This is a genomic window from Nocardia jiangxiensis NBRC 101359 (genome assembly GCF_000308615.1).
Lineage (GTDB): Bacteria > Actinomycetota > Actinomycetes > Mycobacteriales > Mycobacteriaceae > Nocardia > Nocardia jiangxiensis.
This window is the reverse complement of the sequence record NZ_BAGB01000062.1, coordinates 1-221861: the sequence shown is the minus strand read 5'-3', so window position 1 is coordinate 221861 and position 221861 is coordinate 1. Positions and strand designations below refer to the sequence as shown.

At 67.1% G+C, this 221861-nt stretch carries 211 protein-coding genes, 1 tRNA gene and 2 pseudogenes; 104 read left to right on the top strand and 110 right to left on the bottom strand.

Features of this window, described 5'->3' with window-relative positions; translation table 11 throughout:
* The coding region (locus ON40_RS28190; protein WP_040827910.1) for a TetR/AcrR family transcriptional regulator at positions 1 to 550 on the top strand (550 nt) is incomplete at its 5' end.
* 25 nt (positions 551 to 575) lie between these two features.
* Here the strand turns inward: ON40_RS28190 and ON40_RS28185 are convergent.
* Positions 576 to 872: an MTH1187 family thiamine-binding protein gene (locus ON40_RS28185; protein WP_040827790.1), complete on the bottom strand. Its 297-nt coding sequence runs from the start codon at positions 870 to 872 to the stop codon at positions 576 to 578.
* A complete protein-coding gene (locus ON40_RS28180) occupies positions 869 to 1345 on the bottom strand; it encodes a pyridoxamine 5'-phosphate oxidase family protein (RefSeq protein WP_040827787.1) in 477 nt (158 codons plus the stop codon). The genes ON40_RS28185 and ON40_RS28180 overlap by 4 nt, the downstream gene beginning before the upstream one ends.
* 648 nt (positions 1346 to 1993) lie before the next feature.
* On the opposite strand from ON40_RS28180, the gene ON40_RS28175 reads away from it, so the two are divergent.
* The gene (locus tag ON40_RS28175) at positions 1994 to 3448 is read left to right on the top strand and encodes a stealth family protein (RefSeq protein ID WP_040827785.1); all 1455 of its coding nucleotides are present in this window, start codon (positions 1994 to 1996) and stop codon (positions 3446 to 3448) included.
* 9 nt (positions 3449 to 3457) lie between these two features.
* On the opposite strand, the gene ON40_RS28170 is transcribed toward ON40_RS28175, so the two are convergent.
* From ON40_RS28170 to ON40_RS28145, 6 genes are all read right to left on the bottom strand, one after another.
* On the bottom strand, positions 3458 to 4369 hold the full coding sequence (locus ON40_RS28170; RefSeq protein WP_040827784.1) for a phosphodiesterase: 912 nt from the start codon (positions 4367 to 4369) through the stop codon (positions 3458 to 3460).
* A 138-nt stretch (positions 4370 to 4507) separates the two neighbouring features.
* The gene (locus ON40_RS28165) at positions 4508 to 5911 is read right to left on the bottom strand and encodes an MATE family efflux transporter (protein WP_040827783.1); all 1404 of its coding nucleotides are present in this window, start codon (positions 5909 to 5911) and stop codon (positions 4508 to 4510) included.
* 130 nt (positions 5912 to 6041) lie between these two features.
* The gene (locus ON40_RS28160; RefSeq protein ID WP_040827782.1) at positions 6042 to 7073 is read right to left on the bottom strand and encodes a PLP-dependent cysteine synthase family protein; all 1032 of its coding nucleotides are present in this window, start codon (positions 7071 to 7073) and stop codon (positions 6042 to 6044) included.
* Positions 7074 to 7133: 60 nt separating this feature from the next.
* Complete coding sequence (locus ON40_RS28155; RefSeq protein WP_245568021.1) at positions 7134 to 8453, bottom strand: type III PLP-dependent enzyme domain-containing protein; 1320 nt, start codon at positions 8451 to 8453, stop codon at positions 7134 to 7136.
* A complete protein-coding gene (locus ON40_RS28150) occupies positions 8444 to 9406 on the bottom strand; it encodes an ornithine cyclodeaminase (protein ID WP_040827908.1) in 963 nt (320 codons plus the stop codon). The genes ON40_RS28155 and ON40_RS28150 overlap by 10 nt, the downstream gene beginning before the upstream one ends.
* Before the next feature lie 40 nt (positions 9407 to 9446).
* Positions 9447 to 10604: a TauD/TfdA family dioxygenase gene (locus tag ON40_RS28145; RefSeq protein WP_245568020.1), complete on the bottom strand. Its 1158-nt coding sequence runs from the start codon at positions 10602 to 10604 to the stop codon at positions 9447 to 9449.
* Positions 10605 to 10793: 189 nt separating this feature from the next.
* On the opposite strand from ON40_RS28145, the gene ON40_RS28140 reads away from it, so the two are divergent.
* From ON40_RS28140 to ON40_RS28110, 7 genes are all read left to right on the top strand, one after another.
* Positions 10794 to 11549, top strand: a complete 756-nt coding sequence (locus ON40_RS28140) for a lytic transglycosylase domain-containing protein (RefSeq protein WP_051193641.1) — start codon at positions 10794 to 10796, stop codon at positions 11547 to 11549.
* A 551-nt stretch (positions 11550 to 12100) separates the two neighbouring features.
* The gene (eno, locus tag ON40_RS28135) at positions 12101 to 13390 is read left to right on the top strand and encodes a phosphopyruvate hydratase (RefSeq protein WP_040827780.1); all 1290 of its coding nucleotides are present in this window, start codon (positions 12101 to 12103) and stop codon (positions 13388 to 13390) included.
* A gap of 37 nt (positions 13391 to 13427) precedes the next feature.
* Positions 13428 to 14099 (top strand): FtsB family cell division protein, encoded by a 672-nt coding sequence (locus ON40_RS28130; protein ID WP_040827778.1) that lies wholly within the window; start codon positions 13428 to 13430, stop codon positions 14097 to 14099.
* Positions 14096 to 14647, top strand: a complete 552-nt coding sequence (locus ON40_RS28125) for a DUF501 domain-containing protein (protein ID WP_040827776.1) — start codon at positions 14096 to 14098, stop codon at positions 14645 to 14647. Before ON40_RS28130 ends, ON40_RS28125 begins: the two co-directional genes overlap by 4 nt.
* A complete protein-coding gene (locus tag ON40_RS28120) occupies positions 14634 to 15599 on the top strand; it encodes a Ppx/GppA phosphatase family protein (RefSeq protein WP_040827774.1) in 966 nt (321 codons plus the stop codon). The genes ON40_RS28125 and ON40_RS28120 overlap by 14 nt, the downstream gene beginning before the upstream one ends.
* Before the next feature lie 335 nt (positions 15600 to 15934).
* A complete protein-coding gene (locus tag ON40_RS28115; protein ID WP_040827771.1) occupies positions 15935 to 17401 on the top strand; it encodes a peptide MFS transporter in 1467 nt (488 codons plus the stop codon).
* Positions 17402 to 17466: 65 nt separating this feature from the next.
* A tRNA-Leu gene (locus ON40_RS28110) sits at positions 17467 to 17540 on the top strand.
* Here ON40_RS28110 and ON40_RS28105 read toward each other — a convergent pair.
* The 13 genes from ON40_RS28105 to ON40_RS28045 form a co-directional block, all read right to left on the bottom strand.
* Positions 17541 to 18806 carry a tyrosine-type recombinase/integrase gene (locus tag ON40_RS28105; protein ID WP_063713100.1) on the bottom strand — a complete coding sequence of 422 codons (1266 nt, stop codon included), beginning with the start codon at positions 18804 to 18806 and terminating at the stop codon, positions 17541 to 17543. It abuts the tRNA gene before it with no gap.
* Complete coding sequence (locus ON40_RS28100) at positions 18806 to 19021, bottom strand: helix-turn-helix transcriptional regulator (protein ID WP_051193640.1); 216 nt, start codon at positions 19019 to 19021, stop codon at positions 18806 to 18808. The genes ON40_RS28105 and ON40_RS28100 overlap by 1 nt, the downstream gene beginning before the upstream one ends.
* Positions 19022 to 19028: 7 nt before the next feature.
* Positions 19029 to 20798 (bottom strand): replication initiator, encoded by a 1770-nt coding sequence (locus ON40_RS28095; protein WP_040827769.1) that lies wholly within the window; start codon positions 20796 to 20798, stop codon positions 19029 to 19031.
* Positions 20795 to 21382 (bottom strand): ASCH domain-containing protein, encoded by a 588-nt coding sequence (locus ON40_RS28090; RefSeq protein ID WP_040827767.1) that lies wholly within the window; start codon positions 21380 to 21382, stop codon positions 20795 to 20797. The genes ON40_RS28095 and ON40_RS28090 overlap by 4 nt, the downstream gene beginning before the upstream one ends.
* A gap of 181 nt (positions 21383 to 21563) precedes the next feature.
* A complete protein-coding gene (locus ON40_RS28080) occupies positions 21564 to 21794 on the bottom strand; it encodes a hypothetical protein (RefSeq protein WP_040827763.1) in 231 nt (76 codons plus the stop codon).
* A 2-nt stretch (positions 21795 to 21796) separates the two neighbouring features.
* On the bottom strand, positions 21797 to 22114 hold the full coding sequence (locus tag ON40_RS28075) for a hypothetical protein (RefSeq protein ID WP_040827761.1): 318 nt from the start codon (positions 22112 to 22114) through the stop codon (positions 21797 to 21799).
* Positions 22111 to 23436 (bottom strand): FtsK/SpoIIIE domain-containing protein, encoded by a 1326-nt coding sequence (locus tag ON40_RS28070; RefSeq protein WP_083895983.1) that lies wholly within the window; start codon positions 23434 to 23436, stop codon positions 22111 to 22113. The genes ON40_RS28075 and ON40_RS28070 overlap by 4 nt, the downstream gene beginning before the upstream one ends.
* Entirely contained in the window at positions 23433 to 23738 is a 306-nt protein-coding gene (locus ON40_RS28065; protein ID WP_040827759.1) for a hypothetical protein, read from the bottom strand. The genes ON40_RS28070 and ON40_RS28065 overlap by 4 nt, the downstream gene beginning before the upstream one ends.
* Before the next feature lie 6 nt (positions 23739 to 23744).
* On the bottom strand, positions 23745 to 24431 hold the full coding sequence (locus ON40_RS48380) for a DUF2637 domain-containing protein (RefSeq protein WP_051193638.1): 687 nt from the start codon (positions 24429 to 24431) through the stop codon (positions 23745 to 23747).
* Positions 24431 to 24628, bottom strand: a complete 198-nt coding sequence (locus tag ON40_RS28055) for a hypothetical protein (RefSeq protein WP_040827757.1) — start codon at positions 24626 to 24628, stop codon at positions 24431 to 24433. The genes ON40_RS48380 and ON40_RS28055 overlap by 1 nt, the downstream gene beginning before the upstream one ends.
* Positions 24628 to 24795: a hypothetical protein gene (locus ON40_RS52125; RefSeq protein ID WP_157186444.1), complete on the bottom strand. Its 168-nt coding sequence runs from the start codon at positions 24793 to 24795 to the stop codon at positions 24628 to 24630. The genes ON40_RS28055 and ON40_RS52125 overlap by 1 nt, the downstream gene beginning before the upstream one ends.
* The gene (locus ON40_RS28050) at positions 24795 to 25046 is read right to left on the bottom strand and encodes a hypothetical protein (protein ID WP_040827755.1); all 252 of its coding nucleotides are present in this window, start codon (positions 25044 to 25046) and stop codon (positions 24795 to 24797) included. The genes ON40_RS52125 and ON40_RS28050 overlap by 1 nt, the downstream gene beginning before the upstream one ends.
* A complete protein-coding gene (locus tag ON40_RS28045; protein WP_051193637.1) occupies positions 25043 to 25519 on the bottom strand; it encodes a hypothetical protein in 477 nt (158 codons plus the stop codon). The genes ON40_RS28050 and ON40_RS28045 overlap by 4 nt, the downstream gene beginning before the upstream one ends.
* Positions 25520 to 25770: 251 nt before the next feature.
* Here ON40_RS28045 and ON40_RS28040 point away from each other — a divergent pair, with 251 nt between their 5' ends.
* Positions 25771 to 26466 carry a GntR family transcriptional regulator gene (locus ON40_RS28040; RefSeq protein WP_051193636.1) on the top strand — a complete coding sequence of 232 codons (696 nt, stop codon included), beginning with the start codon at positions 25771 to 25773 and terminating at the stop codon, positions 26464 to 26466.
* A 24-nt stretch (positions 26467 to 26490) separates the two neighbouring features.
* On the opposite strand, the gene ON40_RS28035 is transcribed toward ON40_RS28040, so the two are convergent.
* The gene (locus ON40_RS28035) at positions 26491 to 27324 is read right to left on the bottom strand and encodes a hypothetical protein (protein ID WP_040827753.1); all 834 of its coding nucleotides are present in this window, start codon (positions 27322 to 27324) and stop codon (positions 26491 to 26493) included.
* Positions 27325 to 28573: 1249 nt separating this feature from the next.
* On the opposite strand from ON40_RS28035, the gene ON40_RS28030 reads away from it, so the two are divergent.
* The 12 genes from ON40_RS28030 (at position 28574) to ON40_RS27980 (ending at position 41098) form a co-directional block, all read left to right on the top strand.
* Entirely contained in the window at positions 28574 to 28801 is a 228-nt protein-coding gene (locus ON40_RS28030; protein ID WP_040827751.1) for a hypothetical protein, read from the top strand.
* Positions 28802 to 29577: 776 nt separating this feature from the next.
* Positions 29578 to 30264: an HAD family hydrolase gene (locus tag ON40_RS28025; RefSeq protein ID WP_040827749.1), complete on the top strand. Its 687-nt coding sequence runs from the start codon at positions 29578 to 29580 to the stop codon at positions 30262 to 30264.
* A gap of 248 nt (positions 30265 to 30512) precedes the next feature.
* On the top strand, positions 30513 to 30653 hold the full coding sequence (locus tag ON40_RS56150; protein ID WP_218008879.1) for an FDLD family class I lanthipeptide: 141 nt from the start codon (positions 30513 to 30515) through the stop codon (positions 30651 to 30653).
* A 92-nt stretch (positions 30654 to 30745) separates the two neighbouring features.
* Complete coding sequence (locus ON40_RS28020; RefSeq protein WP_157186443.1) at positions 30746 to 31177, top strand: hypothetical protein; 432 nt, start codon at positions 30746 to 30748, stop codon at positions 31175 to 31177.
* 6 nt (positions 31178 to 31183) lie between these two features.
* Positions 31184 to 32155, top strand: a complete 972-nt coding sequence (locus ON40_RS28015; protein ID WP_040827744.1) for an LLM class flavin-dependent oxidoreductase — start codon at positions 31184 to 31186, stop codon at positions 32153 to 32155.
* The gene (locus tag ON40_RS28010) at positions 32145 to 35087 is read left to right on the top strand and encodes a lantibiotic dehydratase (RefSeq protein WP_040827742.1); all 2943 of its coding nucleotides are present in this window, start codon (positions 32145 to 32147) and stop codon (positions 35085 to 35087) included. Before ON40_RS28015 ends, ON40_RS28010 begins: the two co-directional genes overlap by 11 nt.
* Positions 35074 to 36390 (top strand): lanthionine synthetase LanC family protein, encoded by a 1317-nt coding sequence (locus ON40_RS28005; RefSeq protein ID WP_040827741.1) that lies wholly within the window; start codon positions 35074 to 35076, stop codon positions 36388 to 36390. Before ON40_RS28010 ends, ON40_RS28005 begins: the two co-directional genes overlap by 14 nt.
* Positions 36387 to 37277, top strand: coding sequence for an ATP-binding cassette domain-containing protein (locus ON40_RS28000; RefSeq protein ID WP_157186442.1), 891 nt, complete (start codon positions 36387 to 36389; stop codon positions 37275 to 37277). Before ON40_RS28005 ends, ON40_RS28000 begins: the two co-directional genes overlap by 4 nt.
* A 14-nt stretch (positions 37278 to 37291) precedes the next feature.
* A complete protein-coding gene (locus ON40_RS27995) occupies positions 37292 to 38113 on the top strand; it encodes an ABC transporter permease (protein WP_040827737.1) in 822 nt (273 codons plus the stop codon).
* Between the two features lie 93 nt (positions 38114 to 38206).
* Entirely contained in the window at positions 38207 to 38860 is a 654-nt protein-coding gene (locus tag ON40_RS27990) for a response regulator (protein ID WP_245568019.1), read from the top strand.
* Between the two features lie 58 nt (positions 38861 to 38918).
* Positions 38919 to 39641 (top strand): ABC transporter ATP-binding protein, encoded by a 723-nt coding sequence (locus ON40_RS27985; RefSeq protein WP_174435079.1) that lies wholly within the window; start codon positions 38919 to 38921, stop codon positions 39639 to 39641.
* The gene (locus tag ON40_RS27980) at positions 39638 to 41098 is read left to right on the top strand and encodes an ABC-2 family transporter permease (RefSeq protein ID WP_157186441.1); all 1461 of its coding nucleotides are present in this window, start codon (positions 39638 to 39640) and stop codon (positions 41096 to 41098) included. The genes ON40_RS27985 and ON40_RS27980 overlap by 4 nt, the downstream gene beginning before the upstream one ends.
* 21 nt (positions 41099 to 41119) lie before the next feature.
* On the opposite strand, the gene ON40_RS27975 is transcribed toward ON40_RS27980, so the two are convergent.
* The 7 genes and pseudogenes from ON40_RS27975 to ON40_RS27950 form a co-directional block, all read right to left on the bottom strand.
* The gene (locus tag ON40_RS27975) at positions 41120 to 42277 is read right to left on the bottom strand and encodes a sensor histidine kinase (protein ID WP_040827729.1); all 1158 of its coding nucleotides are present in this window, start codon (positions 42275 to 42277) and stop codon (positions 41120 to 41122) included.
* Positions 42278 to 42360: 83 nt separating this feature from the next.
* A complete protein-coding gene (locus ON40_RS50180; RefSeq protein WP_083895979.1) occupies positions 42361 to 42522 on the bottom strand; it encodes a gallidermin/nisin family lantibiotic in 162 nt (53 codons plus the stop codon).
* A gap of 101 nt (positions 42523 to 42623) precedes the next feature.
* Complete coding sequence (locus tag ON40_RS27970; protein ID WP_063713099.1) at positions 42624 to 43799, bottom strand: S1 family peptidase; 1176 nt, start codon at positions 43797 to 43799, stop codon at positions 42624 to 42626.
* Positions 43800 to 43901: 102 nt separating this feature from the next.
* On the bottom strand, positions 43902 to 44609 hold the full coding sequence (locus ON40_RS27965; RefSeq protein ID WP_040827727.1) for an MspA family porin: 708 nt from the start codon (positions 44607 to 44609) through the stop codon (positions 43902 to 43904).
* A gap of 19 nt (positions 44610 to 44628) precedes the next feature.
* Positions 44629 to 45297: an MspA family porin gene (locus ON40_RS27960; RefSeq protein WP_040827725.1), complete on the bottom strand. Its 669-nt coding sequence runs from the start codon at positions 45295 to 45297 to the stop codon at positions 44629 to 44631.
* Between the two features lie 196 nt (positions 45298 to 45493).
* Positions 45494 to 47046: pseudogene (locus ON40_RS27955) on the bottom strand (class I adenylate-forming enzyme family protein).
* Between the two features lie 53 nt (positions 47047 to 47099).
* Positions 47100 to 48569, bottom strand: coding sequence for an MDR family MFS transporter (locus tag ON40_RS27950; RefSeq protein WP_040827723.1), 1470 nt, complete (start codon positions 48567 to 48569; stop codon positions 47100 to 47102).
* A gap of 394 nt (positions 48570 to 48963) precedes the next feature.
* Between ON40_RS27950 and ON40_RS27945 the strand changes: the two genes are divergently transcribed.
* The gene (locus tag ON40_RS27945) at positions 48964 to 49854 is read left to right on the top strand and encodes a Sco1979 family transcriptional regulator (RefSeq protein ID WP_040827721.1); all 891 of its coding nucleotides are present in this window, start codon (positions 48964 to 48966) and stop codon (positions 49852 to 49854) included.
* 6 nt (positions 49855 to 49860) lie between these two features.
* Here the strand turns inward: ON40_RS27945 and ON40_RS27940 are convergent, their stop codons facing one another.
* From ON40_RS27940 to ON40_RS27930, 3 genes are all read right to left on the bottom strand, one after another.
* Entirely contained in the window at positions 49861 to 50331 is a 471-nt protein-coding gene (locus ON40_RS27940; protein WP_040827899.1) for a GtrA family protein, read from the bottom strand.
* Between the two features lie 271 nt (positions 50332 to 50602).
* A complete protein-coding gene (locus ON40_RS27935; protein ID WP_040827719.1) occupies positions 50603 to 51238 on the bottom strand; it encodes a DUF6461 domain-containing protein in 636 nt (211 codons plus the stop codon).
* A 187-nt stretch (positions 51239 to 51425) separates the two neighbouring features.
* Positions 51426 to 52709 carry a glycosyltransferase 87 family protein gene (locus ON40_RS27930; protein ID WP_083895978.1) on the bottom strand — a complete coding sequence of 428 codons (1284 nt, stop codon included), beginning with the start codon at positions 52707 to 52709 and terminating at the stop codon, positions 51426 to 51428.
* A gap of 101 nt (positions 52710 to 52810) precedes the next feature.
* Here ON40_RS27930 and ON40_RS27925 point away from each other — a divergent pair, with 101 nt between their 5' ends.
* From ON40_RS27925 to ON40_RS27915, 3 genes are all read left to right on the top strand, one after another.
* A complete protein-coding gene (locus ON40_RS27925) occupies positions 52811 to 54151 on the top strand; it encodes a purine-cytosine permease family protein (RefSeq protein WP_040827717.1) in 1341 nt (446 codons plus the stop codon).
* A gap of 25 nt (positions 54152 to 54176) precedes the next feature.
* A complete protein-coding gene (locus tag ON40_RS27920) occupies positions 54177 to 55247 on the top strand; it encodes a phosphotransferase enzyme family protein (protein ID WP_063713104.1) in 1071 nt (356 codons plus the stop codon).
* Positions 55248 to 55357: 110 nt separating this feature from the next.
* Entirely contained in the window at positions 55358 to 56857 is a 1500-nt protein-coding gene (locus ON40_RS27915) for an APC family permease (protein ID WP_040827896.1), read from the top strand.
* 30 nt (positions 56858 to 56887) lie between these two features.
* Here ON40_RS27915 and ON40_RS27910 read toward each other — a convergent pair whose 3' ends face one another.
* Positions 56888 to 57454: a hypothetical protein gene (locus tag ON40_RS27910; protein WP_157186439.1), complete on the bottom strand. Its 567-nt coding sequence runs from the start codon at positions 57452 to 57454 to the stop codon at positions 56888 to 56890.
* Positions 57455 to 57713: 259 nt separating this feature from the next.
* On the bottom strand, positions 57714 to 58946 hold the full coding sequence (locus ON40_RS27905) for a PucR family transcriptional regulator (protein ID WP_040827895.1): 1233 nt from the start codon (positions 58944 to 58946) through the stop codon (positions 57714 to 57716).
* A gap of 204 nt (positions 58947 to 59150) precedes the next feature.
* Between ON40_RS27905 and ON40_RS27900 the strand changes: the two genes are divergently transcribed.
* The 3 genes from ON40_RS27900 to ON40_RS27890 all read left to right on the top strand — a co-directional run bounded on the left by ON40_RS27900 (position 59151) and on the right by ON40_RS27890 (position 61613).
* The gene (locus ON40_RS27900; protein WP_051193633.1) at positions 59151 to 60473 is read left to right on the top strand and encodes a lipase family protein; all 1323 of its coding nucleotides are present in this window, start codon (positions 59151 to 59153) and stop codon (positions 60471 to 60473) included.
* A gap of 215 nt (positions 60474 to 60688) precedes the next feature.
* Positions 60689 to 61123 carry a CoA transferase gene (locus ON40_RS27895; RefSeq protein ID WP_157186438.1) on the top strand — a complete coding sequence of 145 codons (435 nt, stop codon included), beginning with the start codon at positions 60689 to 60691 and terminating at the stop codon, positions 61121 to 61123.
* 202 nt (positions 61124 to 61325) lie between these two features.
* Positions 61326 to 61613, top strand: a complete 288-nt coding sequence (locus ON40_RS27890; protein WP_040827711.1) for a hypothetical protein — start codon at positions 61326 to 61328, stop codon at positions 61611 to 61613.
* A gap of 130 nt (positions 61614 to 61743) precedes the next feature.
* Here the strand turns inward: ON40_RS27890 and ON40_RS27885 are convergent, their stop codons facing one another.
* Entirely contained in the window at positions 61744 to 62367 is a 624-nt protein-coding gene (locus tag ON40_RS27885) for a DUF305 domain-containing protein (RefSeq protein WP_051193632.1), read from the bottom strand.
* 89 nt (positions 62368 to 62456) lie between these two features.
* Positions 62457 to 63071: a hypothetical protein gene (locus ON40_RS27880; RefSeq protein ID WP_040827709.1), complete on the bottom strand. Its 615-nt coding sequence runs from the start codon at positions 63069 to 63071 to the stop codon at positions 62457 to 62459.
* 206 nt (positions 63072 to 63277) lie between these two features.
* Between ON40_RS27880 and ON40_RS48375 the strand changes: the two genes are divergently transcribed.
* Positions 63278 to 65131 carry a serine/threonine-protein kinase gene (locus ON40_RS48375; RefSeq protein WP_169541912.1) on the top strand — a complete coding sequence of 618 codons (1854 nt, stop codon included), beginning with the start codon at positions 63278 to 63280 and terminating at the stop codon, positions 65129 to 65131.
* An 81-nt stretch (positions 65132 to 65212) separates the two neighbouring features.
* Positions 65213 to 66646 carry an MDR family MFS transporter gene (locus tag ON40_RS27870; protein ID WP_040827707.1) on the top strand — a complete coding sequence of 478 codons (1434 nt, stop codon included), beginning with the start codon at positions 65213 to 65215 and terminating at the stop codon, positions 66644 to 66646.
* An 11-nt stretch (positions 66647 to 66657) separates the two neighbouring features.
* On the opposite strand, the gene ON40_RS27865 is transcribed toward ON40_RS27870, so the two are convergent.
* On the bottom strand, positions 66658 to 68220 hold the full coding sequence (locus ON40_RS27865; RefSeq protein WP_051193630.1) for a S10 family peptidase: 1563 nt from the start codon (positions 68218 to 68220) through the stop codon (positions 66658 to 66660).
* Positions 68221 to 68636: 416 nt separating this feature from the next.
* On the opposite strand from ON40_RS27865, the gene ON40_RS27860 reads away from it, so the two are divergent.
* Together ON40_RS27860 and ON40_RS27855 are read left to right on the top strand one after the other, a co-directional pair.
* Positions 68637 to 69788: a class I SAM-dependent methyltransferase gene (locus ON40_RS27860; protein WP_040827705.1), complete on the top strand. Its 1152-nt coding sequence runs from the start codon at positions 68637 to 68639 to the stop codon at positions 69786 to 69788.
* A gap of 146 nt (positions 69789 to 69934) precedes the next feature.
* Entirely contained in the window at positions 69935 to 70789 is an 855-nt protein-coding gene (locus tag ON40_RS27855; protein WP_040827887.1) for a Bax inhibitor-1/YccA family protein, read from the top strand.
* A gap of 94 nt (positions 70790 to 70883) precedes the next feature.
* Here ON40_RS27855 and ON40_RS27850 read toward each other — a convergent pair whose 3' ends face one another.
* From ON40_RS27850 to ON40_RS48370, 3 genes are read right to left on the bottom strand one after another with little or no spacing between them, the layout of a single operon-like run.
* Positions 70884 to 71771 (bottom strand): NmrA family NAD(P)-binding protein, encoded by an 888-nt coding sequence (locus ON40_RS27850; RefSeq protein ID WP_040827703.1) that lies wholly within the window; start codon positions 71769 to 71771, stop codon positions 70884 to 70886.
* A complete protein-coding gene (locus tag ON40_RS27845; RefSeq protein ID WP_051193629.1) occupies positions 71759 to 72763 on the bottom strand; it encodes a sigma-70 family RNA polymerase sigma factor in 1005 nt (334 codons plus the stop codon). Before ON40_RS27845 ends, ON40_RS27850 begins: the two co-directional genes overlap by 13 nt.
* Positions 72760 to 73389 (bottom strand): nuclear transport factor 2 family protein, encoded by a 630-nt coding sequence (locus ON40_RS48370; RefSeq protein ID WP_083895976.1) that lies wholly within the window; start codon positions 73387 to 73389, stop codon positions 72760 to 72762. The genes ON40_RS27845 and ON40_RS48370 overlap by 4 nt, the downstream gene beginning before the upstream one ends.
* Before the next feature lie 261 nt (positions 73390 to 73650).
* Here ON40_RS48370 and ON40_RS27830 point away from each other — a divergent pair, with 261 nt between their 5' ends.
* Entirely contained in the window at positions 73651 to 74430 is a 780-nt protein-coding gene (locus tag ON40_RS27830) for an alpha/beta fold hydrolase (protein WP_040827701.1), read from the top strand.
* Between the two features lie 64 nt (positions 74431 to 74494).
* Here the strand turns inward: ON40_RS27830 and ON40_RS27825 are convergent, their stop codons facing one another.
* From ON40_RS27825 to ON40_RS27815, 3 genes are all read right to left on the bottom strand, one after another.
* Positions 74495 to 75715, bottom strand: a complete 1221-nt coding sequence (locus tag ON40_RS27825; protein WP_040827879.1) for an acetyl-CoA C-acetyltransferase — start codon at positions 75713 to 75715, stop codon at positions 74495 to 74497.
* Between the two features lie 153 nt (positions 75716 to 75868).
* Positions 75869 to 76729 (bottom strand): SGNH/GDSL hydrolase family protein, encoded by an 861-nt coding sequence (locus ON40_RS27820; protein WP_051193627.1) that lies wholly within the window; start codon positions 76727 to 76729, stop codon positions 75869 to 75871.
* A gap of 277 nt (positions 76730 to 77006) precedes the next feature.
* The gene (locus tag ON40_RS27815; RefSeq protein ID WP_245568027.1) at positions 77007 to 77477 is read right to left on the bottom strand and encodes a hypothetical protein; all 471 of its coding nucleotides are present in this window, start codon (positions 77475 to 77477) and stop codon (positions 77007 to 77009) included.
* 136 nt (positions 77478 to 77613) lie between these two features.
* Here ON40_RS27815 and ON40_RS27810 point away from each other — a divergent pair, with 136 nt between their 5' ends.
* The 3 genes from ON40_RS27810 (at position 77614) to ON40_RS27800 (ending at position 81091) form a co-directional block, all read left to right on the top strand.
* Positions 77614 to 79011, top strand: a complete 1398-nt coding sequence (locus ON40_RS27810; protein ID WP_040827876.1) for a cystathionine beta-synthase — start codon at positions 77614 to 77616, stop codon at positions 79009 to 79011.
* Between the two features lie 842 nt (positions 79012 to 79853).
* Positions 79854 to 80474, top strand: coding sequence for a transglycosylase SLT domain-containing protein (locus ON40_RS27805; protein ID WP_040827697.1), 621 nt, complete (start codon positions 79854 to 79856; stop codon positions 80472 to 80474).
* Positions 80475 to 80872: 398 nt separating this feature from the next.
* On the top strand, positions 80873 to 81091 hold the full coding sequence (locus ON40_RS27800) for a hypothetical protein (protein WP_040827696.1): 219 nt from the start codon (positions 80873 to 80875) through the stop codon (positions 81089 to 81091).
* Positions 81092 to 81095: 4 nt separating this feature from the next.
* Here the strand turns inward: ON40_RS27800 and ON40_RS27795 are convergent, their stop codons facing one another.
* Both ON40_RS27795 and ON40_RS27790 read right to left on the bottom strand, forming a co-directional pair.
* Positions 81096 to 81359 carry a DUF6401 family natural product biosynthesis protein gene (locus ON40_RS27795; RefSeq protein ID WP_245568018.1) on the bottom strand — a complete coding sequence of 88 codons (264 nt, stop codon included), beginning with the start codon at positions 81357 to 81359 and terminating at the stop codon, positions 81096 to 81098.
* Positions 81360 to 81528: 169 nt separating this feature from the next.
* Positions 81529 to 82692: an acyl-CoA dehydrogenase family protein gene (locus tag ON40_RS27790; protein ID WP_040827694.1), complete on the bottom strand. Its 1164-nt coding sequence runs from the start codon at positions 82690 to 82692 to the stop codon at positions 81529 to 81531.
* Between the two features lie 88 nt (positions 82693 to 82780).
* Here ON40_RS27790 and ON40_RS27785 point away from each other — a divergent pair, with 88 nt between their 5' ends.
* Positions 82781 to 83923: a cystathionine gamma-synthase gene (locus ON40_RS27785; protein ID WP_040827693.1), complete on the top strand. Its 1143-nt coding sequence runs from the start codon at positions 82781 to 82783 to the stop codon at positions 83921 to 83923.
* A gap of 105 nt (positions 83924 to 84028) precedes the next feature.
* On the opposite strand, the gene greA is transcribed toward ON40_RS27785, so the two are convergent.
* Entirely contained in the window at positions 84029 to 84523 is a 495-nt protein-coding gene (gene greA / locus ON40_RS27780) for a transcription elongation factor GreA (RefSeq protein ID WP_040827691.1), read from the bottom strand.
* A gap of 312 nt (positions 84524 to 84835) precedes the next feature.
* The gene (locus ON40_RS27775; RefSeq protein WP_083895975.1) at positions 84836 to 85396 is read right to left on the bottom strand and encodes a DUF4307 domain-containing protein; all 561 of its coding nucleotides are present in this window, start codon (positions 85394 to 85396) and stop codon (positions 84836 to 84838) included.
* A gap of 204 nt (positions 85397 to 85600) precedes the next feature.
* Between ON40_RS27775 and mca the strand changes: the two genes are divergently transcribed.
* Both mca and ON40_RS27765 read left to right on the top strand, forming a co-directional pair.
* Positions 85601 to 86482: a mycothiol conjugate amidase Mca gene (gene mca, locus ON40_RS27770; RefSeq protein WP_051193650.1), complete on the top strand. Its 882-nt coding sequence runs from the start codon at positions 85601 to 85603 to the stop codon at positions 86480 to 86482.
* The gene (locus tag ON40_RS27765; protein ID WP_040827687.1) at positions 86479 to 86802 is read left to right on the top strand and encodes a hypothetical protein; all 324 of its coding nucleotides are present in this window, start codon (positions 86479 to 86481) and stop codon (positions 86800 to 86802) included. Before mca ends, ON40_RS27765 begins: the two co-directional genes overlap by 4 nt.
* A 136-nt stretch (positions 86803 to 86938) precedes the next feature.
* Here the strand turns inward: ON40_RS27765 and ON40_RS27760 are convergent, their stop codons facing one another.
* From ON40_RS27760 to ON40_RS27735, 6 genes are all read right to left on the bottom strand, one after another.
* Positions 86939 to 88297, bottom strand: a complete 1359-nt coding sequence (locus tag ON40_RS27760; protein WP_169541911.1) for a PepSY-associated TM helix domain-containing protein — start codon at positions 88295 to 88297, stop codon at positions 86939 to 86941.
* Between the two features lie 305 nt (positions 88298 to 88602).
* Positions 88603 to 89232 (bottom strand): SanA/YdcF family protein, encoded by a 630-nt coding sequence (locus tag ON40_RS27755; RefSeq protein ID WP_063713098.1) that lies wholly within the window; start codon positions 89230 to 89232, stop codon positions 88603 to 88605.
* 178 nt (positions 89233 to 89410) lie between these two features.
* Entirely contained in the window at positions 89411 to 90700 is a 1290-nt protein-coding gene (locus ON40_RS27750) for a KamA family radical SAM protein (protein ID WP_083895990.1), read from the bottom strand.
* Positions 90701 to 90702: 2 nt separating this feature from the next.
* Positions 90703 to 91923, bottom strand: a complete 1221-nt coding sequence (locus ON40_RS27745; RefSeq protein WP_040827684.1) for an ATP-grasp domain-containing protein — start codon at positions 91921 to 91923, stop codon at positions 90703 to 90705.
* Positions 91902 to 93185 (bottom strand): MFS transporter, encoded by a 1284-nt coding sequence (locus ON40_RS27740; RefSeq protein WP_040827683.1) that lies wholly within the window; start codon positions 93183 to 93185, stop codon positions 91902 to 91904. The genes ON40_RS27745 and ON40_RS27740 overlap by 22 nt, the downstream gene beginning before the upstream one ends.
* The gene (locus ON40_RS27735) at positions 93175 to 94221 is read right to left on the bottom strand and encodes a GNAT family N-acetyltransferase (protein WP_157186437.1); all 1047 of its coding nucleotides are present in this window, start codon (positions 94219 to 94221) and stop codon (positions 93175 to 93177) included. Before ON40_RS27735 ends, ON40_RS27740 begins: the two co-directional genes overlap by 11 nt.
* A 352-nt stretch (positions 94222 to 94573) precedes the next feature.
* On the opposite strand from ON40_RS27735, the gene ON40_RS27730 reads away from it, so the two are divergent.
* Together ON40_RS27730 and ON40_RS27725 are read left to right on the top strand one after the other, a co-directional pair.
* On the top strand, positions 94574 to 96673 hold the full coding sequence (locus ON40_RS27730; protein ID WP_040827679.1) for a thioredoxin domain-containing protein: 2100 nt from the start codon (positions 94574 to 94576) through the stop codon (positions 96671 to 96673).
* 180 nt (positions 96674 to 96853) lie between these two features.
* Positions 96854 to 97453 carry an LGFP repeat-containing protein gene (locus tag ON40_RS27725; RefSeq protein ID WP_051193648.1) on the top strand — a complete coding sequence of 200 codons (600 nt, stop codon included), beginning with the start codon at positions 96854 to 96856 and terminating at the stop codon, positions 97451 to 97453.
* A gap of 17 nt (positions 97454 to 97470) precedes the next feature.
* On the opposite strand, the gene ON40_RS27720 is transcribed toward ON40_RS27725, so the two are convergent.
* On the bottom strand, positions 97471 to 99060 hold the full coding sequence (locus ON40_RS27720) for an adenylate/guanylate cyclase domain-containing protein (RefSeq protein ID WP_245568017.1): 1590 nt from the start codon (positions 99058 to 99060) through the stop codon (positions 97471 to 97473).
* A gap of 158 nt (positions 99061 to 99218) precedes the next feature.
* Positions 99219 to 99842, bottom strand: coding sequence for a PAQR family membrane homeostasis protein TrhA (gene trhA, locus ON40_RS27715; protein ID WP_051193647.1), 624 nt, complete (start codon positions 99840 to 99842; stop codon positions 99219 to 99221).
* A 212-nt stretch (positions 99843 to 100054) separates the two neighbouring features.
* Here trhA and ON40_RS27710 point away from each other — a divergent pair, with 212 nt between their 5' ends.
* Together ON40_RS27710 and ON40_RS27705 are read left to right on the top strand one after the other, a co-directional pair.
* Positions 100055 to 100834 (top strand): isoprenyl transferase, encoded by a 780-nt coding sequence (locus tag ON40_RS27710; protein ID WP_040827677.1) that lies wholly within the window; start codon positions 100055 to 100057, stop codon positions 100832 to 100834.
* 99 nt (positions 100835 to 100933) lie between these two features.
* Complete coding sequence (locus tag ON40_RS27705) at positions 100934 to 101533, top strand: hypothetical protein (protein WP_051193625.1); 600 nt, start codon at positions 100934 to 100936, stop codon at positions 101531 to 101533.
* A 277-nt stretch (positions 101534 to 101810) separates the two neighbouring features.
* Here the strand turns inward: ON40_RS27705 and coaA are convergent, their stop codons facing one another.
* Entirely contained in the window at positions 101811 to 102743 is a 933-nt protein-coding gene (gene coaA / locus ON40_RS27700) for a type I pantothenate kinase (RefSeq protein ID WP_040827676.1), read from the bottom strand.
* 266 nt (positions 102744 to 103009) lie between these two features.
* Here coaA and ON40_RS27695 point away from each other — a divergent pair, with 266 nt between their 5' ends.
* Both ON40_RS27695 and glyA read left to right on the top strand, forming a co-directional pair.
* Positions 103010 to 104206 carry a hypothetical protein gene (locus tag ON40_RS27695; RefSeq protein WP_040827675.1) on the top strand — a complete coding sequence of 399 codons (1197 nt, stop codon included), beginning with the start codon at positions 103010 to 103012 and terminating at the stop codon, positions 104204 to 104206.
* A 345-nt stretch (positions 104207 to 104551) separates the two neighbouring features.
* The gene (glyA, locus tag ON40_RS27690) at positions 104552 to 105850 is read left to right on the top strand and encodes a serine hydroxymethyltransferase (protein WP_040827859.1); all 1299 of its coding nucleotides are present in this window, start codon (positions 104552 to 104554) and stop codon (positions 105848 to 105850) included.
* A 3-nt stretch (positions 105851 to 105853) separates the two neighbouring features.
* On the opposite strand, the gene ON40_RS27685 is transcribed toward glyA, so the two are convergent.
* Positions 105854 to 106162: a glutaredoxin family protein gene (locus ON40_RS27685; RefSeq protein WP_040827673.1), complete on the bottom strand. Its 309-nt coding sequence runs from the start codon at positions 106160 to 106162 to the stop codon at positions 105854 to 105856.
* A gap of 214 nt (positions 106163 to 106376) precedes the next feature.
* On the opposite strand from ON40_RS27685, the gene ON40_RS27680 reads away from it, so the two are divergent.
* Positions 106377 to 107309, top strand: a complete 933-nt coding sequence (locus ON40_RS27680; protein ID WP_051193624.1) for a fatty acid desaturase family protein — start codon at positions 106377 to 106379, stop codon at positions 107307 to 107309.
* A gap of 128 nt (positions 107310 to 107437) precedes the next feature.
* Here the strand turns inward: ON40_RS27680 and ON40_RS27675 are convergent, their stop codons facing one another.
* Together ON40_RS27675 and ON40_RS27670 are read right to left on the bottom strand one after the other, a co-directional pair.
* Complete coding sequence (locus ON40_RS27675; protein WP_051193623.1) at positions 107438 to 108436, bottom strand: LLM class F420-dependent oxidoreductase; 999 nt, start codon at positions 108434 to 108436, stop codon at positions 107438 to 107440.
* A 68-nt stretch (positions 108437 to 108504) separates the two neighbouring features.
* Complete coding sequence (locus ON40_RS27670; RefSeq protein WP_040827670.1) at positions 108505 to 108777, bottom strand: hypothetical protein; 273 nt, start codon at positions 108775 to 108777, stop codon at positions 108505 to 108507.
* 68 nt (positions 108778 to 108845) lie between these two features.
* Here ON40_RS27670 and ON40_RS27665 point away from each other — a divergent pair, with 68 nt between their 5' ends.
* The 4 genes from ON40_RS27665 (at position 108846) to ON40_RS27650 (ending at position 112770) form a co-directional block, all read left to right on the top strand.
* Positions 108846 to 109226, top strand: a complete 381-nt coding sequence (locus ON40_RS27665; RefSeq protein ID WP_040827669.1) for a DUF488 domain-containing protein — start codon at positions 108846 to 108848, stop codon at positions 109224 to 109226.
* Between the two features lie 477 nt (positions 109227 to 109703).
* A complete protein-coding gene (gene phoH2, locus ON40_RS27660) occupies positions 109704 to 111053 on the top strand; it encodes an RNA 5'-3' helicase PhoH2 (protein ID WP_051193622.1) in 1350 nt (449 codons plus the stop codon).
* A 180-nt stretch (positions 111054 to 111233) separates the two neighbouring features.
* The gene (locus ON40_RS27655) at positions 111234 to 111818 is read left to right on the top strand and encodes an LGFP repeat-containing protein (RefSeq protein ID WP_245568016.1); all 585 of its coding nucleotides are present in this window, start codon (positions 111234 to 111236) and stop codon (positions 111816 to 111818) included.
* A 94-nt stretch (positions 111819 to 111912) separates the two neighbouring features.
* Positions 111913 to 112770: an acyl-ACP desaturase gene (locus tag ON40_RS27650; protein ID WP_040827668.1), complete on the top strand. Its 858-nt coding sequence runs from the start codon at positions 111913 to 111915 to the stop codon at positions 112768 to 112770.
* A gap of 67 nt (positions 112771 to 112837) precedes the next feature.
* On the opposite strand, the gene ON40_RS27645 is transcribed toward ON40_RS27650, so the two are convergent.
* Both ON40_RS27645 and ON40_RS27640 read right to left on the bottom strand, forming a co-directional pair.
* The gene (locus ON40_RS27645; protein WP_040827850.1) at positions 112838 to 113278 is read right to left on the bottom strand and encodes a limonene-1,2-epoxide hydrolase family protein; all 441 of its coding nucleotides are present in this window, start codon (positions 113276 to 113278) and stop codon (positions 112838 to 112840) included.
* Positions 113279 to 113495: 217 nt separating this feature from the next.
* The gene (locus ON40_RS27640; protein ID WP_040827666.1) at positions 113496 to 114251 is read right to left on the bottom strand and encodes a TetR/AcrR family transcriptional regulator; all 756 of its coding nucleotides are present in this window, start codon (positions 114249 to 114251) and stop codon (positions 113496 to 113498) included.
* Positions 114252 to 114348: 97 nt separating this feature from the next.
* Between ON40_RS27640 and ON40_RS27635 the strand changes: the two genes are divergently transcribed.
* Positions 114349 to 115566 (top strand): FAD-dependent monooxygenase, encoded by a 1218-nt coding sequence (locus ON40_RS27635; protein WP_040827665.1) that lies wholly within the window; start codon positions 114349 to 114351, stop codon positions 115564 to 115566.
* A gap of 66 nt (positions 115567 to 115632) precedes the next feature.
* Here the strand turns inward: ON40_RS27635 and ON40_RS27630 are convergent, their stop codons facing one another.
* Complete coding sequence (locus ON40_RS27630; protein ID WP_040827663.1) at positions 115633 to 117036, bottom strand: class II fumarate hydratase; 1404 nt, start codon at positions 117034 to 117036, stop codon at positions 115633 to 115635.
* Between the two features lie 96 nt (positions 117037 to 117132).
* Positions 117133 to 118176 carry a class II fructose-bisphosphatase gene (gene glpX, locus ON40_RS27625; RefSeq protein ID WP_040827662.1) on the bottom strand — a complete coding sequence of 348 codons (1044 nt, stop codon included), beginning with the start codon at positions 118174 to 118176 and terminating at the stop codon, positions 117133 to 117135.
* Between the two features lie 227 nt (positions 118177 to 118403).
* Here glpX and ON40_RS27620 point away from each other — a divergent pair, with 227 nt between their 5' ends.
* Together ON40_RS27620 and ON40_RS27615 are read left to right on the top strand one after the other, a co-directional pair.
* Complete coding sequence (locus ON40_RS27620; protein ID WP_040827661.1) at positions 118404 to 118970, top strand: DUF4245 domain-containing protein; 567 nt, start codon at positions 118404 to 118406, stop codon at positions 118968 to 118970.
* A 96-nt stretch (positions 118971 to 119066) separates the two neighbouring features.
* Entirely contained in the window at positions 119067 to 119945 is an 879-nt protein-coding gene (locus ON40_RS27615) for an aminoglycoside phosphotransferase family protein (RefSeq protein WP_040827660.1), read from the top strand.
* Between the two features lie 21 nt (positions 119946 to 119966).
* On the opposite strand, the gene ON40_RS27610 is transcribed toward ON40_RS27615, so the two are convergent.
* The 4 genes from ON40_RS27610 to ON40_RS27595 all read right to left on the bottom strand — a co-directional run bounded on the left by ON40_RS27610 (position 119967) and on the right by ON40_RS27595 (position 123156).
* Complete coding sequence (locus ON40_RS27610) at positions 119967 to 120740, bottom strand: PaaI family thioesterase (RefSeq protein ID WP_051193621.1); 774 nt, start codon at positions 120738 to 120740, stop codon at positions 119967 to 119969.
* 137 nt (positions 120741 to 120877) lie between these two features.
* Positions 120878 to 121105: an exodeoxyribonuclease VII small subunit gene (locus ON40_RS27605; RefSeq protein ID WP_040827658.1), complete on the bottom strand. Its 228-nt coding sequence runs from the start codon at positions 121103 to 121105 to the stop codon at positions 120878 to 120880.
* The gene (gene xseA, locus ON40_RS27600) at positions 121092 to 122312 is read right to left on the bottom strand and encodes an exodeoxyribonuclease VII large subunit (RefSeq protein WP_245568025.1); all 1221 of its coding nucleotides are present in this window, start codon (positions 122310 to 122312) and stop codon (positions 121092 to 121094) included. The genes ON40_RS27605 and xseA overlap by 14 nt, the downstream gene beginning before the upstream one ends.
* 223 nt (positions 122313 to 122535) lie before the next feature.
* Positions 122536 to 123156 carry a lipid droplet-associated protein gene (locus ON40_RS27595; protein ID WP_040827655.1) on the bottom strand — a complete coding sequence of 207 codons (621 nt, stop codon included), beginning with the start codon at positions 123154 to 123156 and terminating at the stop codon, positions 122536 to 122538.
* 200 nt (positions 123157 to 123356) lie between these two features.
* Here ON40_RS27595 and ON40_RS27590 point away from each other — a divergent pair, with 200 nt between their 5' ends.
* Positions 123357 to 124361 (top strand): 4-hydroxy-3-methylbut-2-enyl diphosphate reductase, encoded by a 1005-nt coding sequence (locus ON40_RS27590; protein ID WP_040827654.1) that lies wholly within the window; start codon positions 123357 to 123359, stop codon positions 124359 to 124361.
* A 48-nt stretch (positions 124362 to 124409) separates the two neighbouring features.
* On the opposite strand, the gene ON40_RS48365 is transcribed toward ON40_RS27590, so the two are convergent.
* Positions 124410 to 125474 carry a DUF6542 domain-containing protein gene (locus ON40_RS48365; RefSeq protein ID WP_157186436.1) on the bottom strand — a complete coding sequence of 355 codons (1065 nt, stop codon included), beginning with the start codon at positions 125472 to 125474 and terminating at the stop codon, positions 124410 to 124412.
* A gap of 58 nt (positions 125475 to 125532) precedes the next feature.
* The gene (locus ON40_RS27580) at positions 125533 to 126657 is read right to left on the bottom strand and encodes a DNA recombination protein RmuC (protein ID WP_040827652.1); all 1125 of its coding nucleotides are present in this window, start codon (positions 126655 to 126657) and stop codon (positions 125533 to 125535) included.
* Positions 126658 to 126839: 182 nt separating this feature from the next.
* Between ON40_RS27580 and ON40_RS27575 the strand changes: the two genes are divergently transcribed.
* The gene (locus tag ON40_RS27575) at positions 126840 to 128018 is read left to right on the top strand and encodes an exonuclease SbcCD subunit D (protein WP_040827650.1); all 1179 of its coding nucleotides are present in this window, start codon (positions 126840 to 126842) and stop codon (positions 128016 to 128018) included.
* Between the two features lie 136 nt (positions 128019 to 128154).
* Entirely contained in the window at positions 128155 to 132147 is a 3993-nt protein-coding gene (locus ON40_RS48360; protein WP_051193619.1) for an AAA family ATPase, read from the top strand.
* 316 nt (positions 132148 to 132463) lie between these two features.
* Here ON40_RS48360 and ON40_RS27565 read toward each other — a convergent pair whose 3' ends face one another.
* The 4 genes from ON40_RS27565 to ON40_RS27555 all read right to left on the bottom strand — a co-directional run bounded on the left by ON40_RS27565 (position 132464) and on the right by ON40_RS27555 (position 137190).
* A complete protein-coding gene (locus ON40_RS27565; protein WP_040827648.1) occupies positions 132464 to 132979 on the bottom strand; it encodes a methylated-DNA--[protein]-cysteine S-methyltransferase in 516 nt (171 codons plus the stop codon).
* 66 nt (positions 132980 to 133045) lie between these two features.
* A complete protein-coding gene (locus ON40_RS27560; RefSeq protein ID WP_040827646.1) occupies positions 133046 to 134536 on the bottom strand; it encodes an AlkA N-terminal domain-containing protein in 1491 nt (496 codons plus the stop codon).
* Between the two features lie 57 nt (positions 134537 to 134593).
* The gene (locus ON40_RS50170) at positions 134594 to 134854 is read right to left on the bottom strand and encodes a YbdD/YjiX family protein (RefSeq protein ID WP_083895971.1); all 261 of its coding nucleotides are present in this window, start codon (positions 134852 to 134854) and stop codon (positions 134594 to 134596) included.
* On the bottom strand, positions 134851 to 137190 hold the full coding sequence (locus ON40_RS27555; RefSeq protein WP_040827644.1) for a carbon starvation CstA family protein: 2340 nt from the start codon (positions 137188 to 137190) through the stop codon (positions 134851 to 134853). Before ON40_RS27555 ends, ON40_RS50170 begins: the two co-directional genes overlap by 4 nt.
* A 296-nt stretch (positions 137191 to 137486) precedes the next feature.
* On the opposite strand from ON40_RS27555, the gene ON40_RS27550 reads away from it, so the two are divergent.
* The 4 genes from ON40_RS27550 to ON40_RS27535 all read left to right on the top strand — a co-directional run bounded on the left by ON40_RS27550 (position 137487) and on the right by ON40_RS27535 (position 141134).
* Positions 137487 to 138749, top strand: a complete 1263-nt coding sequence (locus ON40_RS27550; RefSeq protein WP_051193646.1) for an ABC transporter substrate-binding protein — start codon at positions 137487 to 137489, stop codon at positions 138747 to 138749.
* Positions 138750 to 138787: 38 nt separating this feature from the next.
* Positions 138788 to 139654 (top strand): carbohydrate ABC transporter permease, encoded by an 867-nt coding sequence (locus ON40_RS27545; RefSeq protein WP_040827844.1) that lies wholly within the window; start codon positions 138788 to 138790, stop codon positions 139652 to 139654.
* 19 nt (positions 139655 to 139673) lie between these two features.
* On the top strand, positions 139674 to 139991 hold the full coding sequence (locus ON40_RS53980) for an NADPH-dependent FMN reductase family protein (protein WP_218008878.1): 318 nt from the start codon (positions 139674 to 139676) through the stop codon (positions 139989 to 139991).
* 129 nt (positions 139992 to 140120) lie between these two features.
* Positions 140121 to 141134 (top strand): methyltransferase, encoded by a 1014-nt coding sequence (locus ON40_RS27535; protein ID WP_040827641.1) that lies wholly within the window; start codon positions 140121 to 140123, stop codon positions 141132 to 141134.
* A gap of 20 nt (positions 141135 to 141154) precedes the next feature.
* Here the strand turns inward: ON40_RS27535 and ON40_RS48355 are convergent, their stop codons facing one another.
* Together ON40_RS48355 and ON40_RS27525 are read right to left on the bottom strand one after the other, a co-directional pair.
* Entirely contained in the window at positions 141155 to 143506 is a 2352-nt protein-coding gene (locus tag ON40_RS48355) for a tetratricopeptide repeat protein (RefSeq protein WP_157186435.1), read from the bottom strand.
* Between the two features lie 207 nt (positions 143507 to 143713).
* Complete coding sequence (locus ON40_RS27525; RefSeq protein ID WP_040827639.1) at positions 143714 to 144445, bottom strand: IclR family transcriptional regulator; 732 nt, start codon at positions 144443 to 144445, stop codon at positions 143714 to 143716.
* Between the two features lie 98 nt (positions 144446 to 144543).
* Between ON40_RS27525 and ON40_RS27520 the strand changes: the two genes are divergently transcribed.
* From ON40_RS27520 to ON40_RS27500, 5 genes are read left to right on the top strand one after another with little or no spacing between them, the layout of a single operon-like run.
* Entirely contained in the window at positions 144544 to 144978 is a 435-nt protein-coding gene (locus tag ON40_RS27520; RefSeq protein WP_051193617.1) for a nuclear transport factor 2 family protein, read from the top strand.
* A gap of 41 nt (positions 144979 to 145019) precedes the next feature.
* On the top strand, positions 145020 to 145847 hold the full coding sequence (locus tag ON40_RS27515; RefSeq protein WP_040827638.1) for an SDR family NAD(P)-dependent oxidoreductase: 828 nt from the start codon (positions 145020 to 145022) through the stop codon (positions 145845 to 145847).
* On the top strand, positions 145840 to 146634 hold the full coding sequence (locus ON40_RS27510; protein ID WP_040827636.1) for an SDR family NAD(P)-dependent oxidoreductase: 795 nt from the start codon (positions 145840 to 145842) through the stop codon (positions 146632 to 146634). The genes ON40_RS27515 and ON40_RS27510 overlap by 8 nt, the downstream gene beginning before the upstream one ends.
* Positions 146631 to 148085, top strand: coding sequence for an FAD-dependent oxidoreductase (locus ON40_RS27505; RefSeq protein WP_040827635.1), 1455 nt, complete (start codon positions 146631 to 146633; stop codon positions 148083 to 148085). The genes ON40_RS27510 and ON40_RS27505 overlap by 4 nt, the downstream gene beginning before the upstream one ends.
* A 47-nt stretch (positions 148086 to 148132) precedes the next feature.
* Positions 148133 to 149458 carry an MFS transporter gene (locus ON40_RS27500; RefSeq protein ID WP_051193616.1) on the top strand — a complete coding sequence of 442 codons (1326 nt, stop codon included), beginning with the start codon at positions 148133 to 148135 and terminating at the stop codon, positions 149456 to 149458.
* A 49-nt stretch (positions 149459 to 149507) separates the two neighbouring features.
* Here ON40_RS27500 and ON40_RS27495 read toward each other — a convergent pair whose 3' ends face one another.
* Together ON40_RS27495 and ON40_RS27490 are read right to left on the bottom strand one after the other, a co-directional pair.
* Positions 149508 to 150185 carry an IclR family transcriptional regulator gene (locus ON40_RS27495; RefSeq protein ID WP_218008877.1) on the bottom strand — a complete coding sequence of 226 codons (678 nt, stop codon included), beginning with the start codon at positions 150183 to 150185 and terminating at the stop codon, positions 149508 to 149510.
* 66 nt (positions 150186 to 150251) lie between these two features.
* Positions 150252 to 151085: a hypothetical protein gene (locus ON40_RS27490; RefSeq protein WP_040827633.1), complete on the bottom strand. Its 834-nt coding sequence runs from the start codon at positions 151083 to 151085 to the stop codon at positions 150252 to 150254.
* Positions 151086 to 151172: 87 nt separating this feature from the next.
* Here ON40_RS27490 and ON40_RS27485 point away from each other — a divergent pair, with 87 nt between their 5' ends.
* Together ON40_RS27485 and fahA are read left to right on the top strand one after the other, a co-directional pair.
* Positions 151173 to 152372, top strand: a complete 1200-nt coding sequence (locus ON40_RS27485) for a homogentisate 1,2-dioxygenase (RefSeq protein ID WP_040827632.1) — start codon at positions 151173 to 151175, stop codon at positions 152370 to 152372.
* Between the two features lie 52 nt (positions 152373 to 152424).
* Positions 152425 to 153633 (top strand): fumarylacetoacetase, encoded by a 1209-nt coding sequence (fahA, locus tag ON40_RS27480; RefSeq protein WP_051193615.1) that lies wholly within the window; start codon positions 152425 to 152427, stop codon positions 153631 to 153633.
* 149 nt (positions 153634 to 153782) lie between these two features.
* Here fahA and ON40_RS27475 read toward each other — a convergent pair whose 3' ends face one another.
* Positions 153783 to 154796: an alcohol dehydrogenase catalytic domain-containing protein gene (locus ON40_RS27475; protein WP_040827631.1), complete on the bottom strand. Its 1014-nt coding sequence runs from the start codon at positions 154794 to 154796 to the stop codon at positions 153783 to 153785.
* Between the two features lie 303 nt (positions 154797 to 155099).
* Here ON40_RS27475 and ON40_RS27470 point away from each other — a divergent pair, with 303 nt between their 5' ends.
* Complete coding sequence (locus ON40_RS27470; RefSeq protein ID WP_157186434.1) at positions 155100 to 155750, top strand: chymotrypsin family serine protease; 651 nt, start codon at positions 155100 to 155102, stop codon at positions 155748 to 155750.
* 54 nt (positions 155751 to 155804) lie between these two features.
* Here ON40_RS27470 and ON40_RS27465 read toward each other — a convergent pair whose 3' ends face one another.
* Together ON40_RS27465 and ON40_RS27460 are read right to left on the bottom strand one after the other, a co-directional pair.
* Entirely contained in the window at positions 155805 to 155987 is a 183-nt protein-coding gene (locus ON40_RS27465) for a hypothetical protein (protein WP_040827629.1), read from the bottom strand.
* A 63-nt stretch (positions 155988 to 156050) separates the two neighbouring features.
* Positions 156051 to 156311, bottom strand: a complete 261-nt coding sequence (locus ON40_RS27460) for a hypothetical protein (RefSeq protein WP_245568015.1) — start codon at positions 156309 to 156311, stop codon at positions 156051 to 156053.
* Positions 156312 to 156565: 254 nt separating this feature from the next.
* On the opposite strand from ON40_RS27460, the gene ON40_RS27455 reads away from it, so the two are divergent.
* Positions 156566 to 157828 (top strand): helix-turn-helix domain-containing protein, encoded by a 1263-nt coding sequence (locus ON40_RS27455; RefSeq protein ID WP_040827627.1) that lies wholly within the window; start codon positions 156566 to 156568, stop codon positions 157826 to 157828.
* A 1-nt stretch (position 157829) separates the two neighbouring features.
* Here the strand turns inward: ON40_RS27455 and ON40_RS27450 are convergent, their stop codons facing one another.
* Entirely contained in the window at positions 157830 to 158534 is a 705-nt protein-coding gene (locus tag ON40_RS27450) for an HAD family hydrolase (protein ID WP_218008876.1), read from the bottom strand.
* 462 nt (positions 158535 to 158996) lie between these two features.
* Here ON40_RS27450 and ON40_RS27440 point away from each other — a divergent pair, with 462 nt between their 5' ends.
* The 3 genes from ON40_RS27440 to ON40_RS27430 all read left to right on the top strand — a co-directional run bounded on the left by ON40_RS27440 (position 158997) and on the right by ON40_RS27430 (position 160847).
* Positions 158997 to 159587: a P-loop nucleotide/nucleoside kinase family protein gene (locus ON40_RS27440; protein WP_083895986.1), complete on the top strand. Its 591-nt coding sequence runs from the start codon at positions 158997 to 158999 to the stop codon at positions 159585 to 159587.
* 415 nt (positions 159588 to 160002) lie between these two features.
* Complete coding sequence (locus ON40_RS27435; RefSeq protein ID WP_040827624.1) at positions 160003 to 160359, top strand: ArsR/SmtB family transcription factor; 357 nt, start codon at positions 160003 to 160005, stop codon at positions 160357 to 160359.
* A gap of 2 nt (positions 160360 to 160361) precedes the next feature.
* The gene (locus ON40_RS27430; RefSeq protein WP_040827623.1) at positions 160362 to 160847 is read left to right on the top strand and encodes an SRPBCC family protein; all 486 of its coding nucleotides are present in this window, start codon (positions 160362 to 160364) and stop codon (positions 160845 to 160847) included.
* Between the two features lie 89 nt (positions 160848 to 160936).
* On the opposite strand, the gene ON40_RS27425 is transcribed toward ON40_RS27430, so the two are convergent.
* The 6 genes from ON40_RS27425 to ON40_RS27400 form a co-directional block, all read right to left on the bottom strand.
* A complete protein-coding gene (locus ON40_RS27425) occupies positions 160937 to 161656 on the bottom strand; it encodes a MerR family transcriptional regulator (protein ID WP_040827622.1) in 720 nt (239 codons plus the stop codon).
* Between the two features lie 38 nt (positions 161657 to 161694).
* Complete coding sequence (locus ON40_RS27420) at positions 161695 to 163119, bottom strand: serine hydrolase domain-containing protein (protein WP_218008875.1); 1425 nt, start codon at positions 163117 to 163119, stop codon at positions 161695 to 161697.
* A 146-nt stretch (positions 163120 to 163265) separates the two neighbouring features.
* A complete protein-coding gene (gene ychF / locus ON40_RS27415) occupies positions 163266 to 164345 on the bottom strand; it encodes a redox-regulated ATPase YchF (protein WP_040827620.1) in 1080 nt (359 codons plus the stop codon).
* Positions 164346 to 164409: 64 nt separating this feature from the next.
* On the bottom strand, positions 164410 to 165129 hold the full coding sequence (locus ON40_RS27410; RefSeq protein ID WP_373281987.1) for an N-acetylmuramoyl-L-alanine amidase: 720 nt from the start codon (positions 165127 to 165129) through the stop codon (positions 164410 to 164412).
* A 189-nt stretch (positions 165130 to 165318) separates the two neighbouring features.
* Entirely contained in the window at positions 165319 to 165651 is a 333-nt protein-coding gene (locus ON40_RS27405; protein WP_083895970.1) for a putative quinol monooxygenase, read from the bottom strand.
* Positions 165652 to 165907: 256 nt separating this feature from the next.
* Positions 165908 to 166537, bottom strand: coding sequence for a TIGR03086 family metal-binding protein (locus ON40_RS27400; protein ID WP_040827619.1), 630 nt, complete (start codon positions 166535 to 166537; stop codon positions 165908 to 165910).
* Between the two features lie 116 nt (positions 166538 to 166653).
* Between ON40_RS27400 and ON40_RS27395 the strand changes: the two genes are divergently transcribed.
* Together ON40_RS27395 and ON40_RS27390 are read left to right on the top strand one after the other, a co-directional pair.
* The gene (locus ON40_RS27395; protein ID WP_040827618.1) at positions 166654 to 167592 is read left to right on the top strand and encodes a helix-turn-helix transcriptional regulator; all 939 of its coding nucleotides are present in this window, start codon (positions 166654 to 166656) and stop codon (positions 167590 to 167592) included.
* Positions 167593 to 167830: 238 nt separating this feature from the next.
* Positions 167831 to 168496 carry a GNAT family N-acetyltransferase gene (locus ON40_RS27390; protein ID WP_051193613.1) on the top strand — a complete coding sequence of 222 codons (666 nt, stop codon included), beginning with the start codon at positions 167831 to 167833 and terminating at the stop codon, positions 168494 to 168496.
* An 18-nt stretch (positions 168497 to 168514) separates the two neighbouring features.
* Here the strand turns inward: ON40_RS27390 and ON40_RS27385 are convergent, their stop codons facing one another.
* From ON40_RS27385 to ON40_RS27370, 4 genes are read right to left on the bottom strand one after another with little or no spacing between them, the layout of a single operon-like run.
* On the bottom strand, positions 168515 to 169489 hold the full coding sequence (locus ON40_RS27385) for a glycine betaine ABC transporter substrate-binding protein (RefSeq protein WP_040827617.1): 975 nt from the start codon (positions 169487 to 169489) through the stop codon (positions 168515 to 168517).
* Positions 169486 to 170244: an ABC transporter permease gene (locus ON40_RS27380; RefSeq protein WP_040827616.1), complete on the bottom strand. Its 759-nt coding sequence runs from the start codon at positions 170242 to 170244 to the stop codon at positions 169486 to 169488. The genes ON40_RS27385 and ON40_RS27380 overlap by 4 nt, the downstream gene beginning before the upstream one ends.
* Positions 170245 to 170299: 55 nt before the next feature.
* Positions 170300 to 171556, bottom strand: coding sequence for an ABC transporter ATP-binding protein (locus ON40_RS27375; protein ID WP_051193612.1), 1257 nt, complete (start codon positions 171554 to 171556; stop codon positions 170300 to 170302).
* Positions 171549 to 172199, bottom strand: a complete 651-nt coding sequence (locus ON40_RS27370; RefSeq protein ID WP_040827822.1) for an ABC transporter permease — start codon at positions 172197 to 172199, stop codon at positions 171549 to 171551. The genes ON40_RS27375 and ON40_RS27370 overlap by 8 nt, the downstream gene beginning before the upstream one ends.
* Before the next feature lie 1182 nt (positions 172200 to 173381).
* Between ON40_RS27370 and ON40_RS27365 the strand changes: the two genes are divergently transcribed.
* On the top strand, positions 173382 to 174509 hold the full coding sequence (locus ON40_RS27365; protein ID WP_040827615.1) for a hypothetical protein: 1128 nt from the start codon (positions 173382 to 173384) through the stop codon (positions 174507 to 174509).
* 232 nt (positions 174510 to 174741) lie between these two features.
* Positions 174742 to 175464 carry a DUF1906 domain-containing protein gene (locus tag ON40_RS27360; RefSeq protein ID WP_051193611.1) on the top strand — a complete coding sequence of 241 codons (723 nt, stop codon included), beginning with the start codon at positions 174742 to 174744 and terminating at the stop codon, positions 175462 to 175464.
* Positions 175465 to 175584: 120 nt separating this feature from the next.
* Here the strand turns inward: ON40_RS27360 and ON40_RS27355 are convergent, their stop codons facing one another.
* Positions 175585 to 175899 carry a hypothetical protein gene (locus ON40_RS27355; protein ID WP_040827613.1) on the bottom strand — a complete coding sequence of 105 codons (315 nt, stop codon included), beginning with the start codon at positions 175897 to 175899 and terminating at the stop codon, positions 175585 to 175587.
* Between the two features lie 229 nt (positions 175900 to 176128).
* Positions 176129 to 177007 carry an Rv1157c family protein gene (locus ON40_RS27350; RefSeq protein WP_063713096.1) on the bottom strand — a complete coding sequence of 293 codons (879 nt, stop codon included), beginning with the start codon at positions 177005 to 177007 and terminating at the stop codon, positions 176129 to 176131.
* Between the two features lie 351 nt (positions 177008 to 177358).
* On the opposite strand from ON40_RS27350, the gene ON40_RS27345 reads away from it, so the two are divergent.
* A complete protein-coding gene (locus tag ON40_RS27345; protein ID WP_051193610.1) occupies positions 177359 to 178600 on the top strand; it encodes a mannosyltransferase in 1242 nt (413 codons plus the stop codon).
* Between the two features lie 8 nt (positions 178601 to 178608).
* On the opposite strand, the gene ON40_RS27340 is transcribed toward ON40_RS27345, so the two are convergent.
* Positions 178609 to 178902: a 4a-hydroxytetrahydrobiopterin dehydratase gene (locus tag ON40_RS27340; protein ID WP_040827612.1), complete on the bottom strand. Its 294-nt coding sequence runs from the start codon at positions 178900 to 178902 to the stop codon at positions 178609 to 178611.
* Between the two features lie 187 nt (positions 178903 to 179089).
* Here ON40_RS27340 and typA point away from each other — a divergent pair, with 187 nt between their 5' ends.
* The 5 genes from typA to ON40_RS27320 all read left to right on the top strand — a co-directional run bounded on the left by typA (position 179090) and on the right by ON40_RS27320 (position 185014).
* Positions 179090 to 180991 (top strand): translational GTPase TypA, encoded by a 1902-nt coding sequence (gene typA, locus ON40_RS27335; protein ID WP_040827611.1) that lies wholly within the window; start codon positions 179090 to 179092, stop codon positions 180989 to 180991.
* A gap of 643 nt (positions 180992 to 181634) precedes the next feature.
* Positions 181635 to 183434: an ABC transporter family substrate-binding protein gene (locus tag ON40_RS27330; protein ID WP_051193645.1), complete on the top strand. Its 1800-nt coding sequence runs from the start codon at positions 181635 to 181637 to the stop codon at positions 183432 to 183434.
* Positions 183431 to 184345, top strand: coding sequence for an N-acetyl-1-D-myo-inositol-2-amino-2-deoxy-alpha-D-glucopyranoside deacetylase (gene mshB, locus ON40_RS27325; protein ID WP_040827610.1), 915 nt, complete (start codon positions 183431 to 183433; stop codon positions 184343 to 184345). Before ON40_RS27330 ends, mshB begins: the two co-directional genes overlap by 4 nt.
* Positions 184346 to 184415: 70 nt before the next feature.
* A complete protein-coding gene (locus tag ON40_RS53300; RefSeq protein WP_169541910.1) occupies positions 184416 to 184574 on the top strand; it encodes a hypothetical protein in 159 nt (52 codons plus the stop codon).
* Entirely contained in the window at positions 184571 to 185014 is a 444-nt protein-coding gene (locus tag ON40_RS27320) for a hypothetical protein (RefSeq protein WP_051193609.1), read from the top strand. Before ON40_RS53300 ends, ON40_RS27320 begins: the two co-directional genes overlap by 4 nt.
* Here ON40_RS27320 and ON40_RS27315 read toward each other — a convergent pair.
* The 3 genes from ON40_RS27315 to ON40_RS27305 form a co-directional block, all read right to left on the bottom strand.
* Complete coding sequence (locus ON40_RS27315) at positions 185011 to 186849, bottom strand: APC family permease (RefSeq protein ID WP_040827609.1); 1839 nt, start codon at positions 186847 to 186849, stop codon at positions 185011 to 185013. The two genes, ON40_RS27320 and ON40_RS27315, sit on opposite strands and share 4 nt — an antisense overlap.
* 80 nt (positions 186850 to 186929) lie before the next feature.
* Entirely contained in the window at positions 186930 to 188540 is a 1611-nt protein-coding gene (locus ON40_RS27310) for a PH domain-containing protein (RefSeq protein ID WP_040827608.1), read from the bottom strand.
* Positions 188537 to 189049, bottom strand: coding sequence for a PH domain-containing protein (locus ON40_RS27305; RefSeq protein WP_083895967.1), 513 nt, complete (start codon positions 189047 to 189049; stop codon positions 188537 to 188539). Before ON40_RS27305 ends, ON40_RS27310 begins: the two co-directional genes overlap by 4 nt.
* A gap of 144 nt (positions 189050 to 189193) precedes the next feature.
* Here ON40_RS27305 and cofG point away from each other — a divergent pair.
* From cofG to dapC, 3 genes and pseudogenes are all read left to right on the top strand, one after another.
* Positions 189194 to 190519: pseudogene (gene cofG, locus ON40_RS27300) on the top strand (7,8-didemethyl-8-hydroxy-5-deazariboflavin synthase CofG); the annotation flags it as partial.
* Positions 190520 to 190856: 337 nt separating this feature from the next.
* Positions 190857 to 191180 carry a ferredoxin gene (gene fdxA / locus ON40_RS27295; protein WP_040827607.1) on the top strand — a complete coding sequence of 108 codons (324 nt, stop codon included), beginning with the start codon at positions 190857 to 190859 and terminating at the stop codon, positions 191178 to 191180.
* A 5-nt stretch (positions 191181 to 191185) separates the two neighbouring features.
* Positions 191186 to 192295, top strand: coding sequence for a succinyldiaminopimelate transaminase (dapC, locus tag ON40_RS27290; protein WP_040827606.1), 1110 nt, complete (start codon positions 191186 to 191188; stop codon positions 192293 to 192295).
* Between the two features lie 12 nt (positions 192296 to 192307).
* On the opposite strand, the gene ON40_RS27285 is transcribed toward dapC, so the two are convergent.
* The 3 genes from ON40_RS27285 to ON40_RS27275 all read right to left on the bottom strand — a co-directional run bounded on the left by ON40_RS27285 (position 192308) and on the right by ON40_RS27275 (position 194962).
* Positions 192308 to 192550: a hypothetical protein gene (locus tag ON40_RS27285; protein ID WP_040827808.1), complete on the bottom strand. Its 243-nt coding sequence runs from the start codon at positions 192548 to 192550 to the stop codon at positions 192308 to 192310.
* Positions 192551 to 192635: 85 nt separating this feature from the next.
* Positions 192636 to 193970: a S8 family serine peptidase gene (locus tag ON40_RS27280; RefSeq protein ID WP_040827605.1), complete on the bottom strand. Its 1335-nt coding sequence runs from the start codon at positions 193968 to 193970 to the stop codon at positions 192636 to 192638.
* Positions 193971 to 194095: 125 nt separating this feature from the next.
* Entirely contained in the window at positions 194096 to 194962 is an 867-nt protein-coding gene (locus ON40_RS27275) for an oxygenase MpaB family protein (protein ID WP_040827604.1), read from the bottom strand.
* Between the two features lie 173 nt (positions 194963 to 195135).
* Here ON40_RS27275 and ON40_RS27270 point away from each other — a divergent pair, with 173 nt between their 5' ends.
* A complete protein-coding gene (locus ON40_RS27270; RefSeq protein ID WP_040827603.1) occupies positions 195136 to 195768 on the top strand; it encodes a TetR/AcrR family transcriptional regulator in 633 nt (210 codons plus the stop codon).
* A 71-nt stretch (positions 195769 to 195839) separates the two neighbouring features.
* Positions 195840 to 197267 (top strand): acyl-CoA synthetase, encoded by a 1428-nt coding sequence (locus ON40_RS27265; protein ID WP_040827602.1) that lies wholly within the window; start codon positions 195840 to 195842, stop codon positions 197265 to 197267.
* 71 nt (positions 197268 to 197338) lie between these two features.
* Here the strand turns inward: ON40_RS27265 and dapD are convergent, their stop codons facing one another.
* Entirely contained in the window at positions 197339 to 198292 is a 954-nt protein-coding gene (gene dapD / locus ON40_RS27260) for a 2,3,4,5-tetrahydropyridine-2,6-dicarboxylate N-succinyltransferase (protein ID WP_040827601.1), read from the bottom strand.
* A gap of 93 nt (positions 198293 to 198385) precedes the next feature.
* On the opposite strand from dapD, the gene dapE reads away from it, so the two are divergent.
* Genes dapE through ON40_RS27240 form a run of 4 tightly spaced genes read left to right on the top strand, consistent with a single transcriptional unit; the run spans position 198386 to position 202659 of the window.
* Complete coding sequence (gene dapE / locus ON40_RS27255; protein ID WP_040827600.1) at positions 198386 to 199480, top strand: succinyl-diaminopimelate desuccinylase; 1095 nt, start codon at positions 198386 to 198388, stop codon at positions 199478 to 199480.
* 30 nt (positions 199481 to 199510) lie between these two features.
* Positions 199511 to 200314: an LOG family protein gene (locus ON40_RS27250; RefSeq protein ID WP_040827599.1), complete on the top strand. Its 804-nt coding sequence runs from the start codon at positions 199511 to 199513 to the stop codon at positions 200312 to 200314.
* Complete coding sequence (locus ON40_RS27245) at positions 200311 to 200865, top strand: LOG family protein (RefSeq protein WP_373281982.1); 555 nt, start codon at positions 200311 to 200313, stop codon at positions 200863 to 200865. The genes ON40_RS27250 and ON40_RS27245 overlap by 4 nt, the downstream gene beginning before the upstream one ends.
* A gap of 24 nt (positions 200866 to 200889) precedes the next feature.
* Entirely contained in the window at positions 200890 to 202659 is a 1770-nt protein-coding gene (locus tag ON40_RS27240) for a long-chain-acyl-CoA synthetase (RefSeq protein ID WP_040827806.1), read from the top strand.
* An 85-nt stretch (positions 202660 to 202744) separates the two neighbouring features.
* Here the strand turns inward: ON40_RS27240 and ON40_RS27235 are convergent, their stop codons facing one another.
* The 3 genes from ON40_RS27235 to ON40_RS27225 are packed head-to-tail and all read right to left on the bottom strand — an operon-like array spanning position 202745 to position 205666.
* Entirely contained in the window at positions 202745 to 203758 is a 1014-nt protein-coding gene (locus tag ON40_RS27235; RefSeq protein WP_040827597.1) for a hypothetical protein, read from the bottom strand.
* 16 nt (positions 203759 to 203774) lie between these two features.
* Complete coding sequence (locus tag ON40_RS27230) at positions 203775 to 205109, bottom strand: Dyp-type peroxidase (protein ID WP_040827596.1); 1335 nt, start codon at positions 205107 to 205109, stop codon at positions 203775 to 203777.
* Entirely contained in the window at positions 205106 to 205666 is a 561-nt protein-coding gene (locus ON40_RS27225; RefSeq protein ID WP_040827595.1) for a hypothetical protein, read from the bottom strand. The genes ON40_RS27230 and ON40_RS27225 overlap by 4 nt, the downstream gene beginning before the upstream one ends.
* Positions 205667 to 205744: 78 nt before the next feature.
* On the opposite strand from ON40_RS27225, the gene ON40_RS27220 reads away from it, so the two are divergent.
* The 3 genes from ON40_RS27220 (at position 205745) to ON40_RS27210 (ending at position 208371) form a co-directional block, all read left to right on the top strand.
* Positions 205745 to 206428, top strand: a complete 684-nt coding sequence (locus ON40_RS27220; protein WP_051193608.1) for a hypothetical protein — start codon at positions 205745 to 205747, stop codon at positions 206426 to 206428.
* 120 nt (positions 206429 to 206548) lie between these two features.
* The gene (gene folP / locus ON40_RS27215; protein WP_040827802.1) at positions 206549 to 207427 is read left to right on the top strand and encodes a dihydropteroate synthase; all 879 of its coding nucleotides are present in this window, start codon (positions 206549 to 206551) and stop codon (positions 207425 to 207427) included.
* Positions 207424 to 208371, top strand: coding sequence for a glucosyl-3-phosphoglycerate synthase (locus tag ON40_RS27210; protein ID WP_040827594.1), 948 nt, complete (start codon positions 207424 to 207426; stop codon positions 208369 to 208371). Before folP ends, ON40_RS27210 begins: the two co-directional genes overlap by 4 nt.
* A 52-nt stretch (positions 208372 to 208423) precedes the next feature.
* Here ON40_RS27210 and ON40_RS27205 read toward each other — a convergent pair whose 3' ends face one another.
* The 5 genes from ON40_RS27205 to sigE form a co-directional block, all read right to left on the bottom strand.
* On the bottom strand, positions 208424 to 209260 hold the full coding sequence (locus tag ON40_RS27205; RefSeq protein ID WP_040827593.1) for a hypothetical protein: 837 nt from the start codon (positions 209258 to 209260) through the stop codon (positions 208424 to 208426).
* A gap of 132 nt (positions 209261 to 209392) precedes the next feature.
* A complete protein-coding gene (tatB, locus tag ON40_RS27200) occupies positions 209393 to 209818 on the bottom strand; it encodes a Sec-independent protein translocase protein TatB (protein WP_040827592.1) in 426 nt (141 codons plus the stop codon).
* A 9-nt stretch (positions 209819 to 209827) separates the two neighbouring features.
* On the bottom strand, positions 209828 to 211417 hold the full coding sequence (locus ON40_RS27195) for a S1C family serine protease (protein ID WP_040827591.1): 1590 nt from the start codon (positions 211415 to 211417) through the stop codon (positions 209828 to 209830).
* Positions 211418 to 211427: 10 nt separating this feature from the next.
* The gene (locus ON40_RS27190; RefSeq protein WP_063713095.1) at positions 211428 to 211862 is read right to left on the bottom strand and encodes a zf-HC2 domain-containing protein; all 435 of its coding nucleotides are present in this window, start codon (positions 211860 to 211862) and stop codon (positions 211428 to 211430) included.
* A gap of 73 nt (positions 211863 to 211935) precedes the next feature.
* Positions 211936 to 212676 (bottom strand): RNA polymerase sigma factor SigE, encoded by a 741-nt coding sequence (sigE, locus tag ON40_RS27185; RefSeq protein ID WP_040827590.1) that lies wholly within the window; start codon positions 212674 to 212676, stop codon positions 211936 to 211938.
* A 257-nt stretch (positions 212677 to 212933) separates the two neighbouring features.
* Here sigE and ON40_RS27180 point away from each other — a divergent pair, with 257 nt between their 5' ends.
* From ON40_RS27180 to ON40_RS27155, 6 genes are all read left to right on the top strand, one after another.
* Positions 212934 to 213572: an O-methyltransferase gene (locus ON40_RS27180; protein ID WP_051193642.1), complete on the top strand. Its 639-nt coding sequence runs from the start codon at positions 212934 to 212936 to the stop codon at positions 213570 to 213572.
* Between the two features lie 115 nt (positions 213573 to 213687).
* The gene (locus ON40_RS27175; RefSeq protein WP_040827589.1) at positions 213688 to 214395 is read left to right on the top strand and encodes a TetR/AcrR family transcriptional regulator; all 708 of its coding nucleotides are present in this window, start codon (positions 213688 to 213690) and stop codon (positions 214393 to 214395) included.
* A gap of 54 nt (positions 214396 to 214449) precedes the next feature.
* Entirely contained in the window at positions 214450 to 215385 is a 936-nt protein-coding gene (locus ON40_RS27170) for an ABC transporter ATP-binding protein (RefSeq protein ID WP_040827588.1), read from the top strand.
* Positions 215382 to 217040 (top strand): ABC transporter permease, encoded by a 1659-nt coding sequence (locus tag ON40_RS27165; protein WP_040827587.1) that lies wholly within the window; start codon positions 215382 to 215384, stop codon positions 217038 to 217040. Before ON40_RS27170 ends, ON40_RS27165 begins: the two co-directional genes overlap by 4 nt.
* Before the next feature lie 156 nt (positions 217041 to 217196).
* Positions 217197 to 217433: a hypothetical protein gene (locus ON40_RS27160; RefSeq protein ID WP_040827586.1), complete on the top strand. Its 237-nt coding sequence runs from the start codon at positions 217197 to 217199 to the stop codon at positions 217431 to 217433.
* Positions 217434 to 217530: 97 nt separating this feature from the next.
* Positions 217531 to 217758: a hypothetical protein gene (locus ON40_RS27155; protein ID WP_040827585.1), complete on the top strand. Its 228-nt coding sequence runs from the start codon at positions 217531 to 217533 to the stop codon at positions 217756 to 217758.
* A gap of 60 nt (positions 217759 to 217818) precedes the next feature.
* Here ON40_RS27155 and ON40_RS27150 read toward each other — a convergent pair whose 3' ends face one another.
* Positions 217819 to 218301 carry a winged helix-turn-helix transcriptional regulator gene (locus ON40_RS27150; RefSeq protein ID WP_063713094.1) on the bottom strand — a complete coding sequence of 161 codons (483 nt, stop codon included), beginning with the start codon at positions 218299 to 218301 and terminating at the stop codon, positions 217819 to 217821.
* A 134-nt stretch (positions 218302 to 218435) separates the two neighbouring features.
* On the opposite strand from ON40_RS27150, the gene ON40_RS27145 reads away from it, so the two are divergent.
* Genes ON40_RS27145 through ON40_RS27135 form a run of 3 tightly spaced genes read left to right on the top strand, consistent with a single transcriptional unit; the run spans position 218436 to position 221257 of the window.
* The gene (locus ON40_RS27145; protein ID WP_040827584.1) at positions 218436 to 218666 is read left to right on the top strand and encodes a ferredoxin; all 231 of its coding nucleotides are present in this window, start codon (positions 218436 to 218438) and stop codon (positions 218664 to 218666) included.
* The gene (locus ON40_RS27140) at positions 218656 to 220017 is read left to right on the top strand and encodes an NAD(P)/FAD-dependent oxidoreductase (RefSeq protein WP_051193607.1); all 1362 of its coding nucleotides are present in this window, start codon (positions 218656 to 218658) and stop codon (positions 220015 to 220017) included. The genes ON40_RS27145 and ON40_RS27140 overlap by 11 nt, the downstream gene beginning before the upstream one ends.
* A 34-nt stretch (positions 220018 to 220051) precedes the next feature.
* Positions 220052 to 221257 (top strand): cytochrome P450, encoded by a 1206-nt coding sequence (locus ON40_RS27135; protein WP_040827583.1) that lies wholly within the window; start codon positions 220052 to 220054, stop codon positions 221255 to 221257.
* Positions 221258 to 221861: the final 604 nt, after the last annotated feature.

Below are 221861 nucleotides of genomic sequence, written 5' to 3'. Positions count from 1 at the left end.
TCGGACGCAGGTGCGGGACGCGATCGTGGACAGTGCGGCGGCGCTGGTCTTCGAACACGGCCTGCGCGCGGTGACGATGTCGCAGATCGCCGAACATGCCGGAATCGGGCGCGCGACCCTGTACAAGTACTTCCCCGATGTGGACGCCATTCTGCGCACCTGGCACACCCGCCGGGTCGAGGAACACCTGGCGGAGCTGGTGCGAGTGCGTGCCGGATCCGGCACGGCGGGCGCCCGCCTGACCGCGGTACTGCGTTCCTACGCGCACGGCATGCATCGCGCAGGCCGTCACGATCGGGGACTCGTGCAGGCGCTGCATCCCGACGAGCAGATCTCCGATGCCCGAAACCGGCTGCGGGAGTTGATATCCGAGCTGATCGCCGAGGCGGCCTACAGCGGCGAACTCCGCGACGACATCGCCGCGGACGAGCTGGCCGACTACTGTCTGCACGCCCTGACCGCCGCCGCGGAACTCGGCTCCGACGCCGCGGTGGACCGGCTGGTGGCGGTCACGGCCGCCGGGCTACGGCTGCAGGTCGAGGTCGAATGACGATGATCGGGTCCGACCCGGTCGCTCAGCCCTCGGCGAGATAACGCTCGACGCTGGCCACCTTCGAGGTCATGCCATCGCTGACCCCGGGGCGCACATCGGCCTTGATGACCAGGCTGCAGCGGGAGGAGACGGCCATGACGGCGTCGGTGGCCTGTTTGATCACGGCCATGACCTCGTCCCACTCACCCTCGATGGTGGTGAACATGGAGGTGGTCTCGTTCGGCAGGCCGCTGGCGCGCACGACGCGCACCGCCTCGGCGACCGCGCGTCCGACCTCTTCACCGGACCCGATGGGCGTGACGGAGAAGGCGGCGATCATCGTCGAACCTCGGCCAGCGAACGTAAGGTCGCCACCCGGGATTCGAGATACTGCAGCTCGGATGCGTCCAGCACCTCGCGCTGTATGCCGGTGGTGATGGCGAATGCGGACTGGTGGTGATCGTCGATCACGTCGACGTCGATGTCCACGGCCGTGTAATCGTCCGCGCCCGGCATCGGATCGGCCAGCACGTGCGCCCGGCCCCGCGCGCACAGCGCGACATCGCCGCCGCCGAGAATCAGCAGCGCCACCTCGGGGCGTGCCCGCAATCGTGCCAACGAACCGCGATCGGACTTGAGGCTCAACAGAATTCGACGATCCCCGGCGCGCACCGGCCAGGAGACGGGAATGGCGTGCGGCGCCGGATCGGTCGTCACGAGAACCGCGATCGTATCCACCGGCCACTCCGGCAGGGTGTCCAGTTCGGGATGTTCGGTCGAGGACTCGTGACGTTCTCGGGCTCCGGTTACCATCTCTGCTCACCTCACGGTCGGCTACGCGGCGGGCTGTGCCACAGTTAGCAGTGTAAGCCGTTGCGCCGCATGACCGCTGGCCACGCATATGGTTCGTGATACCGCGCGGATTTCGATGGTATGCCTATCCTCAATTACGAGTGAGAGCTGTGTGCGCGACGGCCACTCGGGGCCCGTTCGCGACGATTTCGTTACTGCCGTGAAAAATGCGTCGGACCAGCGCGGGTATGGATTGACTAATCGGTCTCGCTCGTTGCATCATTCGTAACAGTTCCTCGTCGAGTCGAGGTCTGCAGAGTTACCGGCCGATGGCCGTCCGGTGAAGTTCGCCGGGTGGCGCCGTGTGTGCGGTATGCGCACGCTGCCGGCGATCGTCACAGCAAATCAGCGACGCTTCCATGCGTCCGTCCGTGAGTGAGGTGAGAACGAATGGGATTGCGATCCTCTCGCCATCGATTGTGGGCAGCCTTCCCGAACAGTCTCACCGCGGCGGGGCGAATTCGGGTTCTTCCCTAGCGCTCAACGGTTCTGCCGAGCCCTCCGCCGTGGTGGTGGAGGGCGCTGTGTGTGTTTGTCAGTCAGGGGTGTGGATGCCCGTATTCCGTCGATTCGACGGCACGGGCCGATGTGGAAAACAGGAGATCGGTGATGACGGAATTCGATGCAGTGGACGCGACCGGGTGGGCCGAAGGCTCCAGCGCGGTGCGCAATCTGTCGGTGTCGGCCGCGGTGATCGACGATTTGCGTTATCTGCGAAGTGAATTCGCAGCGGCGGAGGTGCCGTGTCTGCTGGTGCGGGATGCGGCGAGTCGTCCGGTGCTGGCCGTGGATTCCACGTACCGCACGGCGTTACGCCGCGTGCTGGGTGCGTCGATGATCGCCGGATTCTCCTGTAATGAATTGCGCCGCAATGTTATTCGATTGGGCAGAGATGCCGATCCGGCGCATCACGTCGATATCGAACTGTGGGACCAGCACGGCGACACCGTCGAGTGCCCACGTCCCAATGCGTTGACCCGCACCGTTTTCGACCTCGCCGACGTCACCCGCACCACGGTCCTGCTGTTCGACACCAGCTGGCCCACCCTCGACGGCATGTTCGCGCCGCATCCGGCCGACGTCGGCTTCGACATCGATATCGTCTACTCCTGGGTGGACGGCGCCGATCCCGAATTCCGTGCTCGCCGTGCGGGAATGATGGCGCAGGTCGTCGTCGGCGAGGGTGATGCGGCCGATGCCCGCATCCGCCAGATCGACGAGCTGCGGTACGCGCTGCGCTCGGTGCACAAGAACGCACCCTGGATCCGGCGCATCTTCATCGCCACCGATTCGGCCGTGCCCGGCTGGCTGGCGCAGGATCCGAAGGTGACGATCGTGCGTGCGGTGGACCACTTCTCGGACACCGCCGGGCTGCCGGTGTTCAACTCGCATGCCATCGAATGCCAGTTGCAGCACATCGACGGTCTGTCCGAACACTTTCTGTACTCCAACGACGACATGTTCTTCGCCCGTCCGATCCGGCCGTCGATGTTCTTCACCCCGGCCGGGATCAGCCGGTTCATCGAGGCGGGCACGCGAATCGGCCCGGGGGCCAACAACGAACGGCGCAGCGGATTCGAGAACGCGGCCCGGGTGAACCGGCAGCTGCTGACCGAACGGTTCGGCCCGCTGATCACCCGGCATCTGGAACATACGCCGGTTCCGTTGCGTCGCAGCGTATTGCACGAGATGGAACAGGAGTTCGGCGCAGATTTCGCCCGCACCCGGGCCAGCCGGTTCCGGGCGGCCACCGACATCTCGGTCACCAATTCGCTGTATCACTACTACGCCCTGCTCACCGGCCGCGCGGTACCGCAGGAGACGGCGAAGATGCGCTACGTCGACACCACCAGCCACAGCGGCCTGGGCATGCTGCCCACCCTGACCCGACGCCGCAACGTGGATTTCTTCTGCCTCAACGACGGCAGCTTCCCGGAGGTCGCCGAAACCGAACGGGTCCGCGCGGTGTCGGAATTCCTGCAGGGCTATTTCCCGGATCCGGCTCCGTGGGAACTGATCACCGACGACGATCCGCTGGCCGCCCTCGAACCAGGTGCGGCATAACCGGATTCATCAGCCGGGCAGCACGTGCGGGATGCGCCCGGCCTCCGGGATGACGATTCCGGCCTCGCGCAATCGTTGCGCCGCTTGTTCGGGGGTCGCGGGCCGTCCGACGGTCGGCCCGTCGCCGAGCGGGACCACCGAATGCACGACCGTGTCCGGGTAGACGTGCACGTAGTTGAAACTTTGTGCACCGTCTCGGCCGCGCTGGCCGCCGTCGGTGACGGCCAGATCCTGGCTGTAGCAGGCCGAGGACGCCACCGAAACCGGGATTCCGGCGAATGTCGCGGTGGTGGAGAAGTGCAGATGTCCGGCGAGGATGGCGCGCACATCGGTGCCGCGCAGCACCTCGGCGAGGCGGCGCTGATCGCGCAACTCGACCGTGACGGCCAGATCCTGGATGCACGGCACCGGCGGGTGGTGCATGGCGAGGATGCTGCCGAACGGCGCGGGTTCGGCCAGAACCGAACGCAGCCAGGCCAGTTGGGTATCGGTGACCTCGCCGTAGTGCTCGCCGGGCACGGTCGTGTCCAGAACCACGATGCGCAGCCCGTCGACGACGTGCACCCGGTCCAGGGGTTCGGCCGAACCGGGCTCGTCGAGCAGGCGCGCACGCAGGGTGGCTCGGTCGTCGTGATTCCCGGGCACCCACACCACGGGTGCGCCGAGTTGCTCGGCGAGCGGTTCGACCAGTGCGCGCAGCCGGTCGTACGCGTCCGACTCACCCTGATCGGTCAGATCGCCGGTGAAGACGATCGCGGCGGGGATGATCCGGCTGGCCTCGGCCTGGGCGAGCAGCCCACGCAACCGTTCGACCGCGTCGACCGCGCCGTAGAGCGCACCGTCGCCGACCAGATGGGTGTCGCTGAAATGGAACAGAATATGGTCCGGTCGCGGATATTCCGCGACTCTGCTGCTGGGCACCGGACTCCTCCCCGCGCTCGCTCGTCGTCGTGACGGGCACTGTGGCTTCGTCCTCGTTGCCGAGAATAGCGAAACCCGTCCACTCCACAGTGCCCGCGGCCGATGACGACACGCTTACGCGCAGATGAGCGGTTGGGCTCAGGTGTGTCCCGGCAGGCTACCGGCCAGCAGCCTGGGCTCGGCCTGTTCACGCGTGTCCAGATGCGCGAAGTATCGGCGCAGCATCAGCCCGGCAGTGGTCGCCAGACCTGCGGTCAGACCCCACCAGACTCCGGCCGCACCCAGTCCCAGCGGGAAGGCGAGGATCAGCGCTGTGGGCAATCCCACAATCCAGTAGCCGACCAGCGACAGCCGGAATCCTGCCTTGGTGTCGGTCAGGCCGCGCAGCAGACCGTTGCCGATGTTCTGCGCCGCATCGAAGAACTGCAGCACGATCGCGATCAGCAGCAGCGTGTGCGCCAGATGGATGGTGCCGCGATCGTGGCTGGTCAGGAAGGGACACAGCACGATGCTCGGCATGACGAGGTACAGCACGCCGACCAGCGCCGCGACTACCGCCGCATGCCGCAGCGCCAGCCAGGCCAGTGTGCGGGCGCGGCGGTACTCGTCTCGTGCCGCTGTCCGGCTGACCAGGATCGATGCGCCGTGCGAGAGCCCCACCGCCACCTGGAACACGATGTACACCAGCTGATAGACGACATTGTGCGCGGCCAGCGCGGCCGGGCCCAGACTGCCCATCACCAGGGCCAGCACCGAGAACAGGCCCGCCTCCGAGCCGTAGGTCAGCGCGATCGGCGTGCCGAGGCGCAATTCCGCCATCACGGTCGGCCGGCGCACCGGCCACGGCCGCAGCGGCAGGGTCGCGCCGAGTTCGGAATCGTGGTGCACCATCAACCAGAACGCCACGAACATCAGCAGGAACACCAGCGAGGTGGCCACCCCGACGCCGGTCAGGCCCATCGCCGGAATACCCGCCCAGCCGTGCATGAAGGCCAGGGCCGCAACGAGATTCAGTGCGACCGAGCCGAGCGTCACCAGCAGCAGCGCCTGCGGGCGCTGCATGCCGACGGTGTACTGCCGGATCACCTGGAACCACAGGCACGGCAGCAGTCCGGGCGCGAGCGCCACCATCATCGGCCTGGCCTGTGCGAGGACCGCCTCGTCCTGGCCGAGCCACCGCAGCGCCCAGCCCAGGCCGATGAGCACGAGTCCGCCCAGAATGCCCGCGACCGTCGAGATCAGCAGGCTCGCGCGGACCACCTCGCGGATCTCGGTGTCGGCCGGGGCGTTTCGCTTCTCGGCCCGGCTCAGCGCGGTCGCGACCTGATTACCGGTCGCGGTGATCAGCCCGACGCACATGGTGCGGATCTGGTTGAACAGCACCAGCGCCAGTCCACCGGCGGCGACCTGATCCACTCCGAGGGAGCCCATCAGGGCGATATTGGTGGTCGACACCGCGACCTGGGCCAGCTGTGTCATGGCGATCGGCGTCGCGAGGGCGGTCAGCTGCCGTCCGTCCGATCGCATCGTCGTGTTGCTCATCGTGCCGCCTGATCGATGAGAATTACATTCTCACTTAGGTATACCTTACTTCTGAGGATTTTTGGAAACCTCCTTCTCGTAAAGGTATGGGACGGATTCTGCCGGGACGGCGGCGGGATCGGTGGCGAGGTCATCGCGCACCCACCAGATTCTCGGCGGGAGCGGGTGCGTAACGCTCCAGCAGCGCCAGCACCTCGGCCTCGGCCGATTCGTCGAGCAGGTCGCGCTCACTCATCCAGGCGTCGTCGAACACCGTGTCCAGGTATTTCTCGCCGCCGTCGCACACGATGGTGACCACCGTGGAGCCCGGCGGGAACTCCTCGAGCCGGGCCAGCGCGGCATGTACCGAACCGCCCGCCGAACCACCGATCATCAGCCCGAGCTTGCGCGCGACGGCGCGTGCGGTGGCGAAGGCGGCCACGTCGGAGACCTTCACGCCCTCGTCCAGCAGCGAATAGTCCACCGCGGTACCGATCGTCGCGCCCGGCGGGGTGCCGGTGCCGGACTGCCAGTAGGGGCCACCCGGACCGCCGAAGGCGATCGACCCCTCCGGTTCCACGCCGATCACCCGCGCGGGGCGGCCCAGTTCGCGCAGTCGCCGCGCGGTGCCGAACAGCGACCCGCCGGTGCCGACCGCCGACAGCAGGATGTCGACCCGCTCCAGATCACTCAGCAACTCATCGGCAACCGCATAGTAGCCCAGGGCGTTGGCGTCGTTGTTGTGCTGTTCGGTGAAGTACGCGTCGGGCCGGGCAGCGGCCATCTCCTCGGCGAGGTCCTCCCTTGCCGAGGTCGCGAGAGTGTCGTCGCCGTCGTCGGCGACGTAGACGAGTTCGGTTCCCATGGCTTGCATAGCGCGCAATTTGTCCTTGCAGGCGTGGTGGTCGACGACCGCGGTGAAACGGTATCCGCGTTCGGCGGCCACCACGGCCAATCCGAGTCCGGTATTTCCCGATGTGGACTCGATAATATGCCCGCCATTACTCAGCAAACCTCGACGCTCAGCATCGAGCACCATTTCGCGGGCCATCCGGATCTTGGCCGCGCCGGTCGGGTTGAACTGCTCGAGCTTGAGTAACAGCCGGGTACCGGTCGTCGTTGCCGCCAAGTCGAACAGCGGTGTATTGCCGATCAGGTCCGTCACACGCGTGACGAGCGGCATTCGGGTCTCCTCGGTCCAGGGTGCGGTGAAATTACGGTGATATGGGGGTGTGCCGGGCGTTCATCGAGTGTCGAGCGTCCAGCGGAACTGTCCGTCGGAAGTGTCGTACAGCACCACTTTCGGCGGGATGGGCAGCTGGTGGAACGCCGACTCGTTCGAATCCATCTGGTAGCCGGCGGTATTCGGGTAGACGAGCAGATCGCCGAGCTCGGCGGCTCGGGGCAGCGGTATGCGCCGCCAGCTGAGCATGTCCGATTCCAGGCAGGTGGCCGCGCCGACGCTGGCCGCTGTCGGGACGCCCGGCCGATCGGGCCACAGCGTCGGATCGGGCAGGTATTCGCTGTCGAACCACTGCTCGGACAGGCTCAGACTGGTCCCGTCGACGGTGAGCAGCTGATACGAATCATCGTGCGCGGACCGGATTTTCGCTCCCTGCACGCGGAATACGGTGCTGCCCGCCCGATCGAGCAGGGCGCGTCCGGGCTCGATGGCCAGGCGGATCTCGTTCTCGCGCAGGCGCTGCGCCAGATTCCCGTGCCGCAGGATCGCGCGCAGCATGTCCGGGCCGGGGCATTCGGCGTGATACGGATAGTAGGAGTCGAATCGTTTGTCCGCGTGGAATCGCCGCGGGTCCGAGTCGGCGAGGAAATCCTGCCAGGTCCCTTCGCTCAGATAGTCCACGGCGAATCCGCCGCCGATGGAGATGGTCCCCGCACGATGGCCCTGCTCGCGGGCGCCGCGGCACCGTTCGATCAGGGTGACGGCCAGCTCCGCGCGCGCGATCGGATCGTAACCGGACAGGTGAAAGCTGAAGCCCTCCACCGTGATCGGCCCGAGATCGGTGCGCCGCAACGCCGCGTCGAGTTCGGCCTCGGTCATCCCGAAGCGGCTGGTCGATCCCGGCGGCAGCATCCGCAGCAGTACCCGGGCGGGCAGGCCCGCGCGCACGAGCCCGTCCAACTCGTCCGGCGCGTCGACGGCGATGAGCGCACCGTGCCGGGTGGCCAGCCACAGCAGTTCCGGCGACTTCGCCGGGCCGGTCACCATCAGCTCCTCGCCCCGAATGCCCTGCGTCAGCGCGGAACTCAGCTCGCCGATACTCGAGACATCCACTCCCGCACCGTGTTCGGCGCATGCGCGGACCACACAGGCGGCCTTGTTGGCCTTCTTGCCGTAGAAGATCGCACCGTCCACACCGGCCTGTGCGAACGCCGCCCGAAAGCCGTCGACATTGTCGCCGACCCGTTCGGGGTACATCACGTGGAAAGGCCCGCCGACGGCGAATGCGATGTCCCGCAGCAGATCCGGATCCGCCAGCAGGCGCAGTTCCCATTCGTCGCGATGGGCGGGCATCGCCGGAGCGACGATGCTCAATCCCACAGGGCCACCTCCGTACCGCGCCCGTCGGCGATCGCCCGCTCGGCGAGGGCGTGCGCGACCGCGATATCGGTGAGCACCAGACCGCTGTTGTAGACGAAGATGTGCTGGTCGTCGCTGGTGCGGCCGTCGACGCGGCGGCTCAGGATCTGCGGCAGCTCGGCATCGACGCCGCGCAGCCGCCCGTCCGGGCCCGCCATATCGGTTCCGGTGAGCGACATCTGCTGAGCGCTGGTCGCGATCACGCGATCGGCGTCCACCAGCGTCGAGGGGGCCAGGCCGTAACCGACCAGCACCGCCGTGGAACCCGGTGCCAGATCGGTGGATTCGAGGGCGACCGAGGTGCCCGGCCCCGCGGTGGCCAGCACCACGTCGGCGGTGCGGGCGGCCTCGCGCGGATCGGCCACGTCCTTCAGTTCCAGCTGCGGATTGTGGGCGGCGAGGTACTCGTGCACCGCCTTCAGACCCTCCGGATGAGTGCCGTAGAGCATCAGCTTGTCCAGTTGCGGATTCGCCGCGAGCAGGTGCGGCAACGCATTTCGCCCCTGGGTGCCGGTGCCGATGAGTAGTACGCTGCGCGCGCCCGGACGGATCGTCTCCCGAACCAGCAGCGAGGACACCGCCGGAGTGCGCAACGCGCCCACCCGGGCACAGTCCATCATCGCGATCGGCATACCGGTCGCGTCGTCGTACAGGGTGATGGTGGTGTAGTAGCGCTTGGTGCTGCGGTCGTGACTGGGATCGAATTTGTACGAGGTCTTCATCGCGACCACACGACGTCGCCCGTCCCGGCCCAGCATGGCGTACGCCACCGACCAGCCGTCCGGATGGGCCACGCTGAGCTTGCGCGGATTGTCCGACTCTTGCGCTGCCAGAGCCAGATACGCCTCCTCGACCGCGCGCACCACGGCAACGGGAGTGATCGGGACGTCTGCTAGGTCGCTGCGGCTGAGCACACGCAGCGGTGTGGTTCGGGTACTCACGGCAATCCTCGGTTCACTGGTCGTCTGCGGCCTCTGTCTGCCCGTGGCCTGGTGCGCCACGGGTGCCGGTCCTCCCGCCGAACGGGGTGACCGTACGTTGTCCGTAGCCATTTTCCGCCGACTCGGCGGCCGGGCGGTCGCGCGCCAGGCGCACGTTCACCCGTTTGAGCCAGCGATCGGTGCCGTCGTAGCGCGGGGTGAACGGTACCCGGCCGTGCACCACGACGTCGTTGTCGACCAGCAGCAGCTCACCCGGATCCAGAACGGCTGTGTGACAGACCCTTTCGAGCTCCGCGCCGAGATGGTCGTAGGCGCTGCGGAATTCGTCGTCGGCGTCGTCGAGCGGGGTGTAGGCCGGGTCGTAACGCAGCGTGGGATGTGACTCGTCGCCGCCGACCGTGGCGATCGGCGCGGCCGGATAACTGTGAAAGTCGGTGCCGTAGGACACATCCGGCAGGATCGGCAGGCGCGGATGACCGAGCAGGTGGCGCTGCGCCTCGTTCAGGCCCACCTGGCGGACCGAGGACACCGTCGTGCCCACCCGGTCCGGATTGCGCAGGCAGCCCAGCATGAGCAGATGCGCCCGCTGGGGGTGGAACGCGTCCTCGGTGTGCGGGCACAGCAGCGTGGTGCTGCTCGCGCCGGACTGCTCGTGTTCGTGACCGGGCGAGGGGAGGATGTTGTTGACCAGTCGTCCGCCCTGCTGCCCCTGCCAGCCGAACGGCTCGCCCGCGCTGCGGGCCAGCAGCAACATGGTGACGTCCAGCCGGAACGATGCCCGGCCGCGTGCGGGATCCCCACTCCAGGCCGCGGCCTCGCGCCAATCCTGCGGAGTCGGGCCGAGATCGTCGTCGAGCAGCGGTAATCCGGTGAGCACGGCTGCTCCGGCGCGGGTCGCGGGCGGGCGCACGGCGCTGCGCACGGATTCGGGTAACTCGGTGGCGCGCGCGTCGACGAGGTCGATCAGTCGCGGATCGGCGAGGGTGCGACACGCCTGCTCGGACACACCCGGCATCGCGCGAAATGTGACGGCGATCTCAGTGGCCGCGGTGTGCACGGCGTGTGCCGCGGACGCGGTGAGCGTGCGGCGCTCGATCGGTTCGTCGGGGGAACGACGGGGTGCGGTGTCGACGGGGTGGTGCGGGTTACGTTCGCAAAGAACGTGATTCACCAGGGATTCCCTTCTGCGAGGCATGGTGAAGCATCGGGAGGACCACTCGTCTGCGAAGGTAGTCGCTTCAACCTTATTAAGCAAGCCTTACCTAATAAGTGCGAGTTAAGATAGCCAACCCACATCGCGACAAACAGAGATCACCGTAGCGGATCGGCGCCCGGATCAACGCATCTGGATGATGGTGGAGTGTGTGGTGCGAGGACCGGTGGTCGCGTCGTTGCAGCTGCTCGCGTCGGCGTGTTCGCCCTCGTCGCGGCGGTTCTCGTGCTGTCCGGGTGCGGAGTGGGCGAACACCTCCCGCCGATCCCGGACGGAATTCCGCCCGGGCCCGGCGCGGCGGTTCCGGCGATCGATCTGGACGCACCCGGGCGCACCGCCGGGCAGTTGCACGGCTGGGCCGCCGATCGATCCGATGCGCTGAACATCCCCGTGATGGCTTTGGAGGCATACGGTTACGCCGCGGCCGTGCTGGCCCGTTCGCGGCCGGACTGCGGAATCGGCTGGACCACCCTGGCCGGGATCGCGAACGTGGAGAGTCGGCACGGCAGTCACGGCGGCGCGCACATCGAGTCCGACGGCCGGGTCACACCGCCGATTCGCGGTATCCCGCTGGACGGATCACCCGGCGTGGCAAAGATTCTCGACGAGGAGGCCACCGCGCGCACAGGCAGCTCGGTGTACGCCCGCGCGATGGGCCCGTTCCAGTTCCTGCCCGAGACCTGGCGCCGCTGGGGCGTGGATGCCAACGGCGACGGCGTCGCCGATCCGGACAGCATCGATGACGCGGCCCTGACCGCCGCACGCTACCTGTGCGTGAGTGGCGGCAACCTGTCCACCGCCGCAGGCTGGCAGAAGGCATTGCTCACCTACAACCAATCCACCGCATACATGGCCGAGGTCCGCCGCGACGCCGCCGCTTACAGCATCGGCAGACACCCGTAATTTCGCTGAATTTTCGGCCTCCGCTTCGCTGCGGCGGGTTTTCGGCGCTGTAAGGCTCGTCGCTGCGCCCTCGAGACTCGGCCTTCGGCCATGCGCTTCGAGGGCACAGCGACGAGCCCGCGCCGAAAACCTCGGGGTTGGCCTTGTTGAGCCTTTCGCTTCGCGGGCGACTACCAGCCGGACGGAGACGCTTCGCCGCTGAGCACGTTCGGGGTAGTTGGTAGCGAGGCCCTGCACGTTTCGGGTGGGTGCTGAGCCTTTCGCTTCGCGAGCGAGTGCCAGCGGGTCGGCGACGCTTCGCCGTGAGTACGTTCGAGGTGGTTGTAGCGCGGCGCTGCGGGCGGGGCGGATGTCGCACTGGATGCGTGGATCCGCACGCGTTGTGGTGGGCTGCTGCGGGTGCTTATGCAGGTAAGCGGTGCTGGTGGGCATGTGGTTCGGGTGGGCGCTGATTGCCTGGGCTAGGCTCGCTCTGCACGGGATTGCCGTGCGACCTGCTCATGAACGGCGGTGAGCAGGACCGTCGTTGCTGCCGAAGGAGTGTCGTTTTCGTGGCCATCATCGAACAGGTCGGAGCTCGCGAGATCCTGGATTCGCGCGGAAACCCCACCGTCGAGGTCGAGATCGCTCTCGACGACGGCACGCTCACCCGCGCTGCTGTGCCCTCCGGTGCATCCACCGGTGAGCACGAGGCGGTGGAGCTGCGCGACGGGGGTGAGCGGTACGGCGGCAAGGGTGTGCACAAGGCCGTCGAGGGTGTCCTCGACGAGATCGCGCCGGCCGTGATCGGCCTGGACGCGGTCGAGCAGCGCACCGTCGACCAGGTCCTGCTGGATCTGGACGGCACCCCGGACAAGTCCCGCCTGGGCGCGAACGCGCTGCTGGGCGTCTCGCTCGCGGTGGCTCGCGCCGCCGCGGAGTCCTCGGGCCTGGAGCTGTTCCGTTACCTGGGCGGCCCCAACGCGCATGTGCTGCCGGTGCCGATGATGAACATCCTCAACGGTGGCGCCCACGCCGACACCAGCGTCGACGTGCAGGAGTTCATGATCGCGCCGATCGGCGCGCCCACCTTCCGGGAGGCGCTGCGCTGGGGTGCGGAGGTCTACCACGCGCTCAAGGCCGAGCTGAAGGCCAAGGGCCTGTCCACCGGTCTGGGCGACGAGGGTGGTTTCGCCCCCGATCTGGCCGGCGGCACCCGCGAGGCGCTGGATCTGATCGCCGCCGCGATCGGCAAGGCCGGGTACAAGGTCGGCAGCGAGGTCGCGCTGGCCCTGGACGTCGCGGCCACCGAGTTCTACACCGCCGGAACCGGCTACACCTTCGAGGGTTCGGTGCGCACCGCCGAGGAGATGACGGCTTTCTACAACGAGCTGCTCACGGCGTACCCGCTGGTCTCCATCGAGGATCCGCTGTCCGAGGACGACTGGGCGGGCTGGGTCTCGCTGACCGACGAGATCGGCGACAAGATCCAGATCGTCGGCGACGACCTGTTCGTCACCAACCCGGAGCGCCTCGAGGACGGCATCGCCAAGGGTGCGGCGAATGCGTTGCTGGTCAAGGTGAATCAGATCGGCACGTTGACCGAGACCCTGGACGCGGTCGACCTGGCCCACCGCAACGGCTACAAGACCATGATGAGCCACCGTTCGGGCGAGACCGAGGACACCACCATCGCGGATCTGGCCGTCGCGGTCGGCAGCGGTCAGATCAAGACCGGCGCCCCGGCCCGCAGTGAGCGCGTCGCCAAGTACAACCAGCTGCTGCGCATCGAGGACGCGCTGGGCGATTCGGCCCGCTACTCCGGGGACGTTGCGTTCCCGCGCTTTGCCGTCGAGGGATAGTACCGTCGGAGTCGTTGTGGCGGCGGAGGTGTGAGAGATGACCGAACGGCGGGCGCGCGGCACCAGTCCGGGCGGACGTGGTGACCGCCGCTCGTCGCGGTCGGCCCATTCCCGTCCGGAACGGAACGTCTCCACGCCTCCGGCCCGCACGGCCGCGGGCAAGCGGCCCGTGCAGCGCAGGACCTCGGGTTCGAGGTCCGAATCCGGTCTCGCCGCGCAGAATTCGTCCCGGCGCACCGCCGCCCGCAAGGCGAAGGACAGGCGCGAGCACCGGTTCCTCGGGCTGTCGACCGGACGTGCGGTGCTGCTGGCGGCGGTGCTCTGTGCGCTGGCGCTGACCTTGGCGGTGCCGATGCGCACCTATCTGAGCCAGCGCGCCGAGGCGACCCAGCTGGCCCAGCAGCGCCGCGACCTCGAGGACAACGTGGCCCGCCTGCGCGATCGCCGTGCCCAGCAACAGGATCCCGCGTACATCAAGTCCGAGGCGCGCGAGCGGCTGCGGCTGGTGATGCCGGGGGACACCGCGTACGTCGTGCAGGTCCCCGGTATCGAACAACCCGCGGTGCCCACTCCGACCGCCGCACCCCGCAAACTCGACCCCTGGTACACCGAGCTGTGGCGCAGCATGAACAACCCGCAACCGGTTCCGGCGGCCGCGCCGCAGACCGGCACGCCGCCACCCTCGACCCCGGAAGGACACCCCCGGTGACCGACACTCCACCCAGCGACGCCGATCTCGAGATCGTCGCCCGGCAGCTGGGCCGTTCGCCGCGCGGCGTCCTCGCCATCGCCTATCGCACTCCGGACGGGCAGCCCGCGGTGGTGAAGACCGCACCCCGGCTTCCTGACGGAACCCCGTTCCCGACCCTGTACTACTTGACCGATCCGCGCCTGACCGCCGAGGCCAGCCGTCAGGAGGCCGAGGGCCTGATGCGCGGGATGACCGAGCGGATCGCGACCGATCCGGCGCTCGCGGCCGCCTATCGTCGCGCCCACGAGAGCTATCTGGCCGAGCGTGACGCCATCGAATCGCTGGACACCGATTTCAGCGGCGGCGGCATGCCCGAGCGGGTCAAATGCCTGCATGTGCTGATCGCGCACGCCCTGGCCAAGGGGCCCGGGGTGAATCCGTTCGGCGACGAGGCGGTCGCGCTGGCCGCCGAGGGTCGGCTGCGCGGCACCGCGATCCCGGCCGATTGGCCGAAATACGAGCAGTACCAGGCGGATTCGACAGGAGGCTCGGATGGCGACGAATGACCGGGTGGGTGCGGTCGATTGCGGCACCAATTCGATCCGATTGCTGATCGCCGACGTGGCTGCCGGGTCGTCGGATCGGCCGCGGCTGACCGATCTGCATCGGGAGATGCGCATCGTGCGGCTGGGCCAGGGCGTGGACGCCACCGGCGAGCTGAATCCGGAGGCGATCGAACGCACGCGCGTCGCCCTGCACGATTACGTGGATCTCATGCGTGATGCCGGGGTCTCCACGGTTCGCATGGTCGCGACCTCAGCCACCCGCGATGCCCGCAATCGCGACGACTTCTTCGCCATGACCGCAACGGAATTGGGGCGTGTGGTTCCGGGCGCGCAGGCCGAGGTGATCACCGGCGACGAGGAGGCCCGGCTCTCCTTCGCCGGTGCGGTCGGTGAATTGTCCAGTGCCGAAGGGCCTTTCGTGGTCGTCGATCTGGGCGGCGGATCCACCGAGGTCGTCCTCGGCGATGCCCGGGGTGTGCAGGCGGCCTACTCGGCCGATATCGGCTGTGTGCGCCTGACCGAACGTCATCTGCACGGCAACCCGCCGACCCCCGAAGAGGTCGTCTCCGCGCGGTTCTTCGCCGAGCAGCGGTTGGCTCAGGCGTTCGGCGTGGTGCCGGTGGAACGTGCGCACACCTGGGTCGGCGTCGCCGGAACCATGACCACGATCGCCGCGGTCGCTCTCGACCTGCCCGAATACGATTCGGAGAAGGTGCATCTCACTCGGTTGAGCCTCGATGAACTCCGGACGGTCTGCCATCGGCTGATCGGCATGAATCACGACGAGCGCGCGGCTCTGGGCCCGATGCATCCCGGCCGGGTCGATGTGATCGGCGGCGGTGCGGTGATCGCCGAGGTGCTGGCGGACGATCTGGCTCGCCGGGCGGGGATCAGTGAGCTGATCGTCAGCGAGCACGACATTCTCGACGGCATCGCGTTGTCGCTGGTCTGAACCAGCCGGAAATGTACGTGGCTGTACATTTCCCAGCCGCGCCTCGGTCGAGGCGACCGGCCAGTAGGAATCGTTCGGTGCCGGTTCGATCGCGCATCTGTGAGCGTTCACATACGGCTATTTCGAGGGTGCAGAATGTTCAATCGGCCACCCTGACGGTTGCCCTCCTGCGAGCAGAATGCTCATAGTCTGATCATTCTGCTCGTAAATATCGTCACAGATCCGACGAACTGACTACTCTTCCTTCGGCGGCGAACCGGCAACCGGTTCGCATCATGCACCGCAACCGCCATGCTGGTTGCTGGGAAATTGCGTGTCATGGAAAGGTCGAATGCATGACGGAGGTGGACCACCAGCCCGAACGGGCAGCCGAACGCACCGTGTTCGGACATCCGATCGGTTTGGTGAATCTGTTCGGGGTCGAGCTGTGGGAACGGTTCTCGTACTACGGCATGGTCACGATCCTGGGGTACTACCTGTACTACTCGCTCACCGAGGGCGGGCTCGGGCTGGAGAAGACCACCGCGACCGGCATCGTCGGCGCGTACGGCGGCGTGGTGTACATGTCCACCGTGCTGGGCGGCTGGCTGGCCGACCGGGTGCTGGGTATGGAGCGCACGGTCTTCTACGGCGGTGTGGTGGTCATGGCCGGGCATATCGCGTTGGCCGTACTGCCCGGCCTGGCCGGGGTGGGTGCGGGCCTGGCGCTGGTCGCGCTCGGTAGCGGTGCGCTGAAGGCGAATGCGTCCTCGCTGCTGGGCACCCTGTACGAGAAGGGCGACCCCCGCTGCGACGGCGGGTTCACGCTGTTCTATCTCGGCGTCAATCTCGGTGCGTTCATCGGACCGCTGATCACCGGTGTCCTGCAGACCGATCTGGGATTCCACTACGGTTTCGGCGCGGCGGCGATCGGTATGGCGCTGGGGTTGATCCAGTACGTGGTGTTCCGGCGCAACCTGGGCACGCACGGACGTATCGTTCCGAACCCGTTGCCGCGCAATCAGATTCCAATGGTGATCGGATTCGTCGCCGTGGTCGTCGCGGTGGTCGCGATCGCGGGGGCGACCGGACTGGTGCGGCTGTCCGATATCGCGTGGTGGATCACCGGCATCATCGCCGTCGCATCGGTCGTCTACTTCTATCTGATGTTGCGAAGCCCGAAGGTCACGCCGCTCGAGCGGGTCCGGGTGCGCGCGTTCATTCCGTTGTTCATCGCCAACGCCGTCTTCTGGTCGTTGTTCCAGCAGATCTTCACCGTGCTCGCGGTGTACTCCGACGAGCGGATGAACTGGTCGGTATTCGGCTGGACCGCGCCGTCGAACTGGATCGGCTCGGAGGAACCAGTCTGGGTGATCGCCCTGTCACCGCTGTTCGCGCTCATGTGGACGCGGCTGGGTAACCGGGCGCCGACGACGCCGCGCAAATTCGCCTACGGCGTGATCGGGATGGGCGTGGCGTTCATGCTGTTCGTACTGCTGTCCGGATTCGAGGGCAAGACGGTACCCGCGCTGCTGGTCTTCTTCATCCTCGGCGCCTTCGCGGTGTCGGAGCTGATGCTCTCCCCGATCGGCCTGGCCGTGACGACCCAACTCGCGCCCGAGGCGTTCCGCGCGCAGATGATGGCCCTGTACTTCTTCTCCGTCGGCATCGGCACATCCATGTCCGGCGTGTTGGCCGACTACTACAGTCCCCATCACGAGGTCGCCTACTTCGGCATCATCGGCCTGGTCACGATCGTCGTCGGCATCGTCGTCTACTTCCTGGGCCCCCGCATCAGCCGCCTGATGGAAGGAGTTCACTAACTCATACCGCCGAACCTACGCAGAATTCCGAGACGGACGTACGACTTCGGTACGCTAACCGGGTCGCCCCCGTAGCCCAATTGGCAGAGGCAGCGGACTTAAAATCCGCCCAGTGTGAGTTCGAACCTCACCGGGGGCACTACGACACCGCAGGTAGATCGGGGTCCGCGGGGCGATCGGCGGACTGTTGGGCCCGCCTCGTCCGCAGTTCGTCCGCAGCAGAAATCGCACCAGCATCCATCGCGGCGGCCACCGAGTCCAGATCATCGGGGAACAAGTGCCCATACAAGTCGAGGGTGAGGGTGGCCGTCTTGTGCCCGAGCATCCTCTGCACGACCTTGATGTTCGCTCCGGAACTGATCGCCAGCGACGCCGCGGTGTGGCGAAGACCGTGCGGGACCATCCCGGTGATGCCCACAGCTTCGGCCGCCTGGTCGAAGGCCCACCGGAACTCGCCGAGGGACAAGAACTGATCACCCTTGCGACCCGTGAACACCAACGCGGACGCATCACGGTCAGCGATCATCGAGGCCAACTCTTTGCCGAGAAAATCCGGAACCGGGACCAACCGCGAGCTGTGGTTCTTGGTGTCCGTCTCCACCATGCCCTGACCTGCGACATTGGTTGCTGACCGGGCGATCCGAATGCGATTGGTATCCAGATTGATGTCCGCGGTACGCAGCGCAACCGCCTCGCCGAAGCGAATACCGGTGTAGGCCAGAGCCAGCACCATGGGCCGAAATCGGCCGGCGGCCATGGCGAGTTCAAGCACCTGCAGATGCGTGAGGAACCGCTTCTCCGCCACAGACTTCGACGGAAGGTCCACTTCCTCAGCAGGATTCGCCACCAGACGCTTGGACTTGATCGCGAACCGCAACACCTGATCGAGCACCTGATACGCCTGAATGACCCGAGACGGCGACAACCCGCGGCCCTCGAAGCGATAACTCCCCGTGCGAGCGAGTTGCACCACCCATTCCTGAATGTCTTCGAACTCGATGTCCCGCAACGGGATCGAGCCCCACCGCGGTTTCACGTTCCGATCGAGCAGCGACCGATACCCCGCCACAGTCTTCGGTTTGCGGAACTCCTTCGTGGCGATCCACTTCTCGGCCACCACCTCGAACAGCACACCGGACCGATCCGGATCCACCCATGTCCCGGTCACGACCTTCGTCGTCACATCGCCATCGAGAAACTTCTGAGCCGCAACCTTCGTCGCGAACCCCCTGGCGCGCTCCACACCATTCGGATCGACGTACCGGGCCCGCCAGCGCTTGCCCTTGCCGAACAGATCCGTTTTCGCCCGCTCGCTGGTCTTCTTGCCCGTTTCCGCGTCGACCACGATGACGGTCTTGTACCAGCGATCCTCGACACCAGACCGCGCATTCCGCTGTGTCTTCATCACGCAGCCTGCCCACCCCGAGCGGTTGTCTGTTCCTGCTCAGCGATCCAGGCCATCACGACAGACTTCTTCCACACCCGCCGACGCGGCCCCATCTTGAAGCTCTCCGGCCCGTAGCCGACATGCGCCCACCACCGCCAGGTGGCTTCCGGAATCCCGGTCAGCGCCTCCAACTGCTTTGCCCGTAGGTAGGTCTCGTCCTCGATCATGGTCATTCCCCTTCTATGCCGCTTCCGGAATTGCCGAAAGTTCTTGTGCCCCTGGCGGGTCCGTGATCAGGCCCTTTGCTGTCAGGTATTCGTTCTGCCACACCGTGCGCTGTGCGATGGCGGACATGATCAGGTGCTCGCGCCGAGGGACGTCCGGGTCGCTGGGTTCGGTCAGCCGGACGACCCAGCCCTTGGCCTGTTCGTTCTTGGCGATGCCGACCGCGGCGAGGACTTGCCGAACGAATTCGATCCGATCGGCCTTGTGATCCGGGAGGGTCTTGTTGCTCCAGCGCCGAGAGACCAGCACTCGCCGACCACGCAAACCGAGGGTGTCCCGACGATGGGCTTTGCCCTTGCAGCGGCCCGGCTGGGTCTTGGCCTTGGCGTTGCGCGGGGAGATTCCGTAGCGCAGCCATACCGAGCACGTCGGCGAGCACGGGGTGCGCTGCAGCTCGGCGTGTAGCCGCTCATAGTGCCGACGGGTGCGTTCGTTCGGAGCGTCCAGGACTTCGGCGATGGACTTGGTGAGGTACTTGGTCAGATAGCCGATCAGCCTGCCCGCATCCTTGCCGGGCACCACGCCCTTGCCCTTGCCAGGACGAACCGGCCCGTGCTCGCCGTCAGCATCCAGGGCCGTGCCGTCATCGTCGTCGGCGATGTCCTGCGTGTCGGACTGCACGCCCCAGCGGATCACGTGCGCGGGTTGGATCTCGTCCATCTCGTCCATCAGCGCCAGCGCGTCATCGAAGCTGGACAGCAGATATCCGGTATCCGGATCGGCGAATCCACCGGCCTGGTGGTCCCATGTCGGCATGTGCCCGTCGGTGTAGACCTCGTGGTCGAAGTGCGGCCACCACACCTGGTGATAGGTGGCGGACAGCACCTGATCCATCAGCGCATGCGGATCGGTGCCACGGGCAGCGATATGGATATGCGGAGCCCCACGGCGCTGGGGTTCGACGGCGGCGAAGTACTGCACATCACGGCCCGCAGCGCGCCGCCAGTTCTGCACGTACCGGTCGAACAACTGCGGGAAGAACATCGCATCGCGCGCCGCGCGCCTGTAGTCGTAGGTGTCCGGATTGATCGGCGAACCGTCCCCGCACACCTTGCCCTTGCTGTTGACCGCGCCGTCACGATGGCAGGGACCGTAGGACGGCAGCGTGCACGTGCGGAACGTCGAAGGTTGATGCTTGCCAGCGAACTTGCGCCCGACCGTGGTCTTGGCGACCTTCTTACGCGGCAGGTTCGGTGCGTCCTGACGCCGCTTGGTCGAGCGGGACCGGCGAGACCGCGACACCGCATCGATGCCCGGAATACGGCCCTGCATCCCCGACTCCCGCAACTCCCGATCCAGAGACGCGATCACCTCCCGGAACCCCTCAGCGGTCTCCTCATCCCCCAACTCGCGAGCCGCCTTGTAGTCGGCCAGCATGTCCGCACGAGCAGTCAGCAAGCCCTGTTGATGCTCGGTCGCACGGTCGCGGTCACTGACCGGTTCCTCTGTCATGTGCCAGCCCTCGTTGCACTGGGTGACCCGCAGGGCCCGCGCCTTCGCCGCACACGAAGGGCAGTCCGACGCCCGAGTCGACTTGCACGCCGCGGCAACATATTTCGACTCACCGGTGTCCGGGTTGAATGCCCGCATCGGGACCGGACGTTTGCACACCCCGTACTTCTCCGCCGCCGCTTCGGCGATGTCCACCAGGTTCGGCAGGGCACGCCGTTCGGCCGCGGTCAGTCGAGTCGGATCTGAAGTCGGTTCTGTTGCCGCAGTGGTCATTTCATCACTCCCGGAATCTCGAACAACGACAACTGACCGCGGCACGCACACCGGGGGACATCCTTCGCCGGAGAGGTGCGAGCACGTCTGCGCTTGGAGTTCGCCACCTGCTCCGCCGCGGCCTGCACAATCGGATTGATCTGCGGCGCCCGTGCTTCCGGCCCGAGACTGCCAGCGAGCGCGGCCAGCAGGTCCGGGTCCTCGCAGCCGTACAGGTTCAGCCGTCCGCGGCCAGGAACCGGAGTGGCGAAGGCGATCGGGTCGCTCAGGACCCAGTGGTATCCGCCCGGGGTCGGATCGCCGAACCACGTGCAGCAGTCCCCCGAAGGGTGCACATCGTCGAGCACCACCGACCCCAGATACCCACTCGCGCACCACTGGGCCGAATCCATGCCCGAAATAGCGAGTCCCGCAGCCACTTCCGCGCCTGCCTGATCGAACGTCTTACCGGCGTGGATGACCAGTCGCCCGCGGTACCCGGTGGACCATGACCGATTCTCGACCAGCTTGTAACCGGCGACGATCAGATTCGCCCACGGCCGCCGCACCGACAAGCAGCGCACCGATTCCACGTTCTCGTTCATGCCGCCCGATCTCCACTGTGACGATGAATGCCGATATCGGTTGCGGGGTGAGGGATTTCGTCGGTCTGGCCGCGGGTGCAGGACGGGCAGCGGAACACCTGCACGTAGGTGTCGGTGCCGTAAACCGGTCGGTTGTGCCGGACCATCGGCAGGCCGCAGCAGGCCGGAATCGGGGTGGTGTTCATGCCGCCCAGCCCCCATCGCCGTAGCCGTCGTAGTCGATGCCGTCATCCCAGCCCGGGACGTGACCGGTTTCCGCCCACGCGTGCACCGCCAGGGAGACCCCGTCCAATCCGGACCGTTCGTAGTGGCAGCGCCGACGAGCCCGGATGTCGACCACCGCGTCGATCGCATCGGCCTCGATCTTGGCCGCGCGAGCCCGCTCGGACTGGCGAATCTTGTTGGTACTCATGGCTATTCCTCGATTTCTGTTTCGGAGATGCCGCACACGGAGCAGGTGCGGAAATCAGGCTTGGAACCCAGCAGCCGACGCCGGGGCTCAGGGAAGGTGTGGCCGTGGTCGAGGCAGCGAGCCGAGGCGAGGCAGCCGTCGCACAGCACCTTGTCTCCGTCGTAGACCCAGCCGACACCGGCACCACGACCGGTGATGTAGGCGATCGCTTCGTTGACCGAGGCGAAACACAGTTGGTCGTAACGGATTTCGGAGTAGCGGTCGCCGCAGCCGTCGCAGTGCACCACCACGTGTGCCACGGTCAGGAAGCCGGTCTTCATGCCGCCAGCCCCTGACCGTCGCCGGGGATCTCGTCGCCGAGGTCATCCGGGTCGAAATCCGAGTAGTCCTCGGTCGGACCGGCGATCTCCGGCGCAGGAGAGTAGGCATCCACGATGGTGTTCGCGTCGTCGTCGGAGACCCAGAACGCCCGCACCCGAACGAATTCCGTGGAGCCGTCTTCGCCGACGTAGCCGACGCCTTGGGTGTCGGCGGAGATCTTGTCGCACAACGCGCCGCGGTCCCGGGCACCCTGTCCGTGGACCATGGTGGTCTGATTCGGCTCATCGAGGCGCAGTCCGACCCGGACCGGGAACAGCTGCCGGTTGGGCATGGTGTCCTTGGCCGGATCCTGCAACGCGGCGATGACCGTGACCGCGGCAGCGCGGCCCTTGGACAGCAGCTGTCCGGTCAACTGCCGGAACTTCTCCCGGTCATCGCGGTCCGCATAGGAGGACAGCGACGCGGCCTCATCGATGATGATCAGGATCAGCGGTTCATCCGCGGAGGGAACGAGTTTGCGCAGTCCGGCACGACGCATCCGGACCAGCCGCTCATCCATCTCGGACACGGCCTGCTCCAGCATCGCCAGAATCGTGTCCGCATGTGTGGCGAACTCGGTGAACAACTTGTCCTCACCGCAGCCGAACTCCGCACCGCCCTTCGGATCTGCCATCCGCACATCGACCAGCCCGGCTTTGATCGCCGGACCGAGACCGGCCAGGATCGACCAGAGCACCGAGCCCTTCCCCGAGCCCGTAGCGCCAGCCAGGAGGATGTGGGCGTAGAGGATGCGCAGGATCCAGGCGTAGCCGTCTTCGCGGACACCGACCGGGACCGCTTCGAGATCCACATCATTGGAGACCACGCCCGGCCACACTGCCGGGGCAGCGAGGGTGTCGTGCACCCTCATCTCGAGACGGACCCAGCCCGGGGCAGGCGAGGACACACTCACCCGCTCCACGCCCACGTAGGCGGCCATGCGGGCGGTCACGGTCTCGTTGGACCAGTCCGCCAGGGACTGTCCGCCCCGCATCAGCACATCCACCGAGATCCCGTGGAGGCTGTAGTCCCACCACTCGATCGACGGGAATCCCTTGTCCACGGACCCAAGGCTCAGATCCAGGAACATCCGCAGCGAGAACGCGGGCAGCGCAACGCACATCACCGCACCACGCAACGCCACCGGAGCCTGACCGACGATCTGGTCAGCGGACAGCGGAGCGGACTGGACCGGCATCCGGGACCAGCGGCACATCCGAGCGGACAGCGCCAGCACGCCAGCCGCGGACACCGCATACGGCAGCATCGAGACCACGCTCATGACCGGCCCCCGAACTCCAGAGGCATGCCCAGGTCGCAGAACAAGCGGCAGCCGCTCGAATCCTGCACCGGCGGGAGCGGAGGCTCGTCGCAGAGCATCACGCAGCCCGGAGCACCGGCCGGGGCCGTTGTCGGCGTCGGGACCGCCGAGGTGACCGCGGAGGCAGGACGGACCGGGCCCGGGTCGGTGTGGTGGCCGAATGCCAGCAGCACACCCAGGCCAACTACCGAGGTCACCAGGACACCGGCGGCCACCGGGCCCGCTTCGCGGACGATGAACGTTCCTTCGAAGTGCCTTTCCATGGCGAATCAACTCCCCACCGGGACAGCGATCGGCAACATCTCTTGCACCGGTCGCGCAGGACGAACAGGACGCGCCACCGGAATCACCGGACGCGCGGGACGAACAGGAGTCAGAACCGGAACAGGCACCGGCGAAGGCACAGGAGCCGGAACCGGAGCAGGAGCAACGGCAGGCTCGACAGGATCAGGAACCACGACCGGAGCCGAGGCAGGGGCCGGGGAATCCTCCACGGCCGCAACAGGTTCGGTCACCGCGTCATCGACAGGTGACGGAGCATCGGTCGAATGGTGTTGAGCGGCACGGAACAGCACCGCGAGCCCGTGAGTGTCGATCAGCAGACTGATCGGAGCGATAGCCGCCACGATCGCGCACAACCAGCCCGGAAGCGTGTGGCCGTTGGCGACCGCGTGAATGCTGTTGCCCGCCACCGAGATCAGCGACCCGGCCGCCAGCACCCACATGAAGTACTTGCGCTCAGCCGACTTGGCCAGAACCAGCCACCCGAGAGTGGCTTGGATGATCGTGCCGTCCACGATCAGCGGGAACAGCCACGCCGTCGAGGCGGGAACGTGAGCCAGCTTGGCCAGATCCCGCAGCGTGGTGAACGAGAGAACGAATGCGGCAGCACCGACACCCGCGATCACCAGGACCGCGAGCGCCTGCACCGCCACCATCGTTTTGCGCGTGGACATCAGCTCGGCATCCCTGGGATGTTGAGCTGCTGAGCCGCCGCAGCGCGGAGGTCAGCGATCAGCCCCTCGACCTGCCACGCCTTGAAGCCCGCGCCCTTGCCATCGAGGTAGAGGACCACAGCATCGTGTTTCGCGTCGTAACCGACCTCCACCCACACACGGGGCGGCCGGAAACCGAACAACTCGCGCAGATACATCACGCACTCCGCCCGCCACGAGCCATACGAGGCCAGCTGATCGCCGACTCCGTATCGTCATCGAACAAAGTCATCGTGGCGTACTGGCCCACGCCCTCACGGTCCGCACGAGCGAGCATCCGCACGATTCCTTCCGACACCAGCCGGTTGAACTCGTGGTCGACCATCACGCCACCGCCTTCTCAGCGGCCAGATGCTCCGCGGCGTCGTGCAGCATCAAGATCTGCGGCAGCGTCTGCGCCAGAGTCCGGGCATCCTCGATCGTCAACGTCAACGACGACGCCGGAACACCGATCAGCTCGACGCGCACAACCGCAGAGTTCCTGCCGCCCAACGCATTCCGGACAGCCGGGACGTACTTCGCCCGCACGCCGTCGAAACCGGTGCTCATCATCGCCAGGAACGACATCGCGATCACGCAGCCTTCTCGTCACGCGGACGCGAGGCACCCGGGTTCGCCGGAGCCTGCTTGGCACCGGAGTTGTCGCCCTTGATCCCGGTCGCGCGGAAGGTGTAGCCGAGGTACTGATACGGAGCCTGGCCCATCATGCGAGGCTCGGCGGTCAGACCCTCCAGCTCGATCATGCGCATCCCGGTACCCGGAACCAGTTCCTCGTTCGCCGGAACCGGCTGCACCTGAGCCAGGAAGATCACCTCGAACGACGCACGCTTGGCCTTGTCCTGGTTCGGGTCCGAGACCGTCACCTTCCACATCGGCTGCTGCGTGCCGACATCCGGATTCTTCGGATCGAAGTCGAACTCCTGCTCCGGAACCGCATTGCGATCCGGGTTGTACTTGATCGCAGGGCCGATCTCGCCCATCTGCACGAGCCCCTGGGGAAATGCATTGCGGAACTCGACCGGAAAACGGTGACCACGCTGAATAGCCATGTTGTGAACTCCCTTGCGTCCATTGGACTTTCGACTGATCGCCCGCTCCATGCTGCCGTGCGATAGATCCAGCGTATACGTAGTTACGTATACGCACAAGACTTGCGTATACGTAGCGGGTAACGATTCGGCATCGTCGAAAAAGGCCACGTAGACGGGCAGAATGAGGCGTCCGTATACGCAACTGCGTATACTTGAAAAGGATTGTCATTAACCGTTTGGCATATGACGCAAGGAAGGACGCCACCCCGATGGCACAGCAAGGTCACGACGGCGAAGCCGCACGCTATGTCTCCCTCGCGGCGGAGTACGCGCGGAAGATCCGCACTGGTGAGCTGCCCGCCACTACGCAGCTCCCGAGCTACGGGGAGATCGCCCGCAAGCACGGGGTGTCGGAGATTGTCGTGCGTAAGGCGCTCGAACTCCTCAAGAACCAGGGCCTCATCCGCTCAGAACGCCGTCGCGGAATCTTCGTAACAGACCAGCCGAACCTCGTTCGGATTTCACCCGAGCGGCAAATGGAAGACCCGGAGGACACATACGGTCACGAGACAGACCGAGAGGTCCAGATTGAGCGCGAGCGTGCGGAAGTGCCCGCGCCGGAGCACGTGGCAGAGGCATTCGCAGTCGAGATGGGCGAACCGGTCATCTGGACCAAGGTCCGAGCGTCCGAAGCGGGTCGGCCGATATCTATCTCGGACAGCTATCAGCCCCTCGGAGTGCTGGATACATCAACCGCAGAGACCCTGGTCGAAACAGTTGCCGACCGTCTCCCAACACCCGACCACGCGGCGTGGTTGCGTACGCCCGCTGGTGAACTCGTCAAAACGGTTCACCAGCGCTACACCGCAGGTGACGGGCGAGTGGTGATGCTCTCCGACATCTCGTATCCGCGAAATCGGTACGACTCCTTCGTATTTCGAATGAGCCTCACCGCCGACAGCTAGGTCAGCTGGTTGTGGTCGACAGCCTCAGCGACGAACCCATCCTTGGGCGATGTCGCTGAGGTTCCACCACGAGACGAACTCCTCATCCACCGTCTCCAACTTCCATCCCGCGGCGAGCGCGTCGAAGAACGCATCATCACCAGTCTTGCCGCCTTTTGGCTCCCCGATGTAGAGCAGCCGCTCTCCGCCAGCTGCCTCGAAGTTCGCCAGCGCCTCCGAAGCCATCGAATTGCCCCAACCCGGAGGCCAGACCAACAGGAGAACGTCTGCCGCCCCGGTCGACCGAGCAGCATAGTCACCCAGGTCGCCAACGCTGTGCCAAACGTCTTCCTGACCAACTGCCTTGCCGAACGAGTCGTTCACCGCCCGGTCTGGCGGTTCGGAGTCGTACGCATCAACCGTGAGGCCGTGGTTGGCGAGCTGTTCCGCCCAGTAGCCCCGTCCAGCGCCGAGCTCCACTACCGACTTTCCTGCGCTGAAACGCGCCAACCACTCGATCGTTTCGGGCGAAGGCACCGCATACGCGAAAGCTTCCTGAAGGATCGTCGCTGCGAAACCCAGTCGCGCGCTACCAGTCTGACGACCGCCGTTCACTACACGCCGACCATCGTGTTCAAATACCGACGGCGCGATGATGTCCCAGTACGGGTTTGCGCTCACCGCACGACCACCCGTCATGTAGTGGACGAACCGGAGATCGAAGGCCGCATCCGCCTGGTCATCTCCCGTTCCTGGAAGCATCGGCGCAGTATCCAGATACTCCGCAACCTTCGGGTACTCCTCCCGAAGGCGTTGCTCATCGCCCAGTAATCCGGCCAGTTCATCACGACGGTCCGCCGTCAGCGCAAGCTCAGCCATGCCTAGATTCTCGCGGCATTCCGCCCGTCTTGCGATCTTTTCCGGCGATCTTGGCCTATGGGACGCCCGCTCACCCGTCCCGAACCGAGAGGGAGTGAATAGAAGGAGGAGAGGAAGAGGGGAGTGGAGGACGCAACGGCCTGCCTACCGATCTTGCCGGTAGACGGACGCGCACCGAACCCAATGCCAGTCCGTCACTCGGCCCGATCCGTACGGCCCCGTGCAGTGCGCGACATCAGCCACTCCCGCGCTCTCGCATCGCCCGTCCCGAACCATTCGTGACTCGTTGCCGAATTTGGCTATATGGGATCAAGGGGCGGCGCTGCGCGCCGCCGCAGCGCCGCCACGCGGCGCCGCACCACCGCTCCGCTCGTACCTCGCTGCGCGGGTGCGTCGGGCGCGTCGGCCCCGCTCCAGAGAGGAGGGGGCCGACCCAAATGGTCCTGATAGCCCATCCAGCACGAATCAGCCCAGCCGGAAATGGGCGATGGAGACACAGTGATGTGCTGATGCTGTGCGTGACACGAGATCGGACGAGCCGCACCGAGACGAATGGCGATGACCCCGATACGAAACCCGTCACAGGCTAGGGAGCAGGAAGGGTTGCGGGGGAGTGGAGAGGGGAGGGGAGGGTGCTGGCGGCTGGGTCCTGGCACAACGGCTCCGCTTTGGCGACGTGGTAGCACGCTGACTGTTCCTGTCGGACCACGTAATTCAACGACCGAGCAGTGTGGGCACGACATGAGCCGTACCCGACTGACCTCCCGCGGTTGATCCCGAATCGGCCGGCATCCAGCTCGGCCGACTGGCTGTGGTTACGCCGCAGAACCCCGAATCCCCCTGGTTGCGCCCGGTCCCATCGACGCCACAGCCGTCGCAGAGCAGCAGGGTGCCGCCCGGTCCCAGATGCCCTCGGTGATCAGGTCCGTCACCGCCGGGCCATTCCACGCCGGGGAGGTGGACCAGGCCAGCTCGACAGTCCCGCCCGGCATCGTCGGGGCTGGTGGTGACGATCCAGCCGCGGTCACGGTCCGGTCAGGGAGTCCGTTGATCAGGTCAGTCGCTACCGGGCACCTTCCCTGACCCGAGCAGAACGATCTGCCCGAGGGCGTACCACACAACTGGGGCCCTCCAAAGGGCGCTTCGCGTCACTACGTGATTGGCATTCGCCAACCCTTTTCCACACCCCAGCCGCGCGGTCCGAGCAGAGCTCAGATCGATCTACCCGGATCAGGAAAGGACCCTCACCATGAGCTACCAGATCAACGAACTCCCCGACCTCAGCCCCCTCGGCGGCCACTGGACGCTCACCACCAGCCCCGACGACGCCTACGACGACGTCCCCGAGTACGGCCTGGCCCACCTCCCCGGCGTGGAATGGCCCTACCAGCCCGCCGACTGCACCGTCACCGAGGGCACCTGGCATCTCAACGGCACCCTGCTGCTCTGCGACGGCTGCGGCGTCGACGGAACCTAAATCCCCCAGGGGGCTTCGGCCCCCTCCTCCGGGCACCCAGCAACGACGCTGGGTAGCGAGTCGCCAACGACGCCGACTCCAGCCCCGGAGGTCCCGGGACAGCCCGCTGCCCGATCCGGCATCCTTTCCCCGGATCGGGCAGCGAGGCACCCGAACGCCTCAAATTCGTGTGCGAAACCGGACATTCGCCCGGTCAGAGTGGTAACGCAAGTAATCCCCCACCCTCCTCATTGCCTGATTGTCTCGCTCCAGCCGAACGCATCAAGGACCACCTGCCGGTGTCCGCTACGCGGTTCCTACGGAATCCTTGACCCGCTCGACTTCCACTGAGAGCGGCAAGTATGAGGATGATGGGGGAAGAGCAGTCGGGGGCGGATAGACAACCTATCCGCGGCAGTCCGCAGTTCGTCCGCAGCGATATGCAACCGGGCCGATTCCGACCAACGATCCCAACGACTGTCTTACCAGGTCAGCAGCCCGTTACTATCCGGCACCAACGACCACCAACGACAGCAAACATCGAGAACGACAATCTTAAAATCCGCCCAGTGTCGGTTCGAGCCCGACCGGGGGCACGGCGACACCGCAGGTAGATCGGGGTTATCGGACTCCTCGCGACCGGTTTCGGCCGGTCCGGAGCTGGTCCGCAGGCCGCCGGAAGTACGACTGATCGGCATCCGTCGATACCTGCCGCGGCGGCAACCAGCGGTTCGCGGCGGGCGCGGGTTCGTGTGATGCCGCTCTGTCACAATCGGGGAGCCGACAGGAGGGCCGCCATGACTGCTGTACGTGCCATCGTTCAGGCCACGTGTCTGTTGCTCGATTTCGACGGTCCGGTCTGCTCACTGTTCTCGGATCCGACAGACCGTGCCGCCGTCGCCGAGCTCGGTGCAGAGCTGCCCGAACCGCTGCCGGGTGAGCTGCGTGATGCGAACGATCCGTTCGCTGTACTCCGGTATGCGGCAACAGTTTACGGCGATTCGGTGATGGCGGGCCTGGAACGGCGCTTCACCGAATTCGAGCTGGCCGCGGTCCAGGGAGCGGAGCCTACTCCGAGTGCTGACGAGGTGATCCGTTCTGCTGCAACGAATTCCCGGATGGTCGCGGTCGTCGGCAACAACTCTCCCGCCGCCATCGATGCCTATCTCACTCAGCACGGTCTGCGATCGTTCGTCAGCGGCATCTTCGGCAGGACTGCCGTCAACCTCATGAAGCTGAAGCCCGCGCCGTTCCTGCTGGAGGAGGCCGCCGGCCGACTCGCCGGACACCCCGGCGACTGTGTGTTCGTAGGGGATTCGATCACCGACCTGGAGGCCGCACACGCGTCCCGCGTCCCGGTGGTGGCCTTCGCGAACAAGCCCGGCAAGGCCGACCATCTTGCTCGGCATCGACCTGCGGCAGTGATCCACGACATGGCCGAGCTACTACTTGCACACCGACGATCCGGAATCTTGCTGGAATGACCGCCCGCCGGTCGCCACCGTCCAGCTCGGCCGGGCCGAATAGTCGTACGGTTCGGACATCTCGGGCGGCGGGCGCCGAGCGGCGCGAATTGCGGGACGTCCGGAACGGACGTCCGGCGACCGGTTCCGACCTGCGTGTTCATACCGGAAGCCGGGCCATTCGATTGCCGGTGCGGTGATCGCCGTGTGAGATTACGTGCGTGAGACGCCGACAATGAAAAATTCGAGTCGGCGCACCGGAGGGAAATATGGCGACCGAATTCGATCTCGATGTCGTTGTGCAATCCAGCGGGAATTGCATGTCCACGAATTACAGCACATTCGCGATGTGCTCGGCGGTGTCCTGCCCGAACGGGCCGAGCTGTCTGCCGTGTGAGCAGCGGAGATGACGACCTCGGATTTTCGGGTGCGAGCTCCCGGAGCTGTCGGACGCTGCAACATCACGGTGCTCGGCAATCAATCGGTCAACGGACATCGATCCGTGTCGACCAGAACACTCGAATTCGTGCTCGCCATCGCGCTGGCCGGTGGTGAGCGCAGGCAGTCGTCGCTGCTGCGTGATCTGTTCGCGGACTGTGCGTCGAAGTCGGCCATTCCGACCCTGGCCTATCGCGCACGGAAATTGGGAATAGCCACCGAATTCATTCCGATGCGCGCGAGTTATCGGATGCTCACGCCGGTGGTCATCGATGCGGTCGAATTACTCGACGCACTGCGGTCCGGTGACGTCCGCACCGCACTGTGGCTCTACAGCGGCCCGTGTCTGGCGAACAGCCGATCGCCGTTGGCGATCGAGACCCGCGAGCTGATCGACACCCGCCTGACCCGGGCGGTGCTGGCGACCGGCGACCGGGCGTTCATCGAGTTCGCGGCGACCAAGCTCGACGCGGTCGAACTGCGGTCGGGGCGGTAGCCGCCGATGCGCTTATCTCTGGTACTTCCGAACGCGCCCGCGGTTCCGGAGCAGGCCGAACAGCCGGCCCGGCTGGTGTCGGAATCCCCTCTGCTGGAACGGCTCTGGCAGGGCCAGTCCTATGGTGTGGACACCGCGACGACGTTCTCTCATCTGGCCGGGCGCGGGATCCGGCCCGCGCTGGGAACCGGTGTCATGCTCACGACATTGCAGCATCCGGTGCGGGCGGCGTTGGAGGCCCGCTCGCTGGCGGTGATCAGCGGGCAGCCGGTGATGTACTGCGTCGGGCCGGGGAGCCGGAACGTGCAATCTCTGTTGCGTGGCTCGCCCGACCACGCGCCCGTCGCGAGTACCCGGCGCTACCTGGACGATATGCGGTCGACGCTGGTGGCAGCCGTGCCGGGCGATCACGCTCGCGACACCGAATCGCCTCTGCTGTACGTCATTCCGACGCCGGAGGTTCGAATCGGTGTGGGAGTCCTGCGTCCGGCGATGGCGGAAGTTGCCGGATCGTCTGCCGATGTGGCGATGAGCTGGCTCGGCACGCCCGAATACCTTCGCGACCAACTGATTCCGCCGATGGAGTCGTCCGCGGCGCGGGCGACGCGGCCCCGACCGCATCTGGTCGCCGCCGTGCATGTCGCGGTGGCGCGGCGCGGCCGTGATGCCCGGCGGCTCGCGCATCTCGGAATCGGCGGTCACCTGGCGCTGGCACATTACGCGGCGACCGCTCGGCGCTGCGGTGCCGCGGTGGAACCGGGAAATGACTCGGCAACCGCTGAGGCCGCGCTGAGTTCCGGGCTCTTCGTCTACGGCTCGGCGACGGAGATCGCCGAGCGAATGCGCGCGTACGCCCGGTGCGGAATCGATGAAATCGCCCTGCACATCGCGGCGGTGGCGGCCTGTCACGGTGTCGACGAGGCACTGGACGATGTACGAGAAATCCTGTCGGAGTGGAGTATTGCCGATGTCGGCTGATGAACGACCCGTGCCGGAATCGCTGGGCGAACTCGCCGCGCTGCGGTGCTCGATCGGCGCGGTGGACCGATATCCGGATTTCCCCGCGGAATGGGGAGATACGAAGGCGATCGGGGAATTGTGGTCGGATGCGACGTTGCGCGAGGCGGTTCTGCTGGCCAGTCCGGTACTCGCGGCCCAGACCGTGCGGGTCCTCGACTCGGGGGAGTCGGGAACTGCGCTGAAGAAGCGTCGGCGAATTCACAAGGGACTGCTCAAATATGCGCTGCGCCTGAGCTCGCGCTGCACTCCCTTCGGCACATTCGCCGGTATGACGATGTTGCCGCTGGGAGACCGGGAGCCGGTCCTCGCGACCGAACACCGCCGGTTGGTCTTCGCGTCCAGGGCGCTGGGACGACGTCTGGCCGAGAGCGTTCGCGGCGGTCCCTCGGCCGGCCTCGTCGCCAATCCCGCTGTGCTGGAACGTGGTGGCCGCTATGTCGTCGCGGTGATGCGCGGCAGTGTGTCGGCCCACGATGTCGCCTCGGTGCGCGCGACCGGACCGGTCACCCTGGCCCGGCAGTTCGCCGGGACGCCGCGCCCGCGCCGCGACGTCGAGGATCGGATCGCGACGCGGTATCCGGACGTTCCGCGCGCAACCGTGGAAAAGCTGGTCACCCAACTGATCGATGCCGAGGTTCTGCTCAGCACCGCGGACGCCTCGTTCTTCGATGTCGACGTCCTGGACCGTCTCCCCGGCAGTGCGCGGGTGACCGAGATCCGCGAGGCCATCGGCCGCTACGCGAGCGTCACGCCGGCACAGGACACCGATGCGCTGCGCACTTTGCTCGACCTGTGCCGATCCGAGGGCGATGTTCAGCAGGATCTGCGGGTGGACGTGGAACTTGCCGTGCAGGGCGAGATTCCGGCCCGGTGCGCCGAGGACGCCGCGAAAGCCGCGCGCGTCCTCGCCCGGACCGCGCTGTTCGGCAGCCGGGACATCACGCTGAACGAGTTCTGCGAAGAGTTCCAGGAACGATACGGCTACACCCTGGTACCCCTCATGCGGGTCGTGGACGAGGAACTCGGGATCGGATTCCCGCGCGCCTACGACGATCCCGGCAGTGTGCCTCGGCGCATCCCGAGCCCCGACGAGCGCACACAGCGCGAGCTGCGCGGCCGCCTGTTGGACCGGGCGCGACGCGCCGGCGCCGATACCGTCGTCATCACCGACGACGATCTGCGTGAGCTGCCCGAACCCGACCGGCTCGCCTCCGGATACGACATCTTCCTTCGACTGCACCGGGATTCGGCCGGACCGACCTCGACCGTGGTCGGGGCGAATTTCCCCGGCGGAACCGCCGTCGGCCGGTTCACTCCCGGAATCGCCGTGGCGGACGTGCACGCCCGGCGGTGTGCCGCCTGGGAGAGTCGATGGTGGGCGGAGGGCGGGTCCGGAGTCGTGGCGGACATCGATTACGCGTGCAGTCGAGACGGCGTGAACGAGGTCGCCGCCACCGGACGATTCTTCCCCACGACCCTGGTGGTGAATTCCGATCCCACTGGGAGCGTGGGCAATACGCTTCGTCTGGCGGACGTGCACCTCGGGCTGGTCGGTGATCGGGTCCGGCTGTTCCTCGCGGACGGCACCCCGCTGCGCTGCCAGCAGCTGAACATGGTGGCGGTGGAGACCAGCGCCAAGGTGGTCCGCCTGCTGCGGGACATCTCCAACGACGGCATCGTCCGGCCGTACTGGGGGTGGGGGGATCTGGAGGACTCCCTGCACTACTTTCCCGAGGTTCGTTACGGCGGCGTCGTCATCGCCGAACGTCGCTGGCGGTGCCCGGAATCGGTTCGTGCCGAGACGGATTCGGTGGCAGCCTGGTTGTCGGAATCCGGTGTGGGTCGGTATGTCCTGGTCGGCGAGATGGACAACCGGCTGCATCTGGACACCCGCCACGCGTTGCACCTGGATCTGCTCGTGGAGGAGATTGCCAAGGGGCACCGCTGGATTCACGATGCACCCGATCCGGACGGCCTGGGCGTGGTCCGTGACGACGCGCGGCGGCGGCACGCAACGGAGGTTGTCGTCACTGTGCCTAGCCCGACGAAGGCCATGAAATCGCAACGAGCCGTGCAGTATCCGATATTCGACACTCGGTCCGACGCCGAGCGCCTGCTCGCCCCGGGCGGCGAATGGAGCTATGTCACCGTCCGGGTGGCACCCACGCTGAACGATCGGGTCCTCGCGGACTTCCGCGCGGCGGTTCCCGAACTGGACGGGCAGTGGTACTTCGTCAGGTATCGGGAGAACGCCGCCGGACAACTCCGGTTGCGGATACATCGGCCACTGTCCGAGCTGGATCGCGCGCTCGAATGGTTGACCGAGGCCCGGCTCTCGGGCGCGATCGGCGAGTTCTGTCTGCCGATCCACCACCGTGAACTGGAACGATACGGCGGCGTCGCCAGCCTGCCGAGCTACGAGCAGTTGTTCTGCCGCGAGACCGGCGTGATCCTGCCGATGCTGCCGGTCATGGGTGAGCCGTCATCCGGCGAGCGAGTGGGGGTCCGCGACGGCATCGAGCGGGCGGCCGGGGTCCTGTCCGGCTGGCTGAACGGTATCGCGCGAGAGGAGGAGATGCTCCGCACCACAGTCGATCTCGCGGTCAACGGATATCTCGACGAACTCGCCGAGGCAGCCCATCGCATCAAGAAGGATCTGCGCGGGCGAACTGTCGCCCGCGATGCGGCGAGTGCGCGGATGGAATCCACGGTGCGCGAATTCTGGGCCGCGCCGCCGGTCGGTGCGGTCCGCACACCGGAGATCGTGCAGAGCGCCGGTCATCTGATGTGCAACCGGCTCGGCCTGACGCGTGCCGAGGAGTTCGCGGCGATGTGGCTGATCAACAACGAAATCACGACGAAGGGATGGCGTAACGATGCCGGGCGATAGATCGGCGACGAGGGCGGACGGCCCGGCCGAACGGCTCGCGGTGGAGCAGGGCTGGGAACTGCTCGAGCTGTTCCGGGCCGAAGCCGAGCGAGCCAGGACCATGTCGTTCCCCTACGGATTCGATCCCGAACTCGACATCACCTGGCAGCCCCTCGGCATCGGGCACGGCGATCTCGGTATGGCCCTGGTGTATTCGGCCGCCGATCAGCTGGATCCAGACGGCGGCTGGGATCGCAGCGCCATGGATCACGTGCGCGCCGCGGCGGAGAGCTTTCCGGACACCCCGATGGCCGGGGTCGGATTGTTCTCGGGCACAAGCGCTCTGGCCTTCTGCCTGCGCGCGTTGTCCCGCGAGGGGGAGCGCTATGCTCGCGCGATCGTCGACGTCGAGGCGATGCTGGCGACGCGACTGCGGCGCGAGCTCCAACGCGTCGATCCGCATGCGGGTGTGTCGACCGATTTCTACGACGTGATCGTCGGGCTGTGCGGTGCCGTGACGTACGTGATGACCACGGCCGCAAGGGAAACCGAGCTGGGTGAGTCGGCCGTGCGGGCGATCGGCACTCTGGCGGCTCTGTCGCTGGTGGATTTCCCGGGCGGACTGTGGACCCCGCCGGAGAAGGTCGGCGAACTGGAGGGGCGGTTGCGGCCCGAATTGTGGGCCGGGTACTTGAACTGCGGGTTCGCGCACGGCATCGCCGGCGTGCTCAATCTGCTGGGGCAGGCATGCGACCGTGGAATCGGCGGTGACATCGTCGTCGAGGCCACCGATCGCCTCGTGGATCTGCTGGTCGAGGTGTCCACGACGCGGTCGGGGCTGGACGTCCCGGCGAACGTGCCGCTGCACCGTTTTCGGGAGGGTGAGCGCGAATCCGGCACTGCGCGTACCCGATACGCCTGGTGCTACGGCAATCTCGGCGCCGCGCTGCCGTTCCACAACAGCCGTCACCTCGCGGCCCGCCACCCCGACGTGCTGACCCGTCTGCTGGACACCTCCGGCCGGACCGCGGACGATATGGGCCTGGACAATCCGACCCTGTGTCACGGCACGGCCGGGAAACTGGTGCTGGAGCGGGCGATGCTCGGTGCGGATTCGGTCCCGGACAACGTCGCCGAACTGCTCGCGCAACGCAATCCCGAGCGGGTGTTCGGTTTCGACAACATCCAATCCAGCTGTCCGACTTTGGATTCGCCCGGTCTGCTGGACGGGTCCGGCGGTGCGGCCGTGGCACTGGTATCGCTGGCGGCCGCGCCCGACGCGTTGCACGTGGTGCGCATGTTCACCGGGCGGTGGCCGTCATGAGCCCACTGGTCGAGATCCGCGGCGCCGATGTGGTGTTCGCGGGCGGCGTCCGGGTCCTGCGGGACGTGTCCTCGAGTTTCGAGGCGGGGGACTGCGTATCGGTGCTGGGCCGCAACGGTTCCGGGAAGACGACACTGCTGCGCCTGATCACCGGAAATATCCTGCCCGCCGCCGGAAGTGTGCGAGTCGCGGATTTCACCACCGAGCGGCATCGGCGGCAGATCGCCGAATTGATCGGGGTCAGTATGTATTCCGAGCGCGCTTTCTACTACCGGCTGACCGTGGACCAGAATCTGCGCTACTTCCAGTCGCTGCGGAATCGGTTCGGCGCCAACGCCTCCCGTGAACGCGCGAGTCTGATCGAACGAGTCGGGTTGACCGCTCACACCCGGGCGAAATTCATGGAACTGTCGCTGGGACAACGCAAACGACTCGGCCTGGCCCGGGCGTTGATCGGAGGTCCCCCGGTGGTCGTGCTGGACGAGCCGTTCGCCAATCTGGACGACGAGGGAACGGCCGTCGTCGTGGACGCCGTCGAGCAGCGTCGCCTGGACGGGCTCACCACCGTGTTCACCACGCACGAGATGGCCGATGTGCGCGGCGTGGTCAACAAGGTGGTCACCCTCGCCGACGGCGTCGCCGAGATCACGGCTCCGGGGATCACGGACGGAGCGGAGCGCAAACCGGTGCGCACCGTGACGGTCGTCGGATCGCGCAAGCTGCACTTCGACCCGACCATACTGTCGGCTCGCTTCGCCACTGCCGTCGACGGGCGAAAACTCGCGATCGAGGTGCCGACGGAGATGAAGATGTCCGAGGTGGTCGGTCTCGTGGAAGCGACCGGCATGGCGGTGGAACAGGTGGTCGATACACCGTGGTTGCGATAGGTCGGGGCGGGAATATGAATCAGCACAACTGGTTTCGGCAATACGGCGTCTATCTGCTCCGGCTGTACTGGGAACGGCGCACCTATCGCACGGCCATGGTGCTCGGCGCGGTGACCAGTGTCGTCGGGCTGGCGCAGTTCGCCTTCATGGGCACGTTCCTACAGCACGGCAACACTTTTCCGGAGATAACCCGATACGGCGGGAATATCGTCTCGTACTTCCTGTCCGGCACCGTGTTCACCGGATTCGTCGCGGTCGCCCTGCACGGCTTCAGCCGATACGTGCAGGAGGAGCAGATGACCGGAACTCTGGAATCGGTGGCGGATTCGCCGCCGGGAATCACCCGGATGATGATCTTCTCCGCCGTCACCGGCTGCCTGGCCACCACCATCGGATCGGCCGTGATGATGGGCTTCTTCGAGGTGCTCCTGGGATTTCGTCTCGATGTGAACGTCGGTGCGGTGATCGTGAGCCTGCTGCTGACCTTGGTCGCGCTCGGTGGATTCGGGATGGCCGGTTGCGGAACCGTCCTGGTCACCAAGCGCGGTGATCCGGTGACCTGGTTCGTGGTGACGACGATGACGCTGCTGTCCGGGGTGCTCTACCCGGTGGACGCGCTACCCGGCTGGATGCGTGCGGTGGCTCATTTCCTGCCCACCACGACGGCCCTGGATCTGCTTCGGGCCGCACTGCTCGGCGGGGCGAGCATCCGCAGCATCCTCACCGCGGCAGTGCCATTGGCGCTGTGGGCATGTCTGAGCGTGCCCGCCGGGGCGTTGCTGCTGCGCTGGGGTCTGCGCACGAGCCGGCGACGGGGCTCGCTCGGGCAGTACTGACGCTATCCTTTCGGTCGAGCACTGCTGGTCACCGGACGGGACGTCCGGACGAGCCGTACAGGGGGCGGAGTGGGTCCGATCAACGTCGCCGTCGTGGACGATCAACCCCTGGTGGCCTCGGCCTTCGAGATGCTGCTGGCGGACGAGCCGGATTTCCGCGTCCTGCCCGGCGGGCGGACCGGGCGCGACGCGGTGCGGCTGTGCCGCACCGAACCGGTCGACGTCCTGCTGCTGGACATCCGCATGCCGGAGATGGACGGCGTCACCGCGACCCGGGAGATCACCCGCGCGGGGCCGCGCCCGCGGGTGATCGTGCTGACCACGTTCAACGTCGATGCCTACGTGGTGGACGCGGTCGCTGCGGGCGCTGCCGGATTCCTGCTCAAGGATTGCGAACCGGCCGAACTGCTCGCGGCGATTCGCGCGGTGCACGCGGGCGGTGCGGTGATCTCCCCGACGGCCACCACCCACCTGTTCGACGCGTACCGGCGCGGCCGGACCGCGCCCGAACAGCCGCCCGCGGGACCGGACACCGGGACGCATCAGGCCCTGGTCCGGCTGAGCCCCCGTGAGCTCGACGTGCTCGGCCTGATCGGTACCGGGCACACGAACTCCGAGATCGCCGATCAGCTCTGCATCGCGGAGACGACGGTCAAGACGCATGTGCGTAATCTGCTCACCAAGCTCGGATGCCGGGATCGGGTCGCGCTGGTGGTGCTCGCGCACGCGGCGGGGCTGGTGCGCTGAGGGCTCATCCCGTGGGAGGAGCCCGCCGGCGGATTCGTCCCGCCGGAGGAAGCGGCGAATGTCCCTGTGCGCCGACACTTTTCGGGTGATAGTCGATATGCAGCAGATACGCAAGAAATTCGGTCGGACACAGGCCCTGAGCGATATCACCCTGTCGGTCGCACCCGGGACCGTGTACGGACTGCTGGGGCCGAACGGGGCGGGAAAGTCCACGACGCTGTCCATCCTGCTGGGGTTGCTGCGACCCGACGGCGGGACGCTGCGGTTGTTCGGCCGGGAGTGGAGCCGCCAGGCCCTGGCCGGAATCGGCGCCTCGGTGAACGGACCCAGCTTCTACGGGCATCTGTCGGCTCGCGGGAATCTGCGGGTGCACGCCCATCTGGTCGGCGTCGGTGATCGGGAGATCGATCGCGCTCTGGCGCTGGTGGATCTCACCACGGTCGCGGACCGCCGGGCCGGAGGGTATTCCACCGGTATGAAGACCCGGCTGGCGACCGCGATCGCACTGCTGGGCGATCCGCCCCTGGTGGTGCTCGACGAACCGCAGAACGGCCTGGACCCCGCCGGCATCCGGCAGATGCGCGAGCTGATGCGGTCCATCGCAGCCCAGGGCCGCACGGTGTTGTTCAGCAGCCACGTGCTCTCGGAGGTTGCGGCGACAGCCGACCACATCGGCTGTATCGTGGCCGGGCGCACCGTCTTTCAGGGTACGCTGGCCGAATTCGCGCCCACCGGGAATATCGAGAATTCCTACTTCGAGCTGTGCGGGGTGCGGGCATGAATCCGATGGGTGTCCTGGTTCCCGGATTCTCCGAGACGCTGCGGTCGCAGGCCCGAATCTGGTGTCGCGCACCGCTGCTCGCGCTGCCGGTGGCCGCGGTGGTCTACGTGGCGCTGGCCGTCGGCCTGCAAATGGCCACCGGCACGACGACCTGGGCAGATTCACTCACCCATCTGAACATGTGGGTGGTCGCGGTGGGGCCGCTGTTCGTGGCCGTGCAGACCGGCACGATGGCCGCGCTGGACCGTCGAGCCCGGTCCGGCGGCATCGATTTCCGTGCCGTGCCGCCCGCGACGTTGCGCAACGCACGACTGACGGTGACCGCGACGTGGTGCCTGCTCGCACACGCCGCGGTGCTCGTCGCGACCTGTGTGGCGGGCGTCGCGGCGGCCCAGGTCGGCGCGGGGACGGCGGTCCTGGACGGTGCGCGGCTGCTGGTCGTGCTGTGGGTGCCCTACCTCGGTTACTGCGCGGTGCTGACCGTTGTGGGCGAGATCGCCGGTATGGCGGGATGTGTTGCGGCAGGGCTGGTTTTCAGCGCGCTGGGCACGCTGTATGCCGAGTCGCCGAGCTGGTGTCTGGTCCCGCCGGCGTGGATCGTGCGCCCGGCCCTACCGCTCATCGGCACGCATGCGAACGGCGTCGGCCTGGGCGCCGACCGGATAGCCCACGGCTGGGTGGCGGTGCTGCTCGGTGTGCTCGTCGCGGTGCCGGTGCTGCTGCTCGCGCCCGGCGTGCGCGGCGCGGTCGAATCGGTGCGGTATCGGCTGCCCGGACGGCTCGCGCGGTCCGGCCGCGGTGGCCGAGATCGCCTGCACAACAGTCCGATTCGTGCGCTGACGTTGATTCTGCGCAGTTCCTGGGTGGGCGCGCTGGTGGTGGGCGCCCTCGCGGTGATCATCGTGACGCAGCAGCGGTACCAGCCCGGGGTGGCATACGAATTCTTCGCGCTGCTGGTGCTGCCGATGGGCTGTGCGGTCCTGCCGGCGATCTGGATTCCGCGCCTGCGCAACGGGTTCCGTGCCCTTGCCGTCCGGACCTACGATCCGCGCAAGCTGGTGGTCCGGTTGACGGTGATCCTGCTGGCCACCGAATCGGTCGTCTGCGTCGTCGTCGGAGCGGGTGCGATCCTCGGGGGTCAGCGTCTCGGACTCGCAGTGCAGTGCACCTTCGTCTCGGCGGTGATCGGGGCGATGCTGGTGATGCTGGGCGCGGCCGTCACCGCGGCGGCCGGACGATCGGCCGGACTGCTGGTGGGCGTCGTGGGAACGGTGTTCGGAGCGTTGGTCGGCGGCAGCGGCCTGGCCGGGCAGCTCGGACCGGTCGTCCCGTGGGCGTGGGCGGTCCTGCTGACCCCGGCTCGGGCGATCGTCACCATTCCGATCGCCGCCGTGGTCGCGGTCGCCTGCGCACTGCTGGCCAATCGGGCATTCGCCCGGCAGGTCGCCGGGATGTGAAGTGCGACAAGGTGTTCGGAGTCACCAGTGCTCGGCCGGTTCGGCGTCCCGGGCGCCGACCGGCAGCCGCGCGGCCAGGCGTACCCCGGACCCGGTGGCGGCCACGTCCAGCGTGCCGCCGATCGAGGCCATCCGCTCGCGCAGCCCGGCCAGGCCGCGGCCCGCGTTCAGGTTGTGCGGGACGACGCCGACGTTCTCGACGATCGCCACACACTCGCCGGATTCCAGCGTCACCGCCACCGTCATGGTGGCGGCGGGTCCGGCGTGTTTGATGACGTTGGTGACCGCCTCGCGCACCACGCGCAGCACGGCCAGGCGGGTCGCCGCGGGCCAGGCCCGCTGCCAGGCCGTGAGCGTCTCGTCGGAGGGCAGATCGTCCCGGACGGTGATCCCCGCGGCGCGGGCCCGGCGCACGGTGTCCCGCAGGTCGGTGAAGGAATCCGCGGACGCCGTCCCGTCGTGACCGTCCCGCAGCAGGCCGACCAGATGCCGGACATCGCCGAGGGCGTCCTTGGAGATGTCGGCGACCGTGCGCAGCACCTCGGCGGTCGACTCACCGCGACGCTCGGCGACCACGAGCCCCATGCTGGCCTGTGCCCGCACCGCGGCAAGGGTGTGGCCCAGCACATCGTGCAATTCCGCGGCGATGCGATTGCGTTCCCCGGTCCGGGCCGCTTCGAGTTCGCGATCGTGTGCGGTGCGCACCGCACGTCTGCGGCTGCCCCAGATGAACGCGGCCGACAGCACCACGATGTGGTAGGCCATCGACCACTTGTAGTTCTCGGTCCTGATGGCCGGACTGCCGAGACTCTCCACGATGCCCACCATCAGCCCGGCCGGACCCCACCACCAGGACTGCGCGTATTCGGTGACCGCCATCAACGAGATCGGGGCGAAGATCAGTATCGGCGGGACGCTCAGATAGATGGGCGACAACTGCGCCGTGAGCGCCATGCCGCCGAAGAGTGCACAGGTCAGCACGAATGCCGGGACGGGCCGGGTGCGCCGGATGAACACGGCCAGCGCCACGCCGGTGGCCAACACGGCAAGGCTGACGTACTCGATCGGATGCTCGTGCACCGTCAGGGTGACCAGCAGCCACGACACCGCTGCGAACAACAGCGCGATGATCCCCAGCACGATGTCTGCGCGAGGGATCGCGCGATACACGGCACCCATCGTCCCCCGTTCCGATGACGAGTTGTTGTCGCGGGAAATGATAAAGGCGGCCCACCTGTCGGGGGCCGCCTTCATCGGTCAGATCACTTGCTGATCGGGCACCCGCAGGTCGCGGTCTGCACGGGGCAGGTCTGCATCGCGCCGGTGACGCAGCCGGGAGTACACAGCGAGACGCTGGTGACCTGCTTGGCCGGGCCGTCCAGGCCGATCGAGCGAACCTGGAAGTCGAGATCGAAGTCCGACATTGTTTTCTCCCATCAATTGTTTTCGCGGAAGCCGTTTTTCGCTTCTACGACGAGCCTTCCAGCGCTCGTTCGCACCGCGATCACATCGCAATCGCAGTTGCTCACCCCGCGATATGCACAGCGTCGGACCAGGTTTGGATTCGGCCGCCGAAGTTGGTGGCCGTCACGACGCAGACCACATCCGTCTTGCGCTGTGCCACATCGGCATTCGGGATATCCGCGGAATCGGCTCCCGGTATCGGAGTCATGACCGGAAGCGTCCCCATCCAGCTGAGCGTCGACCAGCCGACCGAGGTGCTCGTGGGCCGGCGTCCGCGGACCGGATCCCACTGCGGCGGATCGCAGTGCAGCGATCCGTTCAGGCGTCGCACGAGGGGCTTGCCGGTGGGGAACGGTTCGAATGCGCCGGGCGATCCGAGGATCCAGTCCTGAAAGGCGGTCGCATCGGCGAACGCCGCGATCGTGGGGCTGCACGGCTTGCCGAGGGTCTCACCGCCGAAGCTGAACAGCCCCGCCAGCTCTGCGCGGCCCGCCCGATAGGTCACCGCGGGACTGCCACTGTCACGCCAGCAGGTGGCGACCGAACGGGTGGCGGTGTCCTGGGCGCACATCACCGACTTCGCGTCGACCGTCGCCGGGGTGCCCGCCGCGCAGTCGGCCTGCGACACCACCGTCAGGTCGCCCCGGTGCAGTATGTCGTCGCGGTAGCCGGGATCCTCGAAACCGACGATCTTGCCGGTATTGCCGTGTGCGAAAAGCGAAATCGTCGTACCGGGCGCGGGACGGCTCGGCGCGATCGGCAGCACGGGCACCCCCGTGACGGGCTTGTCGAGCAGGATCACCGCCAGGTCGTTGCGTGCGCTGGCGGAGCCCACAGCGGGATCGATCGGCGTCGGCAGGACCGTATAGCCCGGAGCCACGACGATTCCCCGCACGCCACGCTCGATGCCGGGATCCTTGGACAGCACGCGCGCGTCGATGTGGATCCGCATCCGGTTGGGATCGACGTCGGCCACACAATGTCCGGCGGTGACCACGCGATCCGGACCGATCAGCGCCCCACCACATTCGGCGGTGTCGAACAGCGAACCCGTGCCGACCGGATCGATGGTCGCGACCCACTGCGCGGTGTTCGGGTCGGTGACGGGAGTCCCGTTCGACATGGCCTGCGCGACTCCCGCCGACGGCAGGATCGCGACCGCGGCCGCGATCCCCGCAGCGAGGCCACAACGCGCCCGATTCCTGCGCATACCGTTCCATCCCAGCCCGTTCGTCATGACATCAGTATCGAAAAGTGCTGTGCCGCAACTCTTCCTCCGAGCGGAGGAAATACGACGAAGGGCTCCTCCCGCAGGAGGAGCCCACCGGGGTGAGAACGCTCAGAGGGTCACCGGATCGCCGTACACCGCGACCGTGTCGTCCGACAGGGCCGATGTGGTGGTCAGGGTGGCATAGGAGCGGATCGCCGCCGGGCCGAGACATCCCTCGATCCTGAGATCGGTCTTGCGGACGCCGATCAGGGCGCGGTAGTTCCGCACTGGGCCCGTCGCGAGCGGGACGTCGATGACCGTTCCCGGGTCGAGTTCGAGCGAGATCTTCTGCTGGATGGCGATGCCCGGATACAGCACGGCCTGAGAGAACTCCGGGGGCCGGTCCGGATGCGGTGTGACCGTGATCGCGGACTTCGGTGCTCCCGCCCCGTTGATACCCAGGACCGAGATCAGGCCGCCGAGGGTGGTCGACAACTTGCCGAGGGCGACCGCGCAGCCGATCTGGTACCCGATGTGAATCGTGCCGTCCCGCAGTCGCGCGCGCCCTCGGCGGGAGAGCGAGGCGTATGCCTCGTCGGTGACCAGGGCCTCACGCGTCGCCGAGACGCCGACGGTGAGCCGTTGCACCTGTTCCGCGCGGGCCCCGATGACGAGTGTGCGGCCGTCCGCGGTGCGAACGGTTCGTTCGTGCGGCGCGACCTTCGTGACCTCGTGCGCATCGGCGCCGGGCACGATATCGGCCGCGGCGGGCGGAAGGTGGAAAGCAAGAAATATCGAGGCGACCACACCGGTCGCGATCGTCAGTCTTGTACGCATGTGCGGCGATCCGTGTCGTCTACAGCGCGATCGGATCGCCGTAGACGGCCACCGAGTCGTTCGCTTCCGAGGACTCCGCCGCGACGACCGTGTACGCGCGAATGGCCGCCGGGCCGACGCAACCGTCGATCTTCACGTGCACATCCCGGTTGGTGACGTACGCCTTGGGGCCTTCGAGGTGCTTCTTGCCCAGCGGCAGATCGACCACCTGTCCGGGCGCGAGGTTCACCGAGAAGCTGGGGCCGATGCTGGCCGAGGGACCGAGGTTCAGCACGGCGCTGGGCGAGAGGATCGCGGCGGTGCCGATGGTCGTCGTGGGCGAGATGGTGATGCCGGGCTCGAAGCCCGCGCTGAACGTCACCCCGGCGGTCACCGAGGTGAGATTCACCGCGCAACCCAGGTGGTATCCGGTCTCGAGCACGACGTCCTTCAGCTTCGTCCCCTTACCGGAGAGGAATCCATAAGACTGATTGGTCACGAAGACCTCACGCGTGCTTCCGATCGAGTTGAGCGGCGCCACCCGGTTCGCCGACTCCTGCTCGTGCCCGACCGTGAGCTTCCAGCCGTCGGGCATGGTCACGCTCTGTTCGTGCGAGGGCAATCGCAGCATCTCGGCACGGGCGGTCGGGACGCCGATCGACAGGGCGGCCGACACGACGGCCACGGACATCAGGAAACCTGCGCGCATTGTGGGTTCTCCCCCAGAATTCGAAGCTGACCGAACCGGACCCGCGTGGCACGGTCGGACTAACGAACCGGAACGCTAAAGGGGCGAAATATCCCTGACAACAAGCGAGTTCGGCGTCGGCGGCAATCGCCGAGGTAAATCCGACCGGACGGATGTACGGTCCGGACGACCGCACTCGCCGTCCGGACGGCCGAGGTCAGACGAGTGCGTCCTCGACGATCAGGGTGCGCAGGCGCCGAGGGTCGAGTTTGCCCGACGGCAGGGTCGGGATTCGGTCGCTCGCGCACACGTGCCAGCGGGTCGGGACCTTGTACGCGGACAGTTGTTCGCGGGTGCGGGCGCGCAGGGAGTCCAGATCGATATCGGGGGCCGCCGGGATGACCACGGCGCAGACCTGTTCGCCGCGGGCCGGGTCCTCGATGCCCAGGACGATGCATTGCCGCACGTCGTCGAAGGATTCGACGACGGCCTCGACTTCTCGCGGGGAGACGTTCGCGCCCCCGACTTGATCAGTTCGCTGGTACGGCCGACGTAGAACAGGCGGGGGTCGTCGGCGATGCGGTACACCAGATCGCCGGTGTGGTACCAGCCGTCGGGGTCGAAGACCTCGGCACGTTCGCGCTTGTTGTAGCCGGCCATCACGCCGCGGCCGCGGATGAGCAGTTCGCCGACGTTCCCGTCGGCCGCCTCGGCGCCGTCCGGCGCGACGATGCGAATCTCGGTGTACGCGAAGCTGCCCGCGGTCTCGGTCAGGCTGCGATGCACCGGAAACTGTTCCGGCACACCGGCCATCGCGATATCGAGCGGTCCGTCCCGCAGCATGGGCGCGCTGGACAGGTCGCGCTCGCCGAAGGTGGGATGTTCGCGCAGCCGCTGGGTGAACGCGGGCCAGCCGATCACCCCGACGGCGCGTTCGCGTTCGATGAGGTCCAGTCCGGCTCCGGGATCGAGCCGCGGCAGCACCAGCAGCGTGACCGGTTCGTGCAGTGCCCCTGTCGCGGCCAGGACGCCGCCGATCCAGAACATCGGCATCGCGCACAGGATGCGCGGCGTGCCCGGCGCGGCGGTGACGTGCCGGATCGCCGCGGGCCAGGTGCTGGTCTGCCGGACCAGGGTGCCGTGCGTGTGCAGCACGCCCTTGGGGTCGGCGGTGGATCCGGAGGTGTGGATCATGATCGCTGGATCCGCCGGTGACACCTCGTTCTCGACCGCGGCGAGGATTTCCGGCGACACCGCGGGCGGGTCGTCGCTCCAGCGGGTCGCCCAGGTGCGGCCCGGGTCCGCGGTAAGCACGACCTCCCGCAGATAGGGCGTCTCGGGCAGTTGCAGTGCACCTGCCGTCGAGGTGCTCAGTCCGGGCAGCGCTGTCTCGAACGTCTCGGCGGTTTCAGTGGTCAGGACCCGGCCTGGTGCGACCAGCAGCTGAATATCCGCCAGCCGCAATACTTTCCGAATCTCGGCCGGGGCGTACATCGTGCTCAGCGGCACCGCCACCGCGCCGATGCGGCTGACCGCGAGCCACCACGTCACCCATTCGGGACCGTTGGTGAAGAACAGTCCGATCCGAGCGCCCTTACCCGCGCCCTTGTACAGCAGGCGACGCGCGATCTGTGCGGAACGCTCGTCCGCCTCGGTGTAGGTGAGTCGATCGTCCGTGGTCACCACATACGGCTCGGGCCCCACCGCCCGGACACGACGTCGCAGCAACTCGGGGATGGTCGAACCCGGCTCGACGTCTGAAACGGACACCCGACCAGCATAGAGCAAAATTCTCCTATTTGGAGAATGTAGTTCTGTTCTACTCAGTCCTCGACCAGTTCCGTTGCGGCAGTATCGGATTCGGCCAACTCCTCGAGCGGCGTATTGCTGGAACGATTCGGCAGCAGCACGGCCATCACGATGACCAGCACCGACAGCCCCGCGGAGACCAGGAATGCCAGCTGCAACCCGTCCAGATTCGCCGAGATCGGATCGGACCCGTGCGCGATCAGCGAGGTCGCGCGGCTGGACATCACCGTGATCACCAGCGCGGTGCCGAAGGCGGCCGCGACCTGCTGCAACGTCCCGAGCATGGAACTGCCGTGCGAGTACAGATGCTGCGGCAGCGCCCCCAGGCTCAGCGTGAACACCGGCGTGAAGGCCGCGGCCAGCGACAACATCAGCAGAATGTGCAGCGCCAGCAGTATCCAGTACGGCGTGGTCAGCGACAGCTGCGTCAGCCCGGCCAGCGCGACGGTGATTCCGATCGAGCCCGGAATCACCAGGAGACGTCCGCCGAACCGGTCGAACACTCGCCCGATGGTCGGGCCGAGCAGCCCCATCGCCAGACCGCCGGGCATGACCAGCAGACCGGTTTCGAGCGGGCTCAGATGCCGCAGATTCTGCAGGTACAGCGGCAGCAGCATGGTCGCGCCGAGCATCGCCAGGAAGGCGACCGACATCAGGATCAGGCCCTTGGTGTACGCGCCGTGCAGCAGTGTGCGCAGGTCCAGCAGCGGAGTTCCGTTGCGCTGCAACCGGATCTGCCGCCAGACGAACGCGCCGATCAGCACGATTCCGGCGACGACGATCAGCACCGGTTCCAGGACGCTGCCCTGACCGAACAGGCTCAACCCGTACACCAGGCCGCCGAATCCCAGCGCCGCGAACACCACGCTGATCCAGTCGATCGAGCCGGTCTCCGGTTCGCCGATGTTCTCCAGTTTCCGCAGCCCCAGCCACGTCACGCTCGCCGCGATCGGCAGTACCAGCACGAAAAGCCAACGCCAGGAAGCGATCTGCAGGACCAGACCGGAGATGACCGGACCCATGGCCGGTGCCACCGAGATGGCCAGGGTGACATTGCCCATGACCCGCCCGCGATCGTGTTCGGACACCACCGTCATCAGCGTGGTCATCAGCAGCGGCATCATCACCGCGGTGCCGCCCGCCTGGACGACGCGTCCGACCAGCAGGAATGCGAAGGAGGGCGAGACCGCCGCGATCGCCGTCCCGGCCAGGAACACGCTCATCGCGATCGTGTAGGCCCGGCGCGTGCTGACCCGCTGCAGGAACCAGCCGGTCACCGGGATGATCGCCGCCATCGCCAGCATGAATGCGGTGGACACCCACTGCGCGGCGATCTCGGTGACGTGCAGATCCGTCATCAGGCGCGGGATCGCGTTGATCATGATGGTTTCGTTCAGGATCACCACGAATGTGGCGAGCACCAGGAGCCGGATGACGACCGGCGTCCGCCGTCCCGTTGGACGAACGTCTAGTTGGGCGGACATCGGGTACCTCCGGAGTGACGATCGGGCATTGAACGATGTGGCCCGGTGCCGGGGATCCGGCATTTTCGGCGCCACCTGAGTACGGACGGGGTTGGTACCCACAACTCATCGGTCGCGCGGAAGTATTCCAGCGATCCCGGCCCGAGTCACTCGGTTTTTTCGGTTGCGGGATCGGCATCCGCGCGCTACCCCGGTGACTGTCGGGTGGTCGTCGCCCAGGTCGGACGTGCTGCACCACCATCGGATTTCACCGCGGGGTACGGTCGCGGTGGCGCTGGGGGATTCGACTGATTTCGTTGCCGGGCGATAGCATGGAGTCTCGGCGCGGTGCTGTCCGTGACGAACGGGATTGCCGCCGCGCCCTCGCCGGACCTTCGACTATCGGAGCAGATTCATGGCCGCAGAGTTCTTCCGGATCTCGGGCTTGGACAATATCGTCGCCGAGCGCGGCCCGACCGCACTGCGGATCGTGGTCGGCGGACAGCTGCGCAAACTGCGCGTCGCGGCCGATATCAGTCCGGAACAGGCCGGGGATCGCATTCGCGGTTCGCATGCCAAGATCAGTCGGCTCGAGTTGGGGCGCACGAGTTTCAAGGAACGCGACGTCCGGGATCTGCTGAATCTGTACGGGGTGCGTGATCCCGCCGAGGTCGAGTCCTTCCTCCGGCTCGTCCGCCGGGCCAACGAACCCGGGTGGTGGCATCGCTACGGCGATCTGATGCCCTCCTGGTTCGAGACCTACCTCGGGCTCGAGCACGCGGCGTTGTCCATCCGAACCTTCGAGGCGCAATTGGTGCCGGGTCTGTTGCAGACCGAGGCGTACGCGCGTGCGGTGGTCGCGCTCGGGCACGAGAACGTCGAGGCGACTCGTCGCGTGGAGCTGCGTAAACGTCGTCAGGAACTGCTCGATCGCGCCAGCGGTCCGACGCTGTGGGCCATTCTGGACGAGTCGGTGTTGCATCGCCCGATCGGCAGTACGAAAGTGCTGCGCGATCAGCTCGAACATCTGGTGCGGATGACCGAGGACAACCTGCGCGTCACGATCCAGGTGCTGCCGTATTCCGCGGGCGGGCATGCGGCCCTTGGTGGTTCGTTCACCATGCTGCGCTTCGCCGAGGACGAACTCCCCGACATGGTCTACACCGAACAGCTGACCAGTTCGCTGTATCTGGACCGCCAGAACGATCTGGAGAACTACCGCCGCGTCATGGACCGGATCAGCGTCCAGGCCGAGACCCCCGATCGCTCGCGCGAGATCTTGCGTGCGGCGGCCGCGCAGCTCTGAGCGGTGTCATCCCGTGCGGCGGAACACCACCCATCGCATCGCGCAGTACATGAACGCCGCCTCGCAGGCACCGGACGCGATGCGGGCCAGGTGGTACTCCACGCCCAGGGCCGACAGCGCCGCGGACACCCCGAGGATGAACGCGAGATAGTTCAGGATGACGGCGCCGATGTACACCGCGAGCTGCGGCCCCACCGCGGAGTGTGAGCGGAAGTTCAGCGTCCGGTTCAGCACGTAACTCACCCCGAACGCGCACCCGTATGCCACCGTGACCGCGATCGGCACCGGCCATCCCAGTCCGCTGCGCAGCAGCGTCAACAACAGCAGATCGATCCCGAAGGTCCCGCTGTTGATCACCGCGAACCCCAGAAGGGTCGGCGCCACAACGGTATTCAGCCCGAACGGCAGCCGCGCGACCACCACCTCGCAGGCCCGGTGGAACCGTGCGACCACCCGCGTCGATTCCGTCTTCGCCACAGCGTGCACGTCGCCAAGCTGCCAGTGCGAGGTTGTGCGTGGGTGACCGGTTCGCAAACGACACCTGAACTGCGGGACGATCTTCCCAGGAGCGATAAACGGAACCATCCGCCACCGCGGTGCGATGCCTGGGGTGCTGTGGTGACTGTTGTCGAGATCACCGCGCGGGTCCGAGTAGGCAGCGGTGTCGAGCAGTTGGTGCGTCATCCGCGACTGCCGAAAGCGACCTCGTGCTCGTATCGGTGGCCGCGGCCGCCACGGAAGCCGTGATTCAGCCGAAAGGCGTTACCAGCAAAGGGATTCGGCGTAGGTCATCGAGGGTGTAGATGCCCGCGAGGGCGCTGACGGCGCGCATGCAGACGGCGAAGTCGGCCTCGCCGGGATCGAGGTAGTCGAATGCGACGGTGCCCGCCGCCTCGAATGCGGCGCGCAGATCGGCCGGCATGTCGGCGAGGTCGGTCTCGAGTACGAGGTCGTCCACGTTGACCCAGAGGATTTCCTCGCCGTCGGCGCAGTACATGAGGCTGGCGTCCGCATTGATGGAGAAGTAGCTCATGGCGGCGATTCGCCCGTCGGCGGACAGCGCCGCCACATCCTCGGTGGCGCCGAAATCGTCGTAGACGAAGGTCCATTCGCCGATCCGGCCCGCCAACAGAGCTGTGGAGGAGTCACGCATCGCGTCTCCGAGTGCCGCCCGGGGCGCAGACATGCGCTCCGGCTTGTGGTCCGGTAGTTCGCACGCCTGGAACAGGCGCGGCTTCGCGCCGAGCACCTCCAGCGCCTCGGCCGGTTCGAGCCCTTTGACCACGTGCACGCAGTGGTTCGGGTCATCGTCCTCCAAGCCGCTGATCCACAGCGGAAAGCCTTCGTCGTCAAGCGTATTCGGCGGGAACCCCGGTGTCGTCATACCAACCTCATCTCTCGATCGACCGGGACCATACCCGAGCGCTGTGACAAGTTCGGGTCCATGATCGGTGCGCCGAAAAACCATCGGTTCGGCTCGGCCGATATCGAGAATCTGGTGCTGGCGTGCGAGTTACGCATTCCTCGTTTCGGCAGCTCGGAAATCCGTATCGAAGAATGGAACTCCGTGCTCAAGCTGCGGGGGACACCCGGGAACGCAGGTTGCGTAGTGACGTGGGGAGGAACGGTTCGGGGTTGCGGGGGGTGGCCAGGACGTACCACGCGACGAGTAGCACGCTCAACCAGACGTAGGTGTCGCCGTAGATGTGTTGCCAGGCGGTCCAGGCGAATTCGCGGTTGTCGTCGCCGGGGAGTTGGTTCTGGGGGCCGATGACGAAGATCACGGCGGTGGCGAGGGTGACCGCGTACCAGATGAGGGCCGTGCGGAGGGGGAGTTTGGTGGCTGCGCCCACGGCGGCGAGGAGGGCGGGGGCGGTCCACACCCAGTGGTGCGACCAGGAGATGGGGGAGACCAGGAGGGTGAAGACCGCGTTGAAGGACATCGCCAGGGGCGGGTTGTCGATCGCGCGGCGCATGGCGGCGACGACCAGGACCAGCAGGACCAGGCTCAGCACCACCCACAGGCCGGTGAAGGCCGGTTCGGGGACCTGTAGCCGGGCCAGCACGCCCTGGATCGACTGGTTGGTGTGGAAGGCCGAGCCGCTGAGCCCGGACACGTTGCCCATGCCGCCGAACCAGTACCGCACCGATTCGTGCGGCATCAGCGCGAAGGCCAGCGCACTGGCCGCGGCGCCGGTGATCGCGGCGGTGATCGCCGCCTTGTAGTCGCGGCGGACCAGGAAGTAGAGGACGAATGCGGCCGGGGTGAGCTTGATCGCGGCCGCGAGGCCGACGCCGATGCCGCGTTTCCACTTCGGCTTCTCGGTCAGGCAGTCCGCGGCGACGAGCACCATCAGGATCAGATTGACCTGGCCGAAGTCCAACGTCGAATGAATCGGTTCGAGCAGCATGCCCAGCGGCGCCGCACAGGCCGCCGCCCACAACACGAGCTCGGTTCCGCCGTAACCCCACAGCCGTCGCGCGGCCAGATAGATCGTGACCGCCATCGCCAGTGTCGAGACGATGAAGAAACTGAGCTGCGCGGCGTTCCACGGCAGCAGGGCGAACGGGCCCAGCGCGATCGCCGCGAACGGTGGATAGATGAACGGCAGACTGATGTCGAGCGTGGTCTTGGGCAGCGACCCGTACATGTCGACCCCGTGCATGGCGGCCTGCACCCCGAGCCGATACACCTGCAGATCGATGAATCCGCGGCTGATCGGCTTCAACGGCCACGACGGAAAGACCAGCCACAGCACCGAAACGGTGAGCAGAGTCGGCGGAGCCAGCCAGGCGACACGACGCATGCGGCGGGTGGCGGTTGGCTGACGAACGGAGGCCGTGACACTAACCATCCGGTAAGAGGTTACCTGCTGTCCACCGGCCCCATCGCACCCCCGTCGGATCGATCGGGCCGCCCTATCAGGCGGGTCCGACCCGTAGCATCGGAAAAGCTATGACGATCATCCGACCACGGCGCCGGACCGATGAGGCGCCGCTGGTGCTGACGACCGAGCCGCCACGCAGCCTGTCCTTTGCCGATCAGACCGCCTTCTGGGCCAATCTCGGGGTGAGCCTCATCGGCTTCACCGGGGCGGTGTACGTATTGCAGCCCGCCGGGCATCCGCAGTTGCCGATCCTGGGGGCACTGCTGGCGACGATTCTGGGGACCGTGCTCGGCACCGGGATGGTGGTCGCGGCCGGTGCGGTCGGGGCGCGCACGGGTGCTCCGGCAATGGCGAATTTTCGCGGGCTGTTCGGGACGAAGCTGTCCTATCTACCGACCCTCGCCAATATCGTGCAGTGCATCGGGTGGGGTGTGTTCGAGCTGACGGTCATCGCGGGCGGAGCCCTGGCGCTGACCCACGGGCGGGTCGCGCATGCGCCGGTGATCATCGCGGCCGGCGTGCTGTGTACCGCGATGTCCATCTGGCCGCTGCGGGTGCTGCATATTCTGCGCCGGTATGTGACTGTGGCCGTGGCGATCTCGATGCTCTACTTCACCGTGCAGCTGCTGCGCAATCCGCTGCCGCCGGTGCACGGCACGTCGTGGAGCGGATTCTTCCCCGGTGTGGACACCGCGTTGGCCGTGGCGGTGTCGTTCGTGCCGTTGGCCGCGGACTACACCCGGCACGCGCGGTCCGCCCGCGCCGCCTCGGGCGCTGCGATGCTGGGGTATTCGGTGGCGCAGACCTGGTGTTATCTCCTGGGTGTCGTCGCGTTGATCCAGGTGGGCGGCGACCCGAACCGGATCTTCGACACCTTCCTGGGCGTCGGGGCGGGGTGGGTTTTCTTCACGATTCTGGTGTTGCGTGAATCGGATCAGTCCTTCGCCAACGTCTATTCCACGGCGATGTCGCTGCAGAATCTGCTGCCTCGGGTGGACCGCCGGATCCTCGCGGGCGCGGTCGGTGCGCTGGCGACCGTGCTGGCGCTGGGCGTGCACGATTTCACCGGATTCTCGAATTTTCTGCTGTTGATCGGCTCGGTGTTCGTCCCGCTGTGCGCGGTGCTGGTGGTGGACTACTTCTTCGGCCGCGGCCGACGCGGCTGGAATCTGGACGACAACGCTCCGGCCCGCCCGTTCATGCTGCTGCCGTGGCTGCTGGGTTTCGCCGTCTATCAGCTGCTCAATCCCGGATCGATCAGCTGGTGGGCACAGCTGTGGATGCACGCCCAGAACGTTCTGGACGTGCATCCGGGCTGGTGGTCCTCGGCATCGCTGTTCTCCTTCGTCGTCGCGGGCCTGGCCACCGGTGTGCTGGTGCTCGCCGAACGCCGGTTCGCCCGTGCGTGAAGGTGACGATCATCGGGTCTTCGGTATGGGAACGTCCCCTACCGCCGAGCCCGACTGGCCGCCACTGACCCTCGAGGAGATCAACGACGTTCTGCGGAAACATGATTCGCGGAACGACAAGGCCGAGAACATCCAATGGCGCAGTCCTCGGCCGTTGTCGACGACTGCTCTGGTTCGGTTCGCGGACGGTGTGCGGCGGGTGGTCAAGCGGGTACCGGTGGGTCTGCGGGATTCCGGTGCGCTCGTCGAGGAACACGCGTTCATGGAACATCTTCGGGTGCAGGGGATTCCGGTGCCCGAGGTGTGGTCGTGCACGGGTGCGGAGTTCAGTTACGAATTCCAGGTTCCGGGCGCGGGGGTCGATCGATATCGGGATGCGTTCTCCTGGTCGCCGTATCTGTCCTGCGAACATGCGGCTGCGGCCGGTGCGATGCTCGCCCGGATGCATTGTGCCGCTGAAGGTTACGACGCGCCCGCGCGTCCGCTGCGTCCGTTGCAGGCGGCGCTGTGCACCGATCCGATCGCGGCGGTCGAACGTCACCTCGCCACTCGGCCCGCTCTCGCGGAGTTCCTGGCCGAACGGGATTGGCGGGCGGATCTGCGTGCGGCCGCCGCGCCCGGCGCAGTCGACGTGTCAGGTCTGGAACCGCTGTGGACACACAATGATTGGCACGGCACGAATCTGCTGTGGCGCGGCGACGAAATCGCCTCGGTGCTGGATTTCGGTCTCGCCGATCGCACCACGGCGGTATTCGATATCGCCACCGCGATCGAGCGTTTCGCGATCGACTGGCTCGCATTGCGGCGCGGCGAACCGGTCCGCGTCCACGCCCGGCAACTCACCGCATTCCTGCGGGCCTACCGCGCAATCCGTCCGCTCACCGAGTACGAACGTGTGGCGCTTCCCGACCTCTTCCCGCTGGTCCACCTCCATTACGAACTCTCCGAGATCGACTATTTCCTTTCGGTACTGATCCGTCCGAATGGGGAGAATGCCGAAATCGCTTATCGCAGCTATTTTCTGGGACACCTGCAATGGTCGGCATCCGGCCGGGACCGGGATTTCCGTGCTCTGCTGCGTGAGCTTTCACGCTGATCCCCAATTATGGCAGCAACCTGGAGATTCGGATCACACCGGCTCTGCTAAGTTCGGGCCTCATGTGATCGCGCCGCAGCGGCGGCGCAGAGGGAGGAGAGACGTTGGTTATCCCGGAGCCAGGACAGCGGGGGACCTCGGGCACACCGGCCGGACGATGGGCGGCGCTGATCCGCACCAAATCGGTCGAACAATCGATCCGCGACACCGACGAACCGGATTCGAAGCTGCGCAAGGACCTCACGGCCTGGGATCTGACCATCTTCGGCGTTGCCGTGGTGGTCGGCGCGGGAATCTTCACCCTCACCGCACAGACCGCGGGCAGCGTCGCCGGGCCGTCGGTCTCACTGGCCTTCGTCTTCGCCGCGATCGCCTGCGGGCTGACCGCGCTGTGCTACGCGGAATTCGCCTCGACGGTTCCGGTCGCGGGCAGCGCCTACACCTTCTCCTATGCGACCTTCGGCGAGCTGGCCGCGTGGATCATCGGCTGGGACCTCATCCTGGAATTCGCCCTCGCCGTCTCGGTGGTCGCCAAGGGCTGGTCGCAGTATCTGGGCCAGGTGATGGGCTCGCACAGTCCGATCGTGCAGTTCGGCTCCGTGTCCTTCGACTGGGGTTCGGTGCTGTTGATCGCGGTGCTCACGGTGCTGCTGGCGATCGGCACGAAGGTGTCCTCGCGAGTGTCGGCGGTCGCGGTGGCGATCAAACTGGCCGTCATCGCCGTGGTGGTCGTCGTGGGGCTGAAGTACTTCAAGGCGTCGAATCTGAGTCCGTTCATCCCTCCGGCGAAGCCGGGCAGCGCCGGATCGGGCATCCACCAGACGCTGTTCTCGTGGATGACCGGTGCCGGGAACAGCGAATTCGGTTGGTACGGGCTGTTGGCGGCGGCCAGTCTGGTGTTCTTCGCGTTCATCGGATTCGACGTCGTCGCCACCACCGCGGAGGAGACCAAGGATCCGCAACGCAACGTCCCGCGCGGCATTCTCGGCTCGCTCGCGATCGTGACGGTGCTGTACGTGGTGGTCTCGCTGGTGCTCACCGGTATGGTGCCCTACACCGATCTGGCCGCCAAGGATGCGACCCTGGCCACCGCGTTCGCGGTGCACGGGGTGACCTGGGCCAAGAACCTCATCTCCGTCGGCGCGCTGGCCGGTCTGACCACTGTGGTGATGGTGTTGTTCCTCGGGCAGACCCGCGTGCTCTACGCCATGGCGCGCGACGGTCTGCTGCCGCGCGGCCTGGCACGCACCGGTAAGAAGGGCACGCCGGTGCGGATCACCGTGATCGTCGGCGTGATCTGCGCGGTGCTGGCCGGTTTCGTGCAGTTCGGCACGCTCGAGGAGATGGTCAACATCGGCACGCTGTTCGCCTTCGTGCTGGTGTCGATCGGTGTGCTGATCCTGCGTCGCACCCGGCCGGAACTGCCGCGCGGATTCCGGGTGCCGCTGGTTCCGGTCATTCCGATTCTGGCTGTGCTGGCCTGCATTTGGCTGATGTTGAATCTGTCGGTGGAGACCTGGCTGCGATTCGTGATCTGGATGATCGTCGGGTTCGGGCTGTACTTCACCTACGGCGTGCGGCATTCACTGCTGCGCAAGGCTTCTCGATGACGCAGGAGTGAACGTCCCTGCCGTCGTGGATCATCGGGTGGCGGGGAACTCCTGGCGGGTCGGCGGGCGGCCGACGGTGCGCTGCGGAATCGTTTGGGTGGCCGCCTGGGCCAGAGCGCGGGCTCGGTCGAGCTGATCGATAATGCCCTCCCAAGCCGGGTGGGTGCCTCGGGTTCCGGGGTTCTCCAGCAGGTCACGATGGATGCGCAGCAGGGTGCGAGTGACCTCGGCGGTGTAGGCCGCGGCGGCCAGCGGTGGCGGCACCGAATCGAGATCGCCGTACAGTTCGGCGATGCGATCGGTGAGCCAGTACGCCTCGAAATGCGCTTGGCCGTAGAGATCCTCGCCCCGCACGGTGACCGCACTGGGACCGGCGGCGCGCGCGCGATCCTCCAGACTGTCGACATCGGGTGCGGTGGCCAGCGAATCCCGTAGATCCGCGCCGATCACCCGGTAGAGCAGTCCCGCCAGCATGGCGTGTTCGACTCCGGTGCTGTCCGCGCCGGCCATCGCCCGCTGCCACACCTGCTCCTCGACGGCGTCGGTATCGGCGTGCAGAATCGCCAATACCGCTCTGAGCTGTCCGTTCGTAGCCATGACTACCTGCTTCCCCGCCGAGTACTGGGCATACATCCAATCGACGGGGCGTGCACCCGCCCTGTCGTTTCGAAAGGCTACCTTTTAGCAAACAATTTGCCTATACATGTGGGGAGATGAATTTCGGTCTTCCTCGACCTATGTACTGATCTCGGGGATTGGCCGACGGTATGACGGAATCATAGTGGTGGCTACTGCGCGTGCTGTGTGATTGCTGCGTGATTCGGGAAGTTCGGTGATCGGGCACGCCGTCGTCGGTTCAGGAAGCGGCGGCTTCGGTCGGCGGGTACAGGCGGTGCACGATGAGCGCCGCGGACAGCAGTCGGGAGCCGGTGGGTTCGCTCGGATCGGTGCCCGTCAGTTCGGCGATGCGGCGGAGTCGATAACTGAAAGTATTGGGGTGGACATGGATTTCGGCCGCGGCGGCCTTGCGATCCGAGCCGTGCCGCAGGTGGGCGTCGAGGGTTTCGAGCAGATGCGGGCTGCGCAGCAGCGGGGCCACGCGCTCGGCGAGCCGGTCCCGCGCCGCGCCCGGTCGGGTGAGCTGGTATTCCAGCAGCAGATCGTCCAGGAGATAGGCGCCGGTGGGGCGCCCCAGTAGTCGTGCCAGCGCAGCCAACTCGGTCGCCAGCTGCGTCGCATCCGGTATGGATTCACGTGCGACACCAGGGATTTCGGCGACAACCACACTGGTGCCGAACTGCGTGGCGAGCTCGCGCGCCAGCGTCGAGGACGTGTGGTCGGCGTCGGCGGAACCGTTGGGCAGCAGGATGATTCCGGACGAGCCGTCGAAGGTGTTCAACACGGCGACTCCGGCGAGTTGATCCAGGGTCTGCTGTAGCAGTCGGATGCGTCGTCGGGTGAGCAGATGCGCCGCGGCGGCGGGATGTTCGGTACGCGGCAGCTCGATCGCGAGAACCGAATACCGTTCGGCGAGTGCGATTCCGGCGCGAACGGCGAGCTCGCCCGGGGCCTGGCCGCGCAACAGGGCCCGGCACAATGCCCGGCGCGCCTCGCGTTCCGCGTGATGGATCGACTGCTCCATCTCGGCATAGGATTCCACGGTGATCGCATTGATATGCATCAGCAGGCCCAGCATGCGATCGCCGAAATCCACCAGTTGATCCATATCGTCCGGATCGCTCAATGCCACCGCCTCCCGCAGCACCTGCCGCGCCGAGGCGTGCACCGCCTCGACCAGCAGACGTAACGGAAGCCGGTCCTGCGCATGGCGTTCCACCACCGGGACGATGAATTGCGCGGCCTCGTCGTGGGTGAATTCCCGCCCTTGATCCACCGAATGCAGAAAGGCGTGCGCACATCCGTGAATGGCGGGCAGAACCTCGAGGAAATGTCCGTCCGGGAGATCCGCCGCCGCTGGTGTCGCGCCCAGTCCCGAGGCCAGGATGCGCTCGGCTATCCGGGGGAGACGGTCGAGCATGCGCATGGCGATACTGGTGCGTCGAGACGTGCTGGGCAGGGCGTCGGACATGTCGCCGATTGTGATCGGAAACAGCAGGCAGGGCAAGGTTTCGCTGTATCGGTACGGGATTTTGTATTGCGAGACAATCTCATCCCGGATATCTGTACATGTGAGTGCAGTGACAGTGCTCTCTCGCCCGGCATACATTTCGATCCGAACTTCACCAAGGGGTGTAGATTCGGTCCGCGGTTCGTCGGGTAATGGAGGTCGGTTGTGCGAGGATATCGGCCGTTGCGGCCCGATCGTGATCCGTTCCACCGTCCGCCCGCCGGATTCGAACACCGGCCACCGGGGGCGCTGTTGCGCAGTCGCGTGGTCGAGTTGGCCGTATTCGGCGTTGTGCCGCTGCGGGTTTCGGCTTGGCAGCTGCTGTATCGCAGTTGTGATCTGAACGGGGAGCCGGAAGCGTCGGTGACCACCGTGCTGCTGCCGCGCGGGGCGACGCCGGATCAGGGGCGTCCGCTGGTGTCATTTCAGTGTGCGATCGATGCCCTTGCACCGCAGTGTTTTCCGTCGTACGCATTGCGGCGGGGAGCGCGGTCGCTGGGGGCCATTCCGCAATTGGAGGTACCGCTGATCGCCGCGGCGCTGGCGCGCGGGTGGGCGGTGTCGGTGCCCGACCACGGTGGTCCCGGCGGGCGGTTCGGTGCGCCGCGCGAGCCCGGATATCGTGCGCTGGACGGGATTCGGGCCGCTCTCGCCTTCGGGCCGCTCGGCCTCGATGCGAGCACACCCGTTGCGCTGTGGGGTTATTCGGGAGGCGGGCTGGCGACGGTGTGGACCGCCGAGGTGGCCGCGCGGTACGCGCCGGAACTCGCGATCGTCGGCGCGGTGGCCGGATCGCCGGTCGGTGACCCGGGCGCGGCCTTCGTGCGCTTGAACGGCACGTTGTTCGCCGGATTCGCGATGGTGTTCCTGGCCGGACTGCGACGCGCCTATCCACAACTGGAACCGGTCGCCCGCACACAACTGCGTGCCCGATATCTGGATATGCTCGCGAAAGCCGAAGTGGGCGCGACACTTCCGCTGCTGGCGCGGCTGGCGGGCCGGGATGTCGGCAGATATTCGGATCACGACGTCGACACCCTGATGCGATTACCGCAGATGCAGAGCGTCATCGCGGACATCCGGCCCGGGGCGGTGGCGCCCGAGATGCCGCTACTGATCGTGCAGGGCGTCAACGACGAGATCATCGCCGTCGAGGATATCGACGCGCTGGTCGACCGCTACACCGTGGCGGGAGCTCAGGTGCACTACCTCCGCGACCGCCTCAGTACCCATCTTCCCTTGCAGTTCATCGCAATTCCCGCAATGCTCGACTGGATCGCCGACCGGTTCGCTGCCATCCCCGCTCCCACGGGTACCAGAACGGTGCGCTCTGTCGCCGCCACCCGCCGGGCCCTCCGAGGTCATCGTGCCATGGCCCGCCTCACCGCCCGTCTTCTCGCCGGTCAGCCCATCCGGCCGGAACCTCTTGCCCCGCAATCGGATAGGCCATCCCGCCACCCCGAGGCGGTCCGACTCACGGGATCCTGACCGGCATCCGCGACATCCATCGGCTTCCCGGTCGTGGGAACAGTTTGCCGTAGATCGTGCCGGGTCAGGTATGGCGAAGTTGACCAACGGGGTGGACGGTGGTGTTCATCACATGTGATGAACACTTCGGGAGGGTGTATTCGACGTATCCGGTAATGGGGACCGGGTCGGCTTCATCGCTGGTCGCGTATGGAATCCGAGACGGAGTCGGGTTCGTGCGACCCGACGAGCAGCCGTCCAGCGGTCGCGGCGAGGGACCGCTCGCGGCGGCGAATTCCGCCGCGCTGCACATCGTTTCGGCGCTGTATCGGCGCTCGGTCACGGGGGTCGGCAGCCATATCGACGTCTCCGGGGCCGATGCGTTGCTGTTGCAGACCATGCTCGTCTCGGCCTACGAACTCAACCGCGACCGGATCGGCGACGCCGGCTCACTACCGTTGCCCGAGAACGGTTTTCTCGGGCCGCGCTACCGGTTGTACGACACCGCCGACGGTTACGGCATCGCCTTCACCTGCGTGGGCACACCCGCTCTCGTCGACGGGCAGGAATTCTCGATCCGCAGACACGCGCCCGCACTCGGCGAGCACACCGCCGAGGTACTCGCGGAGTTGGAATCCGGCGAACCGAACATCTCCACCTCGCGGCCGTAGGATTCTCGCCGCCGCCCGGCGCGCCCGGCGGGCGCGTCGGCCGGGTGATTTGTGTGTCCGCCTGCGCAACAGCTGGCAAATGCGGTTCAATAGTCGTGATCGACGAGTTCTACCTGCATGCTCCCGCCGCTTCTGAGCGACATTCGGGCGGGTGGTCACACCAGCATCACCTCAGCATCCCGAGAGGACAACGAACGTGAGCATGGTTCTCGCCGCACACGAGATATACACGACTGTGCTTGCCCAGGTCGGCAACCCCACTCCGGAAACCCCGCCGGCGGCGGACAAGCTGCTCAAGTTGGTCCGGTATTTCACCTGGTTCGTACTGCTCTCCGGCGTCACGGCCGTCACCTACGGCGGCGGTAAATTCGCCTGGGAGAAGTGGAACGGTGGAAGCCTCGAATCGCCCAAGATGGTCGCCGGCGCGATGATCGGCGGCGGCGTCGCCACCAGCGCTGGAACCATCATGAACGCGGTCATCGGCAGCTGATCAGGCGCCGGCGCCCGGCGAACCGGGCACCAGCGCCCACCATGCGGTGCGCCGTAGCGGCGCACCCTCAATGCGATGACGCGCTCGGATGAAGGTCCCGGTTGCGGGGGACCTTCATCCGAGCATCCGATCAGCTCTGCACCATGCCCTGCATCTGCGTGACCTCCGCCTGCTGGGCGGTGATGATGCCCTGGGCCAGCGCCTTGACCTCGGCATTGCTGCCATCGGCCAATTCGGTGTTCGACATGGTCACCGCACCCTTGTGATGTTCGATCATCATCTGCAACCACATCTTGTCGAAGTCCGCCCCCGACGCCTTCTGCAGCGCGGCCATCTGATCCTGGGACATCACGCCATCCATCGGGTGATCCATCGTGGCCGACGGGGCCGGTTTGCCGAAGCTGTGCAGCAGATCGGCGAACTTCGTCATCTCCGGCGCCTGCGCCGCCTCGATCTTCGAGGCCAGGGCAATGAGCTGCTGATTCTGCGACCGGCTCGGCACCATCTTGGCCATCTCGACCGCCTGTGCGTGATGCGGATACATCATCTGCAGGAACGTCACGTCGGCGGCGTCGAAATCGGTGCGAGCAGGCGCGGCCGAGCTCGCGGTGTTGTGACTCATGCCCGGCATATCGGCCATCGCGGTGGTCGTGCCGGAGGTGGAACTCCCGGAATCGTTGCTGCAGCCCGCGATGAGCAGGGCGACGGCGATTCCGGTACCCGCCACGGTGATTCGTGCACGTGAGATGAACATGGTTGTACTCCTGGGGAATTACGACGGTCTGAACTGGGATCCGGAAAACCCGTGTCCGCGTGGTGATTCCATGCCGACACGGCGGTCCGTCAGATCCGCAGAATCGACAATTCGGCCAGTGAGAGCGTCGTCCAGGGTGGCGGCCGGGCATGCCGGGCCGCCCATCCGCGCACCGTTCGCGCGGATGCGTCCGCATCGTCACCGACCCGGCCCAGCAATGCCAGCCCGAGCAGCAGTACGAGTGCGGTGAGAATGAACACGCAGGCGTGCACCCCGCCGGGCAGCACGCAGCAGTCGGCGCATCCGGGATCCATGCCCTCGCCCGGCATCATCATCGAGGTGAGCGCCGTCATCGCGGCTGGATGGTGCCGCGCAATCGCTGCGTCGTCGTGGGTGGCCATCGGCATCGCGTGCTGGTCGGCGACGGGCGACATCGGGTGATCGGAAGCTGGATGGTGTCGCGCAGTCGGTGCGGATGGCGCGGTCATCGCTGTCGAGTCGTCGTGGGTGGCCATCGGGACAGCGTGATGGTCGATGGAGGGTGACATCGCGTGGGGAAGTGATTGTGTCGCAGAGTGTTCGGCTGAACGGCTCGATGCATGGGAGGCGATGAACACGTGCATCACCAGGATTCCGAGCAGCAGCGTGAGCAGGCCCGCCACCCGGACGTATCCGGTGGCGAGATGTTCGGGCCGACGGCTCACGCGGACAGTGTAGCGGGCTGTCGATACCCCCTGCCGGTATACCCCTGGATGTGGGTGACCGTTGCCGGTCGGTGGCATGGATACCCGGGTCCGGCGCTGGAAGTGTGTTCGGCGATGAAGGCGTCGGTGGGTTAGATTCGGCGTGGGGTGATCAATGGACGGCGCGCCCGAGAGGCATGTCCGCGAAAGCAGTGACGGGAGTCGGGGTGGTTCTACAGGCGGGGGCGGTGTTCGCGGGATTCACCATCGAACGGCTCGTCGGGGTCGGCAGTTTCGGTGCGGTGTATCTGGCGTGGCATCAACCCAGCGCGCAACGGGTCGCTTTGAAGATCGTCAACGACGGTATTGCGGCAGATCCCCAGGCACGCATGGCATTCGATCGTGCAGCCGCGTTCGCGACCGGGCTCCGGCATCCGAATATCGTTGCCATCCAGGGGTACAGCAGCCCGGGGGAGCCGATCCCGTGGTTGGCCATGCAGCTCATCGAGGGCGGGAATGCGAGTGCGATTCCGGCGGCGGCGCCCGACGGGTTGCCTGTCGAGCAGGCGCTGCGACTGATCGGCGATGCCGCGCAGGCTCTGGATTACGCACACTCCCAAGGTGTTCTGCATCGTGACGTGAAACCATCGAACCTGCTCATCGATCGCGGCGGGCGGGCTCTGCTGACCGACTTCGGGATTGCGCGCAGCTTCGACGGCACGAATGCGGCGGTTGCGTCGACTTTCGCCTATACCGCGCCGGAACGTTTCACGAATCTACCCGTCGATCAGCGGTCCGATGTCTACTCCCTGGGTTGTGTGCTGTTCGAGTTGCTCACCGGCAGAACGCCTTTCCCGTTCGCCGATCAGGCTGCCGTCATGGCCGCCCAGACGACCGCGCCACCGCCGGTTCTCACCGAGACTCGACGTCATCTGCCTCGGGGGTTGAACGACGTCATCGCGATCGCGTTGGCCAAGAATCCCGACGGCCGCTATCGGACGTGTGGCGATCTCGTCTCGGCCGCGTACTACGCGGTGGCCATGGTGCAGCAGCCTGTGCCGCCACCGGCAGTTCCACCAGGGCCCTTCGTGATGCATCCGGTGAGCGCCTCGGACGAACGCGGACGGACCACCAGGCGGCGACTGCTCATCGCGGGAGGTATCGCCGTGCCGGTGATCGTCGCTGCGGCCACCGGAGTCGCGATTCTGAACCCCTTTGCGTGGGCGTCGCATTCGTCCCAGGCACGGACCCGAGCCGATGCCCGCGACGCTGCGCTGAGCGGTGCCAGGCGGGTCGCGGTGGATCTGACCAGCGTCAATCCGGACGATGCGGACGGCACCATTCGAACGATGGAGTCGGCGGCTACCGGTCAACTGCTCGAACAGCTGACCAGCGCCACCGAGGGGGAGAAAACGGTCATAGTCACCTCTGGCACCCGGATCACCTCACTTGTGCTGCATGCCGCACTGGCATCCATCGACGATGCCTTCGAACATGCGACCGCACTCGTCGTGCTGCAGCAGACCCGCACGCCCCGCAACGGCACCGCCACCATCCAGCAGCAGAACTGGCAGCTGGGACTGACCCGTACGCCGGGAGGTTGGCGAGCCGATACGGTCACAGCTTTCGGATCCGCGACGACGCAGCCGGCCGAGACCGCGGCTGCCGACCCGCCGACCGGAACCGGCAACACGGCCTTCGTCGACACTGCTGCCACCAATGCGATCAAAACCGCAGGCGCCCAGGCGATAACGACCATCTACCAGTACAACCTCGCCGATCGAGACGCGTACCTGGCCGCGGTGAAGGCGGTCACCACCGACGCGGCGTACCGGAAGATGAGCACGGCTTCGAGTACCGCAGCGGATGCCGCCCGCCAGACCCACACCGCCATCACCGCCAAAGTCGACCCCGTCGGCGTGGCACAGCTGACCGGCGATCAGGCCGAGTTGCTGTGTGGGATGACCGCTTCCGACACCAAGGACGGTGTCCCCGCGACTACCTCACAAGGTGTCTTTCCCGTCCGCATGCAACACCTCGGTGGCCGGTGGCTCGTCTCCGACATCCCCGGCAAGGTGTGAGGGCGCTCGCCGAGTCCCCGGAATACCGGCGATGACAGCGCGTTGCATCTAGCTGTCGGACCGAGCTAGCCAGGGGGATGTGTGACCACCGTGACGCGAGCGTCGATCGGCCTGCGATCCGAACGAGGTCCCGTTCTCGGAGCGCTGATGCTGGCCACCTCGCTGGTCGCGCTTGACTCCACGATCATTGCGACCGCGGTACTCACCATTACGAACAGTCTCGGCGGGTTCGCGCAGTTCCCGTGGCTGTTCTCGATCTATCTGCTGGCTCAGGCCGTCACCGTGCCGATCTACGGCAAGCTCGCGGACACCTTCGGCCGAAAACCGGTGATGCTCTTCGGCATCGGTGTCTTCGCACTCGGATCGCTGCTGTGCGGGGTGGCGACGAATATGGTGGCGCTCATCATCTTCCGGGCCGTGCAGGGCATCGGTGCGGGTGCGGTGCAACCGATGTCGATGACCATCGCCGGTGACATCTACACGCTGGCCGAGCGGGCCAAGGCGCAGGGCTATCTGGCCAGTGTCTGGGCGCTGTCGTCGGTGCTGGGACCGCTGCTCGGCGGGATCTTCTCGCAGTATCTGAGCTGGCGCTGGATCTTCTTCGTCAATCTGCCGCTGGCGGCGCTGGCCGGGTGGATGCTGTGGCGCAGTTTCCGCGAAACCGCGCCACGGCAACGCAGTCGCATCGACTATCCGGGCGCGACGCTGCTCGCCCTGGGGGTCGGCGCGATCATCCTCGCACTGCTCGAGGGCGGTCAGGCGTGGGCCTGGGATTCGCCGATCGGCATCGGGCTCTTCGTCGGCGGCGGACTCGCGCTGGTGCTGTTCGCGCTGGTCGAACGGCGTGCGGAGAGTCCGATCCTGCCGCTGTGGGCGCTGAGCCGGCGGGTGGTCGTGGCGAGCAGTCTGGTGTCCATGCTGGTCGGCGCGATCATGCTCGGCCTCACCTCGTACGTACCGACCTATGCCCAGGGTGTGCTGGGCGCGGACGCGTTGATCGCCGGGCTGACCGTGGGCGCGCTCACGCTCGGCTGGCCGCTGTCGGCGTCCCAGTCGGGCAGGATCTACCTGCGGCTCGGATTCCGCAGCACCGCGCTGATCGGCTGCACCCTGGCCGTGCTCGGCGGTGCCTCGCTGCTCCTGCTCACCGCGCATTCCTCGTTGATCGAGGTGGCCGTGAGCTGCTTCGCGATCGGCGTCGGTATGGGCCTGACCGCGAGTCCGACCCTGATCGCGGCGCAGACCAGCGTCGACTGGACCGAACGCGGCGTGGTCACCTCCACCAACATGTTCGCCCGGTCGATCGGCAGCGCGGTCGGCGTGGCGATCTTCGGCGCAGTGGTGAACGCACGTGTCGGACACGGCAACCACCCGACCCCCACGGCGCTGACCGCGGCGGTCCACGGGGTGTTCCTCGGCGTGGCCGCGATGGCCGTGGTCATGCTGATCGCGGCCTGCGGTATGCCGAAGGGGCGAGCGGCAGCCACCCCCGAGCCCGCCCCGGTCACGGACTGAGCAGCCCGAACCTAACTGCTGCTCTGTTGCAGGGTGAGGATTCGGTTCACAGCGGCGGTGTCGGCTGTCGCGGCATCGTAGAGCTGGGTGAGGTCCTGTTTGAGTGCGGTGCGCGAATTGCCGTCGAGATACACCATGTGACCCGACGGATAGAAGCGGATCGTCAGATTCTTGCGTACCTCCGCATTATCCAGTGGCATCTGTTGAAGATCGAGGACGGTTCGGTAGCACGGGGTCACGAAATCGTAGAATCCGTTGGCGGACAACACTCGTAGATCGACGTTGATCGCCATCAGCGCGGCGAGATCGGCTGCGGTGTTCAGCGGGCCGGTCTGTTTGGCTCCGGTGGGATCGGTATGCGAGAAATCCCAGTGCTCGAACACCTGATTGTTCAGATCGGTGTATTCCGAATTCGAGGTGAATTTCAACTGTTCGTTCAGATAGGAATTCCACATCGCGGTGTAGACACCGGAGACTGCGGCCATGGTCGGATCGTTACTGCCCGCGGCGGGATCGAGCTTTCCGGCGATACCCGAATCTATGGCGGTCACCCGGCCGTCGTAGGCGCCCAGGGCGAGTTTGCGATCCTGCAGCAGGGTTGTCGGGAACTGGTAGCCGACAACCAACTTCCATGAGGTCAGCGTCGTGACATCGATTCCGGTGTACTCGGACAGCTTCGTCACCGCCGCCGGATCGGCCTTCGGGAACGCCTGCAGCGCCGCCGCGTAATCGCCGGACGCGAATTTCTCCACTTCCTCGACGAACGCGGTCAGGTCGGCCGGCGCGGGTGTGATCGAGGTCCTCTTGTGGTACCAGGCGTCGGCAGCGGCGGTGGGCAGCAGGCCGATCGGATCATCCGATGTGCCGTAGTTCAGGATCGAGGATTGCAGGGTGATGCCGTTGAGGTCGACGCCGTCCTCGTGCAATCGGTAGGCGAGTACGCAACTGCGCGCGGTGCCGTACGACTCGCCGTACAGGAATTTCGGGGAGTTCCAGCGATTGTTCTTGGTGAGATAGCGTTTGACGAACTGTTTGAGCGAATCGGCATCCTGGTCGACGCCCCAGAATTCGCTGTTCCTGTGCGGCGCGATCGCGGCCGAGTACCCGGTGCCGACCGGGTTGATGAACACCAGATCCGTCTTGTCCAGCAGAGTATCCGGATTGTCCTCCATCGTGTACGGCGCGGGCGGAGTGAAGTCGGGCATGTTCGTCTTGATCCGCCGCGGCGCGAACGAACCGAGCAGGACGAATACGGCCGAGGATCCCGGCCCGCCGTTGTAGCAGAACGTCACCGGACGTGTCGTCTCGGACTGCCCGTCCTGGGTGAAGGCGACGTAGAAGATCTTGGCGTTGGGGCGCGAGGTGCTCGGATCGACCGTGACGAGGTGGCCCGCCGTTGCGGTATAAGCGATTTCGCGCCCGCCGAGGGCGATCGTGTGATGGGTGACGGCCGCGGTCTCGGCGGTGTCGGTGACATTGTCGTCGGGCCCGGTGCCGTAAGCGATCGGATCGAAGTACGGCTGATCGGTCTGTGTGACCGTGTTCGTTCCGGTCGTCGGTGAATCGTTGCTCATGCGAAAACCACCCCTCTGTCCGAAGGTCCGGGCAAATGATCTGGCACGGCGGACCTCTCGGCCGACGAGAATCCCCCCGAACGTGATCCTGCGTTCCGGCTGCCAGCGTACCGAGCTGTGAGCGGTTCGGCAACGATGAGTTTCGCGGCCAACAGCGTTGTGCGGCAATGCCTTCCGAGAGGTGTGTGCAGTGATTCCCGGAAGTTCGGATACCGGATGCGACCAGGGCGGAACGATCTGCCGGGCGATGCGCAGTGAGTAGGTCGCTGTCTTACAGCTTCGTGTCAGCAACCCTGTGCTGACGTGGACTGCCGGACCGCGATCGACGCTCGGCTGGTACGGGTGGGGCGGGTGGTGGAAGGGACAACTGCCGGGGTCGGCGTGACGGCATGGCAACGATCTAGCACACTGTAGGGGTGCACGAGGTCGACGACGTACTGGGCCGGCTGCGGCGATACCCCGATGTGGAAGCGGTGAACCTCTACGCGGTCGATGCCGCTGACCGGCTGATTCTCGATGCCGCGGCCGATGCGCTGGCCGCGGCGGGGGACGGCCGGGCGGCGGTGGTGGACGACGGGTACGGCGCGCTCACCCTGGGCGCCATCGCCGCGCACGATCTGCGCGGTGTGCGGGTGCATCAGGATCTGCTCACCGGTGAACTCGCGTTGTCGCACAACGCTCGTGCGGTCGCGCTCGCCGACCGCTACAGCACGCACGCACTCGATCGCGAACTGCTGGACGGTGTGCGGGTGGTCCTGCTGCGGTTGCCGCGAGCATTGTCCGGATTGGCCGAAATCGCCGATGCCATAGCCCGTTACGCCGATCCCGAGGTGCAGGTGTTCGCCGGTGCGCGGGACAAATATCTGACCCCGGCGATGAACGAGGTACTGGCCGAATCGTTTTCGTCGGTCCAGGCCAGCCGCGGACGGCAGAAGTCGCGGATTCTGTTGGCGCGCGAGCCCAGAAAAGTCGGCGAACCGCCGTATCCGATTCGTCAACAGCTCGGTGAACTGGATCTCGAGGTGGTCGCACACGGTGCGGCGTTCTCCGGGCCGCGCCTGGACATCGGCACGCGATTTCTGATCGAACATCTGCGGCGGATGAAACCCGATGCCCGCGATGCGATCGATCTGGGTTGCGGCACCGGGATTCTCGCGGTGGCGTTGGCCAAGGCGCGCCCGCACGTGACGGTGATCGGCACCGATCAATCCGCGGCGGCGGTGGCCTCGGCGCGGGCGACCGCGACGGTGAACGGCGTCGCGGACCGGGTGCGGGTGGTGCGCGACGACGCGATGTCGGCGGTGCCGGACAACAGCGCGGATCTGGTGCTGTGCAATCCGCCGTTCCATGTCGGGGCCGCGGTGCACACCGGATCGGCGATCAAGATGTTCACCGAGACCGGACGGGTGCTGCGACCGGGCGGAGAGCTGTGGACCGTTTACAATTCGCACCTGAACTACCGGGGTGTGGTGGAGCGTTTCGTCGGGATGACCGATGTGGTGGGACGCAACCGGAAGTTCACGGTGACTCGATCGGTACGAGGGATGCGGGACGGGCGCGCGGACTAGGCCCCGTGCACGCGGATTTTTCAGCCGGTACAGTCTGATTTGTCCGATTTCTGTCCGGTTGGGAACTTGTCTTCCCTGTGACACGTTGGATACTCAGAACGGCCACGATCGCCGTGGACCGCGACTTCCGGAAAGGCACGAGAACGGTGCGCACTACAAGCAACCCGATCTTCAGAAACTTGCCGCAACCCCAGCGCGGCGGCTACGCGGGATTCGGTTCGCCGACTGCCGGCGCCCCGCAATTCGACCAGTACGGCCAGCCCTATCAGCAGGCCTACCAGCAGCAGCCTTATCAGCAGGCCCCGGCCACCCGGCCGATGACCATCGACGACGTCGTGACCAAGACCGGCATCACGCTCGGCGTGGTCACCGTCATGGCGATCATCTCCTACGCGCTGACCTCGATGAACAACAGCCTCGCAGGCGTTTTCGTCGGCGTCGGCGCGCTGGTCGGCTTCGTACTGGTGATGATCGCGACCTTCGGCCGCAAGCAGGACAACCCGGCCATCGTGCTGGGTTACGCCGCCTTCGAGGGGTTGTTCCTGGGCGCGCTGTCGTTCGTGTTCACCAATGTGAAGTTCGGCGGCGTGGGCGGTGCGAGCCTGATCGGTGAGGCCGTGCTGGGCACCTTCGGTGTGTTCTTCGGCATGCTCGTGGTCTACAAGACCGGCGCGATCCGCGTCACCCCGCGCTTCACCCGCATGATGGTTGCCGCCATGATCGGTGTGCTGGTCCTGGTGGTCGGTAACCTGATCGCCGGATTCTTCACCCCCGGCGGCTTCGGCCTGCGCGACGGCGGCCCGCTGTCGATCGTGTTCAGCCTCATCGTGATCGGCATCGCGGCATTCAGCTTCCTGCTCGACTTCGACGCCGCCGACCAGCTCATACGTGCCGGTGCGCCGGAGCGGGCGGCCTGGAGCGTCGCCCTCGGCCTGACCGTCACCCTGGTCTGGCTGTACATCGAGATCCTGCGCCTGCTGAGCTACCTGCAACGCAATTAGCGCGGTATCGCACTGATCCGAGCAACGGGTGGTCGCCGATTCGGCGGCCACCCGTTTCGCATATCCGGCTACCCGTGCGCGGCCCGGCGCACGATCATGCTGCCGCCTCGGCGATGAAATCGTCCGCGTGCCGACGGGCGAAATCGGCGAAAGTGCTCGGTTCGACGCCGAACTCATGATGAGTGGACAGGTCCACCCGGCACTCCGGCGAGGCGGATCGGCCACGATAGATCTCCTCCAGTAGATCCAGCACCTCCGGCGGCAGTCCCTCGGCCGCGTGCAGCGCGCGTTTCTGCGCGAACGTCACCTCCTGGTAGCCGAATGTGCGGCCGGAGGCGGCGCTGATCCGGTCGGTGATCTCGGACATGGTCAGTCCCTCGGGCCCGGTCATGTCGAACGCCCGGCCCTCGATGCCGTCGGCGTCCATCATGGCCACCAGCACACGCGCGATATCGGCGATGTCGACCGGTGCGAGCCGACTCTGCCCGATCGGCATCACCAGTGCCCGCCGCTTCGGATCCACGCCCGTCAGCGTGCCGGGGAGGTAGAGCTGCATGAACTGGCTGGGCCGCAGATGTGTCCACGCCAATCCGGAATTCTCCAGGTAGTTCTCGATCTCGAGATGCCAGCGGGTGCCGCGAAATGCCCGTGGATCGAAGGCGGTTCCCGATTCCTTACCGCTGAACTTGACGATATGCCGCACCCCGGCCGCGGCGGCGGCATCGATGAAGCGGCACTGCGTCCGGACCATGTCGCCGCGCGGCGAGGAGATCATCAGCGCGCGGTCGACGTCGTCGAAGGCGGCGCCGAGCGATTCGGCCACGGCCATATCGCCGCGCACGACCTCGACGTTCGGGAGTTCGCGCAACCAGGGTGCGGCATCCGGATCGCGGACCAGGACGCGAACCGGAACCGCCTGCCGGGCGAATTCCCGGATGACGATCGAGCCGGACAGGCCGGTGACACCGGTCAGGAGATGCATGACGTGCTCTTTTCTTGTGCTGGAACGGGATTCGCCGTGATGTCGACCGGTGCCAGATGAGGCAGGCCGACACGCGGGAACAGGGTGGGGTCGTGGATCATGTCGATGCGGGCGATCCCGGCCGGGCCGACGGTCAGCAGTTGCAGTGCGTGGGCGCGATGGACGCCGCCGTGGCCGCGGGTGTAGAGGCCGAAGGCCGGTTGGCCGTTCGCGGCGGTGGGCGCCAGATATCGGCCATCGGGTTCGGTGAGCCGGGTCCGCAGGAAAGCGGCGATATCCGCGCGCCCGCGGAACCAGGACGGCGCCGGCGGCATCTCGAATACCGCGTCCTCGGCCAGGATCTGCACCAGTGCCTCGATATCGGCGTGGGTGAAGGCGGTGGCATAGCGATCGAGCAGGGTGCGACGCCGCGCATCCTCCGGTTCGGCCAGGTCGTAGCCGTGCGGGGCGGTCTTCGCCAACTGCGCCCGCGCTCGCTGCAATGCGCTGTTGACCGCCGCGGTGGTGGTGCCGAGCAGATCGGCGACCTCGTCGGCGTGGAACATCAGCACCTCGCGCAGGATCAGCACCGCGCGCTGCCGACCGGGCAGATGCTGCAGCGCCGCGATGAAGGCCAGCCGCAGCGTGTGCCGGGCCGTCGCCACCTCCGCCGGGTCCAGCTCGGTGTCGGAAACCGGTTCCACCCAGGCGATTTCGGCTCGACGCGATGGCAGCGGCCCGGTCGGGTCGGTCACCGGCCCGCCCAGGCCGGACGGATACGCACGATGTGCCCGCCGCTCGATCGCCCGCAGGCAGGTGTGCGTGGCGATCCGATACAGCCAGGTCCGCAGCGAGGCGCGACCCTGGAATCCGTCGTACCCCCGCCAGGCGCGCAGATAGGTTTCCTGGACCGCGTCGTCGGCGTCGTGCGGCGAGCCGAGCATGCGGTAGCAGTAGGCGAACAGTTCGGTGCGATAGCGCTGTGCGGCGACATCGAACGGTTCGGTGCTCACCGCGGCAACCGTGCGGTATCGAAAACCACTGTGTCGGCAGCGATTCGGTCGCCACGTACGGTGATGTGCTCGACGGTGCGCAGTGTGCCGAACGGGCCGGTGTGCATGTCGTAGACGACCAGCGCGCGATCGTCGTCGCCGAACGCGTCGATGACCTCGACCCCGGTCACCGCCTCGGCGAACTCCCCGATGGCTGCGGACACGTCCGCGGCGCCGGTGAGATGTGTTCGGGGACCGTCGAATACGACGTCGTCGTGCAGCATCGCGGTCACGGTCAGCAGATCTCGCCGTCCGAATGCCTCGACGAACGCCACCGCGATGGGCACGCTCGCCGGAACCGGCCGATACGCGCCGATCACCGTCGCCGCGTGTGCCTCGGGCCCGTTCACCACCCGCGACCCGATCTCATGCTGGAACCGCCGGAAACTGTCGAACTCCGACAGCGCGCCGTCGGCAGCGGTCGCGGTGTGCACGAACTGCCCCGAGTCACCCAGTTCGAAGGCACAATAGGTCACCTCCGCGGGCTGCTCGCGATGCAATTGCGCGAATACCTCCTCGATCAGCCGCCGGTTCTCCGCCCTGGCGTCATCGCGGGTGCGGTATCGCACCACCACTGTTCTGTTCATGGTCGAACTCCTTCGAATCTGTACCCGGTTGTTGAGGTAGATCCGCGGGAGTGCGCAAACTCATCGGCGGGTGCGGTCGCGTCTTCGGTGTGCCGGGCGGGTATCGCGCGGTCGGATATGGCGGGTGCGTTCGTCTGTCGAGTTCCGGTAGACGGGAACCGTCCGTTCGGAGTCCGGACCTGCGCGGGCGGATCGGCTGATCACCCGCAGTATTGTTGGCGTTCGGCCGATTTTCGTGTGCGTGAGGAAGGGGATTCGGCGATGCCGTATGCGGAGGTCGGTGGCGGGGTTCGGCTTGCCTATCAGAGTCAGGGCGATGGATTTCCGTTGTTGTTGCTGGCCGGGCAGTCCAACAACCATCACTGGTGGGATGGCGTTCGCGAGGACTTCCACGGATCGCATCGCACCATCACGTTCGACTATCGCGGCACCGGTGACAGTGATAAGCCTGATATCCCCTACAGCACAAGGGGATTCGCTGATGATGCGATTGCGGTGCTGGACGCGGCGGGGATCGATCGGGCCGATGTGTACGGCACGTCGATGGGTGGCCGGGTGGCGCAGTGGATCGCGGCGGAATATCCCGGACGGGTGCGTGCCCTCGTACTGGGCTGTACTTCACCTGGCGCGCGACACGGTGTGGATCGCGGAAATGACATCCGCCGTCTGCTCGCCGATCCGGCCACCGCACAACAGACTCTGCTGGACCTGATGTACACCCCGGACTGGCTCGCCCGCACCACCGGGCCGTATCAGACGCTCGGCGACCCGGGGATGCCCTCGTACGCGCAACGTCGTCACCTGATCGCGAGTCACCGGCACGAGGCCTGGGATGTGTTGCCCACCATCGCCGCGCCGACCCTGGTCGTGCACGGTGCGGACGATCGGTTCAACCCAGTGGCGAACGCCCCGCTGATCGCCGAACGCATTCCGGGCGCGCGCCTCGAGCTGATTCCGGGCGCGCGGCACGCGTACTTCGAGGAATTCCGTTCCACCGCAAGCCCTCTGGTTCGGGATTTCCTCGCTGCGGCCATCGCGTGAGGTGAGTGCTCGAAACGCGATGAACCGGTCGCGGCCGATGGCCGCGAATCCGGAGGGGCGCGATCTAGCTCAGGCGCTCCAGCACCATCGCCATACCCTGGCCGCCGCCGACACACATGGTCTCGAGACCGAACTGCTTGTCGTGGGTCTGCAGGTTGTTGATCAGGGTGGCGCTGATGCGGGCGCCGGTCATGCCGAACGGGTGGCCGAGGGCGATCGCGCCGCCGGAGACGTTCAGCTTGTCCAGGTCCATCTTCAGCTCACGCGCCGAGCCCAGCACCTGCACCGCGAAGGCCTCGTTGATCTCGTAGAGATCGATGTCGTCGATGGTCTTACCGGCGATCTTCAGCGCCTTGCGCACGGCCTCGATCGGGCCCAGGCCCATGATCTCCGGGGACAGACCCGACACGCCGGTGGACACGATGCGCGCCAGCGGGGTCAGGCCCAGCTCCTTGGCCTTGGTGTCGCTCATGATGACCAGCGCCGCGGCGCCGTCGTTGAGCGGGCAGGCGTTACCGGCGGTGACGGTGCCGTCGGGGCGGAAGACGGGCTTGAGCTGCGAGATCTTCTCGTAGGTGGTGCCGGGACGCGGGCCGTCGTCGGTAGAGACGACGGTGCCGTCCGGCAGGGTCACCGGGGTGATCTCACGCTCGAAGAAGCCGGACTTGATGGCCTCCTCGGCGCGGTTCTGCGACCGCACGCCCCAGTGGTCCTGGTCCTCGCGGGAGATCCCGGTGTGCTGGGCGACGTTCTCCGCGGTCTGGCCCATCGCGATGTAGATGTCGGGCAGTTCACCGCTCTGGCGCGGATCCGTCCAACCGCCGGAGCCGCCCTCGGCGCGCTTGACGGTCCTGGCCTCGGCCTCGGCGAACCGGCCGTTGTGGGTGTCGGGCCAGCCGTCCGAGGTGCCCTTCGGGAAACGCGAGACCGTCTCGACACCGGCGGAGATGAACACATCGCCCTCACCGGCCTTGATCGCGTGCAGCGCCATGCGCGTGGTCTGCAGCGAGGAGGAGCAGTAGCGGTTGAGGGTGACACCGGGCAGGAAGTCATACCCCAGCTGGGTGGCGACGACCTTGGCCATGTTGAAACCGGCCTCGCCGCCGGGCTGACCACAGCCGAGCATGAGGTCGTCGATCTGGGTCGGATCCAGCGCCGGAACCTTGTCCAGGGCGGCGCGGACCATCTGCGCTGCGAGGTCGTCCGGGCGCATGCTCACGAGGGAACCCTTGCCCGCGCGGCCGATGGGGGAGCGGGCGAAGGAAACAATGACGGCCTCTGGCATGAGGACTCCTTTGTCGGGCGAGTGAACGACCATCCGGTCATTCGGTACTCGAGTACGGAATTCCCTTCCGAATTTACGTCGCCGGGATCGGAGGTCCGACACCCGGTATGTGGTAATCCGCCCGCGCCTGGTCGGGCGTGTCGGACCAGCTGGTCAGCTGTCCGGGAGGGTGGCCATGGCGTGCGTCCGATGATCGGCGATCTCGCGCAGAACCGCGGGCAGTAGATATCCGGCCGCGAGTTCGTACCCCGCTGCCGAGGGATGGAAGCCGTCGGCGGAGAACAGGACCTCCGGCGTGCTGCGGAAATCGCGGCCCAGCAGATCGCCCATCCGCACGGCGCACCCGCCCGCGGACCTGGTCGCCGACGCCTGCGCGCGGGCCAGGCGCACGCTCCAGCTGTGTACCAGGGTGCGCAGCGGCTGCGGAATCGCCGCCACCGTACCCAGATCCGGGCAGGTGCCGACCACGACGACGCTTCCGGCCTTGTGCAGGCGTTCGACCGCGCTGCGCAATCGGTGTGCGGACTGCAGGACCGAGTGCTTCTTCGTGACGTCGTTGGCGCCGACCAGGATGACCGCGACGTCCGGCGGCGGACCGGCCACGAACATCGCATCCACCTGTCCGGCCAGACCTTTCGAGGTGGCACCCGAAATTGCCTTGGTGCTCAAGCGGATTCGCAGCCCGGACGCCTCGGCCACACCGCGGGCGATCCGCACGCCGGGCACCTCCTCGGCGCTGTGACACCCGACCCCGGCCGCGGTGGAATCACCGAAGATCATCAGATGGACGTCGAAAGGCGTTCCGGTGCGCCATGATTCGGGCGCGAGGCAGCCGGCGGTGTACACGCCGTCGGCCTCCGGGGGTTTGGAGGTGTCCCGCCCGATCAGCGTGCGCGCGGCCTGCGCCTGCGACATCAGCAGGCGATAGGTCGCCCACGAGGCGGTTCCGGCGCCGGAACCCGCCACGACTGTCGCGGCACTCGTCACCGCGAATGTGCGCCAGCCTTTTACCACGGCAGTGCCTCTCCGTCCTCGTTATCCGCTTCGTCCCAGTTCATCGGCCCGTTCGGGCGTCGGCATCCATCGTGCACCATCACCGGCCCGGGAGCACCCCCCGAATGACAGCCGCACCCGTTACCAGTCCTCGCACATCCCTCAACGCCCTGTAGCGGGTGCGGGTTCCGCGACCGTGTGCGTCGCGGATGCGGACCGCCGGATCGCGACCACACGAACGAACGCACCCCGCCCGCAGTGCGGACGGGGTGCGCCGGTACGGACGAAAGTGGTTGGGTCAGTGTCCGGGAGGGGCCGGGACGTCGAAGGTCGCGTGGCTGGGCACGCTCAGATTGTTGGTGGTGACGGTCACGTCGATGCGGCCCGGACCGGTGTTCTGATACACGGCGTAGAGAATGCTGCCGTAGATGCCCGAGACGACGTTCACCCGCCACTGGCCGGCGGCGCCGGTGTTCAGATTGCGCCAGGCGATGGTGGTGTCCACGTTGCACAGCGGGGCCAGCGGGTACGAGCCGGAGCCGACGCCCTGGATGGGCTGGGCCTGGACGTTGAACACGGCCCGACCGGCATAGTCGGGGCTGGTATCGGCCCAGGTACGGATATTTCCGCCACAGAGCCCGCCGAAGAACAGGCTGGGCGTTTGCGGGAATTGAACGGTCTGTGCGCCCGCGACGGCGGACGAGGCGATCGCGGCTACGGCCCCGAGGGAGCCGAGCAGGATTGCGACACTGCGGGCGGTCTGAGGCATCCTCACGCCGGAGATGATAGCGGCAGATGATAGAGGAGTCCGTGCCCGTGCGGCCGCGACGCACACTCCCGCGGCGCGCGTGCGTGACCGCGGGGTCGCAGCAGCACTGTCGGCTACTTCTGGAACGATGGGCGGCATGCGCATCGCGAACCATGTCGTCGAGCTGATCGGCAACACCCCGCTCGTTCGGTTGAACTCGGTGGTGGGGCCCGAGTCCGGCCTGGTGGCGGCCAAGATCGAATATCTGAACCCGGGTGGCAGCTCCAAGGACCGCATCGCGGTCAAGATGATCGACGCCGCCGAGGAACAGGGTCTGCTGTCCCCGGGCGGCACGATCGTCGAGCCGACTTCCGGCAACACCGGCGTCGGCCTGGCGCTGGTCGCCCAGCAGCGCGGCTACAAATGCGTTTTCGTCTGCCCGGACAAGGTCAGTGAGGACAAGCGCAACGTGCTGCGGGCCTACGGTGCGGAGGTCGTGGTGTGCCCGACCGCCGTCCCGCCCGAGCATCCGGACAGCTACTACCAGGTCTCCGATCGTCTGGTGCGCGAGATCCCGGGTGCGTGGAAGCCGGATCAGTACTCCAATCCCGGCGGCCCGGCCAGCCACTACGAGACCACCGGCCCGGAAATCTGGCGGGACACCGACGGCACGGTGACCCATTTCGTCGCCGGCGTCGGCACCGGCGGAACCATCACCGGAACCGGCCGCTACCTCAAGGAGATCTCCGGCGGCAAGGTCACGATCGTCGGCGCGGATCCGGAGGGCTCGGTGTACTCCGGCGGCACCGGCCGGCCGTACCTGGTCGAGGGCGTCGGCGAGGATTTCTGGCCCAGCGCCTACGATCCGGCGATTCCGGACGAGATCATCGCGGTCTCCGATGCGGATTCCTTCGAGATGACCCGCCGCCTGGCCCGCGAGGAGGGCCTGCTGGTCGGCGGGTCCTGCGGTATGGCCGTGGTGGCGGCGTTGCGGGTGGCCGAGCGCGATCCGAACGCGGTCGTGGTGGTGCTGCTGCCCGACGGCGGCCGCGGCTACCTGTCGAAGATCTTCAACGATCAGTGGATGAGCTCCTACGGCTTCCTGCAGTCCCGTCTGGACGGCAGCATCGCCGAGCCGACGGTCGGCGATGTACTGCGCGGCAAATCTGGCGCAATCCCCGATCTGGTGCACACGCATCCACAGGAGACGTTGCGCGACGCCATCGAGATCCTGCGCGAGTACGGCGTGTCGCAGATGCCCGTGGTGGGTGCGGAGCCGCCGGTGATGGCCGGCGAGGTGGCGGGCAGTGTGACCGAGCGCGATCTGCTCTCGGCGGTGTTCGAGGGCCGCGCGCATCTCACCGATCCGGTGTCGAAGCATATGAGCCCGTCGTTCCCGCTGATCGGCTCCGGCGAGTCGGTGTCCGCGGTGACCAAGGAACTCGAGTCCACCGATGCGCTGATGGTCGTCGAGGACGGTAAGCCGATCGGTGTCATCACCCGGCACGATCTGCTCGGCTTCCTGAGCGCCTCGGGGATCCCCGCAGTGCACTGAGCGCTGGACCGCCTCGCTCCCCCGCCTCTCCGCGACTTCAGCGTGCGCTGACCGCCTCTCCGGGACTTGAGCGTGCCGTTGGGTGCCTGGAGGCTTGTGCTTCGGGGCGGCGGTTGGGAGGGTGGCCGGGTTTTGGGGTGCCCGGGGAGTTACCCATGTTCGTGCTAGATCAGTTGTTGCGAGTCGGCGGTGCACACAGGGTGCCGCCGATTTTTTTGTGTGGGGCTGTTCGGGTGAGCTTGCCGAGGGGTTGCCTGGGGGTGCCGGGGGTGGCGGTTCGGGGTGGGGGTGTGGGTGTGGGGGCCGTTATGCGGTTGTGTCCCGAGGGGCGAAAATCGTCTCGAAACGGATTCGTACAGCACGACACGCTAACTTTTTCTGTGATCTGGCGCACTCAGTACAAACAATCAAACTCCCCGCTCAGAGCTTGATAGCGATTGCTGATCATGCGCAAACGGGTCGAGAAACATCGTCTGTTCATCTTCAGTTAAGTTTACGTTAACCTACCGCAATCACTCTGTGACCTCGTTGGTTATCGGACCGCGAGTCCGGATTACACGAGGAGTTGTCAACGCTATGCGGAATACGACCGCGTTTGTCGCGCCACCCGGCGCAGCAGTCGCAGCGTTTGCCGTCGCGGCCGCGAAAGCCTCCCGCGTCGGCGCGCCACCCGGCAATCGCTGAGTCGCGTCGTATCAGCGGGGAGTAAGAGCCTCCCCCTTTTCTGAGCCCAACAGCATCCAGCGCCCGGGCGAGCCTACCGAGAAACGGTGTTCGCCTCTATTCAGTGCTGCCTGCTGCGGCCGGCAACGGCCGAAACCCAGAGTAGGAACCCACTTCGCATGTCCATCAAGAGCAGCAGAGTCAAGGCGGTCGCACGGACCGCCGGATCCGCCACCCTGGCCGTGGCCGCCCTCGCCGCCATCACCTCGGCGGCCGGGGAAGGCGCCCCGCACGTGGCGCCCGTCGCCTTGGCCTCGACGATCGAGCAGGCGACCCATCCGGCTGCCGCAGCCGCAGCTCCCGCCCCGGCCGCGCCGATTCAGCCCGTGGCCGCCGCCGCACCGGCTCCCGCGCCGATGCCTGCGCCGCTGCCCGCACCTGCGCCTGCCCCGGTCCTACCGCCGCCCCCGCCGAGCTACCCGGACAACCTGGACGGCTGGATCCATCAGGCGATGGACATCATGTCCGCGCACGGCATCCCGGGCAGCTACGACGGCATCTACCGCAACATCATTCGCGAGTCGAGTGGCAACACCCAGGCGATCAACCTCTACGACTCCAATGCCGCCGCCGGCATTCCGTCCAAGGGGCTGCTGCAGGTCATCGATCCGACCTTCCAGGCCTATCACGTCGAGGGCACCTCGTGGAATATCTGGGATCCGGTCGCGAATATCGCCGCGGCCTGCAACTATGCCGCCGCGCGCTACGGCTCGATGGACAACGTGAATTCGGCCTACTGACCGGTCTCTTTCTTGTCGATCTGCCGAATCCGCCATATCTGCGTGTTGTGTCGAATCAGCAATATCGACGCAAACTGCGGGTAAGCGGGTTTCCCCCGGGTACAACCGGGCGAGGAGTGTTTCGGCACCCGGCCGGAACACGCGGTGCGAGGGAGCTTTCGTGCACGCGGTGGATTCGATGCCGACGCAGCTCGCATCCTGGCTGCCGAATCTCGCGGACGCACTCGCCATCACCGGTATCGCGGCCGTCCTGGGTCGCATCGTGATGGGGTCGGTTGCGAAGCGTTTCCGCGACCCGGCACACGGGCGCATGATCGGCCGATTCGTGGCCGCGATCATCGGGGGCCTCGGTGCGGCGGCCGCGTTGGGACAGGTCGGCGTGCCCGCCTCGGTCAACGTTGCCGATCCTGGGCACGGTCGTGGCGCTCGGCGGCGCGGTGCTGGTGCTGCTGATCGGGCCGCGCCTGCCCGGGTTCGTGCGACGTCGCCGCGGCAGCGATTCGCCCGAGGTCCAGGAGCAGCGGACCGCTGCGCGCGGACAAGCCCAGGCATATCGGCGAGGACGCCAGGACGCGCTGCGTAACCAGCGCCTGTCGCACGATTCGTGGCCGCGCTAGAAGATCAGTCCCGATCCGTGGCGAGCAGGCAGATCGCGGCCAGGCGCAGCGGCAGCCAATCGGCTCGCACCCATGCGTCCAGATCGCGCGGGGCGATGATCGCGGACCGGCTGGAATTCTCCACCAGCCCGCGCGCATAACCGGCCAGCAGCACCGACATCGGGACGGCAGCGGAATTCTTGATTCCGCGTTTCACGATGTCCCGAACGGCGGCGGCATGTTGATCGAGTGCGGCGCATACCGCAGGTGATTGTTCGGCTGCGACCATCGCGGGGATTCCGTGCGATTTGTGCAGCCGATTCAAAGTTTTGCGCGCTGACACTTCCAGCAACGCGGAGCCGAGCGGAAACACCCGGACAGAATAGCAACTTCCGGGCATTTTCGGCAGTTCCGCACGATATCCGTCCAAGACGACGGTGACGAGCCGAAATGGATTGTCAGCGAAATGCTTTGGAGCCGGTGAGAGCCTCGCCCAGGACGAGCTGATGTACCTCGGCGGTGCCCTCGTAAGTGAGTACCGATTCCAGATTGTTCGCATGCCGCAGCACCGGATAATCCAGTGTGATGCCGTTCGCGCCGAGAATGGTCCGGCACTGCCGCGCGATCGCGATCGCCTCGCGGGTGCTGTTGAGCTTTCCGGCACTGACCTGTTCCGGACGCAGCTCACCGCGATCCTTCAATCGGCCCAGATGCAACGCGAGCAACTGCCCCTTGCCCAGCTCGACGGCCATATCCGCCAATTTGGCCTGGGTCAGCTGGTAGGCGGCCAGCGGCTTGTCGAACACCTCGCGGGTGCGCGCGTAGTCGATGGCGGCGGTCAGACAGTCGGCGGCGGCCCCCAGCGCGCCGAAGACGATGCCGAACCGTGCCTCGGACAGACAGCCCAGCGGCGCGGAAAGCCCCTTGCCATCGGGCAGCAGGGCATCACCCGGCAGCCGCACGCCGTCCAGATCGAGTTCGGCCGTGACCGAGGCGCGCAACGAGAGTTTGCGATGCATCTCACGGGCGGTGAATCCGGGCGTGCCCGCGGGGACGAGGAATCCGCGCACCCCCTCCTCGGTGCGTGCCCACACCACCGCGATGTCGGCCACCGATCCGTTGGTGATCCACATCTTCGAACCGTTCAGCACCCAGTCCGCGCCGTCGCGGACCGCGCGGGTGCGCATACCGCCCGGATTCGAGCCGAAATCGGGTTCGGTGAGCCCGAAGCAGCCCAGTGCCCGCCCGGCCGCCATCTGCGGGAGCCAGTGCTGTTTCTGCTCCTCCGTTCCGTATTCGTGGATGGCGGTCATGGCCAGCGAACCCTGCACCGACACCATGCTGCGCACGCCCGAATCCACTGCCTCGAGTTCCATACAGGCCACGCCGTACTCGGTCGCCGAGGTGCCCGCACAGCCGTATCCGTCCAGATGCATACCCAGCAGACCGAGCGCACCCAGTTCGGGTGCGAGCTCGCGCGCCGGGAACGTGCCCTGCTCGAACCAGTCGGCCACATGCGGTCGCAGCCGCTGCTCGCCGAATGCGCGCACGGTGTCGCGGATCTGTCGTTCGGTGTCGGTGAGCAGGGAATCGATGGCGAACAGTTCGTCGACGGTGACCATGCGCACACCCTATGGCGGAGAGATGTCGGTAACAATGGCACCCGGCCCGTCGTGAGGGGAGTTTGCGCCCGGATTTAGGCTGGTCGGCATGACCGATCAGCTGGGGTTCTCCACACGCGCCGTGCACGCCGGATTCGATCCCGATCCGCAGACCGGCGCGGTGAACGTGCCGATCTACGCCAGTTCCACCTTCGCCCAGGACGGCGTCGGCGGACTGCGCGGCGGCTTCGAGTACGCCCGCACCGGCAATCCCACTCGCACCGCGCTGGAAGCCAATCTGGCCGCGCTCGAGTTGGGGCGGCACGGCCGGGCCTTCTCCTCCGGGATGGCGGCCACGGACTGTGCGCTGCGGGCGACGCTGCGGCCCGGCGATCACCTGGTGATCCCCGACGACGCGTACGGCGGCACGTTCCGGTTGATCGACAAGGTGTTCACGCAGTGGGGCATCGAGTACTCGGTCGCACCGGTCTCCGATCCCGACGCGGTGCGTAACGCCTTGCGTCCCAACACCAAACTGGTCTGGGTGGAGACGCCGACCAATCCGCTGCTGAACGTCGGCGATATTCCGGCGCTGGCCGACGTCGCGCACGGCGGCGGCGCGAAACTGGTGGTGGACAACACCTTCGCCTCGCCGTATCTGCAGCAGCCGCTGCTGCTGGGCGCGGACATCGTGATCCACTCGACCACCAAATACCTCGGCGGACATTCCGATGTGGTCGGCGGCGCCCTGGTCACCGACGATCCCGAGCTCGATGCCGCGTTCGCCTTCCTGCAGAACGGCGCGGGCGCGGTGCCCGGCCCGACCGATGCGTTCCTGACGCTGCGCGGCATCAAAACCCTTGCGGTGCGCATGGATCGGCACTGCGACAACGCCGAGACGCTCGCCGAATTCCTGTCCGGACATCCGGCCGTCGCGGAGGTGATCTACCCGGGCCTGCCGCAGCATCCCGGAAATGCGGTGGCGCAGAAGCAGATGCGCCGCTTCGGTGGGATGATCTCGGTGCGGTTGGCGGGCGGTCGCGATGCGGCGCTGAAGTTCTGCTCGAACACGAAACTGTTCACCCTCGCCGAATCGCTGGGCGGGGTGGAGTCGCTGATCGAGCATCCGGGCGCGATGACGCACGCGTCCACCGCGGGCTCGGCGCTGGAGGTGCCCGCGGATCTGGTGCGGCTCTCGGTCGGCATCGAAGATGTGAGTGATCTGCTGGCCGATATCGAGCAGGCATTGTAACTTCGGCAGATGAGCACAGCGGCCGCACCATCGAATGGTGCGGCCGCTGCGTTGTTCTACGGTCCGCTCAGCGGTTCGGTCGGCCTGCTGCGAGCCGACCGGGGCTCAGCTGTGGTACGGCTCCGCGCTGACCAGGGTCACCTTCATGATGTTGCCGTTGGGCAACGTGTACTCGCGGGTCTCGCCGACCTTGGCGTTGATGAGCGCGCCGCCCAGCGGGGAGTTCGGCGAGTAGGTCTCGAGGTTCGACCCGCCCAGGCCCTCTTCGCGCGTCGCGATCAGGAAGGTCTCGGTATCGGTCTCGTCGCCGTCGTAGTAGACCTTGACGACCGAACCCGGCAACGCCACGCCCGACTTGGTCGGGGCGACGCCGACCTTGGCGTTGTTCAGCAGTTCCTGCAGCTGACGGATGCGGGCCTCCTGCTGGCCCTGCTCCTCGCGTGCCGCGTGGTAACCGCCGTTCTCCTTGAGGTCGCCCTCCTCGCGTCGCTCGTTGATTTCGGCCGCGATGACCGGACGATTGGCAATGAGCGCGTCGAGTTCGCCCTTGAGCCTCTCATGCGACTCCGGTGTGAGCCAGGTCACTTGCGTCTCAGTCATCTCGATCACTCCCTAGTAGTTGTTCCCGGCGGACCGGGATTCCCAAATACCCGCAACCGTGCACACCCCACGTGGGTGCGCACAGCAACAGACGACGGCTGGAGCGATCCCTGGGGGATATCGTCGAACCCCGACAGGCCCCGTTCTCGTGTGGCATTGTGTGCCGAGAACCGATACCGCTGGCCGCCAATGCAGCAAACACGGCTCCGAGCCTTCGGAACCGTGTATCGCATCATTTTAGCACGATTTACAAAGATGCAGGTCGGAGCGGTGATTGCAGGGCGTTTCGCCTGGATCGCCCGGTCGGGCGCATCATCCGGCGCGCAGGTAGGCGGGAACTGTGCCGCCGCAGCCGTAAATATCGCTTGCGGCCGGTCGTGCCACGCTGCGCACGATGGTCTTCAGTTCGACCGTCCCGCTACTCGAGGGCGCGATCAACACCTCGCGCCGTCCGACCTCGCTGCCGTTGGAGTCCATCGCCCGCACGAAGCACACCGCGGCCCGTTCGGGATGGGTCCGGGTCACCTTGAAATGTGCCTCGACGGTCGAATCGTTGATGACCGTATATCCGAGCTGTTCCGGATCGATATCCTTCGGCCCGAACTGTTTGTAGCCGATATACGCGATGATCAGACCCAGCACGACCACCCCGACGCTCAGTACGGGAAGTACCCAGCGGCGGCGTGTGGACGCCTTGCCGTAGCGATCGCCGACCGATCCGGACCCGGGCCGACTCGCCGTGTGCGAACCTTCGGTCGTGCTCGCCTGGTCGCCGGTATCGGAGTCGGAGTTCGCCCCGGCCTCGCCGACGCCCGGTTCCGGCGCGGGCGAAGGTTCGTCCGCGCTCGTCGTGCGCTCACTGCGCTCGCTCATGATCTGCTCGCTCCCGCAGGTAATCGGCGTACCTCACCTTTGCAGGGGGTAGCTCGGAACAAAAGAGGGTCGGATGGAACTATAGGGAGACAGATCTGACACCCCCTGCCCGGATGGCGGCGGAGAGCTATGAGGTGAAGACGGTGAGCTACGAGGTGAGCCAGGCGTGAGCGAGATGGTGGAGTCGTGACGGGTCTGCGCCTCATGGCGGTGCATGCCCATCCCGACGACGAGTCAAGCAAGGGCGCCGCGACGACCGCGAAGTACGCCGCAGAGGGCAACGACGTTCTCGTGGTCACTCTCACCGGCGGTGAGCGCGGGTCGATCCTCAATCCGGCGATGGATACCCCGGGCATTCTCGAGCGCATGGACGAGGTGCGGCGCGAGGAGATGGCCGAGGCGGCCAAGGCGCTCGGCGTCCGCCAGCACTGGCTCGGATTCGTCGATTCCGGACTGCCCGAGGGTGATCCGCTGCCGCCGCTGCCCGAGGGGTCCTTCGCCCTGGTTCCGCTGGAGGAGGCCACCGAGGCGCTGGTGCGCGTGGTGCGCGAGTTCAAACCGCACGTGATCACCACGTACGACGAGAACGGCGGCTATCCACACCCGGATCACATCATGTGCCACAAGGTGTCCATGGCCGCGTACCTGACCGCGGGCGATCCGGAGAAGTTCCCCGACGCGGGCGAGCCGTGGACGCCGAGCAAGCTCTACTACGACCACGGATTCAGCATTTCGCGGATGGAGATCTTCGCGCAGGAATTCGAGCGCATCGGCGAGCCGTTCCCGATGCAGGAGTGGCTGGACCGGTTCCGCAAGGCCGCCGAGGAACGCGGCGACATCATGGGCCGGGTCACCACCCAGATCGAATGCTCCAAGTATTTCCCGCAGCGTGACGAGGCGTTGCGCGCGCACGCCACCCAGATCGACCCGAACGGCGCGTTCTTCGCGATCCCGATGGAGATGCAGCAGCGGCTGTGGCCCACCGAGGAGTTCGAACTCGCCAAGACCCGGGTGCGTACGGAGATCCCGGAGACCGATTTGTTCGCCGGGATCGAGGATCCACAGATCGAGGTGGCGGACCGATGATTCTCACCGTTCTGGCCCAGAACACCACCACCAATCCGACCGGACCGGAGTTCGGCAAGGCGTCTCCGCTGGGTCTGGTCATCGTCCTGATCCTGCTGGCCGGGACCGTGCTGCTGATCCGTTCGATGAACAAGCACATCAAGAATCTGCCCGCGGACTTCTCCCCGGAGCACCCCGAACCGGATCAGGCCGCCGACGAGGGGACCGATCCGGGCGCGGCAGAGGTCGAGACGGAATCCGAGGTCGAAGCGGCCGAGGACCAGGAGTCCGATGCGGCCGGGGCGAGGGGTCTCGAATCGAAGCCGCCGCGAAAGTCCTGAGTTCGCGGCAGTTGGCTATGAATTCGCCCCCGTTCCGGAGACATTCGGAACGGGGGTGAATTGCTTTGCGGCTCTACGCGGAATCGCCGGTTCGTAGAAGGTGTTCTCGCTCACCGCATTCGACGCCGCGAGCGGTTCAGAACGACCTCTCGTGATGGCGTTGATGGCAGATATCGCAATCACAGTCGAAATAGCCGATTCCGGCACTGCCGTGGGCGCCGCGACGTTCGGCATCCTCGAGATCGGCGTACCAGGGCCGACGTTCCGCCGAACCGGCTGCTGCGGTGTTCCTCATACCGTGGGAATACCCAACCGGAAGTGCTCCCGGGTCACGGTTTCGGCACGCGAGCCGGTGACTTCGCGTGCGGGCCCTGGGGCGGGAGAGACGACGACGCCGGTGCAGCCAGGTGTAGATGCCGGTGAGGGAGAGTGCGATGGGGGCGAATCCTATTGCGAGCCAGACCGTTCGCAGGGGCCAAGGGGCGACGGAGCCGAAGTGCAGTGCGTAGGTCCACTTGTCCCACAGGCTGTTTGCCAGTGGGACGTTGCCGCCGCGGGTGATGGTCGCGGTGGCGGTGTGGCGGTCGACGGCTACCGAGGTCGGTGCGAGGGGGACGATGCCGCGGCCGACGGTCGTGCCCTGGTTGAAATCGATGCCGTAGGTGTCGGTGGGGGTCGGGCCGGGTTCCATCACGGCCACCACACGCCCGGTCGGGACGAGCGACTTCGCGGCTGCGACCGCGGAATCGGTGCTCACATCGGGACCTGCGCCGGGAACCGAGTGCACCGTCCGGGTGACCGAATGGGTTCCGGTGATCGCATACCAGGCCGACGCGATCGCGGGGATCAGGAAGCCGGCGCCCGTCACGGCCCAGAACAGCAGGAACACCATGGTGACCGCGCCGAGGACGTCGTGCACGTCGCGCAGGGCGCGATAGCTGCCGCGGTGCAGATGGATCTTCAGTCGCGTGGTGAGGTTGCGGATTCCGGGCCACCAGATGAGCAGTCCGCTCACGCACCACCAGGCCAGGGCCGCGCCGAGCAGCGCGATCAGCCAGTAGCCGACCGGAACGGTCAGCCACGTACGGGCCAGCCAGGGTTGATATCCGGGGAATTTCTCGCAGGACAGCGCGCAGGCGTGCAGGTTGGTGAGGAATCCGAGAAATCCGCCGTTCGGGTCGGCCGTGCCGAGTATCCGGCCGCTGCCCGCATCGATGTAGGTGGCCGGTCCGGCACGTCCCGAGCGCACCTGGAATACGCCGTCGATCAGGGTCGCCTGGGCCTGGACCAGCGGCCGGGTCTCTCGCGTGATCCGGATGGCCTCGGCCGCGGTGACCGCCGGGCGAGTATCGGTGGCCGCGAACAGTTCCGGGTGGTTCATCCGGTAGATCTCGGGCCGGAACAGCAGCACACACCCGCAGCTCACCTGGGCCACCAGCGCGAGGCCGAGGACCACCGTGACCCAGCGGTGCACTGCCGTCGACCATCGGACCACTGTGCGCAGTGTGTGGAAACGCTTGAGTACCGGTGCTTTTCGGCGACGTCGCGAGGGTCGGGGCGGGGGTGTGGCGGCGGTGGCTTCGCGTACGTCACGAGGTCTGCGAATCCTGGTGTCGGACTCGTCCGTTGTCGACATCCGGTACCCCCTCCACTGCGCTCGGCTCGGCGGAATGCCCGGCCGTCGATGTCCGGCGCTGCGCCACCTCCATCAGCAAGATAGCCTAACCTAATAATAACTTGTCAATAGCCGGTCGTCGGTAGGCGTATCCGGGGCGGATGTCGTCAGGGTCGCGTCGGCTCTTACCCTTTGCGGTTCCGACTCGAAACGATCAGTGCTGCAACCGCTTTCGGGGCGGCGAGCCATTCTCGAACAGTGTTGCGCAGCAGCGTATTTCGAGTGCATTCGCGGTAGGCGTCCACACCGTCGGCATCGATGCCCGCACCGCGGCCGAGGGCGACCGCTCGCGGTAGGTGCTGGTGCTGGGTGACGATGATCGCGCGGTCGATACCGAACAGGTCGTGGGCTCGTTCGCAGGTCGCGCGGGTGGACAGGCCCTCGCCATCGTCGCGTATCCGGGCCGGGTCGACGCCGTGATCGATCAGATAGCTTCGCATCGAAGCGATTTCGTCACCGGAGCGTCCCTGCGCATCACCGGAGATCAGCACCTCGTCGACCTTGCCCGCCGCGAGCAGTTCGACGGCGATGTCGAGCCGCCCGCGCAGATACGTCATCGGCAGCCCGTCCGGCCCGATCTTCGCCCCCGGCACGATCGCCACCGGCGCCCACGGCACGGTCGACACGGTGAACCGATGTCCGGCCGACAAGATCCGCAACAGAGCGTTCGCCGCCGCAGCGATCAGCATCGGCACCACCCCCGCGCCGAGCGTTCCACGCATCAACCACCGCGCACGCCAACGCTGTTCCTCCATCGTCACCACTCTTCCAGACGACTCCGTGGGCGCGGTCGTCCACGCGAGATTCGTGCGACACGCCCGGACCCGGCCCTCGACGTGGTCGAATATCGCAGTGCGGTGGAGGCGGCGCTGCGGCATGCACGCCTTCCGGCGGCCGGTGCACAGACGGGCGATTTGCTGGATCCGGCAGGACTCAGGCGACTGCCACCGGAACAACCGTGCGGCCGGGGATCTCGCTACCGAGCGCGGGCTCGAGATCGTCGAACCAGTGTGCGCCCTGGTCGTACCGTGCGAAGAACTGCCGGCCGACCAGTTCGGGGTTGCGCGCTTGGAGCATGCGCAGCGCGAAGACCTGCTCGCCGTGCACGATCGGTGCGCCGTCCAGGACGATCTTGCCGATATGGGTCGACATCACCGGGCCGCGGGCGGTGCGGGCCAGCCCCGAGACGCGGGAGACCGCATCCACGTAAATACGCAGGGCTCGTGCCAGCGGCACCTCGAAGTAGCTGCGCGCGCCGGTATCCCGCTCGACGAACATGTAGTACGGAATGATCCCGGCCGCCACGGATCGCTGCCACAGCTGTGCCCAGGTCTCGGCGTCGTCGTTGACGTGCGCGACCAGCGGAGCTTGCGCCCGGATCACCGCGCCGGTGTCCCGCACCCGGGCGATGGCCTGCTGTACCGCCGTGGTCTGCAGTTCCCGCGGATGGGAGAAGTGGGCCATCACCGCCACGTGTCTGCCTGCCGCGACGCACTGCTCCAGCAGTCGCAGCAGGTCGTCCGCATCGGGGTCCTCGGTGAAGCGCGCCGGCCAATACGATAGCGATTTGGTCCCGAACCGCAGGGTTGCGACGTGCTCGAGATCGGCCGCGAGGAACGGTTCCACCCAGCGGCGTAATACGTTGGTACGCATGATCATCGGGTCGCCGCCGGTGAACAGCAGGTCCGTCGCCTCCGGATGCTCGCGCAGGTATCCGGTCATGCGGTGCGGGTCCGACAGCGCCTGGCGGGTCTCCGACCCGACGAATTGCGCCCACCTGAAGCAATATCCGCAATAGGCGTGGCAGGTCTGCCCCTGCGACGGGAACACCAGCACCGTCTCCCGGTATTTGTGCTGCAGGCCGAGAACCGGATGTCCGTCCAGCATCGGCACGTTCTCCTCGAGTTGACCGCCGGGATGCGGATTCAGTGCGTGTCGTGCCGCTGCTGCGGCCTTGGCGAGTACCTCACGGGAGGCTCCGGCGTCCAGCAGCTCCGCGACGGCGGTGAATACACCGGGCGGCAACATGTCCCGATGCGGGAAGGTCAGCCGGAAAATCGGATCGTCGGGTACGGCGGACCAGTCGATGAGTTCGTCGGCGACATAGTTGTTGACCCGGAAGGGCAACACGGCGGACACGACTCGAAGGTCCCGCAGGTAATCCTCGGGCAGCCCGCGGTGTCGGGCCAATCCCGCCAGCCGGTCGCCGGTGAAGAGTTTCATGGTCATATTCTCTCGAATTCGGCGGTGGCACAGTCCATTCGGAACCCGGACAGGGTGTGTCGGATGGACTCGGTGACGGCCTGCGAGGTGTCTGCGCGGAACCGGAAGCTTGCGCCGATGCCGACGTATCCGGCCGTTTCGGTGATGACCTCGCCGACGGCCGGGATCGCATGGCGGTAGGGCGCGTGGTCCGGCGCGACGTCGAGGCGTGTGGCCGTCACGACACACGGTGGCGGCACGGGAGGGCGTACCAGCAGCTGCCCGGCGACCCGACCCGCCCGCAGCGGCCGGGTGTCCGGGGCGCGGCCCATCTGGATGTCCAGCGCCGCGCCGACCAGGTCGTAGCCGTGTACCTCGCGCCAGAGATGGGTGGCTTCGGCGCCGGGCATCCGTCCGGCGATCTCCAGCAATTGCAGACGTGGCGCGTCGGCCGGACCCAGGAAGAGTTCGAGGTGGAATACCGTCGGCACACCCGCGCTCAACGCCGTGAGTACCTTGCTCGCGAACGACGCCAGTTGCTCGTCGAGTGCCGGATCATCGATTTCGACTGTCCCCCAGCTGTTCTCGCCGGTGGCGAAGTCCAGGCAGCTGTGGATGTACCGCGAACCGCGCCACGGCCCGAGTTCGGTACCGGTCCAGACGCCGTCGACCGAGCCGGTCTCGTCGGGGCAGAAGCGTTGGACGAGAAAGGGTTCGCTGCGCAGATCGGGCAGATCGGCGAGGTCGGCGGCACCCGACAGCGTGACGATGTCGCGGCTGCCGAGGCCCAGCCTGGGTTTGACGAGCACCGGGAACCCGGATCGCCGGGCGAACGCCGAGATCGCCGCGGCGTCGGGTGCGTCGGCGAATACCGGTACCGCGACCCCGGCCGCCGCGGCCCGCTCGTACATCACCAGCTTGTCCCGGAACGGCAGTGCGTGCGCGGGCGGGTCCCCGGCGATGCCGAACTCCGACCGCAGGTGCGCGGCCCGCAGCAGGTCGGTCTCACTGATCGCGACGATGCGCTCGGGCACACCGTGACGGCGGGCGAGCCCGCGGACCGCGTCGTCCACCGGTTCGACGCCGTCGAAGACCACGACCTCGGCCGCCGCATGCTGCGGGATGCGGTGCAGAACCTGTGCGGCGCATACATAGGTCACCTCGTGGGCGTCGTGATCGATGGCTTCGAGATACGGCGCGATGGGACCGCGTGAACGGTGAATCACGAGGACGTGGGGGCGCATTGGTTACTCCTGTCGAACACGTCGAGTCGGCGAGCGGTACGGCCGAGCACACCCACCCACACCGATGCGGTGGACACCGCGACGAACACTGCGGCGCCGAGGAACACCGGACGGGGATCGTCGCCGTCGAGCCGGGTGAGTAGTCCGGTGAGCAGCGTGCCCGCCGCCGCGGCGGCGAGTACGAGCGATCGAGCCGTGCTGGTGACCCGGCCGAGCAACTCGCGCGGCACCACCTGCTGTCGCAGGGTGCGGACCACGACGACCACGACCATGCTGGCCCCCGCCAGCAGCGCGTTGGCGACGGCCAGCCACAGCACGCCGGGCGCGAGCCCCGCCAGCGCCAACCCGACGGCGGTGAGCAGCATGCCCGTCAGGCACAACAAAATCGGTGATCGGCGCGGCCCGACGGCGGCCGCGATGAGCGCACCGAGTGCGCCGCCGAGTCCGCCTCCGGCGACCGCGAGGCCCACCAGGACGGCGGATGCACCGAGACGTTCGCGGGCGAAGAACGGAATCAACGTTTCGGCCCCGAGACCGAGGGCGGTCACCGCCTGCAACAGCGTGATGGCCGCGACGACCGACGACGTCACCAGATACCGCAGTCCGGTCCAGAACTCGGAGCCGACGGATCCGAGAACTCCCGCGCCGAGGGCCGCTGGGCGCTTCGAGTCGGAAGTTTCGGCGGTACCGGTGAATTCGGTGTCCGGCAGCTGCCGGTAGGTTCGCCACACGGTGATCAGCGACACCGCGAAGGTCCCGGCGTTCGTCAGCAGCGCCGCCTCCTGGCCTTCCGCTGCCACCAGCACACCCACCGCTGCCGGACCGAGCACGAGTGAAAGCTGTCCGGAGGTCTCCAGAAATCCGTTGGCGCGCAGCAACCGTGGTCCGGCGTACAGGTCCCGCACCGCGACGGCCAGCGCGGTCTCGAAGAACACCCCTGCCACCCCGGCGACGCAGGCGAGGGCGAGGATCGCCGCGACCGGGCATCCGTGCACCGCCACCGCGGCAGCCAGCAGCAGGAATACAACCATTCGCACCGCATCGGCGGCGAGGAGTATCCGCCACGGGTCGGCCCGATCCACCAACGGACCCGCGGGCAGTCCGCCGATCAGGTAGCCGATCACGCGCGGAGCGGCAGCCAGTGCCGACAGCACCGGACTGCCGGTCAGCTGCAACATCAGCAGCGGAACCGCCAGCACGGCCAGACCGTCGCCCAGCAGCGAGATCGCTTGGCCGCAAAGGAACAGCCGGCTACCGCCCATCGCCTGTCACCGTCCACGTGTAGCCGGCCAACTGCTCCAGTTCGGAGCCGTGATCGGTCTTCAGAGCCCACTCGAGGGTGCCGTAGTCGATGCGCTCGATGCCGCGCTCCAACGCGGCACGGACCTGTGCGTAGAAGCACGTCACGAAGTAAGCGCCGTACGCCTCGGGCAGGTGCCCGCACCACAACTGCCGCAACGTGTTTCCGTTCCGCAGACCGTGCGTGAAGCCGACGACCCGGCCGGCCCGCTGGACCGCCGTCACCACGATGTCCTCGGGACGGTAGTGCGTGAGCATCCGATCCAGCGCCGCGGACTGCGTGGCGCGATCGGCGGCGGAGTTGTACTTGCGCAGCAGTTCGAGACGCAGTTCGAGCACGTCGTCGCGCACCTCGGCCAGCTCGACCTCACCGACTGTCATGTTCCGCTCGGCTAGGCGGCGCAGCAGCCGCCCGATGCCCTTGCGGCGTGGGCGCGGCAGTTGCTGCAGGTATTCGTCCATGTTGCGGAAGGTCATCGGCAGCACGCAGGTCGGGTACAGCTCCACCTGTGTCGCACCGAATTCGGTCAGGGCCCGGCGCAGCGGTTCCTGCCGCTCGGGGATGTACAGGAACGACACCGACCGCGCTCCCTGACTCGAGGCCCAGGCGTCCAGAGCGGTCAGCGTCTCCCGCAGCAGGGCCGGTTCGGCGGCACCGGAACCCGCTGCCGCACAGGAATATCCGGGCAGGGTCACCAGTACGGACGGATACAGCTCTGCGGTATCCGGTGCCGCGGCCGGAGCTGTTCGCGGCTCCGGCGACGGGAGGTCGCCGCGCAGCACGGCCGCGATGTCGAACCGGGCATCCGGTGGGGGAGAAGCCAGCCAGCGGGCATGCAATCCGACTCGGGCCTGTCCGTCGACCGAGGCGATCAGCCATCGGGGCTCACCCGGCAGTAGCGGCCCCATGGTCTCGAGCCAGCGGATCGACACGGTGTACTCGGACACTTCCGCTGCGAGGTCGTCCCATTCGGGGGGCCGGATCGATGTGGCTCTCATGTCGACACGCATAGCTCACCTGCACATCACGGGAGGGTGATCCGAGACGGCCACCGTCATTCTCATTTGATCATTACATAACGGCACTGTGCTCTATGTACCGCTATATAGTGTAAGCATCAATCGCTGACCTGGGAAGAGGTGAGCGATCGGAACCATCTCCAATCCTGTTCATATGGAAGTAAATAGCGGATAAGCCGGGTGCTGAGGTGGAGTGGGACGGCGAGCGGATCGCCAAGGATTTCAAGATCAAGTGCAGATGCAACACTGTATAACGGTTCGCTATCTGTTGGCGTATGGAGCTGTGGATGAAGCAGAGGCTGTCCGCATGGATGGGCCGTAAGGTGAACTCATGAACCGATTGGGTGGTGCTACGTCGCCGTACCTGCGGCAGCACGCCTCCAATCCTGTGGATTGGCGGGAGTGGGGGCCGGAGGCGCTGGCGGAGGCTGTTGCGCGGGATGTGCCGGTTCTGTTGTCGGTGGGGTATGCCAGTTGTCACTGGTGTCATGTGATGGCTCACGAGTCGTTCGAGGATCCGGGGACGGCGGGGGTGATGAATGCGAACTTCGTGTGCGTGAAGGTGGATCGGGAGGAGCGGCCCGATATCGACGCGATCTACATGTCGGCGACCGTGGCGATGACCGGGCAGGGCGGCTGGCCGATGACGTGTTTTCTGACGCCGGAAGGGGAGCCGTTCTACTGCGGGACGTACTACCCGAAGACGCCGCGCGGGGGGATGCCCTCGTTCACGCAGGTGCTGACCGCGGTGGCCGATACCTGGCGGAGCCGGCGAGCGGAGGTGGACGAGGCCGCGGGGCAGGTGGCCGACGCGTTGCGGGCGCAGGCCGACGGGCTGCCGGACAGTGATCTCGCGGTAGGTCCGGAATTGCTGGATCACGCGGTGGCCGCGGTGCTGCGCGATGTCGATCCGCGGTACGCGGGATTCGGTGGGGCGCCCAAGTTTCCGCCGTCCGCGCTGTTGGAGGGGCTGCTGCGGCATGTCGAACGCACCGGGGATCCGGTGGCGCGCAAGGCCGTGCTCGATACGGCCGTCGCGATGGCCCGCGGCGGTATCTACGATCAGCTACGGGGCGGGTTCGCCCGGTACGCGGTCGATGCCGCCTGGGTGGTACCGCATTTCGAGAAGATGCTCTACGACAACGCTCAATTGCTGCGCGGCTATGCGCATCTGGCCCGCTCCGGTACGCGAGAACTTGCCGCGGAACAGCTTTCGCGCGGTGATCTGCCGCTGCGGGTGACCGCGGAGACGGCCGCGTTCCTGCTCGACGATCTGGCGACCGAACAGGGTGGATTCGCCTCCGGGCTGGATGCGGACACCCACGTCGATCCGAACGGCCCGGGAGTCGAGGGTGCGACCTACGTGTGGACTCCCGAACAGCTGAGCGAAGTCCTGGGCCCGGACGACGGTGCTTGGGCGGCAGAGATTTTCGGCGTGACCGCGGAGGGCAGTTTCGAACACGGCACCTCGGTGCTCACCCTGCCGGTGCCCGCGGGCCACACCGATGTCTCGGGGCCGGTCGATCCCGAACGTTTCGGTCGGGTCCGGCAGTTGCTGCGACAGGCCCGGGACGAGCGTCCGCAACCTGCCCGGGACGACAAGGTGGTCACCGCGTGGAACGGGATGGCGATCACCGCGCTGGCCGAGGCCGGGGCCGCCCACGCCCGGCCCGACTGGGTCGACGCCGCGGCCCGATGCGCGCGAATGCTGTTGTCGGAGCACGTGATCGACGGCCGCCTGCGGCGCGCCTCGCTCGGTGGCGTAACCGGTGCGGCCCCCGGGATCCTGGAGGATTACGCCTGGTTGGCAACCGGTCTGCTGGCCCTGCATCAGGCCACCGGCGAATCCGGCTGGCTCGCCCGCGCGCGGGAACTGCTGGACATCGCGATCACCCATTTCGCCGATCCGGCCGCTGCGGGTGCCTGGTTCGACACGGCCGACGACGCCGAATCGCTCATCTCCCGCCCGCGTGACCCGTTCGACGGCGCAACCCCTTCGGGCGCTTCGTCCTTCGCCGAGGCCCTGCTGACGGCGTCGGCGCTGAGTGAACCGGATCGAGCCGGCCGCTACCGTGCCCTGGCCGAATCCACCCTGTCCCGCAGCGCGATCGTGCTCGCCCGCGCGCCCCGATCCGGCGGCCACTGGCTCGCGGTCGCCGAAGCGGCGGTGCAGGGGCCGTTGCAGATCGCGGTCGCACTGCCCGAGGGAGCCGATCCCGCCGCGTCCGAATTGCTCACCGCCGCACGCTGGTCGGCCCCCGGCGGATCGGTGGTGCTTGCCGGAAAACAGGATTCATCGCCGCTGCTCGACAGTCGACCGCCGGTCCAGGCCCGACCGGCGGCCTACGTCTGCCGCGGCTCGGTCTGCGACCTTCCGGTGACCGACCCACAGGCGCTGCGCTCGTCCCTCGTGCTGGACGCGTCAACCTGACGAGCGCTCCCCCCATTCTCGAGAAAGCCCTGGCAGCGAGACATGCATAGCTTCCGGCTATCAAGTCTCACCAGTTCGGCGGGGCAGGCTTGCCGACTGCGTCAAGTCCTTGCAGGATGGCGTGCAGGAAGCGGTCGCCGGGGTCAGGATCGACCGCTTGGACAGGGAGTTCACGTGACCATGCAGCCTCGTAGGAACCGTTCGCACCGCCCGGCCGGGCGTGCTGCGCTGGCGTTGACCGCAGGCGTCGCCGCCGTGGTATTTGCCACTGTAACGGGCGCGGGCCCGGCGGCGGCGCGGCACATCGGGGCGTTCGACGTCGGCGGCTCCATCGAGAAAGCCTACGATCGCGCGGGCGGCACGGGCTTCTTCGGCAATCCGACCACCCCGGAGTCGGCCGCCCAGGGCGGCAGATTCCAGGTGTTCGAGCGCGGCTGCTCGATCTACTGGTCCGTCGGCACCGACGCGCACAACATCTGCGGTCTCATTCGCGACAAATACGCCTCGATGGGCTGGGAGCGCAGTCCGCTGGGCTTCCCGCTCTCGGACGAGTCCAAGGCCGGGAGTGACGGCGCCGGACGCTACAACATGTTCCCCGGCGGAGTGATCTACTGGTCCGAGGAGACCGGCGCGCACGCGGTCTGGGGTTCCATCGCCGGGGTCTGGCAGGGCAACGGCGCGGAGAAGGGCCGCTACGGCTATCCGACCAGCGACGAATACGACTATCGCGGTGGCAAGGCCCAGGACTTCCAGGGCGGTCGGATCACCTGGCACCCGTGAGCCGCGGCATTCGCTGACTATTCGGGACGAACGGCCTGCACCGCGGCATCCGACACCGCATCCCCCGAGTCGGGCCCGGCTCCGTTGCCGTCCGCAGCCGACGCCTTCTCCCGGCCGACGCTCGGCACGGTCGCGGCGATATCGGTCCAGCAGTCGGTCGGTTGTTTGCGCCCGCGCAGGTGAATGGTCTCGTGCAGTTCCCACGACGCGCTCTCGTTGCCCGAGGCCGCCTCGATGACGTTCTGGCTCACCAGGATTCGCCGTGGCACATGTTTGGCCTCGGTGGTCAGCCGGGACGCTTCGTTCACCGCGTCGCCGATGACGGTGAATTCCAGGCGGGTGTCGGTGCCGACGTCCCCGGCGAACACCGATCCGCGCGCGACGCCGATACCGATGTCGAGCTCACCCCCGGCAGCCACCTCGTCGCGGATCCGGCGGGCGGCGCGCAGGGCGGGAGTCGCGTTGTCGCGCAAGGCGATCGGTGCGCCGAAGATGCACAGCGCGGCATCGCCCTCGAATTTGTTCACCAGCCCGCCGTTGTCCTCGGTGGCCGAGACGACGATCGACAGCAGCCGGTTCAGTTTGGCGACGAATTCGCGCGGTGCGAGTCCGGTGGACAGTTCGACCGAGCCGACGACGTCGACGAACAGCGCCGTCACCACGCGAACGTCGCCGGTGAGGTCCATCCCTCCGGCCAGGGCGCGTTCGGCCACCTCGGTGCCCACATGCCGGCCGAACATATCGCGCAGCCGTTCCCGTTCGGACAGGTTCTCGGCCAGTTCGTTCACCGAATGTTCCAGGCGGCCGATCTCACTGGCGCTGCCGACCGGCACCCGCACCTCGAGATCGCCGTGCGCGATCCGGTCCAGCGCACGGCGCAGCATCCGCAGCGGTGCGGCGACCGCGCGGGCCAGCGTGGCGGTGGCGATCGCGCCGACCAACAGGCCCACCAGGGACATGTACAGCGCGGTGTGGATGCGGTCGCCGGGCGCGGCGACCGGGTCGGCGAGCACGGTGATCAGCATCAGCAGCGGCATCGCGCCGGAGACCGTCCAGGACAGCACGACGCGGTTGAGCACCGTGGAACTCCAGTGCATCGTCCCGCCGAGGACCGTCGCGACCAGCGGAATCGCGGGCCGGATCAGCCGATCCACGATCAACAGGGTGAAACCGGCCGATTCGAAGGCGCCCATGGCGAACATCGCGCCGACCACCACGATCGCCCGCGACGGCACGACCTGCGCGAACAGCAACGTCACGATGATCACGCCGGGCAGCCAGATGGCCAGAGCCCGCAGTGTGGTCGCCATCGGCAGGTTCAACAGCCGCCGCGCCTCGGCCTCGGTGGGTTTGCGACCGGTGTCCAGCCAGCCGAAGTAGTGGTTACGATCGCGCACGGCGATCGCGACACCGACCAGCGCGCCCAGGATCGGGTAGATCGAGGTCTGCGCCAGCGCGCTCATCCAGTCCGGTCCGAGCCGTCCCAGGAATCCGCTCAGCCACAGTTCGATGATGATGACCGCGAGCCCGCCGACGTGGCAGGCCAGCACCACGGTCGACAGGCCCCAGCGCATCCGCAGCGCCCACAGGATCAGCCGATTCATCATGGCGCGCAGGGGGTGGTGCCGGGATGATCCAACCGCGCTATCGATTCGTAGAGCACGAACGAGCAGCATAGAACCCACGCGTGTGGCGGCGTCGGTTTCGACCGGATCGTGTCCGGTACGTCACAGGTGCGCCGCGCCTCCCGGGCGCACCGGCGCGGTCATCTCAGGACGACCAGCCACACCGCGACGTAGTGGCACAGCGCCGCGAGAACCGTTGCGGCGTGGAAGAATTCGTGATGTCCGAAGACCGTCGGCCAGGGGTTCGGCCATTTGGCGGCGTAGAGGATCGCGCCGATGCTGTAGGCCAGTCCGCCCACCAGCAGCAGAATCATCGGAGCCACGCCGACGTTGTGCGTCATGCGCGCCGCGACCGGCACGATCGCCCAGCCCAGCAGCAGATACAGCGGTACGCCGACCCAGCGCGGCGCGGTCGGCCACAGCAGTTTGAGCGCGACTCCGGCCAGCGCGCCCGCCCAGACCACGATCAGCAGCGTCGTCCCGGTGTGACCGGGCAGGCCCAGCAGCGCGAACGGGGTGTAACTGCCGGCGATGAACAGGAAGATCATCGAATGATCGGCCCGCTTCATATGGGTGCGTGCCCGCGTACTGGACCAGGTCACCCGGTGGTAGGTGGCGCTGACCCCGAAGACGCCACAGACCGTGAGCCCGTAGATCAGCGTCGAGAGGCCCGCGGTCATCGTGCTGGTCGCGGACACCGCGACCAGCACGATGACCGCGATGGCGGCGATTCCGACCGCCCAGGTGTGGATCCAGCCCCGCATGCGCGGCTTGACCGGAATGTCCGCCGTGAGCCCGGAGGTTCCCAGGGCGTCGGGCGCGGGCGTCACCAATTCGGACACGACTTACCTCCTGAGTAACCTACGGTACCGTAAGTTATCGATCTCGCGATCGGAGCACCGATGACACGTCAGCGGCCGGAGTCCCGCCGATGTACGCGGCATGCCGATAACCCCGGGGCGTAGGGTTGCTCTCCGTGAGGCTTGCAAGTCAGGTGCGTGAGCTGCCGTATCGCATCTATCAGGCGCGGCTGTCCAAACAGCTCGCAGGCAAACAACATCCGCGTCACGTGGCCGTGGTGTGTGACGGAAATCGCCGCTGGGCACGAGAGAACGGCTTCACCGATGTCAGCCACGGGCATCGGGTCGGAGCACTGAAGATCGCCGAACTCGTCGGCTGGTGCGAGGCCGAGGGCATCGAGATGGTGACGGTGTATCTGCTGTCCACCGAGAACCTCAACCGCGCCCCGGACGAACTGGAGATCCTGTTCGAGGTGATCACCGACGTCGTGGAGGAGCTCTCCGCGCCGGAGCAGAACTGGAGCGTGAAGATCGTCGGCTCGCTCGACGGGCTGCCCGAGGAGGTCTCGCGCCGGATGCGCAAGGCCGCCGACGAGAGCCACGGCCGCACCGGCGTGCACGTCAACGTCGCGATCGGGTACGGCGGCCGCCAGGAGATCGCCGATGCGGTGCGTTCGCTGGTCCGGCAGGAGATGTCGGCGGGGGAGACGGGGGAGGATCTGGTCCAGTCGATCACCGTCAACGCGATCGGCCAGCATCTGTACACCTCCGGACAGCCCGATCCGGACCTGGTCATCCGTACCTCGGGTGAGCAGCGCATGTCGGGATTCCTGCTGTGGCAGAGCGCCTATTCGGAGATCTGGTTCACCGAGGCGTACTGGCCCGAATTCCGCCGGGTCGACTTCCTGCGCGCGTTGCGTGATTATGCCGCCCGGCATCGGCGTTACGGAGTCTGAGTGCCGCTCTCGGGCGAGCTGATAACGGTGCGGCGCAGGATCTGTTGCATTGCATGATCATCGGGGTGTGTGCGGTCGTGCTCGCGTACCGTCCAGTATATGAGTGAGTCCGGGCAGCGCGGCGCGGCGGAGGTGGCGTCGGCTTCGAGGCCGTACATCAGCTACGAGGATTTCGGTCGGCGATTCCTGGAATACGCCGCGTCGGAATCGCGAATCGCGGGCGCGTTCTCCCAATTGACCGGCGCCGCTTTCGATTTCGGACCGATCGGGGTCGGCCCCGGCCGACTGGCCAAGGTGAGCGCTCAGGTGCGGCTCGGCGAGCCGGTGCTGGTGCGGAATCTGGGCGAGGAGATCACCTTCGATCTGGCGATCCCGTTGAACGTCGATCTGCTGCTGGATCTGACCGTGGACCGCCACCGTTTCGACGTCGACGGCGCGGTGCACGTCCACCTGACCGTCCGCACCGCCGAACCGCTGCGGGTGATCATCGACATCGCCGAGCCGCGTCCCAGCGACGTCCGCGTCAACGTAGCCACCGCCACCCGCCGCGGCCAACTCCTGCGCCTGCTGGCCAGCGTCGACCACGAGATCCGCCGCTTCGTCGCCCGTTACGTCGCCCGCGAGATCCGCAAACCGCACATAGCCGCAGTCCGCGAAATCGACGTCGCCACCCGATTGGATGCGGCCTGGAAGGTCTGACGATGCTCTCGGTTACGACGCAGGACCGAGCCCGCCCGAAAGGTGAGTTGCGCTCGCGTCCCGACCACCTCGGGACGTGCTCAGCGGCGAAGCGTCTCTGTGCGCCGGAAGTCGCCCGCGAAGCGAAAGGCTCAGCAAGAACACCTGAAGGTTTTCGGCGCGGGCTCGTCGTTGCGTCCTCGAAGCGCATGGGCGAAGCCCGAGTCTCGAGGGCGCAACGACGAGCCTTACAGCGCCGAAAACACGCCGGAGCGAAGCGGAGGCCGAAAATACAGCATTACAACTTACGCAGCCGGATTCGGTTGATGCTGTGATCGGAGTCCTTGCGCAGCACCAGAGTCGCGCGCGGGCGGGTGGGCAGGATGTTCTCCACGAGATTGGGCCGGTTGGTCGCATTCCAGATCTCCTGGGCCGCGATCGTCGCCTCCTGATCGTTGAATCCGGCGTAGTGGTGGAAGTGCGAATTCGGGTCCGCGAATGCCGTCTTGCGCAGGGACAGAAAGCGATTCACGTACCACTTCTCGATATCCTCGATCCGCGCGTCGACGTAGACCGAGAAATCGAACAGGTCCGAGACCATCAGGCGCGGCCCGGTCTGCAGGACGTTGAGTCCTTCCATGATCAGGATGTCGGGCTGGCGCACGCAGTGGAACTGATCGGGCAGGATGTCGTAGGCGATATGCGAATAGATCGGCGCGCAGACCTCGGAGGCGCCGGATTTGACCTCGGTGACGAAACGCAGCAGCTTGCGCCGATCGTAACTTTCCGGGAATCCCTTGCGGTGCATGATTCCGCGACGCGTGAGTTCGGCTGTCGGATAAAGGAATCCGTCGGTGGTCACCAGGTCGACGCGCGGGTGGTGGTCCCAGCGGGCCAGCAGCGCCTGCAGCACGCGCGCGGTGGTGGATTTGCCGACCGCGACGCTACCGGCGATGCCGATGACGAACGGCACCTGATGGTCCGGATGGGTCTCGCCGAGAAAGGTCGCGGTGGCGGCGAACAATCGCTGCCGTGCGGCGACCTGGAGGTGGATCAATCGGGCCAGTGGCAGATAAACCTCGGCGACCTCTTCCAGATCGATCTGCTCGCCGAGTCCGCGCAGGCCGAACAGTTCCTCCTCGGTGAGTACCAGGGGGGTCGACTTTCGCAGGGTGCGCCATTGTTTCCGGTCGAATTCCACATAGGGACTCGGCTCACTCATCCGTGCCATTTACCCACGCTCTCGGTTCGGTGCACATGACGCATTCGGTCCGGACGCCGCACCGGGATCCGGCGCCGTCCGCGCGCCCGGCGGGACGGGATCCGGTGGGCAGTCCTGGCATAGGCGAATTGTCCTCGCGGGCAAGGACGCCTCGTACACGGGGTGTTATTACTCGCCGGTAACTATGCGTGACATTTCTCTCCCGGCCTCGGGGTTTCGGCGGCCTCGTACTGCCCGGACTGCGTGAACGCCCGGTCGCGGTATGGTCGGCTGTCATGGATGCGCATCCGCTCGTGACGGATTATCTGCGGCTGGGGCTGGCCTTCGACCGCCTCGAACCCGGGTTCGTCGACGCCTACACCGGCGACCCCGCGCTGCGACGCGAGGTGCAGGAGGGGCCCGCGCCGCTGCCGGGCGAGTTGGCAACGCAGGCTGCGGCATTGCGCAAGGAGCTGCCGGAGGCGGGTCTGCCCGAGGTGCGCACCGAATTCCTCGATGTACATCTGCGTGCCCTGGAATGTTCCGCGCGCAAGTTCGCCGGTGAGCAGATCTCCTTCGTCGACGAGGTGCGCGCCTATTTCGACGTGGATATCGCGCCCGGGAACGAGGAGGACTACCGCGACGCGCATCGGCAGATGGACGAGGTCCTGGCCGGCGACGGGTCGCTGTTCGAACGGGTGAGCGCGCATCGCAAGGCCGACGAGGTGCCCCCGGAGCGGTTGAGCGAATGCGTCGCGGCCTTCTCCGGCGCGCTGCGCGAACTGGTCCGGGCACGGTATCCGCTGCCCGACCACGAACAGGTGGAATACGAGGTCGTCGGCGACAAGCCGTGGTCCGGATTCAATTACTACCTGGGCAACTACCGGTCCAGGGTCGCGATCAACTCCGACCTCAAACAGCATATGGCGCATCTTCCGGCGCTCATCGCGCACGAGGCGTATCCCGGTCATCACACCGAGCACTGCCGCAAGGAGGCCGGACTGGTCGGCGCGGGCCAGGCCGAGCAGACGCTGTTCGTGGTCAACACCCCGCAGTGCCTGATGGCCGAGGGCCTGGCGGATCTGGCACTGCGTTCGATCGTCGGGCCGGGGTGGGGTCGATGGGCGCAGGAGATCTACGCGGATCTCGGGCTGCGCTTCGACGGCGAACGCGCGGAACGTCTTTCGAACGCGTCGGCGAAACTGCTGGGCGTGCGGCAGGACGCCGCGCTGTTGCTGCACGATCGTGGCCGGGATGCGGACGAGGTCGCCGGATTCCTGCAGCGCTGGAGTCTGGCCACTCCCGATCGTGCCAGGCAGTCGCTGCGCTTCCTGTCCTCACCGCTGTGGCGGGCCTACATCAGCACCTACGTGGAGGGCTATCGCCTGTTGGGCGGTTGGCTCGACCGCGCCGCCGACGAGGACGACCGCGCCGATCGTTTCCGCCGCCTGCTCGACGAACCGCTCACCCCCGGAGCGGTCCGCCGCATGTGACGCCCGGGGTCACCCGGGCGAGGCGCAGGATCCGATGATCATCGAATTCGCCTGTGCTCAATACATCGGCACGGAACAATGTCCGCCGGAAAGCGTGCATACCAGGAGTGAGATCTGCTGCAGCAGGGCTTCGATGGGGTTCAGGGGTGCGAAGATCGGTTGCATCGTGGACGGGCCTTTCCGGTGATCGAGTTTTCCGCGTCCCAGTCTCGGCTCGCGCACCCCTGTCCGGAACACCCCGGTTCGGGTGCCCGAGAAATTGAGGGCACAGTGACGCGCTGATTCCGCCGAATCGGGTGGGGTGCCCACGCGCTTGTGCTACGCGTGCCCACTTAGACTGTGCTGGTGACCCAGACGACCGCCGCCTCCGTGAACTCCCAATCGCTCGCCGAACTCGATCCCGAACTCGCTGCCGCGATGGCGGGCGAACTCGCCCGGGAACGCGACACCCTCGAGATGATCGCCTCGGAGAACTTCGTACCGCGTGCGGTACTGCAGGCCCAGGGCAGTGTGCTGACCAACAAGTACGCCGAGGGTTATCCGGGGCGCCGGTACTACGGCGGGTGCGAGCACGTCGACGTGGTGGAGAACCTGGCGCGTGAGCGGGTCAAGGAACTCTTCGGCGCGGAATTCGCCAATGTGCAGCCGCATTCGGGCGCGCAGGCCAACGCCGCGGTGCTGATGGCGTTGATGAATCCGGGCGAGAAGCTGCTCGGTCTGGATCTCGCGCACGGCGGGCACCTCACCCACGGCATGCGGCTGAACTTCTCCGGCAAGCTCTACGAGGTGCACGCCTACGGGGTGAGCAAGGAGGATCACCGCGTCGACATGGAGGCCCTGCGCGAGCAGGCGCTCTCGGTTCGGCCGAAGGTGATCGTGGCTGGCTGGTCGGCGTATCCGCGGCATCTGGACTTCGCGGCGTTCCGGGAGATCGCCGACGAGGTCGGCGCGTACCTGTGGGTCGATATGGCGCACTTCGCCGGTCTGGTCGCCGCCGGACTGCACCCCTCGCCGGTGCCGCACGCCGACGTGGTGTCCTCCACCGTGCACAAGACGCTCGGCGGTCCGCGTTCGGGGCTGATCCTGGCCAAGCAGGACTTCGCGAAGAAGCTCAACAGCTCGGTGTTCCCCGGTCAGCAGGGCGGTCCGCTGATGCATGTGATCGCAGCCAAGGCCGCCGCGTTCAAGATCGCCGGGACCGAGGAGTTCAAGCAGCGTCAGGAGCGCACGCTCTCGGGTGCGAAGATCCTCGCCGAGCGTCTGACCGCGGCCGATGTGAAGGACAAGGGCATCACCGTGCTGACCGGAGGCACCGATGTGCACCTGGTCCTGGTGGATCTGCGCAGCTCGGTGCTGGACGGCCAGCAGGCCGAGGATCTGCTGCACGAGATCGGAATCACGGTGAACCGCAACGCCGTTCCGTTCGACCCGCGCCCGCCGATGGTCACCTCCGGCCTGCGCATCGGCACCGCCGCCCTGGCCACCCGCGGCTTCGGTGACGCGGAGTTCGCCGAGGTCTCCGACATCATCGCCACCGCGCTCGCGGGCGGTGCGGATCTGGACGCGCTGCGCGCCCGGGTCAGCAAGCTCGCCGCCGACCGGCCCCTGTACCAGGGGCTGGAAGACTGGGGCCTGCTCGGCTGAGCGTTACCAGAGCACGAAGCGACGTGTGCCGCCGGTGAGTTCCGGCGCGTCGGCGGTCACGGTCGCGACCAGTTTTCTCGGCGTGGGGTTCACCCAATGCCGTTGTGATGCGCCTTCTTTCAACACCACGGTGGGTACGGTCTCGTTGCCGTCGGCCACCGAACGCACGAATGCCGCGGCCTCCGGGTCGCCCCAGATGTCGACCTCGCGGTGAATGATCCCGTGGCGGTTGAGCACTCGCCGTAGCCGGGCGCAGTAGGGGCAGCCGGGACGGCGATAGACGACCAGTTCGGGGGAGATGTCGTCGGACATACGAGATGAGTCTATTCGCCGCGCCGGCGTTCGTCGGGACGGCCGGAGGGTTGCTCGGCATCCCGGTCGGTCGCCCGAGGTGAATCCCGCTCGACCAGGGGATGACGTTATCGCGAGTTCTTGGTAGAAAGCCCGTTCGACCTGGGCCGCTTCCGGTGCGGAGTGGCACGATGAGTGGTGAACGACAGGCTCGACGAGAACAGGGACAGCGGCCATGACCGATGTGGGGACCGGTCGTACGAATCGCAGATCTCGCGAGCGGCGGGTGCGGGCGATCAATTCCTGGTTGCTCGGTGCGGCGGTCGTCGTCGGGGCGTTCCAGCTGTTCCTGCTGCCGTTGATCCTGCTGCCACACGACCCGATGTGGGGTTGGTCGCTGTTGGCGCCGGTGCTGCTGACCACACCGTTCTGGTCGCTGATCCACGAGGCCATTCACGGCACCCTGATCCGCAGACGCGAGGTCAACGACCTGTGCGGCCGCGCGCTGGCGGTGCTGTACGGTTCGCCGTTCGCGATGCTCAAGATCGGTCATCTGCTGCACCACCGGTACAGCCGCACCCGGGAACGCACCGAGATCTACGACCCCGCGACGTCCAGTTGGGCGAAGACCGCCCCCGGCTACTACCTGCGCCTGTGCGGCGGCCTCTACCTGCTCGAGGTCGCGGCCTTGCCACTGGCCGCACTCCCGGTCGCGGCGATCCGCGGGCTCGGCCGACGGGTGGACGCGCCGGATTCCGTCGCGGGACTGCTGTTCGAACGGATCGCGCAGGCCAAGGTGCTGCGGCAGTTCCGCGCCGACGCGGCCGCGATCGTGGTGCTGTATGCCGCGGCGTTCCTCGCGTACGGCGGGTACGGCTGGATGCTGCTCGCGGCGCTGGGCGGGCGAGCGTTCGTCATCTCCCTGTCGGACAACGCCTACCACTACGGCACCGACCTGGACGCTCCGTTGGAGGCGTTGAACCTGCGCCTGCCCCGCCTCCTGGAACAGGCCGCGTTGAGCTTCAACCTGCACGGCGTGCACCACCGGCATCCGGGTTTGCGCTGGTACGAGCTTCGCGAGGAATTCCTCGACGAGGGTGGACACTACGATCTCGGTTGGGCCGCCGCCGCCGCGCGTCAGTTCCGCGGCCCCATCGAACTCGGCTGAAACCGGATTCGGCTGAGTCGCGCGGTATCGGAGCGTTCTCGTTCGGTACCGGCTGATCGACGTTAGTGAGAGTCCCGCCGTCGCGCTTCTCGTCGGCGGCGGGATCCGGACCGGTCCGCGGGTACCGGCTAGTCCTTGTGCACCAGCGGGCTCAGTGCCTTGCCGGCGAGTTCCAGCACGCCGGGCTCGTGGCCGTTGGTGACCATATTGACGATGATGCCGTCCACCCCGTGGTCCAGCACGCGGCGCTCAACCTGCTCGGCGACATCGTCCGGGGTGCCGACGAACTGGCGGTCGCTCAGATCCGCACCACCTTGCTTGGCGGCCACTTCGGCCTGGAGCTTGCGGGCGCGATCGCCGTCCTCGTCGATGATCGCGAAGGCCAGGAAGCTGGTCTCCAGGGTCTTCGGATCGCGGTCGTTCTCCTCGCACCGGGCGCGCACCGCATCGATCTTGCGCGGCAATTCGCTTGCGTTGCAGATGATGTTGAGATGATCCGCGTAGCGGGCGGCCATGCCGAAGGTCTTCTTCTCCCCGCCGCCGCCGAGCATGATCGGCAGATCATCGCGAATGCGGGGCTCGTTCAGCGCCTCGCGGGTGTGGTACCACTTGCCCTCGAAGGTGGGATGCTGCCCGTGCAGCATCGGCGCAATGATCGCCAGCGCCTCCTCCAGCCGCTCGAAACGTTCGGTGAAGGTGCCGAATTCGTATCCGTATCCGATGTGCTCGAACTCGAACCACCCCGCGCCGATGCCCAGCACCGCGCGCCCGCCGCTGACCACGTCCAGCGTGCTGACGGTCTTGGCGAGCATCGCCGGATTCCGGTAGGTGTTCCCGGTGACCAAGGTGGACAACTGAATTCGCTCGGTCGCGGTGGCCAGCGCCCCCAGTGCGGTGTACGCCTCGAGCATCGGCTCCTCGGGCGCGCCGAGATTGGGCAGCTGGTAGAAGTGATCCATCACGAACGCGGCATCGAATCCTGCCGCCTCCGCTGCCCGAGCCTGCTCGATCACCGAGGGAAACAGCTCCCGCGCCGACGCCGCATGACTGAAATGCGGCATCTGATACCCCAGCCGGATCCGCCGCTTACCGGTCGATCCGGGACCTTGCGTCTGTGCGTTCGTCATGCGTGGAACGCTATGACCTGGAGTGCACTCCATGTCAACGCGAGCCCAGGCCGTTTCGCTGTGGGCGATCACCCGTGCTTGCTGAGGTACTCCACGTACAGCGGGCGCAGAACCTCCGCGATGTCCCCGTCCCCGGCGTGCACGTAATCGTCCAGCATCGGCAAGACGTATTTGATATCGGCTGCGCTCTCGCCGACATTGCCCGTCGCGGCCTCGGCCGCGGGGATCTGCTCCAGCAACCGCCACAGGAAGCGCACGTCACCGTGGCGCACCGCGTACTTGACGGCACGGTCGTGCAGTTCCTTCGACGAGAGCTTCTCCAGTTCCGCAGCATCGGCCATATGACGACTCTATCGGCTCGGACCGTGCGGGTCTCGCGCGTGGCGGTAATTCGTGCTGCCATGGAGGTATGGCACAGCAACCGTCGGTGAGCTTCGCCGTGAAACGTGTCTACGACGCGCCCGACCAGGACGACGGACGTCGCGTACTCGTCGATCGGCTCTGGCCGCGCGGCATCAGCAAACAGCAGGCGCACATCGATGAATGGTTGAAGGCGATCACTCCGTCCAACGATCTGCGCCGCTGGTTCCACGCCGACCCGCAACATCGCGGCTCGGAGTTCGCCAGCAGATATCGGACCGAACTCGAGGACGAGGAACACCGGCAGGGCCTCGAGCATCTACGCGAGTTACGCGCGTCCGGTCCGGTCACTCTGGTGACTGCCGTGAAAGACGTTGCGCACAGCCATATTCCGGTGCTGCTCGCACAATTCGGCGATGAACTGCCCTGATCGCGGGGAATGTCCGGGATCGCGTTCGGACGGCCGGGCCGATGCGGCCGCGCGGGGCTCCGAGTTGCCCGCGCGACACCCGAAATCGCTCGAGCAGCGGATCTTTCGCGATCCGACAGCCGTTTGCGCGAATGCCTCGCTGAGATAAATTTCACACCGGGGCATCGCTCCTGCGCCCCCGGTCCAGCCGCACGTTAACGGGAACTTCACCAACACGCTTGCAAAACCGGCAAGCCGGATCGGCGAAACCGCAGTAACGTCGGATGTGCGGGCCGCGTAGGTGTGGTTCGTACGGGAGGTCCTGATCGTGGCTGAGCAAATCAGTGCGAGGGGGCCGGCACCCGGCCCTCGGGTCGTATGACCCCGGGTCGGACCGGTCCAGCGAGATAGGTCCGGGCGGGTGTAGCCCGGGCAACAAAGGAGCCCACCGTGACTGATGCACGCTCCGTCATCGCTTTCTCGAATGCCCGCTCCGATGTGAGCGGAGGCTCCGGAAAGGGAGCCCACACCTCCGGGTCCGGCGAGAAATCCGGATCGAAAACCTTCGTGATCGACACCTCCGTTCTGCTGTCGGATCCCTGGGCCATCACGCGCTTCGGCGAGAACCAGGTCGTCCTGCCGCTGGTGGTGATCAGCGAACTCGAAGCCAAACGCCACCACCACGAACTCGGTTGGTTCGCGCGCGAAGCGCTTCGGCTGCTGGACGATCTGCGAATCGAATACGGTCGGCTCGACGAGCCGATTCCGATCGGGACCGTGGGCGGCACGTTGCACGTGGAGCTCAATCACACCGATCCGGAGGTGTTACCGGTCGGATTCCGCACCGATACCAACGATTCCCGCATCCTGGCCTGCGCCCTCAATCTCGCTGCCGAGGGCCGCACGGTGGTGCTGGTGTCGAAGGATATTCCGTTGCGGGTCAAGGCCGGTGCGGTGGGTCTGCAGGCCGACGAATATCACGCGCAGGACGTCATCACCTCCGGCTGGACCGGGATGACCGAACTCGAGGTCGCCGCCGACGTCGTGGACCGGCTCTACGCCGACTCCTCGATCGATCTGGACGAGGCCCGGGATCTGCCCTGCCACACCGGAATTCGTCTGCTGGGTACGAACGGCAGCGCGCTGGCCCGGGTGACTCCGGACAAACGGGTGCAGCTGGTGCGCGGCGATCGGGAGGCGTTCGGACTGCACGGGCGTTCGGCCGAACAGCGGGTCGCGCTGGATCTGCTGCTCGACGAGAGCGTGGGCATCATCTCCCTCGGCGGTAAGGCGGGCACGGGTAAATCCGCGCTGGCGCTGACCGCGGGTCTGGAAGCGGTGCTGGAGCGTCGATCTCAGCGCAAGGTGGTGGTCTTCCGTCCGCTCTACGCGGTCGGCGGACAGGAACTGGGCTATCTGCCCGGATCCGAGAGCGAGAAGATGGGTCCCTGGGCACAAGCGGTGTTCGACACCCTCGACGGGCTGGCCAGTCCCGAGGTGATGGAGGAGGTGCTCGCCCGCGGCATGCTGGAGGTGTTGCCGCTGACGCACATTCGCGGGCGGTCGCTGCACGATTCGTTCGTGATCGTCGACGAGGCGCAGTCGCTCGAGCGCAATGTGCTGCTGACGGTGCTGAGCCGGTTGGGCAGCGGTTCGCGGGTGGTGCTCACCCACGACGTCGCGCAGCGCGACAATCTGCGCGTCGGCCGGCACGACGGCGTCGCCGCGGTGATCGAGAAACTCAAGGGGCATCCGCTGTTCGCGCATGTCACGCTCACCCGCAGCGAGCGGTCGCCGATCGCCGCGCTGGTGACCGAGATGTTGGAGGAGTACGGCCCGCACGCCTGAGTCCGAGCGAATTCACAGCATCCGGATATCTCGAGGAGTCGGCGGGTATATTTCGCCGAGATACCTGTTCGGCGCGATTCAGTTGAAACATCAGTGGTTCGCTGATTCGTAGCAGGGCACCGGCTTCGGGTTGCCGGTGGTCCGTTCTGCGCGGGCCGTCGGCAACCTCTCCTCGAGAGGATGGATATGCACCACTTCGCTCGACGCTCGGCCGCGATGACGATGACGCTGGCTGCGGCAGGACTGCTGTTCACCGCCGCGTGCAGCAGCAATGACGACAACAACAGCTCCGCCACGACGTCCGCGGCCGCCGCGGCCACCAACGCCGCGAACGAATCCGGCGCGAACGAATCCGGCGCGAAGGAGTCCGCCGCCAACGAAACCGGTGCGAACGGGGCCGCGGCGGAGACCAAGATCCAAACGCCCAGCGGCGAGATCACCGTCGCCGGGCACGTTCTGGCCAAGTACAACGAGATGGGCGGTCCCGCGGGCACGCTCGGTGCGCCGACCGGCAACTCGATGAACGGCCCGAACGGCGGTTCCTGCCAGGAATTCACCGGCGGCGCGATCTGCTGGAGCGAACAGACCGGTCCGCACGCGGTCTGGGGTGATATCCGCAAGGCGTGGGACAGCAACGGCGGGATCAACGGCAAACTCGGCTATCCGACCACCGACGAGAAGGACATCGCCAACGGTAAGCAGAGCGACTTCACCGGCGGCAGCATCACCTGGGTGAACAACCAGACCTCGGTGACGATGAAGTAGTTCGCTTCGTGTTGTGTAACAGCCCGGGAACGGTGTTCCCGGGCTGTTGTACGGTAAATGCCCATTTCGGACCCCGAATAGGTAGGTTGTCGGCGTGCAAACTCTCTTGACCGACCGTGAGCTGCTGGAATCACTTGCGGCGGAGGTGGAAGAACATCTGCGGCGACACATCGCCACAGCAGACGAGTGGCAGCCGCAGGACTACGTGCCCTGGGACGACGGCCGCAACTTCGCCTTCCTCGGCGGAACCGACTGGGAGCCCGGTCAATCCGAACTCGGTGAGGTCGCGCAGCTGGCGCTGACCGTCGGTGTGCTGATCGCCGACAACCTGCCCTCGTACCATCGCGAGGTGGGCAGGTATCTGCGCACCGGCCCGTGGTGGCGCTGGGTCGGCCGGTGGACCGCCGAGGAGAATCGGCACGCGATCATGCTCCGGAATTATCTGGTGGTCACCCGCGCGGTGGATCCGGTCGCACTCGAGCGGATGCGGATGTCCTACATGACCACCGGATTCCGCCGTCCCGCACTGCATCTGCTGGACATGCTGGCCGTCAGCGCTCTCGAGGAGCGCGCCGCCGCGATCCGGCATCGCAACACCGCGGCGCTGGGGGAGAATCCGATCGTCACCGCGATGTCCGACCGCATCGCCGCCGACGACGAACTCCAGTCCGAATTCTTCGCCGATCTCGTCGCCGCCGCGCTGAATCTCGCGCCCGATCAGACCATGCGCGCGATCGCCGACCAGGTCGCCGCGTTCGCCGTGCCCGAGGTCACCCTCGCCGACGGCCGCACCAGCACCACGATCCTGGCCGAGGCCGGAATCTACGACCCGGCCCGCGAGCCCGAACTCGTCCTGACTCCGCTCCTGGCCCGCTGGAACGTCTTCACCCGCACCGACCTGAGCGCCGACGGCGAGAAGGCTCGCACCGAACTGGCCCATCTGCGCCCCTGAGCTTGCTCCGCCTCCCCGTCGGCCGTCGATGGGGAGGCGGTGGCTCCTGCCGGGCACGCAGCGGCTGTCAGCCCCGCACTGCCTTCCAGATGCCGCTCACGGTGCCGCGCAGGAAGTTCTCCCAGCTGAAGTGGTCGTGCCAGAGGGTGATGCGGCCGTCGACCAGTTCGAACGTGCCGCACACCCAGAAGCCGATCTCGACCGGGCCCGCACGCAGGTAGTCGGTGCGTTCGGTGAGGACGGTATCGCCCTCGGAGACGGGACGGCCGTCGGCTTCGATGGCGATGTGGTGCATATCGACGCGGAAGCCGAAGGATTCACGCGACAGGCCACGCAGCAGACCGCCGACGCGGCTGACGCCGCGCACGTCGGGCAGCGAGGTGTTCTTCCAGACGATATCGGGATCGAGCAGTTCGAGCGCCTCGTCCACCGCGCCCATCTCCAACGCCGCGAAGAATTCGCGAACCGTGGTGATCGCATCCTGCCGTAGCTCGGGTTTGTCGGACATGCTCCGACTGTATGCCGCGGCGGGGTCCGAATCCATGGAATCGGGGCCCGTTCGGCCCGCCGTGTTCGTCGGTTCCGTGCCTTTTGTGCGCAAGCGGGTGTGCGGGTGCCGGGGATCGGCCGTTGGGATGGGGTCCGGCTCGGGTCGGTGACCGGGACTTCGACGGCCCGGGTCCGGCCGTCACGCGGTCTCCGGGTCGCGGGTTTCGTCGTTCGGTTCAGCTCGCGGAGGGTGGTTCGGCACCGGCGCCGTTCACCTCGCGGGTCGCGATGAGCGCGGCCAGGCCGTCGAGGATGCGATCGATGCCGAAGTGCAGGGCGTTGTCGCGGGAGCCGGGCGGGGCAGGTTCGCTGAAGGCCGTGACGGTGTGCGGATAGCGGTCGGCCTGGTCGGCCAGGACGCGGGTCAGCTGTTCGAACATGGCTTCCTCCAGGCCGCCACTGTGATCGCCCAGGGTGGCGCGGGCGAAGGTCTGCGCCTGACCCGACAGGAGCGCGAGGGTGTCCAGTCGTTCGGGACCGGTCAGGCCGCTGTCGGCCAAGGGGGCGAGACCGGCCTCGAACCAGTTGATCTCGTTGGGGCCGTAGGGGCGTGCGGTGACCAGCATGCCGAGCGTCCAGGTGTGCGCGCAGAACATCTCGTAGCTCGTCACGCACCAGGCGCGCAGCTGCGCGCGCCACGGCTGCTCGGTCGAATCCTTCGCCGCGGAAACGAGATCCGGCGCATCACCCATTGCGGCGTCCAGCATCAGCGCGGTCAGCTCGGCCTTGCCGGGGACGTAGCGGTACAGCGCCATCTTCGCGCAGCCGAGTCGTTCGGCCAGGCGCTGCATCGAAAGGTTCACCAGCCCTTCGGAATCCGCGAACGCGATCGCCTCGGTGACGATCCGGTCCAGGGAGAGCGAGGGCTTGGGCCCGCGCTTGGGCCGCTGCTGGGTGCCCCACAGCAGTTCGATAGCGGTCGGTGCGGTCATCTCACCATCCTTGCCGATCGACTCTTGACTTCGAAACTGTGTCCATCGTACGCTAATTTGCGTCCGACAGACACAGTTAAAGAAACCGGAGCTCACCATGCGTAATCAGACCGTTCTCATCTCCGGCGCCAGCATCGCCGGCCCCGCCCTGGCCTACTGGTTGCACCGCTACGGCTTCGAGGTCACCGTGGTCGAGCGGGCACCCGAACTGCGCCCCGGCGGGCAGGCCATCGACTTCAAGGGACCCACCCATCGCACGGTGCTCGAGCGCATGGGCGTGTGGGAGGAGATCGTGCGGCAGCAGACCGGTAAGACCGATATGGTCTTCGCCGATGACGACGGCCGCGAACTGGCCGTGATATCAGGCGATTTCACCGGCGGTGACGTGGAGATCCTGCGCGGCGACCTGGCCCGGATCCTGTACGAGCAGACCGCGGACACCTGCGAATACCTGTTCGGCGATTCGATCAGCGCGCTCACCGAGACCGCCGAGGGCATGCACGTCGAATTCGAAAATGCGCCCGCTCGCACCTTCGACCTCGTCTTCGGCGCCGATGGAATTCACTCGCGGGTGCGCCGCCTGGCCTTCGGGCCGGAATCCGATTACGTCCACCACCTGGGCTATTACTACTGCATCGCCGGTGCGCCCGGATGGGGGCACGATGCGAACGGGCCGCGCGTGCGCGGGCGGGCGTCGGCCTACAGTGCGCCGGGCATGCTGGCCGTGCGCGGCGGCGCGAAGGCGGCCCACCAGTACATCTTCGCCTCGCCGGTGCTCGACATCGCCCGCGACGACGTGGCCGCACAGCAGCGCCTGGTCGCGGAGCGGTTCGCCGGACTCGGCGGGCCAGTCCCCTCGATGATGGCCGAACTGCCCGGACTCGACGCGTTCTACCTGGATTCGATCAGTCAGGTCCGGATGAAGGGCCACTACACCAAGGGCAGGGTCGCCCTGATCGGCGATTCGGCCTACGGAAATACCTTGGGCGGCTTCGGAACCGGGCTCGCGGTCGTCGGAGCCTACGTGCTGGCCGGTGAATTGGCCGCTGCCGGAGGCGAATACGCGGGTGCGTTCGCCCGCTACGACGAGCTGATGCGCCGCTACGCCAAGATCGCGGGCAACTCCAACGCCGGGCGGTTCCTCGCGCCGCGTACCGCGCGCGGAATCGCGATGCGCGACTGGTTCGTCGGGTCGCGCACCTTCGGGCTCATGACGCGGTTCAGCGACAACGCCGCCAAGGACATCGATCTGCTGGACTACCCGGCGATGATCGGCGGGCAGGGTGAATCGGCCCGCGCCGCCGTCGCGCCGTGAATCCTGGTGGCGCGCCGGGGGACCCGGTTCATCGGAACGGTGAACCGGATCCGCCACGGGGGAGTGTTATTCGGAATCCTGTACCTTCGCCATGGACAGCACGTCCAGCCGACGGTCCAGTTCCTCGAGGGAGAGTGCGTCGCCGATCAGTCCACGGTCGATGACCGTCTGGCGAATGGTCTTGCCTTCCTTCAGCGCCTGTTTCGCCACCGCGGCGGCCTCCTCGTAACCGATCGCCGAATTCAACGGCGTGACGATCGACGGGGAGGATTCGGCCAGCTGCCGCAGGTGCTCGGTGTCCGCGACCAGTCCGGCGATGCACTTGTCCGCGAACAGGCGGGATACGTTGGCCAACAACCGAATCGATTCCAGGACGTTGCGCGCCATCATCGGGATGTAGACGTTCAGCTCGAACGCGCCGTTCCCGCCACCCCAGGCGATCGCGGCGTCGTTACCGATCACCTGCGCCGCTACCTGTGTAACAGCCTCCGGCAGAACGGGATTCACCTTCCCCGGCATGATCGAGGATCCCGGCTGCAGGTCCGGCAGCCGGATCTCGGCCAGGCCGGTCAGCGGGCCCGAACCCATCCAGCGGATATCGTTGGCGATCTTGGTCAGCGAGATCGCCACGGTGCGCAGGGCGCCGGAGACCTCCACCAGTCCGTCGCGGGCGGCCTGGGCCTCGAAATGATTTGCGGCCTCGGACAATTGGTCCAGCCCGGTGGAACGGCGGAGTTCGGTGACGACGGCCGCGCCGAAGCCGTCGGGTGCGTTGAGTCCGGTGCCGACCGCGGTGCCGCCGATGGGCAGCTCACCCAGTCGCACCAGCGTGGCGGTCAGCCGGTCGATACCGGCCTCGACCTGCCGGGTGTACCCGCCGAACTCCTGTCCGAGGGTCACCGGCACCGCATCCATCAGATGGGTTCGCCCGGATTTCACCACGGTGCGCCACTCGGTCGCCTTGTCCAGCAAGCGAATTCGCAGATGATCCAGGGCAGGCACGAGATCGCGCACCACGGCCTCGGTCGCGGCCAGATGCGTCGCGGTCGGGAACGTGTCGTTCGAGGACTGCGACATGTTGACGTCGTCGTTGGGGTGCACGGTGACGCCGTGCGACGCGGCCAGGCTCGCGATCACCTCGTTGGCGTTCATATTGGAGCTGGTGCCCGAGCCGGTCTGGAACACGTCGATCGGGAACTGATCGTCGTGCGCGCCCTCGGCGATCTCGTTCGCCGCCGCGACGATCGCCTCGGCCTTACCGGACTCGAGCAGCCCCAGATCCCGGTTCACCACCGCGCAGGCCGCCTTGAGCAGCCCCAACGCCCGAATCTGCGCCCGCTCGAGCCCGCGCCCGCTGATCGGAAAGTTCTCCACGGCCCGCTGCGTCTGCGCCCGCCACAGCGCGTCCACCGGCACCCGAACCTCACCCATCGTGTCGTGCTCGACGCGATATTCCGTCTGCTCAGTCATAATTCGAGCCTAGGCCCGCACAAACCCATAGCGGTCAGCCACGCCTGAGGCTTTTCGCACACGCCACCGGGGAATATCGCCTCCGTGTGCCTCGGCTCAGGGCATAGGCGGCACGGCGTGTTCGTCGCCTTCGAAGTTCACCGACGAGTACTCCCGCAGCTTCGTCAGCCGGTGGTAGGCGTCGATCATCCGGACCGTCCCCGACTTCGACCGCATCACGATCGACTGCGTCGACGCGCCGCCGGAGAAGTACCGCACCCCGCGCAGCAGATCACCATCGGTGACTCCGGTAGCGCAGAAGAACACGTTGTCCCCGGAGACCAGGTCCTCGGTGGACAGGATCCGATCCAGATCGTGTCCGGCATCGAGCGCCTTCTGCCGCTCCTCGTCGTCCTTGGGCGCGAGCTTGCCCTGCAGTGCGCCGCCCATACAGCGCAGCGCGGCGGCCGCGATGATGCCCTCGGGCGTACCGCCGATGCCGATCAGCATGTCGGTTCCGGAGTCGGGACGCGCGGTCGCGATCGCGCCGGCGACGTCACCGTCGGAGATCAGCCGGATCCGCGCCCCCGCGTTGCGCACCTCCTGGATGTGCCGCGCATGCCGCGGCCGGTCCAGCACGCACACGGTCAGGTCCGAGACCGAGGACTTCTTGGTCTTGGCGACCCGGCGCAGGTTCTCCGCGATCGGCACGGACAGGTCGATCACATCGGCCGCTTCCGGTCCGACGGCGATCTTGTCCATGTAGAACACGGCTGACGGGTCGAACATCGCGCCCCGCTCGGCCACCGCGAGCACGGAGATCGCGCCCGGCGAGCCCTTCGACATCAGGGTGGTGCCGTCGATCGGGTCCACCGCGAAATCGACCTCGGGGCCGGTGCCGTCGCCGACCGCCTCGCCGTTGTACAGCATGGGCGCTTCGTCCTTCTCGCCCTCGCCGATCACGACGATTCCGCTCATCGACACCGTGGCCACGAGCTGACGCATCGCGTCCACCGCGGCACCGTCGCCGCCCTCCTTGTCGCCGCGGCCGACCCAGCGGCCCGCGGCCATCGCACCGGCCTCGGTTACCCGGACCAGCTCGAGCGCGAGGTTGCGGTCCGGGGCCTCACGGCGGCTGGTTGCGGGTGTGGGTGCCGTCATCTGCGGTGCCTCCTCGTTGGTCTACTGCTGTGAATTGTCGCAGAACGGTCAGAACATCCCGTCGGGTACTGCCGTTCCACTTTCGTCGGTGCTGGGCCGATGCAGGTCCGCACGCTGTGATATCGGCCTCGTTTTCCGTGCGGCCGTCGGGGGTGAGGTCCAGGCGCCCAGGTCGGCGCACCCCTCCGGAGCGAAGTGCGGAAAATGCGGCGCGGCATACTGGGGACGTGCCGAATCAGAAACCCCGGATCCTCAACGACTATCGCGACCTGCTCTGGTCGTTGATTCCGTTGCTGCTGATCTGCGTGGTTTTCGCCGCTCTCGCCCAGCAGTGCAGTTTCTCGCCCGGCACACCGGCGACCGGCAATATTCCGCACTTCGATGTCAAGGCGGCGCTGCAGGACGACGCGCACACCCTGTCGTTCCCGATCCGGCAGCCGAGCCTGCCGGAGCACTGGACCGCGAACTCCGGCAGCCGCGACACCATCAGCGGCGCGGGCGGCGGCACGCTCAGCACCGTCGGTTACATCACGCCCGAGGGCACGTACATGCAGCTGACCCAGTCCGATGCGACCGAATCCGCACTGGCCGATCACATTCTGCAGACGCGTAGTCCCTCGGGATCGCAGAAGGTGGGCGATCAGACCTGGACGGTCTTCCACGTCCAGGGCAACGAACCGGCGTGGATCACCGATTTCGGCACCGTCAGAGTCCTGATCAAGGGTGCGGGCAACCAGTCGGCATATACGACTCTGGCCGGTTCGGTGGATGCCGCTCAACCGCTGCGTTCGTGATTCCACCTGCATATTTGTGATCTTGGTCCGGTTCGGTGAGACCCGATTCGGGTAACCGTCAACGACTCTCGCTGTTTTTCGGCTAACGTTGGCCGAGTGGATCGCGCGGACTTGGCTTGGCTCGAGCGGGTACTGGATCGGCCGATCATGGCGGCGACGTCTGCCGAATGGGGAGTCGGTGACAACACCAGTCTGGTGACCGTCGACGACGGCACCGGTGTCGTCGTGCAGCGATATCGGCTGGGCGGTGAGGCCGACCGCCGGATGCGGATCATGAATGCGCTGCGAGATCCCGCCGCCGCCAGGGGAATTACGATTCCGGGCATTCACGCCGCGGATATCGGTGCGCAGCCGCCGTGGATCGCCTTCGATATGCTGCCCGGCGCGCCGAGTGCCGAAACCGCCATGGACGGACCGCATTTCCCGGCACTGGCTCGGGCGATGGGCGCGATGCTCGCCGACTTCTCCGAATTGCCCTGCACGGATGTGGAACTCGACGATATGTGGGCCCGGCCCCGATATCTGGCCGCCCGCGCCGACGCCTGGGCCGAATGCCTGGCTCCGGCATTGTCCGCCGCGCAGAGCGCCGCACTGGAAGGGGTGCTCGCGGATCTGCCCGCGCTGTTCGACGGCCGTCCAGCGGTTTTGGCGCACGGCGACTACGCGCCGGTGAACATTCTCGTCGAGGACGGCGCGATCACCGGACTGCTGGATTTCGAGTCGGTATGTGTCGCCGACCCGCTGTACGACCCGGCCCGGTGGGCGTGGTCGGTCGGCTTCGCGGGTCGTGATGCGCTGGCCCGGTCCTGGCCCGAATTCCTCCGGGGAGCCGGGATCGATCCCGGCGAACCCGCACTGGCGGAACGGATTCGGTCGTTGCAGGTGATCTGCACGATGGAGATGCTCGCCGACGCGGATCTCGCGCCGGGGCTGTGGCGGATCGTGCACGACCGGCTGGTCCGCCTGCTGGGGTGAGCCGGTCCGCACGACGCCGGGTTATCGGTCGAACGTTCTGGTGGTGGCGAGTGTGGTGATCCGGTTGTCGTTGCCGGAGTCACGCAGCTCCACCCGGCCCAGGCCGTGCTGCGCGGTGGCAGTGGCCACCACCGGCCCGACCCGCGCGGCTTGCAGATATCGCAGGCCCAGGAAACTCAGCCCGTTCGAGGGCCCGAGCGACAGGGCCGCCTCCTCCGCCGCCAGCGCGATCAGGCCGCCGTTGACGGTGCCCGCGGCATTGAGCCCGTCCTCGGTGCGGGGCAGCACCGTGACGCCCGGCTCACGGCGCTCGCAGCGGGCCCGCTCGGCCAGCGGAACGGCGAGGCGGGTGCCGCTCGGGGGCATATCGATGCTGAGTTTGCGCGGCAGTTGGACGTCCGGATTCGGCGCTGCCATGAAGGAGGTCGCGCCGAAACCGATCGGCACGTCGTCGACGGTGAATTCGATCTCCGCGACGAAGACCGAGCGGCCCGCCTTGACGGTCCGGCCGACCGCGCGCACCTCACCCGCACCCGGTGCGGGCCGGAACAGGTTGACGTCCAGTTCCAGCGTCATCGGCACCCGGGGGTGGATGACCAGCGAGGCCAGCAGCCCGCCCATGGTGTCCAGCCAGATGGCCAGGACGGAGGTGCGCAGATGGGTGGTGCCCGGGACGTGCATCTGCGGGGTGATCGTCGCCGAGCCGTGCAGTTCGTCGCCCACGCGGCGGGTGGCGAAACCCAGTTCGAGCAGGATGTGCCGACGTCTGTCCAACTGGTGGTCGACGGTGGTCACGGCATCTCCTCCTGCTCGGCCGAGCAGGAGGCGCCGCTCGGCATCCTTTCAGAGAACCCCACTTCGAGGCCGTTGTGCAAGTGTCATTTTCGATATCGAGAGTGAGGTTCTGCACTCTGCGGTATCGGGATCTGTGCCTACTCCGCCTCGGTCTCACGGCGGGACAGCGCGTCCTCGACCCGTTTGCGCGCCCCGGCCAGATGTTCCTCGCAGCGGGTCGCCAGGGCCTCGCCGCGCTCCCACAGCGCCAGCGACTCGTCCAGGTCCATCCCGCCCTGCTCGAGCATCTTCACCACGTTGACCAGTTCGTCGCGGGCTCGCTCGTAGCCGAAACTCGCGATCTCGGCGAGGTCACTCTCGGTCATGGCGGGGCTCCTTCGTGATGGTCTGACTGGCCAGTGCCGCCGCGCTGATCGCGCCGTCGGCGACGCGGATGCGCAACTGGGTGCCCGGCGGAGAATCGGCCACCTCGTGGATGACATGTCGCTCCTTGCCTGAAACACGTTGCACCACAGCGTATCCCCGGGCGAGCGTGGCGGCCGGGCCGACGGCGGTGAGCTTGTCGCGCAGATGCCGGGTCGCGGTGGACTCGGCGGTGAGGGTGTGCTCGACCGCGCGGCGAGCCGCGGTGCGCAGTCGCTCGGCCTCCTCGTAGCGCTGATCGAGTTGACGCAACGGATCGGCCAGCACCGGCCGCGAGCGCAACTGGTCCAGGGCACGCAGTTCGCGCTGCACCCAGCCACGCAGGGCCGCGGCCGAACGCTCTCGCCACTCCCGCACCGTCGCCAGTTCCGCGGCCGCGTCGGGGACGATGCGCTTGGCGGCGTCGGTGGGTGTGGCCGCGCGCAGATCCGCGACGTAGTCCGAGAGCGGATTGTCCGGCTCGTGCCCGATCGCGCTGACGATCGGCGTCGTCGCGGAAACGATGGCGCGGCACAGGGTTTCGTCGGAGAAGGGCAGCAGATCCTCGACACTGCCGCCGCCGCGGGCGAGCACGATCACCGCGACCTCGGGATCGCGGTCGAGTTCGGCCAGGGCGTCCAGGATCTGCGGGACCGCGGTCGCGCCCTGTACCGCGGTGTTTCGCACCTCGAAACGCACTGCGGGCCAACGATTCCGGGCCACGGTCAGGACATCGCGTTCGGCGGCGCTGGCGCGTCCGGTGATCAGTCCGATCGTCCCGGGCAGGAACGGAATCGGTCGTTTCAGCCGCGGATCGAACAGGCCCTCGGCGGCCAGCAGCGCCTTGAGCCGTTCGATGCGGGCCAGTAGTTCGCCGATGCCGACCGGTCGAATCTCGGTGATACGCAACGACAGTGTGCCGCGCCCGGTGAAATAGGACAGCTTGCCGTAGACGACGACGCGGCTGCCCTCCTGCAGCGGAATCGCCGAATTGCGTAGCAGCGCAGGATCACACGTCACCGACAGGGACATGTCCGCGGCCGGATCGCGCAGCACCAGAAAGGCCGTGCGAGTGCCCGGACGTACGTTCATCTGGGTGATCTGGCCCTCGACCCAGACGCTGCCGAGCCGGTCGATCCACTGTGCGACCTTCAGCGCGATACTGCGCACCGGCCACGGGTTCTCGGCCGAATTCGAGGGCCGGGCCGCATTCCCCTGCCCGCCGGAGGCCGCCGCGTCGGCGGATGCGTGTGTGTCGGGATCGGTCACCGTTGCGCCTCACCGATATTCGGCGTTCGACCGCCGGGCCTGCGCCGGCGTGCCGCTGCGTGCCGGTGTTCGGCGCGGCGGTGGCCGGCGATCGGGTGTGCGCGGGTGTGGTGGGTGAATTCGGTCACTTGGCCTGCACGGTGGCAATCCGGTTGGTCAGCATCGTCACGAAGGCCGCGCGGTCGCGGGTGTGCTGCTCGTACTCGAGCAGCGCGGTCAGATCGTCGACGGTGAGCATCCGCAGGCGCGCGCGCAGCTGGGCCAGCGTCATGTTCAGGTAGTCGTAGCGGGCCGCGACCTCCGGCTCGACGACCTCGTCCGCGGGGGCCCGACCGTTGGTGGAAGAGGTTGCCGCGGTGTGGGATTCGGACTCCTGCGCGGCGGGCTCCCGAGCGGGCGTGGCGGGCGCGGGCTCCGGGGCCGGTTCGGCCGCGATGTACATGTCGAAACGGCTGCGCGCGGCCTCGCGGGCACTGACGAAGACCGGAGCGGGATCGTCCTCGTCCTCGTCGAAGGTGGCCCACGCGGGCTGCTCCTCCGGACGATTGGTCAGCTGATCGAACACCTCGTCGCCCTTGAGCGCGAGACTGGTCACGAACTGCTGGGCGTGCATGGTCGTCTGCAACAACTGGCTGATCGCGGTGATCGGCAGATGCATCGCGGTCGTCGGCAGCCGGCGGGCTTCCTCCAGGGCGTAGACGGCGGCCCCGGCGGCGACACGGGCGAAGAACGGCGGTCGAAACATAGCCCTAGCCTGCCCGATTCGCCGTGTGAAGCAAAGGAGGGAATCCACGCGCGCCATTCTCGTCGCATCTGTTCGTCGTCATGTCGTCGGGCCGTAGCGGCCGGTGGTGAGGGGCCTCACAATTCGCCGCGCCCGTCATCACACGATACCGGCCGCGACCGCGCGCGTGTCGTCACCCGCTCGCACGTAAGCTGGCAAGCATGTCCTCGGCAATCCCCTTGAACGTCGGAATCGCCCGGTCCGCGGGTTCGCGCGCGGCCGGTGCCGCCAAGCGTGTCCTGCTCGCCGAGCCGCGCGGCTACTGCGCCGGTGTGGATCGTGCGGTGGAGACCGTCGAACGCGCCCTCGACAAGCACGGTGCGCCGATCTACGTGCGCAAGGAGATCGTGCACAACCGGCACGTCGTGGAGACGCTGCGCGAGCGCGGTGTGGTCTTCGTCGACGACACCGCCGAGGTGCCCGAGGGCGCGGTGGTGGTGTTCTCCGCGCACGGCGTGTCGCCGATGGTGCACGAGGCCGCCGCCGCCCGCAGCCTGCACACCATCGATGCCACCTGCCCGCTGGTCACCAAGGTGCACCAGGAGGCCAAGCGGTTCGCCCGCGACGATTTCGACATCCTGCTGATCGGTCACGAGGGCCACGAGGAGGTCGAGGGCACCGCGGGCGAGGCGCCCGATCACGTCCAGCTCGTCGACGGTCCCGACGCGGTCGACGGCGTCAGCGTGCGCGACGAGGAGAAGGTGATCTGGCTCTCCCAGACCACCCTGTCGGTCGACGAGACCATGGAGACCGTGCAGCGGCTGCGCCAGCGTTTCCCGAAGCTGCAGGATCCGCCCAGCGACGACATCTGCTACGCGACCCAGAACCGGCAGATCGCGGTGAAGGCGATGGCGCCGGAATGCGATCTGGTGATCGTGGTCGGCTCGCGCAACTCCTCCAATTCCAAGCGGCTGGTCGAGGTCGCCCTCAATGCGGGTGCGGGCGCGGCCCATCTGGTCGATTTCGCGCGTGAGGTCGATCCGGCCTGGTTCGAGGACGTGGGCTCGGTCGGCGTCACCTCCGGCGCCTCGGTCCCGGAAATCCTGGTGCGCGGCGTGCTCGATCTGCTCGCCGAACACGGTTACGCCGATGTCCAGCCGGTCACCACGGCGAACGAGACGCTCGTGTTCTCGCTGCCCCGCGAGTTGCGCGCCGCTCGTCAGTAGGCGGTTCCGGCGCGCTCGGTCGGCGTGTTCGCCGACTCCGGCGCGCCCTCAGTGCTCGATGCGGCCCGAATCGCGTTCGCGGTAGCGGACGTTCGGCCGCGGGTGCGGCGGGACGTCCCCGTGGTCGGCTCCGCGCGGGTCCGCTCCGCGCGCGCGGCGCTGCGGCTGGGGTTCCGCGGAACGCTGACGTGGCTCCTGTGCCCGTCGGCGCGGTTGCTGGCCGGTGGACGGCGCCGCGCCGCGCTGACGCGGCTGTGCCGGAGCGTCCGCGGCGGCGCGGCGACGCGGCTGCGGTTCTGCCGAACGCTGGCGGCCGGATTCCGCGGGACGCTGCCGTGGCGGCGCGTCGGCGTCGGCGCGGTGCCGGGACGGCGTGTCGGTGTCGGGACGCGGGCGCGCGGTGGCGGCGACCTTCGCGCGCTCGGCGGTGCGTGAGCCCTGGGGGGCCGAGACCCGCGGCGGGCGCTCGGCGACCCGCCCGGTGGTCTTGCGGCTTCCGCGAGTCGGTTTCGTGGCGGCCTTCTCGTCGGTGGCGGATTGTGCTCGCGCACGGCCGCGGAGGGTGTCCGACGAGCGGGCGCCCCGGCTGCGGCGCGAACGGCTGGCCTCGGCCCGCGCACCCCAGGAATCGCCCTTGCGCTGCCGATCGCCGCGCGCACGCGGCTTGGCCTCTTCCAGGCGGCGTTGCAGCACCACCCGGCCCAGTCCGACCGCCAGCACGAGCACGGTGGCGATGGCCATCACCGGGAAGCGATTCACCAGCGGGATGCCCTGGTTGAGCAGGATGTCCTTCATCGAGGACGACGTATGGTCCAGCAGCTGCCCGTAGGCGACGGGTACGGCGATGAACAGCAGCAGCGGCGGGGTGACCATCGTGGTGAACAGACCGCGGTAGCGCACCGCCAGCGCGGCCAGCACACAGCCGACGATGTAGGCGCCGGCGAACACGCGGGTCAGATCTCGGCTGCCGCCGCTTGCGTCGATGAAAAACCCGATCAGAGTGCACGCCACCGCGATCAATACCGCCGCACCGGCCGGGATGCCGGGCACCGACGGGATGATCGAGCGGTGCGGTGCGGGCACCTCGGATCGGTCGCGTTGGGTAGCTGCCACGTAAAGCACACTATCTGTCGGAACCGGAACGTGTATCGAGGCTGGGCGGATGAACCGTTTACTCGTTGATGTCTGAGAACCCCGCGACGCGTGGCCGGGACTCGATGTAGCGGATTGCCGGGACCTCCTGATCGCCGATGTCCAACTCGTGCAATCGCCGCGCGGTTACCAGCACCCGCGACTCGACCGAGCCCACTGTCTGGTTGAAAGCGTCTACCGCCTTTGCCAGTTGGCCGCCCAGCCGGTCCAGATGACCCCCGACCACACCCAGTCGCGCATACAGCTCCCGACCCAATTGCTGGACTGTTGCCATCTCTTTCGAGATGGTGTCCTGTCGCCAGCCGTGAGCGACGGTGCGAAGTAGTGCGACGAGGGTCGTCGGCGTTGCGAGGATCACGTTCCGGCCGAATGCGTACTCCAGGAGACCGGCGTCGGCGTTCAGCGCGGCATCCAGGAACGTCTCGCCCGGGACGAACAGAACCACGAATTCGGGTGCGGGATCGAAGGCCGCCCAGTAGGCCTTGTCGGAGAGCTGATCGATATGGGTACGCAGATGTCTGGCGTGGCGGGTCAGGTGTTCGGCCTGTTTTCGGGGATCGTCCTGGGCGGCGGCGTCGAGGTAGGCCGTCAGTGGTGCCTTGGCGTCGACCACGATGTGGCGGTCGCCGGCCAGCCGGACCACCAGATCGGGGCGCACCATGCCGTCCCGGCCCGCGCGGGTGACCTGGGTGGAGAAATCGCAGTGCCGCGACATTCCGGCCAGCTCCACCACTCGCTCGAGCTGGATCTCGCCCCAGCGTCCGCGGACCTGTGGCGCGCGCAGGGCGGAAACCAGCTGACCGGTCTGCGTGGCGAGCTGATGGGACAGGTGCTGCATGCCCGCGACCTGTTCGCGCAGCCCCGCATAGGCGTCGATGCGCTTGTGCTCGACCTCGGCCAGTTGCCGGTTCAGTGCGCCGACCGCCTCGCGCAGCGGCGTCACCAGCGTGCCGAGGGCCTGTGAATTGCGCTGTGCGGCATCTTCGTTCGCCGCGCCGAGGGAGTGTCGCAGCAGATGCTCGTTGTCGCGCAGGGCGGCCAGTTGCGCCTCGGCGCGCCCGGCCCGCGCGAGATGACCGAGCCAGCCCAGGCTCAGCCCGGCGCAGAACACCACGAGCATCGCTAACAGTGTCGGTGCGGTCATGACTGCAGATAGTGCCGTATGCCACCGACAAGTTCGGCGCGACGGCAAATATCGAGCACTTGCTCGGGGGTTCGCGGCCATTGCTGATCGGTCGGTCGCGGGCCGATCGAGACGGGATTTTCTCCGGCGGTCCGGGGTGGCGAATTCGAATCTGTCGGTGCCATCGCCTACGGTTTCGCGGCATGCGGATCCTGCACACTTCCGACTGGCACATCGGGCGGACCTTCCACGGTGTGGATCTGCTGGCGGATCAAGCGCGTTCGCTCGAATCGCTGGCCGAGATCGTGGCCGAGCAGCGGGTGGACGTGGTGCTGCTACCGGGCGACGTCTACGACCGGTCGATACCCAGCGCCGACGCGATCGCGGTGTGCAACCGGGGATTCGAGGCGATCCGGACCGCGGGCGCGGTGATCGTGGCCACCTCGGGCAATCACGATTCCCCGACCCGGCTCGGCGCGCTCGGCAGTTTCGCCGCGGCGGGCGGATTGCATCTGCGCACGTCGGTGGCGGATCTGCAGCGGCCGGTGGTGTTGCGCGACGAGTACGGCGAGGTGGCCTGCTACGGCATTCCGTACCTGGAGCCGGAGATCACGCGCGTGGAACTGGGTGTGCCCCAGGCCCGTTCGCACGCGGAGATCCTGGACGCGGCGATGAGCCGGGTGCGCGCGGATCTCGCGGCGCGCGGCGGCGTGCGTTCGGTGGTGCTCGCGCACGCCTTCGTCGTCGGCGGGGAGGCGACCGGATCGGAGCGGTCGATCTCCGTGGGCGGGGTGGAGACTGTGCCGGCCGGTGCGTTCGAAGGGATCGATTACGTGGCCCTCGGGCATCTGCACTCACCGCAGACGCTGTCCGAATCGATCCGGTATTCCGGTTCGCCGCTGCCGTATTCGTTCGCCGAGCGTTCCCATCGCAAGGCGGTGTGGATCCTCGATCTGGGGCCCGAGGGGCTCACCGGCGTCGAGCGGCACGACCTCCCGCAGGTTCGCGGACTCACCCAGCTCACCGGCGCGCTGGACGAGTTGCTCGACGATCCGGCGCATGCCGAGGCCGAGGAGCACTACGTCTCGGCGAATCTCACCGACCATGCCCGCCCGGTGGACGCCCTGCGTCGCCTGCGTCAGCGTTTCCCGCACGCGGTGCATGTGGAATGGGTTCGCCCCGAAGGCAATCCGGACCTGCGCTACCGTGAACGGGTGCACGGCCGCCGCGACACCGAAGTAGCACACAGCTTCCTGGCCGACGTGCGCGGCGAACCCACCGACACCGAAATGGACTGGCTGGCACGCGCGTTGGCCGCCGCCACCGCCGAGCGCGAGGTGGCCGAAGCGCGGCCGGTCGAAGCGGGGGAGCGCACGGCATGAGCGGCCGGATCCGGAGGCGGCAGCGCGGTGTTGGCGGCGCTCGCGGGAGCGCACGTACTCGGGCAGGCACTGCGTGCGAACAGGGTGGGCCGGAGGTGGCGGGGATGCCTGATCGGGGTCGTGGGAGGCTGATCGGATGAGGCTGCATCGGTTGGAGTTGACGGCGTTCGGGCCGTTCGCCGACACCGCGGTGGTGGATTTCGATGTGCTCGGGGGCGACGGCCTGTTCCTGCTGCACGGGCAGACCGGGGCCGGGAAGACGACGGTGCTGGATGCGATCGCGTTCGCGCTGTACGGGAAGGTGCCGGGGGCGCGCGGGGACAGTAAGCGGCTGCACTCCGATCACGCCGATCCGCAGACGCCGCCGCGGGTGGTGCTCGAGGCGACGTTGGGTGGGCGGCGGCTACGGCTGATCCGTTCGCCGGAATTCCGGCGGCCCAAGAAGCGGGGCGAGGGCTGGCGGGACGAGCAACCGAAGGCCACGTTGGAATGGCTGGACGGCCGCGGCCAGAACCTTTCGCGGCTCAGCGATATCGGCGACGAGGTGATCCGGCTGCTCGGGATGAGCGCCGATCAGTTCTTCCAGGTGGTGTTGCTGCCGCAGGGCGATTTCGCGCGATTTCTGCGCTCGGAGAACGAGGATCGCGAAAAACTGCTCGAAAAACTCTTCGACACCGAGCGATTCGGCACCGCCGAACAATGGCTGACACAACGTCGCCGGGACAGTACCGCCGACCTCGACGCGCAGCGGCAGAGTATCGACCGGCTCGTCGGGCAGGTGGTCGTCTCCGCGGGGGTGGGCGCGACCGAGACCGTCGGTCCGCTCGAGGCCACCGAATGGTCGCAGCAACTTCTCACCACCGCACGCGCCGCGGTGCTGACCACGAAATCCGAACTCGCACAGCGCCAAGCGGATTCGACCGATGCGCACGCGGCGGCCGAACAACAGCGCCGTCTGCACGATCGGCATCGCCGCCTGTCCGCGGCCCGCTCGCAACTGGAGGCGTACGCCTCCACCGCGGAACTGCGGGCTCGCCGCCGAATCGAACTGGATCAGTCCCGTCGCGCCGAACCGGTTGCCGCCGCGCTCGAGGAGGCCCGCACGGCGGCGACAGCCCTGCGCCGTCGCACCGGCGAAACCCGCGACCTCGCCGAACGTCTCGCCGCCCGGCTGCTCGAACCGCCCAGCGCTGAACTTCCCGGAACTGTCTGGGCCGCAGCCGATCTGGCCGCTGCCGAACTCGCCGACACCGATCTTGCGGCCGAACTCACGGCCATTGCGCCGGTTCCGGATCAGAATCGGAGTGCGGGAACGGCTTTCGAGGAGAGTGCTGGCTCCGGGGCTGCTGGTCCGGGCGAGATCGATAGGGCAGCAAGTGATCCGGCTGATCGAGGGGATCAGTCGTCGTTCGTCGAATCCGACACGCTCGTCCACGACCCGAGTACCTCTACGCGAGATGGTCAAGGGGCGGCGCTCGAGATGAGCGCCGATGGAGACAGTGCAGCAGATCTTGTTGCGGGAGCGTCGACGAGCGGGTCCGGCACGTCGGCCGACCATGTCGCGGGCGCAGCGCTCGTGGGTGAGGGGTCCGAAGGGTGTGAGTCGGGGGCTCGAGGGGAAGCGGGTGTCGATCAGACGCCGGTTGGCTATGTAGAGCTCGAGTTGTTCTCGATCGATCCGGCGCCTGGGGCTGATGTGGGTGGGGCCGGAGAGTCGTCTTCCGGCGACGGAGGAGATCGCAGGCGGCGGGGATCGAGTGAGGCGACTGCGCGGCGGGGGAATGCGGCGCGCAAGACGGCGAAGACCGTTGCCGGGGATCGGCCGCTACGCGTGGTGGATTCGGTGGCCGACTGGGCTGCCGATGACAGCGAGCCAGGGTTGTTCTCGGTCGAGTTGCCCCCGGTGGTGGATGCGTCGTCGGCGGAAGAATCGCCTGTTGTGGGGGAGGACTCGGCAGCTGAAACCGACGGATCCGCGGGCGAATTCGAAGCCGAGCGTTCTGGTCATTCGGAGGCCATCGCGAATAGTGCTGTTCGAGAGGGCAAATCGACTGCGGGAGTTCATGATTCGAGTGCCGGACCGGTAGCGGATCAGTTCGGCGGCGATGCGGATGCCGACTCCGATGTGCGGGAGACGCTCCGCGGCGATGATTCCGACGTCGAACTCACCGGTATCGATGCGGCGATTCAGCGGTGGTCGGCGCAGATCGGTGCGCTGGACGAGGTGCGGACGGATGCGGAGTCGGCCCAGCGGGTGAGCGTCGAACTTGCGAGGCTGCGCAAGGAGCAGTCGTCCCTGCAATCCGGCATGGCGAAGGTTTCCGCCGCTCGTGCCGCTATGCCGGAAGCGATTGCCGCACTGGATGTCCGGGTGCGCGAGGCGGAGCAGGCGGCGGCCGGGCTGGCCGGACTGCAGGCGGAATGCGAACGGCTGCGCACCGCGTCGGAGGCGGCCACCGGGCTGGCCACCCGGCGCACCGAACTCGCCCGTGCCACAACCGCATTCGAGTCGGCGCGGGTGGCACACGTCGATGCCCGCGAGCACACACTCGCGATCCGGGAACGTCGGCTGGCCGGGATGGCGGCCGAGTTGGCGGGTGCGCTCGCCGACGGACAGCCGTGCAGTGTGTGTGGTTCCGCGGACCATCCGGCCCCGGCGCAGCCGACCGCGGCTGCCGCATCCAAGGCCGACGAGGAACGTGCGGTCGCCGCCGAACATACTGCCGAATCCGCCCGTGACCGAACGAAATCCCGAGTGTCCGAGCTGGAGAACGATATCGCGGTGCTCGTGGCTCGCGGCGGCGAGGGCGACCGGGCCGAGTTGTCCGCGGAGCTCAACGTCGCCACCGAACGCTACAAATCCGCACGCCGCGCCGGTGCCCGCGTCGAGGAGCTCACCACCGAGCTGAACCGGTTGCGCGCCGAGGAGACGCGACTGCAGAACGAGCTGCGTGAACTCGAGATCCGCAGCAGTGCCGTGGAGGAAGGTCTCATCGCCGCCGATCGCCGGATGGCCGAACTGACCGACCGTCTGCGCCTCGCCGCCGGAGCGGACCGCACGGTGGATCGCCGCCGCGCCCGCTTGGATACCCTCGTGCGCGATGCCACCGAACTCCGCACGGCACGAACCGAAGCGGGCGCCGCCCGTGAACAGGTGACGACGCTGGCGCGCCGGGTGGAGCAGTTGGCTCGCGGGGCCGAGTTGGTGACGCTCGCGGATGTGGTCGTGCCCGAGAACGGTTCGGAGCCGGACTATTCCGTACTGGCGGCCTATGCGAAGGTGGTGGCCGCAGCTACCCGCACCGCGCAGGAGCAGAGCGCGATCGAGAGCGAGCTGACCGAAGCCGACAGCAAACGCGCGCACGCCGAAGCCACCCTGGCCGAACCCGACATCCAGGCCGCCGCCGATGCCGAACTCGGTGATATCCAGGAGCTGGAAGCCCGAGTCGCACAGGCGCGTACCGCGCTGGATGCGGCCGTGGCCGCGCACGCCCAGGCCGAACATCGGGTGCAGCAGCTCGAGGAGTTGGGCACGCAGCTGTGGGCCGCGGTGGATCGCATCACACCGATGCAGCGCGCCCACGAGGAACTGGCCGGGCTCGCCGATGTGGTGGCCGGTCGCGGCGAGAACAATCGCCGCATGTCGCTGCGTTCCTACGTGCTCGCGGCCCGGCTCGAGGAGGTGGCCATCGCGGGTTCGGTGCGTCTGCGTCGAATGTCCGGTGGCCGTTACGAATTCGTGCACACCGATGTCGCGGGCCGCAACGGTCGGCGCGGCGGCCTCGGACTGGACATCCGCGACGACTACACCGGCGCGATCCGACCGGCCAAAACCCTGTCCGGCGGCGAAACCTTCATGGCCTCACTGGCTCTCGCGCTCGGCCTGGCCGATGTGGTGGCCGCCGAATCCGGCGGCCTGGTGATGGACACCCTGTTCATCGACGAGGGTTTCGGCAGTCTCGACGCCGACACCCTCGACGCGGTCATGGGAGTCCTGGACGACCTGCGCTCCGGCGGACGCGTGGTGGGCATCGTCAGCCATGTCGACGAAATGCGTCAACGCATCCCCAGCCGCCTGCACGTCATCCGCCAACCCACCGGCTCGCACCTGAAAACCATTGTCGCGTAACGACTTACGTGCATCCCCGGTTTGGTTCGGCGAGCACGCCTGTTACCGCAGGAACCGAGCCCTACAGTGCTCTCCGGGGTAGCTCTCCGGCTCGGCGATACCAGTGTTCCGCACCGAGCGGGTCACCCTGACTGGCCAACAACCACGCCAGGTCCGACATGACAGAGGTGTACCCGGCGGGGCGGCCTCGCGGTGCCACCGCTCGGCCTCGGTGAGTTCTCCGCGCCGAACGTGCAACAACCCGAGCTGGTTCATCGCCTCGTGATTCCCCGCATTCGCGGCCTGGCGATACCAGCGCTCGGCGTGGTGCGCCTGGTCAGGATGCCGCTGCTGCGGACTGTTCGTGCTGTAGCAGCCGTGCCTTGACGTCGAGTCCCCAGCGGAAGCCGCCGAGGGTTCCGTCGGTGCGGAAGATGCGGTGGCAGGGAACGAAAAGGGCGGCGGCGTTGCGGGCGCAGGCGTTGGAGGCGGCGCGGACGGCTTCGGGGCGGCCGGACAGGGCGGCGAATGCGGTGTAGGTGATCGGTTTTCCGGGTGGGACGGTGCGCAGGACGTCCCAGGCGTGCAGCAGGAACGGACCGGAGGTCTGGCGCACCGGGATGTGGTCGATCGCGAAAACCTCACCAGCGTGGTATTTCTCGATCGCGCTGGTCACCTCGCCGAGCGAATTGCGTTGCCGCAGTTCATCGGGACGCAGGCTGGGATGCACGACCCGCAGCAGCTCGTCGGAATCGGTGGTCCACCCGGCGGCCAGGACCGCACCGTCCACATCGACCACCGTCGTGAACGGCCCGAGCAGCGTCGGGATCGTCGCGAATTCGGCGGTATTCATCGTCCTGCACCTACTTTCACCAGTTCGTCGGCCCGGGGGCCGGTTGGGCTTGTGCGGTGAGATCCGTTATCGCACAACCGCAGCGGCCGTATTCCCGGTCCGAGCGGGTGCGGGCCGGGCGGCGAGCGCCTGCTTCCACAGGTGCATGGACAGATAGGACCGCCACGGCGACCACCGCGCGGTGTCGCCGAGATCGATGCCCAGCAATGTCGCACCGCGCCGGACCACCAGATCGGTGTGCATCAGCACGTCCGGATCGGCGAGGAGTCGCATGGTCACGTAATCTGCCGTCCACGGCCCGACCCCGTCCAGCGCGAGTAGATCGCGACGCAGGTCGGGGGCGGTGCGGCCGGCGTGCAGGCGCAGATCCCCGGAGGCCAGCGCGCGGGCCGCCGAGACGATGGACGCCGTGCGCCGCGCCGGTCCGGTCAGCACCTCGGTGCCGCGCTCGGCGATCGCGGCGGCGGTCGGGAACAGCCGCGGCACCGGCCCGCCGATCTCCTCGCCCAGCGCCTCGACCAGGCGGGCGGTGTGGGTGGCGGCCGCCGCGACCGAGATCTGCTGACCGATCATGGTGCGCAACAACAGTTCCGGGCCGTCGAGGCACCCGGGGACGCGGATGCCGGGACTGAACATCGGCCCGCGCTCGGACTCCTGGCCACCCGCGAGCGCCTCGTCGATGCCGACCGGGTCGGCATCCAGATCCAGCAGATGCCGCAACCTCGCCACCGTCGGGGCCAGATCGCGCATATCGTGCAGGGCCAGGCCCGCCCGCACATGTCCGGGCTGCACACTCAGGCGCACCGTGGCATGTCCGTGCGGTGTGCGCAGTCCGCGCGTGTAGTGGCCGTCCTCCCACAGATCCAGTCCGGGCACCGCGTGCGAGGACAGGAACCAGGTCAGCCAGCCCGCGTCGAGCGGTTCGCGATAGGGCAGTCGCAGGGTGAGCATGCCGTTCGTGGCGGGCAGGGTATCTCCGCGCAGCCGCCGCGATTCGTCGCGCAGAATCGTCGGGCTGACCGCGAACACCTCTCGCACAGTGTCGTTGAACTGGCGGATGCTGGCGAATCCGGCGGCGAAGGCGATATCGGACATCGGTATTCGCGTGGTCTGGATCAGCAGCCTGGCGGTGTGCGCGCGATGCGCCCGCGCCAGCGCCAGCGGTCCTGCGCCGAGCTCGGTGGTCAGCACCCTGGTCAGCTGACGTTGTGAGTAGCCCAGCGATCCGGCCAGCGCGGGCACGCCACCGCGTTCGATCACCCCGTCGGCGATCAGTCGCATGGCGCGCGCGGCCAGATCGGCGCGGGTGTTCCACAACGGCGAACCGGGTGCGGCGTCGGGCAGGCAGCGGCGGCAGGCCCGGAATCCGGACTGCTGCGCAGCCGCCGCGGTCGGCAGGAACGTCACGTTCGCGCGTTTGGGAGTGATGGCCGGACACGATGGGCGGCAATAGATTCCGGTCGTGCGGACGGCTGTGACGAACTGCCCGTCGAAACGGGCGTCGCGGGTGGTGACCGCGCGGTAACAGCGCTCGAACTCGAGACCGTGTGCACTCACACAATCCACCCTGTCAGGCTCCGGCCCACCACGCTAGCGGAAAACAGACGTATATGGTCAGCAGCAGCGGGTGGCCGGATTGCGCTCGGCGGCCGCATACCGCTCCCGCCAGTACTCCCGTTCGGTCGGGACCGGGCGGTCGGGATGATTGCGCCGAAGATGCTCGACATACCGCGCGTAATCCCGGCCGCCCAGAATCGCATTGACGTATCCGGCCACGGCCCGAGCCGCGCGCGCGACACCGCGTGTGGCTCGGATCGTGTTGCCTCGCGGCCCCCGGACGCCGAGGGCCGCGTCAGGGATAGGCGCGGTCGTCATTCCGCGGGCACCGGATGAGCGGCCCCGGGGGCGGCGACCTTACCGGTTTTCACCAGCTCGTCCCACTGCTGCTGCACCTCGCGTTCGGTCTTGGTGGCCAGGAATCCACTGGGCGCGAAGATCTTCGAGGGCACCTCGGGCGTCTCGGTGGTCTCGCTGCCGCCCCGGCGCAGGGCCCGGATGCACACCAGTGCACCGATCACCGCGACGATCAGCACCAGCACCGCGAACACGATCGAGAGCGTGCCCTGGATGAAGCTGTTGCGGATCACCTTGTCCATATCGTGCATATTCTTCGCCGGGGACAGCACCTTCCCGGCGTCGCGGGCCGAGCTGTAGACGCTGTGCTGCTTGAAATAGCCCAGATTCTTGTCGCCGGAGAAGATCTTCTGCCACGACGCGGTCATCGTCACGATCAGATCCCAGATCAGTGGCAGCGCGGGAATCCACGCCCACTTGACCAGGCCCTTCTTCACCACGATCACCATCACCACGGTCAGCGCGATCGCGGCGAGCAACTGGTTGGCGATACCGAACAGCGGATACAGCGTGTAGATGCCGCCGAGCGGATCGGTCACGCCCATCAACAGCACCGAACCCCAGCCCGCGACCACGAGCGCCGAGCACAACCACGCGCCCGGCCGCCAGGACGGATCGGAGAATTTGCGGGCCGGTCCGCCGAGGTTGCCCAGGGTGTCCGAGAGCATGAACCGCGCGACACGGGTACCGGCGTCGATCGTGGTCAGGATGAACAGCGCCTCGAACATGATCGCGAAGTGGTACCAGAACGCCTTGAGCGAGGATCCGCCCAGGAACCCTTGCAGCACATGGGACATCCCCACCGCGAGCGTCGGCGCGCCACCGGTCTTGGACAGCAGTGAACTCTCGTCGACGCTCTTGGCCTCGTTGATCAGATCGGTGCCGGTGACGGGCGTGCCGCCCAGATTCATCCCGTTGATCTTCTTGGCCGCGGCATCGGCGGTGGCCTGCGCGACCTGCGCGGGCGAGGCTCCGGCGGGCAGGCCGGGCGGGGTGGCGGTCAGGCCGCCGGTGTTGATCGCGAAGAACACGTGCTGATCGATGATGCTGGCCGCGATGATCGCCATCACCGCGACGAACGACTCCATCAGCATGCCGCCGTAGCCGATCATGCGCGCCTGGGACTGCTTCTCCAGCAGTTTCGGTGTGGTGCCCGAGGAGACCAGCGCGTGGAATCCGGACAGCGCACCGCAGGCGATGGTGATGAACAGGAACGGGAACAGGCCGCCGGCGAAGGCCGGGCCCTTGCTGTTACCGGCGAACTGGGAGATCGCGGGGGCCTTCAGCACCGGCATGGTGATCAGCACGCCGACCGCCAGCAGCACGATGGTGCCGATCTTCATGAACGTGGACAGATAGTCGCGCGGCGCGAGCAGCAGCCAGACCGGCAGCACCGAGGCGATGAAGCCGTAGATGATCAGAATCCAGGAGATCGTGGTGCCGTCCATCGTGAAAGCCGAACGGCCCCAGCCCGAATCGCCGACCCACTTACCCGCCCCGATGACGAACAGCAGCAGCACGAAACCGACGATGGAGATCTCACCGACCTTGCCCGGCCGCACGTAGCGCAGATACAGACCCATCAGCACGGCGATCGGAACCGTCATCGAGATCGAGAACACGCCCCACGGGCTGCCGCCGTGCAACTGCCCGTCCGCGCCCTTCGTGGCGGCCAGCGCGTTCACCACGACGATGCCGAGCACCGCCAGCAGGATCACCATGATGGCCAGCACCGCGACCAGCGCCGCGATGCCGCCGACCACGCCGAGTTCGTCGCGCGCCATCTGCCCGAGGCTGCGGCCGCGACGTTTGACCGAGGCCCACAGCACCAGATAGTCCTGCACCGCACCGGCGAGCACGACGCCGACCACGATCCACAGCGTGCCGGGCAGATACCCCATCTGCGCGGCGAGCACCGGTCCGACCAGCGGGCCCGCACCGGCGATGGCGGCGAAGTGGTGGCCGAACAGCACCCGCCGGTCCATCGGCAGGTAATCGGTGCCGTTCTCCAATTCCTCGGCGGGCGTGGCGACGTCGTCGCGCGGCTGGGTGATCCGGTTCGCGATCAGCCGGGCGTAGAACTGGTAGGCGATGATGTAGGTGCAGACCGCGGCGACCACGATCCACACCGCGTTGACGTTCTCACCCCGGCTGATTCCCAGCACCGCCCAGCCGACAGCGCCGAGGACGGCGATGACGAGGAATATCGCCTTCTTCGTCGTGCTGATGGGTGAGCGGTCCACGACCCCGACCGGAGGTAGGTCGGGGTCGGTCCGCAGGTATTCGATCGTCGCCATGCGAGTAACTCTCCCGTGCTCATGTGCGGATCCGACATTTGGGATCGCACAGGGGAAGTTTGCCACGGCGGACCGACAGGCCGGGGCGGTAACGAGCGGATCCGGTGCGGGAAACGTTGTCCGTGCGTGTGCTGCTCCGGAGTGTGCGGTCTCGACCGTAAGCTGCGCGTGCTGATCCGTTGGATTGCTGATGTTTTGCCTGATCGGGTGCGTGTGTCGGGTCGAATCTGCCGCTCGCGATCGGGCCGACGAGGAGGTCCGTGAACTCGGTGCGCCGCCGAACCCTGCTCGGATCGATGCTGGCCGCACCGATCCTGGCCGGCTGCGGCACCGCCGACGAGGACGCGGTGACCTTCTTCTTCCAGGCGCGACCGCAGGAGGCTCGGGCCCGGATGCGGATCATCGCCGCCTTCTGCGAACGTCATCCCGGGATCCGGATCCGCACCGTCATGTCGGGCCCGGATCCGTTGCAGCAGATGCTCACCTACTGTGCCGGGGGTAAATGCCCGGACGTGCTGATGGCCTGGGACCTGCTGTTCGCGGGTCTGGCCGACCGCGGGGTGCTGCTGGATCTGCACACGATGCTCGACCGCGATCCGGAATACGCCGCGACCCTTCGCGCGGACAGCTATCCGACGCTGTACGAGACGTTCGACTACCGCGGCGGCCGGTACGCCCTGCCCGAGCAGTGGTCCGGGGTGTTCGTCTACTACAACCGGAAACTGCTCGCCCAGGCCGGAATTCAGCCCCCGCGCCGCTGGTCGGAGCCGTGGAGTTTCGAGCAGTTCCTCGCCGCCGCACAGGCGCTGACCCGTCGCGATGAGCGTGGGCGGGTCCGGCAGTGGGGATTCGCCGACGCGTGGGTGCCCTGCTATTCGGCGGCCTGTTTCGGGATGAACAACGGCGCGCAGTGGTTCAGTCCGCCGAAAGCGCCGATCCGCACTGATATCGGTGATCCGCGCTTCGCCGAGGGATTGCAGTTCTACGCCGATCTCGCGGTGCGGCACGAGGTCGCGCCGAGCGTCGCGGATCGGTTGTCGGACTCGGCCGCGGATCTGTTCGCCAGCGGGCGGTCGGCGATGCTGCTCGGCGGACATTGGCTCTATTCGGAATTCGTCGAACAGGACGATCTGGATTTCGACGTCACCGTGCTGCCGGTAGGTCCGCACGGCGGGCCGGGCGCGATCACCGGTATCGGATGTACGGGGCTGGCCATCGCCGCGCACAGTCCGCGACGCGAACAGGCCTGGGAGTTCGTGAAATTCGCGACCGGACCGATCGGACAGGCGATCATCGCCGAATCCGGTCTGTTCGTTCCGGTACTGCAATCGGCCATGGGCTCACCGGGATTCGCCGCTGCGCATACCCGGATCCGCAATCTCGAGGTGCTCACCGGCGGCCCCGCGGCCTCTCGCACGATGGTGACCACCTCGGCCTGGGGGAAGGTCGAATCGCTGATGTCGCGAGGCTGCAATCGGGTGCTGCGCGGTGCGGCGCAGGCGGATTCGCTGGGCGCGATGACGGGGGACATCGATGCGCTGCTGCGAGCGGCGACGTGAGCAGCAGGGGCGGGAACCGGCGAATTCACCGATCCGCCTTGGACCGGCAGCGCTCGCGAGCCGGAATATCCTTCGTCGCACCGAATCTGGCCGCGGTCGCGCTGTTCATGCTGTTCCCCCTGGGTTTCTCGCTGTATCTGAGCTTTCATTCGTGGGATCTGTTCCGGCCCATGCGGTTCACCGGACTGGCCAACTATCGTCAGCTGTTCGACGATCCGATGTTCTACATCGCACTGCGCAACACCGCGGTCTTCACGACGCTCACGCTGGTGCCGACGGTCGTGATCAGCCTCGGCGCGGCCGCCGCGCTGAACCGGAAACTGAAGGGTATGGCGCTGTTTCGCACCGCGGTGTTCCTGCCGCTGGTCGCCTCGACGGTCGCCATGGCGGTGGTGTGGCGATTCGTGTTCGTCACCGACGACGGTCTGCTGAACATCGTGCTGGGGTGGTTCGGGGTGCGGCCGGTGCCCTGGCTCACCGATCCGAGGTGGGCGCTGATCTCGCTGAGCATCGTCACGGTGTGGAAGGGGGTGCCGTTCGCGACCGTCATCCTGCTCGCCGCGATGCAGGCGATTCCGGAAAACCTGTCCGAGGCCGCCATGATCGACGGGGCCGGGGCGTGGCGGCGGTTCCGGTCCATCACCGTTCCGCTGCTGCGCGGGGCGCTGTCGTTCGTCCTGGTGATCACCGTGCTCAATACGGTGCAGGCGTTCGATCAGGCCTATGCGCTGACCGACGGCAACGGCGGACCCGAGACCGGCACCTACGTATTGGGAATCATGCTGTTCCAGAACGCTTTCCGGTTCTATCAGGTCGGCTACGCGGCCGCGCTGGCCTGGGTGATGTTCGCGGTGCTGCTGGTGCTGACCGCTTTGCAACTGCGGCTCTCGCGACGCGAGATGTGACGGTCGGCACAGATCCGGGGTGTCACAATCGGGATTCGGGCGGGGTCTGCATGGATGTCCGGATCATCGTGCGGAGAGGGGAGCATCCCATGCATTCGTTTTCGCCACCAGCGGATTCCCCGAGGCGCGGTTCCAGCCGTTCGGCCGGCCGCTGGCCGGGGCGCTCGAGCGCAAGGGTTTCCAGGTCGCCGGGACGTTCTCGTGCCGCGTGTTCGACACCTATCTGCCGTTCAAGCCCGTCGGCGGTATTCGTAAGGGACGGCCGAACGCGGACGATCTGGCCGCTGCCCGCACCTTCGCCGAGGGGTTGCGGGATCGGATCGGCGCGCGGTCCTGATCGCCGGAGCCGGATCGGATCGGCGATCGTGCAGCTCGGACGCGTCGTAGCGGGTTCGTCCGATGGCGACCGGGGCTAGATTGAACCTGCCATCGGGTGATCCGGGAAACCGTCGAGCGAGGAGGCCCTGTGACCGAGGAGACGACCGGGTGGGGCGGGGGTCTGTGGGCGGCGGCCGATCTGGTGACTCCGATGTCGATCCGGGTGGCGGCGACCCTGCGGCTGGCCGATCACATCGTCGCGGGCACGCGCACGGCCGATGCGCTGGCCGATGCCGTGCACGCCGATCGTGACGCGCTGGGCCGAGTGCTCGCACACCTGGTGACCGCCGGGGTCCTGGTCCGCACCGAGACCGGAGAGTTCGACCTCACATCGCTCGGTGAGCACCTGCGCGACGACGATCCGCAAAGGTTGCGTCCCTGGCTCGATCTGGAGGGTGCGATCGGCCGCGCCGACCTGTGCTTCGTTCAGTTGCTGCACACCGTCCGCACCGGCGAGCCCGCATTTGCGGAACAGTTCGGGCGGCCGTTCTGGGACGATCTCGCGGCCGATCCCGCTCGCGCCGAATCCTTCGACGAGGTCATGGGCGCTCGGCTGGTCGCGGATGCGGACCTGGTCGCCACCGCATATCCGTGGGGCGAGCTGGGACATGTCGTCGATGTGGGCGGCGGCAACGCCAGTCTGCTGATCGCGTTGCTGCGCGCCCACGCCGACCTGCAGGGGACGGTCGTAGACCTGCCCGGACCGGCCGCCCGCGCCATCGAGGCCATCACCGCGGCCGGTCTGGGCCACCGCGCCGACGCGCGGTCGGGCAGCTTCTTCGATCCTCTTCCGGCCGGTGCGGGCGGCTACGTTCTGTCCGGTGTCCTGCACGACTGGGACGACCCGCACGCCGCGCGCATCCTCGAACGATGCGCGCAGGCCGCGGCCCCGACCGGCAGGGTGCTGCTCGTGGACGATATCGACACCTCGCGCGGCGGCATCCCCGACACCGAGGGCGACCTGCGCATGCTCTGCTACGTCAACGGGCGCGAACGCACTCTGGAACAACTGGCCGAGCTCGCCGCCCCGACCGGCCTGCACCTCGGCGAGACCGTCACCGCCGGGACACGCTCGATCGTCGAGTTCCGGTTGCATCCCTGAGCGAGGGTCGGCCGGTGCGATCACTCCTGTGGCACAGGGATTTGCGGGGCTGCGGTTCGGGCCAGTAGCTGGGCCTCGTAGCTGTAGGCGAGGTGTTCGCGGGACTTGAGGGTATCGGGGTGGTCGGGCCCGAGCAGGCGTTCGCGGTCCTCGGCGGTGCGGGTGTGCGCCTCGATCGCCTCGCCGAAGCGGCCCGCGTCGTGATAGGCGACCGCGAGGTTGTTGCGGGCGATGAGCGTGTGCCGGTGGTCGGGGCCGAGCTGGCGTTCGCAGTCGGCGAGCAGGCGTTCGAACAGGTCGGCCGCCTCGCTCGCGCGGCCGACCTCCGCGTACCCGTGCGCCAGGCCGATGCGGGCGCGCTCGGACAGCGGATGGTCCGGACCGAGCACCCGCTCACTGGTGCTCAATGCCTGTTCGTAGAGGTCGGCTGCCTCGCCCGCGCGATTCGCCGCGGCGCGGTCCGAGGCCAGATTGACCGTCGAGTGCAGCGTTTCCGGATGTTCCGGGCCCAGGACGCGTCGCCGGGCGGTCAGCAGACGCTCGTCCAGCGCGGTCGCCTTGTCCACCTTTCCGGCCTCGCGCAGGCATGAAGCCAGGGAATCGCAGGTGATCAGGGTGTCACGGTGAGTGGCGCCGAGCAGTCGCTCACTGTCCGCCAGGCAGGTGCGGTAGAGCTCGATCGCGTCGTCCAGCCGCCCGTCCTCGCGATAGGCCAGGGCCAGATTGTGACGTGCGGTCAGGGTGTTCTTGTGGTCGGGTCCGAAACCCTGCTCACTGTCGGTGAGGGTGCGTTCGTACAGGTCGACGGCTTCCACCATGCGCCCGGCCTCGCGATAGCAGCGGGCGAGGCTGCCGCGGAAGATCAGCGTGTCGAGATCCTGTGGGCCGAAAGTGTTCTCGCTGTCGGTGAGCACCCGCTCGTAGACGTCGATGGCCTGCGAGGATCGCCCGGCCTCCCGATACGCACGGGCCAGATTTCCGGCCGAGATCAGGGTGTGCCGGTGCAGCGGGCCCATCGCCCGTTCGCGATCGACCAGGATCTTCTCGTACCGGGCGATCATCTCGGCATGTTCGTCGTCCAGGTCCGAATACGCACTGCCCGTGGTGATTCGGGCCGGTGCGGGGTTCGGGTCCGGCCGGCCGGGGGTTCTGGGAATGGGTGCTGTGGGGTTGTCGGCGGGGTCTGCTGTCTCGGTGGCCGCGTCCTGCGGAGAAGCCGATTCGGACGTGGAATCCGCTGGTGCGGAACCGGTGTCGGTTGGTTGTGTCGTCTGCGCGGTGTCGACGACGGGCTCTGTGATTGCCGGTGGTTCCGCCGTGCCGTTCGTCGATCCGCCCCGGGTGTCAGTCGGTTGCTCGGTCACCGGAGCGTCGACAGGATCGGAACCGAGGGTGCCGACGGGCTCGGAATCGGTGGCATCAGGCGATGTTCCGGGCTGAGCGGGGTCGGTGATGGGTTCGCCAGCGTCGTCGAGCGGCTTTTCCGGTTCGCCCGCAGTGTCGTCCACGAGTCCGAGGGTTGCGGAATCCGTATCGTCGCTCGGCGTTTCGAGCTGGGTGACCTCGGATGCCGCAGTGGCTTCATCGGTGGTGGGGCTGTGCGACGACTCGGTCTCAGCATCGTCGACGGGGTCGGATTCCGTGTCGTGGTCCGGTGTTCCGGGCGCGACTGTGCTGCCGGATTCCGCGAGGGATTCGGCCGCGATGCCGTGGTGCTGCTCCGGCGATCCGGCCTCGGCTTCGCCGGGCTCGGAAGACGTTTCGTCGTGCGGTGTTTCGAGCTGGGCGATGGTGGTTCCGACGGACTCGACGACGGTCTGGGCATGTGGCCCGGACATGGCGTCGGAGTGGTCGGACTCGACGACGGTGAGGTGGCGCGATTGCGGCGAATCCTCCGATTCGGCAGCAGTTTCCGCCTGGTCGGGTTGATCGTCGGCATCCGGCTGCGGCTCAGCAGATTTCGACTCCAAGATCTGCCCAGGTTCGGGAACATCGACGGGCAACTGTTCCGCCGAGTGCGCAATGGTTTCCGGGAACGGAATCGACAGGGTGTCGACGCCGTTCTCGGCCTGCGACTCCGATTCGGGAACCGGTGCGAACACACCCTGCGTCGGCTCGCCCACCAGCGGTTGCAGGGTGAGTTTCAGTGTGTGCGTGGTGGTTCCGGCGGGCTCGGGCGACTGCGGTCCGACCACGCGGAAGCGGGGTTCGCCCGCATCGGTGTCGATCAGCAGCCGTACCGTCAATTCGGCTGCGCGCGTCTCGAATCCGCTCGTCCGATCGCCTGTCATGGCGGTGAGCTCCCGGGTGAGCGCCCGTAGCACGTCGGGCAACGGAATCGTCTCGGTCACCGCAATCCGGTCGTCGGTCATGATCATCCCCTTGCCGGAACTCGAGTGGGCATCCGCGGGCGGCGGTCGTTCGAGTTTATCGTGCCGGGCTCCCGCGGCCACTCTCCGAGGACCCCAAACAGACTGTACGGCAGGGCTTCTCGCGCCGATAGGGGCTACGTGTGGTAGTGGCGGTCGTTTGGCAGCTCGAGGGCGTTGTTCGCCGGGCGCTTACGCCGGTTCCGGGTCCTAGCGCAGCAGGATGGCGCTGAGGCGCTGGGCGGCGGACCGGACGGCGGCGCCGAAGCTCTCCTCGTCGTCGGGGCCGATGTCCAGGGGGGAGACGCCGATGCTCGCGACGGCCGCCGATCCGCGTCCGGGAACCGCGGCGGATACGCCGCCCACGGACGGGACCAGTTCCCCGTGCGATACGGCGTAACCGCGCTCGCGAGCGCGGGTGATCTCCTCGCGTTCGCCGGGGACGGGGGGAAAGGCGGCCAGGATCGCCAGCCCTGCCGAGCCGCGGTCGATCGGATCGATCTGTCCGGTCTGGAAGGCGACGTGGATTCGGGCATGACGAGGTTCGACGACCATGAGAGCCCGCACCTCGGTATCGCTTTCCCGGACGACCAGGTGGGCGGTGGCCTGCACGCTGTCGGCGAGTTCCTCCAGCACGGGCCGGGCCAGGGTGCGCAGATCCTGTTCCACCGGTTCGGCCAGCCGCACCAGGCCGAGCCCGAGGAAGACGCGCTTGAAATCGTCCCGCCGGCACAGGTGGTGATATTCGAGCGTGCGCACGAGCCGGTGCGCGACCGTGCGATGCACCCCGACCTGCTCCGCGATCTCGGTGACCGAGATGCCCTCGGTCCTGCGCGCGAGCAGTTCGAGGATCTGCAGGCCGTTGTGCAGCGTCTTGGACATATCCGACCCGACATCGCCGCTGGTGGCCGCCGGTTCCCCGGACGCCCGTAACTGAGGCATAGCTGAACTCCTTGACCGTTGTGACCTGAAGCACCTACAGTGTTCACATATAACACGCCGCGTGCGATTATCGCACACTTTGAAGTTTCTGGAAAGATATGTCGCCAATTTCCGCCGTCGACGCAGGTACGGTCGCGGCCATTCATCAGCTGTACGCCCGGCAGAGCCGGGCGATCGACTCCGGTGCCGTCCAGGAGTGGGCGCAGACCTTCACCGCGGACGGGGAGTTCCACTCGCCGACCTACCCGGAACCGGTCGTCGGCACCGCCGCCCTGACCGAGTTCGCGGCCGAATTCGATCGCGCGGCCCGCGCGGCCGACGAACGTCGCAGGCATATCCTGACCAACCTTCTCGTCGAGCGGATCGACGCGCACACCCTCGCGGTGAGCGCCTATCTGCAGGTCATCGCCACCCGGATCGGCGGCGAGGCCCGACTGCTGCGGCTCACCACCGTCACCGACCGGCTCGTCCGCGACGGCGACGACTGGTCGATCACCCGCCGGGTGGTCGAGCGGGACGACGCGCCTCGCTGAAAACTCTTCTGCCCCTGATTATTTCGAAGGAGAACTCACCCATGACCACAGCAACCGGAGCATCGAACCCGGGCCGGGTCGAGCACGGCCGGATCGAGGTCGTCCACCCCGACATGGTAGGTAAGGCCGCGGTCGTGACCGGCGCGGCGCGCGGGATGGGCGCGGTCTTCGCGGCCGGACTCGCCGCCCGCGGCGTGGACGTGCTCGGCGCGGACATCAACGACGAGCAGATGACGGCCACCGCCGCCCAGATCAATGCCGACCTCGCGGGTGTCGAGAAGCCGGGTCGCGTGGTCGCCGCCCGGGTCGACGTGACCTCCGCCGACGAGCACGAGGCGCTGGCCCAGCGCGCGGTGGCCGAGTTCGGGCGACTGGACTTCTGGATCAACAACGCGGGCATCTTCCCGTTCGCCGAGGCGCAGGACATCTCGCCCGAGCAGATCTCCGCGGTGCTGGACGTCAACGTGGAGGGTGTGCTGTTCGGCGCGCAGGCCGCGGCTCGGCATATGCGTCCCGGCGGCGCGATCGTCAACATGTCCTCGGTGTCCGCGGTGCGGGTGCGCCGCGGCCGGGGCGCGTACTGCACCTCCAAGGCGGCCGTCGCGCATCTGACCGAATCGCTCGCGGTGGAGTTGGGCGACAAGGGAATTCGAGTGAACTCGATCGCCCCCGGCTACATCGACACCGAGATGACCCGGTGGGTGCAGGAGGATCCGGCCGCGCTCGCGCACGCGCTCGAGGTCGTTCCGCTGCATCGGCTCGGCTCGCCCGAGGAGGTCCTGGGCCCGCTGCTGTTCCTGCTCTCGGACAGCGCGCGATACGTCACGGGACATTCCATCGCCGTCGACGGCGGGTCGCGGCATGTCTGAGTCGCCGAGCACCGAAACGTATCCCGACGTCGTGCTGATCACCGGCGCGGCGCGGGGGATGGGCGCCAACCACGCACGGGCGCTGGCCGCGCGCGGTGTGCACGTCTGCGTGGCCGACATCATCGACACCTCCGAGGTGATCGCCGAGATCGAGCGGGCCGGTGGCAGCGCCTCGGCACACCACCTCGACGTCGCCGATCCGGCGGCCTGGGCTCGCACGGTCGACGAGATTCGTTCCGGCCCAGGCTCTCTCGGCGGACTGATCAACAACGCCGGAATCTCGCGCCGCCTGGAATTCATGGACACCCCGGACGAGATCTGGGAACAGACCATGCGGATCAACCTGTTCGGCCCGTTCTACGGAATCAAGGCCGTCGCACCGCTGATGCACCAGAGCGGCGGTGGCGCGATCGTCAACATCTCCTCCATCGCGGGGCTGATCGGATATTTCTCACCGGCCTACTCGTCGAGCAAATGGGGTCTGACCGGACTGTCGAAATCCGCGGCCGGGAACCTCGCGAAATGGGGGATCCGGGTGAACTCGGTACATCCGGGCCTGGTAGGCACGGACCTGGTGCGCGGTGCGGACGAATTCGTCGCAGCCTCGCTGCGAAGCATTCCGACCGGTCGCAAGGCAAGCCTGGACGAGATCACCGATGCGGTGTTGTTCCTGCTCTCGGATCGCTCCGGCTACATCACCGGCACCGAGGTCACCGTGGACGGCGGACTGATCTCCAACGGTCTGTATCACCGCGTGCTCGCGGATGCGGAAGGAAAACTGTCATGAGCGAGGACTCCTGGGACGTCATCGTGGTCGGTGGCGGCGGCGCCGGACTGGCCGCCGCGGTGACCGCCGCCGAGCACGGCGCGACGGTGCTGCTGCTGGAATCGGAGACCGAACTGGGCGGATCGACGCAACTGTCGGCGGGCCTGTTCACCGCCGCCGCCACCAGCGTGCAGCGTGCCCTCGGCATCGAGGACGACGCCGAGCGCTTCTTCCAGCACTACATGGACCTCAACCACTGGATGCTCAAACCCGGTCTGATCCGCACCTTCTGCGAGCAGTCCGGGCCGACTCTGGAATGGCTGATCGGCCTGGGTGTGGAGATTCCGGCCCGGATCTCCTCCAACGCCCACATGCCCGGTCTGAGCCAGGCCGGTGTGGAGGACGTCTGGCGTGGGCACGTGCCGAAGGATCAGGGGTACGGCCTGATTCAGGTCCTGGACAAAGCGCGCCGAGCGCACGGTATCGAGACCGTGCTGGCGACTCGGGCGCAGTCGCTGATCCGGGAACACGGTCGCATCGTCGGCGTGGTCGCCGATGACGTCGAGGTGCGCGCGAACGCGGTGGTCATCGCCAGCGGCGGCTTCGCGCAGGACGCGTCGCTGGTCGATCGGTATTTTCCGGCCGCACATGCGGCGGGTGAGTCGCTGTTCGTGGTCGCGGCTCCCGGCAGCCGCGGCGATCACCTCCGGTTCGCGCAGGAGATCGAGTCGTCGGTGACCGGACAGGGCTGGGGTCTGCTGCTGCCGACCGCCTACTTCCAGCGTCATCATCACTGGACCTCGGGTTTCCCGCCGAAGTCCCGGATCTACGTGAACGGTCTGGGTCGCCGTTTCATGGACGAGGACGCCTCCTACGCGGTCTCGACCGGGATCATGGCCGCCCAGCCCGGCGAGGTGTGGGCGGTATTCGACGAGCCCGCCCGGCTGGGTCTGCCGTCCGGATACACCGACTGGGTTCCCGAGCGTGTCGCCGCGGAGGCGGACGCCGGGCGGACGTTGCGTGCGGCGACCCTCACCGAACTCGCCGATCGCATGGGTGTGCCCGCCGAAGCGCTGACGCACACCGTGACGCGCTGGAACGAGCAGCTCCCGCACGGAAGTGACGAGGAGTTCCTGCGGCATCGCACGCTGGCGAACAAGGGCTCGTCCGCCGACCCCGATCCGATCGCGCAGGCGCCCTACTACGCGGTCCGGATGCTGCCCGCCGAGCTCGTCTGCACGCATGCGGGTATGGAAATCGACAGTGCCGCAACAGTTCTGGACCGTAACGGAAATCCGGTACCCGGCCTGTTCGCGGCGGGGGAGGCCGGGGCCGGGGTACTCGGCCAACGCTACGTCGGCGGCGGCAACGCCGTCGCCAACGCGCTCACCATGGGCCGGATCGCCGGCCGCAACGCCGCGCGGCTCGCGCGGCGCGGGACCTCCGCGGGCCGGGCACCGGCCGGAGTCTGATCTGGAATCGCATCGGGCCGGGCCCGGTGGCAACAAGGAAATATCTCATGCACGGAATCGACACCCCCACATCGTCGTCGGACGCCGAATCCACTGCCGGACAAGGTAAGTCGATCGCCAAGGTCGTTCGCGCGGCCATTGTCGGCACCGTCGTCGAATACTACGACTTCGGTATCTACGGCTATATGGCGACCACCATCGCCGCACTGTTCTTCGCCGAGGGCGATGACACCGCGGCGCTGCTGGGCACCTTCGCGACCTTCGCCGTCGCGTTCTTCCTGCGAGTGCCGGGCGGCATCGTCTTCGGCCACGTCGGCGACAAGTACGGCCGCAAACGCGCGCTGTCCTGGACCATCCTGCTGATGGTGGCGGCCACGGTGCTGATGGGTCTGATGCCCACCTATCTGACGCTGGGCATCTGGGCCACCGTGGCCCTGGTCCTGGCGCGCTGTCTACAGGGTTTCGCCGCGGGCGGCGAACTCGGCGGGGCGAACGCCTTCGTCTCCGAATCCGCGCCGACGCATCGGCGCGCGACCTACACCGCGATGGTCAACTCCGGGACCTATCTCGGATCGCTCGTCGCATCACTGATCGCGCTCGCGATGACCTCGCTGTTCACCAAGGCCGAGATCCTGCACTGGGCGTGGCGAATCCCGTTCCTGCTCAGCCTGCTCATCGGCGGTGTGGGCATCTGGATCCGCAACAGCATGGAGGAGACGCCGCAGTTCGACGAGCTGTCCAAGAAGGGCGAGACCAAGAAGGTGCCGATCATGGAGCTGCTGCGCAGTTCCGGCGGGCCGCTGGTCAAGATCGTGTTCCTGGGTGCGTTCATCACCGGTGGTTACTACATCGCCTCGGTGTATGCCGCGACCTACCTGCAGAAGAGTGGTCACCAGTCGTCCTCGGTGGCCTTCCTGTCCACCTCGCTGGCATTGGTTCTCGGTGTCGCCACGCTGCCCATCGCGGGGGCCGCGGCCGACCGCTACGGGCGCAGAGTGGTGCTGATCAGCGGCAGTGTGGCCGGGGTCGTCCTGGGTGTGCCGATGTTCATGCTGATGGCGGGCGGCAGTGTGTGGCAGGCCGTCTTCGGGCAATCGGTGCTGTTCATCGCCGTTTCGGTGGTCAATGCCGCCTCCTATGTCAGCTATGTCGAGATGCTCAAGGCGTCGGTCCGCTACAGCGGTCTGGCTCTCGGCAACAACATCACGAACATGCTGCTCGGCGGTACCGCGCCGTTCATCGCCACATGGCTGATCGATGTGACTCGAAACAGTCTCGCACCGGCGGGTTACTTCGTGTTCTGCGCGGTATTGACCCTGGTCGCAGCGTTGTTCGTCCGGGAGACCAAGGGTATCGAGTTGCCGGTCGACTGAGCCGTGCCGACGGCCGGGCCGGGCGTTTCATGAGGGGGCGCCCGGTCTACTACCCGGTGAACGCGCCGATCTCACGGACCGCGTCCAGCAGCGGGTGGTGCGCGTCGCGGACGGTGGCCTCGCGGTTGGTGACGATGTTGATCGCCGCGAGTTCACCCCACCCCGGCAGCGGCGCGGCGACGGCGTGCGCACCGGCATTGAGTTCGCCGTGGGTGGTGATGAAACCCTGCGCTCGCGCCGTCGCGACCCGATCGGGCTCACCGGGTCGGGGCGGACCGGCGGCGAGGGCGGCGACTCCGCCCGCGCCACGATCGAGCGGATCGCGGTTGCCGAGCCGGTAGGAGAACCGCGGGCCGTCGCTCGGCGGTTCGGCGACCAGCGTCGTGATCGCGTACCCGTCGACCACCTCGACCAGCGACGCGGTCGCGTCGACCGCGCGCGCGAGACGTTCGAGAACCGGTTTCGCGACGTCGCGAAGCTGCGGGCGGGCCGGACCGAGCAGACCCGAGACCGCCGGGCCGATCCGGTAGGCCCCCGCATCGTCTCGCACGGCGAATCCGGTGCGCTGCAACGAGATCAGCAATCGAGTGGTGATGGAACGGTGCAGTCCGCAGGCCGTGACGACCTGCGCGGTGGTCAGGCCGTCGGGATGACGGCCCAGCTCGACCAGTACCGCCAGACCGCGTTCCAGCGTCTGCGCACCATCGTTCGGTTCAGCGCGTGTCACGGGTGTCATTGTTCTCTCTCTGATCTTGCACGCGATCTTCGGTCGGGTGTGGGGACGTTCGGTGGTTCAGCGGTCGAGCAGTCCGAGTGCGGCCAGGTCCTCGTAGGGTTCGTCGATGCTGCACGAGCCATAGGAGATGAAGAGCGTTCGCGGGGTCGTCCGGGTGGTGTCGCCGAGTGCCTCGGTGAGGACGGCTGCGTCCCGTTCGGCGAGAATCGTTGTGAGCGAGTCATTTCCGGCGTTGTCCAGGGCGGCCGACGCGGCGCACAGGACGTTGAGGAAGCCGTGGTGCTCGAATCCGGTTGTGGCGTCGGTGTGCCGGAGCGCATTGTGTAGTCCCGCAGTGCATTTGAAGGGTGCGGAGCTGCGGGCGGCGTCGCCGATCCAGGTCGCCAGTTCGGTGTCGTCCGGGAATGCGTCGGCTTGCGTTCCGCCGGTGCGGAATTTGAGCCGCAGACCATTTGCGGCGACGGTGGCGAGTACTTCGGGCCACTCCGGGTGGCTCGGGCGCGGTACTTCGACGTAGGTGGTGATACCTCGGCGATCGCGGTTCGCGATAGAGGTGACCTGCGGAGTCAGGGGCCGTGACCGGTCGAGTTTGACCTCCAGCGCACGCACCGCGACCCGAAGGGCGTCGGCCGCCTCGATCGTCTCGGCGACGGCGTCCGGGGTCGGGACGACGACGCTCACCGGCAGGGGTTCGGGGAACAACTCCGGCGTCGCCAGTTGCGCGGCGGCCGCGAGGTCGCCGGTCCCCAGAACGAACGGGCCCACCAGGGTGCGCACACGTGAATTCCGGTGTGCGGCATAAGCGATGACGGCCTCGGGTAGCGGCAGTGATCCCGGCGGAAAGATCGCGGCGTCGTCGACGAGGGCGGCAAATACGTTCGGGATTGACATGGGTCACACTGTAGCGCAGTATGGTCGATAATAGGTTATCTAATGACCGTTTATCGAACATTCAGCCGTCGAGTATCGAGGTGAGGTATGGCGTACTACCGACGCGTGGGCGAGGTGCCGGGCAAGCGGCACACCCAGTTCCGTGACAGCGAGGGTGTGCTGCGATACGAGGAACTCATGGGTGAGGAGGGGTTCACCTCGGACTCCTCGCTGCTGTATCACCGCACGATCCCCTCGGCCATCGTGGGCAGCGAGATCTGGGATCTGGGGGAGCAGTCGACCCTGCCGAACCATCCGATGAAACCGCGTCATCTGCGGCTGCACGAGCTGTTCGCCGTCGACGAGGCGGCCGGGATCGATGCCGTCACCGGACGGCGCCTCGTGCTGGGCAACGGCGACGTGCGGATCGGCTACGTGGTGGCCGGCGCGGTGTCTCCGTACTACCGCAACTCGATCGGCGACGAATGCGTGTACGTCGAGTCCGGGCACGGGGTCGTCGAGACGATATTCGGCGTGCTGCCTTATCGCACAGGAGATTTCGTCGTCATTCCGCGGGCGACCACGCACCGCTGGGTGCCCGATGCGGCCGAGGGGCCGAGCCGGCTGTACCCGATCGAGGGCAACAGTCACATCGCACCGCCGAAGCGCTACCTGTCGCGCTTCGGTCAGCTGCTCGAGCACGCGCCGTACTGTGAGCGCGATCTGTACGGACCCGACGAGCCGCTGCTCGCCGAGGGCGCCGATGTCGAGGTGCTGGTGAAGCATCGCGGCTCGACCGGCGTCGTCGGCACCCGCTTCACCTACGCCGACCACCCGTTCGACGTCGTGGGCTGGGACGGCTGCCTGTACCCGTACACCTTCAACGTCGAGGACTTCATGCCGATCACCGGCAAGGTGCACCAGCCGCCGCCGGTTCATCAGGTCTTCGAGGGCGACAACTTCGTGGTCTGCGCATTCGTGCCGCGCAAGGTCGACTACCACCCGCTGTCGATTCCGGTGCCCTACTACCACTCCAATGTCGATTCCGACGAGGTCATGTTCTACGTCGGCGGCGATTACGCGGCTCGCAAGGGTTCCGGGATCGGGATCGGCTCGGTGTCGCTGCACCCCGGCGGGCACGCGCACGGTCCGCAGCCCGGTGCGATGGAGGCGTCGATCGGTGTGCAGCAGGTCGACGAGCTGGCGGTGATGGTCGATACGTTCCGCCCGCTCGAGCTGGGCGAGGCCGCGACCGCCAGCGATGACGGCGTCTACGCCTGGGTGTGGGCCGGACGGAAGATCCGGTGAGCATGCCCGCCCTGGTGAGTACGGACAAGCAAACTCGTGGAGAGGTGACCCGATGACCGCCGCCGAACGCCTGGCCAGCACGGGCTTCGACATCAACCATCTGCCGTACGGATCGTTCTCGACCGCCGAGTCCGGACCGAAACTCGGCGTGCGCCTGGGTGATCACGTCCTCGGTGTCGCCGCTCTGCTCGGGCATGCCGATGCCGCGCCCGAGGACGTCGCGGCCACGGACGACGCGAACCTCGACACTCTGCTCACCCGCGACCGCGCCGCCTGGGATCGGGTCCGCGCCGGGATCGTTCGTGCGCTGACCGATCCTGCCCTCGCCGAAACCGTTGTCGCCGAGGCTGTTCCACTCTCCGAGGCGAGTCTGCATCTGCCGTTCACCGTCGCCGACTACGTCGACTTCTACGGCAACGAGTTCCACGCCTCCAACGTCGGCCGGATCTTCCGTCCCGGACAGCCTCCGCTGACGCCGAATTGGAAGCATCTGCCCATCGGCTACCACGGCCGCGCGGGCACCATCGTCCCCAGCGGCACCGAGATCGCACGCCCCAAGGGGCTGCGCCCCGAACCCGAAGCGGCGCCCACCTTCGGCCCGAGCCGTCGCCTGGACATCGAGGTCGAAATGGGCTTCGTCCTGGGATCCGCTGTCCCGCAAGGGGAAGTGGCCCTCACCGAAGCCGACGACCACATCTTCGGACTGACCCTCACCAACGACTGGTCCGCCCGCGACATCCAGGCGTTCGAATACGTCCCCCTCGGCCCGTTCCTGGCCAAATCCTTCGCCACGTCCATCTCCGTCTGGGTGACTCCCCTCGCCGCTCTCGACCGGGCCCGCACCACCCCGCCCCCGCGGGACACGCCGCTGGCCCCCTACCTGGACGACTCCGCCACTCCCGCATGGGCTTTCGACATCGAAATCGACGTCGTCCTGAACGGCGAAGTGGTCTCCACCGCCCCCTACGCCACGACCTACTGGACCGCAGCCCAGATGCTCGCCCACATGACTGTCAACGGCGCGGGCCTACGACCGGGCGACTTCTTCGCCAGCGGCACCATCTCCGGCCCTGATGCCAACCAACGCGGATCCTTCCTCGAAATAACCTGGGGCGGAAGCGAACCCCTGACCCTGGCCGACGGCACCGAAATAGCCTTCCTGCGCGACAACGACGAGGTAACCCTCCGCGCCCGAGCCGCCGGGCCGGAGGGCACCATCACCCTCGGCGAAACCACCGGACGCATATTGCCTTCCCGCTGAACAGGATTCGTGCGCATTGCGGTCGCCGCCGGCCCGCAACTCGGTTCAGTCGACTTCGGGCCAGCGGCGTAGCGAATGCGGGGGTCACGTGTGCCATGAGGGGGCGAACGCCATGACCGCTCCCCTGACACGATGTGGTCGATCGGGTCTCAGATCGTCAGAACCATGCGATACCGCGCGCGCCCCTGGTCCATGTCCGCATACGCTTCAGCGGCCCGATCCAACGGGAGTTCCTGCGTGCGCGCCCGCACGCCGGACTGAACCGCGAAGTGCATCGTGTCTTCGACATCGCGCGCGGTTCCGGACGGATGACCGATGACGCTCAGTCCCGGGCCGATCAGTTGCAGCGGGCTGATGGGCAGCGGTTCGGGGGTGACGCCGATGGTGATCAGTTCACCGCGCGGCGCGAGCCCGCCGATCGTCTCTCCCATGGCCTGGGCGCTTGCCGCGGTCCCGAGCACGACCGATGCGCTGCCGAGTCGGCCCAATGCCTCGCTGACGTTCTCCGCGGTCGAGTCGATGTAGTGGTGGGCGCCCAGCGCACGGGCGTCCTCGGCCTTGCCCGCGCCGCGGGCGATCGCGATCGTCTCGAAACCCATCGCGCGTGCGAACTGCACGCCGAGGTGGCCGAGCCCGCCGATGCCCAGGATCGCGACGCGGTCGCCGGGCGTCGCACGGCTCTCCCGAAGCGCGTGAAATGTGGTGACCCCGGCGCACCCCATCGGGGCGGCTTCCGCCAGGGAAAGCCCGTCCGGGATGCGGGCCAGGGCGTTCGCCGGGACGGTCACCGATTCGGCATATCCGCCCGGGTAGTGCCAGCTGGGGACCTGCATATTCGCGCAGTGGATGAAGTCGCCCTTGCGGCACGGAATGCATTTGGCGCAATTCCCGCCGAACCAGCCGACCGCGACGCGGTCGCCGACCGCAAAGTTGTCGACTCCGACCCCGAGTTCGGCGATGGTTCCCGCGATCTCGTGCCCCGGCGTCAGCGGCCAGGGCAGCCCCGGAAATCCGCCGCCGACGAACGCCCGGTCGGTGCCGCAGACCCCGCATGCCGCGACCTGGATCCGCACATGGTCGCGGGGCGTCGCGGGTGTGTCGACGTCGACCAGTTTCAGCGCCTCACCGGCGGACTGCACGTGAACAGCCTGATGAGTGGACATCTACATCCTCGCTTTCCTCGGTAACGGTGGTGAGCCTTCGAGGAGCCGCGGGCGTCGGCGGACCGGATCACTGAGCTCGGCGAAGGGCGTGGTGCTACTCGGCAATGCGGGCGTGAAGATCGTTCCTGGACGATTATCCGCCGACGCGCCGCACCCGCTGCGCGTTCCGCGTATCCGCTCACGAATTACATGGAAGACTGTCGACCGGAAGCGCTACAGGATTCGAGGCAACGGCAGCCAGGACCTCCCGACCGACTCGGAGGACCTCCGTCCGGACCAGATGAAATCTGCAGAGGAGCTACCGTGAGACGAACGATCGCGGCAATCGCCGCAGTGATCATCCTGACCGGCCTGGGGGTCGGTACCGCACATGCGAGAAACAGCACCCCGGAGGTCGGTCCGGGAACCTCGATCGGGCTGTGCACCATCACCACCGCCGGACACGACGCGCGGGGCAACGCAGTTGCTCTCACGGCCGGGCACTGCATGTTCAGCCGCGGCCAGGAGGTCTACGCCCTCGGTATCGGGAAGATCGGCCATTTCGCCGCCTGGAGTTCGAAATGGGCGCCCCTACAGTCCGACGGTTCCGACGACTGGGCGGTGATCGAGCTGGACCGAGGCGTGGGTATTTCCGTCAAGGCCCCGAATGGTACGGTGCTCGATCACTTCGGCACCCCCCAGGTCGATCGCCGAATGAGCAAATACGGCCAGATCACCGGCACCACCACCGGCACCATCGCGGTGATCGCGAACAACATCCTGAAGTCCGGCACCGCTTCGCTGATCGGAGACTCGGGCGCCCCCGCCTACCAGGGAACAGGAATAGTCGGCCTCATGTCGGTCATCACCCTGGGCGCCCCCGCCAGCCTGTTCTGGTACTCGGGCATCGACGGCATCCTGCGCGAACTGAACTCCCGGCCCGGCGTCATCGGCTACGGCTTCACGATCGGATGAGCCTGTCCGAGTAGGGATTACCGGCCAAGCCGACGGCAGGCGCGCGGTCGAACATCAGCCCGGTTCGTCGTCGCCGAATGTGGCGTTGCGGCGGTGGTCGTCGTTCTGGGCCCGGCCCGGAATCGCACCCGCCGGCCGGCTCGGATCCGTCTTTTCCGGCAACAGGAGAGCTGCCGCGAGCACGGCCGCAGGCGGCGCTGTCGCGACGACGAATCCGACTGCGATCCAACCACTCATCGGCAGGCTCTTTCTCCTTCGGCGGCCGATGCTTCGCGGCCCGGCGCACTGCGTCCGCAGGCTTCATGTCCCAGCATCGGATTGCATCCAGCGATTGAAAGACATCCTCGGACAGGCTGTTTCGATCCCGGTGACGTGCATGACCGCATCCAGCTCGAGTGCGTCGAGATGGTTCGGGGCCGGTGCGAGCACGATGTCGACGTCCAGATTGCGAACCTGATCGACAAGACGGATCGGAGAATCGTCAGGCCATATCAGCACGTAGCCGAGTCGGCGCGCCAATCGACGAAGCTGCGCCACATCCCATTCCGACGCGATCGACACATCGAGGTTGATCCACCCCAGTGCCGTTGGTTGCCGGCGCATTCGCCAACCCCTGTTCTGTCGCATCTTGTTCCCCGACTCATGTTTCGAGCCGTGGCTGCTCGCCAGGTGGTGTCGAGTACGGCGGCGAGCGATTGACGACTCAATGTTCTCGTCGGTCTAGCACTGAAAAAAGGTCATATATGAGGACATCGACAGGCCATTAGGGCGATCATCCTGTACAGGATGCCCTCTTAGAGGACTATTCTGGGCGCATGACGACCCCAGGGAACTCGGCTCTCCGCGCTGCCCGGCAAGCCCTCGGATACCGATCGCAAGCGGCTCTCGCGGACGCGCTCAACGACACGGCGCGCACGATCGGGCTTCGGATTTCGATCAGCACCCGGACCGTCCGTCGCTGGGAATCGGATGAGGCTCCTTGGCCTCACCCGGAACATGCGACCGCTCTGGAGGTCCTGTTCAAGCGCCCGATCACCGACCTTGGTTTCACCCCGCCGTGGACAGCGGAAGGTGTCCCTCCGACGAAGCTGTCCTCAGTCGCAGACAGCTGGGCGCCAAGGCATTTCGTTCCCGCTGCGGCAGTCTTGCCCACTTCCACGGCCGCCGACTTCATGGCGATCACTGTTTCGCACAGGCATCTCTACTGGTCGGTGCCTGCGGTGCGGCTGCATCGCGCTGTTGCCGAGCATGCGGCACTGGGGATGGACCTCTTGCCGCGAATTCCGGTGTCCGCAAAAACGCTTTTGGCGCAGGCTATTTCAGAGTCGGAATTGCTCGCCGGACGAATCGAGTTCTTCGATCTGCAAAAGCCAGAACTCGCCCAATCGAGCTTGGTGATGGCACTGCAGGCCGCTCACGAGGCCGACGATGCGTTACTCGGCTCCGCAACGTTGGCCCACATGGCTTTCGCACCGGCATTTTCCGGTGATTCGGCACGGGCGGACGAGGCCCGCGATCGTCTCAGGGCAGCAAGGACATTCGCGGCCCGGGGTCGTGCGTGCGCGGAGATGATGGCATGGCTCGATTGCGTCGAAGCCGAAGTCGAAACGCGATTCGGGGACACGCGGCGCGCTCTGGAGCTGATCCGTCATGCCGAGGAGATGTACGGCGAGTTCGACCGTGAGACCGACCCCTCACCAGTCTGGCTCGACTGGTTCTCACCAGTACGCTTGTCGGGCTTCAAGGGCAACACACTTCTCACCGCTGGGCGCGGCAGAGAAGCTACCGAGACGTTGGAGCAGGTGCTGGCGGATCTCCCTGACGAGTCCGTCAAACAACGAACCATCTATCTCGCCGATCTCGCGGCAGCCGCTGTCCTGCAACAAAACCCGGAAGAGGCTTGCGGGTACCTCGAGCAGGCTCTCGATATCCTCGGCCGAAACTGGTACGCGACGGCCATGGACCGGATAAAAGCTGTTCGCCAGACACTCCGGCAGTGGGATTCGCTACCGGCGATCCGGTCGCTGGACGATCGGCTCTACGACTGGCACACAACGGTGAACTCGCTGGTGGGATGAGCTAGTTGTTCTCTGCCGCAACGATATCCGTGAGTTCGCTCAGCCCCTTGATTCGCCAATCGGGCAGGTTCGCAATATCTTCGGTGTCCCGAAGTATCCATCCCCACGGTCCACGCTGAATGTGGGCGGCACGCATTCCCGCGGCTTTCGCGGGTGCGATGTCGTTGTCGATGCGGTCGCCGACATAGACGATCTCCTCGGCGTCACATGGAGCCTCCTCGACAATCTTCGCGAAGAACTCGGGCGCAGGCTTCGCCACGCCCCAATCATCCGACGTAGCAACGAAATCCGTCGGCAATCCCAAACTCCGCAGAATCTTCCCCGAACGAATGGTCTGATTCCCGGCCACCCCGACCCACACCCCCATCTCCCGCAACCTCCCCAGTGCAGGCCGCACATCTGAATAGAGATCGTCCTCCCCGTAAGTCTCGGCCTCCCCGGCCTCCACCCGAGCCTGCCGCTCCCGAGTCAGCTCGAACCCCGGCTCGAACGCCCGAAACGCCTCCCGATAATCCCGCCCGGTAGCGATGACGGCCCCGAACACCGTGGAGAACGTATGCCGAGGCACCTCCAACCAATCCGCCCAGGTCCCATACTCCCGAGTCTCATCGACCAGCGTCTCACCCACATCGAACACAACCGCCGAGATCACGCCCCAACCGTACCGCCGCCCGAGGCCGGACTTGCCGACTGTTGCTCCCCTCATGGGAGCGCAGCTACCTGAGTGGCCTGTCTACGTCCAGCCGATGCCACCACCATGCGTCGTCGCGGTGTCGCCCACGATGATCGCTGTACAGGTCCGGCAGGCTGCGCCTTCGAAACTCGCGATCCAACGTCCGAACCACCTGTGCGAGTTCGGCTTTCGCCCGAAAGGGTAGCTCCCCGAGTATGAACTCCAAGACATCACGGGCGTTCCGCACGTCGTCCTGCACGCAGTCCGGACACCAGCAGTACCAATGCATCGGGTACAGCGGGAAGCGCGCATCTCGCCGAACGAATTCACGGTACCGATGTAGCGCCGAAGCGGTTGCGCCCCAATAGATGAGCTCGGAGTCGCGGTTCGCTGATTCCATACGATTTGCGCGAATTGTGTCACCACGACGATGACATCGTCGACCGAATTACCCGACGAGGCCCCGCGCTCGGCACAGCTCGTACCATGGAGATGATGGCCACTCGGAATCCGACGCTCATCGCCCTGTCGGGGCTTCCCGGCGTGGGCAAGACCACCCTCGCTCGCCGTCTGAGCGCCGAGCTCGATGCCGTTCACGTCCGACTCGACACGATCGAGGCAGCCTTGACCGCGTCCGGGATGGTCGAGCGGGCCGGAGGGTGGACCGCAGCTCCCGATGCCGGCTATCGAGTCGCCTACGCCCTCGCCCGCGATCATCTCGAGGCAGGACACGACGTCGTCGCCGACAGTGTGAACCCCCTGGCCATCACGAGGCACGCATGGGCGGACTGCGCACAGGCCGGACACGCGGCCCTGGTCAACATCGAGGTGATCTGCAGCGACCGCGCAATTCACAAGCACCGCATCGAATCCCGAACCTCCGACCTCGACGGACTGACGGTGCCAACCTGGCAACAGGTCGAAGAACGCACTTACGAACCCTGGCCGACATCGGTACTTCGCGTCGACACAGCAACAGGCATCGACCAGCCGGTCGAGCTCATCGCCGCCGCATTGTGCGGACAACGCATCAGGTCGTCCCGCTGGCAAGCCATGCCGGCAGCCTTTTCGCATACTGAGCAGTGATCAGCTATCCCGACAGGGAACGAGGGGATGACAGCCTGCTACGTCGGCAGGCCCGGCCCCGATCGCACCCCCATCCCACTCGATCAACTGCCCGAACTAACCCGCACGCTCAAAGATCAGCCGTGCTGGCTTAGGTTTCCAACGCATGCAGCGACACATAACGCTGTCGCTGAGTGAACGCCGAGCCACGCCCAATCGCTTCGAGAGTGGCATCACGATCGCCCTCCGCAGCCTTCAGGAAAGGCTCGAGTCGATGTTCGGACAGCAGGTGCCAGACCTCGGCTGCGACTGAATTCCCCACCCATGGACGTTATCCTGTGCGTCCGGATTCGGGGCGAGGACATTGTTGCCACTGCCTTGGTAGATACGACACAACCCTTGACAACGTACAACCAATCGGTTGTATATTCTTCTCGTGACCGAGTCGGACGAGGAGGACAGGGCGGATGCTCTGTTCCACGCGCTCGCCGACCGAACCCGGCGCGACATCATGCGCAGGGTGCTGGCCGGAGAGCACTCGGTCTCCGCTCTCGCCTCGAAGTACGACATGAGCTTCGCGGCAGTGCAGAAGCATGTCGCCGTGCTGGAGAAGGCCGGTCTGCTCACCAAGCGGCGGGACGGTCGCGAGCAGCTGGCCAGCGGCGACGTGACGGCGGTGCGGTCGGTGGCTTCCATGCTCACCGAGCTGGAGCAGGTCTGGCGTGGCCGCATCGCGCGCATCGACGAGCTGATCGCATCCGACCCCACACCGCACCACAGTCAGAAGGAGTAACAATGCCCGTCATCGACGTCCAGCACGACCTGGACTCCCGCACCCTGACCATGACCGCCGAATTCGCCGCGGGGGTGGAGCGGGTCTGGCAGATCTATGCCGACCCGCGTCAGTTGGAGAAGATCTGGGGTCCGCCGACCTATCCGGCGACCGTCGTCGACCACGACCTCGTCCCCGGTGGCCTGGTGACCTACTTCATGACCAGCCCCGAGGGCGAGAAGTTCGCTGGGTACTGGAAGATCACGGCCGTCGACGCGCCGCACAGCTTCTCGTTCGAGGACGGATTCGCCGACCTGGATTTCAAGCCGAACACGGATCTGCCTGTCTCGCAGAACGTTTACACGTTCACCGAACAAGACAGCCGCACCCGTGCCGTGTACGTGAGCACCTTCGAAACCGCGGAAGGGCTGCAGAAGGTGCTGGAGATGGGTGTCGTCGAGGGCGCCACCGCCGCGATCAACCAGATCGACGCCCTCATCGCCTCCTGATATCCGCATACCGCCGGTCGCCCATCGAAGTCCCACGCGGCCAGCGGCCCCACTGGCCGGGCCATCGGTGCAGTCCCGCACGAACGAGGTCAGCGCTTCACGAGTTCGGCGAGGCGGTCCCAGGCCGGGGACGAGGCTCCGGGCTGGGACCGCGCGGCGAAGCGGGCGGCAGTCGGGTTGTGCACGGGGCGGGCTTCTGATCGGCTGTGATGGTTGGCGAACCAGCTTCGGATACGGTCCGCGAGGGCGGGGAGGCGAGAATCGTCGGGCGGCCAATTGTAGGCGTCGTCGTGTTCGAGGTAGAGGGCGCGGAATTCGGGATCGGTGATGAGCTCCCGTTTTTCGGTGATCCACACGGCAGCATCCTCGGGCGAGGTTGTCTGCATGAGGATCCAGCCGTCGCGTTCCAGATGTATGTGGCGTTCGCTGACGCCGAGTTCGCGCAAGTCGTCGAGATAATCGGCGACTTCCGGGGAGACGAAAAGCCGGTCGCCGCTGCGCAGTTGAGCGAGCCGATCGCGAGTTCGCCGCAGCCGCGCCATTCGATCTCGGAGGTCACGGTCGACCTCGGCGATCGCTGCGGCGAGCGCGGCCGGGTCGCTGTCGAGAAGATCCTTGATGCGGGCCAATGGCACGCCCGCATCGGCCAGGGTTCTGATCTTGATGAGATCGATGGCGTCCTGGGCGGTGTAGCGCCGGTAGCCGGACGAGTCGCGGTCGGGTTCGGCGAGCAGGCCGCGCTCATGGTAATGCCGGATTGTTTTGGTGGTCACTCCGGCGTAGTCCGCGAGTCGGCCGATCGTGATCATGCTGGACATCCTTCCACTCGGCGGTCAGGTCACAGGTGTCATACCCGCCGGGTCAGGCGGCCGCCGCCGTTGCGGAAGCGCGCTCGGCCGCGGCGGACGTCGTGGTACGAGACGAGCAGCAGTCGCAGGTATCCGTCGAAGGCGTCGAGCGGGTATCCGGCGGGCGCGAAAAGGCCGGGCCGGATCGGTACGTAACGTTGTGGCGGGGCGGAGGTCATGCCGCCGGCGAACGCGGTGAAGATCTGCCGCTGCGATTCATCCGCTGGTTCGTAGCTCATCCGTTCCTCGAGCTGACCGTCGACGACGGTGACGTCTATGCGGAGCTGATTGGAGCGGTACGTGCCCACGTAGGGGGCGAGGTCGACGTCGGGCTCGAATTCGTCGATGAGAGTAGGGATCTGGACGGCGAGATGCTCGCGCAGTAGTCGTTGCAGGATCTGGTCGTGCAACATGATGGCGCTGCCGGTATTGCCGTAGGCGGTGAAGACCAGGTCGTGTTCGGGCACGACGCACAGGATGGACACCCCGCCGGGCGATGCGCCCGACATGGCGAGCACGGTCGTGTCACCGAACGGATATCGCACCCAGCCCAGGCCCATCGGCGGGACGTTCGGGGTGGCCATGTCGTGCGAGACCTGCTGCATCAGGGAGGTCGACTCGGCGGACAGTACGCGTGTGCCGGAGGGAGATACACCGCCGGTGAGGTGGGTGCGGCCGAAGGCGAGCAGGTCGCTGACCGTGCCGATCGGTGTGCCGCCGGCCGGCCCCCAGGTATCGGGCAGCATGAACATGTCCGTGGGCTTCGCGGCCATGGTTTCCGGGTCCGGGAAGTGGCCCACCGCGGTGCTGCGCAGGATGGCTCGCTCGGCGGAGGTGCTGGAGGTCGTCATGCCGACGGGTGCGAAGACATTGCGTTCCAGGAGATCGGGGAACGGCGTGCCGGTGACCACTTCGAGCAAGCGGCCCGCAACGATCATGCCGCCATTGGAGTAGCTGAGCTGCTCGCCGGGCTCGAACAAGGCGCCGCAGCTACCCGCGAGGCGCTCCACGTATATCTTCAAGGCGTCGCGGCCTTTGCCATCAGGGAAGAACAGGTCCGCGTCGATGCCGTTGGTGTGTGAGATCAGGTGCCGGACCAGGATCTTCTCCGCCGCGCCCGGCTCGGCCAGAGTGAATTCGGGTAGATACTTCACCACCGGCGTGTCCAGGTTCAGCAGTCCACGCTCGACCTGCTGAAGGACCAGTGTCGTAGTCAGGACCTTGGTGACCGAGCCGAAGAGGAATCCGGTGTCCTCGAGCATCGGTGCGCCGGTGGCGACGTTCGCGGTGCCGTGGGCGACGATGACCTGTTCGCGGGCGTGGTAGACGCCGACGACGAACCCGGGAACATTGTTGGACTCGCAATAGGCGCAGATCTGCTCGCGGATCTGGGCTTCGATGGTCCGCAGTGCGTTGTCGTTCATGCGAACCATCGTCGAACCTTGCCCCTGGGGCAAGGTCAAGCCGGGAACGAAAAAAGCCGGCAAGCACGCTCGGGATATCGCTCGGCAGAGCCTCTGATCAGCAGGTTCGATGCCCTGCGGTCTACTTCTTCGCAGACGCTGATCCGCTACACGTTGAAGCGGAACTCGACAACATCCCCATCGTGCATGACGTAGTCCTTGCCTTCCATCCGTACCTTGCCCGCGGACTTGGCGGCTGCCATCGAACCGGCCTCGACCAGATCGTCGTAAGCGACGATTTCGGCCTTGATGAAGCCTCGTTCGAAGTCGGTGTGGATGACGCCGGCGGCTTTGGGGGCGGTGTCGCCCTGGTGAATTGTCCACGCGCGGGCCTCTTTCGGGCCTGCGGTGAGGTAGGTCTGGAGGCCGAGGGTGTGGAAGCCGGCGCGGGCGAGGGCGTGTAGGCCGGGTTCGGTCTGGCCGATGGATTCCAGGAGTTCCAGGGCGGATTCGTCGTCGAGTTCGAGGAGTTCGGCTTCGACCTTCGCGTCGAGGAAGACCGCATCGGCCGGTGCCACAGCGGCTTTGAGTTCGGCGACGCGTGCCTCGTCGGTGAGGACGGACTCGTCGGCGTTGAAGACGTAGAGGAACGGCTTGGTGGTGAGCAGCGAAAGTTCTTTCAGCAGTTCGGTATCCACCTTCGAGCCGGCGGCGAACAGGGTGGTGCCCTCGTTGAGGAACTCCTGTGCGGCCTTGGCGGCGTCGGCGATCGGCTTGCGATCCTTCTTGATCTTGGCTTCCTTCTCGAAGCGCGGGACCGCCTTCTCGAGGGTCTGCAAGTCCGCCAGGATCAGTTCGGTCTCGATCACCTCGATATCGGCGGTCGGGTCGACCTTGCCGTCCACGTGCACCACATCGTCGTCGGCGAACACACGCACCACCTGGCAGATGGCGTCGGCCTCGCGGATGTTGGCCAGGAACTTGTTGCCCAGCCCGGCGCCCTCGGACGCGCCCTTCACGATGCCCGCGATATCGACGAACGACACCGTCGCGGGCACGATGCGCTCGGAGGAGAAGATCTCGGCGAGCTTGTCCAGCCTCGGATCCGGCAGCGGCACCACGCCGACGTTCGGCTCGATGGTGGCGAACGGATAGTTCGCGGCCAGCACGTCGTTCTTGGTCAGCGCATTGAACAACGTCGACTTTCCGACGTTGGGCAGGCCGACGATTCCGAGGGTGAGACTCACGAGAACAGGAGTCTACGCGGCGGATGAACGCGCTGTTGCCCCAGGTAGATGATCGTCCGCCGGTTCATCCCACATAGCTGACGATGGCGTTCGCGATCACCGTGGCGATTCGCGCGCGCCCGTCGGGCGATTCGAGCACTGCCGCATCCCCGGGATGATGCATATTTCCGCATTCGACCAGGGCAGTTGGGCGTTCGGTGAGATTCAGGCCGGACAGGTCGCTGCGCGGGTTCAGACCGTGCGAGCCGACGTAGGTGGAGGGGGTGAAGCCCGCCGCGCTGAAGCCGTCGCGCAGGGTGGTGGCCAGGCGTATGGACGGTTCGCCCTGGGCGGGGTTGAGCGGCGGCGCGGAATAGGCGACGTGGAAGCCGTGCGAATTCGCGCCCGGTGCGCCGTCGGCGTGGATCGAGACCACCGCCGCGGCGTCGCCGCGATTTCCGATGGCCGCGCGTTCGTCGACGCACGGTCCGACGCCGGAGTCGTCGGGTCGGGTCATGACAACGGTGAACCCCTTGGCGGACAACGCATCCCGCACCCGAGTCGCGACATCCCAGTTGAACGCGTGTTCCGAATAGCCGTCCAGGGCGGCGGTTCCGGTGGTGTTGCACGCTTTCATCCCGCCCCGGCCGTCGGGGACGTGGCGGTTGATCGCCGCCGAGTGTGTGGCATTGCCTCCGTTGTGTCCCGGATCGAGGACGATCACGCGATGCGCTCCGACCGGAACCGGTGCGGTGGACCCGCTGGTGACCGGCGTGGGCGTTGCGGACAGGCGCTGCGGGGACACGCCCGCGGATCCCGAGTCGCATGCGGTCAGCAGCACCGCGCAGGCCGATAATGCGGTCGCGCCGTAGCGACGACGATTCATCAGCCCACCGTGCCACACCCCGGCCGCCGCGCCGAGTGCCGCTGTCGGTGTGGCTCGAGTGGGACACCCGGAATCGTCGACGTCAGCCAGGGAATCCCAAGGCTGATGTCAGAGCGATTCGTCGGATGTCGGACCCTGCACATGAACGGCGTTGCCGTAGAAACCTGCGGGTTGTTCGGCCAAGAGCTCGAGAAAGCGCTCGGTCACTATTCGGACCGGTTCGGAGCGGGTGGTCGTGTCGTGTGCTTCCTTATCGGTCCACAGCTCGGTCACCCAGATCGAGTCGGGGTCGTCCAAGGCGGTGTTGATGCTGTACGTGAGCAGACCGCTGTCCTCGCCGCCGGCGCGCGCCGACTCCTTGATCAACGCGATCACCTCCTCGCGGCGACCGGGCAACGCGGTCATTCGTCCGTAGACACTGAACAAATTCGGACTCGACACGCCTTCGCCCTTTCGTCGGATTCCCCCTCGCGCTCAGCCTACTGTTTTCCGCGGGAAGGTCGGGGCCGCAAGCACTCCCGCCGGTGGGCGTCAGCGCAAGATTGCTCACGCGCCGCGCCGGCCCGCCGCCCGGATGGTGGAGCAGCAGGTACCGAGGTGCCGGATGGTTCGACCGGGATGGTCTCGGCGGATGCGCCCCGCGAGACCTGTTGGGGCGGTGAGGAAGTGGAAGGTTGCGCTCGGCGGGACGCAGTGCTCACGCGGTGGTCCACCGGGGATTGCGGCCCAGGTGGCGGAGCAGACGGTCCACCGGAGTGTCGGACTGCTCGCCCGGGACGATGGCGGCGAATGCGCCCCACTGGCGCAGTGGTTCCACGAGATCTGTTGCAGCGGTGAGGAAGTAACCGGCGTGTTCATCGGTGAGGGATGGCTTGCGGCGGGTTGCGGTTGCGATGTCCCAGGCGTGCACGGCCGCGTCCATGGCGCACATGACCGCGGCGATCGGGGTGGGCAGTTCGCCGTGGGGGAGCGGGGTGGGGACCGATCGAGTCTCGTCGGAGACGGTGGCCCACGCGGTGGCAGATTCGTCGAGGGCTGCGGCGATCAAGGCTGCCGGATCGTCCAGGACGCCGGACGGGGCGAACGGGTCGTAGGCGGGGCCGGGGCCGACGCCGAGAGCGGCGGCGTAGGCGCGTTGATCTGCGGCGGCGTGCTGAACAACCTGTGCCACAGTCCATTCCGAGCAGGGCGTGACCGCGTTCAGGTGTTCGGCGCTCGCCCCGGCGACGGCGTCGGCGAGGGCGCGATGTGAGGCCGCGAGGACCTCGCGCCACACGAGAGCCAGGGCATCGGTCGCGGTGGTTTCGGTCTGCTGGGTGCTGGTCATCGTGATCTCCGTTTTCGCTGGTCTTCCTCGGTGTTGAACCCAGGTTACGACCCCATTAGGCTGATTTCCTTCCTAATGAAATACGGTCGGGTGAGGAGTTCGATGTGACGGCGACCATGCGCGCGTTACGACTGCTGTCGCTGCTTCAGGACCGCGGCTATACCGGACGTGAGCTGGCCGAACGTCTCGGCGTCACCGATCGCACGCTGCGCCAGGACATCAGCCGCCTGCGCGAGCTGGGCTATCCGGTGCACGCCGGACGCGGCACGGCGGGTGGCTATCGCCTCGGCCAGGGCAGCACGATGCCGCCGCTGCTGCTGGACGACGACGAGGCGGTCGCGGTGGCCGTCGCGATCGGGTTGGCGCAGGACGGGTCCACCGGGATCGCCGATATCGGTGACAACGTGGCGCGCGCACTGGCGAAACTGGACAGGATTCTGCCGAAACGCTTGCAACGCAAGGTAACCGCGCTGCGCGGCGCCACCGAGATCGGCCCCGCCGTGACCGGATCGCGCGAGCCGGATGCCCCAGTGCCCGCGCAGACCCTGGCCACCGTGGCCGCGGCCGTGCGCGCGGGACGCACGCTGCGGATCGACGATCGTCAGGTCGAGCCGTATCGGCTGATCAACTGGCAGCGCCGGTGGTATCTGGTCGGCTACGAACTCGAAACCCATTGCTGGCGTGCATTACCCGTTGCCGCATGGCGGAATGTCGAAGCGGTCGAACGGCATTTCGCAGCGCGAGCCCTGCCCGAGGACGATCTGGTCGCCTTCGTCCTGCGTGAAATCGCCACGGCCGGTTGGCAAGTGCATGCCCGCGTCACCGTCCTCGCGCCCGCGGAAACGGTCATCGGACGGATCAATCCGACCGTCGGCGTCGTCGAGCCGATCGACGAGGACTCCTGCCTGCTGCTCACCGGCGCGGACACGCTCGAGACGATAGCGATCTATCTGAGCATGCTGATGATGGATTTCCGCGTCGACGGCCCGCCGGAACTGGTGGCGCACATCCGGACTCTGGCGCGTCGCTACGCGGCGGCCGTCCCGCAGGCGTGAACTCGCGGAAACCATGCGCACACAGGGGTTTTGTGACCCGCCGGACGACACGCGAGCAGCGGCGCGAATTTACGCTCAGCCTGCGATGTGGTCGATCGATGTTCCGTTATCGTTCACCTCGCTATCCGATGCTGCTGCTGGCGCGCCAGGGCTGGTTCGTCGATCCGGAGCGTTCTGGCCGGCGCGGCTGCACCTGTCCGACGTGTGCCGGAGACCGTTCCGAAAGAATGAGGGAAACGTGCCTGCACTCGTTGCTCTCACCGGTCGTCTGGTGCGACTGGAACCGCTTACGCCACATCACGTCCTGGGGCTCGCCGCGGCGGGAACCGGGGATCGCGACGCGTATGCGTACACACCCGTCCCGCACGGAGTCCAGGAGGCCGCCGACTACGTCGCGCAGGCCGTGGCCGCGCACGCCGCCGGTACCGGGCTGGCGTTCGCGATCGTCTCCGCCGCGGACGATCGGGTGCTGGGATCGACCAGATTCACCCGTTTCGACTATTGGCAGGGGCCGATGGTGTGGCCGGTCGTGCACGGGCAGCCCTCGGGCGATCCGCTGCTGGCGATACCCGACGCGGCCGAGATCGGCAATACCTGGCTCTCGCCGCAGGCGCGCGGGGCCGGGATCAACCTGGAGTCCAAGCTGCTGATGCTGACGCACGCTTTCGAGGTGTGGCGGGTGCGCCGGATCGCCATGCGGGCGGATATGCGAAATATGCGCTCCCGCATGGCGATCGAGCGATTGGGCGCGACCAGCGACGGGGTCCGCCGCGCGCATTCGCGGGGCTTCGACGGTGAGATTCGCAGCACCGCCTTCTATTCCATCCTCGACGAGGAATGGCCCGCCGTGCGCGCCACCATCGGACGTGAACTCGACGGCGGACCGCAACTGCTCAACGCCTGATCGCCGCGGCCCGAGAGATCATCGGGCCGTGATGAATCCCTGCGAGACCATCCAGTCCCGGGCGACCACGGCCGGTTCCCGACCGTGCAGGTCGACCTGACCGTTGAGTTCGGTGATGGTCTCGTTGGTCAGCAGCCGGGAGATCGGCGCGAGCACCTTGGCCACCTGTGGATGCGCGTCGACGAAGGACTTCCGCATCACCAGTGCCGCATTGTATTTCGGGAAGAAGCCGAGATCGTCGTCGAGCAGATGCAGGTTCAGCGCCTTGATGCGGCCGTCGGTGGTGTCCACCGAGCCGAATTCGCAGGTGTTGTTCGCGGTCGCGGGATAGACCAGTGCGTCCTGCATGAGCTGCTTGTGCACCTTGCCGATATCGATGCCGTATTTCGCGGCCATGCCCGGGTAACCGTCCGGGCGCACACTGAATTCGGTGCCCAGACAGGTCGGGCCGATACTCGGATCGGTGTTGATCAGGCGCGCGTAGTCCGACAACGTCCTCGCGCCGGTCTTCTCCGCACCCGCGCTGTTGACGACCATGGCGTAGGTGTTGTTCATCGGCACGAGATCCGCCCACACCATGCCGTTCTTCGCCAGATCCTCGTCGCGCACAGCCTGAAATTGCCGGCCGGAGTCGGGAATCGGGTTCTCGTTGCCCAGATAGTTGATCCAACCGGTGCCGGTGTAGTCGTAGGCGATGTCGACCTGGCCGTGCAACTGGGCGTCGCGCAGACTGTTGGAGCCGGTGATGTCGGTCAGGTCGCGCACCTGCGCCCCGGCCGCGCTGAGGGCGAATTCCAGGATGTAGCCGAGGACGAGTTGTTCGGTGAAGTCCTTGGAGCCCACCGTGATCGGCACGCCCTTCAGCTCCGGCACGGGGGTGATGCTGCCCGGCCCGACCTCCAGCGGCACCGAACCGCCGGATTCGAGTCCGCATCCCGATATCGGGAGCAGGCACAGTACGGCCGAAAGCGTGGCCAGCAGTGCGCGTTTCACCGCAGCCCCCGAGGTCCGAGGAATTGCTCGGCGAGCGCGCCGACCCAGTCGACCACCAACGCCAGCGCGACCACGAGCAGTGCGCCCACCCACAGAGTCACGTTGTCGCGCAACTTGTATCCGGTGTCGATCAGGATGCCGAGACCACCCGCGCTGACCAGGAAGGACAGCGTCGCGGTGCCCACGGCCAGTACCAGCGAAGTCCGCAGGCCCGCCAGGATATACGGCACGGCCAGCGGAAATTCGATGCGCCGCAACACCGTTGCCGCCGACATACCCTGACCGCGTCCGGCGTCGACCAGTGTCGGATCGACCTGCTGATACCCCAGAATCGTATTGCGCAGCACCGGAAGCAGCGAATAGAACGCGATCGGCGCGACCCCGACCCAGAATCCCGTCTTCTGGGTGAGCAGGTAGTACAGCACGATCAATCCGATGGCCGGGGCGGCCGCGCCGACATTGGAGATACCGACGAAAACCGGTGCGAGCCTGCGATATCCGGGTCTGGTCAGCAACGTGCCCAGCGGCACCGCGATCACCACGACGATCGCTACCACGGTGACGGTGATCAGCACGTGCTGTCGCACCACGGTGGTGATGTTCGCCCCGGTGATACTGGCCTGCTGAGTCGTGGTGAGCGTGCGGTGGAACGCCCAGAACAGCACTCCGGCGGCCAGTGCGATCGCCAGCAGCGGCTGCACGGCCAGCCGAACCAGATCGGCCCGCCGCTCGGTACGCTGATCCGCCGGGCTCATACGCGTCCCCCGCCGAGGTCGGGCCGCGGCGCGCGGTGGCGAATCACGTTGGCGCTCATGGCTTCGCCTCGCCGCTGGTCGGCCGGTCCGGAGATGGTGCGTCCGGATCAGAGGCCGCGTCGTCCGCGGAATCCGTTGTGTCGCTGGAGTGTTCGTCGCGCATGACGGACAGGTGGGTGACCAGGGTGTCGATGGCGATGAGACCGGCGTATTCGCCGCGACGGCCGGTGACCACAGCATGGGCGGTGCTGTCGGCGAGGAGGGTTTCCAGGGCCTCCTGGAGTGAGGCGCGCAGGGCGACCGTCCCGGCGACCGGCTGACCCGCTTCACGCAGGGTGGCGGCGTGTGCCAGATGGTCCGCCGAGACCCAGCGCAGCGGGCGGCGCTGGGCGTCCAGGATCAGGCCCCATTTCCACTCGCGTTCGGCCAAGACGGCGCGCAGGGCATCCGGGGTGTCGGACTCGATCGCGGTGGGGCATTGGCCCAGGTCGACATCGGCGACGCGAGTGAGGGTGAGCTGTTTGAGTGCGGCGTCCGCTCCGACGAATCCGGCGACGGTGTCGTCGGCCGGATCGGCCAGGATCGCGGCCGGGGTGTCGTACTGCAGGATGCGGGATCGGTCGCCCAGCACGGCGATTCGGTCGCCCAGCTTGACCGCCTCGTTGAAGTCGTGGGTGACGAAGACGATGGTCTTGTGCAGGTCGGCCTGCAGGCGCAGCAGCTCGTCCTGCAGCAGGCCGCGGGTGATCGGATCGACCGCGCCGAACGGCTCGTCCATCAGCAGCACCGGCGGATCGGCGGCCAGCGCTCGGGCGACGCCGACGCGCTGCTGCTGCCCGCCGGAGAGCTGACGCGGATAGCGGCGGCGGAAGGTGCCGGGTTCGAGGCCGACCAGTTCGAGCATCTCGTCGACGCGGGCGCTGATCCGTTTGCGATCCCAGCCGAGCAGTCCCGGCACCGTCGCGATGTTGCGGGCGACGGTCAGATGCGGGAACAGCCCGGCCTGCTGGATCGAATAGCCGACGCTGCGGCGCAGCCGATCCGCGTTGATGCCCGAGACATCTCGGCCGTCGATGGTGATGGTGCCGGAGGTCGGCTCGATCAGGCGGTTGATCATCCGCATGGTGGTGGTCTTACCGCAGCCCGAGGGGCCGACGAAGACCACGATCTCCCCGGCCGGAATGGTGATCGAGAATTCCTCGACGGCCGGATCCCGTTGTCCCGGATAGTGTTTGGTCACCGAGTCGAGCACGATCTCGGCGCCGTGCCGCTGTTCGGCGGTATCGGATCCGGCGGTTGCGGTTTCAGTCACGGATTCCCCTGGGGGTGGTGAGGCGGCCGATGAGGGCGAGCACGGCGTCCAGCAGGAGCGCCAGCACGATGATCAGCACCGTGCCGCTCAATGCCATCGGCACCGCGGTCGGGCTGCCGAGGCGGGCGAGGCCGGAGAAGATGATGTTGCCCAGGCCGGGGCCCTTCGCGTAGGCGGCCATGGCCAGGATGCCCATCGACATCATGGCGCTGACCCGCATACCCGCCAGAATCGCGGGCCAGGCCAGCGGGAGTTCGATACCGGTCAGCACCCGCAGCCGGTTCATGCCCACGCCGCGAGCGGCGTCGGCCACGGCAGGATCGACGCCCGCGAGCCCGACGATGGTATTGCGCAGGATCGGCAGCAACGCGTACAGCACCAGCGCGGTGATGGTGGGGCGTACACCCAGGCCGAGTACCGGGATGAGCAGGCCGAGCAGGGCGAATGAAGGGACGGTCAGGATGATGCTGGCCGCCGCGGTGGCCAGCGCCGAACCCCAGGGACTGCGATGTACGACGATGCCGACCAGCACCGCCGCCACGGTCGCGATCACAACCGACTGCACCACTGCGGAAACGTGCAGATACGAATCCGTCAGTAGTTGAGTGCGGTGGTCGACGACATACGTCCACAGAGTTTCCAGGATGGTTCCTTCCGGCGGCTCGACGTCCGCGGCACAGTGTACCGAGGGGTTGCCGGAGATGCGCGTTTTCGCCGTTTCGGCCTGCCTTTTCGCTGCGCACGTGGCCAAATGTCCAGTGTGACCGGGCATTTCCCGGACAGTGAGATGAAAACTGGCCTAACTGAGACACTTTCGAGCATACCGGTGTGGCGGGCGGGGAAATTGGACAAGCGCGCGCGAGGGCGTCATCGAGCCGGTGTGACCGTGTGGTCGGAATGCTCGCGCGGGCGTGGGTCGGCGATATGGGTGAAGCGCCACGAAGAAATTTCCGGATCGAGGGAACCGTGCCGCTCGATCGAACGTCTTATCGAATGACATTGGGGTGAGTCCGTCGGTAGGGGGATGCGGTGTGTGGAGTCGTGGTGGGGCGTCGCCGGATGCGTGGTGTGTGGGAGCGATGGGGATTCGAAGGCCGGGGCCGATCCGGCAGCCGGACCAGTAGTCGGCGGTGGCACTCGGGGATGGTGCCGGTGGCGAGAGATGTCCGGGAGCGGGCGGTACGAGGGGTCGCGGCGTTCGTCGAGTTCGCGGCCGTCGATTCGGCGATGTGTCGAGCGGGGTTTCCCGTGGCGTTCGGACTCGGGTTGCGACAGGTCTTCCAGGCGAGTGCTCGGTGGGAATCTGCTGGGAGGAAGAATGTCCGCGGAGGTCGGTCGCGAGCTCACCTGTGCGGTTTCGGTGCGGTGATCTGTGCCGCTACCAGCGCATTCGGGTGTCAGACACACCTCGGGTTCGGCTGGGGCGAGAAGGCTGTCCCCATCGGTGGGGGCAGCAAGTGTGATGCGGTAGAAAAATCTCGTGACGCCAGGGCCGATCAGGCGGGTAAGGTCGGTCTCGGCCGTTTGGGAAATACCGCCTGTGGCGTGCGAGTATTTCTAACCGGTGGGGGAGGCGCACTGCGCGCCGAGCCTTACTATGGACCCGGCGGCGCCCGGCAGCGCCGTCGACGCGGTCCCTGTCCTGCTGCCCCCTCATCGGCAGGACAGGGACCTGCACACCGGGGGCATCACTTCTTTCCGCTGATCACTTCGTGTGTCGTAGCACTGCGTCGTATTCGCGTGGGGAAGCCGGGGATCGGTACGCTCGGGCGTGGGATTGGGATCGGCAGGCGCACCATCCGGCACAGCGAGGTTTCGGTAACTCATGCGACAGTCCAGCCAGAACAGCTCCCCTGCCTGGATCGATTACGAAGTGTTCGGCGAACGCTTCGTCGCGGCCGCGGTGACGCCCACGCGGATCGAGGCCGCGGTCGCGGGGATGGCCGGGCGGGGGATATCCATCGGTCCGTTCTCGATCGGCCCCGCCGGGCTCGCGGGATTCGTGGCCGAGGGAAGTGTCGGCAGACCACAGATCGTGCGCAACGGGCCACAGGTGACCTTTGAGGTCGGGCTGCCGGTTTCGCTGCACCTCACCGTGACCCTCGGCGGCAAGCAGTTTCGCCTGGAAGCAGTCGTGGAGATCGATCTGACGCTGCACGCGCGCACCGCCGATCCGCTGCTGATCGTCATCGATATCCCGCGGGTGCGCGGGCGCGACGTCAGTTTCGTGGTGCGTGCGGAGGCCGTCGGGAATGCGATCGATCTGCTGATGGATCCGATCGCGACGCTCGTGCAGCGCGAGGTCGCCAATCGGGTCAACGCGATGCTCACCGATCCGGGCGCGCGCCGCGCCCGCGTCTTCGACGTCGAGGCGATCATGAACGGCACTCGTTCGCGACATCGGGCGCTCGAGCAGTTCACCTGGATCGACTACACCGAATTCGGGCGCAGATTCTTCCCGCGGATCGTCACCGCGGCCCGGGTGCGCGAGGTCGTCGAGGGGCTGGCCGGGCGGATCGTCCAGGTCGGTCCGCTGCGAACCGGGCCGCGCCGGGCGGCCACGGTCGATGTGAAGGGCACTGTGCGCATGCCGCGGTTGTCCGAAAGAGCCGGGGATCCTGTGCAATTCGACCTGGTCATACCCGTCACGCTGGATATCACGGTCGCCGTGCTGGGCAACAATCGTTATCGCGCCGAGGTGGAGATCCCGCTGCTGTTGATCGCGCGAGCGGCGGATCCGTTGTTCGTCGTCATCGACGCGGTGCCGCCCGATGCGCGCGACATCGGGGTGGATCTGCAGGCCGGCAGCCGGCGGGCGCGGGTACTCGGTGTGCTCGGTGGTATCCGCGCGCAGGTCGCGGCCCAGGTGGCGCGGGTCGTGGTCGCCGAACTCGCCGATCCGTCGATACGCATCATCGATGTCGCGGACCGCATCACCGCGGCCACCGACTGACCTCTGCCGGGACAGGGGGGATTTCTGGTGCGTATGAGGTTGATGCGCCCTGTGAGCATGGCGGTTCTCATGTGAGTGTGGTGAAATTGGTTCACGTTCGAGGCGCTCGGCGCGCAGATGGCATTCACGATGTCATTGGGGAAGGTGCGCCGAGTGCGTCGGCGGGTTCCAACGGGCAGTACAGGGCAGATACGCAGGTATGCAGTTCCACTGAGCCGAAGGAGTGTCGTCGATGCGTCCCGTCCCGATCTCTCGCCGCACCCTGCTCGGATACGCCGCCGGTACGGCCGTCGGGGCCGCCGCCGTGGGCGCATTCGCATCCCCCGCTTCGGCCGAGCAATCCAAGCTCGGCACGTTGGTCGACTATGCGGGCGGAGTCCCCTCGGCCGCGTCCATCCGCTCGGCCGGACATGCCGGCGCGATCCGATACGTCTCCGAGCGGCGCCCGGGCGCGGAATGGATGGCGGCCAAGCCTTTGCAGGCCCGGGAGGTCGACGCCCTGCACGCGGCCGGACTCACCGTCGTCTCGAACTATCAGTACGGCAAGGGGCCCACGGCGGATTGGCGCGGCGGCGAGGAGGCGGGCAAGCAGTGCGCCGACCGCGGCCTGCATCTGCACGGCGTCGCCGGGGGCCCGGACTCGGCCCCGATCTACGCTTCGATCGACGACAACCCGACCCCGATCCAATTCGTCCGGCTGATCGCCCCCTACCTGACCGGCTGGCAATCGGTGATCGGCAAGAAGCGCCTCGGCGTCTACGCCAACGCCCCCACCATCGAACTCGCTCGCGTCGCCGGACTGGGAACGTACTTCTGGCAACACGATTGGGGCACCCCACCCGGATTCGTGCACCCCGCCGCCAACCTCCACCAGTTCCAGATCAACAAATGCACCCTCGACAACATCAGCGTCGACCTGAACACCATCCTCACTCCCAATTACGGCCAGTGGTGATCGAGCACCATCTCGCACACTTCGCGATGTGCAACGTCGACCGGACACCCAGTTCCGCCCGCCCCGAATAACGCCAACTCCAAGGCCGCGGCCCGCCGCAGCGAAGCGGAGGCCAAAAACTCAAGTCTGGCAGTGGCAGGTGGGGTCTTTGGACAGGTCGGGCTCTTCGGGGACGACGCGGAGTGTCGGGCGGGCCTCGGGGATTTCGCGGTTGCCGGTCCAGGCCAGCAATGACCAGCGTGAGAGGCCGGACAGGACCGAGCCCAGGCTGAAGAACGAGCCGATCGAGCCGACCGACAGGACCGATCCGACGCTGCCGATGGACAGCACCGAGTAGGCCGATCCGATGGACAGGATGGAACGTTCGGAGCGGATCGACAGGATCGATCGGTGTGAGCGCGTGGAGAGAATCGATTTGTAGGACCGGCGGGACATGACGGACCGCCCGGCGCGCCCACTCGTGGCGGATGCCGATTTCGCACGGGCGGAATCGGAGGTGGGTGATGCGGACCGTTCGAGCTGATCGACAGTCGACATATATGGGGTCTATCACAATTCGCGGGGGTTCTACGCTGTATCAAGACCAAAAAAACCGGAGTGTCGCGCACGGCGACACTCCGGTGTGAAGTGCTGTCGAACTCCGGTCTCGCGGGCTCGGATTCGGTTATGCGTGCGGTGCGGCCGCCGGGGTCTTGGCCTGCGGCTGTACGGCCTGCTGCGGTCGCTTGGCGGGGGTCTTGGCCTGCTGCGCGGCGCCCGGCGCCACGTTGGGAACGGTGAAGAAGCCCAGGGTCGGCAGGAACGAGCAGGTGATCGGCGCCTTGTCGGCGGCGGGCTGCGTGGTCAGCGAACCGGAGACCACCGCGACGACCCGTCCCGTGCCGGTGTTGACGATCGCGGACAGGGTGGCCGGGCCGCCGGGGTTGATGTGCGCGGAGTCGGTCAGTGCCTGCGTGCCGCCCCGACCGCTGTCGAGGTTGATCCACTGCACCGTCATCGGTGCGTTCTGGTGCGGCGTAAGACCTTTGGTGCCCAGGGCGGTGAACACGAATCCGGTCTGCCCGGCCTTGGGGCCCGGGGGCGGCAGTTCGGCGGGACCGGGCACGGCCAGTGCGGTGCCGACCGAATCCGAACCCGCGCCGATGCAGTCCTTGCCGATGCTCGGGTACAGGAACTGGGCGATGGTCGGCCCATTCTTGGGAATGTCCGGTCCGCCGCCGTTGCTACCGTCGAGGAACGCGATCAGCGCGCCGAGGGTCGTCTTGACCGACGGCGGCAGGCCCGAGGAGTTCAGCGCCTGCTGCGCCTGGCCCAGGATGGACTGCTGTGCCGGACTGGAGATCTGCTGTGCCGCAGCCGCGCCGATGATGGCGGGCGCCAGCGAGACCAGCGCGTCCACCGGCACGCCCTCGGGCACCAGCGGGGTATTCGCCTGGGTCTGCGCGGCCGGAGCCGCGATTGCCGTGCTCGAAGCGGTGAGGGCCGCGCCGGCCGCAAGGGCCAGCACCGACAATGCGAACCGCGTTCCTCTGATGCGAAGCACTGGTGTAGCCGTCCTTAGCTCGGGTACGTCAAAATGCGATGCGAGGGCGCATCGCGTACGCCGTGCCACTCTAGGGAGTGAGCAGGGTGTTGTACAGCGCAGCTGTGATCTTCCGTTCAGCTAATAGCAAGTTATTCGGTGCATGCTCGGAATATATCGTGTGACCAGTGGTGCTCATGGGATTTATGTTGCAAAAGGTACCGGGCGTGTCACGGGTTCGCGGAACGGGGGAACGGTGTGACTGGTAACGGTGTGATTAGTCTTGACCCGGCCCGCCGACCCGACTGAAAGTTGTTCGCAGTGAACCCAAGTCTCCGGACGGCACTCAGCGGCAGCGCGGGACTCGGAGAAATGTGGACCGCTCCCCGCGCCCGCCCGATCGCCGCCTCGGTGCTGGGTCTGTCGGTTCTGGCTCGAATGTTGTGGATGCTGGTCTCGCCCAACGGAATGAACCTGGTCGACCTGCACGTCTACGTGTATGGGGCGGCCTCGCTGGGCAGCGGTCATCTCTACGACTTCACCTATGCGGACAAGACACCGGATTTTCCGCTGCCGTTCACCTATCCGACCTTCGCGGCGGTGGTGTTCTGGCCGTTGCATTTCCTGCCGTTCACCGTGATTGCCGTGGTGTGGCTGCTGCTGATCGTCGCGGCGCTGTACGCGGTGGTGCGTTTGGCCCTCGGCCTGATCCTGGGTGAGGCGGCGCGCGAGAGTCGTTGGCACACTGCGGCACTGGGCTGGACCGCGCTGGGGCTGTGGCTCGAGCCGGTGCGCACCACCATCGATTACGGCCAGGTCAACGTCTTTCTGATGCTCGCGGTGATGCTCGCGGTGCGATCCGCGCGGTGGTGGTGGTCGGGACTGCTGGTCGGCGCGGCCGCGGGCGTCAAACTCACTCCGGCGATCACCGGGCTGTACTTCCTGACCCAGCGACGCTGGGCGAGTGCGGTGGCCTCGGCGGTGGCGTTCGCCGCGACGATCGGGCTGAGTTTCGCGATCTCGCCCGGTGAGACGCGAACCTATTTCGGGCCGCTGGTCGGGGATGCGAATCGGATCGGTCCGGTGGGTTCGGTGTGGAACCAGTCGCTGCGCGGGGCGTTGAGCCGCATCCTCGGACACGACGCGGGCGCGCCCTGGCATCTGGCCGGACATCGAATTCCGTTCGGGCCCTGGTGGATCGCGTGGGTCGTGGTGGTCGCGGTGCTGGCGGTACTGGCCTGGCGGGCGCTCGAGGCGGAGGATCGGCTGGGCGCGCTGCTGGTGGTGCAGTTGCTCGGCTTGATGGTGTCGCCGATCTCCTGGTCGCATCACTGGGTCTGGTTGCTGCCGCTGCTGCTGTGGCTGACGTACGGGCCGTTGCGCACGGCCGTGGGCGTCCGTGTGGTGGCGGGATATTGGCTGGTGAACGCGTTGATCGGGGTGCCGTGGGTGCTGTCGTTCGCGCAGCCCACGATCTGGAAGATCTCCCGGCCCGGGGTGTTGTCCTGGCTCGGCGCGGTGGACGTGATCGGGGTGCTGGGGTTCTATTCGTGGCTGATCTGGACCCGGCGCGATCGGTTCCGGGTGCGATTCGGGGCCTACGCCACCGCGTAGGTGCGGCGTCAATCCTGTTGTGCCAGTTGGTCGATTCGTTTCGCCAACGCGAAATCCAGCGCGGTCAGCCCACCGGCGGAATGCGTGGACAGTGTGAAGGTGACCTTGCGCCAGCGGATATCGATGTCGGGATGGTGATTCGCCTCCTCGGCCGCGGTGGCGACCCGGCCGACCAGATCGATCCCGGCCGGGAACGACGACGCCGCGACGGTGCGGGCGATGCTGTCGCCGGTACGAGTCCAATCCGGCAGGTCCGCGAGTGCGGTGCGCAGTTCTTCCTCGGTGAGCAGTGCAATACCCATACCCCGGTTGTACCCCTGTCGGCACGGCCTGTGGGGCGATCCGAACAGGTCGAGGAGGGAGCCTTCGCTGGATTTCGGTACGCTGTAGCCGGCCGCATGCCCGGTGAGTTGTCTCCACCTGTCTTGTACGGATCCTCTACGGCGAGGGTCGGGCCGGCAACCACCATCTTCAGCAGGAGGAATCAACGTGTCGTCTGTCGACTTCCGCAACGTCGCCATCGTGGCGCACGTCGACCACGGCAAGACGACGCTGGTCGACGCTATGCTGCGGCAGTCCGGCGCCTTCGCCGAACGTGCCGAGCTCGTGGACCGGGTCATGGACTCCGGTGACCTCGAACGTGAGAAGGGCATCACGATCCTGGCGAAGAACACCGCGGTGCACCGGCACAACGCCGATGGCACCATCACGGTGATCAACGTCATCGACACCCCCGGCCACGCCGACTTCGGCGGTGAGGTCGAGCGCGGGCTGTCCATGGTCGACGGTGTCGTCCTGCTGGTCGACGCGTCCGAGGGGCCGCTGCCGCAGACCCGTTTCGTGCTGCGCAAGGCGCTGGCCGCGTCGTTGCCGGTGATCCTGGTGGTCAACAAGACCGACCGGCCCGACGCCCGCATCGAGGAGGTCGTCGAGGAGAGCCACGATCTGCTGCTGGACCTGGCCTCCGATCTGGACGACGAGGCGTCCGAGGCCGCGGAGCTCGCCCTGGATCTGCCCGTGCTCTACGCCTCGGGCCGCGAGGGCAAGGCCTCGACCAGCCGTCCCGACAACGGCAACGCACCCGATGCGGAGAACCTCGACGAGCTGTTCGAAGTCCTGATGAAGTACGTTCCCGCGCCCAAGGGTGACCCCACCGCGTCGCTGCAGGCGCACGTCACCAACCTGGACGCCTCGCCGTTCCTGGGCCGGATCGGCCTGGTCCGCATTCACAACGGCACCCTGCGCAAGGGCCAGAACGTCGCGTGGATGCACGGCGACGGCGTGAAGACCGTGAAGATCACCGAACTGCTGAAGACGATCGGCGTCGAGCGCACACCCGGTGAGGAGGCCGTGGCGGGTGACATCGTCGCCATCGCGGGCATCCCGGAGATCATGATCGGCGACACCCTCGCCGACATGGACAATCCGGTCGCGCTGCCGCGCATCACCGTCGACGAGCCCGCCATCTCGGTGACCATCGGCACCAACACCTCGCCGCTGGTCGGCCGGACGCAGGGCCACAAGCTGACCGCTCGCATGGTGAAGTCGCGGCTGGACCAGGAACTGGTCGGCAACGTCTCGCTGCGCGTGCTGGACATCGGCCGCCCGGACGCGTGGGAGGTGCAGGGCCGTGGTGAGCTGGCGCTGGCCATCCTGGTCGAGCAGATGCGCCGTGAGGGTTTCGAGCTGACCGTCGGCAAACCGCAGGTGGTCACCAAGCAGGTCGACGGCAAGGTGCACGAGCCGTTCGAGGAGCTGACCATCGACTGCCCCGACGAGTACCTGGGCGCGATCACCCAGCTGCTGGCCGCTCGCAAGGGCAAGATGGTGCAGATGAGCAACCACTCCGCGGGGTGGGTGCGCATGGAGTTCATCGTCCCCTCGCGCGGCCTGATCGGTTTCCGCACCGACTTCCTGACCGAGACCCGCGGCACCGGTATCGCCAACGCCGTGTTCGACGGATACGCCCCCTGGGCCGGCGAGATTCGCGCGCGGCACACCGGTTCGCTGGTGTCCGACCGCGCCGGTTCGGTGACCCCGTTCGCCATGATCCAGCTCGCCGATCGCGGACAGTTCTTCGTGGAGCCGGGTGCGGACACCTACGAGGGCCACGTCGTCGGGATCAACCCGCGCGCGGAGGATCTGGACATCAACGTCACCCGCGAGAAGAAGCTGACCAACATGCGTTCGGCCACAGCCGACGTATTCGAGACCCTGGCCAAGCCGCTGCAGCTCGACCTCGAGGGCGCGATGGAATTCTGCGCCGCCGACGAGTGCGTCGAGGTCACCCCGGAGGTCGTGCGGGTGCGCAAGGTCATCCTCGGCGCCACCGAGCGCGGCCGCGAGGCCGCCCGCCGCAAGGCCCGCGACCGGGCGGCGCAGAACGCGTAGCAGGACTTCTCGTTCGTCGTGACGAAGCATGAACGCCTTGTCGCACAGCACCTTCCGGTGCGTGCGGCAAGGCCCGCCGAGATCTGTGTCATCCGGTGAGGCCGCACATGTCGTTCTCCTCGAGTCTCTCAGCGGCAGTGAGCTCCCCGAGTGAGCCGACGAGACCGGGCCGGTGCAGTGGTCCGGAAGTTTGGAGAGTGATCGCGCGGTGAACCGGGACGAACACGACCCCAACCGATTCCGCCCACCCCGGAAAACACCGCTACTTCGGGGACCCCGCCGGAGCGAAGCGAAGGCAATCGAACGCGATGCCGCAGCAGAGCGCGCGAAGCCCGAGTTCACCGAGCTTCGCCGATCTCGGAAATCGTCAACTCGCGGCCGTGGCCCGCGGCGATTCTGGACTGACCGGAGCAAACCGGCGGTAATCGAACGCGACGTCGTAGCAGAGCGCGCGAAGCCCGAGTTCACCCAGTTCCGCCGACGTCGGAAATCGTCAACTCGCGGCCGGGGCCCGGGGCGATTCTGGACTGACGGAGCGGGGGAGCGGAGCGGAGGAGCGGAGGAGGGAAGAATCGGCCCTGAAAGGGCCGCGGCCCGCCGGAGCGGAGCGGAGGCCAAAGACACTGCTACAGTGCCGGGCGTGATGTCGGGGGCTTGCGCAACGCGGCGCGCCACGGTGCTGCTGCGGGTTGTGGTGTTGGTGCTGGCGGCGTCGGTGACGTTGCTCGCCGGGTGTACGGCGAATCCGCCGCCGCCGATCGAGAGTACGGACAGTCCGAAGACGTTGCCCGCCACGCCGACCAAGACCACGGTGGTGGTGGCGGTGGACGACATCGGGATCGGGTTCAATCCGCATCTGCGGTCGAATCAGTCCCCGGCTACCGATGCGGTTGCCTCGATGGTGTTTCCGAGTCCGTTCCGGCCGGTGCCGTCGCCCTCGACGCCGGGCGCGACCGATTGGGTGCCCGACAACTCGTTGATGGTGTCGGCGGATGTGACGTCGCAGAATCCGTTCACGATCACCTACAAGATCCAGGATCAGGCGTCCTGGTCCGATGGCGCGCCGATCGCGGCGGAGGATTTCCGTTATCTGTGGCAGCAGATGATCACTCAGCCGGGCGTGGTGGATTCGGCCGGTTATCGGATGATCACCGATGTGGGGTCCTCGCAGGGCGGTAAGACGGTGACCGTCACCATGAACGGGGCCTATCCGGCGTGGCGGAGTATGTTCACCGATCTGCTGCCCTCGCATCTGCTCAAGGATGCGCCCGGCGGGTTCGAGCGGGCGTTGACGCTGGATCGCGGTTTGATCGATCAGAATCCGATCTCCGGCGGGCAGTTCCGGGTCAAGCAGGCCGACGCGGGCCGGGAGGAGATTCTGCTCGAACGCAACGACCGGTATTGGGGTGCTCCGGCGGTGCCGGATCAGATCCAGTTGCGTGGCGGTGGAACTGCCGCTCAGGTGGCCGAATCGCTGCGTTCGGGCGATGCGCAGATGGCGCTGGTGCACGGCACCGCGGCGACGCAGGCGCAGCTCGGTGCGGTGCCGTCGGTGCGGACCGCGATCATGCCGCAGGCCCGGGTGATGCAGTTGGTGCTCAACGGCCGCACCGGCGATCTCAGCGACGTCCGGGTGCGGCGCGCGGTGCTGGGTCTGGTGGATCCGGGACTGCTGGCTTCGGTCGGCGCGCAGACCGGTAGTTGGGTGGATCCTGCTCGGGCGCAGATACTTTCGCCGTCCGATCCCGGATACGCTCCGACCGAGCCGCCGCGGATGACTGCCGATCAGGCGTTCGGGCTGTTGGCCGAGGCGGGTTTCGCGCGGGCGCCCGAGACGCCGCCGACCAATTCGGCGACTTCGCCCGCCCCGCAGCCGCGGCAGGTCGCCAAGGACGGTAAGACGCTGACCATCCGGATCGGCGCGGTGGACAAGGATACGACCGCGCTCGCGGTCGCCAACACCGCCGCGGACCAATTGCGCAGTGCCGGAATCGATGCCAGTGTGCGCAACCTGCCCGCCGATGAGCTCTACGGTAAGGATCTGCTGGACGGCACGGTGGACGCGATCGTCGGCTGGGAGCAGGCCGGTGGTGATCCGGCGACAGTGCTGGCTTCGCGGTACGGCTGCCCGCCCGCGGCGCCGACCGGGCAGACCGATAGTTCGTCGTCGCAGGTCGAGGTGATTCGCAAGGCTCCCGGCAATGTTTCCGGGGTGTGCGATCCGACTCTGCAACCGCAGATCGACGCGGCTCTGCGCGGTATCGATGTGCCGAAAGCGATCGCCGAGGCCGAGCCGAAACTGTGGAATCTGGCGACGGTGCTGCCGATCGTGCAGGACAACGGTGTCGCCGCGGCCGGGCCCCGGATGGACGGTGTGTCGCTCAGCGGTTCGATCGAGGTGGGGATCTTCGGCGGCGCGGCGAACTGGCGGCGGCTGTCGTGACCGAGAACGTCCCGGTTGGTGGTCTGCTGCTGGTGCACGCGCATCCGGACGACGAGACGATCGACACCGGCGGCACCATCGCGCACTATCGGCGTCGGGGTGTGCCGGTGACCGTGGTGACCTGCACTCTCGGCGAGGAGGGTGAGGTCATCGGCGAGCGGTGGGCGCAGCTGGTGAGTTCGGCGGCCGATCAGCTCGGCGGTTATCGGATCGGCGAATTGTCCAGGGCTCTGGCGGAATTGGGCGCCGGTCCGCCGTTGTTCCTGGGCGGTGCGGGGCGCTGGCGGGATTCCGGGATGGCGGGCACCACCGCGGCTCCTCGCGAATCGGAGGCGGCGTTGCATCCGCGGGCGTTCGTGAAGTCCGGTGACGCGGCGGTCGAGGCGCTGGTGCGGATTCTGCTCGAGGTGCGGCCCGCGGTGGTGGTCTGCTACGACCCGATGGGCGGGTACGGGCATCCGGATCATCTTCGCGCGCACCGGGTTTCGATGGATGCGGTGGATCTCGCCGCCGAAAGAGGTTGGGACGTACCGAAACTCTACTGGTCCGTCACCGATGCCACGGTGTTGCGCCTGCACACCGAGGCGCTGGCCCGCCGCACCGTCGATCGGCTCCCCGGGGCGCTCCCGGCCGGTTGGCGTTTGCCCGCCGAAGGTGAATTGGCCTGTGTGCCCAGTGAATCGGTGACCGCCACCATCGATGTCTCCGAGGTGCTGCCCGCCAAGCGCTCTGCTCTGCGCGCACACGCGACCCAGGTCGGGGTGGCGCCCTCCGGTCGCGAATTCGCGCTGTCGAACGATATCGCCCAGCCGATTCTGCCGGAGGAGCACTACATTCTCGTGCGTGGCTCACGCGGTGAGGTCGGCGCGGACGGCCGTGAACACGACCTGTTCTCGGGCCTGAACGGTTGACACTCCGGGCACGGTCGCGATCTTGTGACGGCCGACGCGGTGCTGTGGGGTCGGCTCTAGACTGAGCGGCATGTACAACTGGAGTCTGCAGGATGCCATCGTGGCGTTCGTCCAGAGTCAGCAGCCACATTTCCAGGCGCAACACGACCTGTATCTGTCGGTGCTGTACTCCTTCGTCGATATGCAGAGTCACCTGCTGACGCTGCTCGGCTTCCCGCCCGTCCCGTGACGGCCCCGGCGATCGGCCGCGCGAATTCCCCGGTGGAGGATCAGCGGCCCGGGTTCGTGCTGGCCGGTGTGGCTCTCGTGGTGCTGCTGGTGTTCAACGGCCTGCTGACCTTCACGGTCGAGGTGCTGTATCTGCCGAGTTATATCGGTGCGACTCCGTTCCCGATCAGCGCGGCCTTCGCGGCGGTGATCAACCTGGTGCTGGTGCTCGGCATGGGGACCGTGGTCTCGCGTCCGGCCACGATGTCGCTGCCGGTCCTGGCGTGGCTGCTGGGCTTCGTGGTGTGCCTGACCACCGGGCCCGGCGGTGATGTGATCCTCACCGACAGCTGGACCACTCCGTTGTTCCTGGCCTGCGGCATCGTCCCGGCGGGTTGGTATCTGTTCTGGCGTGGTTTCGTTCTGCCCGCGCGTAATGCGGGGAAGGCCACCACTCGTTAGTGGTCCCGGTTCAGGTGCACGGTCAGTGTCGCGACGACCGCGTCGGTGCGGCTGCGCAGGGCCGCCGCCAGCACCGGGCCGCGCGGATTGTGCAGCAGACGCTGCCACCAGTGCCGGGTGTCGATCTGGGCGAGCAGGACCGTGACGCGCTTACCCTCGGCGGTCTGTTTGCGGACGTAGCCTACGAGTGTGGCCACGAGGCTGCGGTTGGGGCAGGGCAGCACGGTCAGCGGGACGCCCGGATCCCACTTCTCCCATTTCGCGCTGAGTTTCTTCGTCGCGCTCGGATCGATGGCCGCGGCGACGGCGACGGTCTGTCCGCCCATGCGCATCGCGGCCTCGAGCGCCTGTTCGGTGATCATGCTGACGGTCACCACCGGAACCACCACCAGCGTGGGGCCGGTGGGCAGCGGTGTGGGTGGGACCAGTCCCATGCCCAGTTGCTCGGCGACCGAGGCGTAATAGTGTTCGGTGCGTGCGAACAACACCACCAGCACGGGCACGATGATCAGCAGCAGCCACGCGCCCTCGGTGAATTTCTCGGCCAGCAACACGATTCCGGCGATCGCGGTGAGGGTCGCGCCGAAGCCGTTGAGGGCGGTGCGCCGGATCCAGCCGGGGCCGCGCTGATGTCGCCAATGCCGCACCAGGCCCGCCTGACTCAGCGTGAAGCCGATGAAGACGCCGATCGCGAAGACCGGCAGCAGTCGATGGGTGTCCGCGTGCACCACCACCAGGACGATCGCGGCGAGTAGGGCCAGGGCGGTGACGCCGTAGCGGAAAACCGGTCGCTCCGAACGCATTCCGAACATGTGCGGCACGCGGTGATCCTTGGCCAGGAGGGCCAGCAGTACCGGCAGGCCGCCGAAGCTGGTGTTCGCGGCCAGGACCAGTACCAGGGTCACCGCGAGATTGGTGACGTAGAACGCCCAGCCGGTGCCGAACGCACCCGCCGAGAGCTGAGCCAGGACGGTCACATCGCCGCGCGGGACGGTGTGGTACTTACCGATCAGCACTGCCAGCCCGAGCAACATCAGACCCAGCAGCACACCCAGCGCAATCTCGGTGTGCTGGGCGCGGCGCACCGCGGGTGTGCGGAACGACGGGACGGCGTTGGCGATCGCCTCCACACCGGTCAGCGAGGAGCATCCGGCGGCGAATGCCCGCAGCAGCAGGAGGATTCCGACTGCGGCGGTCGGTGAGATCGGTCCCTTGTCGGTGCCGATGACCTCGACCGGTCCGGATCGGCTCAGGCCGACCACGATGACGGCGACGATGGCCACTACGAACACGATCGTCGGCCCCATCAGAACTTTCGCCGATTCCGCGACCCCGACCAGGTTGATCGCCGTCAGCACAGCCAGGCCGATCAGCGTGATCAGCAGCAGATGATCCGCCAGCGCCGGGAACGCGCTGGCCAGGCTCGCGGCCCCGGCGGCCAGGCTGACCGCGACGGTGAGGACGTAGTCGACGACCAGACTGGCCGCGGCGAGCAGACTGGCGCCCCGGCCCAGATCCTGCTTCGCCACGGCGTATGCGCCGCCCCCGTCCGGATGTGCGGCGATGACCTGCCGATACGACAGGACCAGGACGGCCAGCAGGGCGGCGATCGCCAGCGATACCGGAAGTGTCCAGGTGACCGCGGCGGCCCCGGCGGTGACCAGGACCAGCACGATCGACTCGGGGCCGTAGGCGACGCTCGTCAGCGCGTCCAGTGACAGTGCCGCGAGGCCGCCCAGGGCGGTGAGCCGGAATTCGTCGCCGCGTTGATGTCGACGCAACCGGCGGTCCGCGATCGGCCGTTCGGAAGTACTCCTCTGCCGCGTCTGCGTCATACAACCATTGAACGCGAGGACGCTGTTCGGTGCCGCAGCGACACATCAGCAACGGGGGTGCCGGGCGGGTGGAGACGAACTCAGCGCTGGCCGAGTCGCCCGGGAGTCACCGCTTCGATCAGCGACCACGCCTGTTCCAGCGGAACGTCCACGACCCGGTATCGCTTCTTGCCCGCGGCTGTCGCGGCGACGAGGGTGGCCAGGCCGGCGCGGCGCTGGAAGAAGGTCTGCCGGACGGTCCAGCCGATGATGCCGGGCGCCTCGAGACAGTCGCGGTCGCGGTCCAGGGATCCGTTGCGGGTGATCAGCCAGGTCGGCCCGGCGGCGTCGCCGGGGATGACCGCATGTCCGAGCCCCCGGTAGCGATCCTGCGCCAACGCCAGCGCGATCACCGCGACGACGGCCAGCACGATCCACGCCCACAGCGGAATCCCCGGTCCCGCAACGTCGATCACGGCCATCATCACGACGATCAGTAGCAGTGGCGTCAACGCCCGGGTGAATCGGCGGCGTCTGGCGCGCTTGCCGTGCGGGATCAGCGCGACGTGCACAGGTGCGGCCGCATCGTTCGAAACGTGGTATCCCGTTGCGGTACCGGATATCCCGCCATCGACGGTGATCGGTTGCCGATGTTGCCGGCGGCTGGTGAGCAGTTGGGCGAGGGTGTGGTCCACGGCGGTGCGCGGGGCCTGGGGGAGGATTTTCTGCCGGGAGCTGGTGCCGGTCATGATGGCGTCGAGTTCCGCGCCGCCCGCGAGACGCAGCAGCAGTGGCTCTTTGAGGGTCGCGCCACGCAGGCGGGCCAGATCCAGGGTGGTCTGGCGGGTGGTGAACAGGCCGTGGCTGATGTGCAGTGTGCGGCCGTCGTCGATGACGCGCAGGCCGAAATACGTGGTCAGATACCGCAGGCAGTCGCCCAGCGTCACCACCACGATCAGTGCCGCCAGCACGATCACGACCGCCACCGTGAGGAATACCGCGCCTCGGGCGCCGATCTCCTTGACGGTGTCGGCATTGAACAGGACGTTGGCGATACCGAATTTGAAGGCCAGGCCGACGATCGGTGCGATGACCGCGAGCCCGCGCAGGGACAGCGGCGCATATCGGACCCAGGCCGGTTGCCAGTGGCCGATCTCGATTCCCTTGTGCGGCTGCGATTCCGGCTGAGAGATCTGCGGAACATCTTGCCCTGCAGGTGATTCCACATCGTGCAGTAGCAAAGCGCGAAGTTCGGGAACCTGCCGGGCATCCACGCCGTCCAGATGGAAGCGCTCCTGTTTGTCCGCCTGCTGTCCGGTGCCGATGGCCAGGACCACCAGCCCGAGCAGCCGGTGCATCAGATCCGCGTGCACGTCCACCGAGCGGATTCGCGAGCGCGGCACCGTCAACGTCTTGCGTTGCAGCAGTCCGCGTCGCAACTGCACGGTGTCCGGGCCGATCCGGTAGGTGGTGGTGAACCAGCGGGTGAGCGCGAGTCCGACGATCACCGCCAGCGCCGCCAGACTCCACATCGGATTGTCGCTGCGGCTGCCCGCGATCACGGTCACGATCAGCACCGGGATGAAGCGCACCACCTCGCGCACCGGATGCAGCAGCAGCATCCGGCCGTCCAGACGACGCCAGGGCGGCTCGGCGGACATCCCGGTCGGCGCGTCGTCGGGTGCGCCCGCGGTGATCCCCGGCTCGGTCATGTCGCATCCCCGCGGTGGGCCGCGGCCACCTCGGTCAGCCGCTCGACGGTCTGTTCAGCGGTCGCCAGATCCAGTGCCGGAATCCGCACCGCGCCCGCGGAGGAGGCTGTGGTGACGGTGACCGTCGCGAGTCCGAGCAGTCGTTCGAGCGGCCCGCGGTGCGTGTCGACGGTCTGTACACGACTGATCGGCGCGACGCGGCTCTCCTGGGTGAACCAGCCGGTGCGGGTGTACACCGCCTCCTCGGTGACCTCCCAGCGGTGCACCGCGTACCGCCACAGCGGCACCCCGGCCACATGCGCCGCGGCCACGAGCAGCGTGATCACCAAGGCCGTCGACTGCCAGGCACGGTTGGTGGAGTCCGAGAGGATCCACACCACCTCGGCGATAACGACGATCACCCATCCGATCGCCGCCGGTATCGCCCAGAGGGTTTTCGCGCGCGGGCTCGGCCGCCATGCCGGTTCCGCGAGAACGGTTCGCTCGACTGGAATTCTCTCCTGGCCCATCGCCCCTCCGTATGCCACACCGCCCATAGTGCATCAAATCGGGCGGCGGCGTGACTACTGTGGCGTCCAGTCGGAATAGGGTGCGCGGGCCTCGGGTTGTGGTACCCACAGGCACCGAAGGGAGAACGGTCGGATGGTTGGCGCATGATCGAGGGCGTGACGGATCTACCTGAACCAGGCGTCCCCGCTGCTGCACCCACGTCATCGGCGATGGGCCGGGCGTTGCAGCGCGCGCGGGACGGGGCGACGCTCGACCTCGACGAGGCCGTGGTGTTGTTACATGCCCGCGGCGCGGATCTGGCGGATCTGTGCGCGTCGGCGGCCCGGGTGCGCGATGCGGGACTCCGTGCGACGTACGGCGACCGCGAGTCGGGTCTGCCGATCACCTATTCGCGCAAGGTCTTCATCCCGTTGACCAACCTGTGCCGGGACGTGTGCCACTACTGCACGTTCGTCACCGTGCCGGGCAAGCTGCGCGCCGCGGGCAAGGGGATGTATCTGGAGCCGGACGAGGTGCTCGAGATCGCCCGTAACGGTGCCGAAATGGGTTGTAAGGAAGCGCTTTTCACGCTCGGCGATCGTCCCGAGGAGCGCTGGCCCGAGGCGCGGGCGTGGCTCGACGAACGCGGTTATGCCTCCACGCTGGACTACGTGCGCGCGATGGCGATCCTGGTGCTCGAGCAGACCGGCCTGCTCCCGCACCTGAATCCGGGCGTGATGAGCTCGGCGGAGCTCTCGCGGCTCAAGCCCGTCGCGCCCTCGATGGGCATGATGCTGGAGACCACCTCCGAGCGGCTGTTCACCGAACGCGGTCAGGCCCACTACGGCAGTCCGGACAAGGATCCGGCGGTCCGGCTGCAAGCGCTGACCGATGCGGGCCGGTTGTCGGTGCCGTTCACCACGGGCATCCTGGTCGGCATCGGCGAGACGCTCACCGAGCGCGCCGAATCGATCCTGGCGATCGGCCGGTTGCAGCGGACGTTCGGGCATGTGCAGGAGGTGATCGTGCAGAACTTCCTGGCCAAACAGGGCACCGCCATGCGCAACACCCCCGACGCCGGTCTCGAGGAGTTCCGTGCCGCCATCGCCGTGACCAGGCTGGTGCTCGGGCCACAGATGCGCATCCAGGCGCCGCCGAATCTGGTCTCGCTGGAAGAGTGCCGCGCGCTGGTCGACGCCGGTATCGATGATTGGGGCGGGGTCTCCCCGCTGACGCCCGACCACGTCAATCCCGAACGGCCCTGGCCGAATCTGGACACTCTCGCCGAACTCACCGCGCAGTGCGGCTATGTGCTCACCGAGCGGCTCACCGCCCATCCGCGATACGTGCTGGCCGGAGAGCCGTGGATCGATCCGCGCGTGGCGGGACATGTTGCGGCCCTTGCCGATCCGGAGACCGGCCTGGCGTTGTCGGTGAATCCGCAGGGCAGCCCGTGGCAGGGAGCGGACGGGTCCCGGGATTCCGTGGGAGGATCGTCGCGAGAACAGCACGCGGCGGCCGGAGCGTTCGCGACCGGCTCCCGGCTCTGACACAAGGCCGGAAACCGCCGCCGAACCGGCGGAGATCGCCGCCGGAATCGGCCGTCCGATGTGTGTTCGGACACCATCCTCGGCGAGTCGCAGGACACGATCCGCGCGGCGCCGGTAGCGGTCGAATGAGCCTCGCGCGGTGGCTACGATGTCCTCTGGCGCCGCGTGCGGTAGGTGGCCGAAGTTAGGCAAGGCTGACCAGTAGTAATGTGTAATGCCGGGATACTGTTGCGCGGGCGGAGTATCCCGCAGGCAAGGACAGACTAGGAGAGCGGCAGTGCCGTACATCATCGCTGAACCGTGCGTTGACGTGAAGGACAAGGCGTGCATCGAGGAATGCCCCGTGGATTGCATCTACGAGGGTGGTCGCATGCTGTACATCCATCCCGACGAGTGCGTGGACTGTGGTGCATGTGAGCCGGTGTGCCCGGTGGAAGCGATCTTCTACGAGGACGACACCCCGGATCAGTGGAGCGGGTACGTGAACGCCAATGTCGACTTCTTCGACGACCTGGGCTCCCCGGGCGGTGCGACGAAGGTCGGCAAGGTGGACTTCGACCCGCCGTTCATCGCGGCGCTACCGCCGATGGCGAGCGAGTAACGACGTTGTCGCAGCGTCGCTCCGTCAGCAGTCTGCTACCTGATTTCCCTTGGGACACCATCGCTTCCGCGAAAGCGCGAGCGGCGGAGCATCCCGGCGGCATCGTCGATCTGTCGGTGGGTACGCCGGTCGATCCGGTCGATCCCCTGATCCGTTCGGCGCTGGCCGCGGTCGCGGAGGTGCCCGGATATCCGGCCACCCACGGCACGCCCGAACTGCGTGCCGCGGCGGTGCAGGCGCTGGTCCGGCGGTTCGGCATCACGGGTGTGGCGGCCGACGCGGTGCTGCCCGCGATCGGCACGAAGGAACTGATCGCCGGGCTGCCGCGATTGCTGGGGCTGGGCGCGTCCGATCTGGTGGTCATTCCCGAGGTGGCGTATCCGACCTATGAGGTGGGTGCGCTGCTGGCGGGCACGCGGGTGCTGCGCGCCGACGGCGTGACCCGGCTCGGCCCCGAATCCCCGGCGTTGATCTACCTGAACTCGCCGTCCAATCCGACCGGCAAGGTTCTGGGCGTGGACCATCTGCGCAAGGTGGTGGACTTCGCCCGCCAACGCGGTGCGATCGTGGCTTCCGACGAGTGCTATCTGGGCCTGGCCTGGGACGAGTCCGCGGTCTCGATTCTGGATCCGCGCGTCTGCGACGGCGACCACACCGGTCTGCTGGCGATTCATTCGCTGTCCAAGACCTCGAATCTGGCCGGATATCGCGCCGGATTCGTCACCGGCGATCCGGCGCTGGTGCGCGAACTGCTCGAGGTGCGCAAACACGCCGGAATGATCATGCCGTTCCCGGTGCAGTCGGCCATGACCGCCGCGCTCAGCGATGACACGCACGAGGCGCAGCAGCGCGAACGGTATCGCGCACGTCGGGAGATCCTGCGAAAGGCGTTGCAGGAGGCGGGTTTCCGGATCGATCATTCGGCGGCGGGCCTGTACCTGTGGTCCACGCGCGAGGAGAACGGACGCGTCACGCTGGACTGGCTGGCCGAACGCGGCATCCTGGCCGCCCCGGGCGATTTCTACGGCCCCACCGGTGTGGACCATGTCCGCATCGCACTGACCGCGACCGACGAGCGGATCGCCGCGGCGGCCGAACGGCTTACTGCGGAGTGATCGGATCCCCTGTCACGCAGGGGAATCCGGGCCCGCGGGTTCGATGCGCGGATCCGCGTAGACCGTCGCCTCGGTATCGGATTCGCTCATCCGCTGCGCGGCCCCGTCGGTGACGCGCAACGTGTACAGCCCCTCGTCGGGATCCAGGCAGATCAGTCCGTAGCCGAGGTCGGCGTCGGCCTGGCTCAGGTGCAATTCCCGCAGAGCGTCGTCGAGGGTCGCGCCCTCGGGCAGCCGGACGGTCAGTAGCGGCATGAGTCCACGGTACTGGATTTCCGCCCGGGAAGAAGGGCCCGAGTTCATCGAACTCGGGCCCTGCTCCGAACGATTTCTTTCCGAATCAGGCGCGCGCGGCGTTCGTCTTCTGGAGTTCGGTCAGGATCGCCGACGCATCGAGCGTGCCGTAACCGTAGTCGTAGTCGAAACCGGACTTGTCGTGGTGGGTTGCGGTGCGCTGCAACAGGGCTCGCAGCTGGGCCGGGGGCAGGGCGGTGGCCGAATGGGTGGTGCGGATGGCCGCGACCAGACCTGCGGCGACCGGGCAGGCGGCGGAGGTGCCGGTGTCGGGATCGTTCGCGCCGAAGACCGTGGAGCCCAGGAAGTGGGTGTAGGCGCAGAAGTCGGGTTTGCGGTCGCTGAGGCGGCCGGGGCCCTGCGAGGAGTAGCCGACGCGCTGTCCCTTGGTGTCGACGCCGCCGATGCTCAGCACGTTCGGGCTGGAGTTGGCCCCGCCGATCGGGTGGTCGGCGAAACCGCACCGCTGGTCCGGGCAGTCCTTACCGCAGTTTCCGGCGGCGAACAGAATGTCCGCGCCCGCGGCGTCGAGCGATCGGACGATCACGTTGAACGGATGGTTGGGGTTGTCGGAGTAGTTCCCGGGCTGGCCGACCGGGAAGTCCCACTGCGGGGAGAACGAGCCCCAGCTGTTGCTGATCACCAGTGCGCGAGTGGCTTCGGGCTGATCGGACAGCACGGTGCGCAGATGGGCGTAGGCGGCCACGGCGTCGGAGAGCAGCCCGTCCATGGTGGAGCCGCCCTGGCGGGTGCTCTTCATGACCGGAATGTCGAGGTACGCGGCCTGCGGCGCGGCGATCAGCGCGTCGAAGGCGCACATGCTGCCGTGGTCCACCGGGAACTGGCCCGCGGTTCCGGTGACGCCCTGGGGATTCCAGCTGCGCTTGGTGTCGATGGTGAACGTCCCGCCGCGCGCCTGGTTGACCCGGTCTGCGTTGATTCCGGTGTCCACGATGGCCAGAGCGACGCCGTTGCCGGTCAGCCCGGCGGCGGTGAGATCGCCGGAGTGCAGCAGGGTTTCGACATCGTGCCAGGTGCCCACGGCCGGATCGCCGCCGCAGGTGAGCACGGACTCGATGACGGGATCGGCGAAAACCCCTGCGACGGTGGACGAACCGTGCAGGGCCGACAGGACGCTCTGGTCGTCGTCGGGAATCTCCCCGCGCACCACGACCGAACCGTCGGCCGGATGGGCGGAGAAGGTTTCCGCACCGCCGGCGGCGCCCGGCGTGAATCCGGGGATGTGGATCGGATCGTAGGTGTTCTCGAGGGCGAAACCGGGCAGATCCCCGACCACATCGGTCGCCGCGACCTGTGTGCCGGGATCGGCAACGGCGGCAAGAAGTTCGGTGGCGGGGTGAAGCTGGATCACAACGCGCATGGCACCATCCTGCCGCCTGGGCCGGAAGTTCGCTCGGTGGATGCGGAGATTGGTCCGTCCGGTACGGAAATGCCTGTGCCGCACGAGGAACGTGCGGCACAGTATCCGGGCGACTGCTCGGCAGTTCAGACCAGGGGACGGCCGAATCGGCGCTGTAGTCGCATGTAGGACAGGCAGGTGTTGAGCGGCGCGGCGCGGATGACCGTGGGCATCCGGGTCCACACCACCGAGATCGAACGCAGCAGCAGGGTGAAGCGACGTTCGTCCCTGGCGGTCCAGCTCATGCCCATCTGATCGCGAAGGTGTTGCGGCAGCAGGGCTGTCACGCCGAAGCGGTGTACGCGGGCGAACAGCAGCCGGGGAACGGGGGAGAGCCACTTCAGGTCGATCATCTCGTTGAAGTAGTCCCGCACCGTGTCGTCGATGATGCGCTTGGCGATGTTCTCCTCCCAATACTGTTGGAAGGCAACACGATCGGCGGGCCACATCTCCGGACGCATCTGCAGGGTGGTGCCCAGCCGCGCGCTGTAGCGGTAGAACTCGTCGGCCAGTGCGGGTTCCATCGGGCCGCGCATGCGGGTGTACAGGTCGTCCACGCCCCAGTACAGGCAGGCGGCCACCCACAGCTGCAGATTCGGGTCGAAGGCGTTGTACTTGACCGCGGCGCCCGGCTCGGAGTGCACGGCGCGGTGCGAGCCGTTGACGGCCTCGCGGTACGCTGCGCAATCCTCCTCGGTGCCCATCCAGGCGACCGCGAGGTAGGTCAGCGTGGTGCGCAGCCGCTTGACCGGGTGCAGCGACGCCTTGCCGCTGTCCACGGTGCTCTCCACGACGCCGTAGCCGACCGGCGGGTGGCTCAGCTGCATGACGACGTTGGCGGCTCCGCCGATGAACGCGGCGATGCCATCGATGTGTTCACGGACCGTTTCCGGGGTAAGTGTCACCGGCGGGGTCGGCTCGGGCTCGGCCCTTTGCCGGGCAGCGGCGGTCATCGTTGACTCGACTCCTCGATCTCTCTTCGCGCCACCCGGCGGAAGAAGTGTGAGAAACTTTCCTTCTCACCTTCTCACCGAGATCTGGACCTGTCAAACGCTACGGTCGTAGAGTTGCATGTGAGCGATGACTTTCTTGTCATCGTCTCTTGGCGCAGAGAGAGGATACGGTCGTGACCAAGCTGGCCAAACTGCTGCCGCTCGTGCGTGACGCGGCTCCCGAGGATCGCAACCAGACGACGGTACTCGACGCCGCGCTGCTGGCCTTCCTCGATTTCGGGATCAAGCGCACCAGCATGGTGGAGGTCGCGCGGCGCGGCGGACTCTCGCTGGCCACCCTGTATCGGCGGTTCGCCGGGAAATCCGATCTGATCCAGGCGGTCGGCCTGCGGCAGGCGCGCGAGTTCATCGTCCAGGTGGATACGGTCGTGCAGCGGCAGATCGACTCCGAGGCCGATGCCGAGGAGCAGATCGTCGAGCTGTTCGTGGCCTTCCTGGACGGACTGCGCAGCAATCGGCTCCTGGATCGGCTGCTGACCACCGAACCGGAGATGGTGCTGCCCTATCTGACCGTGCGCGGGGCGCCGGTCATCGAACTCGGCCGCGACTACCTGGCCGAATTCATCGAACGGCTGCAGCGGGAAGGCAAACTGGCGCAGTACGATCCGCTGCCCCTGGCGGAGATGATCGCGCGCACCGCGCTGTCCATGGCGTTGACTCCGCAGACGGTCATCCCGCTGGACGACGACGCCGCCGTCCGCCGCTTCGCCCGCGATCACGTGGTGCCCGGCTTCCGGATCCCCTGAGTCGCATCGTTTTCCTCGCCGTACCGGCGGAAGGGCGAAAGGGCGGGGCGGCGGCTTGATAGGTTGAACCGGTGTCGTATGGGTCGTTACCGCTGCTGAAGTCGTTGAATCCGGCCGCCGTCGCCGCGGGTGCGGATATTCCCGATGCTGTCACGATCGACGGGCATACGCTCTCGCGCAGCGATCTGATCGGTGCGGCGACCTCGGTGGCCGAACGGGTCGCGCAGGCCGAGCGGGTCGCGGTACTGGCGCGGCCGAGCGCCACGACGGTGCTGGCCATCCTGGGCAGTCTGATCGCCGGGGTCACGGTGGTACCGGTGCCGCCGGATTCCGGACCGGCCGAGATCGCGCACATCCTGACCGATTCCGGGGCGCAGGCATGGCTCGGTGAGGCGCCCGAGGGTGCCGAACTTCCGGTGATCCCGGTGCGCACGCACGCGCGTTCCTGGCACACCTATCCCGAACCCGGGCCGGGCACAACGGCTTTCATCCTCTACACCTCCGGCACCACCGGTGCGCCCAAAGGCGTGGTGCTGAGCCGGGGTGCGATCGCCGCCGGACTGGACGCGCTCGCGCAGGCGTGGGCGTGGACCTCGAACGACGTTCTGGTGCACGGACTTCCCCTGTTCCACGTGCACGGCCTCATCCTGGGCGTGCTGGGTCCGCTGCGGGTGGGCAGTCCGCTGGTGCACACCGGCAAGCCGACCCCCGCCGCCTATGCCGCGGCGAAGGGCACGATGTACTTCGGGGTGCCGACGGTGTGGTCGCGGGTTGTCGAAGATCCTTCCGCCGCACGGGAACTGGCGAAGGCGCGATTGCTGATATCCGGTAGCGCGCCGCTGCCGGTACCGGTGTTCGAGCGGCTGCGCGAGCTCACCGGTCAGGCTCCCGTGGAGCGCTACGGGATGAGCGAGACCATGATCACCCTGTCCACCCGCGTGGACTCCGAACGGCGTCCCGGCTGGGTCGGCACCCCGGTCGAGGGTGTGCAGACCAGGCTGCGCGACGAATCCGGCGAACCGGTCCCGCACGACGGCGAGAGTATCGGCGGACTACAGGTGCGCGGGCCGATGCTGTTCGGCGGCTATCTGAACCGGCCCGAGGCCACGGCCGAATGCTGGACCGAGGACGGCTGGTTCCGCACCGGCGACGTCGCGGCGATCGACGCGGACGGCTTCCACCGCATCGTCGGGCGCGAATCGGTGGACCTGATCAAATCCGGCGGCTTCCGCATCGGCGCGGGCGAGATCGAGACCGCCCTGCTCGGACATGCCGCGGTTGCCGAGGCCGCCGTGGTGGGCGTCGCGGACGACGATCTGGGCCAGCGCATCGTCGCCTTCGTGGTGCCTCGCGAGGGCGCCCCCGGAGAACTCGAGCGTGCGCTGATCGACCATGTGGCGCAACAGCTTTCGGTGCACAAGCGGCCCCGCGAGGTGCGTCTGGTGGAATCGCTGCCGCGCAACGCCATGGGCAAGGTGCAGAAGAAGCTGCTCGGTTGAGCCTCGAGCCCTGCTGGTCGTCGAGACGATGAGGAAATGCCTTGGCATCCAAGGCATTTCCCCGAACGACCTCAGTTCGCGTGCAGTGCTGCGTTGAGTTCGATACCGGTGCCCTTGCGGGCGACGACCTCCACCGCGCCGGTCAGCGAATTGCGCCGGAACAGCAGGTTCGAGCGGCCGGTGAGGTCGGCGGCCTTGACGGTGCCGCCGTCGGGCAGTGCGACCTTGGTGCCCGCGGTGAGGTAGAGCCCCGCCTCGACGATGCAGTCGTCACCGAGGGAGATGCCCAGACCGGCGTTCGCGCCGAGCAGGCAGCGCTCGCCGATCGAGATGACCTGCTTGCCGCCGCCGGACAGCGTGCCCATGATCGAGGCACCGCCGCCGACGTCCGAGCCGTCGCCGACCACCACACCGGCGGAGATGCGACCCTCCACCATGGACGCGCCCAGCGTCCCGGCGTTGAAGTTCACGAAACCCTCGTGCATGACCGTGCTGCCCTCGGCCAGATGCGCACCCAGGCGCACCCGGTCCGCATCGCCGATCCGCACGCCCGAGGGCAACACGTAGTCGACCATCCGGGGGAACTTGTCCAGGCTGTACACGGTGACCGGGCCGCGGGCGCGCAACCGGGCGCGCACCAGCTCGAACTCCTCCACCGCGCACGGACCGTGGTTGGTCCACACGACGTTGGCCAGCAGGCCGAACTGGCCCTCCAGGCTCAGCCCGTGCGGGCGCACCAGACGATGCGAGAGCAGGTGCAGCCGCAGGTAGACGTCGTGGGCGTCGGCCGGGGCGGCGGACAGGTCGGCGATGGTGGTGCGCACCGCGACCACCTCGACCCGGCGGGCCTCGTCGACGCCGACGAGATCGGCGAACCGCGCGTATTCGGGATCGGCAGGGTCCAGCTTCTCGGTGCCACCGGTACCGAACTCACCCAGTTCGGGGTACGGGTACCAGGTGTCCAGCACCGTCCCGTTCACGGTGACGGTCGCCAGGCCGACTGCGGATGCTCCCTGAATGCTCACGGTCCCGAGTGTATGGGCAGGCCGGGTGGTGCGGGGCCGGTGGGTGCGCCGCGGGCCGGGAGCGCGAGTTCGCGAACAATTAGGCTGGTACGGGTGACCATCGATCTGCGCGCCGACCCCATCACCCTCACCGCCGCCCTCGTGGACATCCCGAGCGTCTCCAAGGACGAGGCGGCGATCGTCGACACGGTGACGTGGGCGTTGCGCGAGCAGACCAGCGGTTTCGAGGTGCTGCGCTGCGGCAACACCGTGCTGGCCCGCACCGATCGGGGCCGGGACACCCGCGTCATCCTGGCCGGGCATCTGGACACCGTGCCGATCGCGGGCAACGTCCCGAGCCGGTTCGAGACCCTCGACGGTCAGGAGACGCTCTACGGGTGCGGCACCGTCGACATGAAATCCGGTGACGCGGTATTCCTGCACCTGGCCGCCACGGTCGCCGATCCGGTGTGCGATCTGACCCTGATCTTCTACGACTGCGAGGAGATCTCCGCGGAGTTCAACGGCCTCGGCCGCATCGAACGCGAACTGCCCGAATGGCTGGACGGCGATCTGGCCATCCTGGGCGAGCCGTCCGGCGGCTGGATCGAGGCGGGATGCCAGGGCACACTGCGGGTCCGGCTCACCGTCCGCGGCACCCGCGCGCACACCGCGCGAGCCTGGAAGGGCGACAACGCGATTCACGCCCTCGCCCCGATCCTGCAGCGGCTGAGCGAATATCGCCCGCGCGAGGTGGACATCGACGGCTGCGTCTATCGCGAGGGTCTGTCCGCGGTGCGGATCGGCGGCGGTGTGGCCGGCAACGTGGTGCCGGACGAGGCGGCGATCGAGGTGAATTTCCGGTTCGCCCCGGACCGTTCGCTCGAGCAGGCGACCGAGCATGTGCGCCAGGTGTTCTCGGGCCTGGATCTGACCTTGGAACGCACCGACGGCGCATCCGGCGCGCTACCCGGCCTGACCGCCCCCGCCGCGAAGAACCTTGTCGAGCAGGTGCATTCGCACGGTGGCGGTGGCGTCCGCGCCAAATACGGCTGGACCGACGTCTCCCGCTTCGCCGCCCGCGGCATCCCGGCGGTCAACTTCGGCCCCGGCGATCCCGATCTCGCGCACACCGTCGACGAACACGTCCCGACCGCCCAGATCACCACGGTCACGGACATCCTGCGCGGATATCTCACGCACGCCTGACCCAGCAACCGAACTGCTAGCGTTTGTTTCATGTCCAGCGAATCCGAGCCCGTTGCGCCCCGATCGACTCGTTCGGCGCCGAAGTACCGGGGACCGATCATGTTGCGGGGGGATCGTAAGCAGGGGACCGGTACCACCGATCAGCATCTGCTCGACGGGCGCGGGCCGACCGATTGGGTGCACACCGATCCGTGGCGGGTGCTGCGGATTCAGAGTGAATTCGTGGAGGGGTTCGGCGCCCTGGCCGAAATCCCCCGGGCCGTCACGGTTTTCGGGTCCGCGCGCACGCCGGTGGATCATCCGGAGTACCAGGCCGCGCAGGCGATCGGCGGTGCGCTCTCGCGGGCCGGATTCGCGGTGATCACCGGTGGCGGTCCGGGCGTGATGGAGGCGGCCAACCGGGGTGCGCACGAGGCGGGCGGCTATTCGATCGGCCTGGGCATCGAACTGCCGATGGAACAGGGGCTGAACGAGTGGGTGGATCTGGGTATCAACTTCCGCTACTTCTTCGCCCGCAAGACGATGTTCGTCAAGTATTCACAGGCGTTCATCTGCCTGCCGGGCGGGTTCGGCACGCTGGACGAGTTGTTCGAGGCGCTGACTCTGGTGCAGACGCACAAGATCACCCGCTTCCCGATCATCCTGTTCGGCACCCGGTACTGGTCGGGCCTGGTCGACTGGCTGCACGATTCGCTGCTGGGGTCGGGCAAGATCTCGCCCGGGGATCTGAGCCTGGTGGAGGTCACCGACGACGTGGAAAGAGTTGTCGACATCGTGGTTCGCGCTGCCGAGAGCCGCGGTGAGGATTCGATAGGGACGGAGGATCTGTGGTGAGTGAGCGGCCGTTCGCGGTGTGCGTCTACTGTTCGGCCAGTGCCGGGGATGCGGCGCATCTGCGGCTGGCCGGCCAGGTCGGCACCGAGATCGCCCGGCGGGGTTGGCAATTGGTTTCCGGCGGCGGAAACGTATCGATGATGGGCGCGGTCGCGACCGCGGCGCGCGCCGGTGGTGCGCGCACGATCGGCGTCATTCCGAAACAGCTCGTGCACCACGAGGTCGCCGATGTCGACGCCGACGAGCTGATCGTCACCGACACCATGCGCGGGCGCAAACAGGTGATGGAGGATCGCGCCGACGCCTTCCTCACCCTGCCCGGCGGCATCGGCACGCTGGAGGAGTTCTTCGAGACCTGGACCGGCGGATATCTCGGCATGCACGACAAGCCGGTGGTGGTGCTCGATCCGCTGGGGCACTATCAGGGTCTGTTCGCCTGGATCGAGCAGTTGCTCGAGAGCGGTTTCGTCACCCGAGCCTCGCTCGACCGGATCCGGGTCACGCCGGATCTTCCGCAGGCGTTCGACACCCTGGCACCCCTGTCGACCTGAACCCGAAACCCGTTGGAGGACACCGTGACCGCGGACGTCTCGACGAACGTCACCCTGCTCGATCTGGTGCGCACACTGCCCGCCATGGCCGCGGACGCACCCGGCATGCTGCGCGGCGCCACCGGGATGCTGGTGCGTTCCGGCGACCGGGCCTCGATCGGGTCGTACTTCCAGCGCGCCGCCGAACGCGTGCCGGATCGGCCGTTCCTGCGCTTCGAGGAACGCGAATACACCTACGGCGCAGCGAATCTCGAGGTGAACCGCTATGCGGCGGTGCTGGCCGAGTGCGGTGTCTCGCGCGGTGATGTGGTCGGGGTGCTGATGACCAATCGGCCCGAGACGTTGTTCGTGGTACTGGCGACGGTGAAGCTGGGTGCGACGGTCGGGCTGCTCAATCATCATCAGCGCGACCGGGTTCTGGCGCACAGCGTCGGACTGCTCGGCAGTGTGGTGAACGTGATCGGTGCGGAGTGCCGGGAGGCGCTGGACTCGCTGTCCGAGCCGCCCGCGAATCTGCTGTTCGCCGAGGAACTCGCCGACCGCGCGAGCACCGCGCCGACCGCGAATCCGGCCGCGTGCCAGGATGTTCGGGCCAGCGAGCGAGCCTTCCTGATCTTCACCTCCGGCACCACCGGCCTGCCCAAGGCCAGCGTGATGACGCATCTGCGGTGGATCAAGGGGATGGCCGGACTCGGCGGTCTGGGTATTCGCCTGCGCGGCAAGGACACCCTGTACTGCTGCCTGCCGCTCTATCACAACAACGCGCTGACCGTCGCCCTGGGCGCGGTGCTCGGATCGCGGGCGACCTTCGCGCTGGGGCGCAAGTTCTCCGCGTCCGGTTTCTGGGACGAGGTGATCGCGAACCGCGCCACGGCGTTCATCTACATCGGCGAGCTGTGCCGCTATCTGCTCAATCAGCCCGAAAAGACCCAGGAGCGAACGCATTCGGTGCGACTGGCGGTCGGCAACGGGTTGCGCCCGGAGTTGTGGGACGAGTTCCGGCGACGTTTCGGCATCGGCCGGATCGTTGAGTTCTATGCCGCCAGCGAGGGAAATATCGGCTTCATCAACGCATTCGGCGTGGACCGCACCGCCGGATTCGGGCCGCTGCCGTACGCGATCGTCGAGGTGGACGACGCCACCGGCAAGGCGCGACGCTTCGAGAACGGCCGGGCCCGGCGCGTGCGGTCCGGCGGCACCGGCCTGCTGCTGGCCAAGGTGACCGGACGCTCGCCCTTCGACGGTTACACCGACCAGGCCGCGACCGAGGCGAAGTTGGTGCGCAACGCATTTCGCGACGGCGACTGCTGGTTCGACACCGGTGACCTCGTGCGCGACCAGCATTGGCATCACATCGCCTTCGTCGACCGTCTCGGCGATACCTTCCGCTGGAAGGGGGAGAACGTCGCGACCACCGAGGTCGAGGGCGCCTTCGACGGCGTGGAGTGGATCACCCAGGCGGTGGTCTACGGCGTCGACGTCCCCGGAGCCGACGGCAAGGCCGGAATGGCCGCGGTGACCCTGCGCCCCGGCGCGCAGTTCGACGGCACATCCCTGGCCGCCCACCTCTACGATCGTCTGCCGGGTTACGCAGTACCCCTGTTCATCCGGGTGGTCGACGAACTCGAGACCACCAGCACCTTCAAGAGCCGCAAGGTGGACCTGCGCAAACAGGGCTTCGGCGCCGACGAAACCACCGCCCGCTACGTCCTCACCGGCCGCGCGGACGGCTATGTCCCGTTCTACGAGACCTTCCCGGACGAGGTCGCCGCGGGTGTCAAGCCCGGATCGTGATCACGCGGCACTTGGCCAGTGACCAAGAGGCAAGGCAGGAACAAGCATCTCCGACCGCCTGGCACAACCACCCCACCCCGAACCCTCATTTCATGACGGCGAGGTTGTGCCAGAGGTTCTGCAGACTGTCGGTGCCGCCGAAGAGGGTGGTGAAGTTGGTGGAATCGATGAGCACGATATCCCCGGCGCGCGTGCCGTCGGGCGGCATCCAGATCAGTGCGTTGAATTCGGTGTTGCCGGCCGCCGTGAAAGGGTGCGGCCGAGCCGGATCGACGCGTTGCCGGCCGAGTACGCGCAGGGATTCGCTCTCCCGAGAGGTGAGTTCGTAGTGCGGCAGGTGGGGGTGGAAATTGAAGGTGGTGACCTGGTCGAGCAGGTGCGGGCCGTCCAGGTCGGGAAAACGAGTGAGCGGGGCGATCTGGGTGGTGCCGTCGACGACCGCGGGCCGCAGTCCCCACGTGTTGTGCACCGGCACTTCGAGTGCGGTCATCAGTGAGCGGGTGTATCGGCCGAATCGCTGTTGCCGGGGTACCAGCGGATCGCCGTGATGCTGGTATTCGGTCTGCCGCTGGGTGAAGTCGTCGGTGAAGCCGACGTCGTGATGCGGCGCGAGCAGCAGGCAGGTGCCTTCGCGGCGTAGCCAGTCCCGGATGGCCTCGATCTCCTCGGGCGCGGCTTCCTGATGGGACAGCAGATGGTCGAGCCCGAACACCATCAGCGTGTCGGTGTCGGCGAGGATGCGCTCGTCGATCGGCAGCCGGTATCCGGCCTGGTCGATCCGTTGGAACACCGCGACCTGGTGACCGGTCGCCTCGCCGGCGAGGCGCTGGAATGCCAGCGTGGAGCGATGGAACAGCTCGAGCGTGCCGGCGATGCCCTGCAGGAAGTGCTCCGGAGCGTACTCGGGGGTCTCGTAGGCAGGCCATGCGACGTTCCGGACCTCGGTGATGGTGGAGAAGCGGTTGTAGATCTCGGCGGGATCGCGTTGGGCTTCCCAGGGATAACTCCAGGTCCAGTAGATGCTGATCCGCCGCCGCCCGTTCCGCGCGCGGGGGATGTGGTCCTGGTTGTAGGTGCGTGCCGAGGGTGCAGTGTTCACGGCCTCGAACCGCCTTTCACTCGTCGAGTGTGGCCAGGTAGTGCAGTGCCCTGATGCCGGGGAGGAAGAAATATGCCCCGCCTTCGAGGGTGGTGAAGGCGGGCAGGCCCTTGTGCACGGTGCGGATGGGGCGTCGGGGGACGGTGAAGTCCAGGGTGCCGTCCTGCGCGCCACAGATGGGATCGTGTTCGTTGCCGAGTTCGTGGAAGGTCTCGTCGTTGATCCAGACGTTCTGGGCGAACTCGAATTGCCGGATCAGGCTGGCGCAGATGATGAATGCGGCGATGCCGCGGTCGACGCCGTCGTCGGGCGCACCCGCCGGGAGTGCGGGGCCGTAGGTGGCGCCGCGGCGAATCATTCTGCGCCGGTTCATGTTCACGGCCGTATCGCGCGGGTTGAGGCGTCGTGCGTGCGAGCCCAGTGGCGTCGCGTAACCGTGCGGGTCCATCTGCCCGTAGTCGAAATCGTTGTTGCGCATGGGATCCGCGCCCAACTCCGGATCGTCGGCATCCGGGGACAGCGCCAGCGGCGCACCGCTGCGCCAGCGCCCCATCAGCTTCGCGGCGAGCAGTTCCTGCCCGTCGGGGTCGCCGGCGCTCTCGCGCAGGAAATCCCGGAACGCGCCCACATGCTCCCGCAGCCGCCGGTAGGCCATATAACTTCCGTTGCGGGACAACACTTCCGGCTGCGGTAGCCCGTGGGGCGCTCCCGCCTCGTCGGGATAGCCGAGGATGAATTCACCGGCATTCAGCGGCGCTCCCGAACCCGGCGTGGGGACTTCGCCGGACCCCTCGATGACGGGCTGGGACAACCGGTCCCGGAACCCGAAGTGGTCGTGGGCGTAGTCGAACGGCGGTGAGGCGTTGAGATCCAGATACGACAACACCCGTACCCCGCGGCAGCGGGCGACGTGTTCGCGATGTGCGTCGGTGGCGCGCCGGTGTTCGGCGTCGGTGCGCGCGAACAGGATTGCGATGGCGTGCAGATCCTCGCCCGCCAGTTCGCCCAGCCAGTTGTCGGGGTGATTGGCACCGGTGTCGCCGAGGATGTCGGCGCGCGCGGCCATCCCTTCGCGGAACTCGTCGGGGAAGCTGTCCAGCGCGGCCCGGGGCACGCCGAGCGCGCGCAGGCCCTGCCAGGTGAAGGCCAGGGTGATCCAGCGCTCGGAGCTGTCCATCGTGGCGCGTGCGTCCGCGGCCGATTGGATCCGGTCCAGCAGACCCGTCAACCAGGCCCGGCCACCGGCGGGATCGTCGAAGGACAGGAACTCGTAGCGACCGGTCATCGCCGGGGTGCGGGTCAGCAGGATGTGCTGGATGTCGTCGAGTTCCAGTGCCGCGGTGGGGCTCATTGCATCTGGTCGAGCATGTCGGAGAACGCCGACTTCAACCGCAGTGCCTTCTTGATCTCGTCGGCGGTGACATAGGGGTATTCGCCGTATTCGAGAAAGCTCGGGCACTGGTGCGCCCGGACGAACTCGACGAACGAATCGGGGTTCTCCTTCCAATCCTCCGGGAACCCTTCGAGATTCGTGAATACGGTCGTGATGCCGGTCTGGCTGAACAGCGTCACGGCATCTTCGGTGTACTTGTCGAAATCGGTGTCGAAGATCCCCTGGTATTGGAAATGCAGGCCGGATCCGACATCGAAGAGCACCCAGCGCAGGTAGTGCAGACGTAGCGGCGCAAGCACATTCGGACTGTTCGCGACCGCCTCTTCGATCTGCTTGCCGTACGCCCGAATCGCTTCTTCCCGTCCGGGTTTCACCTTCGCGATGATCGAGAATCCGTAACATGCGGGCGTCCGCGGGTAGAGCGGACCGTACCGGCCCCGCTGCAACTCGAAGTAGCCCTCCTTCGGAATGGCTACCGCCGCTGGTTCGGCCCAGTCGGTATCAGAATCGGACATATCGACGCCCTCCTCGACCGCATAAGTAAGCCGTGCATTTGCCATAGTATGCTTCTGCCTCGTCGACGGGATGCCGTAATGCCCACATCGCCGCACATCACCTCCTCGCCGCCGCATCGGCTCTCGACTCCGCGCGCTGCCGCCGTGGCCGGAGTGGTCTTCGCGGTGCTTCTGGCCACCACGCTGATCCTGGTTCGTATCAGGATGCCCGGCAACGCCGCGGATTTGGCTCGCTGGCTGCAGAGTCAGCACGGGACGATCACGACGGCGACGGTGCTGATGCCGTTCGCGGGCATCGGTTTCCTGTGGTTCATCGGCGTCGTTCGTGACGGGTTCGGGCGGAGTGAGGACCGATTCTTCCTCTCGATATTCCTCGGCAGCGGGCTGCTGTTCCTGGCCATGATGTTCGTTGCCACCGTTGTTGCCGCAGGATTGCTGTCGACTGGAAACGGCGCCGCGGACCCGGCCGCACATGCGGAGGTCCTCGCCTTCGGCAGGGCGATCGTCATCTCGGCGAGCCAGACCTACGCGCTGCGCATGGCCGCGGTGTTCATGACTTCACTGGGGACGATCTGGCTGAAGACGGGACTGATGCCGCGTTGGCTGGCCGCCCTCACGTATCTGCTGGCCGTGGCTCTGCTGATCGCCGGGGATACGAGCCGATGGACGACGCTGGCGTTCCCCGCATGGGTGTTCGTCGTCAGCATTCTGATCCTGGTCCGCTCCGGCCACAGCGACGAACTCGAACCGCACACGCCGTAGGACCCGCAGGACCGAGTCGGCGTGCCGACTGTCCACGGTTCGCTCCCGAGCACGGGCATGTGGAACCGGGGACCCGATCAGCTCGGAGAGCGGGGGATGCTGGTCCAGTACAGTCTGAGTATGAGTTCCACGCCGCCGTTGCCTACTTTGTGCGGGAAAACGGTGGCGGAGGATCGGGCGCTGGTGATGGCGATCGTGAATCGCACGCCGGATTCGTTCTACGACCGGGGGGCCACCTTCTCCGATGACGCGGCGTTGTCGGCGGTGGATCGGGCGGTCGCGGAGGGCGCCGATCTGGTCGATATCGGCGGGGTGAAGGCCGGGCCGGGGGATGTGGTGGATGCGGCCGAGGAGACGCGGCGGGTGGTGCCGTTCGTCGCGGCGATCCGGGAGCGGTATCCCGAGCTGTTGATCAGTGTGGACACCTGGCGGGGCGAGGTGGCGCGGGCCGCGGTGGCCGAGGGGGCCGATCTGATCAACGACACGTGGGCGGGGGCGGATCCCGATCTGGCCGGTGTGGCCGCCGAGCTGGGCGCGGGGATCGTGTGCAGTCATACCGGGGGCGCGCGGCCGCGTACGCGGCCGCATCGGGTGCGTTATACCGACGTGGTGGCGCAGGTCACCGAGACGGTGGTGCGGGCCGCGGAGAACGCCGCGGCCGCGGGTGTGGCGAAGGATTCGATCCTCATCGACCCGACCCACGATTTCGGCAAGAACACCTACCACGGGCTCGAACTGTTGCGTGCCGTGGACATTCTTGTAAATACCGGATGGCCGGTCTTGATGGCGCTGAGCAATAAGGATTTCATCGGGGAGACTCTGGGTGTCGGCCTGTCCGAGCGATTGGAGGGCACATTGGCAGCAACGGCATGGGCAGCCGCGGCCGGCGCTCGCGTCTTCCGAGTCCACGAGGTCGCCGCGACCCGGCGAGTGGTGGACATGATCGCGGCCATCCAGGGCATCCGTCCTCCCGCACGAACTCTGCGAGGTCTGGTATGACGACCAACCCCGACCGTATTCCCGACAACACCTGGGCCACCAGCAACACCTGGGACCGCCCGGACTGGACCGTCGACGAACTCGTCGCCGCCAAAGCGGGCCGCACCGTCTCCGTGGTGCTGCCCGCACTGAACGAGGAGAACACCGTCGCCGACGTGGTGGCGAGCATCCTGCCGCTGCTGGGCACCCTGGTGGACGAATTGGTGGTGCTGGATTCCGGTTCCACCGACGCCACCGCCGAACGCGCGCGCGCCGCCGGAGCACGCGTGGTCAGCCGCGAACAGGCTGTGCCGGAACTGGATCCGGTCCCCGGCAAGGGGGAGGTGCTGTGGCGTTCGCTGGCGGTCACCTCCGGTGATCTGATCGCGTTCGTCGACTCCGATCTGATCGACCCGGATCCGTCCTTCGTGCCCCGGCTGCTCGGCCCGCTGCTGACCGTGCCGGATATGCATCTGGTGAAGGCGTACTACCGTCGTCCGCTGCGGCAGGGCCAGACGGTCGACCACAACGGCGGCGGCCGGGTCACCGAACTGGTGGCCCGCCCTCTGCTGGCGGCGCTGCGCCCGGACCTGTCCACGGTGCTGCAACCGCTCGGCGGCGAATACGCCGGTACCCGGGAGCTGCTCACCGCGGTGCCCTTCGCGCCCGGCTACGGCGTCGAGATCGGCCTGCTGCTGGACACCTACGATCTGCTCGGCATGTCCGCCATCGGCCAGGTCAACCTGGGCGTGCGCACCCACCGCAACCGCCCGCTGTCCGACCTGGGCGTGATGAGCCGCCAGATCATGGGAACCATGCTGGGCCGCACCGGAATTCGTGATTCGGGCGCCGCCTTGACCCAGTTTCCGCTGGTAGGCGACGAATTCACGGCGTTGACCACCGACGTCTCGCTGGAGGATCGTCCCCCGATGAATACGCTGCGTCCGGCGATCGTCGCTGCCTGAGGAGTCGCTCCCGGGCCTGTTCACCGCTCGCAGGCCGCCGGTGAGCCTGTCGTCACCGTTCGTGGCGGTAGATGGGTGTGAGCAGATCCGCCTCGAGCGGTTCGCCCGTGTTGCGGTCGTAGCGGACGCCGACCACGGCCGAGAACGGGTGGGTGCCCGCGCGCTCGTGCAGGGTGGCCAGACGGGTGGCCAGCAGGCGGATCGCGCCGAGCGATCCGGGCGGGTGCAGGCCGTCGATGAGCAGCACCGTGCCGTGGCTGTCGGGGCGGTGCAGGCGGGCCAGATAGGCGATGTCGTAGGGTTCGGTGCCGCCGGGACGGTAGACGCGGCGGGCGGCCCGGTCCTCGATGCCGCGGCGCACCCGCCCGGCGCGGGCGATGGTGCGACGTAGTCGCGGATCGGCGGCGGTGAGATAGCGCAGGCTCGGCGAGAGTTCCGGACCGCCCAGGATGATGAGTCCGTCGCGTTCCAGATCCAGCGCCCGGCCGGGGAGGAAACGTTCCACGGTCACCGAGAAGCCCAGTTCACGCAGCAATTCCTCGAGGCGGTGCGGCGCCGTGGCATCGGGTGCGCCGACCAGCGGCGCGGCGCGGGTGGTGCTGCGCACCTCGGGCGTGACGATGGTCAGCGGACCGTGTCCGAAGAACAGCCCCTCCGGCACCGGCCCCTGGGTGCTCACCTGATGGATCCGGGCACGCGAAAGTCCCGCGGCCGCACCGATTCTGGCGAAGGTCCACCCTTCGGCATGCAGATCTCGGATGACTGCTCGCCGGATGCGCGTGAGCTCGTTGATGGTCTGCTGCGCCTGGGCGACTCCGTCGGTGGCCGCCTTGAGGCGTTCGACCTTGTCATCGATCGCGAACACCCGTGCCACCTCATCGGCCGACATGTGCGCAGTCTAGATACCTCGACAGTGGTATGTGTCTAGACCACTTGACGTGGTATTTCCGATTGCGAACGCGCGTCGGCCCGCTACCTTGCCGAACACTGCTGGGCGACCGGCCGGTCCGGGCCGAAATCGTTATGTTGCGTCGAAATCGATGGGTGGCTTCTCGTTGTGCCCCAGCGGTTTCGGCGCGGGAGTCTGCGGCGGGGTGTACGGCCCCGCCGACTCCGGCGACGTACCGCCCGGCTTGTCGAAATTGCCGGTGAAAATCGAGTCGTCACCGTTCAACAGGTGTTTGGTCACCATCGAACGTGGCGTCATCCCGCGCAACTCGTCGAGTGGTTTACGCAGCTCGTTGAACTCGTCGAGCGGTTTGCGCAGCTCGTCGAACTCCGGACCGAGTTCACTGCGCAGCTGATTGGTGGCGCCACTCGCGTAATCGCGTACCTGACGCAGACTCTGCGCGGTCCAGCGGATAGCCCCGGGCAACCGTTCCGGCCCGAGCACGACCAAGGCGGCAACCACCAGGATCATCATCTCGGGCCAGCCGATATCGAACATGAGACCAGGTTACTGGGGTGGCTTGGGTGCGTTCCGGTCGGATTCCAGCGTCACCGGAATGGTGACCTGCCGACCATCGCGCACGATCTGGAAATCGACCTTCTGCCCGATCTGCTGGGACATCACCGCGACGGTGAGTTCGGCCTGTTCGGTGACCTCGCGATCGCCGACCTTCACCACCACATCGCCCTCGGTCAGACCGGCCTTTGCCGCCGGGCTGTTGGCCACCACGTCGGCGATGGCCGCGCCGCTGAGCGTGTCGTTCTCGACCTGTTTGGTCTTGGCGCTCACGCCCAGCCACGGGTGTTCGATCACACCGTGGTGAATGATCGTCTGCGCGACCCGCCTGACCAGGTCGACCGGAATCGCGAAACCGAGTCCGACCGAACCGCCGCTCTCACTGCGGATGGCCGTGTTGATGCCGATGAGCCTGCCCTGACCGTCGACCAGCGCGCCACCGGAGTTGCCGTGGTTGATCGCCGCATCGGTCTGCACCGCGTCGAACGCGCCGGCGGTGTCGTCTCCGGCCTCCGGGGTCTCGACCATCGCGCGATGCAGTGCGCTGACGATGCCCGCGGTGACGGTCTTCTGCAGACCCAGCGGGGAACCGATCGCGAGGGTGGCGTCGCCGACCTGCACGTCGTCGGATTTGCCGAGGCGGGCGACGGTGAGGTTCTTGACGTTGTCGACCTTCAGGACCGCCAGGTCGGTCTTGGGGTCGCGGCCGACCAGCGAGGCCGGCAACCGGGAGCCGTCGGAGAAGGTCACCTGGATCTTGCCGTGGTTGGTCCTGTCCATCGCGACCATCGAGATCACGTGATTGTTGGTGACGATGTAGCCGCCGCCGTCGATGACCACGCCCGAGCCGAGCGCGCCGTTGTCGCCGACGGTCTCGCGGATCTGCACCACCGAGGGCATCACGGAGTCGACGACCTTGGACACCGAGCCCTGCGGTTTCCCTGAAACGCCGTCCTGGGCCAGCGTGACCTTCTTGGAGGTCAGTACCGAGGTGGCCTCGGCGGTGAGCCGGCCGACCAGACCACCGGCCAGACCGATGACCAACGCGATCACGCCTAGAATGACCAGAGCCTTGGGAGCGACGCGGCTGCCGAACAGGACCTCGCGGGCGCTGAGTTTGATGCCCGGACGCGGACGCGGGGGCTGCGGGGTGCCGACGGCGGGTGCGCCGAGGCGGGCACTGGCATCCGGATCGCGCCACGGGTCGCCGGGCGGGGCGGGGGTGGCGGAGTCTCCGGTGTCGTCCGGATCGCGCTGGAGCAGCTCGTCCGAGCCCTCGGGGCGGCCGAACGCCTCGGCCAGTACCGAATCGGGCGGCCGGTTCACCAGTTCGGGTGCGGCGGCCTGCTGCTGCGGCGCCGTGGTGTGGGGAGCGAAGGATCCGCTCTGCCCGTCGGGGCGGCGGAACGCGCGCGCGGTGTGCTTGTCGATATCCGGCCGGTAGACCGGCCGCGGGCCCAATACCGGTGCGTCCGACGGCCTCAGGTTCCCCCGATTGGCCGCCGAATCCGACGCGGACGACTGCCCAGCAGCCCCGTCCGCCGCGGATTGTGATCCGGTGTTCGTCGATTCGGTGGTCACAGTACGAACTCTACTTGCGCCACCAACCGGTCCATCGCCTGCTGTCGGAACTCAATTCGCGGTCCGCCGAAGAGGCGAAACGGAACGAATCCGTGCGCAGGCCCAGGAAACTCGGGCCGCGGGACATATCTTCGACGCCATTTCCGGTGAGGTCCGCCAGCGGGATCCGGCTCAGCGTGTCGTGCAGATCGTGCGGTGCGGAAATCTGCATCTGGGCGGCCTGGCGCAGGGCGATGCGGGCCTGCTGCTGCGCCTCGACCTCCGCCGCGCATTCGGGGCACCGGGCCAGATGCTCGGCGGCACGTAGATAGGGATTCATCCGGAGCTCGCCGTCGACGTAGGCGGCGATGGCCTCGCTGGCCAGATGTTCGGTCGGAGCGAAGCTGGGTCGGCGTTGGGGCGCTCTACCGGCCGCGTTACCCGAATCGCGCTCCTGGCCACTCATACGGTGTACACACCCTTCCGACCTGACAACAGCTGGCACCAACAGAATTTCCGCCGTCGGCGACGGCCGTAAATTACCCGACCTTCTCCGTGGCGGCGAACCGCGGCTGAGATCCATTATGCGCAAGGTACTCCCGCAGCGCTTGACGCCCGCGGTGGATGCGACTGCGCACGGTGCCCAATTTGACGCCGAGCGTGGCGCCGATCTCCTCGTAGGACAGGCCTTCGATATCGCACAGGACCACCGCGGCGCGGAATTCCGGCGCGAGTGCGTCGAGCGCGGATTGCAGGTCAGGATCCAGGCGGGAGTCGTGGTAGGCCTGCTCGGGGTCGGGGCCCTCGGACGGCACGCGATCGTAGTCCTCGGGCAGTGCCTCCATCCGGATCCGATTGCGGCGACGCACCATGTCCAGGAACAGGTTCGTGGTGATGCGATGCAACCAGCCCTCGAACGTGCCGGGCTGATAGCTCTGCAGCGACCGGAAGACGCGGATGAACGTCTCCTGGGTGAGATCCTCGGCGTCCTGCGGATCGCCGGTGAGACGGTATGCCAATCGGTAGACCCGGTCGGCATGTTCCCGGACCAACTCGTCCCAGGTGGGCATCATGGTGCGGTCGCCGGTGGCGTCGAAGGCCGCGGTGCCCGACAACGGATCGGGCTCGGCGAGTTCGGCCTCGACGGCCTCGTCGGGGTGGGCGGGGAGCGCGGCAGGGTCGCTGCCGTCCGCCGCGGGCAGGGGGTATTCGGCCGAGGTGCCATCGATCGGCACACTCGACTCGGGCAGGGTGGCGAACTCACGCGCCGCATCGACCATGTGGATGGGGTTACCTCCTACTCGGGACCGCGCCCGGCGCTGCTACGACTCGTGTCGTATGTCGGTTACAACCGTCGATGCGTATCAGGTTGTTCCCCGGCGCCGGTCGACGGTCGGTCGGCCTTTGCGTAGTCCTTACTAAACGTGGTCCCGATGTGGCCGTGGTATGGGGAGCCTGAGCGACACCTGAGAAAAACTGCGCTCGCGTCGCCGGGCCGTCCAGGTGATCCGCGATTAGCCTCATACGCGTGAGCGTCATACCCACCGCATCGGCCCTGCAACGCAACCTCGCGTACGTCGAGGATTCCGTGGTCGAGGACGAGGTTCTCCTCGCCGCGCGGGAACGCGCCACCGAACTGGGCGCCGCGCCCGTCCCGCCGTCGGTCGGTGCGCTGCTGAGTATGTACGCGCAACTGCTGGGCGCGCGGGCGGTGGTCGAGGTGGGCACCGGCGCGGGGATCAGCGGTTTGTGGCTGCTGGACGGTATGCGCGAGGACGGCACGCTGACCACGATCGATTCCGAGCCCGAACATCAGCGCGCGGCCCGCGACGCGTTCCGGACCGCCCAGATCGCCCCCGCGCGCACCCGCTTGATCAACGGCCGCGCTCTGGACGTGCTGCCCCGGCTCGCCGACGGCGCCTACGACCTGGTGTTCATCGATGCCGCCCCGCTCGAACATCCGCAGTACGTGGAGCAAGGTGTGCGGCTGTTGCGCGAGGGCGGCGCGATCATGCTGCACAACGCCCTGCTCGGCGGGCGGGTGCCCGATCCGGCCCAACGCGATGCGGGAACCCAGGCGGTGCGCGCGGCCACTCGCGCGATCGCCGAGGATCCGCGGCTGACGAGTGTGCTGATCCCGCTCGGCGACGGATTGCTCTGCGCCTCGCGCGGATGATCCGCAGGTCACGGCCCTGATCGGCGGCCGTGGCGCGAAGGTGTGAATACGACACGCCGGAAGTTCGGGCGAACTCTTGCGTGACGATTGAACGCCTGTTTAGTATATTAAACATGTGTTCAAAGGAGTCGCCGTACCGGAAGGATCCCCCGAGGATCTGAATACTCGCGCCCGCATTCGTGAGGCCGCGATGACAATTTTCGGAGAACAGGGTTTCGGGGTCGGGGTTCGTGCCATCGCCGCCGCGGCGAGCGTGTCACCCGGCCTGGTCAACCATCATTTCGGCTCGAAGGACGGGCTGCGGCAGGCATGTGACGACAATGTCCGCGAGTTCATCCGCAGGGCCAAGATGGAGTACATGAGCAACCCTTCTCCGAAGGGGCTGCTGCAGGCGATGGCCGAGGTCGAGGAGTTCGCGCCGTACCTGGCCTACCTGATGCGCAGCCTGCAGGCGGGCGGACCGCTGGCGGTCGAGATGTTCGACCACATGGTCGCCGACATGGAGTCCTATCTGAAGGTCGGCATCGAGAACGGCTCGTTGCGGGCGCCGCTGGACCTGAAGGCGACCGCTCGCTACATGGGCCTGCAGAACGGCGGGGGCTTCCTGTTGTTCATGCAGCTCTACCTGGCCCAACACGACGGCGTGCCGGACTATCCGAAGATGCTGCGGGAGTACACCGAGGTGATGATGCTGCCCGCGATCGACCTCTACACCAACGGTCTGCTCACCGATTCGATGGCGCTGGACACGCTGCTGTCCGGGCGTGAAAACACTGACGCACAACATATTCCACCCATGAACCCATCCGGCGCGGAGGGCTGATTCCGGGGACGATCCCGCGGAGTCGCGGTCCGTGCCACGAATACAGGAGATCCGATGTCATCGGCAATCGTCGTCCGACAGTTGCACAAGCATTTCGGACAGGTACGTGCCCTCGACGGCCTCGATCTGGACGTCGCCGAGGGGGAGGTGCACGGCTTCCTGGGCCCCAACGGCGCGGGCAAGTCGACCACCATCCGGATTCTGCTGGGAATTCTGGCCCGCACGTCCGGCACCGCCGAGGTCCTGGGCCGCGATCCGTGGACCGACGCGGTCGCGCTGCATCGCGATATCGCTTATGTCCCGGGCGATGTCACGCTGTGGCCGTCGTTGTCCGGCGGGGAGACCATCGATCTGCTCGCTCGGATGCGCGGCGGCCTGGACGCCGATCGCCGGGCCGAGCTGATCGAGCGTTTCGAACTCGATCCGCGCAAGAAGGCGCGCACCTATTCCAAGGGCAATCGGCAGAAGGTCGCCCTGGTCTCGGCCTTCTCCTCGCAGGCTCGGCTGCTGCTGCTGGACGAGCCCACCTCGGGCCTGGATCCGTTGATGGAGCAGATATTTCGCGATTGTGCCCGCGAAGCGGCCGAGCGGGGTGTGACGGTGCTGCTGTCCAGTCACATCCTGTCCGAGGTCGAGGCGCTGTGCGATCGGGTGACCATCATCCGCGCCGGAAAGACCGTGGAGAGCGGTTCGCTCGCGGAGATGCGGCATCTGAGCCGCACCTCGATCAAGGCCGAATTGACCGGTGACCCGGGTGATCTGAGCCGGATCGCCGGTGTGGAGGACATCGATATCAGCGATCACACGTTGAGCTGCCAGGTCGACAGCGAACATCTCGGCGAGCTGATCCGGGTACTCGGCGATGCCGGTGTGCGGAGTCTGGTCAGCCAGCCGCCGACGCTGGAAGAGCTGTTCCTGCGCCACTATTCGCTGGGCGCCGATGGTTCCACCGGCGCGGGCGATCGCGATATGGCGGAGGTGTCGAAATGACCACCGCGACACTGGCCGGACCGGTCGGCCGCACCGAATCATCCAGTGGCGCATCGGAATTCACCGGTACCTGGCGGCTGCTGCGGCTGTATCTGCGGCGCGATCGGATCGTGTTGCCGCTGTGGGTGCTGCTGTTGTCGCTGCCGCTGGGCAGCGTCTACGTCAAGAGCACCGAGAAGGTGTATTCGACCCCGGATCAGTTGGCGCACTTCGCACATACGGTCAACACCAGTCCCGCCCAGCTGGCCATGTACGGGCCGGTCTACAACACCACCTCAGGCGCGGCAGCCGGGTTGTGGAAGGCCGGGATGTTCTTCACCATCATCGGCATCGCGACCATTCTGACCGTCATCCGGCACACCCGCGCGGAGGAGGAGACCGGTCGCGAGGAGCTGCTCGCCTCGACTCGGGTCGGCCGATTGGCCAATCTCACTGCCGCGCTGCTGGTTTCGTGCATCGGTGCATTGGCGACCGGTCTACTCGCGGTGGTCAGCATCAAGGGTGCGGGTGTGGACGGGCACGGGGCCTTGGCATTCGGGCTGGCGCTGGCCGGATCGGGCATGGTGTTCGCCGCCGTCGGCGCGGTGGCCGCGCAGCTGTCCGCGAGCGCTCGCACCGCTCGCGGGATCGCGTTCGCCGTACTCGCGGCGACCTATGTGCTGCGTGCGGTCGGCGATGCGCGCGCTGCCGACGGACCCGCCGATCCGTTCAGCTGGTTCTCCCCGCAGGGCTGGTCGATCCAGGTGCGGGCGCTGTCGGGGGATCACTGGTGGATCCTGCTGCTGCACGTGGCGACCACGATCGTGCTGATCGCGGTGTCCTATTCGCTGTTGCGGCGGAGGGACATCGGGGCCGGGCTGATCGCCGAACGTCCCGGTGTGCCGGTGGCCGCGCCCACGCTGTCCGGACCGTTCGGGCTGGCCTGGCGGTTGCAGCGCGGCGCCCTCGTGGTGTGGGCCGTCGGGCTCGGGTTGTACGGGCTGGTCATCGGGAGTGTTGTCAACGGCATCGCGAACGAGGTCGGCGGCAGTAAATCGGTGCAGGACATCATCGCTCGCATGGGCGGGGCCAATGCCCTCGAGGACGCCTTCATCACCACCGCGTTCACGTTGCTGGGTCTGGCCGCGGCCGCCTACGCGATATCGGCGACGCTGCGGCTGAATTCGGAGGAATCGGCCGATCGCGCGGAGATCGTGCTGACCGGGTCGGTGGGCCGGATACGCTGGGTCGCCTCGCATCTGGTGTTCGCGATTGTGGGACCGGTTGTACTGCTGCTGATCTCGGGTGTGCTGGCCGGTCTGGCGTACGGTATCGCCGCGCACGACGTCGGCGGGAAGTTGCCGCGGGTGCTGAGCGCGGCGCTGGTGCAGCTGCCGGCCGTGTGGTTGTTCGCGGGTGCCGCGGTACTGCTGTTCGGAGTGCTGCCGCGCTGGGCCTCGGTGGCCTGGGGCGTGTTCACCGCCGGGGTGGCGCTGTTCCTGCTCGGCTCGATCGCCGGTATGCCGCAATGGGTTCTGGACATCGACCCGTACAGCCATCTGCCGAAACTGCCCGCGGAGCCGTTCGCGTGGACGCCGGTCGTCATCCTGGTGGTGATCGCCGCGGCGCTGATCGGCTCGGGACTGTACGCCTTCCGTCGACGCGATCTTCGCTGAGAGTTCGTCCGCCGATTCCACCTGATACGCCTCCGGCCTGCGCCGGGGGCGTATTCTTCGGCGGATCGCTCGGAGTCCTGCGCAACCACCTGCCCCAGCACTGCCAGTCGAAAACCGCCGCGCAGCCGGTCGAGTGGTCGCGAGGGGTGATGCGGCATGACCAAATTCGTGGAAATCCAGGACGAACTCGGCGAGCACATGCCCGGCGGATTCATCGGCCCACTCCTGATCGCCTTCTGCCTGGTGATAGCCGCCGCACTCGTGGTCCTGCTCCTGGTCAGCGGCGCCCATTTCAAGGACCAACGATCCTCGGTCCTGACCACCCCCGGCACTTGCGCCCCCTTCTGCGCGGCCGACCCCACCGCCACCCCCACACCCGTACACCCGAGCTGACCAGCGTCGTCGATCGATCTCGGGCTGGCGGCCACCCGATTCGCCCCGAACCGATATCATTGGGGCAGTGTGCGATTCGGTTGTGGGGTGATGAGCAGTGGTGATCCAGCGTGCGATTCTCATCGAGGTCTTGCCGCGCGGGTGGATCGTGCTCGTCGGCGTGGTCCTCGGTTTCGCCGTCTTCGTCGCCCTGCTGGTCATGCTTCTGGTGACCGGCGGATTCGGTGGGCGTCACTCCACGACTCCGACGCCCACCCCGACCCCCGGCACGTGCTATCCGTTCTGCACCGCGGGGCCGAACACGCCTCCGCCGGGCTGGAATTAGCGCCGGGTTCGGGGATTCGAGGCGGCATGGGGCCGCTCGGGGCGCAGTGATCGGTGAGGCTCAGTTCGCCATGGTCGTATCGGTGTGGGCGCTCGTGGCCGCTTCCTCGTCGGATAGTTCGATGGGCTCGAGGTCGTGGCCGGTGAGGACCTCTCCGCAGTGATTGCAGGTCAGTTGTGGACTCACCAGCTCGCCGCAGCCGGTGTGCCGGATGCGGCGGCGGTCGGGCCGGTCGGGGTGCAGATGGGCGCGGCCCCATTGGGTCAGTGCGATCCAGGCGGGTACGAGTTGCCGCGCGCCGTCGGTGAGCCGGTAGTCGTACCACTCCTTGTCCGGCCGGTAGCGGTGACGTTCGAGTAGACCGAGCTCGACCAGCGTTGCCAAGCGGCTGGTCAGCGTATTGGGGCCGATGCCCAGGTTGCGCTGCAACGCGCCGAACCGGTGCACGCCCCAGTAGACCTCGCGCAGGATCGCGTTGTTCCATCGCTCGCCCAGGAGCGTGAACACCTCCTGGGCCGGGTGTGGTTCGCAGCTGTCCGACATGGCGACCACGATACCTCACACTATTCTCATAGAAGTACTCCTGGACAAGATGTACTTCATGACTGATAGTAATTGTAGGCATCGCGATGGATCGCGAAGTGCCTCATTCCATTTCGGGGAAAGGAGGGGCGGCGATGAGGGTGTTGGTCGATCTGGCGCGCTGCCAGAGCTATGGGCAGTGCGTGTTCGCCGCGCCGGAGGTGTTCGAGCTGACCGGGCAGGAGGTTCTGGAGTACGACAGCGCGCCATCGGACGAATGGCGGCTGCATCTCGAGCGGGCGCGCGCCGCGTGTCCGGTGCAGGCGATCGTCCTCGGGCCTGCCGCGGGCCCGGTCGACGCGGTTGGAGGCGGACGTGACCGCTGAGGTGAAAGACGAACGCGCACAACGACTTTTCGGTGATCGGCGCTACGGTCGCTCGGCGGATACGGAACACGTGGTGATCGCCGGTGCATCCCTGGCCGGACTGCATGCGGCGGAAGCATTGCGAGAGAACGGATTCGGTGGCCGGATCACGCTGATCGGCGCGGAGCCGCACCCGCCCTACGATCGGCCCGCCCTGTCCAAACGAGTGCTGTCCGGGCGGCTGTCCGCCGACGACACCGGCCTGCCCGGATCGCGAGATCTTCACGCGCAGTGGCGACTCGGAGTCGCGGTGCAGAGCCTGGATCGGCGGACCCGGACGGTAGGACTGGCCGACGGCGCCTCGCTGGAATACGACAAGCTGCTGATCGCCACCGGCGCGCGCGCCCGGTCCTGGCCCGACGCCGCCGAGGCCGCCCTCGACGGGGTGTTCGGTGTCCGCACCCGCGACGACGCCCGGGAACTGGCCGCCCGGCTGGCCGCGCGGCCCCGGCGGGTGCTGGTGATCGGCTCGGGTTTCGTGGGTTCGGAGACCGCGTCCGTCTGCCGGGAACTGGGTCTGGAGGTCACCGTCGTCGAGCGGTCCCCGGCCCCGTTGACCGGCGCGCTGGGCGTTCCGGCCGGAATCGCGGCCGCCGAGTTGCACCGTCGGCACGGCGTGGACCTGCGTACCGGCACGTCGGTGCTGGCACTGGAGGGCGATGGTGCCGGGCGACTCTGCCGCGCCCGCCTGTTCGACGGGACTGCACTGGACGTCGACGTCACCGTCGTCGCGTTGGGCGCGGTCCGCAACGTCGAATGGCTGGACGGCTCCGGCCTCGCGGTCACCGGCCGCGGTGTGCACTGTGATCCGTACTGCCGCGCGGTCGACATCGACGGCCATCCCGACGACGATGTCCTGGTCGCCGGAGACGTCGCCTGCTGGCCGCATCCGCTGTTCGACGACGCTCCGCTGGCCGTGGAGCACTGGGACAACGCGGTCCGGCAGGCCCGCGTCGCGGCCGCGACGATGCTGCACGGACCGGTCCGCGCACACACCGCGCTGCCGACGTTCTGGTCCAACCAGTTCGGCGTGAACATCAAGGTGGTGGGCGTGCCCAGCCGAGCCGATCAGGTTGCCGTCGTGCAGGGTTCGGTGGCCGACGGGGCGTTCGTCGCCGCCTACGGTCGCAGCGGCCGGATCGTCGGCGCGCTGGCGGTCGACACGCCCCGCGCGCTGGACGCCTATGCCGCGATGATCGCCGCCCGAGCCAGTTTCCCGCCCCGGCTCAACGCCGCCGACGGCCCCGATCCGGTCCGGGTCGTCGAGCTGCGGGCTTCCGATGATGACAGTAATTCCCTTGTACTCCAATAATTTTCGCGGAAATTCGTATTCGAGAAGGTGAAAGATGTCCGCACCGACGACAGCGCGAACCGAGTTGTTCGCCCGGGTCCTGGCCCCCGAGAGCCGCGCGAACCCCTATCCGCTCTACGCCGAGCTGCGTGCGCAGCCGGTAGCTCAGCAGGCCGACGGCACCTGGGTGGTCAGCGGCTTCGACGAGATCTCCGCGCTGCTGCACGATCCGCGCATCAGCTCCGATATGGACAACGCGGACCACGCGACGCGCACGGACGTCCCGAAGTCGCTGCTCACACAGGATCCGCCGAGTCACGACCGTCTCCGCCGCGCGGTCATGACCACGTTCACCCCGGCAGTGGTCGAATCGCTGCGCGCGGATGTGCGGCGGATGACCGACCGGCTGCTGGCCGCCGTCGGATCCAGGACCAGGGTGGATGTGGTCGACGAGATCGCCTATCCGCTGCCGGTCGCCGTGATCTGCGCCCTGCTGGGCATCCCCGAACGGGACGAGGCGCGGTTCCACGGCTGGGCCGACACGATCGCCCGCGGCCTCGATCTCGATCCGACGATGTCGCAGTCCGAGCGTGACGCCATCACGCACGCGTCGACCGAGCTGAGCGCGTACCTCGCGGAGCTGACCACGCAGCGGGCGCGACGTCCCGGATCCGACCTGATCTCCGGCCTGATCTCCGGCGGTGCCCGCAGTGAGCCGCTGACCGGCGAGGATCTGGTGATCACCACGCGCCTGCTGCTGATCGCCGGCCACGAGACCACGGTCAACCTCCTCACCAACGGAATGCTCACCCTGCTGCGCCATCCGGATGTCCTGGCGCGCTTGCGAAACGATCCCGAACTGGTCGTGCCGATGATCGAGGAGATCGTGCGCTACGAGCCATCGGTGCAGTTCCGCTACCGTGCCACCCTGGCCGACATCGAGATCGGCGGCGCCACCATCCCCCGCGGCGCGACCGTGGTCCTGCTGCTGGCCGCGGGCAACCGCGATCCCCGCCATTTCACCGACCCGGACAGCTTCATCCCCGACCGAATCCCCAACGAGCACTTCGGTTTCGGCGGCGGCATCCACTACTGCATCGGCGCCCCCCTCGCCCGCATGGAAGCCCAGATAGTCCTCCCGGAACTGGTCCGACGCCTCGACAACCCCCGCCTGGTGACCGACCCACCGCCCTACCGCCCCGCCGCAACCCTGCGCGGTCCCCGGCACCTGTGGGTCGACGTCGATCGAATCCTGCCCTGAACGGCGTGCAGTTCGAGAGTGGTGCGGCCCATCCGAACTCGGGTGGGCCGCCCCGCCCCGCCAGCGCGGGCATTCGCATGCCGAACTCCGGTCGGGCCGGGGCGTCATGCCGCTACTCTGCCGGTTCAGCTCACCGGTAGTCCAGCGGCAGAGCTACTCACCGCCGCCGCTTGTGGAACTTCTCAACGTGGTCAACCTCCGTCTGCATGCGCAAATATGCTGTACCGCTGAGGATTCTGTGATGTCTCACCGCGGGCGGTTTCGGTGGTGCAGTTTGTGGGGACGGGGTTCTCGGCTGTCGAGTTGGTAGGTGAACGTGGGTTCCAGGTAATGATGCTGTGGATGCTCATTTGGGCGGCGTCTGCCAGGAGGGTGTCGAGGTCGTCTGAGGTACGAAATTGCAATGGGCACAGTCCAATCTCGGTTCCTCGGGAACAATTCGGTAGCCTCCTCGTACGTAGCCGGTTCTGGTGAGCAGTCGAGTGGTTTCCGGTGCCGGATACCGCTTCAACCTTGTCGCTCAACGGGTTCCGTACGTGATGGCACACTGGTTGGGTACCGTGTGGACAGCGTGCGGATCCGTCCGGTTCGGGAACTGAAAACG

Coding starts and splice junctions, on each gene's coding strand:
- ON40_RS28185 (WP_040827790.1), bottom strand. CDS start 872: ATGATCGCCGCCTTCTCCGTCACGCCCATCGGGTCCGGTGAAGAGGTC.
- ON40_RS28180 (WP_040827787.1), bottom strand. CDS start 1,345: ATGGTAACCGGAGCCCGAGAACGTCACGAGTCCTCGACCGAACATCCC.
- ON40_RS28175 (WP_040827785.1), top strand. CDS start 1,994: ATGACGGAATTCGATGCAGTGGACGCGACCGGGTGGGCCGAAGGCTCC.
- ON40_RS28165 (WP_040827783.1), bottom strand. CDS start 5,911: ATGAGCAACACGACGATGCGATCGGACGGACGGCAGCTGACCGCCCTC.
- ON40_RS28160 (WP_040827782.1), bottom strand. CDS start 7,073: ATGCCGCTCGTCACGCGTGTGACGGACCTGATCGGCAATACACCGCTG.
- ON40_RS28130 (WP_040827778.1), top strand. CDS start 13,428: ATGACCGAACGGCGGGCGCGCGGCACCAGTCCGGGCGGACGTGGTGAC.
- ON40_RS28120 (WP_040827774.1), top strand. CDS start 14,634: ATGGCGACGAATGACCGGGTGGGTGCGGTCGATTGCGGCACCAATTCG.
- ON40_RS28115 (WP_040827771.1), top strand. CDS start 15,935: ATGACGGAGGTGGACCACCAGCCCGAACGGGCAGCCGAACGCACCGTG.
- ON40_RS28105 (WP_063713100.1), bottom strand. CDS start 18,806: ATGAAGACACAGCGGAATGCGCGGTCTGGTGTCGAGGATCGCTGGTAC.
- ON40_RS28100 (WP_051193640.1), bottom strand. CDS start 19,021: ATGACCATGATCGAGGACGAGACCTACCTACGGGCAAAGCAGTTGGAG.
- ON40_RS28095 (WP_040827769.1), bottom strand. CDS start 20,798: ATGACCACTGCGGCAACAGAACCGACTTCAGATCCGACTCGACTGACC.
- ON40_RS28090 (WP_040827767.1), bottom strand. CDS start 21,382: ATGAACGAGAACGTGGAATCGGTGCGCTGCTTGTCGGTGCGGCGGCCG.
- ON40_RS28080 (WP_040827763.1), bottom strand. CDS start 21,794: ATGAGTACCAACAAGATTCGCCAGTCCGAGCGGGCTCGCGCGGCCAAG.
- ON40_RS28075 (WP_040827761.1), bottom strand. CDS start 22,114: ATGAAGACCGGCTTCCTGACCGTGGCACACGTGGTGGTGCACTGCGAC.
- ON40_RS28070 (WP_083895983.1), bottom strand. CDS start 23,436: ATGAGCGTGGTCTCGATGCTGCCGTATGCGGTGTCCGCGGCTGGCGTG.
- ON40_RS28065 (WP_040827759.1), bottom strand. CDS start 23,738: ATGGAAAGGCACTTCGAAGGAACGTTCATCGTCCGCGAAGCGGGCCCG.
- ON40_RS48380 (WP_051193638.1), bottom strand. CDS start 24,431: ATGTCCACGCGCAAAACGATGGTGGCGGTGCAGGCGCTCGCGGTCCTG.
- ON40_RS28055 (WP_040827757.1), bottom strand. CDS start 24,628: ATGTATCTGCGCGAGTTGTTCGGTTTCCGGCCGCCCCGTGTGTGGGTG.
- ON40_RS52125 (WP_157186444.1), bottom strand. CDS start 24,795: ATGGTCGACCACGAGTTCAACCGGCTGGTGTCGGAAGGAATCGTGCGG.
- ON40_RS28045 (WP_051193637.1), bottom strand. CDS start 25,519: ATGGCTATTCAGCGTGGTCACCGTTTTCCGGTCGAGTTCCGCAATGCA.
- ON40_RS28040 (WP_051193636.1), top strand. CDS start 25,771: ATGGCACAGCAAGGTCACGACGGCGAAGCCGCACGCTATGTCTCCCTC.
- ON40_RS28035 (WP_040827753.1), bottom strand. CDS start 27,324: ATGGCTGAGCTTGCGCTGACGGCGGACCGTCGTGATGAACTGGCCGGA.
- ON40_RS28030 (WP_040827751.1), top strand. CDS start 28,574: ATGAGCTACCAGATCAACGAACTCCCCGACCTCAGCCCCCTCGGCGGC.
- ON40_RS28025 (WP_040827749.1), top strand. CDS start 29,578: ATGACTGCTGTACGTGCCATCGTTCAGGCCACGTGTCTGTTGCTCGAT.
- ON40_RS56150 (WP_218008879.1), top strand. CDS start 30,513: ATGGCGACCGAATTCGATCTCGATGTCGTTGTGCAATCCAGCGGGAAT.
- ON40_RS28015 (WP_040827744.1), top strand. CDS start 31,184: ATGCGCTTATCTCTGGTACTTCCGAACGCGCCCGCGGTTCCGGAGCAG.
- ON40_RS28010 (WP_040827742.1), top strand. CDS start 32,145: ATGTCGGCTGATGAACGACCCGTGCCGGAATCGCTGGGCGAACTCGCC.
- ON40_RS28005 (WP_040827741.1), top strand. CDS start 35,074: ATGCCGGGCGATAGATCGGCGACGAGGGCGGACGGCCCGGCCGAACGG.
- ON40_RS28000 (WP_157186442.1), top strand. CDS start 36,387: ATGAGCCCACTGGTCGAGATCCGCGGCGCCGATGTGGTGTTCGCGGGC.
- ON40_RS27995 (WP_040827737.1), top strand. CDS start 37,292: ATGAATCAGCACAACTGGTTTCGGCAATACGGCGTCTATCTGCTCCGG.
- ON40_RS27985 (WP_174435079.1), top strand. CDS start 38,919: ATGTCCCTGTGCGCCGACACTTTTCGGGTGATAGTCGATATGCAGCAG.
- ON40_RS27980 (WP_157186441.1), top strand. CDS start 39,638: ATGAATCCGATGGGTGTCCTGGTTCCCGGATTCTCCGAGACGCTGCGG.
- ON40_RS27975 (WP_040827729.1), bottom strand. CDS start 42,277: ATGGGTGCCGTGTATCGCGCGATCCCTCGCGCAGACATCGTGCTGGGG.
- ON40_RS50180 (WP_083895979.1), bottom strand. CDS start 42,522: ATGTCGGACTTCGATCTCGACTTCCAGGTTCGCTCGATCGGCCTGGAC.
- ON40_RS27970 (WP_063713099.1), bottom strand. CDS start 43,799: ATGACGAACGGGCTGGGATGGAACGGTATGCGCAGGAATCGGGCGCGT.
- ON40_RS27965 (WP_040827727.1), bottom strand. CDS start 44,609: ATGCGTACAAGACTGACGATCGCGACCGGTGTGGTCGCCTCGATATTT.
- ON40_RS27960 (WP_040827725.1), bottom strand. CDS start 45,297: ATGCGCGCAGGTTTCCTGATGTCCGTGGCCGTCGTGTCGGCCGCCCTG.
- ON40_RS27950 (WP_040827723.1), bottom strand. CDS start 48,569: ATGTCCGCCCAACTAGACGTTCGTCCAACGGGACGGCGGACGCCGGTC.
- ON40_RS27945 (WP_040827721.1), top strand. CDS start 48,964: ATGGCCGCAGAGTTCTTCCGGATCTCGGGCTTGGACAATATCGTCGCC.
- ON40_RS27935 (WP_040827719.1), bottom strand. CDS start 51,238: ATGACGACACCGGGGTTCCCGCCGAATACGCTTGACGACGAAGGCTTT.
- ON40_RS27930 (WP_083895978.1), bottom strand. CDS start 52,709: ATGGTTAGTGTCACGGCCTCCGTTCGTCAGCCAACCGCCACCCGCCGC.
- ON40_RS27925 (WP_040827717.1), top strand. CDS start 52,811: ATGACGATCATCCGACCACGGCGCCGGACCGATGAGGCGCCGCTGGTG.
- ON40_RS27920 (WP_063713104.1), top strand. CDS start 54,177: ATGGGAACGTCCCCTACCGCCGAGCCCGACTGGCCGCCACTGACCCTC.
- ON40_RS27910 (WP_157186439.1), bottom strand. CDS start 57,454: ATGGCTACGAACGGACAGCTCAGAGCGGTATTGGCGATTCTGCACGCC.
- ON40_RS27905 (WP_040827895.1), bottom strand. CDS start 58,946: ATGTCCGACGCCCTGCCCAGCACGTCTCGACGCACCAGTATCGCCATG.
- ON40_RS27890 (WP_040827711.1), top strand. CDS start 61,326: ATGGTTCTCGCCGCACACGAGATATACACGACTGTGCTTGCCCAGGTC.
- ON40_RS27885 (WP_051193632.1), bottom strand. CDS start 62,367: ATGTTCATCTCACGTGCACGAATCACCGTGGCGGGTACCGGAATCGCC.
- ON40_RS27865 (WP_051193630.1), bottom strand. CDS start 68,220: ATGAGCAACGATTCACCGACGACCGGAACGAACACGGTCACACAGACC.
- ON40_RS27850 (WP_040827703.1), bottom strand. CDS start 71,771: ATGCATCTCCTGACCGGTGTCACCGGCCTGTCCGGCTCGATCGTCATC.
- ON40_RS48370 (WP_083895976.1), bottom strand. CDS start 73,389: ATGAACAGAACAGTGGTGGTGCGATACCGCACCCGCGATGACGCCAGG.
- ON40_RS27830 (WP_040827701.1), top strand. CDS start 73,651: ATGCCGTATGCGGAGGTCGGTGGCGGGGTTCGGCTTGCCTATCAGAGT.
- ON40_RS27825 (WP_040827879.1), bottom strand. CDS start 75,715: ATGCCAGAGGCCGTCATTGTTTCCTTCGCCCGCTCCCCCATCGGCCGC.
- ON40_RS27815 (WP_245568027.1), bottom strand. CDS start 77,477: ATGCCTCAGACCGCCCGCAGTGTCGCAATCCTGCTCGGCTCCCTCGGG.
- ON40_RS27810 (WP_040827876.1), top strand. CDS start 77,614: ATGCGCATCGCGAACCATGTCGTCGAGCTGATCGGCAACACCCCGCTC.
- ON40_RS27805 (WP_040827697.1), top strand. CDS start 79,854: ATGTCCATCAAGAGCAGCAGAGTCAAGGCGGTCGCACGGACCGCCGGA.
- ON40_RS27795 (WP_245568018.1), bottom strand. CDS start 81,359: ATGGTCGCAGCCGAACAATCACCTGCGGTATGCGCCGCACTCGATCAA.
- ON40_RS27790 (WP_040827694.1), bottom strand. CDS start 82,692: ATGGTCACCGTCGACGAACTGTTCGCCATCGATTCCCTGCTCACCGAC.
- ON40_RS27785 (WP_040827693.1), top strand. CDS start 82,781: ATGACCGATCAGCTGGGGTTCTCCACACGCGCCGTGCACGCCGGATTC.
- greA (WP_040827691.1), bottom strand. CDS start 84,523: ATGACTGAGACGCAAGTGACCTGGCTCACACCGGAGTCGCATGAGAGG.
- ON40_RS27775 (WP_083895975.1), bottom strand. CDS start 85,396: ATGAGCGAGCGCAGTGAGCGCACGACGAGCGCGGACGAACCTTCGCCC.
- mca (WP_051193650.1), top strand. CDS start 85,601: ATGGCGGTGCATGCCCATCCCGACGACGAGTCAAGCAAGGGCGCCGCG.
- ON40_RS27765 (WP_040827687.1), top strand. CDS start 86,479: ATGATTCTCACCGTTCTGGCCCAGAACACCACCACCAATCCGACCGGA.
- ON40_RS27755 (WP_063713098.1), bottom strand. CDS start 89,232: ATGGAGGAACAGCGTTGGCGTGCGCGGTGGTTGATGCGTGGAACGCTC.
- ON40_RS27750 (WP_083895990.1), bottom strand. CDS start 90,700: ATGAAACTCTTCACCGGCGACCGGCTGGCGGGATTGGCCCGACACCGC.
- ON40_RS27745 (WP_040827684.1), bottom strand. CDS start 91,923: ATGCGCCCCCACGTCCTCGTGATTCACCGTTCACGCGGTCCCATCGCG.
- ON40_RS27740 (WP_040827683.1), bottom strand. CDS start 93,185: ATGGGCGGTAGCCGGCTGTTCCTTTGCGGCCAAGCGATCTCGCTGCTG.
- ON40_RS27735 (WP_157186437.1), bottom strand. CDS start 94,221: ATGAGAGCCACATCGATCCGGCCCCCCGAATGGGACGACCTCGCAGCG.
- ON40_RS27730 (WP_040827679.1), top strand. CDS start 94,574: ATGAACCGATTGGGTGGTGCTACGTCGCCGTACCTGCGGCAGCACGCC.
- ON40_RS27725 (WP_051193648.1), top strand. CDS start 96,854: ATGCAGCCTCGTAGGAACCGTTCGCACCGCCCGGCCGGGCGTGCTGCG.
- ON40_RS27720 (WP_245568017.1), bottom strand. CDS start 99,060: ATGATGAATCGGCTGATCCTGTGGGCGCTGCGGATGCGCTGGGGCCTG.
- trhA (WP_051193647.1), bottom strand. CDS start 99,842: ATGCGGGGCTGGATCCACACCTGGGCGGTCGGAATCGCCGCCATCGCG.
- ON40_RS27705 (WP_051193625.1), top strand. CDS start 100,934: ATGAGTGAGTCCGGGCAGCGCGGCGCGGCGGAGGTGGCGTCGGCTTCG.
- coaA (WP_040827676.1), bottom strand. CDS start 102,743: ATGGCACGGATGAGTGAGCCGAGTCCCTATGTGGAATTCGACCGGAAA.
- ON40_RS27695 (WP_040827675.1), top strand. CDS start 103,010: ATGGATGCGCATCCGCTCGTGACGGATTATCTGCGGCTGGGGCTGGCC.
- ON40_RS27685 (WP_040827673.1), bottom strand. CDS start 106,162: ATGTCCGACGACATCTCCCCCGAACTGGTCGTCTATCGCCGTCCCGGC.
- ON40_RS27680 (WP_051193624.1), top strand. CDS start 106,377: ATGACCGATGTGGGGACCGGTCGTACGAATCGCAGATCTCGCGAGCGG.
- ON40_RS27675 (WP_051193623.1), bottom strand. CDS start 108,436: ATGACGAACGCACAGACGCAAGGTCCCGGATCGACCGGTAAGCGGCGG.
- ON40_RS27670 (WP_040827670.1), bottom strand. CDS start 108,777: ATGGCCGATGCTGCGGAACTGGAGAAGCTCTCGTCGAAGGAACTGCAC.
- ON40_RS27665 (WP_040827669.1), top strand. CDS start 108,846: ATGGCACAGCAACCGTCGGTGAGCTTCGCCGTGAAACGTGTCTACGAC.
- ON40_RS27655 (WP_245568016.1), top strand. CDS start 111,234: ATGGATATGCACCACTTCGCTCGACGCTCGGCCGCGATGACGATGACG.
- ON40_RS27645 (WP_040827850.1), bottom strand. CDS start 113,278: ATGTCCGACAAACCCGAGCTACGGCAGGATGCGATCACCACGGTTCGC.
- ON40_RS27640 (WP_040827666.1), bottom strand. CDS start 114,251: ATGACCGCACCGACCGCTATCGAACTGCTGTGGGGCACCCAGCAGCGG.
- ON40_RS27635 (WP_040827665.1), top strand. CDS start 114,349: ATGCGTAATCAGACCGTTCTCATCTCCGGCGCCAGCATCGCCGGCCCC.
- ON40_RS27630 (WP_040827663.1), bottom strand. CDS start 117,036: ATGACTGAGCAGACGGAATATCGCGTCGAGCACGACACGATGGGTGAG.
- glpX (WP_040827662.1), bottom strand. CDS start 118,176: ATGACGGCACCCACACCCGCAACCAGCCGCCGTGAGGCCCCGGACCGC.
- ON40_RS27605 (WP_040827658.1), bottom strand. CDS start 121,105: ATGACCGAGAGTGACCTCGCCGAGATCGCGAGTTTCGGCTACGAGCGA.
- ON40_RS27595 (WP_040827655.1), bottom strand. CDS start 123,156: ATGTTTCGACCGCCGTTCTTCGCCCGTGTCGCCGCCGGGGCCGCCGTC.
- ON40_RS27590 (WP_040827654.1), top strand. CDS start 123,357: ATGTCCTCGGCAATCCCCTTGAACGTCGGAATCGCCCGGTCCGCGGGT.
- ON40_RS27580 (WP_040827652.1), bottom strand. CDS start 126,657: ATGACCGCACCGACACTGTTAGCGATGCTCGTGGTGTTCTGCGCCGGG.
- ON40_RS27575 (WP_040827650.1), top strand. CDS start 126,840: ATGCGGATCCTGCACACTTCCGACTGGCACATCGGGCGGACCTTCCAC.
- ON40_RS48360 (WP_051193619.1), top strand. CDS start 128,155: ATGAGGCTGCATCGGTTGGAGTTGACGGCGTTCGGGCCGTTCGCCGAC.
- ON40_RS27565 (WP_040827648.1), bottom strand. CDS start 132,979: ATGAATACCGCCGAATTCGCGACGATCCCGACGCTGCTCGGGCCGTTC.
- ON40_RS50170 (WP_083895971.1), bottom strand. CDS start 134,854: ATGACGACCGCGCCTATCCCTGACGCGGCCCTCGGCGTCCGGGGGCCG.
- ON40_RS27555 (WP_040827644.1), bottom strand. CDS start 137,190: ATGGCGACGATCGAATACCTGCGGACCGACCCCGACCTACCTCCGGTC.
- ON40_RS27550 (WP_051193646.1), top strand. CDS start 137,487: ATGCTGGCCGCACCGATCCTGGCCGGCTGCGGCACCGCCGACGAGGAC.
- ON40_RS48355 (WP_157186435.1), bottom strand. CDS start 143,506: ATGACCGACGACCGGATTGCGGTGACCGAGACGATTCCGTTGCCCGAC.
- ON40_RS27525 (WP_040827639.1), bottom strand. CDS start 144,445: ATGCCTCAGTTACGGGCGTCCGGGGAACCGGCGGCCACCAGCGGCGAT.
- ON40_RS27520 (WP_051193617.1), top strand. CDS start 144,544: ATGTCGCCAATTTCCGCCGTCGACGCAGGTACGGTCGCGGCCATTCAT.
- ON40_RS27515 (WP_040827638.1), top strand. CDS start 145,020: ATGACCACAGCAACCGGAGCATCGAACCCGGGCCGGGTCGAGCACGGC.
- ON40_RS27510 (WP_040827636.1), top strand. CDS start 145,840: ATGTCTGAGTCGCCGAGCACCGAAACGTATCCCGACGTCGTGCTGATC.
- ON40_RS27505 (WP_040827635.1), top strand. CDS start 146,631: ATGAGCGAGGACTCCTGGGACGTCATCGTGGTCGGTGGCGGCGGCGCC.
- ON40_RS27500 (WP_051193616.1), top strand. CDS start 148,133: ATGCACGGAATCGACACCCCCACATCGTCGTCGGACGCCGAATCCACT.
- ON40_RS27490 (WP_040827633.1), bottom strand. CDS start 151,085: ATGTCAATCCCGAACGTATTTGCCGCCCTCGTCGACGACGCCGCGATC.
- ON40_RS27485 (WP_040827632.1), top strand. CDS start 151,173: ATGGCGTACTACCGACGCGTGGGCGAGGTGCCGGGCAAGCGGCACACC.
- fahA (WP_051193615.1), top strand. CDS start 152,425: ATGACCGCCGCCGAACGCCTGGCCAGCACGGGCTTCGACATCAACCAT.
- ON40_RS27475 (WP_040827631.1), bottom strand. CDS start 154,796: ATGTCCACTCATCAGGCTGTTCACGTGCAGTCCGCCGGTGAGGCGCTG.
- ON40_RS27465 (WP_040827629.1), bottom strand. CDS start 155,987: ATGAGTGGTTGGATCGCAGTCGGATTCGTCGTCGCGACAGCGCCGCCT.
- ON40_RS27455 (WP_040827627.1), top strand. CDS start 156,566: ATGACGACCCCAGGGAACTCGGCTCTCCGCGCTGCCCGGCAAGCCCTC.
- ON40_RS27450 (WP_218008876.1), bottom strand. CDS start 158,534: ATGAGGGGAGCAACAGTCGGCAAGTCCGGCCTCGGGCGGCGGTACGGT.
- ON40_RS27440 (WP_083895986.1), top strand. CDS start 158,997: ATGGCCACTCGGAATCCGACGCTCATCGCCCTGTCGGGGCTTCCCGGC.
- ON40_RS27430 (WP_040827623.1), top strand. CDS start 160,362: ATGCCCGTCATCGACGTCCAGCACGACCTGGACTCCCGCACCCTGACC.
- ON40_RS27425 (WP_040827622.1), bottom strand. CDS start 161,656: ATGATCACGATCGGCCGACTCGCGGACTACGCCGGAGTGACCACCAAA.
- ON40_RS27420 (WP_218008875.1), bottom strand. CDS start 163,119: ATGAACGACAACGCACTGCGGACCATCGAAGCCCAGATCCGCGAGCAG.
- ON40_RS27400 (WP_040827619.1), bottom strand. CDS start 166,537: ATGACCAGCACCCAGCAGACCGAAACCACCGCGACCGATGCCCTGGCT.
- ON40_RS27395 (WP_040827618.1), top strand. CDS start 166,654: ATGCGCGCGTTACGACTGCTGTCGCTGCTTCAGGACCGCGGCTATACC.
- ON40_RS27380 (WP_040827616.1), bottom strand. CDS start 170,244: ATGAGCCCGGCGGATCAGCGTACCGAGCGGCGGGCCGATCTGGTTCGG.
- ON40_RS27365 (WP_040827615.1), top strand. CDS start 173,382: ATGCGACAGTCCAGCCAGAACAGCTCCCCTGCCTGGATCGATTACGAA.
- ON40_RS27360 (WP_051193611.1), top strand. CDS start 174,742: ATGCGTCCCGTCCCGATCTCTCGCCGCACCCTGCTCGGATACGCCGCC.
- ON40_RS27355 (WP_040827613.1), bottom strand. CDS start 175,899: ATGTCCCGCCGGTCCTACAAATCGATTCTCTCCACGCGCTCACACCGA.
- ON40_RS27345 (WP_051193610.1), top strand. CDS start 177,359: ATGTGGACCGCTCCCCGCGCCCGCCCGATCGCCGCCTCGGTGCTGGGT.
- ON40_RS27340 (WP_040827612.1), bottom strand. CDS start 178,902: ATGGGTATTGCACTGCTCACCGAGGAAGAACTGCGCACCGCACTCGCG.
- ON40_RS27330 (WP_051193645.1), top strand. CDS start 181,635: ATGTCGGGGGCTTGCGCAACGCGGCGCGCCACGGTGCTGCTGCGGGTT.
- ON40_RS53300 (WP_169541910.1), top strand. CDS start 184,416: ATGTACAACTGGAGTCTGCAGGATGCCATCGTGGCGTTCGTCCAGAGT.
- ON40_RS27315 (WP_040827609.1), bottom strand. CDS start 186,849: ATGACGCAGACGCGGCAGAGGAGTACTTCCGAACGGCCGATCGCGGAC.
- ON40_RS27310 (WP_040827608.1), bottom strand. CDS start 188,540: ATGACCGAGCCGGGGATCACCGCGGGCGCACCCGACGACGCGCCGACC.
- ON40_RS27305 (WP_083895967.1), bottom strand. CDS start 189,049: ATGGGCCAGGAGAGAATTCCAGTCGAGCGAACCGTTCTCGCGGAACCG.
- ON40_RS27285 (WP_040827808.1), bottom strand. CDS start 192,550: ATGCCGCTACTGACCGTCCGGCTGCCCGAGGGCGCGACCCTCGACGAC.
- ON40_RS27280 (WP_040827605.1), bottom strand. CDS start 193,970: ATGCGCGTTGTGATCCAGCTTCACCCCGCCACCGAACTTCTTGCCGCC.
- ON40_RS27275 (WP_040827604.1), bottom strand. CDS start 194,962: ATGACCGCCGCTGCCCGGCAAAGGGCCGAGCCCGAGCCGACCCCGCCG.
- ON40_RS27250 (WP_040827599.1), top strand. CDS start 199,511: ATGTCCAGCGAATCCGAGCCCGTTGCGCCCCGATCGACTCGTTCGGCG.
- ON40_RS27230 (WP_040827596.1), bottom strand. CDS start 205,109: ATGAGCCCCACCGCGGCACTGGAACTCGACGACATCCAGCACATCCTG.
- ON40_RS27225 (WP_040827595.1), bottom strand. CDS start 205,666: ATGTCCGATTCTGATACCGACTGGGCCGAACCAGCGGCGGTAGCCATT.
- ON40_RS27220 (WP_051193608.1), top strand. CDS start 205,745: ATGCCCACATCGCCGCACATCACCTCCTCGCCGCCGCATCGGCTCTCG.
- folP (WP_040827802.1), top strand. CDS start 206,549: ATGAGTTCCACGCCGCCGTTGCCTACTTTGTGCGGGAAAACGGTGGCG.
- ON40_RS27210 (WP_040827594.1), top strand. CDS start 207,424: ATGACGACCAACCCCGACCGTATTCCCGACAACACCTGGGCCACCAGC.
- ON40_RS27205 (WP_040827593.1), bottom strand. CDS start 209,260: ATGTCGGCCGATGAGGTGGCACGGGTGTTCGCGATCGATGACAAGGTC.
- tatB (WP_040827592.1), bottom strand. CDS start 209,818: ATGTTCGATATCGGCTGGCCCGAGATGATGATCCTGGTGGTTGCCGCC.
- ON40_RS27190 (WP_063713095.1), bottom strand. CDS start 211,862: ATGAGTGGCCAGGAGCGCGATTCGGGTAACGCGGCCGGTAGAGCGCCC.
- sigE (WP_040827590.1), bottom strand. CDS start 212,676: ATGGTCGATGCGGCGCGTGAGTTCGCCACCCTGCCCGAGTCGAGTGTG.
- ON40_RS27170 (WP_040827588.1), top strand. CDS start 214,450: ATGTCATCGGCAATCGTCGTCCGACAGTTGCACAAGCATTTCGGACAG.
- ON40_RS27165 (WP_040827587.1), top strand. CDS start 215,382: ATGACCACCGCGACACTGGCCGGACCGGTCGGCCGCACCGAATCATCC.
- ON40_RS27160 (WP_040827586.1), top strand. CDS start 217,197: ATGACCAAATTCGTGGAAATCCAGGACGAACTCGGCGAGCACATGCCC.
- ON40_RS27150 (WP_063713094.1), bottom strand. CDS start 218,301: ATGTCGGACAGCTGCGAACCACACCCGGCCCAGGAGGTGTTCACGCTC.
- ON40_RS27145 (WP_040827584.1), top strand. CDS start 218,436: ATGAGGGTGTTGGTCGATCTGGCGCGCTGCCAGAGCTATGGGCAGTGC.
- ON40_RS27135 (WP_040827583.1), top strand. CDS start 220,052: ATGTCCGCACCGACGACAGCGCGAACCGAGTTGTTCGCCCGGGTCCTG.